This window comes from Streptomyces sp. NPDC017676 (genome assembly GCF_044329325.1).
Taxonomy (GTDB): Bacteria; Actinomycetota; Actinomycetes; order Streptomycetales; family Streptomycetaceae; genus Streptomyces.
Genome location: NZ_JBIRJA010000007.1, coordinates 210,791 through 437,203 on the forward strand (window position 1 = coordinate 210,791; position 226,413 = coordinate 437,203).

The window sequence follows — 226,413 nt, forward strand, 5'->3', positions numbered from 1 at the left end:
GCGTGATCCCGGGGTACGGGGCGGTGGCACGCAAGCGGTAGGCCGGGGTCCCCGCCCGTATCCCGGGGTGCGGGGCGGTGGCACGCAAGCGGTAGGCCCGGGGGTCCCCCGCCCGTATCCCAGGGTGCGGGGCGGTGGCACGTGAGCCGTAGAGAGGGATCCCCGTCCGTATCCCGGGGGACGGGGCGGTGGCCCACGAGCCGTAGGCAGGGATCCCCCGGCCTCCTCGGGCGATCCGTGCCTCACCCCAGTGGCAGCACCCCGCACAGTGCCTCCAGCGCGGCCCCGTAGGCGTGTTCGGCCGGGGCCGCGTATCCGACCACCAGGCCGTCGCCGGCATCCGTCGGACTCCGTGGATGCCGGAACGCGGCGAGACCGTCGAGGGCCACGCCCTGCCACACGGCGGCCTTCACCGTCGACCGCTCCGTGCCGGGCGGCAGCCGCAGCACCGCGTGCAGCCCGGCCGCGATCCCCGTCACCTCGATGTGCGGCGCCTGCGCGGCGAGCGCGGCGACGAGCCGGTCCCGTCGGCGCCGGTACCGCTGCCGCATACGCCGCACATGACGGTCGTACGACCCACAGGCGACGAAGTCCGCGAGAGCGAGCTGGTCCAGCACACTCGCCCACGCCTCCCGCTCGCCCTTCGCCGCCAGCACCGGCTCCACGTACCGCTGCGGCAGGACCATCCAGCCCAGCCGCAGCGCCGGCGACAGGCTCTTGCTGACCGACCCGATGTGGATCACCCGCTCGGGGTCGAGCCCCTGCAGCGCGCCGACGGGCCGGCGGTCGTACCGGAACTCGCCGTCGTAATCGTCCTCCAGCACCACCGCCCCCCGCGCCCGTGCCCAGTCGATCACCGCCGCCCGGCGCTCCGGGTGCAGCGGGCCGCCGGTCGGGAACTGGTGCGCGGGCGTCAGCAGCACCGCCCGCTCGCGCCCCAGCGCGTCCACCCGCGCCCCGTGCTCGTCCAGCGGGAGCGCTACGGTACGCACGCCGGCCGCCGCGAGCAGTTCCCGGTGGAACCCCAGCCCGTACGCCTCCACGCCCAGCGGACCGCGCAGCACCCCGCCCGCACCCGGTCCGTCCTGGACGGCCCGGCCGAAGAGAAGCCGCAGCGCGTGCGCGAAACCGGAGCAGATCACGATCCGGTCCGGCTCGGTACGCACCCCACGCGCGCGAGCCAGATACTCCGTCAGGGTCTCGCGCAACTCGCGGCGCCCGGCGGGATCGCCCGGTCCGAACGCCTCACTCGGTGCCGTCTGCAGCGCCCGGCGGTACGAAGCCGCCCACGCCGCACGCGGGAAGGCCGAGGTGTCCGGCGCCCCCTGCCGCAGGTCGTGCCGCGGCCCACGCGCGCGCAGAGGCGCCCTGACGGGCGTTCGCCCGGTGTCACGCAGCGGCTCGGCCCGCTCCGCCACCCGCGTTCCGGAACCCTGACGAGCGGTCAGCCAGCCCTCCGCGACCAGCTCGGCGTACGCGTCGGCCACCGTGTTGCGGGCCACCCCCAGGTCCGCGGCGAGCGACCGGTACGGCGGCAACCGGGTGCCCGGCGCCAGCCGCCCGCTGCGCACGGCCTCGCGCAGTGCCCTGGTCAGTGCCGCCCGCCGGCCACCCGGTCCCGACAGCTCCAGGTGCAGATCCGCACCGATCCGCTCCGCGGAATTGACCCACGATTCCGTCATGGAAGTGCACCCTACAGTCGGTCTTTTCGGCCCCTAGGTTGAAGCCATGACGACGAACACGACCACCGCGACCGACACCACCGTCGACCTCCCGAACGGCATCGCCACGGCCGAGGCCGCCCGCACCCGCCTGGACTTCGGGAAGGCCGCCCCGAAGGTGTTCCGGGCGATCGTCGGCCTGGACGCCGCCGCTCGCCAGGGCCTCGACCCGGCCCTGGTCGAACTGATCCAGATCCGCGCCTCCCATCTCAACCACTGCGCCTACTGCCTGCACATGCACACCAACGACGCCCGCAAGGCCGGCGAGAGCGAGGACCGGCTCCACATGGTCGCCGTCTGGCGCGAGGCCCGGCACTTCTTCACCCCGAAGGAACAAGCCGCCCTCGCCCTGACGGAGGCGGTGACCCTGGTCGCCGACGGCGGCGTCCCCGACACCGTCTACGCGGAGGCCGCCGCCCACTTCGAGGACCAGGAACTGGCCCACGTCCTCTCCCTCATCCTCACGATCAACACGTGGAACCGCGTGGCCCTGGCCACGGGGAAGGTCGCGGGCACGGACGAACGCGCCGCCGGCTGAGCGGGCCACCGCCACCGATTCCCGGCCGCACCCGTGCCCGTCCGGCTCCCTGACGGTGAATCAGACCACCATCGGCCGGTCCGTGGGCCGGATCGGGGCCGGGAGCGTGGAACTCCCCGTCAGATAGTGATCCACGGCCGCCGCGACCGCCCGCCCCTCCGCTATCGCCCACACGATGAGCGACTGCCCGCGCGCCGCGTCCCCCGCGGCGAACACCCCTGGGGCGTTGGTCGCGAAACCGTCGTCCCGGGCGATCGTGCCGCGCGGCTGCAACGCCAGCCCCAACTGCTGGATCAGACCGTCCTTCTGGTCCGGCCCGGAGAACCCGAGGGCGAGCAGCACCAGGTCGGCGGGGAGCGTCCGCCCGGTGCCCGGCACCGGACGCCGCCGCTCGTCGACCTCCACCAGATGCAGTGACCGCACATTCCCCCTCTCGTCTCCCCCGAAGCGGAGCGTGGACGCCGCGAACAGCCGCGCGTCCGCGTCCGCCGCCGGTGCCGTACGCAGCTCCCGCGCCTCCTCGTGCGCGGCCGACAGCCGGTAGATCTTCGGGTACGTCGGCCACGGCTCGGCGTCCTCGTCGCGCTCCGCATCCGGCTGGGCGTAGATGTCCAGCTGGGTCACGGACGCGGCTCCCTCGCGCACCGCGGTGCCCAGACAGTCCGCCCCGGTGTCCCCGCCGCCGACGATCACGACGTGCTTGCCGGCGGCCGACAGCGGCGATACCTCCAGATCCCCCTCACACACCCGATTGGCCAGCGGCAGGTATTCCATCGCCTGGTGTATCCCGTTCAACGCACGGCCCGGCACGTCAAGTTCCCGCCACGCCGTCGCACCCGTGGCGATCACCACCGCGTCGTACCGGGACCGCAGCTCCGCCGCCGGAACGTCCCGGCCGACCGCCGTCGACGTACGGAACTTCGTCCCCTCGGCCCGCATCTGCTCGATCCGCCGCTCCAGGTGCCGTTTCTCCATCTTGAACTCGGGGATGCCGTACCGCATCAGCCCGCCGATCCGGTCGTCCTTCTCGTACACCGCCACCGTGTGTCCCGTCCGGGTCAGCTGCTGTGCCGCGGCCAGCCCGGTGGGCCCGGAGCCGATGACGGCGACCGTCTTCCCGGACAGCCGCTCGGGCGGGCGGGGCGGCGTGAAACCCTCCTCCCACGCCCGGTCGGCGATCGCGCACTCGACGTTCTTGATGGTGACGGCCGGCTGGTTGATCGCCAGCACGCACCCCGCCTCGCACGGCGCCGGACACAGCCGCCCGGTGAACTCCGGGAAGTTGTTGGTGGCGTGCAGCCGGTCGCTCGCCGACCGCCAGTCCTCCCGCGCGACCAGGTCGTTCCACTCGGGGATGAGATTGCCCAGCGGGCAGGCCTGGTGGCAGAACGGGATGCCACAGTCCATGCAGCGGTCGGCCTGCTTGCTGATGATGGGCAGCAGCGCGCCCGGGACGTACACCTCGTCCCAGTCCCGCACCCGCTGCCCGACGGGCCGCCGCGGCCACTCCTGGCGCGGCGTGGTCATGAACCCCTTGGGATCGGCCATGGCGTCTTCCTCGCGTACGGGCACCGGAGGCACCGGGTGTACGAAGGGCCGTGCGTCTTCGGGCGGCACTCTTCCGGCCACGATACGTCTCCGCCGACGCCCGCGCAGGGTGGGGGACAGCGCTTTCTCCCGGGGGCGCGACGCCGGTGCGGTGCGCGGCGGTGCGGGCGGTGACGTGCGGGCGGTGGGGTGCGCGGCGGTGCGATGCGGGGCGGGGAGGCTCAGGCGAGAGCCACTATGTAGACCAGGGACGCCGCGGCGGAGGCGACCGTCCGGACGTGGTTCCAGAACGTCCACTCGCGCACATACGCCGACCAGTACACCGCGGCCTCCGGCGCCCCCGGCGTGAGCCGGGCCAGGCGGTCGTTGCGGGGCACGTTCGCCACGACCGTCAGCCCGAACGAGCCGACCAGGTACAGCACGCTTCCCAGCAGCAGCTCCACCTTCCCCTCCTCCGGCCACACCACGAACGTCACCACCGCGATCAGCGCGCTCGTCGCCGCCGATCCGGCGAACAAGGTCATGAAGGCCGGCCGTACCGCCGCGACGTTGATCGCGTTCATCGCCGCCACACCCTGCGCGGGCGGCAGCGCCGCGAGCCCCCGCATCACGAAGGTCGAGAACCCGCAGAAGACACCCGCCACCAGCCCCGTTCCGAGAACGCCCAGCACGACCAGCACGAAGAACGGCCCGCCGATCATCCCCACACCCCCATCCCGTCCCACCGGGACCGCCGCCCGGCACCGACATCACCTTCACGCGCCGGCGCACCCCGTGCACCTAGCCACACGTTCTGGCCGCTGTCGCACGAGCCCCAGTGGCACCGCCACCGCACATGCCCCAGCCGAGATCCGCTCCACTCACACCCCGGGCGCGTGCTCGCTCATGCATACCCCGGCCAGCCACCCCGTCCGTGTCACCCCCCACACCCCTCCTCAACCCACGTCCTCCTCCCCATCCCCCTGCCACGCCCGCAGCACGCTCTCCACGGTCCCCGCGATCCGGCGCCGCGCCTCGTAGCGCGGTACCCCGCTCATCAAAAGCTGGTCGTACGCCGTGTCCCCATGCCGTACGCCCGCCACGACCGCCGAGATCACCGCCCCTTCGGTCAGCGCCCGCCCGGCCGCGCTGCGACCCACCCGCCCACTGCCCCGCACCGACGCGTGGGCCGCTATGGCGCGGGCCCGCTCGGCCGGGCAACCGGGGAACAGCCGAAGGATCTCGGCCGCGAACGACGCCGCGAACCGTTCGTCCTCCGCCGCCCGGCGCCGCGCGTCCCGCGCCCGCCGTCGACGCCGGGCCTCCGCGTCCGCCAGACAGCGGATCTCGGCCCGAGCCAGCGCGGCCTCCTCCACGAGCACACCCTGACGTTCGTAGCGGCTCTTGCGCCGGTTGAACCGCACGACCACCACCGACAGCGTGCTCTCCTCCCGCGACCCGCGGGTCAGGGCCGTGTCGCCGCGCGGCAGGAACACCAGGTGGCCGAGGTCGGCGCAGTCCAGGCAGCGCGGCGCCCCGTCCTCCAGCACCAGCAGCGACAGCGGACCACGCCGGCAACCAGCACACCGCCTGGGCTTCAGCGGCTGGATGACGACAAGCCGACCGGGGGAGTGGGGAGTTGCGGGAAGCGCCATACGCGGTACTTTCCCCGTCACCGCCCACGCCTCCCACGCCCGCCCTCGCCGCTTCCCCGTCCGCCAGTTCCCTTCCCCCGACCCTCCTCCTGCGCCACCTCCCGTATGTCCCCGTAGGCCCTCCTCCTTCTTCTTCTTCTTCTTCCGCCCGCCGCAACCACCCCTCCTCCCGTCGCGAGAACCCGCCCCGCGTCGAGTACGCCCCCACCCCCCTCGGTCGCACCCTGATCCCCCTCCTCTCCTCGACGCCATCCGCGCCTGGAGCGAAACCCACCTCGCCGCCCTGCTCGCGGCACGCCGCGCGGCCGGACAGCCCGCCTGACGCCGGCACCCGAGCCACTCCTGTCCGCCGCCCGGCATCATGGGGCTGTGCGACTGGAAGCGATCACCTGGGAGCGGCTGGCCGAGCGGCTCGCCGACCGGCTGGCCGGTGCGGAGCCGGCCGACGGCGCGGCCTGGCAGCGTGTCGGCTTCGACGGGGCTCCGGCCGCCCGTCCGGGAGACCTCGCCGCGCGTGTCGGCGAGGCGCTGCGGGTGCGCGGCAGGCCCTCGCTCGTGGTCAGCTCGGAAGGCTTCCTGCGCCCCGCCTCGCTCCGTCTGGAGCACGGGCGGCGGGACGCGGAGTCGTACTACAACGGATGGTTCGACACGGGCGCCCTGTGGCGGGAGGTCTTCGGGCCGCTCGACCCCGGAGGCAGCGGGCGGATCCTGCCGGACCTGTGGGATCCGGCCACGGACCGGGCCACCCGCAGCCCCTACGTCCAACTCCCGCCCGGTGGGATCCTGTTGCTCCACGGTCCCCTCCTGCTGCGTCACTGGTTCCCTTTTGATCTGTCAGTGCACCTCTTCCTCTCCCCAGGCGCCCTCCGCCGCCGTACACCCGAGGCCGACCACTGGACCCTCCCCGCCTTCGAGCGCTACGAGGCCGAGACCGACCCGGCCGGGACGGCGGACGTCCTGGTGCGAGCCGACGACCCGCGCCACCCCGCCTGGAGCGGCTGATCCGCGAGCGCCGCCCGCAGATCCAGCCGCTGGGCCACCTTCGGCCCCTCGACGATTGCCTCCGCCCCCGACTGGGCGGCAAGAACTTGGTCGTGACCTTCTCACCCTGACCGGCCGCAGCCGCCGTACTCTCGGCCCCACGCGAACCGGCACCCCGCGGTCCGGTCCCCGCAGTTCCGGTCCCCGCGGCCCCGGTCCTCCGAGGGCCCCGCTGCTCAGAGCCAGCCGTTGCGCCGGAAGCCCCGGTACACCGCCAGACAGGCCCCCGCCGTCACGGCCATGATCAGTGGATAGCCGAACCGCCAGTGCAGCTCCGGCATGTGCTCGAAGTTCATGCCGTACACCCCGCAGACCATCGTCGGCACGGCGATCACCGCGGCCCAGGCCGTGATCTTCCGCATGTCCTCGTTCTGCGCCACCGTCACCTGTGCGAGATGCGCCTGCAGGATCGAGTTGAGCAACTCGTCGAACGCGGCGATCTGTTCCTTGGCCCGGATCAAGTGGTCGAGCACATCCCGGAAGTAGGTCTGTATCTCCGGGGCGACGACCCGTATCGGCCGGGTCGCCAGCTCCTCCACCGGGCGGCCCAATGGCACCACCGCCCGCTTCAGCTCCAGCAGTTCACGCTTCATCTGGTAGATGCGGCCCGCGTCCAGACGCGCGCCGTTCTCCGAGAACACGTCCGTCTCGACCTGGTCGATGTCGGCCTGCACCGCGTCCGTCACGCTGAGGTAGTCGTCGACCACATGGTCGGCGATCGCGTGCAGCACCGCCGCCGGCCCCTTGGCCAGTTGGTGCGGGTCCGCCTCCAACTCCTCGCGCAGCGGCCCCAATGAGCCGTGCCGGCCGTGCCGCACCGTGATGACGAAGTCCTCGCCGATGAACACCATGATCTCGCCGGTGTCCACCACCTCGCTGGTCGCCGTCAGCTGCTCGTGCTCCACGTAGCAGACGGTCTTGAACACCGCGAAGAGCGTGTCCCCGTAGTGCTCCAGCTTCGGCCGCTGGTGGGCCTCGACCGCGTCCTCCACCGCCAGCGGATGCAGGTCGAACAGCTCGGCGATGCCGGTGAACTCACGGTCCGTCGGCTCGTGCAGCCCGAGCCAGACGAAGCCCTCGCCGGTCTTGCGCACCAGCCGTACGGCATCCACCAGGTCGGCGCAGCCGGGCACGCGCACGCCGTCCTGGTACGTCACGCAGTTCACCACCGACGAGCCCAGCGGCGACCTGGCGGGATGGCTCAGGTCCACGCGCGGCCGGCGCCGGGCCAACCGCGCCACCTTGCGCAGGCCGCCGACCCTGCTCAGCCCCGTGACCTTCCGCAGATTCCCTGCCATGGACATCTGGATCTCCTTGTGTGGATCTCCTCGCGTGACGCTTTCGCGCCTTGCCCGGCAAGTGTGCCAGTCCCGGGCGAAGCGCGGGCAAGCCTGTGGGAACAGGGAGTTCCGCTTTGTTCCCGCCTGTGGATGACGGGGCGACCGAGCCGGACCGGCCGGCTGACTGGGAGGATCGGAGTATGGCGAGCTCCGACGGATACCTCCTGGACAACCAGCAGAACGAGGCGGGTGAACGCTTCGACGCCTTCACCGCGCTCTTCGACCCCACGACCTTCCGGCACCTCGAAGGACTCGGTATCGGTCCAGGCCGGCGCTGCTGGGAAGTGGGGGCGGGCGGCCCCTCCGTGGTGTCCTGGCTCGCCGAGAAGGCGGGGCCGTCCGGTCAGGTCGTCGCCACCGACATCGACACCTCCCGGCTCACCGTCCCGGCCCGCCCGCCGGTGGAGATCCGCGTCCACGACGTGGGCGCCGAGGAGCCGCCGGGAGAGGGCTTCGACCTGGTCCACGCCCGGCTCGTCCTCGTGCACGTACCCGACCGGGAACGGGCGCTGCGGAACATGATCAAAGCCCTGCGGCCCGGCGGACGCCTGCTGATCGAGGACGCCGACCCCGCCCTCCAGCCTCTGAGCTGCCCCGACGAGTACGGCCCCGAGCAGCGGCTCGCCAACCGGCTGCGCCAAGGCTTCCGCAAGCTGCTCGCCGACCGCGGCGCCGACCTGTCCTACGGCCGTAAACTCCCGCGGCTGCTGCGCGAGGCGGGACTGCACGAGGTGGAGGCCGACGCGTACTTCCCCGTGGCCTCGCCCGCCTGCACCGCCCTGGAGGCCGCGACCGTCCGTCAGATCCGTCACCGGCTCGTCGCCGCGGGCCTGGCCACCGACGCGGAGATCGACCAGCACCTGGCCAACGTGGAGACCGGCACGATGGACCTGACCACCGCGCCGATGATCTCGGCGTGGGGACGCAAGGGGTAGCCGGCGGCAGCGGGGCACCCGGGGCTGCCGGACCGTTTCAGCATCCCGTGGGCCCACGCGCCCGCAGCCACCGCCGGCAGGGCCCTGAAGCCGGGCGGAGGCTGAGATCGAGCCATCGTCCGCAGGCCCCCGACACCTGGCAGAGGCCGAGATCGGACCATCGTCCGCAGACGCCACCGATACCTGGCAGAGGCCGGCATGTCCCCGGCCGTCTAACCGTCGTCGCCCGGATGCGGTGGTCTGCCGCCCACCCGTCCCACCGCCACCGCACCCGCCCGGCAGCCCCGTGCCGCCGCTTCCTCCGGTGCCGCGCCGGCGAGCAGGGCGGCCAGGAACGCGCCGGTGAAGGCGTCACCCGCGCCCGTGGTGTCCCGGGGCTCCGCCGGCACGGCCGGAACCCGGGCCGGCGCGGCGCCGGAACGGGCCACGAGGGCTCCGTCCGCACCCGCCTTGGCCACCACCAGCGGTACGAGACGGCTCAGCTTCGCCGCCGCGTCCGCCGGGTCCGGCAGCCCCGTCAGCAGACATGCCTCGTCCCGGCTGGGCAGTAGTACGTCCAGCCCATCGGCGAACGCGAGGAAGCGGTCCACCCCCAGCTCGATCAGGAAGCCGGCCGAGGCCGGGTCCAGGCTGACCGGCACACCACGCGCGCGTGCCGCCGCGAGCGCCGTTTCCGCGAGCGACCGGCTCGACTCCGTGAACAGCAGATAGCCCGACAGGTGCAGCCGGGCCACCCCGTCGAGCAGCGCGTCCGACCAGTCGGCGGGGCCGAGCCGCAGGGATGCCCCGCTGTCCGTCAGGAACGTCCGCTCGGCCTCCGCACCCGTGTCGACGAGGCAGATCACGGTCCCGGTCGCTGCCCCCCGGTCCACCACGAGCCGGGGCCGCACCCCGGCCGCGACCAGTTCGCGCTGGTGCCACGCGGCGGCGTCCGCGCCCACCCGCCCCAGCAGTCGTACGTCCGCGCAGCCCGCGTGGGCGGCCCAGCAGGCCACATTGGCGCCCGCGCCGCCCGGCAGCCTCCGGATCACGGCGGACGTGTCGGTGCCGGCCGCGAGCGGCCCCCGATGCCGGGCGATGACGTCCGTGACCACGTCGCCGACGACCAGCAGCGCGCCGTTCCCGCCCGAGGTCACCCCCGGGTCCACGCCGAGGCGATCCGCGCCGCGAGCCGGACGTTGCCGCGTACCGCCGCCAGGTTGGCGCTCAGCGAGGCACCGTCCGTGTGCCGGACCAGGTGGTCCAGCAGGAACGGGGTCACCGCCTGCCCGGTGACACCCTGCTCCGCGCAGGCGCGCAGCGCGTCGGCGAGCACACGCGCGTGCAGCTCGGGATCGAGCTGTTCCGCCTCCGGGACGGGGTTGGCGACGATCAGCGCCGACTCCGGCGCGTCCAGCGCGTCCTGGGCGCGCATGACGGCGGCGACCTGCTCCGGGGTGTCCAGCGTCCAGTCGACCCGATGTCCCGAGTCCGACAGATAGAAGCCGGGGAACCGGTCCGTGCCGTACCCGGCGACGGCCACGCCCAGTGTCTCCAGCCGCTGCAGCGTCGCCGGTACGTCCAGGATCGACTTCACGCCCGCGCACACCACCGTGATCCGGGTCCGCGCCAGCAGCCCGAGGTCGGCCGACTCGTCCTGGGTCACGGTCCACTCCCGGTGCACCCCGCCCAGCCCACCGGTGGCGAACACCCGCACCCCCGCGAGGGAGGCCAGCTGCGCCGTCGCCGACACGGTGGTCGCCCCACTCGCCCCCGACGCCACGGCGAGCGGCAGGTCACGATGGCCCAGCTTGCGGATGCCGCCCTCGTTCGCGACCCGCTCCAGCTGATCCTTGTCCAGGCCGACCCGGGGCCGCCCGTCGAGCACGGCGATGGTCGCCGGCACGGCGCCCTCCCGCCGCACCGCTTCCTCCAGCTCCAGCGCCACCTCCATGTTGCGCGGACGAGGCAGGCCGTGCGCGATGATCGTGGACTCCAGAGCCACCACCGGCCGCCGCGCTTCGATCGCCTCCCGGACTTCTTCCGACACCACCAGCACCACGTGCCCGCCTCCTGTCCGTCGGTCCTTCCTAGTCTCTGGCGGTCGCCGGGCACGGATAAACGCTTGTGACCCGTCGTGGGGGCCAGCAGCCTGGTGCACATGAGGAACAACACCACGCGCCTCGACCACGTCGTCCTGTGGGTGGCCGACCCGGTCGCCGCGGCCGCCTTCTACGAGACGGCCGTCGGCCTGGCACCGGTCAGGGTCGCCGAGTTCGCGGAGGGCAAGGTGGCCTTCCCCTCCGTACGCGTCAACGAGGACACCATCCTTGACCTCGCCCCGCACGACTTCGCCGACCGGATGAGGATGCTGCCCGGCTCCGCCGACAGCGCGGGCCACCCCGTCAACCACGTCTGCCTGTCGCTGCCGGCCGAGGCCTTCGACGCCCTGCGGGCCCGCCTGCAGGAGCACGGTGTCCCCGTGTCGGACATCGACCACGGCTTGTCCGGCGCCCGCGGCGACGCCACGCGCAGCTTCTACTTCCGCGACCCGGACGGCAACATCTTCGAGGCCCGGCACTACGACGACTAGCCGCGCCCCGGACCGGTCAGAACAGCGGCTCCGGCAGCACACCCTCCAGGGCGAGCAGCTTCCGCTTGGTCTCCAGGCCGCCCCCGAATCCGCCGAGGCCGCCACCGCTCTCCACCACCCGGTGGCACGGCACGACCACCGGCAGCGGATTGGCGCCCATCGCCGCGCCGACCGCCTGTGCCCCGCCGGGCTGGCCGACCCGGCCCGCCAGGTCGCCGTACCCCACCACGGTGCCGTACGGCACACCGGAGGCCAGCTCGCGCAGGACCTGCCGGTTGAAACCGGAGATCAGCGACCAGTCCAGCGGCAGGTCGAAGTCGTGCCGCCGGCCCGCGAAGTACGCCCGCAGCTGGCGTATCGCCTCGGCGAGCAGCGGCGAGTCCGGATCCTCCACGGGATCGGCACCCAGCCGTGCGGCCAGTCGCTCCAGCGCCCGATCGCGCACCGCGTCCGAGGCGTGGAAGACGACGTTGACCAGACCGTCGCGGGTAGCCGCCAGCATCAGCGGGCCGATGTCCGTCCCGACGACGGCCCACACGAGCCGTTGCTCATCCTGCCCAGGGCTGTCCATGCGCCTACCGTACGACCCGCCACTGACAACCCCCGCCCGGCTCAGTCCGAACCGAGCGCCGCCCGCACCACGTCGGGCTTGTTGGTGATGATCCCGTCGACCCCGTAGCCGGCGACTTCGCGGGCGGTGGCCGCGTCGTCCACCGTCCAGGCGAAGAGATCCAGCGACCGGCCGTGCGGTCCGCTCAAGGCGTGCACGGAGGCGACGTACCCCCGGGAGAGGGACCCGTACGAGGGATTGATCAGATCCGTGAAGCGCGTGAACCGAGGCAGCTCGGCCACGGTGGGCGTACCGAGGTAGCCGGTGACGACCGCCGGCTTCAGCTCGTGCACGGTCCGCACGCTGTCGGCGCTGAAGCTCTGCACGATCAGCCGTCCCAGGTGCCTGCCGTCCAGCCAGCCCTCGTTGCCGAGGAGCTTCAGCGTCTGCTGCTCGATGCCCGGGTACAGCTCCGGATTCTTGATCTCCAGGACAAGTTTCTCGTGGTTGCGCTCGATCCGGCGCATGTACTCCTTCAGGGTCGGCACGCGCGCGCCCGCGTAGACGGGGGAGAACCAGCTCCCCGCGTCCAGCCGGGCGACCTCGGCTGCGGTGAAGTCCCGCACCCTCCACGGCGCCCGGTCGGGGAAGACCTCCTCCGCGTCCGTGGTGCGCTCCAGCGTCTCGTCGTGCAGGACGATCAGCTGGCCGTCCTTGGTGCGCTGGACGTCGTTCTCGACCCAGGAGAATCCCAGTTCGGCGGCCTTGTCGACGGCGGCCAGCGTGTTCTCGGGTGCGTAGGTGGAGGCGCCCCGGTGGGCGATCACCGTGGGCACGCCGTGCTCGCCCGCCCGGGCATCGGACGTGGGGCTCAGCAGGGCGGCCACCGTCCCCAGGGCCGCGGCGACCGGGGCGGCGACTACGCGCGCGTGCATGCGTACTCCTCGCATCGAGCGGATACCGACAGCAACAGACTGACAGCACTGAGTCAACGGCACTCGGCGCACGACGGCCACACGTTGAACGGAGTTGTCCAAGTCCGCACACCGGTGCCGCACAACTGCGGCAAGGCCGTGTTTCTTTGCCGGAAAATCGTTCGACCATTCCGATGGGGGTCATACTCTCTGCGACAACCCTGACCGCCCGTGCGGTCCTGGGACGGGGGAGTATTCGGGTTCTCCGGGACACAAGAAGGCGGGAAGGGCAGCCGCGGATGCAAGGCACGGTCGACGGATTCAGCTACGGGGCCGTCACCCCGTTGGTGGCCTACCTGATGGCGTGCCTCGGCGGCGCCCTCGGCCTGCGCTGCACCACACGGTCCCTGCTGGTCACGCACGCACGGCGGCCCGCCTGGCTGGCCCTCGGCTCGGCGGCGATCGGCTCCGGCATCTGGACCATGCACTTCGTCGCCATGATGGGCTTCAGCATCAAGGAGGCACCGCTCCACTACGATCAGGCGATCACCTACGCGAGCCTCGCCCTCGCCATCGTGATGGTCGGCGTCGGGATCTTCATCGTCGGCTACCGGGGCGCCACCGGCACCCCCCTCTTCACCGGCGGCACGATCACCGGTCTGGGCGTCGCCTCGATGCACTACCTCGGCATGGCAGGCGTCCGCTTCCACGGCCGGTTCACCTACAACACGTTCACCGTCGCCGCCTCCGTCGTCATAGCGGTCGTGGCCGCCACCGCCGCCCTGTGGGCGGCCGGACAGGTGCGGGGCTTCCTGTGGAGCGTCGGCGCGAGCCTCGTCATGGGTCTCGCGGTCAGCGGCATGCACTACACCGGCATGGCCGCCCTGAGCGTCCACCTCGACGGCGCCTCCCACACCGCCGGGGGCGCGCCCACCGCGTCCGTGCTGGCGCCGATGCTGATCGGCCCGCTCGCCTTCCTGCTGCTCGCGGGCGTCGTCGTGATCTTCGACCCGCTGATGGTCATGGGCCGGCCCGACTGGCGGCCCGTCGAGCAGAAACCGGGCGTCCCGGCCGCCGCCGTCGCCCCCCACACCGAACGCCGCCCCACCGTCCACGACGGGCGCCGGCCCGTGCGCCGAACCGAGCACCACGCCTCCCGCACCCCGCAGAACCGCTGATCGGAGCCCGTTGTCAGTGCGGGGTCGTACGGTTGATGTCATGCGGCCCGTTTCCCACATCGAACGCACGGTGGCGCCCTTCGAGGTCGTCAGCCCCTACCAGCCCAGCGGAGACCAGCCGGCGGCCATCGCCGAGCTGGCCAAGCGCATCGAGGCCGGTGAGAAGGACGTCGTCCTCCTGGGCGCGACCGGCACCGGCAAGTCCGCCACCACCGCGTGGATGATCGAGAAGCTCCAGCGCCCCACCCTCGTGATGGCGCCGAACAAGACGCTGGCCGCCCAGCTGGCCAACGAGTTCCGCGAGCTGCTGCCGAACAACGCCGTCGAGTACTTCGTCTCGTACTACGACTACTACCAGCCCGAGGCCTACGTCCCGCAGTCGGACACCTACATCGAGAAGGACTCCTCGATCAACGAGGAGGTCGAGCGCCTGCGCCACTCGGCCACCAACTCGCTGCTCACCCGCCGCGACGTCATCGTGGTCGCCTCGGTGTCCTGCATCTACGGCCTCGGCACTCCGCAGGAGTACGTGGACCGCATGGTCACCCTCAGAGTCGGCGACGAGATCGACCGGGACGAGCTGCTGCGCCGCTTCGTCGACATCCAGTACACGCGCAACGACATGGCGTTCACCCGCGGCACCTTCCGGGTCCGCGGTGACACCATCGAGATCTTCCCGGTCTACGAGGAGCTGGCCGTCCGCATCGAGATGTTCGGTGACGAGATCGAGGCGCTGTCCACGCTGCACCCGCTCACCGGCGAGATCATCAGTGACGACCAGCAGCTCTACGTCTTCCCCGCCTCCCACTACGTCGCCGGCCCCGAGCGCATGGAGCGGGCCATCAACGACATAGAGAAGGAGCTGGGGGAACGGCTGGCCGAGCTGGAGAAGCAGGGCAAGCTCCTGGAGGCCCAGCGCCTGCGGATGCGCACCACGTACGACATCGAGATGCTCCGCCAGATCGGCACCTGCTCCGGCGTGGAGAACTACTCGATGCACTTCGACGGCCGCTTGCCGGGCTCCCCGCCCAACACGCTGCTGGACTACTTCCCGGACGACTTCCTGCTCGTCATCGACGAGTCGCACGTCACCGTCCCGCAGATCGGCGCGATGTACGAGGGTGACGCCTCCCGCAAGCGCACCCTCGTGGACCACGGCTTCCGCCTGCCCTCCGCCCTGGACAACCGGCCGCTGAAGTGGGAGGAGTTCCAGGAGCGCATCGGGCAGACCGTCTACCTGTCGGCCACCCCGGGCCCCTACGAGCTGTCGCGCTCGGACGGCTTCGTGGAGCAGATCATCCGCCCGACCGGCCTGGTCGACCCGGAGGTCGTGGTCAAGCCCACCGAGGGTCAGATCGACGACCTGGTGCACGAGATCCGCAAGCGCACCGAGAAGGACGAGCGGGTCCTCGTCACCACGCTGACCAAGAAGATGGCCGAGGACCTCACCGACTACTTCCTGGAACTCGGCATCCAGGTGCGCTACCTGCACAGCGACGTCGACACCCTGCGCCGCGTCGAGCTGCTGCGCGAACTGCGTTCCGGTGAGTACGACGTCCTGGTCGGCATCAACCTGCTCCGTGAGGGCCTCGACCTGCCCGAGGTGTCCTTGGTGGCGATCCTGGACGCCGACAAGGAGGGCTTCCTCCGTTCGGGTACCTCGCTGATCCAGACCATCGGCCGAGCGGCGCGCAACGTCTCCGGCCAGGTCCACATGTACGCCGACAAGATCACCCCGGCGATGGAGAAGGCCATCGAGGAGACCAACCGCCGCCGGGAGAAGCAGATCGCCTACAACAAGGCGAACGGCATCGACCCGCAGCCGCTGCGCAAGAAGATCAACGACATCGTCGCCCAGATCGCCCGCGAGGAGGTCGACACGGAGCAGCTCCTCGGCTCCGGGTACCGCAAGACGAAGGACGGCAAGGGAGCGAAGGCCCCCGTTCCGGCGCTCGGCGACAAGGCGGCCAAGGGCGCGAAGGCCGGGAAGGCCGCCAGGACGGCCAAGGGCAAGGCGGTGCCCACGGACCGTCCGGCCGCGGAACTGGCGGAGCAGATCGAGGAGATGACCGAGCGCATGCGTGCCGCCGCCGCCGAGCTGCAGTTCGAGATCGCGGCCCGGCTGCGCGACGAGGTCTCCGAGATGAAGAAGGAGCTGCGCCAGATGCGCGAGGCCGGCCTCGCCTGAGTCTTTGCCCGCTACCGTCCCTCGGCCCGACGCCAAGTGTTGCAACCCCGACACAAAGCCCGGGCCGGGGCTCGGCACTGTCCGTGGCCCTGCGTAGGGTTCTGAACAACCGCGCGGTGCGCAGCAACGGCTCGGCGCGGCAACAGGGGACCGTCGAGAGGGGATTCAGCCGTGTCCGTCAACTTGTCCAAGGGTCAGGCCATCAGCCTGGAGAAGAAGGACGGGGCCACCCTGACGGCGGTCCGCATGGGCCTCGGATGGCAGGCGGCCAAGCGGCGCGGCCTGTTCGGCTCCCGCACCCGCGAGATCGACCTGGACGCCTCGGCGGTCCTCTTCGCCGGTGCGGAACCCAAGGACGTCGTCTTCTTCCGCCACCTGGTCAGCGACGACGGTTCCGTGCGCCACACCGGTGACAACCTCGTCGGCGGCGCCGGCCAGGGCGGGGACGACGAGGCCATCCTGGTGGACCTGCAGCGCGTCCCGGTCCACATCGACCAGATCGTCTTCACGGTCAACTCCTTCACCGGCCAGACCTTCCAGGAGGTGCAGAACGCCTTCTGCCGGCTCGTGGACGAGACCAACGGCCAGGAACTCGCCCGCTACACCCTGGCCGGGGGCGGCGAGTACACCGCCCAGATCATGGCCAAGGTGCACCGGGCCGGCTCCGGCTGGACGATGACGGCCATCGGCGCCCCGGCCAGGGGCCGTACCTTCCAGGATCTGATGCCGGCGATCCTGCCGCACCTTTAGGGCCCGTCCGGCAATTCGGCTCTGCCGCGCGATGCCGCCCCCGGAGCACGCCCCTGACGCCGCGCGGCCGCTCGCCGGGTGACCACGGGAATGTGACGGCAGGCGCCGGCACCCGACCGCCCGCTCACCCGGCGGCAGCACGACCGAACGACACGAGGGGGACGACGGCGATGGGGGCCGAGCTGGTGCGGGGGCAGAACCACCCGCTGTCCCAGGTCCGACTGGAGATCAGGATCTCGGCCGGAGTGCCGGTCCTCGCCGGAGCGACACTCGGCGACGAGCACGGCACGGTGCACGGCCGCAGGTGGGTGGCCCATCCCGGCGCCCCGGCCCTGCCCGGCGTCGAGGTGGCCCGGCAGGCCGCCGCCGAGCACCGCCTGGCCGTCGACCTGGCCGCCTTGCCCGACGCCGTGCACCGCGTGGACGTGTTCCTCGCCCTGCCCACCGGCACGGCAGGTCCCCTCGGTTTTGGTGCCGTCCCGGCCCCGCACACCACGGTGAGCGGCCACGACGGCACCGAACTGGCCTGTTACACCCTCACCGGCCTGGACACCGAGACGGCCGTGATCGCCCTGGAGCTGTACCGCAGGCAGGGCGCCTGGAAAGTACGCGCGATGGGCCAGGGCTATGCGAATGGCCTGCCCACCCTCCTCGCCGACCGGGGGCTGCCCGACGCGGACGACCTCGCGACCGCCATCCAGGAGGCCGTGGCCCAGAGTCTGCCCGGTACGACACCCGCACCGCCGACCGATGGCGATCCCCGCACCACCTCCGGTTCGGCACCGCAGACCTCGCCCACCCATCAAGGGGCGTCGACTCCTCATCCGGCCACCCTTTCGCCGCCCGCGTCGGCTTCTCAGCCCGCCACGGCTTCCCCGTCCGCGTCGGCTTCTCCGCCCACTACGGTTTCCCCGTCCGCGTCGGCCGCTCATCCCGCCACCGCATCCCAGTCGTCCGCTTCCGGGCCGGCTGAGGCGCCGCGTTCGTGCGAGCCGCAGAGCCCTGACGAGGATGGCGGCCCCGGTCCCCACCAGCCCCACGGCCCGGTCGACTACATCCACCCGCGCCGAACCCGCGGCCTTCCTCCCCCGCCCCCGGCCCCCTCGGTCGCCGACGCACAGCCCGCTCGGCCCGTTGCCGGAGACGCCGTGGGCTGGTCGATGGAGGAACGGCTGTACAACCAGGTCTGGGGCATGTTCGAGGACCTCGCCCGAACCACGGCCGCCTACCGGAGCGCCATCGACTTCGCCGACTCCCGCCTGGAGAAGGAACTGGACCAGGCCCTCGCCGACCCCCGCACGCGGCTGGGCGCGGCGGGCGATGCCGCGCGCGAGGCGGCCCACGCTCGCCGCACCCAGCTCGCCGACCAAGCGCGGGCAGCCTTCGATCGCGACCTCGCCCAGCTCATCGCCGAGGCCGAAGTGGTCGAACCCGCGCTCCCGCCCGCCTATGCCCGCTGGGACAGCCCCGTCTGGCAGGCCTACCGGGTCCCTGCCGAGCCGCCGATGGCGCTGCGGCTCGGTGATCTGCACCTGCCCGAAAGCGCGCCCTTGCGCATCCCCCTGCTGGTCAGGCTGCCGCTGGACAGGGGGTTGTGGATCGACAGCGGTCCGTCGGCGGCCGGCGCCGCTCAGCTGACGGACCCCGCCGAGCTGCGCCACCTGGCCATGTCCGTGGCCGCCACCCTGGCGGCGCGCCTGCTCGCCGTACACCCGGCGGGGGAGTTCGCCGTGCAGGTCATCGACCCTGCCGGTGCCGGGACCCGCGCGCTGCTGCCGCTGACCCGGGCCGGGGTTCTCGCGGCGCCGCCCGCGACCGGGGCGGCGGGTGTCTCGCGGACGTTGGAGGGGCTCACCCGGCGGGTCGACCTGCTGCAGATGGCGGTGCGCGGCGGCGCGGCCGAGTCGCTGCCGGCCGATGTGGACACCGCTCAGCAGCTCCTGATCGTCAACGACTTCCCGCACGGGTTCGACGACCGGTCGGTGACCCGGCTCCGCTACCTCGCCGATGAGGGTCCGGCCGTCGGCGTACACCTGCTGCTCGTCGCCGACCGCGAGGAGGCCACCGCCTACGGCCCCTTGCTCGATCCGCTGTGGCGTTCACTGCTGCGACTCACGCCGCTGCCCGACGACCACATCGCCGATCCGTGGATCGGTCACGCCTGGACGTACGAACCCTCGCTGGCCCCGGCCGCCGACTGGGTCGTGGGCGACGTGCTCTCCGAGGTGGCCAGAGCTCGTACCAAGTGATAGTAAAGGCCATCTGACCAGCGAACTTGGCACTCACTTTACTAATCGCTTTACCGTTACTTGGTGATTGGGGTACAGTCTTCCGTACGGAGGGGAGTACTCCCTGACTGCGGCGCACCCGTCAGTACGGACCGGCTCAGGTCCCGGGGCGTCGGCCCATCACGGGTGGAAGAGACCTCCGGCAGCGACAACGCTGATGTGTTTGCCGTCACGTAATGCCGGAGGTGCAGTGGAAGTCTCCATGACCCTATGGGTCCTGACCATCGCGGGTCTCGCCGCTCTGATCGCGGTCGACTTCTTCATCGGTCGCAAGCCGCATGAGGTGTCGATCAAGGAAGCGGGCACCTGGACAGTCGTCTGGATCGCCCTGGCCGGTCTCTTCGGTCTCGGTCTGCTCGTCTTCGGTGGCGGGCAGCCGGCCGGTGAGTTCTTCGCGGGCTTCATCACCGAGAAGTCGCTGAGCGTGGACAATCTCTTCGTCTTCGTCCTGATCATGGCGAAGTTCGCGGTGCCCACGCAGTACCAGCAGCGCGTCCTGCTGGTTGGCGTTCTCATAGCCCTGGTCCTGCGGGCCGTCTTCATCGCCGCCGGTGCCGCGATCCTCGCCAGCTTCTCCTGGGTGTTCTACCTCTTCGGTGCCTTCCTGATCTGGACCGCCTGGAAGCTCATCCAGGAGGCCCGTACGGACGAGGCGGACGAGGAGTACGAGGAGAACAAGCTGCTGAAAGCCGCGGAACGCAAGTTCGGCGTGGCCGACCGGTACCACGGCACCAAGCTGTGGATCCAGCAGAACGGCAAGCGCGTCATGACCCCGATGCTGGTCGTGATGCTCGCCATCGGTACCACGGACGTGCTGTTCGCCCTGGACTCCATCCCCGCGATCTTCGGCCTGACCCAGGACCCGTACATCGTCTTCACGGCCAACGCGTTCGCCCTGATGGGGCTGCGTCAGCTGTACTTCCTCATCGGCGGACTGCTCAAGAAGCTGGTTCACCTGTCGTACGGGCTGTCGATCATCCTCGGCTTCATCGGCGTCAAGCTGGTGCTGCATGCCCTGCACGAGTCCGGTGTCCATGTGCCCGAGATCAGCATCCCGGTCTCGCTCGGCGTGATCTGCGCGGTCCTGGCCGTCACCACGATCACCAGCTTGCTGGCGTCCAAGAAGCAGGCAGCTGTCGAGGAGTCGCACGCCGAGGGCGAGAACGCTCGCAAGAGCAGCGTCGACGTCTGACCGGGGCGCGGCGGAAACCCGCGACCGCGCGTGGCCGCACAGCGAACGGAGGCATTGACCCTCGCCGGGAGTGCATGAGCTCTCGGCGAGGTCATCAGCCCTTCGGGGGTGTCATCGCCCCCTGGCGGCGTCTCGTAACGACGCGGGGGCCCGGTCCCACCGGCACCGGCCCCCGCACCGGAAAGGATGAGAGGTATCCGGAAAGAACGGAATGCGAACTCTGTACGCCTCTGCGACCATCGCCGCATGATCACTCGGTTCCGGTCGCTCACCCGACAATGGACGATCCTCGTGCCGGTGCTCGCGGTCGTCCTGCTGGTCCTCACCTGGGGCCGGGGCCTGCCCGGCGCGGTCGTCGGCCTGGTGACCCTCGTTCTCGCCGGTGCCGTCCTGGCGGCCGTGCACCATGCCGAGGTGATCGCCCACCGGGTCGGCGAGCCCTTCGGTTCCCTGGTGCTCGCCATCGCCGTCACGATCATCGAAGTGGCCCTGATCGTCACCCTCATGGTCGACGGCGGCGACAAGAGTGCCACCCTGGCCCGGGACACCGTCTTCGCCGCGGTCATGATCACCTGCAACGGCGTCGTCGGGATCTGCCTGCTCGTCGCATCCCTGCGACATGGCACGGCCGTCTTCAACCCCGAGGGCACCGGTGCGGCGCTGGCCACCGTGGCGACGCTCGCCACGCTCAGCCTGGTGCTGCCGACCTTCACCACCAGCAAGCCCGGACCCGAGTTCTCCACCATCCAGCTGACCTTCGCGGCCCTGTCCTCACTGATCCTGTACGGGCTGTTCGTGGCCACCCAGACCGTGCGCCACCGCGACTACTTCCTGCCGATCACCCGGCAGGGCGAGGTCATCACCGCCGAGGACCACGCCCGGCCCCCGTCCGCGCGCACCGCATGGACCAGCCTCGGTCTGCTCGGGCTGGCGCTGATCGGGGTGGTCGGCCTGGCCAAGGGCGTGTCGCCCACGATCGAGTCGGGTGTGGCGGCGGCGGGCCTGCATCACGCCGTCGTCGGTGTGATCATCGCCCTGCTCGTGCTGCTGCCCGAGACCATCGCCGCGCTGCGCTCCGCTCGCCGCGACCGGGTGCAGACCAGCCTCAACCTGGCGCTCGGCTCCGCGATGGCCAGCATCGGCCTGACCATCCCGGCCGTGGCGCTCGCGTCCGTGTGGCTGTCAGGGCCGCTCGTCCTCGGCCTCGGCCCGACCCACATGCTGCTGCTCGCACTGACCGTGGTGGTCAGTTCCCTGACCGTCGTGCCGGGCCGGGCCACACCCCTCCAAGGTGGCGTCCACCTGGTGCTCTTCGCCGCCTATCTGGAACTGGCGATCAACCCGTAGCGGGCGCAAGGTACCGCGATGCGCCCGTCAGCCCGTGACCGGCTCGACGGCCGGCACGGGCACCGGCCGCGTCTCCGGCAGCAAGGCGAAACAGACCAGGCTGATCAGGGCGATACCGGTCAGGTAGGCCCCCACGCCCCAGGGGACCCGTCCACCCTGCTCCGCGAGCGCCGTGGCGACGATCGGGGTGAGGGCGCCGCCGAAGACCCCGCCGAGGTTGTAGCCCACGGCGGCGCCCGTGCAGCGCACCCGAGCCTCGTACAGTTCTGGCAGGTACGCGGCGATCACCGCGAACATGGTGACGAAGGCGAGCAGGGCGCCCAGGATGGCGAGGAACATCAGCAGCGGCTGGCCGGTCGCCAGGAGGGCGACCATCGGGAGCATCCACAGGACGCAGGCCGCGCACCCCGTCAGACACAGCGGCCGGCGTCCGTACCGGTCACCGAAGAGCGCCACGACGGGCGTGAGCGCGCCCTTGACCAGCACCGCGCCCATGACGCACATCAGCATGACCGTACGGCTCACACCGAGCCGTTCCGTGGCGTACGCCAGCGACCACGTCGTCACCGCGTAGAACACCGCGTAACCGACCGCGAGCGCTCCGGCCGTCAGCAGCACCAGCCGCCCGTGATGCCGTACGACCTCGACAAGCGGCACGCGCGCGTGGTCGTCGATCTCCAGGAAGCGGGGACTCTCCCTGAGGGAGGAGCGCAGCCACAGACCGGCCAGCGCGAGGGCGCCGGCCGCCCAGAACGGCACACGCCATCCCCACCGGGCGAACTCCGCGTCGGACAGCCCTGCCGACAGCGCGAGCATCACCCCGTTGGCCAGGACGAAGCCGAGCGCCGGCCCGATCTGGGGGAAGCTCGACCACAGGGCACGCCGTCCGGCGGGAGCGTGTTCCGCGGTCAGCAGCACCGCCCCGCCCCACTCGCCGCCGAGCCCGAGCCCCTGCAGGAAGCGCAGCACGAGCAGCAGCACGGGCGCGGCCACGCCGATGGTGCCGTAGGACGGCACACAGCCCACCGCGACCGTCGAGGCACCGGTGAGCAGCAGCGAGAGGACGAGCACCGGACGCCGGCCGCGCCGGTCCCCGAGGTGCCCGAAGATCACCGAGCCCAGCGGCCGGGCCACGAACCCCACCCCGAAGGTCCCGAAGGCCGCGAGGGTCCCGGCGACCGGCGAGAACGTCGGGAAGAACAGCGGCCCCAGGACCAGAGCCGCCGCGGTCCCGTAGACGAAGAAGTCGTAGAACTCGATCGCTGTCCCGGCGAGCGAGGCTGCCGCGAGCCGCGGCATGGACGGGGTGCTTACGGCGCGTACATCGTGCATGTCGCGTCAACCACCCACCGTGATCATGGGTTACGGGGGCGCGCGGAGGTGATCAAGGGGCCTGGGTGCGCGCCGTGGTGACCGGCGTACGGGGCGGCTGTCCGCGCCGACCGGCGTGATAGACCGGGTGCGAGCAGCGGTCTTGGACGGACCGCCCCGAACGGACCGGAGGAACCGTGCCCCGCACCCTGGCCAACGCCCCGATCATGATCCTCAACGGGCCCAACCTGAACCTCCTCGGTCAGCGCCAGCCCGAGATCTACGGCCACGAGACGCTGGCCGACGTGGAGCAGCTGTGCGCCAAGGCGGCGGCCGCGCACGGTGGCACGGTGGACTTCCGGCAGTCCAACCATGAGGGGGAGCTGGTCGACTGGATCCATGAGGCGCGGCTGGGCCACTGCGGGATCGTCATCAACCCCGGCGCCTACTCGCACACGTCGGTCGCCATCCTGGACGCGCTCAACACCTGTGACGGCATGCCCGTGCTGGAGGTGCACATCTCCAACATCCACCGGCGGGAATCGTTCCGGCACCACTCCTACGTCTCGCTGCGCGCCGACGGCGTGATCGCGGGGTGCGGGGTGCAGGGCTATGTGTTCGGCGTGGAGCGGGTCGCGGCACTGGCCGGGGCGGCGCGAGCGGACGCCTGACCCGCGCGCGGGTCGGGCTGACACGTGACCCGCGCGCGGGACTACAGCCGGCCCGCCTCCACGATCCGCCGCAGGAAGCGCCGTGTGCGCTCCTGCCGCGGGTCGCCGAAGACCTGCTCGGCGGTGCCGCGCTCCAGCACGACCCCGCCGTCCAGGAAGCAGACCTGGTCGGCGACGTCCCGCGCGAAGCCCATCTCGTGCGTGGCCAGCACCATCGTCATGCCCTCGTCCTTCAGGCCGCGCACCACCTCCAGCACCTCGCCCACCAGCTCGGGGTCGAGCGCGGCCGTGATCTCGTCCAGCAGCAACAGCCGGGGCCGCACCGCGAGGGCCCGTACGATCGCCACGCGCTGCTGCTGACCGCCGCTGAGCCGGTCCGGGTATGCGTCGGCCTTGCCGCCCAGCCCGAGGCGCTCCAGCAGCTCCCTGGCCCGTTCCTCGGCCTCCGCGCGGGAGACGCCGTGCACCCGGCGCGGCGCGAGGGTGATGTTGTCCAGCACGGTCATGTGCGGGAAGAGGTTGTACGCCTGGAAGACGACGCCGATCCGGCGCCGTACCGCGTCCTGGTCCACGCGCGGGTCGGTGATCTCCTCGCCGTCCAGCCAGATGGCGCCGTCGTCGATCTCCTCCAGGAGGTTGGCGCAGCGCAGCAGCGTGGACTTGCCCGAGCCGGAGGCCCCGATCAGCGCGGTCACCGTGTGCGGGGCGACCTCCAGGCCGACGTCCCGCAGGACGACCGAGCCGCCGAAGGTCTTGCGCACGGACTCCATCCGCAGCACCGGCGCGCTGCTCACGGGCGTGTCGTCGGACGTGCTCACAGGGCTCCTCCCCGGGGCCTCACAGGGACCCTCCCTGGGCCCGCCGCCGGTCCATCCGGGCCGTCACCCAGTCGGTGAACCGGGTCATCGGGATGGTCAGCGCCACGAACACCAGCCCCGCGACGATGTACGGCGTGTAGTTCAGACTGCGGCCCACGATGATGTCGGCGGCCCGTACGGCGTCCACCGCACCCCCGATGGACACCAGACCGGTGTCCTTCTGCAACGACACCAGGTCGTTGAGCAGCGGCGGCACCTGGCGGCGCACCGCCTGCGGCAGGACGACGTGGCGCAGGGCCTGCCGGTTGGTGAGGCCCAGCGAGCGCGCCGCGGCACGCTGCGAGGGGTGGACCGACTCGATGCCGGCCCGGAACACCTCCGCCACGTACGCCGAGTACGTCAGCGTCAGCGCCGTACCGCCGAGCAGCACCGGGTCGACCGTCACGCCCTGCAGCCGCAGCGCCGGCACACCCAGGACCACGATCATCAGATTGATGATCAGCGGCAGACCGCGGAAGAAGTCGGTGTACGCCGCCGCCAGCACGCGCAGCGGGAAGAAGACCGGGCCGCGCAGGGTCCGCGCGACGGCGATCAGCATGCCCAGGACCAGGACGGCGACGCCACAGATCAGCAGCAGGCGGACGTTCAGCCACAGCCCTTCGAGAACCTTCGGGAACGCCTCGCGCGCGTAGTGCGCGCTGAAGAACGTCTCCTTGGTGCGCGGCCAGCCCGGCGCGTTGACGACGACCAGATAGAGCAGGGCGGCCGTGACGAGCGTCGAGAGGGCCGCGAGGGCCGTGGCGCGGCGGGCCCGCGCGCGTCTGTAGCGCTCGCGTGCCAGACGCCGCTCGGAGGGCGCGTAGCCGTCGCCCGGGACACCGTCGTCGGTGCCGACGGTCATGTCCCCCTTGTCGTCCGCCCCCTCCCCGGCCGACTCTCCCTCGGTGACCGTCACTTGAGCACCGGGGCGTCGACGGCGTCCGAGAGCCACTGCTTCTCGATCCGGGCCAGCGTGCCGTCCTTGCGGAGGGCGTCGACGGCGCCGCTCACGCACGAGGTCAGCGCACTGCCCTTGTCCAGCACGAGTCCGAACTGCTCGGGTGTGCCGGCCTGGTTCTCGAACTGGCCGACGATCCTGGCGTTCGTCACCTCGGCGGCCGTGATGTAGAACGCGGTCGGCAGGTCCGTGACGATGGCGTCGACCTGGCCGTTCTTCAGCGCGGACTTCGCCTGGTCGTTCTTGGCGTAGACGGCCGCGTCCTGTGCCGGCTTGACGACGTCGGTGATGTAGTCGAGGCTCGTCGTGCCGACCTGCGCGCCGAGCTTCAGCTTCTTCAGGTCCGCGATGCTCTTCGCCTCGGCGGCCTTGCCGCCCTTCAGGGCGACGACCGCCTGGCGCACGTCGTAGTAGCCGGAGGAGAAGTCCACGGCCTTCTTGCGCTCGGCGCTGATCGACACCTGGTTGATGTCGAAGTCGAACGTCTTCACTCCGGGCGCGAACGCCTTGTTGAAGGGCACGCTCTGCCAGACGACCGCGCTGTCGTCGTACCCCAGTTGCTTCGCCACGGCGTAGGCGACGGCCGACTCGAACCCCTTGCCGTTGGCGGGCTTGTCGTCCTTGAACCAGGGCTCGTACGCCGGTTCGTCCGTCGCGATCGTCAGCTTCCCGGCCGTCTTGGTGGCGAGCCGGCCCTTGGCGCAGCTCTTCGCTGCCGACCCGGACGGGGCGGCCGACGCCTTCTCCTCGGGCTGCGGAGCGCAGCCGACGGCGGTGGCGAGCAGGGCTACGGTGACGGCGGCGACCGCGCGGCGCAGGGCGCGAGGAGCAGGATGCATGGCGGGAGACTGGCAGCGAACGCGGCGTCTGTCCAGGTCACGGCGGTGGTTGTCCGCATGCTGGGAACGGGTGTTGCGGCCGTGTGAACGCGGCTGACCGCAGCCCACGTGGGCGGTCTTGGCCTGGGCCGCCGGCCGAGGGCGGGGTTGGAGACCGGCGGCCCCTACCGCTCAGGAGCCGTCATCCTGTGCGGGGCTCCTACAAGTTGACCGCGGTCGGCCGGTCTCCGGGAGTGCGCACGGGGGCCTGGTGCGTGCGAAAGGTTCACACGGGGCGCGCGGAGGGGTTGCGCACGCCGGGCGCGTGCACGGCACGCGCTCGGCGCATGCTCAACTGCCGTGCGTGGGGCGCGCGTACGGCCTGTACGCCGGAGCGCGCGCCCTGGGGCATGGGCCGGTCGGGGATGCGAGCCGGTCGGGGACATGGGCCGGTCGGCGCCCCGCTCACCACCCGCGCGCGTGCCACTCCGGCAGATGCGGCCGTTCCGCGCCCAGCGTGGTGTCGTTGCCGTGCCCCGGGTAGACCCACGTCTCGTCCGGCAGCACGTCGAAGAGCTTCGTCTCCACGTCGTGGATCAGGCTGGCGAACGCCTTCGGGTCCTTGCGCGTGTTGCCGACACCGCCGGGGAAGAGGCAGTCGCCGGTGAAGACGTGCGGATGGCCGTGCGGGTCGTCGTAGACCAGCGCGATCGATCCGGGCGTGTGCCCGACCAGGTGGCGCGCGGTGAGCTCCACGCGGCCCACCCTGATGACGTCGCCGTCGTCGACGAGGACGTCGGTGGGCACCGGGATGCCGGGGGCGTCGTCGCGGCCGGCGTACGTACGCGCGCGCGTGGCCGCGACGACCTCGGCGAGCGCCTGCCAGTGGTCGCCGTGCTGGTGCGTGGTGACGACGGACGCGATGCCGTCGTCACCGATCATGCCGAGGAGCGTCTCCGCCTCGTTGGCGGCGTCGATCAGGAGCTGCTCGTCGGTGGCACGGCAGCGCAGCAGATAGGCGTTGTTGTCCATCGGGCCGACCGCGATCTTGGTGATCATCAGGTCTTTCAGCTCGTGCACATCCGCCGGTCCGCCGACCCTGACCTCTCCGGAGTACGTCATGAAGGTCAGCCTATAGCGGGGGAGTGCTGGTGGACGGCCGGGTCGGGCCGCGCGCGGTCCGGCCTACAGCGCAGGCAGTTTCGGCAGCGTCCCGCCCCGCACCTCCAGGGCCGCCTCTTCGCGGCGCCCGGCGAGCCAGCCCACCAGGTCCGCCGGCCGGCCGGTGACCGTGATCCCGGGCTCGTCCGCCGCGCGCCCGGTCGTCCACGCGCGCGTGCCGTCCGTGATGCGGGTCGCCGGGACGTCCGGGAGCCCGGAGAAGCGCTCGGCGAGGAAGCCGGTCTCCCGTTCCAGGAACTCCGCCGGAAGATCCTCCAGCTCGTACCCGATCCCGAGGTCGACGTGGTGCAGTTCCACCTCCGCCCACCGGCGGAACGGCACCCGGGACGCGGAGTCGGTGACTCCGTTGCGCAGCTCCACCGTGCGCGTCCAGTCCGCGGGCGCCTCCCCGGCCGCCTGGAAGCGGGCCGCGCTCTTCCGGAAGTCGGCGACCTGGACCTCCATGGGGCGCGGGGCGTCCCGCTCGATGTCGGCGTCCCGCGCCTCGGCGCTCGCGTACATGGGACGGCCCTGGAGGACGTTCACGAGCGCGTCCGCGTTGCGGGCGAGATGGGCCAGGACGTGTCCGCGGCTCCAGCCCGGAAGCCGTGACGGCTTCGCGAGCGATGCGTTGTCCATTGCGGTGACCGCGGTGAGGAGCCGATCCGTCGCTTCCCGTACATAGGCCAGGTCATGAGCGTGATCCATCATGACGCCGACCCTAGTCCGGCCACACCTTCGGGTGAAGGTGATGAACCCCGCCCGCAAATCGAATGCACGTGCTATATGGTCGAGAGCGGCGTCGGGCATGCTGGATGGTCGGGGGTTGTTATGTAACCGGGCAATCCGACCGGCGTTGTCAGTGGCTCCCCCTAGTCTGAAGAAGCACGGGGGCCCCGCCCCTGTCACTTCTCTCAAGAAAGGTGCGGACCGGCGTGGCCGACCGTCTCATCGTCCGTGGCGCGCGCGAGCACAACCTGAAGAATGTCTCGCTCGACCTGCCTCGCGACTCGCTCATCGTCTTCACGGGCCTGTCCGGGTCGGGCAAGTCCTCCCTGGCCTTCGACACGATCTTCGCGGAGGGCCAGCGCCGTTACGTGGAGTCGCTCTCCTCGTACGCACGGCAGTTCCTCGGCCAGATGGACAAGCCCGACGTCGACTTCATCGAGGGCCTCTCCCCGGCGGTCTCCATCGACCAGAAGTCGACCTCGCGCAACCCGCGCTCGACGGTCGGCACGATCACCGAGGTCTACGACTACCTGCGACTGCTCTTCGCGCGCATCGGCAAGCCGCACTGCCCCGAGTGCGGCCGCCCGATCTCGCGCCAGTCGCCGCAGGCCATCGTCGACAAGGTCCTGGAGCTGCCCGAGGGGAGCCGCTTCCAGGTGCTGTCCCCGCTGGTGCGCGAGCGCAAGGGCGAGTTCGTCGACCTCTTCGCCGACCTCCAGACCAAGGGTTACTCCCGCGCGCGCGTGGACGGCCAGACCGTCCAGCTGACCGAGCCGCCGGTCCTGAAGAAGCAGGAGAAGCACACCATCGAGGTGGTCGTGGACCGCCTCACGGTGAAGGACTCAGCCAAGCGCCGCCTCACCGACTCCGTGGAGACCGCCCTCGGCCTGTCCGGCGGCATGGTCGTGCTCGACTTCGTGGACCTCCCCGAGGACGACCCCGAGCGCGAGCGCATGTACTCGGAGCACCTGTACTGCCCGTACGACGACCTGTCCTTCGAGGAGCTGGAGCCCCGCTCCTTCTCCTTCAACTCGCCCTTCGGAGCCTGCCCGGAGTGCACCGGCATCGGCACGCGCATGGAGGTCGACCCGGAGCTGATCGTCCCGGACGAGGACAAGTCCCTGGACGAGGGCGCCATCCACCCGTGGTCGCACGGCCACACCAAGGACTACTTCAGCCGCCTGATCGGCGCTCTCGCCGACGCCCTCGGCTTCCGCACGGACATCCCCTTCGCAGGTCTGCCCCAGCGGGCCAGGAAGGCCCTGCTCTACGGCCACAAGACCCAGATCGAGGTGCGCTACCGCAACCGGTACGGCCGTGAGCGGGTCTACACCACCCCCTTCGAGGGCGCGGTGCCCTTCGTCAAGCGCCGCCACAGCGAGGCCGAGAGCGACGCCAGCCGCGAGCGCTTCGAGGGCTACATGCGCGAGGTGCCCTGCCCCTCCTGCCAGGGCACGCGTCTGAAGCCGATCGTCCTCGCGGTCACGATCATGGGGAAGTCGATCGCCGAAGTCTCCGCGATGTCGATCAGCGACTGCGCGGACTTCCTGGGCGAGCTGAAGCTGAACGCCCGCGACAAGAAGATCGCCGAGCGGGTCCTGAAGGAGGTCAACGAGCGGCTTCGCTTCCTGGTCGACGTCGGCCTGGACTACCTCTCGCTCAACCGCGCGGCCGGCACCCTCTCCGGCGGCGAGGCCCAGCGCATCCGCCTCGCCACCCAGATCGGCTCCGGCCTCGTCGGTGTGCTGTACGTCCTGGACGAGCCGTCCATCGGCCTGCACCAGCGGGACAACCACCGTCTGATCGAGACCCTGGTCCGCCTGCGCGACATGGGCAACACGCTCATCGTGGTGGAGCACGACGAGGACACCATCAAGGTCGCCGACTGGATCGTGGACATCGGCCCCGGCGCCGGTGAGCACGGCGGCAAGGTCGTGCACAGCGGCTCCCTGAAGGAACTGCTCGCCAACACCGAGTCGCAGACCGGCGCGTACCTCTCGGGCCGCAAGGGGATCCCGCTCCCGGACGTACGGCGCCCCCGCGACCCGTCCCGGCAGCTCACCGTGCACGGCGCCCGTGAGAACAACCTGCAGGACATCGACGTGTCCTTCCCGCTGGGTGTCTTCACGGCCGTCACCGGCGTCTCCGGGTCCGGCAAGTCGACCCTGGTCAACGACATCCTCTACACGCACCTGGCGCGCGAGCTGAACGGCGCCCGGACCGTCCCCGGACGGCACACGCGCGTGGACGGCGACGACCTGGTCGACAAGGTCGTGCACGTCGACCAGTCACCGATCGGCCGCACCCCGCGGTCCAACCCGGCGACGTACACCGGTGTCTTCGACCACATCCGCAAGCTGTTCGCCGAGACCACCGAGGCCAAGGTCCGTGGCTACCAGCCCGGCCGCTTCTCCTTCAACGTCAAGGGCGGTCGCTGCGAGAACTGCGCGGGCGACGGCACCATCAAGATCGAGATGAACTTCCTCCCGGACGTCTACGTCCCGTGCGAGGTGTGCCACGGAGCCCGGTACAACCGGGAGACCCTGGAGGTGCACTACAAGGGCAAGTCCATCGCCGAGGTGCTGAACATGCCGATCGAGGAGGCCATGCACTTCTTCGAGGCGGTGCCGGCGATCTCCCGTCACCTCAGGACGCTGAACGACGTCGGGCTCGGTTACGTCCGCCTCGGCCAGTCCGCCACCACCCTCTCCGGTGGTGAGGCGCAGCGCGTCAAGCTCGCCAGCGAACTGCAGAAGCGGTCCACCGGACGTACGGTCTACGTCCTGGACGAGCCGACCACGGGTCTGCACTTCGAGGACATCAGCAAGCTGCTGACGGTGCTCGGTGGACTGGTCGACAAGGGCAACACGGTCATCGTCATCGAGCACAACCTCGACGTGATCAAGACCGCCGACTGGGTCGTGGACATGGGTCCGGAAGGTGGCGCCGGCGGTGGCCTGGTGGTCGCCGAGGGCACACCGGAGGAGGTCGCCGGGGTTCCGGCGAGCCACACGGGCAAGTTCCTGCGCGAGATCCTCGGCGCCGACCGCATCAGTGACGCCGAGCCGGTGAAGGCGCAGCGGAGCGGAACGGCTCGGAAGACCGCAGCGGCCAAGTCGTCGACGAGGAAGACGGTGACGGCCAAGGCCAACAACACTGCGACCAAGAAGGCGGCCACGGCCACGAAGAAGGCGACGCCCGCGAAGAAGACGACGCGGGCCCGTAAGGCCTGAGTCGTTCTGACACACCATCAAGAATTCGACGCCCCGCGGGAACTTCCCGCGGGGCGCCGTTCGTTCCACCATCAGCCAGCCCGGTCCAGCGGTCAGACAGGTCCCCCGCCACACCGCAGGCCCGGCCGTACCTTGCCAACAGCACAGGGAAAGCAGACCGCTCACAGCGCGGCCGAACCGCCCAGCTCCGCCGCGTACGGCGGCTCGGCCCCCGCCCGCGAGCAGGTGATCGCCGCCGCCCGTGCCGCGAAGCGCAGCAGTCGTGTCCAGCCCTCCGTCCCGAGGGCGGCGAGCGCTTCCGCGGACAGCGCGTCCCGGGCGGCCAGCCCGTGCAGCAAGGCCGCGTTCACCGTGTCACCGGCGCCGATGGTGTCCACGACATCGACCTTCTCACCCGGCACGGAACGCTCCCCACCGTCCCGGGTGAACACGGTCAGACCGTCGCCGCCCCGCGTGACCACCACGGCCGCCGGTCCCGCGGCCAGCCACTCGCCCGGGGTGCCGCCGAGCCACGCCGCGTCCTCCGCGGACAGCTTCAGCAGCGTCACCGAGGGCAGCCAGCTCCTGAAACGCGCCCGGTAGGCGTCCGCGTCCGGGATGAGTCCCGCCCGGATGTTGGGATCGAGAGCGGTGAACAGCCCCTGCCCGGCTGCGGTCCGCATCAGCTCCTCGTAGGCGCTCGCCCCCGGTTCCAGGACGAGCGAGCAGGTGCCGAAGGACACCGCGCGTGTACCGGCGGGGAGCGCGGTGGGAGTGGTGAACAGACGGTCGGCCGTGCCGTCGACGTAGAAGGAGTAGGCGGCCGAACCGCCGGCGTCGAGCGTGGCCACGGCAAGGGTCGTCGGTTCCGGCCCCCGCTGGACACCGGACACATCGACGCCGGCCCGCCGCAGCCCGTCGAGCAGGGCCTCGCCGAAGGCGTCGTCCGACGTCCGGGAGCAGAAGGCGGTGCGGGAGCCGAGTCTGCCCAGCGCCACGGCGGTGTTGTACGGGCCGCCGCCGAGCGCCGGCTTCAGGTCCGCGAGGGCACCGGGGCCCTGCGGTACCAGGTCGATCAGTGCCTCACCGGCGACGACGATCACGAGGCGGTTCCCTTCTCGGCGAGTGTGGATGATGCGGTGCCCCCGGCCGCTCCGGTGTCGCTCCCCGACTCCTTCGGGCAGCCGCAGGACGTGCGGTGGACGAACGCGCACGGCAGCCGGACCGTCCGGGTGGGCCGGGCCGGCTCGGCCAGACGGTCCAGGAGCACCCGGACGGCTCGGGCGCCCAGTTCCCGGCTGGGCTGGGCGATGGCGGTCAGCCGGGGCGAGAACAGGTCGGCCCAGGCGAAGTCGTCGAAGCAGCACAGGGCGAGGTCGTCCGGCACGGACCGGCCGTGCCGGCGCAGCGCGCGCAGTGCGCCGATGGTCATCGCGTTGTTGGCGGTGACGAGTGCGGTGGGCGGATCGGGCAGGGCGAGCAGGTCGGCCGTGGCCCGCTCGGCCCCGTCGGACTCGGAGTTGCCGGACACGAGGAGGCGCTCGTCGTACGCCAGACCGGCCGCGGTGAGGCCCTCCCGGTAGCCGCAGACGCGCTCACTGGTGGTGCTGAGCCCGGGCAGGCCCGCGACCAGGGCGATCCGGCGGTGCCCCAGCCCCGCGAGATGGGTCACGAGCAGGGCCGTCGGCGCGGCGCTCTCTGCACAGACCTGGTCGAACCACGGGGCGCTCGGCGCGGTGGCGGCACCGTCCGCACCGTCATCCGGCGCGATGTCCCCCGTCGCGCGGGCATCGACGAGCCGGTCCAGGAACACCGTCGGTACGGCGTGGCGGCGCAGGTAACCGACGAGGTCGCTCGGCTCGGCGGACGGTGTGACGATCATGCCGTCCACCCGGCGCTCATGGAGGAGCTGCACGACTTTGCGCTCGTGCCCGGGGTCGTCGTGCGGATCCGCGATGAGCAGGCTGTAGCCCGCCTCCAGGGCAGCGGCCTCGACGCCTTGCAGGATCTCCGTGAAGTAAGGGTTGCTGATGGCCGACACCGCGAGGCCGATGGACCGGGTGCGTGAGGTCACCAGGGAGCGGGCCAGGGTGTTCGGGGTGTAGCCGAGGGCGTCCACGGCGTCGAGCACGGCCTGGCGGGTGTGGGGGAGCACCGGACGCGTGCCGTTGAGCACGTGGGAAACGGTCGCCACGGATACCCCGGCGCTGCGGGCGACATCCGCCATGGTGGCCATCGCGCTCCCTTCCCTGGGGCTGCCGTTCGGTCGGCGCCGGCCCCGGTCTCCTCGGCTCCCGCCGGACGCTATCCCATGCCACCGCCTCGCGTAAACGCTTGCGTAAGCGTTTACGTCGCTGGCCGTCTCCTCGCTCGACGCCCCTCGACTCGCCTCCATGTCCCGCGGGCGGACATCCGGCCCCGCCCCAGCCCAGACCGGCCCCCGCTCCTGACCGCCCCCTCTGCCCGGGTATCGTCGCCCTGCACACCCCTTGACCAGTGGAGTTCCAGATGCCCGCCCGCTCCTCCGCGACCCGCCGTACCGTACTTCGAGGGGCCGCCGCGGCCCCGGTCGCCGGGCTCGGCCTGGCCGCGTGCTCGGCCCCGGACGGCAGCGGTTCCGCCGCGGCCGCCCCCACCGCACCGGTCGACCTCGGCGCCGAGAGCGAGGTCGCGAAGGGCGGGGCCAAGCTCTACCGGGATCACAACATGGTGGTCAGCCGTGCAGAGGACGGCACCCTGAAGGCGTACAGCACGATCTGCACGCACGCCGGGTGCCCCATCAACAAGCTGCGGGGGACCACCCTGGTCTGCCCCTGCCACGGCAGCGAGTTCGATGCCGTGACGGGCAAGGTGGTCCAGGCGCCGGCCACCGAGCCCCTGACCGAGCTGCCGGTGAAGGCCGCGAAGGGCAGGATCGTCGCCGGTCCCTCGGACTGACCGGAGAGCCGCGGTCCGACAGGGGCGCCGGGCGGAAGCCGGTGCCCCGGCGCGGGTCTCCGCCTCAGCGTGGGGACGTGGGGCTGAGGCTCACTCCCAGTCCCAGGCGATCCCCAGGATGCCCGGTCGGATCCGGGACTCGACCAGGTGGGCACAGTGATGCGGACTGGTCACGGGCAGCTCCTGCCGACCGCTGCGCGGGGCCGCGGCCGAGTGCTGGGTGAAACGGTGGCAGCGCACCGGCAGCGCGGCCGTGTCGAAGCGCACCTGGAGCGCGTACTGGCCACCGGGGAAGCCGAACCGCTGGAGATGCTCGTGGGACGTCCCGGCCGTGCCGTCCTCGATGCCGTACCGGAAGAGGAAGGTGTCGCCGGTGCGCAGCCGGGTGCCGAAGAGCAGCTCGGCTACGAGGACGCCGGTGTCCTGGTCCCAGCAGAGACGACCGGTGCGGCAGTTCTCCAGGGCGTGCACGGTGACACGGCGCGGGTCGCAGCCGGGGTCGCCGTGGTGGAGGGCGACGAAGCGGTCCACGCCGTCGCGGTGGGCCCGCACGATGTGGTGGGCCTCACGGCTCACCAGCTCGCGCCGGGCGCCGATCTTGACGCATTCGTGGTGCCCCACGGTGTGCAGCCCGCCGTCCAGGGACCAGCCGAGGTCGGCGGTGAGCCGGTCCACGACGCCCGAGGCCTCGATCAGGGAGCGGTAGGAGCGGCCCGCCGGACGGTCGGCCGTCGCCCGCTCGTCGGACTCGGCGAGCAGCCGGATCAGCGACTCGTCCGGTAGCTGGAGGATCTCCTCCAGCGCGCGTACGGCGCGCAGCGACTCCGGGCGCTGCGGGCGGCGAGCACCTTGCTGCCAGTAACTCAGGCTGGTGACGCCGACCTTGACCCCGTGGCGTGACAGATGGTGCTGGACGCGTTGGAGCGGCAGTCCGCGTGCGGCGATCGCGGCGCGCAGCGCCACATGAAAGGGGCCGCCGCGCAGGGCCGTGTCCAGTTCCGCGGTGGGGACGTCCGCGTGCTCTGTGGCATGGCGCATGCCAGGGGCCTTTCTGTGAGGTGTCGCTACGGCTGGTCAGACCGCCTGTGCGGGTGAGCGGGGCCACCCCCGTGGGCACCGCGGGCGTCCCTGGCTGGGCACGCCGCGCCTGCCGTACGCATGCGTGTACGGCCCCGAGTTCCCCCGCATTGAAGCGTGTTGACCAGAACCCGACAACACCTAGGGCCCGGCCGTTCCCGACGACTGGCCGGACCGTGCCGTTCCACGGCCGGTGGGCGGGGTCGGCGGAGGTTGCCGCCCGCCTCCTCACCCAGGGCCTGGTCGGGGACCACGCCCTCAGGCGGGGCGTCACCGCCACAGCGGGAAGGCGACTGGCGGACGGGCCGAGGGGGCGTGGAGGGCGTCAGGGGGCGGAGCGTGGAGGGCGCCAGGGGGTGGGCGTCCGCGCCGCAGTCCCGTCCCCCCGGCGGATAGAGCTCGGACCGGGACCCACAGGCCCGACGCGGTGTCGGTGCTCGCCAGTAGGGTGTGAGACATGGCCGACCCCTCCAGCTACCGCCCCAGGCCGGGAGACATCCCGGACTCTCCGGGGGTGTACAGGTTCCGTGACGAGCACCGCCGGGTGATCTACGTCGGAAAGGCGAAGAGCCTGCGCCAGCGCCTGGCGAACTACTTCCAGGACCTGGCGAACCTGCACCCGCGCACCCGGACGATGGTGACCACAGCAGCGTCCGTGGAGTGGACGGTGGTGTCCACGGAGGTCGAGGCGCTGCAGCTGGAGTACTCCTGGATCAAGGAGTACGACCCCCGGTTCAACGTCAAGTACCGGGACGACAAGAGCTACCCGTACCTCGCGGTCACGATGAACGAGCAGTTCCCGCGGGTGCAGGTGATGCGCGGTCACAAGAAGAAGGGCGTCCGCTACTTCGGGCCGTACGCGCACGCGTGGGCCATCCGGGACACCGTCGATCTGCTGCTGCGGGTCTTCCCGGTGCGCACCTGTTCGGCCGGCGTCTTCAAGAACGCCGCCCGCACCGGCCGGCCCTGCCTGCTCGGCTACATCGGCAAGTGTTCCGCCCCCTGTGTCGGCCGGGTCACCCCCGAGGACCACCAGGAGCTGGCCGAGGAGTTCTGCGACTTCATGGCCGGCCGCACCGGCACCTACCTCCGCCGTCTGGAGAAGCAGATGATGGAGGCGGCCGAGGAGATGGAGTACGAGCGGGCGGCTCGCCTGCGGGACGACATCGGGGCCCTGAAGAAGGCCATGGAGAAGAACGCGGTCGTGCTCGCCGACGCGACCGACGCCGACCTCATCGCCGTCGCCGAGGACGAGCTGGAGGCGGCCGTGCAGATCTTCCATGTGCGTGGCGGCCGGGTCCGCGGGCAGCGTGGCTGGGTGACCGACAAGGTCGAGGAGGTCACCACCGGCGCCCTGGTCGAGCACGCCCTGCAGCAGCTGTACGGCGAGGAGAGCGGGGACGCCGTCCCCAAGGAGGTGCTGGTCCCGGCCCTGCCCGAGCCGGTCGAGCCGGTGCAGGAGTGGCTGACCGGCCGCCGCGGGTCGAACGTGTCGCTGCGCATCCCGCAGCGCGGCGACAAGAAGGCGCTCATGGAGACCGTGCAGCGCAACGCCCAACAGGCCCTCGCGCTGCACAAGACCAAGCGCGCCTCCGACCTGACCACGCGCTCGCGTGCGCTGGAGGAGATCGCCGAGGCCCTCGACCTGGACAGCGCCCCGCTGCGGATCGAGTGCTACGACATCTCGCATCTCCAGGGTGACGACGTGGTCGCCTCCATGGTCGTCTTCGAGGACGGCCTGCAGCGCAAGAGCGAGTACCGGCGGTTCCAGATCAAGGGCTTCGCCGGCCAGGACGACGTCCGCTCGATGCACGAGGTGATCACCCGCCGCTTCAAGCGCTACCTCGCCGAGAAGGAGCGGACGGGGGAGTGGGCCGACGGCTCCGGCACCGACGACTCCCTGACCGGAGACTCCCGCACCGACCACTCCTTCGCCGAAGGCTCCGGCGTCGACGGCTCCCTCCCCGACGGCGGCTCCGTGGTGACCGACGCCGACGTGATCACCGGTTCCCTCAAGGACGACGACGGCCGCCCCAAGAAGTTCGCCTACCCGCCCCAGCTCGTCGTGGTCGACGGCGGTCAGCCGCAGGTCGCGGCTGCCCGGCGCGCGCTGGACGAGCTGGGCATCGACGACATCGCCGTCTGCGGCCTCGCCAAGCGCCTGGAGGAGGTCTGGGTGCCCGGCGAGGACGACCCGGTGGTGCTGCCCCGCACCAGCGAGGGTCTCTATCTGCTCCAGCGCGTCCGCGACGAGGCCCACCGGTTCGCGATCACCTACCAGCGCACCAAGCGTGCCAAGCGCTTCCGCGCGGGCCCGCTGGACGACGTGCCCGGTCTCGGCGAGACCCGCAAACAGGCGCTCATCAAGCATTTCGGCTCGGTGAAGAAGCTGCGGTCCGCCACAATCGAGCAGATCCAGGAAGTGCCCGGGATAGGCCGGAAGACGGCCGAGACCATCGCCGTGGCCCTCGCCCAGGCGGCCCCGGCCGCACCCGCCGTGAACACGGCGACCGGAGAGATCATTGAGGACGAGGAACCCGACACGACGGGGGGTTCCTCGGGGGAGCCCGTGACCGCGGGCGTCCCGGACGAACGACGGGGGCAGGAGACATGACCGAGCACGACACACAGCCCACAGCACAGCGAGATCAGGCGCACAGCGGCACGGGCGAGGATGTCGTCCGGCCCGACACCACCGGGCCCGGGACCGGCCGGGACACCACCCGGTCCGGGACCGGCCGGGACACCAGCCGGCCCGGTGCCGGCCAGGACGCCGGGCAGCACACCGGCCAGGACAACGGAGCACAGGTGAGTACGGGCAGCGAGACAGCCGGGGTCCCCGAGGCGGCCATCCCCGAGCTGGTGATCATCTCCGGCATGTCCGGGGCCGGCCGGTCCACGGCCGCGAAGTGTCTTGAGGACCTCGGCTGGTTCGTCGTCGACAACCTCCCGCCCGCCCTCATCCCCACCATGGTGGAGCTGGGCGCCCGCTCCCAGGGCAACGTGGCGCGGATCGCGGTCGTCGTGGACGTGCGCGGCCGGCGCTTCTTCGACAACCTGCGCGAGTCCCTCGCCGACCTGGACACCCGGGGCGTCACCCGGCGGATCGTCTTCCTGGAGTCCTCCGACGAGGCCCTGGTCCGCCGCTTCGAGTCGGTGCGCCGCCCACACCCGCTCCAGGGCGACGGACGCATCGTGGACGGCATCGCCGCCGAGCGGGAGCTGCTGCGCGAGCTGCGCGGCGACGCCGACCTGGTGATCGACACCTCCAGCCTCAACGTGCACGAGCTGCGCGCCAAGATGGACGCCCAGTTCGCGGGCGAGGAGGAGCCCGAGCTGCGGGCCACCGTGATGTCCTTCGGCTTCAAGTACGGCCTCCCGGTCGACGCCGACCTGGTCGCGGACATGCGGTTCCTGCCCAACCCGCACTGGGTCCCGGAGCTGCGCCCCTACACCGGCCTCAACGAGGAGGTCGCCGCCTATGTCTTCAACCAGCCCGGCGCGAAGGAGTTCCTCGACCGGTACGCCGAACTGCTGCGGCTCATCGCGGCCGGCTACCGGCGCGAGGGCAAGCGGTACGTGACCATCGCCATCGGCTGTACCGGCGGCAAGCACCGCTCGGTCGCGATGTCGGAGAAGCTCGCCGCGCGCCTCGCGGCCGAGGGCGTGGAGACGGTGGTCGTGCACCGGGACATGGGACGGGAATGACGGAACGTACACCGCGGCTGAGCAGGCTGCGCCGGATGGTGCCCGACGCGCGCGCCGGCCGCTCGGCCGAGCCCCGCGGGGCGCGGCCCCGCCGGCGTGGCGCCCAGCCCAAGGTGGTCGCGCTCGGCGGCGGCATGGGCCTGTCCGCATCGCTCGCCGCGCTGCGCCGGATCACCGGCGATCTCACCGCCGTCGTCACCGTGGCCGACGACGGCGGCTCCAGCGGGCGGCTCCGGGACGAGCTCGGCGTGCTGCCGCCCGGCGACCTGCGCAAGGCGCTGGCCGCGCTGTGCGGGGACGACGACTGGGGCCAGACCTGGGCCCGGGTCATCCAGCACCGCTTCCAGTCCCAGGGCGAGCTGCACGAGCACGCGGTCGGCAACCTGCTGATCGTCGCCCTGTGGGAGCAGCTCGGCGACCATGTGCAGGCCCTGGACCTGGTCGGCAAGCTGCTCGGCGCACATGGGCGTGTGCTGCCCATGTCGGCCGTGCCGCTGGAGCTGCAGGCCCTGGTCAAGGGGCACGACCCGGAGCGCCCGGACGACGTCGACACGGTGCGCGGGCAGGCGACCGTGGCCCTGACGCCCGGCGAGGTGCAGTCGGTGCACCTCGTGCCCAACGACCCGCCCGCCGTCCCGGAGGCCGTGGCGGCGGTCCTGGACGCGGACTGGGTGGTGCTCGGTCCCGGTTCCTGGTTCTCCTCGGTGATCCCGCACCTGCTCGTCCCCGAGCTGCTGGACGCCCTCACCGAGACCAAGGCGCGCCGGGTGCTCTCGCTGAACCTCGCGCCGCAGCCGGGAGAAACCGAGGGCTTCTCCCCGCAGCGTCATTTGGAGGTTTTGGGGCGACACGCCCCTAAACTCGCCCTGGACGTGGTGCTGGCCGACGTGGCCGCCGTGCCCGACCGCGACTCGCTCACCGAGGCCGCCAAGCGGCTGGGAGCCGCGGTCGAGCTGGCGCCGGTGGCCCGGACCGACGGATCACCCCGGCACGATCCGGAGCTGTTGGCCGCCGCGTACGACCGTATTTTTCGGATGCATGGAAGGATCGGCCCATGGCGATGACGGCAGCGGTGAAGGATGAGATCTCCCGGCTCCCCGTCACCCGGACCTGCTGCAGGAAGGCGGAGGTCTCCGCCATTCTGCGGTTCGCCGGCGGCCTCCACCTGGTGAGCGGGCGCATCGTGATCGAGGCGGAGCTGGACACCGCGATGGCGGCGCGCCGGCTCAAGCGGGACATCCTGGAGATCTTCGGTCACAGCTCCGAGCTGATCGTGATGGCGCCCGGCGGCCTGCGCCGCGGCTCGCGGTATGTCGTACGGGTCGTCGCGGGCGGTGACCAGCTGGCCCGGCAGACGGGTCTGGTGGACGGCAGAGGCCGCCCGATCCGCGGTCTGCCCCCGCAGGTGGTCTCGGGGGCCACCTGCGACGCGGAGGCGGCCTGGCGCGGGGCCTTCCTGGCGCACGGTTCGCTGACCGAGCCCGGCCGTTCCTCGTCCCTGGAGGTGACCTGCCCGGGCCCGGAGGCGGCGCTCGCGCTGGTCGGTGCCGCGCGCAGACTGTCGATCGCCGCGAAGGCCCGCGAGGTGCGCGGGGTGGACCGGGTGGTCGTCCGGGACGGTGACGCGATCGGTGCCCTGCTCACCCGGCTGGGCGCCCATGAGTCCGTGCTGGCCTGGGAGGAGCGCCGGATGCGCCGCGAGGTGCGGGCCACGGCCAACCGGCTCGCCAACTTCGACGACGCCAACCTGCGCCGTTCGGCCCGTGCCGCCGTGGCCGCCGGGGCCAGGGTGCAGCGCGCCCTGGAGATCCTGGGCGACGAGGTGCCCGAGCACCTGGCCGCGGCGGGGCGGCTGCGCATGGAGCACAAGCAGGCCTCCCTGGAGGAGCTGGGCGCGCTCGCCGATCCGCCGCTGACGAAGGACGCGGTCGCGGGTCGTATCCGCCGGCTGCTGGCGATGGCCGACAAGCGCGCCGCGGACCTCGGCATCCCGGGCACGGAGGCCAACCTCAGCGAGGAGCTGGCGGACAACCTCGCCGGCTGACCGGACGACGCGTCAGTTCGCCGGTGCCGACGGCCGTTCGGGTGGTCGGCACCGGCGTTTGCGTGTCCTTGTGGTGCTCTTGACTGGATCATGAAGTGACATGAGCCTGGCAACCTGTTCGTCGCTGTGGCGGACCACCGCTAGGGGGGTTCATGAGACACAGAGCGAGATCGATCCTCGCTGTCGGCGCGCTTCTGACCGGCGGAGCGAGCCTCGCACCCATCGCCCAGGCACAGAACGGAAGTCCGGCGCCGTCCGGGCCGGAAGAGGTCAAGGTCTACCGCGTCGAGGTCACCAGGCAGCAGGTACCCCTGCTGCTCAAGGCCGGCCAGGACGGCCATGAACTCGGGGAGCGCAAGAGCGGAGGCGGCAGGACCGAGGTCGAGGTCTACCTCACCGGCAGGCAGGCCGCGCAACTGCGCGAGCAGGGCGTCGACCTCACCGAGCACGCTCTGTCGGCCAAGGCGGAGGCCAGGGTCGAGGACGCCGCCCAGGGCGTGTTCCGCCCGTACAGCGGAAGCGGCGGGCTCAAGGAGGAGATCCTCCGGACCGCCCAGGCCCACCCCGGCCTCACCAAGGTCGAGTCCATCGGCAGGACCCTCGACGGGCAGGACATCCTCGCGCTCAGACTGACCAGGAACGCGAAGAAGTCGAAGGACGGCTCCCGGCCCGCCGTGCTCTACATGTCCAACCAGCACGCACGCGAGTGGATCACCCCGGAGATGACCCGGCGTCTGATGCACTACTACCTGGACCGCTACGCGACCGACCGGCGCGTCAAGAAGATCGTCGACTCGACGGAGCTGTGGTTCGTCCTCTCGGCCAACCCGGACGGTTACGACTACACCTTCAAGGACCCCGGCACCCGCCTGTGGCGCAAGAACCTGCGGGACGTCAACGGCGACGGTGTCATCAGCACGGGCGACGGCGTCGACCTCAACCGCAACTTCCCCTACAAGTGGGGTTACGACGACGAGGGTTCGTCCCCCAACCCCACCAGCCAGACCTACCGCGGCGCGAGCCCCGGCTCCGAGCCCGAGACCAAGGCCCTCGACGCCTTCGAGAAGCGCGTCGGCTTCCGGTACGGCATCAACTACCACTCCGCCGCCGAGCTCCTCCTCTACGGCGTCGGCTGGCAGGTGGCGACCCCGACCCCCGACGACGTCCTCTACAAGGCGCTCGCCGGCACCCCCGGCAACTCCGCCGTCCCGGGCTACCACCCGCAGGTCTCCTCGGAGCTGTACACCACCAACGGCGAGGCGGACGGCCACGCGTCGAACGTCAACGGGATGGCGATGTTCACCCCGGAGATGTCGACCTGCCAGACCGCGTCGGACCTCGACCCGGACGACGCCTGGAAGAGCCAGGACTGCCAGTCCGTCTTCAACTTCCCCGACGACGAGAAACTGATCCAGCAGGAGTTCGCCAAGAACGTCCCGTTCGCGCTCTCCGTCGCCGAGACCGCCGCGCACCCCGACAGGCCGGTCTCCTCGGTCGGTCTGAGCGCCGCCGACTTCACCCCGGCCGCGTTCTCGACGTCGTACTCCCGGGGCGCGCACCAGGAGGTCTCGGTCGTCGTCCGCAAGGCGGTCCGGGACAAGGAACTCAAGTACCGCGTCAACGGCGGCCGTACGCGCGACCGGGCACTGAGGCACTGGAAGGGCGGAGAGACGTACGGCGGTGAGGACGACCTCTACTTCGACGAGTACCGAGCGAAGGTGCCAGGCGGCGCACCGGGCGACGAGGTCGAGGTGTGGTTCACCGGCAGGACCGGCAGCGGGAAGAAGGTCTCCAGCACCCACTTCACCTACACGGTCGCGAAGCGGCCGGCGGCCGACACCCTGGTGGTCGCCGAGGAGGGCACGGCCGCCGCACAGGCGCGGACGTACGTGGACGCGCTGAAGGGCGCCGGGCACCGGGCGCTCGTGTGGGACGTGGCCACGCAGGGCGCCCCGGACGCGCTCGGCGTGCTGAAGCACTTCGGGACGGTCGTGCACTACTCCGGCGCCAACGGCCCCGCCAACGCCACCCAGCTCCAGCTGCGCGCCTACCTCAACGAGGGCGGCAGACTGATCGAGGCCGGCGAGCTGGCCGGCGGCAGCGTCGACCTCGGCGACGGCACCCTGTCCGACGACTTCAGCCAGTACTACCTGGGCGCGTACAGCCGTACGTCGACCAAGGGGGCCACCGGTTTCACCGGCTCCGGCGCGCTCGCCGGCTTCACCGGCGCCCTCGGTGACGCGCCCGGCAACCCGCTCGACAAGGCCGGCACCTACGGCGTCACCTCCGACGAACTGCCGGTCGCCACCTATCCGCAGTTCAAGAGCGCGGGCGCGGGCACCTTCGCCGGCACCGTCAACCCGTACGGACCGTACACGGGTGCCTCGATGGCCGCCGCCGTGCACACCGACGACGCCTACAAGCGCCTCACCCGCACCGTGGACCTCACCGGGGTCGCCGCCGCCGACAGGCCGGCCCTGAGCACCCGGCTGCTGTGGGACACCGAGCCCGGCTACGACCACGCGGTGGTCGAGGCGCACACCGTCGGCGCGGACGACTGGACGACCCTGCCGGAGTCCGGAGGGGCCACGAAGGCGACCGTGCCGGAGGAGTGCGGGGGCGGTTTCCTGATCGGTGAGCACCCGTGGCTGAAGCACTACCTGACGCTCACCGGCAACACCTGCACCGCGACCGGCACCACCGGTGCGTGGCACAGCCTCACCGGCAGCTCCGGCGGCTGGCGGCAGGTGGGCTTCGACTTGAGCGCGTACGCCGGGAAGTCCGTCGAGGTCTCGATCAGTTACGTCACCGACCCCGGCAGCGGCGGACACGGTGTCCTCGCCGACGACGCCTCGCTGGTCGTCGGCGGCGCGGCGAGGGAGACCGAGGGCTTCGAGTCGTCCCTCGGTGCCTGGAAGGCGGCCGGGCCACCCGCCGGCAGCCCGGCGGTGCTGAAGGACTGGACGCGCACCGGGACGCTGTTCCAGACGTACGGAGCGGTCACCACGGACGACACCGTGCTGCTCGGTTTCGGCCTGGAGCAGGTGCCGTCGGCGGCCGACAGGACGGCTCTGCTGCGCAAGGCATTCGACTCGCTCGACAGGTGAGCGGGACCCCCTCTCAAGGGTGCGCGGAGGGGGTGCGCATCAAGTGAGCCGACCCGCTCACGAACGAGTGAAATCGGCGTCAGAAGCGCACCGCGTTCCGTCATAAATACGGGTGAATCCGCTGACGATCCGAGGCGGTCCGTACCCCTACTGGCTGGTACGGACCGCCTGCCCGTGTATGGGCCATCTCGATGTCACCCCGGGGCCCGCAGAGAGGTAGGGTCGGTGGTGGTCGGGGACATCCCAAACAGAGCTCGCCGGCACCGCATGGCCGGCGTACCAACGAGGAGATCGGTTCGTGACGATCCGCGTAGGCATCAACGGCTTCGGCCGCATCGGGCGTAACTACTTCCGCGCGCTGCTGGAGCAGGGAGCGGACATCGAGGTTGTGGCTGTCAACGACCTGGGTGACACCGCGACCACCGCTCACCTGCTCAAGTACGACACGATCCTGGGCCGCCTCAAGCAGGAGGTCTCCCACACCGCCGACACCATCACCGTCGACGGCCACACCATCAAGGTGCTGTCCGAGCGCAACCCGGCCGACATCCCGTGGGGCGAGCTGGGCGTCGACATCGTCATCGAGTCGACCGGCATCTTCACCAAGAAGGAAGACGCCGCGAAGCACATCGCCGGTGGCGCGAAGAAGGTCCTCATCTCGGCTCCGGCCAAGGACGAGGACATCACCATCGTGATGGGCGTCAACCAGGACAAGTACGACCCGGCGAACCACCACGTCATCTCCAACGCCTCCTGCACCACCAACTGTGTGGCGCCGATGGCGAAGGTCCTCGACGAGAACTTCGGCATCGTCAAGGGTCTGATGACCACGGTGCACGCGTACACGAACGACCAGCGCATCCTGGACTTCCCGCACAAGGACCTGCGCCGCGCCCGTGCCGCCGCCGAGAACATCATCCCGACCACCACCGGTGCCGCCAAGGCCACTGCCCTGGTCCTGCCGCAGCTCAAGGGCAAGCTGGACGGCATCGCCATGCGCGTCCCGGTCCCGACCGGCTCCGTCACCGACCTGGTCGTGGAGCTGGGCCGCGAGGTCACCAAGGAAGAGGTCAACGCCGCCTTCCAGAAGGCCGCCGAGGGTGAGCTGAAGGGCCTCCTCGACTACACCGAGGACCCGATCGTCTCCTCCGACATCGTCAACGCCCCGGCCTCCTGCACCTTCGACTCCTCCCTGACCATGGTCCAGGAGGGCAAGAACGTGAAGGTCATCGGCTGGTACGACAATGAGTGGGGCTACTCCAACCGCCTCGTCGACCTCACGGTCTTCGTCGGCAACCAGCTCTGATCGCCGAAGCAGGACCCCGAAGTGGGAGCAGGGCCCGTGCAGCGCACCGTCGCGCTGTCCGGGCCCTGTCCCACGTACTGACCACGTCCTTTTACGATCAGGTGCACCACGAGCCCTCCTGTAGGAGTCCACTCCCATGAAGACGATCGACGAACTTCTCGCCGACGGCGTGAGCGGCAAGCGGGTCTTCGTCCGCGCCGACCTCAACGTGCCGCTGGCCGACGGGACGATCACCGACGACGGCCGCATCCGCGCCGTCCTGCCCACCGTCAAGGCCCTCGCGGACGCGGGCGCCAAGGTGGTCGTCGCCTCGCACCTGGGCCGCCCCAAGGGCGCCCCGGACCCCGCCTTCTCGCTGCTGCCCGCCGCCGAGCGCCTCGGTGAACTGCTCGGCGCCCCGGTCGCCTTCGCCCAGGACACCGTCGGTCCCGCCGCCCACGACGCCGTCGACGGCCTCCAGCCCGGCCAGGTCGCGGTCATCGAGAACCTGCGCTTCAACGCCGGCGAGACGTCCAAGGACGACACCGAGCGTGGTGAGTTCGCCGACCGGCTGGCCGCGCTCGCCGACGTCTACGTCGGTGACGGCTTCGGCGCCGTGCACCGCAAGCATGCCTCCGTCTACGACCTCCCGGCCCGGCTGCCGCACTACGCCGGTTACCTGATCGCCACCGAGGTCGGCGTCCTGAAGAAGCTCACCGAGGACGTCAAGCGCCCCTACGTCGTCGCGCTCGGCGGCGCCAAGGTCTCCGACAAGCTCGCCGTCATCGACCAGCTCCTCGGCAAGGCCGACCGGCTCCTCATCGGCGGCGGCATGGCCTACACCTTCCTCAAGGCCAAGGGCTACGAGGTCGGCATCTCCCTCCTCCAGGAGGACCAGGTCCCGGCCGTCACGGAGTACATGGAACGCGCCGAGAAGCAGGGCGTCGAGCTGCTGCTGCCCGTCGACGTGGTGGTCTCCCGGACCTTCCCGGACCTGAAGACCAAGGCGCCCACCGAGAACACCGTGGTCGACGCGGACAAGATCCCCGCCGACCAGGAGGGCCTGGACATCGGCCCCAAGACCCGAGAGCTCTACGCCTCGAAGCTCGCCGACGCCGAGACCGTCTTCTGGAACGGTCCCATGGGCGTCTTCGAGCACCCCGACTACGCCGAGGGCACCAAGGCGGTCGCCCAGGCACTCGTCGAAACGAACGGGTTCACCGTCGTCGGCGGCGGTGACTCCGCCGCGGCCGTGCGCACGCTCGGCTTCGACGAGAACGCGTTCGGCCACATCTCGACCGGTGGCGGCGCCTCCCTCGAATACCTTGAGGGCAAGACGCTCCCCGGCCTCGCCGCACTGGAGGACTGACCCTTGAGCACGCGCACGCCGCTGATGGCGGGCAACTGGAAGATGAACCTCAACCACCTTGAGGCCATCGCACACGTCCAGAAGCTCGCGTTCGCCCTGGCCGACAAGGACTACGAGGCCGTCGAGGTCGCCGTCCTGCCGCCCTTCACCGACCTGCGCTCCGTGCAGACCCTGGTCGACGGCGACAAGCTCAAGATCAAGTACGGTGCCCAGGACATCTCCCAGCACGACTCCGGCGCCTACACGGGCGAGATCTCCGGCCCGATGCTGGCCAAGCTGAAGTGCACCTACGTGGTGATCGGCCACTCCGAGCGGCGCCAGTACCACAACGAGACCGACGAGCTGGTCAACGCCAAGGTCAAGGCCGCCTACAAGCACGGCCTCACCCCGATCCTGTGTGTCGGCGAGGAACTGGACGTCCGCGAGGCGGGCGACCACGTCAGCCACACCCTCTCCCAGGTCGAGGGCGGTCTCAAGGACCTGCCGGCCGAGCAGGCCGGGACCATCGTGATCGCCTACGAGCCGGTGTGGGCCATCGGCACCGGCAAGGTGTGCGGCGCCGGGGACGCCCAGGAGGTCTGCGCCGCCATCCGCGCCAAGATCGCCGAGCTGTACTCCCAGGACGTGGCCGACCAGGTCCGCATCCAGTACGGCGGCTCCGTGAAGTCGGGCAACGTCGCCGAGATCATGGCCCAGGCCGACATCGACGGCGCCCTGGTCGGCGGTGCCTCGCTGGACGCCGACGAGTTCGTCAAGATCGTGCGTTTCCGCGACCAGTGATCATGTCCGTGAGTAGGCGGTAGCGGCGATACGTCGTACCCTTGCGGGGGCACAGCCGGGTGCTGTGCCCCCGTCGTCCATCCGAATCCGAGGAAGTTGGTCCAGCCGTGGTTTTGGGGTTCTCGATCGCCCTGATCATCTTCAGCCTGCTGCTGATGCTGCTGGTGCTGATGCACAAGGGAAAGGGCGGCGGCCTCTCCGACATGTTCGGTGGCGGCATGCAGTCCTCCGTCGGCGGCTCCTCGGTCGCCGAGCGCAACCTCGACCGGATCACCATCGTGGTCGGCCTGCTGTGGTTCGCGTGCATCATCGTCCTCGGCATGCTGATCAAGACGAACAGCTGACACGCGAACAGCACATTCCGCACGTAAAGCCCCATGTTCGGTACGCGCTCCTGAGCGCGGCCTATCATGGGGCTTGCGTCTGGGTGTGGGGGCCGGTAACTCCAATCACTGGACGCGCGTTGGGCCTTACGTAGACTGAGGCGCTCGCAGCGAAGCGAAACGCCGACTCGCTTCGCGGCACCATCACGCAGGGAGTTACGACCGTGGCAAGTGGCAACGCGATCCGAGGAAGCCGGGTCGGGGCGGGGCCGATGGGCGAGGCCGAGCGCGGCGAGTCCGCGCCGCGTCTGCGCATCTCCTTCTGGTGCTCCAACGGGCACGAGACGCAGCCCAGCTTCGCCAGCGACGCGCAGGTTCCCGAGACCTGGGACTGCCCGCGCTGCGGCTTCCCGGCCGGCCAGGACCGGGACAACCCGCCGGACCCGCCGCGCACCGAGCCGTACAAGACGCACCTGGCGTATGTGCGGGAGCGGCGCAGCGACGCGGACGGTGAGGCGATCCTCGCCGAGGCGCTCGCCAAACTGCGAGGCGAGATCTAGGAGTTGTGACCGGCCGGGTGCCTGCGGGCGCCTGGCCGGAGCCGTTTCCCCCCGCTGCGGACGGCCGTTGTCAGTGGCGCCCTCTACGGTGTGTTCATCGGCGCACCATGAGGGGGCGAGCGTGGCTGTGGTCGGGACGGCGAGCGGGGGCACCCCCGCCTGGCGCGGGGGATTCGGCCGGCTGTGGACGGCCGCCGTGGTCTCCCGGTTCGGTGACGCGCTGCGCACGTCCGCGCTGCCGTTGCTCGCCGTGAGCCTCACCGACGATCCCCTCGCCATCGCTTCCGTCACCGCGTGTGGCTATCTGCCCTGGCTGTTGTTCGGGCTGCTCGGCGGTGCTGTGGCGGACCGCGTCGACCAACGGCGGGCGATGTGGCTCGTGGACACGGTGCGGGGGCTGCTCGTCGCCGGTTTCGCCCTCGCCGTGGGCCTCGGGTGGGCCTCCGTACCCCTGCTGGTCGCCCTCGCCTTCTCCCTCACCGCACTCCAGACGCTCTTCGACAACGCCTCCACGGCCCTGTTGCCCTCCCTGGTGGACCAGGGCGCGCTGGGCAGCGCGAACGCCCGGCTGATGACCGGTCAGCAGCTCGCGGGCGGACTGCTGGCGGGCCCGTTCGTGCCGCTGCTGCTGGCGGCCGGGGCGTTCACGCCGTTCGCGGCGGACGCGGGCACGTACCTGGTGGCCGCCGCGCTCGTGGCGTCCCTGCGGATACGGCCGCCGAAGCGGGAGCCCCGCCCTGCCGGTGGGACCCTGCGCACGGAGATCGGGGAGGGCCTGCGCGCGTTGTGGTGCGACCGGGTGCTCCGCGCGGTGTGCGTGGCCACACTGCTGTGCAACATCGGCATGGGCGCCCTGATCGCCACGCTGGCGCTGCACGTCACCCGCTGGCTGCACGCGGGCGACACCGGCTATGTCGCCGCCATGACGGCGTACTCGGCCGGCAGCCTGGCCGGCGGTCTCGTCGCCCAGCGGATCGCGCGCCGCACCGGCCGGGTGCGGGCCCTGCTGCTCGGCGGCACGCTCCAGACGGGCGCGCTGCTGCTCATCGGCTCCGTGCGGCACGTGCCCGCGATGGTGGCGGGAATGCTGCTGCTCGGCGCGATGAACATGGTCTGGAACGTCAACCAGGTCACCCTGATGCAGCAGCGCAGCCCCGAGTCCATGCCGGGCCGCATCGCCTCGGCCTTCCGTACGGCCTCCACCTCCGGTGCCCCGCTCGGCGCGTTCCTCGGCGGGGCCGTGGCCGGGCTGTACGGCCTCAACGCGCCCGCCCTGCTCGCGGCCGTCCTGTTCGCCTCGGCCGTCATCGCGCTGATACCGGGAGGCCGGCCCGACGTATCCGTCGTGTCCCGTGCGGACAGCGTCTCCACCGCTCGTCCCGCGCCCTGATCAACTAGGTTGGAACGGCTGGGACAGGCACGAAAGAAGGCGGAAGTCGGACATGAACGCAGACGGCCGTACCAGGCTCAACCAGACGCCCGAATGGACCGCACTCGCCAAGCACCGGGAGGAGCTGGCGGACACCCACCTCAGGGACCTGTTCGCCGCCGATCCGGCGCGCGGCACCGGGTACACGCTCCAGGTCGGCGACCTGTACATCGACTACTCGAAGCACCTGGTCACCGACGAGACCCTGCGCCTGCTGCGCGAGCTGGCCGCGGCGACGGACGTCTTCGGCCTCCGGGACGCCATGTTCCGCGGCGAGAAGATCAACGTCACCGAGAACCGGGCCGTGCTGCACACCGCGCTGCGCGCCCCGCGCGACGCGGTCGTCGAGGTCGACGGCGAGAACGTGGTCCCGGCCGTGCACGCCGTGCTCGACAAGATGGCCGGCTTCGCCGAGCGGGTCCGCTCCGGCGAGTGGACCGGTCACACCGGCAAGCGCATCAAGAACGTGATCAACGTCGGCATCGGCGGCTCCGACCTCGGGCCCGCGATGGCCTACGAGGTGCTGCGCTGCTTCACCGACCGCGACCTCACGGTCCGCTTCGTCTCCAACGTGGACGGCGCCGACCTGCACGAGGCCACCCGGGACCTCGACCCGGCGGAGACGCTGTTCATCATCGCCTCCAAGACCTTCACCACCATCGAGACCATCACCAACGCGACCTCGGCACGGACGTGGCTGCTGGCCGCGCTCGGCGACGAGGCCGCCGTGGCGAAGCACTTCGTGGCGCTGTCCACGAACGCCGAGAAGGTCGCCGAGTTCGGCATCGACACGGCCAACATGTTCGAGTTCTGGGACTGGGTCGGCGGCCGGTACTCGTACGACTCCGCGATCGGCCTCTCCCTGATGATCGCCATCGGCCCGGACCGCTTCCGCGAGATGCTGGACGGCTTCCGGATCGTCGACGACCACTTCCGCACGGCGCCGGCCGAGGCCAACGTCCCGCTGCTGCTGGGTCTGCTGGGCATCTGGTACGGCAACTTCCACGACGCCCAGTCGCACGCCGTGCTGCCGTACAGCCACTACCTCTCCAAGTTCACCGCCTACCTCCAGCAGCTCGACATGGAGTCCAACGGCAAGTACGTCGCCCGCGACGGCAAGCAGGTGGAGTGGCAGACCGGGCCGATCGTGTGGGGCACGCCCGGCACCAACGGGCAGCACGCGTACTACCAGTTGATCCACCAGGGCACCAAGCTGATCCCGGCCGACTTCATCGGCTTCGCCCGGCCGGTCGCCGAGCTGAGCGAGGAACTCAAGGCCCAGCACGACCTGTTGATGGCCAACTTCTTCGCCCAGACCCAGGCGCTCGCCTTCGGCAAGAGTGCCGAGGAGGTCCGCGCCGAGGGGGTGGCCGAGGAGCTGGTCCCGCACAAGACCTTCCAGGGCAACCGGCCGACCACGACGATCCTCGCCCGTGAGCTGACCCCGTCCGTCCTCGGCCAGCTGATCGCCCTGTACGAGCACAAGGTGTTCGTGCAGGGCGCGGTGTGGAACATCGACTCCTTCGACCAGTGGGGCGTGGAGCTGGGCAAGGTGCTCGCCAAGCGCGTCGAGCCCGCGCTCACCGAGGGCGCCGACGTACCCGGCCTGGACGCGTCGACGAAGGCACTGGTCGCCACGTACCGGGAACTGCGCGGCCGGAGCTGATCCGCGGCCGGCGCCGGTCCCCGGCCGAGCAGGTCCCGGCCGGGGGCCGCGGCGGCGACATGCCCGCGCGCCCCGCCGTGCCCGTGCCCGTGCCCTAGGGTTCCGTTGGACCAGGAGAGAGATGGCGCATGGTGCGCAGGGTGTTGGCCACGGCGGTCGCGGTGGCCGTGGCGGCGGTGTCGGCCGGTGGGCTGCGACAGCGGACAGCAGTCGGCCGGGTCGAAGAGCGGACGGCAGTCGGCCGGGTCGAGGAGCGGCCCGCCGGACGAGACGGCGAAGGCCGTGCCGTACACCCGGCTGGCGGACCTTCCGGAGCGGCTGGGGAACGACGGCACGACCATCATGGTCGGGGACGAGGCCGCCCCGCTGACCGTGCACCTGTACGAGGACCCGCGGTGCCCGGTGTGCAAGAGATTCGAGACCACCGGTGGTGCCCCCGAACTGCGTGAGGCGACCATCCGGCGTGAGGCGAAGACCCAGTACACCCTGGCTTCCTTCATGGACGACCGGCTGGGCGGCGCGGGGTCCCGCAGGGCGGTGAACGCCCTGCGGGCCGCGCTGGACAAGGGGAGGTTCGCCGAGTACCACGACGTGCTCTACGCCCACCAGCCCGCCGAGAGCGTCGACGGATTCACCGACGCCTACCTGCTCAAGCTGGCCGGACGGGTCCCGGGGCTGCGCGGGCCGGACTTCGACGCGGCCGTCAAGACCATGAGGTACCGGACGTTCGTGACCAACAGCGAGGACGCGTACGAGTGGGCGGGCAGGCCGCGGGACCCCGAGGGTCCCGGCACCCCCACCGCCGAGATCAATGACGTACGCATCCCGGTGCGGTACAACGGCCTGCTGTTCGACGGGAAGGTCTTCGACGGCCTGCTGAAGAAGATCCGCGAAGACCCCGGGAGCCGGCGGGCCGTGTCCCCCTGAAGACTCTGGGGCCCCGGAAACGCTGGGGCCTCTGAACGGCCTGCGGCCACTGAGCCGGCTCAGGCCACCGCGCTCAGCGTGTCCGCGAGGCGCCGGCGGGCCGCGCGGGACGCGGGCAGGGTGGCCAGGGCCGCCGCGCCCACAACGGCCGCCGCACCCAGGAGGAGAAGCAGGCCGGGGGAGGGGGACTGGGCGATTCCGGCACCGATTCCGCTGGAGCCGCCCTGGGCGTCGATCAGCCGGCGGGCCAACGGCAGCCCCAGCGCCGTGCCGGCGACGGCCGCCGCCAGGGCCGTACAGCTCGTCGCCGTGACGGTGATCGCGGTGATCTGCCGTGGCGACATGCCGATCGCCCGGAGCGCCAGCACGTCCCGCTCGCCCTCGCGGACGCTGCCGCCGATCGCGGTGAGCAGTTCCACCAGCCCGATCAGCGCCAGGACGGCGATCAGCCCGGCGACGACACCGCGCAGCGGGGACAGCCCGTCGGCGGGGTTCGTCACGGGATGCACCTCCAGGTGGCCGTGGCCGGCCGAGGCGAGGGCGGCGGCCACGCGGTGCGGGTCGGCGCCCGGCCGCAGCCGCAGCTCGTAGAAGGCCGGGGACAGTTCCGGGTCGTTCTCCCGGAGGGTGTCCAGGGAGGTGGTGACGACCCGCCCGGCGTTGCGCGGTTCGAGGGCGCGGCCCACGATGTGCAGGATCTGCGGCCGGTCGCCCACCGTCATCCGCACCCAGTCGCCCACCCGCGCGTCCAGCAGGTCGAGCAGGCCCTGGCCGGCCACCGCCTCGTCCGGTCCGCGTGCGGCGCGGCCCTCGGCGAGGGCGTACGGGTAGGGCTCGGCGCGGGTGCCGACCCCGCGCAGGGCGATGGTCCCGGTCTGGCCGGGCACCAGCGCGGCCACCTCGACGCCCGGATAGGCGGCGGCGACCCGGGAGTCCTGGGCCAGCACGGCCCGTACCCCGGACGCGTCCAGGGCGCCGTCCGAGCGGACCGTGAGCGCCGTCGGCAGGCCCACCCGCTCGGGGGTGCTGTGGAAGCGGTCGATCGTCGTCCAGGCGCTGAGCGCCACCACGATGAGCAGCAGCGGCAGCATCAGCCGGGCCACGGTCGCCAGTGACCGGCCGCGCCCCGCGAACGCCTTGTGGCAGCCGAGGACCAGCGCGGCCGGCAACCGCAGCCCGAGCGCCCGCCGGGCCGCCCCGCTCAGCCGCCCGCCCGTCGGCGCGGCCGGGCGCGGCACCGGGACCGGTGGCACCCGCCCCGCCCGCCAGGCCGCGAGCCCCGTGGTCAGGCCGATGAACAGCACCGCGCCCGCCGGTACCGCACACAGCACCAGGGTGTGCCCGGGCAGCCCCTGCCACACACCCACCGCGTCTCCGAGCCGCCCCGGGACCCGGTTGCCCAGCCCCTCGGTGAGCGCGGCCGCCGCCACCGCGCCGAGCAGCGCGTACGCCAGGTGCTGGAGCAGGAAGATCCGTACGACCTGGCCGGGGGTGAAGCCGATCGCCTTCAGCACCGACAGGTCCCGCAGGTGCCCGCGGATACGGGTCGCGATGGCGCCGTGCACCGCGAACCCGGCGGCGATGAGGGCGCCCAGACCGAACAGCCCGAGCACCTGGCCGAGCAGCCGGTTGTCGCCCTGTGCCTCGGCGCGGGCCTGCTGCCAGGTGGAGACCTCGCCGACCGCGCCGGCGCCCAGCACGGTGACGGCGCGCTGGACGGCGTAGTCGGTGTCGGACGGATCGCCGAGCCGTAGCCCGATGACCTGGCCGGCCGGGGCCCGCACGGCGGACGGCAGGGCCCACACCAGTCCGGTCTGCTCACCGGGGCGGTACGGGGGTTCGGCGCTGTCCGCGATGCCCTCGACGGTGAGGGTGCGGGCCGTTCCGGGCAGCGTCAGGGTGTCGCCGGGCTCGGCCAGCAGGGCCCTGGCCAGGCTGCCCTCCAGCACCACGCCGTCCGGCGCGGCCGGGTCCAGCCAGTGCCCGGCGGTGAGCAGGGGCCGGCCGACGGAGGGCAGGTCCGGGGTGGCGCGCAGTTCCACGGAGGCGCGGGTGCCGCGGGCGGCGACGGTGGCGGACTCGGCGCGGTAGGGGCCGGCGACGGAGGTGACGCCGTCCAGCCGGGCCAGCGCGCGGGCGTCGGCGGACGGCGCGGTGTGCAGCCAGACGTGGGCGCCGCGCGCCTCGGCGAAGGTCCGCTGCCAGGGGTTCGTGGCGTAGCCGAAGAGGGCGGCGGCGAGCAGCAGCGAGGCGACGACGCCCGCGGTGGCCAGCACCAGGAACAGCGCCTCGCCGCGGTGGGTGCGCAGGTCGGAGTGCGCCCAGCGCAGGGTGGCCCGCACGTCCGTCAGGTCCAGCACGGTCAGTCCCTCAGCTCCAGCACGCCGGAGATGCCGCTCCGCCGGGGCGGCGGCGTGCCGTCCAGGGTCGCGTCGTCGGCGATGCGGCCGTCGAAGAAGCTGATCACGCGGTCGGCGGCGCTGGCCAGCCGGGCGTCGTGGGTGACCAGCACGATGGTCTGGCCGCGCCCGTGGAAGCGGGACAGCAGCCGCATCACCTCGCGAGTGCCCTTGCTGTCCAGGCTGCCGGCCGGCTCGTCCGCGAGCAGCAGCGGCGGGTGGTTGACCAGGGCCCGGGCGAGCGCGACCCGCTGCTGCTCGCCGCCGGACAGCTCGCCCGGCATGCTGCGCTCCTTGCCCTTCAGACCCAGCTCGGCGAGCAGCGCCTCCCGCTCGGCGCGGGCCTTCTTCGGCGGGACCCCGGCCAGCAGCGCGGGCAGCTCCACGTTGTCGGCGACCGACAGGTTCGAGACCAGGTTGAAGAACTGGAAGACGATCCCGATGGCCTTCCTGCGCTCCACCGCCCAGCGGGCCTCGCTGAAGGAGTCCGTACACCGGCCGTCGAGCCAGAGGCTGCCCGCGTCCGGCCGCTGGAGCCCGCCGAGCAGGTGCAGCAGCGTGGACTTGCCCGCGCCGGACGGCCCGGTGATCGCGACGAACTCGCCGCGGGCCACGGCGAGGTCCACCCCGCGCACGGCGTGCGCGGGCGCGCCCTCGCCGTAGTGGGTCTTCACCAGCCCCTCGGCCCGCAGCACCGGAGCGTGGCCGTCACTCACTCCAGATCCTCCAGTTCCTCCTGGCACCGCTCCAGCCAGTCGAGGTCGGCCTGGAGGTGCAGCATCGCGCCCTCGATCAGCAGCTGGGCGATTCGGTTGTCCCGGCTCTCGGCCGCGGCCAGTTTCGACAGGTTGCGCATGGTGTTGAGGTACTGGCGCCGCTGCCGGTTGATGAGGGCGATCTGGTCGGCGAGACCGGTCTGCGGGGCGAGGGCGAGCTTCATGAAGAACTCGTCCCGCACCCGCGGCTCGTCCTCGGTCTCCTCGAACCAGGCGAGCAGCGCCTCGCGCCCGGCGTCGGTGAGGTGGTAGACCTTCTTGTTGGGCCGGCTGGACTGCTCGACGTCCTCGCCCTCGATCAGCCCGGACTTCTCCAGGCGGCCGAGGGTGACGTAGATCTGGCCGACGTTCGGCTGAGGGTACGCGGCGCCCAGCAGTTGCTCAAGGTCCTGCTTCAGCTCGTAGCCGTGGGCCGGGCCGCGGGCGAGGAGTGCCAGGAGGGGCAGGCGCACTCGTGCTGTCCTCCTGTCTGCTCCATGTGCTCCAGGCCCTAGTATCGCGCATACCTAACAGGTATACATGGCCTCTGTCCCCGGGCGAGGGTGCCCGTGGTGCCGGGTGTACAGGGAGGAACCTATGCGGTGGATGCGCGCCGCCGGTAGGGGCCTTCTCGTTCTCGTCGTGGGTCTGGCCGGGTACGTGGCCCCGGGTGCCCGCGCCGACGAGGGCACGGGAGGCGGCCGGGGCCCGCTGACGCTGGCCACCGCCGGTGACCTCACCGGCTATCTCGGCCCGCTGCTCCAGGGCTGGAACCGCACCCATCCCGGCGAGAAGGTCACCCTGGTCGAGCTGCCGGACTCCGCCGACGAGACGCACGCGCAGATGACGACCGACCTGCGCGGCGGCGACCGGGGACGGTTCGACGTCCTCAACATCGACGTCGACTGGACCTCCGAGTTCGCGGCGGCCGGCTGGATCCGCCCGCTGCCCCGCGACCGCTTCCCGCTGGACAGCTTCCTGCCGCCGGTCGTGGACACGGCCACCTACGACGGGCGGCTGTACGCGGTCCCGTACGTCACGAACGCCGGACTCCTCCTGTACCGCAAGGACGTCCTCGACAAGGAGGGGGTGTCCCCGCCGCGCACCTGGGCGGAGCTGGAGCACGACGCGAGGACCATCGCGCCGAAGTACGGACTCGGCGGCTACGCGGGCCAGTTCCTGCCCTACGAGGGCCTGACCGTGAACGCGGCCGAGGCGGTGTACTCGGCGGGCGGCACCGTCCTCGGCGGCGAGGGCACCCGCGTCACCGTCGACTCGGCCGCCGCCCGGGAGGGCATCGGCTTCCTCGCCCGCGGCATCCGCGAGGGCTGGATCCCGAGGCAGGCGCTGACGTACAAGGAGGAGGAGTCCAAACAGGCCTTCCAGGACGGCAGGCTGCTCTTCCTGCGCAACTGGCCCTACGCGTACGCCGTCGCCTCCGCCCCGGGCTCCCGGGTCGCCGGGAAGATCGGCGCCGTACCGCTGCCCGGGCCCGACGGTCCGGGGACGAGCGTCCTCGGCGGCTCCAACCTCGCGGTCAACACCCACGCCCGGCACCCGGACTCCGCCGCGCGTCTGATCGCCTACCTCACCAGCGCGCCCGTGCAGCGCCAGGTGCTCACGCGGGGCGCGCTGCCGCCCGTGCGCGCCGGGCTCTACGCGGACCCCGCGCTCATCAAGCGGTTCCCCTATCTGCCGACCCTGCGCACCGCCGTCCTCACCGCCCGGCCGCGCCCCAAGAGCCCGCACTACGACCAGGTCAGCCTGGCCGTGCAGGCGGTCGTGCAGGACGCGCTCACCGGGCGGCAGACGCCCGGGCAGGCCGTGCGCCGGCTGGCGCGCGAACTCGACGCCATCGCGAGCCGATAGCCGGTCGCCGATCAGCGGCTAGTTACTTGTTAGGTAACGCGGATATCTCAACTGGCTTTCAAGTGTCCTGGTAAGTCCGCATTTTCCGCCCCAACTCCCCGGTAGCCTCTGTTCTTTTCGTTGACACCGTCGCGACACGGCTACCTAACATGCATGCATGTTGAGTAAGTACCACTGGTGGCGGGACGCCGTGATCTACCAGGTGTACGTCCGCAGCTTCCTGGACAGCACCGGTGACGGCATCGGCGATCTGGCCGGCGTCCGGGCCGGGCTGCCGTACCTGAAGAAGCTCGGCGTCGACGGCATCTGGCTGAGCCCCTTCTACCCCTCGCCGCAAGCCGACCACGGCTACGACGTGGCCGACTACCGCAGTGTCGACCCGCTCTTCGGCGACCTCGCCGAGTTCGACCTGCTGATGGCCGCCGCCCGGCGCCTCGGCATCAAGGTGCTGCTCGACATCGTCCCCAACCACTGCTCCAGCGAGCACCCGTGGTTCCGCGAGGCCCTGGCCGGCGAGCCCGGCAGCCCGGCCCGCGCCCGCTTCCACTTCGCCGACGGCCGCGGCCCCGACGGCAGCGAGCCGCCCAACAACTGGCACGCCATGTTCGGCGGCCCCGCCTGGACCCGGGCCGCCGACGGCCAGTGGTACCTGCACATGTTCACGCCCGAACAGCCGGACTGGAACTGGCGCAACCCCGAGATCCCCGACGAGTTCGACCGGACCCTGCGGTTCTGGCTCGACCGGGGCGTCGACGGCTTCCGCATCGACGTCGCCGCCGGCCTGTTCAAGCACCCCGACCTGCCCGACTCCGACGACCCGGAGGCCGACGCCCGCACCCGCGACTCGGTCAACCCGCTCGCCTGGAACCAGCCCGAGGTGCACGACGTGTGGCGCCGCTGGCGCTCGATCTGCGAGGAGTACGCCGACCGGGACGGCCGTGAACGCCTGCTCGTCGGCGAGGTCTCCGTCCCCACCGCCCGCGAACACGCCCTGTACGTCCGCCCCGACGAGCTCCACCAGGCCTTCTTCTTCGACCTGCTCGGCGCTCCCTGGGACGCCGACGCCTTCCGCAAGGTCATCTCCGAGGCCATGCAGGACATCGCCGGCACCGGCTCCACGGTCACCTGGGTCCTCAACAACCACGACCAGGTCCGCACCGTCACCCGCTACGGCGAACCGGCCACCGAGGGCAGCGGTCTCGGCGCCGCCCGCGCCCGCGCCGCCGCGCTGCTGATGCTGGCGCTGCCCGGGGCCGCGTACATCTACCAGGGCGAGGAACTGGGCCTGCCCGAGGTCGTCGACCTGCCCGACGACGTGCTCACCGACCCGATCTTCCGGCGCACCGGCAGCCGCGCCCGCATCCGCGACGGCTGCCGGGTGCCGCTGCCCTGGTCCGGACAGGCCTCCCCGTTCGGCTTCACCTCCGGCGTGGAGGGCGCCAGGCCCTGGCTGCCGCAGCCCGACTACTTCGCCGAGTACGCCACCGACCGCGCCCTCGCCGACACCCGCTCCTTCTGGCACCTGTACCGGGACGGTCTCCAACTGCGCAAGTCCCTGCCCCAGTTGGGCGAGGGCACGCTGCGCTGGCTGGACACCCCGCCGGACGTCCTCGCCTTCGTCCGCGGCGACGGCCTGGTCTGCGCCGTCAACTTCGGTACGGCCCCCGCCCCCGCGCCGGTCTCCGGCACCCCCCTGCTGTCCAGCGGACCCTGCCCGCCCGGCGTCCTGCCCGGCGCCACGGCGGCCTGGTGGCTGAACGACCTCTGATCACCCATCCCCGATCGAAAGGTCCATCGACGATGATGCGACGACGCACGACCCTGCTCACCGGCTGCACCGCTCTCGCCCTCGCCCTCGGCGCCACCGCCTGCGGCGGCGGTGACGTCTCCGCGGGCGGCGGCGACAAGGCGCTCAGCGGCCAGACCGTCACCGTGGCCGGTGTCTGGTCCGGCAGCGAACAGAAGAACTTCCAGAAGGTGCTGGACGCCTTCACCGAGAAGACCGGCGCCAAGACCCAGTTCGTGTCGACCGGCGACAACGTCTCCACGGTCGTCGGCAGCAAGATCGAGGGCGGCAACGCGCCCGACGTCGTGATGGTCCCACAGGTCGGCGTCCTGAAGCAGTTCGCGCAGAAGGGCTGGCTCAAGCCGCTCTCGCCGACCGCCCGGCAGACCATCGACGCCGACTACGCACCGGTGTGGAAGAAGTACGGCAGCGTCGACGGCACCCTCTACGGCCTCTACTTCAAGGCCGCCCACAAGTCCACCGTCTGGTACAGCCCCGACGCCCTCACCCAGGCCGGGGTCGAGCCGCCGAAGACCTACGACGAACTGCTCAAGGCCGGACACACCGTCTCCGACTCCGGCCTCGCCGCCTTCGCGGTCGCCGGACAGGACGGCTGGACCCTCACCGACTGGTTCGAGAACATCTACCTCTCCCAGGCGGGCCCCGAGAAGTACGACGCCCTCGCCGCCCACCGGCTCAAGTGGACCGACCCCACGGTGGTCGAGGCGCTCACCACCCTCGGCAAGCTCTTCAAGGACAAGCAGCTCATCGCCGGCGGGCAGAAGGAGGCACTGAACACCGACTTCCCCGGCTCGGTGGAGAAGGTGTTCGGCCCCAAGCCCGAGGCCGGCATGGTCTACGAGGGCGACTTCGTCGCCGGCGTCGCCCACGACCAGTACGGCAAGGCGATCGGCAAGGACGCCGACTTCTTCCCCTTCCCGGCGGTCGGCGGCGGCACGGCACCCGTCGTCAGCGGCGGTGACGCGGCCGTCGTCCTCAAGGACGGCAAGAACGCCAAGGCCGGCATGAGGCTCCTGGAGTACCTGGCCACCCCCGAGGCCGCGGCCGTGTGGGCGAAGGCGGGCGGCTTCCTGTCCCCGAACAGGAAGCTGGAACTCTCCGCGTACGGCGACGACGTCACCCGCGCCACCGCCAAGTCCCTCGTGGGCGCGGGGGACTCGGTCCGCTTCGACATGTCCGACCAGGCACCGGCGGCCTTCGGCGGCACCAAGGGCACCGGCGAGTGGAAGCTCCTCCAGGACTTCCTGCGCGACCCGTCGGACCCGAAGGGCACGGCGGCGAAGCTCGAAGCCGCCGCGGCCAAGGCCTACCAGGGCTGAGCGGCACACCATGACCGCCACCACTGTCGTCAAGCAGCAGGCGGGCCCGAGTCCCGCCGCCGGCCCGGCGCCCGCGCGCCGCGGCCGGCGGCGCGGCCGGCTGATCGCCCTGCTCTTCGTCCTCCCCGCACTGCTCCTGCTCGGCGCGCTCGTCGTCTACCCGGTGCTGTTCTCCGTCGGCCGCAGCTTCTTCGACGCCTCCGGCACCCGGTTCGTCGGCGGCGACAACTACACCGAGATGTTCCGCGACCCGGCCACCCTGAAGGCCATCCGCAACACCACCATCTGGGTCGTCGTCGCCCCCGCCCTGCTCACCGGCCTCGGCCTGATCCTGGCCGTCCTGGTGGAGAAGGTCCGCTGGGCGACGGCCTTCAAACTGCTCCTCTTCATGCCGATGGCGGTGTCCTTCCTCGCCGCCGGCATCATCTTCCGCCTCGCCTACGACGAGGACCCCGACAAGGGCGTGCTCAACGCGGCCGTCGTCTCCGTCCACGACGCCTTCAAGGGCACGTCGACCTACCCCACCGCCCGGGGCCGCGCCGGATCGCTCACCCAGGACCGGGACGGCTCCTACCGGACGACCGCCTCGGCGGGCGACACGGTCACGCTGCCGATGGTCGGGGTGCTGCCCAAGGACCTGCCCGGCGACGCCTCACCCGCCCGCGCGGCGGCGGCGCGCAAGGCCGTACCCGGCGAACTGCGCGGTGTCGTCTACCTGGACTTCACCCCCGGCGGAGGAGGCACGCAGGGCAAGGTCGACGCCCAGGAGAGCGGCCTGCCCGGCATGAAGGTCGAGGCGGTGCGCGACGGGAAGACGGTCGCGAGCGCGACCACCGCCACAGACGGCTCCTTCCGCTTCTCCGGTCTCACGGCGGGGTCGTACACGGTGAGGCTGCCGGAGTCGAACTTCGCCCCGCCCTACCAGGGCGTCTCCTGGCTCGGCCCGACCCTCGTCACCCCCGCGATCATCGGCGCCTACCTGTGGATCTGGACGGGCTTCGCGATGGTCCTGATCGGCGCGGGCCTCTCCACGCTCCCGCGCGACGCCCTGGAGGCCGCCCGGATGGACGGGGCCAACGAGTGGCAGATCTTCCGCCGGATCACCGTCCCGCTGCTCGCGCCCGTGCTCACCGTGGTCTTCGTGACCCTGGTGATCAACGTGATGAAGGTCTTCGACCTCGTCTACATCATCGCGCCCGGCCCGGTGCAGGAGGACGCCACCGTCCTCGCCACCCAGATGTGGCTGGTGTCCTTCGGCGGCGGCAACGACCAGGGCCTCGGCAGCGCCCTCGGCGTGCTCCTGCTGCTCCTGGTGATCCCCGCGATGGTCTTCAACGTCCGCCGTTTCCGCAACAGTCAACGATGAGGAGTCAGCGATGAACGCGATCAGGCGCGGCCTGGGCAGCGGCCTGGTGCAGGCCTTCCTGGTGGTCATCGGCCTGGTCTGGCTGACCCCGCTGGCCGGTCTCTTCCTGTCCTCCCTGCGCTCGGCCCAGGACACGGCGAAGGGCGGCTGGTGGACGGCGCTGGCCGGTCCCGGCCAGCTCTCCTTCGACAACTACTCGGCGCTGCTGAAGAACGCGGGCATCACGCAGGCCTTCTGGAACACCGTGCTGATCTCGGTGCCGGCCACCACCCTGGTCGTCGTCATCGCGGCCCTCGCCGGATACGCCTTCGCCTGGCTGGACTTCCCGCTGCGGGAACCCCTCTTCCTGCTGGTGGTGGCCCTGTTGGTGGTGCCGGTGCAGATCGGCCTGCTGCCGGTCGCCAAACTCTTCGGCACGCTGGGCCTGTTCGGCACGATCCCCGGTGTCGTCCTCTTCCACGTCGCCTACGGCCTGCCCTTCGCCGTCTTCCTGCTGCGGAACTACTTCGCGGACATCCCGAAGGAGATGCTGGAGGCGGCACGGATGGACGGCGGCAGCGAATGGCGCATCTTCACGCGTCTCGTCCTGCCGGTGGGCCGCCCGGCCATCGCCTCGCTCGCCATCTTCCAGTTCCTGTGGGTCTGGAACGACATGCTCGTCGCCCTGTTGTTCGCCGACAGCTCGTCGCAGCCGCTGACCGTGGAACTCCAGTCGCAGATCCGCCAGTTCGGCAGCAACATCGACGTCCTCGCCCCGGGCGCGTTCCTGTCCCTGATCGTGCCGGTGGTGGTGTTCTTCGCCTTCCAGCGGCACTTCGTGCAGGGCGTGATGGCGGGGTCGGTGAAATAGCGGCGGCGGGGGCCGAAACCCCCGCCGCGGCTACACACGCACCAGTGTCACGGAGACGCCGGCGGGTACAGCGACCTCGGCAGCTGCGAAGCCGCCGCCGAGTCCAGCAGCCACAGCGTGCGCGAGCGGCCGTACGCGCCCGCCGCCGGGGCCTGGATCTCGCCCGCGCCGGACAGGGCGATGGCGACGGCCTCCGCCTTGTCCTCGCCGGCCGCGAGGAGCCAGACCTCGCGGGCCGCACGGATCGCCGGGAGGGTGAGGGAGATCCGGGTGGGCGGCGGCTTGGGGGCGCCGTGGACGCCGACCACCGTGCGCTCGGTCTCCCGGACCGCGGGCAGCTCGGGGAAGAGCGACGCCACGTGGGTGTCCGGGCCGACGCCCAGCATCAGGACGTCGAAGGTGGGCACCGCGCCGTGGTTCTCCGGTCCGGCCGCCTTCGCCAGCTCCGCCGCGTACGCCTCCGCGGCCGCCTCCACGTCCGCGCCGTGCGGGCCGTCGGAGGCGGGCATGGCGTGCACGCGCTCCGGGTCCACCGGCACGGAGTCCAGCAGCGCCTCGCGGGCCTGCGTGACATTGCGCTCGGGGTCGCCCTCGGGGAGGTAGCGCTCGTCGCCCCACCAGAGGTCGAGGCGGCCCCAGTCGATGGCGTCCCGGGCGGGAGCCGCCGCCAGCGCGGCCAGCAGGCCGTTGCCGTTGCGCCCGCCCGTGAGGACCACGGACGCGGTGCCCCGGGAGGCCTGCGCGTCCACGATCTTCGTGATCAGGCGGGCCGCGGCGGCCTGCGCCATCAGTTCCTTGTCGTGGTGGACGACCAGCTGCGGAGTGCTCACTTCGCCGTCGCCTTCCTGGCCGGTGCCTTCTTCGCCGGTGCCTTCTTCGCGGTCTTGGCCGCCGCCTTCTTCGCGGGGGCCTTGGCCGCTTCCTCGACCGGTTCCGGTACGGCGACCGGCTCGGCCGCGGACTCGGCGCCCGCGTCCCCGGCCGGCGCCTCGGACGCCTGCCGCGGCACCGTGTCCAGCCGCTCCACGCCGTAGCGCAGCGCCGACGCGTAGGTGTCGTCCGGGTCCAGCCGGCGCAGCTCCTCCGCGATCAGCTCGGCGGTGTCCCGCCGCTTCAGCGCCACCGCGCGGGCCGGCTGGCCCTCGATGGACAGCGTGGCCAGCGAGCCGTCGGCCCGGTCCAGCACGATCGGGCCGCAGTCGGTGTCCATGCGGACGGCCGTGAGCCCCGGACCGGACGACAGCGAGCGCTTCACCGGTACGTCCAGCCGGTCCGCGAGCCACATCGCCAGCAGCTCACAGCTCGGGTTGAACTCCTCGCCCTCCACCTCGACGGCCGTCACCTCGCAGGTGACCTGGTCGAGGGCCGCCGCGAGCATGGAACGCCACGGTGTGATCCTCGTCCAGGACAGGTCGGTGTCGCCGGGGGTGTAGGCCTCGGCGCGGGCCGACAGCTCCCGCACCGGCTGCTCGGCCGCGTAGGTGTCGGTGACCCGGCGCTGGGCGAGCGCGCCCAGCGGGTCCTTCGCCGGGTCGAGCGGGGCGTTCACCGGCCACCACACCACGACGGGCGCGTCCGGCAGCAGCAGCGGCAGGACCACCGAGTCGGCGTGGTCCGCGGCCTCGCCGTACAGACGCAGGACGACCGTCTCACCGGTGCCCGCGTCCGCGCCCACCCGCACCTCGGCGTCCAGACGCGAGGACGTGCGGTCGCGCGGGGAGCGGGAGACCCGCTTGATGACCACCAGTGTGCGCGAGGGGTGCTCGCGCGAGGCGTCGTTGGCGGCCTTCAGGGCGTCGTAGGCGTTCTCCTCGTCGGTGACGATGACGAGGGTCAGCACCATGCCGACGGCGGGCGTGCCGATGGCGCGGCGGCCCCGCACGAGCGCCTTGTTGATCGCTCCGGCGGTGGTGTCGGTCAGATCTATCTTCATGGCCGGCGCCAGCTCCGTCCGTCTCGTGCGAGCATCTCGTCCGCCTCCACGGGACCCCAGGTGCCCGACTTGTACTGCGCGGGCCTGCCGTGCTTGTCCCAGTACTCCTCGATCGGGTCGAGGATCTTCCAGGACAGCTCGACCTCCTCCGTGCGCGGGAAGAGGTTGGCATCTCCGAGCAGCACGTCCAGGATCAGGCGCTCGTACGCCTCCGGGCTGGACTCCGTGAACGACTCGCCGTAGGCGAAGTCCATCGACACGTCCCGGATCTCCATGGAGGTGCCCGGCACCTTGGAGCCAAAGCGGACGGTGACGCCCTCGTCGGGCTGGACGCGGATGACGATCGCGTTCTGGCCCAGCTCCTCGGTCGCCGTCGTGTCGAACGGCGAGTGCGGGGCCCGCTGGAAGACGACCGCGATCTCCGTCACCCGGCGGCCGAGGCGCTTGCCGGTGCGCAGGTAGAAGGGGACACCCGCCCAGCGGCGGTTGTCGATCTCCAGCTTGACCGCGGCGTAGGTGTCGGTCTTCGACTTCGGGTCGATGCCCTCCTCTTCGAGGTAGCCGGTGACCTTCTCACCGCCCTGCCAGCCCGCCGCGTACTGCCCGCGCACGGTGTCGGCGCCCAGGTCCTTCGGCAGCCGGACGGCGCCGAGCACCTTCTCCTTCTCCGCGGCCAGCGCGTCCGCGCCGAAGGAGGCGGGCTCCTCCATGGCCGTGAGGGCCATGAGCTGGAGCAGGTGGTTCTGGATGACGTCCCGGGCGGCGCCGATGCCGTCGTAGTAGCCGGCCCGGCCGCCGATGCCGATGTCCTCGGCCATGGTGATCTGGACGTGGTCCACGAAGGACCGGTTCCAGATCGGCTCGAACATCGTGTTGGCGAAACGCAGGGCCAGGATGTTCTGGACGGTCTCCTTGCCGAGGTAGTGGTCGATCCGGAAGACCTGCTCCGGCTCGAACACCTCGTGCACGACCTTGTTCAGCTCCTCGGCCGACTTCAGGTCGTGCCCGAACGGCTTCTCGATGACCGCTCGCCGCCAGGAACCGCCGGTCTGGTCGGCCAGACCGTGCTTCTTCAGCTGCTGGATGACCACCGGGAAGGAGCGCGGCGGCACGGACAGGTAGAAGGCGAAGTTGCCGCCCGTGCCCTGTGCCTTGTCCAGCTCCTCGATGGTGGCGCGCAGCCGCTCGAATGCCTCGTCGTCGTCGAAGGTGCCCTGGACGAAGCGCATCCCCTGGATGAGCTGCTGCCAGACCTCCTCGCGGAACGGAGTACGCGAGTGCTCCTTGACCGCGTCGTGGACGACCTCGGCGAAGTCCTCGTGCTCCCAGTCGCGGCGGGCGAAGCCCACCAGCGAGAAGCCCGGCGGCAGCAGACCCCGGTTGGCGAGGTCGTACACCGCGGGCATCAGCTTCTTGCGCGACAGGTCGCCGGTGACGCCGAAGATGACCAGGCCCGACGGCCCCGCGATACGCGGGAGCCGTCGGTCGGCCGGGTCACGAAGCGGGTTCGCTCCGGAACCGGAAACGGGTGACAAGTCAGCCCTCCGAAGGGGCGAGGCGCTCAAGCTCCGCCTGGGTGGACTTCAGCAGGTCGGTCCAGGACGCCTCGAACTTCTCGACGCCCTCGTCCTCCAGCACCTGCACGACGTCGTCGTACGAGATGCCGAGCTTCTCCAGCGCGTCGAGGTCGGCGCGCGCCTGCTCGTAGGTGCCGGCGATGGCGTTGCCGGTGATCTCGGCCTGGGCCTCGGTGGCCTCCAGCGTGGCCTCCGGCATGGTGTTGACCGTGTTCGGGGCGACGAGCCCGTCGACGTAGAGGGTGGCCGGGTACGCCGGGTCCTTCACGCCGGTCGACGCCCACAGCGGACGCTGCTTGTTGGCGCCCGCGTTCTCCAGCGCGCTCCACCGGTCCGAGGAGAAGACCTCCTCGTACGCCTGGTAGGCGAGGCGCGCGTTGGCGACGGCGGCCTTGCCGCGCAGTGCCTTGGCCTCGTCGGTGCCGATGCCGTCCAGCCGCTTGTCGATCTCGGTGTCCACGCGGGACACGAAGAAGGACGCCACCGAGTGGATCTTCGACAGGTCGAGACCCCGCTCCTTCGCCTTCTCCAGGCCGGTCAGGTAGGCGTCCATGACCTTGCGGTAGCGCTCCAGCGAGAAGATCAGCGTGACGTTGACGCTGATGCCGAGGCCGATCGTCTCGGCGATCGCCGGCAGACCCGCCTGGGTGGCCGGGATCTTGATCAGGGTGTTGGGGCGGTCCACCAGCCAGGCCAGCTGCTTGGCCTCGGCGACGGTCGCCTTGGTGTTGTGCGCGAGACGGGGGTCGACCTCGATGGAGACCCGGCCGTCCTGTCCGTTCGTCGCGTCGAAGACCGGCCGCAGGATGTCGGCGGCGTCGCGGACGTCCGCCGTCGTGATCATGCGGATGGCCTCTTCGACGGTGACCTTGCGGGCGGCGAGGTCCGAGAGCTGCTGGTCGTAGCCGTCGCCCTGGGAGATCGCCTTCTGGAAGATCGTCGGGTTGGTGGTGACGCCTACGACGTGCTGCTGGTCGATCAGCTCGGCGAGGTTGCCGGACGTGATCCGCTTGCGCGACAGGTCGTCCAGCCAGATCGCGACGCCTTCGTCGGAGAGGCGCTTGAGTGCGTCTGTCATGGAATTACATCTCCTACGTGTCGTATGTGAGCGTCAGCGCTGAGCGTCGGCGAGGGATTCCCGCGCCTTCGCGGCCACGTTCTCCGCGGTGAAGCCGAACTCCTTGAAGAGCACCTTGCCGTCGGCGGAAGCACCGAAGTGCTCCAGGGACACGATGCGGCCGGCATCCCCCACGTACTTGTGCCAGGTCAGACCGATGCCCGCCTCGACCGAGACTCGGGCCTTGACGGACGGCGGCAGCACGGAGTCCCGGTACCCCTGGTCCTGCTGCTCGAACCACTCGACGCACGGCATCGAGACGACACGCGTGGGCACGCCCTCGGCCTGGAGCCGCTCACGGGCCTCGACGGCCACGTGCACCTCGGAACCGGTGGCCATCAGGATCACCTGCGGTTCGCCGCCTTCGGCCTCGAACAGCACGTAGCCGCCCTTGGCCGCGTCCTCGTTCGGCTCGTACACCGGCACGCCCTGGCGGGTGAGCGCGAGGCCGTGCGGCTGGCCCTTGCCGAACTCCTTGGTCCAGCGCAGCAGGATCTCGCGCCAGGCGATGGCGGTCTCGTTGGCGTCCGCCGGACGCACGATGTTCAGACCCGGGATCGCGCGCAGCGAGGCCAGGTGCTCGACCGGCTGGTGGGTGGGGCCGTCCTCGCCGAGGCCGATGGAGTCGTGCGTCCACACGAACGTCACCGGCAGGTGCATCAGGGCCGACAGGCGCACCGCGTTGCGCATGTAGTCGGAGAAGACGAGGAAGGTGCCGCCGTAGACACGGGTGTTGCCGTGCAGCGTGATGCCGTTCAGCTCCGCGCCCATCGAGTGCTCGCGGATGCCGAAGTGGATCGTGCGGCCGTACGGGCTGGCCTCGGGCAGCGGGTTGCCCTCGGGCAGGAACGAGCTGTCCTTGTCGATGGTGGTGTTGTTCGACCCGGCGAGGTCGGCGGAGCCGCCCCACAGCTCGGGGATCACCGCGCCGAGCGCCTGGAGCACCTTGCCGGACGCGGCACGCGTCGCGACGCCCTTGCCGGGCTCGAAGACCGGGAGCTTCTCCTCCCAGCCGGTGGGCAGCTCGCCCTTGCTGATCCGGTCGAACTCGGCGGCCCGCTCCGGGTTGGCCTCGCGCCACTCCTGGAGGGACTTCTCCCACTCGGACTTCGCCTGGGCGCCGCGCTCCAGCGCCTTGCGGGTGTGGGCGATGACCTCGTCGGCGACCTCGAACGACTTCTCCGGGTCGAAGCCGAGGACGCGCTTGGTGGCGGCGACCTCGTCCTCGCCCAGCGCCGAGCCGTGCGCGGCCTCGGTGTTCTGGGCGTTCGGGGCCGGCCAGGCGATGATGGAGCGCATCGCGATGAAGGACGGCCGGTCGGTGACCTGCTTCGCCTCCTGGATCGCGGCGAAGATCGCCTGCGGGTCCAGGTCGCCGTTCTCCTTGGCCTCCACGCGCTGCACGTGCCAGCCGTAGGCCTCGTAGCGCTTGACGGTGTCCTCGGAGACGGCCGTCTCGGTGTCGCCCTCGATCGAGATGTGGTTGTCGTCCCACAGCAGGATCAGGTTGCCCAGCTTCTGGTGGCCGGCCAGCGAGGACGCCTCGGCGGAGATGCCCTCCTGGAGGCAGCCGTCACCGGCGATGCAGTAGATGAAGTGGTCGAAGGGGGACTCGCCGGCCGGAGCCTCGGGGTCGAACAGACCGCGCTCGTAGCGGGCGGCCATGGCCATGCCCACCGCGTTGGCGACACCCTGGCCCAGCGGACCCGTGGTGGTCTCGACGCCCTTGGTGTGCCCGTACTCCGGGTGGCCGGGGGTCTTGGAGCCCCACGTCCGGAACGACTTCAGATCGTCCAGCTCCAGGCCGAAGCCGGCCAGGTACAGCTGGGTGTAGAGGGTCAGGGACGAGTGTCCGGCGGACAGCACGAAGCGGTCGCGGCCGGTCCACTCCGGATCCGCCGGGTCGTGCCGCATCACCTTCTGGAAGAGGGTGTAGGCGGCCGGGGCCAGGCTCATCGCCGTACCGGGATGGCCGTTGCCGACCTTCTGTACGGCGTCTGCGGCCAGGACACGGGCGGTGTCCACGGCCCGCTGGTCCAGCTCGGTCCACTCAAGGTCTGTGGTGGTCGGCTTGGTGCTCACCCTGGGTCAGGGCTCCTCTCCACATGTCGGTCGCCGGTCGTCGGGGCATGCGCCCACCCGGCCGCCGACGGACGTGTCGCCCGCCGGCCGTTGTCGAGCCTACCCCCGTAAGGACGTGCGTTTTTTCGAGTGTTTCCAGAGTGCCGGGAGTCTGCGCGATCCGCCTGCCGACCGGCCCGGAAGGGCATTTGGCACATGAATACGGAGCCGGTCATCTGAGCGCTCAATCGAGTGCCGGGACCCCTCTTATGGGCCGTGCGTCAACACGACCCCACCCCCGCGAAGGGCGGGGTATGGGCAACGTCTAAAGTGGCGTGGTACGCGCGAGCCTTTACCGGGACTTCATACGGGGGGCTTGCTGGGATGTCTCTGTCAGGGGTGTGCGTGACGGCCGTCGAATCCCGTCCAGCGGCTTTGCTCGATGGTGCGAGCCAGGGCCCGGCTCATCGGCCGTTCGGGGCCCGTGTCAAGGCTTTCGTGGCGCTGACCAAGCCGCGGATCATCGAGCTGCTGCTCATCACCACGGTTCCGGTGATGTTCCTGGCGCAGCAGGGTGTGCCCGACCTCAAGCTGGTCCTGCTCACCTGCGTCGGCGGCTATCTGTCGGCGGGCGGCGCCAACGCGCTGAACATGTACATCGACCGGGACATCGACGCCCTGATGGACCGCACCTCGCAGCGGCCCCTGGTGACGGGCATGGTCAGCCCGCCCGAGTGCCTGGTCTTCGGCATCACCCTCGCGGTCGTCTCGACGCTGCTGTTCGGCCTCACCGTCAACTGGCTGAGCGCCTGGCTCTCGCTCGGGGCGCTCCTCTTCTACGTCGTCGTCTACACGATGCTCCTCAAACGGCGTACGTCGCAGAACATCGTGTGGGGTGGCATCGCGGGCTGCATGCCCGTGCTCATCGGCTGGTCGGCCGTGACGAACTCGCTCTCCTGGGCGCCGGTCGTCCTGTTCCTGGTGATCTTCTTCTGGACCCCGCCGCACTACTGGCCGCTGTCCATGAAGGTGAAGGACGACTACGCGCGTGTGGGCGTGCCGATGCTGCCGGTCATCGCCTCCAACAAGGTCGTGGCGCGGCAGATCGTCATCTACAGCTGGGTCATGGTCGCCGTCTCCCTGCTCCTGACCCCCCTCGGCTACACCGGCTGGTTCTACACGGCGGTCGCGCTGGCCGCCGGCGGATGGTGGCTGTGGGAGGCGCACGCGTTGCAGAACCGGGCCAAGGCCGAGGTCACGGGCGCGAAGCTGAAGGAGATGCGGCTGTTCCACTGGTCGATCACCTATGTGTCGCTGCTGTTCGTGGCGATCGCGGTGGACCCCTTCCTGCGCTGAGGCGCGGCGGGCGCATGTCACAGGGCCCTGATCTCGCCAGCTGACCTACCCGTCGGTAGCATCCTGGGCATGGCAGACACGCAGCAGGTTGACGCGAGGGCCGAGCGCAAGGCGGCCAAGCTCGCCCGGGAGATCAGCGCCTTCTCCAAGGCCCACGGCGGTGCCGAGGGCCAGGTGGCCCACATCGGCGAACGCGGCGCCCGCATCGTCCTCGTCGGCGCGGACGGCGGCTGGGGCGACCTGGTGGCTCCCAGCACCGAGATCGCCCAGCAGGCGGTGGAGAAGGCCGGCATCACCGTCCACGAGTCCTTCGACGGCGAGTTCGCCGCCAAGGTGCGGACGGGCCCGTACGAGTGGAAGCGGATGGCCGGCATCCAGGTGGGCGGCTGAGCAACGCCCCGCGGGGCCGCGGGCTCGCAAGGACGTGCGGCTCCCCGCGCGGGCGCGGCCGGCCCTGGCCGCGAGCTCATCCGCGACCTCGGACCCCGTTCACCCGTTAGGCCGGTCGAAGCCAGCGCACGCGGGGAGGCCGGGATGATCGAGACGCCGTCCCTCGTGGACCAGTACTGCCACGGCGTACTGCGGACGGAACTGGGCCTCGGCACCTTCGAGGCCCAGCTGGCCCGCACCGAGGGACCCCCGGCCCCGGGCACCACCCTGTTCGACACCCAGACCGGCTTCGCCGTACGGCGCTGGTGCCCGCCCCTGCTCGGCCTCGAACCGCACTGCCCGCCCGCCCGCTATCTGGCCCGGCGCCGCGAACTGGGCGTCCTGGAGTCGGGCCGCAGGCTGCTGCGCGGCAGCGGCATCACCACGTACCTGGTCGACACCGGGCTGCCCGGCGACCTCACCGGCCCCGCCGAACTGGCCTCCGCCGCGGCGGCCGAGGCCCGCGAGACCATCCGGCTCGAACCGCTCGCGGAGCAGGTCGCCGACACCTCCGGCACCGTCGAGTCCTTCCTCGCCAACCTCGCCGAGTCGGTGCACGGAGCCGCGGCCACCGCCGTCGCCTTCACCTCCGTCGCGGGCCTGAGACACGGCCTGGCCCTCGCGCCGGAGCCGCCGGGACCGGGGGAGGTGCGGGGCGCGGCGGGCCGCTGGCTGGCCGGACGGCGCGTCGGCGGCACGCTCACCGACCCCGTCCTGCTCCGGCACCTGCTGTGGATCGCCGTCGCCTCGGGCCTGCCCCTGCAACTGCACGCGGGTCTCGGCGAGCCCGGCTCCCGCATCGACCGCACGGACCCGGTGCTGCTCACCGACTTCGTCCGGGCCACCGCCGGCCTCGGCACCGACCTGATCCTGCTGCACGGCTATCCGTACCACCGCCACGCCGCCCACCTGGCCGGTGTCTTCCCGCACGTCTACGCCGACTCCGGCGCCGCGCTGGTCCGCACCGGCGCCCGGGCGGCCACGGTCCTCGCCGAGCTCCTGGAACTGGCCCCCTTCGGCAAGATCCTCTTCTCCACCGGCGCGCGGAACCTGCCGGAACTGCATGTCGTCGGCGCCCGCCTCTTCCGGGAGGCGCTGGGCCGCGTACTGGGCACCTGGGTCGCCGACGGCGCCTGGTCCTTGGAGGACGCCCAGCGGGTTGCGCGGATGATCGCGGCGGACAACGCACGCCGGGTGTACGGGCTGGAGTGAGCCGTCCAGACTGGGCGGATGACGACGACCGCGTCCCTGCTCGACGGGTTCCTGCACGCCCTGCTGCCCCTGCGGCCCCGCGCCGTGTGGGCTCACGGCTCACTGGCCGGCGGCGACTACCAGGAGGGCCGCAGCGACCTCGACCTGATCGCCGTCCTGCCGGACCCGCCGGCCCTGGAGACCGTACGACGGCTCGTGGCGCTGCACCGGAGGCAGCGCGGCGAACCGCTCGCGGCGAAGCTCCACTGCGGCTACCTCGCACCGGCCACCCTGCACGACGTGGACCGCTCGCACCTCACCTGGGCACACGGACGGGTGATGCGCCGCCCGGTCAGCCCCGTCACCCGGCGCGAGCTGCACGCCTTCGGACGCGTGCTGTACGGCGAGGCCCCGGCGGCGCTGCTCCCGCCGGTGCCGGACCGGGAACTGGCCGACTTCGTCGTACGCGACCAGCGCGACTACTGGGGGCCGGCGGTGGACAAGGCCCGGCTGTGGCGGCAGGACATCTGGGTCGACCTGGGCCTGCTGACCTTCGCCCGGGCCACCGTGACCCTGCGTGAGGGCCGGCTGATCTCCAAGCGGGAGGCGCTGGCGGAGCTTCGGGCGCTGGGTGCTCCGGCGGAGGTCGTCGAGGACATCACCCGCCGCCGCTACGGCACCCCCGCCCCGGCCCCCGACGGCTGGTCCACCCGCCGGGCCGGGCTGACCCGCGCCTACCTGGGGCCGGCGATCGACGCTCTCGTCGCCACGTACGGGTGACTCACGCGCGGGTGCCGACCGGCACCTCGGCCGCCGGGCCCGGGAGGTCCAGGCCGGCTTCCGGGCGTTCGCGCAGCGACAGCAGGACGCGCAGGGTGGCGATCCAGATCAGGCACGAGCCGAGCATGTGCAGGGCGACCAGGACCTCGGGCAGGTGCGTGAAGTACTGCACGTAACCGATCACACCCTGGGCCAGCAGCACGACGAACAGCTCGCGGGTCCGGGCCAGGGGGCCCTGCGGCGCGTCGACCGCCTTCAGGACGAACCACAGGGCGAACGTCAGCGTGACCACGATCCACGCGAGCACCGCGTGCAGCTTGGCGACCGTCTCCCAGTCGATCGGGATGCGCTCGACCTCGCTGGAGTCGCCGGCGTGCGGCCCGGCCCCGGTCACCACCGTGCCGACCGCGATGAGCAGCACGGACGCCAGCACCAGGAACCACACGAGCTGCTGCACCGCCTTGCCGACCAGCGGACGCGGCGCCTCGTCGCCCTCCCGTGTGCGCTGCCACATCACCGTGGCGATGGCGATCAGGGCGGTGGAGAGCAGGAAGTGCGCGGCGACGGTGTACGGGTTGAGGCCGACCAGGACGACGATGCCGCCGAGCACGGCGTTGCCCATGACCACCCAGAACTGGGCCCAGCCCAGCCGGGTCAGGCTGCGTCGCCACGGCTTCTGGGACCGGGCCGCGACGATCGCCCAGCCGACGGCCGCGCACAGCACGTACGTCAGCATGCGGTTGCCGAACTCGATGACCCCGTGGAAGCCCATGGCCCGGGTGGTGGTCAGGGAGTCGTCGGTGCAGGTGGGCCAGGTCGGGCAGCCGAGGCCCGAGCCGGTCAGGCGGACGGCGCCGCCGGTCACGACGATGACCACCGACATCACGAGCGCGGCGAGCGCCGCCCGGCGGACGGTCCGGGGGTCCGGGGTCCAGCGGTCGGCGATGAAGGCGAGCGGGTTGCGCAGGGCGGCTTCGGCGTCGGCGCGGTTCAGCTTTGGCACGCGCACCATCGTAGGCCGCCGCTTGTGCACGCGTTCACGAGGGTCCGCCCCGACGCGTGCGGCATCGGTCACTCCCAGCGGAAGAACTTCCCGGCCGCGGCCAGGCCGGCCACCGCCCAGACGGCGAGAATCCCCAGGTCGCCCCAGGGAGTGCCGGCGCCGTGCTGGAGCACGTCCCGCAGGCCGTCCGACAGGGCGGAGATCGGCAGCAGACCGAGGACCTGTTCACCCGTCGAGCCGAACTTCTCCAGCGGCACGATGACTCCGCCGCCGACGAGCAGCAGCAGGAACACCAGGTTGGCGGCGGCCAGCGTCGCCTCCGCCTTCAGCGTGCCCGCCATCAGCAGGCCGAGCCCGGAGAAGGCGGCGGTGCCGACGACGAGCAGCAGCAGGACGGCGGCCGGGTTGCCGTGCGGGGACCAGCCCAGCGCGAAGGCGATGACGGTCAGCAGGACGACCTGGAGGACCTCGGTCACCAGCACGGACGCCGTCTTCGCGGTCATCAGGGCCCAGCGGGGCAGCGGCAAGGAGGCGAGCCGCTTCAGGACGCCGTAGCGGCGCTCGAAGCCGGTGGCGATGGCCTGGCCGGTGAACGCCGTCGACATCACGGCCAGGGCCAGGATGCCGGGGGCGAGGAAGTCGACCGCCTCGCTGCCGGTGTCCACGATGTCGACGGAGCTGAAGAGCACCAGCAGCAGGGTCGGGATGACGACCGTCAGCAGCAGCTGCTCGCCGTTGCGCAGCAGCATCTTCGTCTCCAGCGCCGCCTGCGCCGCGATCATGCGGGGGAGCGGGGCGGCTCCGGGCTTCGGGGTGTACGTACCCGCCGTGGTCACGAGCGCAGCTCCTTGCCGGTCAGCTCAAGAAAGACGTCCTCCAGCGTGTGCCGCTCCACCGAGATCCGGTCGGGCATGACCCCGTGCTGGGCGCACCAGGACGTCACCGTGGCCAGCAGCTGGGGGTCGACCTTGCCGACGACCCGGTAGGAGCCCGGGGTCAGCTCGGCGGCCGTGCAGTCGGCCGGCAGCGCCTTGAGCAGGGAGCCGACGTCGAGGCCGGGCCGGCCGGTGAAGCGCAGGGTGTTCTCGGCGCCGCCCTTGCACAGCTCCTCCGGGGAGCCCTGGGCGATCACCCGGCCGCCGTCGATGATCGCCACGTCGTCGGCGAGCTGCTCGGCCTCGTCCATGTGGTGCGTGGTGAGGATCACCGAGACGCCGTCGGCGCGCAGGTCCCGCACCAGGTCCCAGGTGGCCCGGCGAGCCTGCGGGTCGAGCCCGGCGGTGGGCTCGTCCAGGAACACCAGCTCCGGGCGGCCCACGACGGCCATGGCGAGCGCGAGCCGCTGCTGCTGGCCGCCGGAGAGCCGGCGGTAGCCGGTCCGGCCGCAGGAGCCGAGCCCGAGGCGTTCGACGAGGGCGTCGACGTCCAGCGGGTGGGCGTGCAGCTTCGCCATGTGGCGCAGCATCTCCTCCGCCCGGGCACCGGAGTACACGCCTCCGGACTGGAGCATCACGCCGATGCGGGGGCGCAGCTCGGCGGACTGCCGTACCGGGTCGAGGCCCAGGACGCGCACCGTGCCGGAATCCGGCTTCCGGTACCCCTCGCAGGTCTCGACCGTGGTCGTCTTCCCCGCCCCGTTGGGGCCGAGTACGGCGGTCACGCCCGGCTGGGCCACCAGGTCGAGCCCGTCCACCGCGGTCTTCGTGCCGTACCGCTTCACCAAGGCCTGGACCTGGACCACCGGCTCACTTCGCATGGGTCCAGAGTCTAGGTACGCCGTCCGGCCCTCAGGCGCGGGGGTGGCGGAAGTCCTCCTCACGGGGCCGGTGCAGTGGCAGCCACCGCTCGGCGTAGGCCACGGCGTCCGCCACCGGGAACAGCCGGACGTCCGCCGCACCCACCCTTCCCCGGACGACCGGCCGGTCCCGCTCGAAGTCGTGCCCCAGCTCGTCGAACCGGTCGGAGCTGATCGAGACCTCGGTCAGCGTCTCCCAGCCGCCGCCGGGAGCGGGCCGGCCGACCCGCACGCGGGGCGCGGGTATCCGGTACTCGGCGAGGTGGAAGGCGGTGCAGGCGTCGTAGCCCGCGCCGAGCAGCAGGACCCGGGCGCCCAGCTCCTCCAGCCGGGCGAGGGGGCTGTGCTCACCGAGCCGGCAGTCGGGGGCGTGGCCGTCGGTGATCTCCAGGGCGCGGGGGCCGACGGCCGCGAAGGAGGTCTGCGGGTGGGCGCTGCGCAGGGCGCCCGGCCAGGTGCGCACGGTCTCCGGGACGACGCCGACTCCGAGGGAGGGGGTGATCAGCGGGTGGTACGGCGGCATGGTGGCCCGGATGCGGTCCCACCATTCCTCGGGAACGGGAGGATTCACCCAGACGGCCGGATCGGACTGGGCGCCCGTCTGGGTGGGGACGACGAGCGTGCCCGACGGGCCGAGCGCGTCCAGGAGCCCCTGGACGACCGCGACGGCGCCTCCGTTGACCCAGCCGAGGGAGCTGAGCGAGGAGTGCGCGAGAAGGGTCTCACCGGGCTCGACACCGAGCAGTCGCAGCTCCGCGGCGATGCTGTCGCGGGTGACAAGAGGGCCGGTCGGAGGGGGTGTGGGCATGGTCCGGGAGTCTCCCGGACGGGCGCGCGGGGCGCCACCGGATTGCCCCTGCCGACGGCCCGCACGAGCGATCGGATGATCGTTTCCGCAGGTCGGATTAGGTATGCCTAAGTGACGCAGGGCACCGTCGGGTGATCCGGACGGCGCTTGTCAGTCTCCGCGGAATTACGCAACAATGGCGTTGTGAAAAACGTCGGCGAGGCTCGGGAGACCCCCACGGGGGCCCCTCAGGAGGAGCTAGCGACCGGTGAGCGCTCGACGCGCAACCGGGTCGCGCGGTCCATCCTGGACCACGGGCCGTCGACCGTCGCCGAACTCGCCGGCCGGCTGGGACTGACCCAGGCGGCCGTCCGCCGTCACCTGGACGCGCTGGTCGCCGACGACGTCGTCGAGGCCCGCGAGCAGCGGGTCTACGGCACGCGCACGCGCGGGCGCCCCGCGAAGGTCTTCGCGCTCACCGACTGCGGCCGGGACGCCTTCGACCAGTCGTACGACAAGCTCGCCATGGACGCGCTGCGCTGGATCGCCGAGCAGGGGGGCGGCCCCGAGGCGGTCGCCGCCTTCGCCCGCGCCCGGATCGCCGCCCAGGCGAGCGCGTACCGCGAGGCGATCGAGGCCGTGACCCCCGACAAACGCGCCGAAGCGCTGGCCAAGGCCCTGAGCGCCGACGGGTACGCTGCTACGGCGCGCAGCGCACCGGTCGGCGAGCAGCTCTGCCAGCACCACTGCCCGGTCGCCCACGTCGCGGAACAGTTCCCGCAGCTGTGCGAGGCGGAGACCGAGATCTTCGCCGAGCTGCTGGGCACCCACGTCCAGCGACTGGCGACCATCGCGCACGGCGACGGCGTCTGCACGACGTTCATCCCCAAGATTTCCACTGACGCACCTGCAAGCACGGCCGGGAGGAACCCCGCATGACTCTCCCCACGGAGACTGCCCACCCTGAGCTGGAGGGCCTGGGCAAGTACGAATACGGCTGGGCCGACTCCGACGTGGCCGGTGCCTCCGCCAGGCGCGGCCTCAACGAGGACGTCGTCCGCGACATCTCGGGCAAGAAGTCCGAGCCGGAGTGGATGACCAAGCTGCGCCTGAAGGGCCTGAAGCTCTTCGAGAAGAAGCCGATGCCGAACTGGGGCTCCGACCTCTCGGGCATCGACTTCGACAACATCAAGTACTTCGTGCGCTCCACGGAGAAGCAGGCGGAGTCCTGGGAGGACCTGCCCGAGGACATCAAGAACACCTACGACAAGCTGGGCATCCCCGAGGCCGAGAAGCAGCGCCTCGTCGCCGGTGTCGCCGCCCAGTACGAGTCGGAGGTCGTCTACCACCAGATCCGCGAGGACCTGGAGGAGCAGGGCGTCATCTTCCTCGACACCGACACCGCCCTGAAGGAGCACCCGGAGCTCTTCAAGGAGTACTTCGGCACGGTCATCCCGGCCGGCGACAACAAGTTCGCCGCGCTGAACACCGCCGTGTGGTCCGGCGGCTCCTTCATCTACGTGCCGAAGGGCGTGCACGTCGAGATCCCGCTCCAGGCCTACTTCCGCATCAACACGGAGAACATGGGCCAGTTCGAGCGGACCTTGATCATCGTCGACGAGGGTGCCTACGTCCACTACGTCGAGGGCTGCACCGCGCCGATCTACAAGTCGGACTCGCTGCACTCCGCGGTGGTCGAGATCATCGTCAAGAAGAACGCCCGCTGCCGTTACACGACCATCCAGAACTGGTCGAACAACGTCTACAACCTGGTCACCAAGCGCGCCGTCGCCTACGAGGGCGCGACCATGGAGTGGATCGACGGCAACATCGGCTCCAAGGTGACGATGAAGTACCCGGCCGTCTACCTGATGGGCGAGCACGCCAAGGGCGAGACCCTGTCCATCGCCTTCGCGGGCGAGGGGCAGCACCAGGACGCCGGCGCCAAGATGGTCCACATGGCGCCGAACACGTCGTCCAACATCGTCTCGAAGTCGGTCGCGCGCGGTGGCGGTCGTACGTCCTACCGCGGCCTGATCGAGATCGGCGAGGGCGCCGCCGGGTCGAAGTCGAACGTGCTGTGCGACGCGCTGCTGGTCGACACGATCTCCCGGTCGGACACGTACCCGTACGTCGACGTCCGCGAGGACGACGTGTCCATGGGCCACGAGGCCACCGTCTCCAAGGTCTCCGAGGACCAGCTCTTCTACCTGATGAGCCGCGGCCTCTCCGAGGACGAGGCGATGGCGATGATCGTGCGCGGCTTCGTCGAGCCGATCGCCAAGGAACTGCCCATGGAGTACGCGCTGGAGCTCAACCGGCTGATCGAGCTGCAGATGGAGGGCGCGGTCGGTTAACCACCGGTCCGCCGCCCCATCAAGCCACTTACGCAAGAAAGCGAGCATTACGACAGCCATGGCTGAGGCCCAGAACATCCCCGTGGGGTCGACCACCGCGGGCTCGATCGCGGTCGCCGCGGAGTCGACCGTCGTCTCGCGCATGAGCGCGCCCCCGTCCTTCGACGTCGCGGACTTCCCGGTCCCGCACGGCCGTGAGGAGGAGTGGCGGTTCACCCCGCTGGAGCGCCTGCGCGGGCTGCACGACGGCACCGCCGTCGCGAACGGCGGGGGCGTGAAGGTCACCGTCCAGGCCCCCGAGGGCGTCGCCGTCGAGACCGTCGGCCGCGACGACGCGCGGCTCGGCAGGGCGGGCACCCCGGTGGACCGCGTCGCCGCCCAGGCGTACTCGGCGTTCGAGAAGGCCGGCGTGGTCACCGTCCCCAAGGAGACGGTGCTCACCGAGCCGATCCGGATCGCCGTGCACGGCGAGGGCGGTACCGCCTTCGGCCACCAGGTGATCGAGCTGGGCGCCTTCGCCGAGGCCGTCGTGGTCATCGACCACACCGGTGACGCGGTGCTCGCCGCCAACGTCGACTACGTCCTCGGGGACGGTGCCAAGCTGACCGTCGTCTCCGTCCAGGACTGGGACGACAAGGCCGTCCACGTCGCCCAGCACAACGCGCTGGTCGGCCGGGACGCCTCCTTCAAGTCCGTGGTCGTGACCTTCGGCGGTGACGTGGTCCGGCTGCACCCGCGCGTGGAGTACGCCGGCCCCGGCGGCGAGGCCGAGCTGTTCGGCCTGTACTTCACCGACGCCGGGCAGCACCAGGAGCACCGCCTGCTGGTCACCCACAACACCCCGCACTGCAAGTCGAACGTCGTCTACAAGGGCGCCCTCCAGGGCGACGACGCGCACGCGGTCTGGATCGGTGACGTGCTCATCGAGGCCAAGGCCGAGGGCACGGACACCTACGAGATGAACCGCAACCTGGTCCTCACGGACGGCGCGCGCGTCGACTCGGTGCCGAACCTGGAGATCGAGACCGGCGAGATCGTCGGTGCCGGGCACGCCTCCGCCACCGGCCGCTTCGACGACGAGCAGCTCTTCTACCTGATGGCCCGCGGCATCCCGGAGCACGAGGCCCGCCGCCTCGTGGTCCGCGGCTTCTTCGCCGAGCTGGTCCAGCAGATCGGTGTCGCCGACATCGAGGAGCGCCTGCTCGCCAAGATCGAGGAAGAGCTGGAGGCTTCGGTCGCATGACGTCGTTCGTACGCGCCTGTGGGCTGAGCGAGCTGGAGGAGGACACCCCGAAACGGGTGGAACTCGACGGCACGCCGGTCTCGGTCGTGAAGACCGAGGGCGAGGTGTTCGCGATTTATGACATCTGCTCGCACGCGAACGTCTCCCTCTCCGAGGGCGAGGTGGAGGACTGCCAGATCGAGTGCTGGCTGCACGGCTCCAGCTTCGACCTGCGCACCGGCAAGCCGTCCGGCCTCCCCGCGACGCGCCCCGTCCCCGTATACCCCGTAAAGATCGAAGGGGACGACGTTCTCGTCTCCCTCACCCAGGAGTCCTGAGGCACCCATGGCAACGCTTGAAATCCGAGACCTGCACGTCACCGTCGAGGCCGACAACGCCACGAAGGAGATCCTCAAGGGCGTCGACCTCACCGTGAAGCAGGGCGAGACGCACGCCATCATGGGCCCCAACGGCTCCGGCAAGTCGACCCTCGCCTACTCCCTCGCGGGTCACCCGAAGTACACGATCACCGGCGGCACCGTCACCCTCGACGGCGAGGACGTCCTGGAGATGTCCGTCGACGAGCGTGCCCGCGCGGGCCTGTTCCTGGCGATGCAGTACCCGGTCGAGGTCCCCGGCGTCTCGGTCTCCAACTTCCTGCGCACCTCCGCCACCGCCATCCGCGGCGAGGCCCCCAAGCTGCGCACCTGGGTGAAGGAGGTCAAGGAGGCCATGGAGCGCCTCAACATGGACCCGTCCTTCGCCGAGCGTAACGTCAACGAGGGCTTCTCCGGCGGTGAGAAGAAGCGCCACGAGATCCTCCAGCTGGAGCTGCTCAAGCCGAAGGTCGCGATCCTGGACGAGACCGACTCCGGCCTGGACGTCGACGCGCTGCGCATCGTCTCCGAGGGCGTCAACCGCGTCCGCGAGAGCGGCGAGGTCGGCACCCTGCTGATCACGCACTACACGCGCATCCTGCGCTACATCAAGCCCGACCACGTCCACGTGTTCGCCGGCGGCCGCATCGTCGAGTCCGGCGGCCCGGAGCTCGCGGACAAGCTGGAGAACGAGGGCTACGAGGCATACGTGAAGGGTGGCGCATCCGCGTGACACAGCTGCCGGGCCTCCTCGACGTCGAGGCGATCCGCAAGGACTTCCCCGTTCTGGACCGAGTCGTCCACGACGGCAAGAAGCTCGTCTACCTGGACAACGCGGCGACCTCGCAGAAGCCGCGCCAGGTGCTGGACGCCCTGAGCGAGTACTACGAGCGCTACAACGCCAACGTCCACCGCGGTGTGCATGTGCTCGCCGAGGAGGCCACGGCGCTGTACGAGGGCGCGCGCGACAAGGTCGCCGCGTTCATCAACGCGCCGAGCCGCGACGAGGTGATCTTCACCAAGAACGCCTCCGAGTCGCTGAACCTCGTGGCGAACATGCTGGGCTGGGCCGACGAGCCCTACCGGGTGGACCACGAGACCGAGATCGTCATCACGGAGATGGAGCACCACTCCAACATCGTGCCGTGGCAGCTGCTCGCGCAGCGCACGGGCGCGAAGCTGAAGTGGTTCGGCCTCACGGACGACGGCCGGCTCGACCTGTCGAACATCGACGAGATCATCACCGAGAAGACGAAGATCGTCTCCTTCGTGCTGGTGTCCAACATCCTGGGCACGGTCAACCCGGTCGAGACGATAATCCGCCGCGCCCAGGAGGTCGGCGCGCTCGTCTGCATCGACGCCTCCCAGGCCGCCCCGCACATGCCGCTGGACGTGCAGGCGCTCCAGGCCGACTTCGTGGCCTTCACCGGCCACAAGATGTGCGGCCCGACCGGCATCGGTGTCCTGTGGGGCCGCCAGGAGCTGCTGGAGGACCTGCCCCCGTTCCTCGGCGGCGGCGAGATGATCGAGACGGTCTCGATGCACTCCTCGACGTACGCCCCCGCCCCGCACAAGTTCGAGGCGGGCACCCCGCCGATCGCCCAGGCGGTCGGCCTCGGCGCGGCGATCGACTACCTCCAGTCGATCGGCATGGACAGGATCCTCGCCCACGAGCACGCGCTGACGGAGTACGCGGTGCGGCGCCTGGCGGAGGTTCCCGATCTGAGGATCATCGGCCCGACGACGGCCGAGGACCGCGGGGCGGCGATCTCCTTCACCCTCGGGGACATCCACCCGCACGACGTGGGCCAGGTCCTGGACGAACAGGGCATCGCGGTCCGGGTCGGCCACCACTGCGCCCGTCCGGTCTGCCTCCGCTACGGAATTCCTGCGACCACGCGAGCGTCGTTCTACCTGTACTCCTCGCCGGCCGAGATCGACGCTCTGGTCGACGGCCTGGAGCACGTACGGAACTTCTTCGGCTGAGAGGCGTGTCGACACCGTGAAGCTGGATTCGATGTACCAGGACGTCATCCTGGACCACTACAAGAACCCGCACGGGCGTGGTCTCCGGGACGGCGACGCCGAGGTACACCATGTGAACCCGACCTGCGGCGACGAGATCACCCTGCGCGTGAAGTACGACGGTACGAAGATCGAGGACGTCTCGTACGAGGGCCAGGGCTGCTCGATCAGTCAGGCGAGCGCCTCCGTGCTCAACGAGCTCCTCGTCGGCAAGGACCTGGCCGAGGCGCGGAAGATCCAGGAGACCTTCCTGGAGCTGATGCAGTCCAAGGGCAAGATCGAGCCCGATGACGCGATGGAGGAGGTGCTGGAGGACGCGGTCGCGTTCGCCGGTGTCTCCAAGTACCCCGCGCGGGTCAAGTGCGCCCTCCTGAGCTGGATGGCGTGGAAGGACGCGACGGCCCAGGCGCTGGGTGGCGCCGACGCCGAAAGGAAGACGGCATGACCGACACCGCAGAGATGAAGCCGGTCTCGGAGGAAGAACTCCGCGAGGCCCTGATGGACGTGGTCGACCCCGAGCTGGGCATCGACGTCGTCAACCTCGGCCTGATCTACGGCATCCACATCGACGACTCCAACGTGGCCACGGTCGATATGACCCTGACCTCGGCGGCCTGCCCGCTGACGGACGTCATCGAGGACCAGGCCAAGTCCGCCACGGACGGCCTCGTCAACGAACTCCGCATCAACTGGGTCTGGATGCCGCCGTGGGGCCCCGACAAGATCACGGACGACGGCCGCGAGCAGCTCCGGGCGCTCGGGTTCAACGTCTGACGCACAGCCTGTGACAGGGGCCGTGGCCATGTGCCACGGCCCCTTTCGCATGCTCGGGTACCGGGGCTCAGGCGAGCCCGTCCACCATTCGGAACGCCGAGTCCGCGCGGTAGAGGTCCGTGTCCTGGTACGGGTCCAGCCGGAGCCGGAAGTTCTGGTGGCGCAGGAAGCGGCCGGGGTAGTTGACCGACTCCAGCGTGACGGCGCCGGTGAAGGCGGAGGCGCGGGGGCAGAACGTGGCGTCCTGCCGGAACAGGGGCGAGCCGTCGGCGGGTTCGGCGCGGAGCAGGAAGTCGCGGTGGCGGAGGTAGCTGCCGTCGGCCGTGGTGAAGGACCAACACCGGGCGTCGGCGAGGCCCTTGACGCGCGTGAAGGTGGCGGCGCGGCGGTCCGCGGCCGAGCCGACGGGGTCGAGCCTCACCAGGCCGGCGCTGAGGTGCCAGGTGCGGTCGGGGTAGTTGACGGAGCGGACGGAGGTCCCGTGCTCCACCGGCTCCGGTGAATTCGCCGAGGGCGCCGGGGACTTGGCGGGCCCGTGCTCCGTATGGGCCGAGGACTCCGGGGCGCTGGGGGAAGAGGGTGGCTGTGACGGCTTGTCCGGCTTGTTCTTCGCGGAGGCCGGTGGGGTGGACGGGGTGGCGAAGGAGAGCAGGCCGGGGCCGTCGTCCGGCGGGGTGATGGGCGCGGTGGCGGCTCTCGGTTCCGCCGGCTCGTCGTTCATGGACAGGGCCGTCACGCAGGCGGCCACGGTTGCCAGGGCCAGCGCGGCGGCCGGCCGGAGTCTTCGGGCGCGGGGGGTGTTTGCGGGCACGGGCCCGCACAGTAGTGGAGGCGGAAGCCGGCCGCGGGCCGTTTCAGTGAGCGGTTTCCATGAAAATGAAACTTCCTCGTTGTGTACGGGCGTACGCATCGATCTGTACGCTCGTACACATGGGGTATCTGCTGCTCTCCGGTGCCATCGCCGCGGAGGTCGCCGCCACCACGGCGATGAAGTACAGCGAGGGATTCAGCCGGTTCTGGCCCTCGCTCGTGACCGCTCTGGGCTACGTCGTCTCGTTCGCGCTGCTCGCCCAGACGCTGAAGACCGTCCAGATCGGCACCGCGTACGCCATCTGGTCCGGCGTGGGCACCGCGACCATCGCCGTCCTCGGTCTGCTGATGTTCGGCGAGGGCCTGAGCCTGACGAAGGTCGCCGGGATCGTGCTGATCATCGGGGGAGTGGTGGTGCTGAACCTGGGCGGGGCGGCGCACTGATGCCACGCCGCCACGACCCCGGGCGCCGGCAACGGATCATCGACGCGGCCATCCGGGTGGTCGGCCGGGACGGCATCGCCGGGCTGAGCCACCGCACGGTCGCCGCCGAGGCGGACGTACCGCTCGGCTCCACGACGTACCACTTCGCCACCCTCGAAGAGCTGCTGGTGGCCGCGCTGCGGCAGGCGAACGAGGGCTTCGGCCGGGTGCTGGCCGAGCTGTTGCCGGAGGGCGGCGGCGACGGCGACCTCGCCGCGGATCTCGCCCGGGCGCTCGGGGAGTGGCTGGCGGGCGAACGCACCGGCGTGGAGCTGGAGTACGAGCTCTACCTGGCCGCACTGCGCCGCCCCGCACTGCGTCCCGTCGCCGCCGAGTGGACCGAGCAGGGGGCCGCGCTGCTGGCCCGCCGCACCGACCCGGTGACCGCGCGGGCCCTGCTCGCGCTGATGGACGGCATCTGCCTCCAGGTGCTGCTGACGGGCGGTTCCTACGACGAGGAGTACGCCCGCGCCATGCTGGCCCGGCTGATCCCCTGAACCCGCGCCCGGCACGTGAGACGCGGTTCGCCCTCACCACCCCGCCCACGTTAGGTTTTCTCCCATGACCGAGTCTGCAACCCGTACCACCGGCGCCGTCGCCGCCGGCCTCGCCACGATCGCCTCCGACGGCACCGTTCTCGACACCTGGTTCCCGGCCCCCGAGCTGGTCGAGGAGCCGGGTCCGGCCGGCACCGAGCGGCTGACCGCCGAGCAGGCGGCCGAGCTGCTGGGCGGCGGCGCGACCGCGGCGACCGGCCCGGACGCCCGCCGGGGCGTCGAGGTGGTCGCGGTCCGCACGGTCATCGCCTCGCTGGACGAGAAGCCGGTCGACGCCCACGACGTCTACCTGCGCCTGCACCTGCTCTCGCACCGCCTGGTCAAGCCGCACGGCCAGAACCTGGACGGCATCTTCGGCCACCTCGCCAACGTCGCCTGGACCTCGCTCGGCCCGGTCGCCGTGGACGACATCGAGAAGGTGCGCCTGAACGCCCGTGCCGAGGGCCTGCACCTCCAGGTGACCTCGATCGACAAGTTCCCGCGCATGACGGACTACGTCGCCCCGAAGGGCGTGCGCATCGCCGACGCCGACCGGGTCCGCCTCGGCGCGCACCTCGCGGCGGGCACCACGGTCATGCACGAGGGCTTCGTCAACTTCAACGCCGGCACCCTCGGCACCTCCATGGTCGAGGGCCGGATCTCCGCGGGTGTCGTCGTCGGCGACGGCTCGGACATCGGCGGCGGCGCCTCCACCATGGGCACCCTGTCCGGCGGCGGCAACGTGATCATCTCCATCGGCGAGCGCTGCCTGGTCGGCGCCGAGGCGGGCGTCGGCATCGCGCTCGGCGACGAGTGCGTGGTCGAGGCCGGCCTGTACATCACCGCGGGCACCCGCGTCACCATGCCCGACGGCCAGATCGTCAAGGCCCGCGAGCTGAACGGCGCCTCCAACATCCTGTTCCGCCGCAACTCGGTCACCGGCGTGGTCGAGGCCCGCCCGAACAACGCGGTCTGGGGCGGCCTGAACGACATCCTGCACAGCCACAACTGAACTAAGCACCCGGGAGCGCCCTTCCGCCGCTGTGCGGGAGGGCGCTCTGCGCTGTCCGGCCGCGCGCCGGCCGACAGGGACGACGCGGGTCGTCTGCACCGGCCAATTCCTTGAAAGCGCTAGGGTTTACGGTCCTGACTGTGAAGCGGTGAAAGGACGGCCGCGTGGCGCAAGCCGTTTACGCCCTGCTCGTGGGCATCAACAAGTACCAGGGTCCGTTCAAGACGCTCGACGGCTGTGTCGACGACGTGCTCGCGTTCGAGACGTTCCTGCGCGGTGTCGTTCCGGACGACCTGCTGCACGTGCGCGTACTCCTCGACGAACAGGCGACCCGGCAGGCCGTGATCGACGGATACACCACGCACCTGTCGCAAGCGGGGGCACAGGACGTCGCCCTCTTCTACTTCGCCGGGCACGGCTCGCAGGAACCGGTCGAGGAGCGCTTCTGGTACCTGGAGCCGACCGGCTGGAACCAGACCCTGGTGTGTACCGACAGCCGGCTGCCCGGGATCCCCGAACTCGCGGACAAGGAGCTCAACACCCTTGTCTCCACGGTCGCCGCCACGGGTGCCCACGTGCTCAACATCCTCGACTGCTGCCATGCCGGCGGGGCGACGCGCGACCCGGAGACGCAGATACGGTCGGCTCCTCCCGCCGCCGCGCCGAGGCCCTTCGAGCAGTATCTCCCCGCCCTGCAGGCCGCGTGGGCGGCGACCGCCCGGGACGGGGGCGGGGCCGAGGACACTGCCGCGACGGCGGCCGGTCCGCCCCCGCAGGTGACGCTGTCCGCCTGCGAATCGCGTCAAGAGGCCAGGGAAGTGGTCATCGACGGGCAGGTCCGAGGCGTCTTCTCGGTGATGCTGCAGCGAGCGCTGACGCGACTCGGCCCCGCGGCCACCTACCGCGATCTGCTCGGAGCCACGGCCGTGAGTGTCAGGGACTGGGTGCTCCGGCAGGAGCCCGTGGGGTACGCGATGCCCGCCCAGGCGCTCGACGAGCCCCTCTTCGGCGGAGCCGTGCGGCTACGGGAACGCGGCATCTCGCTGGAACACTATCGGGGCCAGTGGTGGATCGACGCCGGTGCGGTGCACGGCATCCAACCGCCCGACGGGGACGACACCGTCGTACTCGCCGTGCTCCCGCCGGACGAAGGGGCGGACGAGCCGGCACGTGCACCGCTCGGCCGGGTCCGGGTCACCGACGTGCAGTCGGCCCGCAGCCGGGTCACCGTCGAGCCCTCCGACTGGCGACCCGACCCCGAGACCCGTTACCCCACAGTCGTCGTGGACGTGCCCCTGCCGCAGGCCGCCGTGGAGGTGCGCGGCGACAGCCCCGGAGCCGCGCTGGTGCGCGCGGCGGTCGCGGCATCGCCGCACCTGGTCGAGGGCGCGGCGGACCCCCGTCTCCGAGACGACCGCTTCGTCGTACGGGCCGGTTCCGCGTCCGGCGGTGCCGGTCCGCACCTGGTCGTCACGCGGCCGGACGGGACTCCTCTGGCCGACCCGGTCCCGGCGACCACGGACGGGGCGGCCACCGTGGTGCGCCGCCTGGAGCACCTGGCCCGCTGGCAACTGATCAAGCGGCTGGACAACCCGGGGTCATGGATCGCGGGTCTCGTGCGCGTCGAGATCGTCCCGGCGGAGCCCGGCGAGACGGCGCCGCCCGCCCCCGGCACCCGGGCCTCGCTGGCCGCCGGCGCCGACGGCCGGATCCGGCTGCACTACCGGAAGACCGGCTCTGCCTGGCAACGGCCGTACGTCTGGATCTACCTCCACAACGACAGCCCGTACGACCTGTACTGCACCCTGCTCGACCTCACCGACCGGTACCGGTGCCACAGCCTTCTGTTCCCGGGCGACCTGCTGCCCGCCGGGTCGACGGCGGTGGCGTACGACGGCCGACCCGTCGACGTTTCCCTGCCTGCGGAACGCCTCGGGGTCCCCGGAAGCGAGGTGTTCGACCACCTGAAGCTCGTCGCGTCCGAACAGCGCTTCTCGGCCGACGCCTTCGAACTGCCCACGCTCGATGGAGCGCCCACCCGCCGGACGAGGGGGCGTGCCGGGAGCCACCCGTCTCTCTTCGACCGGCTCGGCGGTCGCGTCGTCACCCGGGATCTGGGCGCTCTGGGTACGGACGCTCCGGAATGGACGACCGCGCTTGTCACGCTCCGCACCTGCGGACCCACGGACACCGGGGAGGAGGCGGGTGGCTGAAGGACAGGGGGGACCGTCGGCCGCCGCACTGAGTGAGGAGCTCGACGCCTGCCTGGCGTCCGGGCCGCACGGCCTCGACGAGGAGGCCGACCGCCTTCTGGACCTGGCACTCGATCTGGCCCGGCAGCTGATCAAGTCGGGCACGCCGGACGAGGCGCTGCCGTTGGTCCGTCGTGGCGAGGCGCTGGCCACGCTGGTCGGGAGCATCGAGCGCGCGGCACGTCTCCGGCTCCTCCTCGCCGCTGCGGAGGGCGACCACGAAGGCGCGATCGCCTGGTCCCGCTCGGCCGTGGCACTGGTCGCGGAGCATGGCCGCGCCGGGCTGTATTTCGAGGCCCTCACGGGACTCGCCAACGCCTACACGCGCGCGGAACGATGGCGTGAGGCGGCGGCGGTCCTCGGCCAGGCCACTGTCGCGGCCGACGCCGCGCAGCGTCCCGAGTACGCGTGGCCCGCCGCGGCGCAGGCGGCTTGGATGCATCTCCTGGCCGGTGAACCGGCCCCTGCGCAGGCATTCCTGGAGCTGGCCCTGGCGAACTACGCCAGGGCCGACGGGGTGTCCGTCAGCACCGCCACCGTGGAGCACCTCGCTCTGGCATTCACCGCGCTGGCGAACGAACTTCTGGCCGACAGCCCGCGGGCCGCCGGCGAAGCGGCCCGGCAGGCCCTGGCCCTCTCGCCCGGCCGGCCAGAGGCGCTGCGTGTACGGGCGCACGCCTTCGCCCGGCTCGACGACCACCTCAACGCGGTGCCCGCGTACCGGTCCTGGCTGGCGGTCGCACCCGGCAACCCTTTCGCCTGGAACAACCTCGCCAGTTCCCTGTTGGCGATCGAGGACCACGAGGCCGCACTCGACGCTCTGTCCCGTGCCGTCACCGCTGCTCCGGAGGATCTGCGGTTCCGGCTCAACCACGCCACCGTGCTGGCGAGCAGCGAACGCTTCGACGAGGCGGTGGCCGTACTCGACGAGGTGGTGCGCATCGGTGAGCGGCTCGAAGAGCGGGCGGGGACCGAAACGCCCGCCGCCCGGGCAGAGGATGTCGGCAGTCCCCTCCCTGACACAGGTGCGGGCTCCGCCGCCGAGCAGATCGAGACCGCTCTGGCCGACCGGGGTGGGATCAACCTCCTGCGGGACCGTCCGGATCTCGCCGCGGCCGACGCCGGACTCCTCCTCTCCCGTTCCGGACCTGCGGCACGGAGCACCGGACACCTCCTGCGTGCTCAACTCGCCGAGCTGCGTGGGGACCTGCCGGGTGCGCTGGCGGAGTACGAGCGAGCGGCAGCGCTGTCGCGACTGCCCTCGCTCGCGCACGCGCAACTCCTGATACGGCTCGGACGGGACGACGACGCCCTCGACGTGCTGGAGCGCCTGTCGTCCCGGGACCACGACCCCGAGGCGGCCATCACGGTCCTCGACGACATGGTCCGGCGGGAGACCGACCGGCCGCGGGCCCTGGCGGTACGCGGTCTGGCGCACTTCGAGGCCGGGCACCCGCGCCGGGCTCGGGTCGATCTGCTCGCCGCCGTGGACACCGGCCATGACGCCTGGCGTACGTACCTGCTGCTCGGTCTGAGCTGGATACAGACCGACATCGCCGAGGACGCATCCCAGACGATCGACCTGCAGGCAGGGCTGGAGGCGCTGGGCGAGGCGGTACTGCGCGCGGCCGCGCAGGAGGCCGATCCGTCGGACAGCGACGCGGGCGACGGGCCCGCCGAGGCGTTCCGGACGTTGACCTGGCTGCTCGACCGCATGTTCAGTGCCTCGCGGTTCCTTGAGTCGGCCGCATGGGCGGTCGTCCGGCGCCAGGAACCACCGTGGCTGGCCGCCGTTCCCCTTCTGCGTCCCGTCCTGAGCGACTACGTGCGGGCGGCCGTGCTCGCCTCGACAGGGGAATGGCGGGAGGCCGTACAGAGGTGGGAGAGGGTACAGGCTGCCTTCGAAGCCGCCGGATTCCCGGTGTCCGCCACCCGGACGAGTATCGCGATCGCGGACGTACTCCTGCGGCTGCATGACCTGGACGCCGCGGCCACCCACCTTGACCGGGCCGAGGAGATGACGGATCTGGCCGCCCGCCCCCTGACCGCGGACCTCAGAGCGACGGACCACCCGCTGGACAGAGTGGCGTGGATGGAGTTCGAGTACCTGTACGTCTACGGCATCGGGGTCGTCGAGAACGCCAACCGGCTGCGCGCACTGCGCGTCACCCTCACCGCCCGGTCCGGCGACGTCGCGGCGGCGGCCGACGAGATCGGTGACGGTTCCTGGCTCTTCCAGGAGCGGGACGGCCGGACCGAGATCGCGCCGGGCCTGTCGGTGGCCGCGGTGATGACCACGGCCCAGATCGTGCGCGATGCCGGACGGCCCGACCGCGCGAGGGAGCTTCTGACGACGGCTTCCGGCACGGACGGAGGTGCCACGCACCCCGGGCTGCTCGCCACCCTCTCCACACTCGTGCTGGAGGACTTCGAGGAGTCCACCCGGTACCTGGACCTGGCGGACGAGCACGCGGAGAAATGGCACACGCCGATCATCCTGATGATGCGTGCGCAGCTCTGCCTGCATCACGGACGCTTGGACGAGGCCCTGGCACTGCTCGACGGCGTCGAGGAAGAGGGTTCCCCCCTTGAGTACGGGCTGGCGTTCGGCCTGTTGCGCAGCCGGGCGGAGCTGGGCAGAGGCAACGCTGACCGGGCGGCTGACCTGGCCGTCCGGTTGATCGCCCAGGCGGAGGAGAGCCGTCTGAACCTGTCCCGCTGGGAACTGCGCATGGCGTGGTCCGGGACCACCGTGCCCGCGTACACGACGGCGATACGGGCGTGTGCCGCGGCGGACCGTACGCTCCTCGCCTTCGACTTCGCCGAGCGTGCCCGCGCGCGGGCCTTCCTCGACGAGGACGCACTGGCGGACCCCGAGGTCGACGCCCTGACGATGGCCCTGCGGGAGCGTCAGGGCGACCTCCTGTGGCTCGAACGACTGACGGGTCCCCACACCGCCTCCGACGTGACCCGGCTGCTGGCACTCGAACGCCGCTACGGCACCCGTGTCGTGCCCGAGGGGCTGGTGTCCGCCGCGGTGCGTGCGACGACCGGTGTCAAAACGGAGGACATCCTCCACCGGCTGCGGAACGACCGCGACGCGCTCACCCGTGAACTGGACCGCGTGCAGGCCGACGTCTTGCGCCGCCAAGGGGTCGAACCCGTCGGCTGGAAGCGGCTCCACGAGGCCGTCGGCGGGGCCGCACACATCGTTCTGTTCCACGTCTTCGCCGACGGCGGAGTGCTGCTCTTCACCTCGGGTGAGGGGGAGGAGCCACGCGTCCTCACCGCGGTGGTCGACTTCGACGAGATCGCCGCCGTGCTCGGCGCCGCCCGGCGTGGCAGTGGGTTCGACTTCCGCCGGGTGGATCTGGAACGCCTCCAGCGGGTGGCGGCTCCGCTCGTCGAGCCGTTCGCCGGCTTTCCGGCCGACGAACTGATCGTCGTCATCCCGCACGGACCGCTGCACTCACTGCCCCTGCACGTCCTCGACGTGGCGGGTGTGCCCCTGGGGCTGCGCAACCCGGTGTGCTACGCGCCCAGTGCCTCCGTGCTCGCCCGTCGTCTGTCGAGCGGTGCGTCGCACGCGGCCGGCGAGCCGGTCGTGGTGGGGGACCCCGCAGGGGACCTCGCGCACGCCCGCATCGAAGCCGTGACCGTGGCGGAGCAGCTGGGCGTCCCCCCGATTCTCGGCGGCGACGTGTCCAAGGACCTGGTCACCGACATCCTCATCCGCAGGCAGCCGCCGCCGGGACTGGTCCACGTGGCAGCCCATGGCACGCTGAACACACCCGACGGGGCGGCGGGGATCGTCCTGGGGGGTGCCGATGCCTCCGACGGCCGTGAGAGCCCGGTCCTGGGCCCGGCCGATCTGCGCGGTGCCAAGCTGTCCGCCGCCCTCGTCACCCTGAGCTGCTGCGCCAGCGGGATCAACAGCGTGCGCCCCGGTGACGAACTCACCGGACTCGTCCGCAGTTTCCTGACCGCAGGCGCGGCTTCCGTGATCGTCAGCCAGTGGTCGGTGGACGACCTCTCCACGTCGCTGTTGATGCGTGCCTTCTACGAGCGACTCCGTGGCACGCCGGCCGACGGCGCTTCCTACTCCGTCGCCCACGCGTTGCGCGACGCGGTGCGCCGCGTCCGGTCCCTGACGAGACACCAGCTGGCGGAGATCACCGGGCCGCACTCCCCGGAGAGCCTCGGCGCGCCGGACCCGGCCACGGCACGCACACTCCGTATCGACTCGGTGGCACTGAGCGCACCCGCGGACTTCGCCACGGCCCGCGCCTCTCTCGCCACCAGTCCCGATCCCTCACTGCGCGACGCGGCCCTGGAGGCGGAGGAGCGCCATGCGGCACGGGCCGCCGCTCGGGTGGACGGCGAGGACGAGCGATTTCCGTTCCGGCATCCCCACTACTGGGCCCCCTTCGTCCTGGTAGGGGACTGGCGACTGCCGCAGCTCACCCCGGGGGCGATCGCGCAGGGCACGGCAGGGGATGGGTGAGAGTCACGTGCGGCGGGCCGTCGACGTCCAGCAACAGCAGGGGGCGGCTCACGTGGACACGCTACGGCAGCGGTCACCCGGCTCTTCGCCGTCGTGACACAGGCACGGCCGCGCGAGCCGGGCCTGCGTCGCCGATCAGACCGCCGCGAGTTCCTCGTACGCCGCCAGCAGCCCGTCGGCCGTCTCCCGGTCGGCCGGCAGCAGCGGGGCGCGGACCGGGCCCGCGGGCAGGCCCAGGCGGGCCAGGATGGCCTTCGCGGTGACCGTGCCGGGCAGACCCGCGCCCATCATCGCCTCGGTCAACGGGGTGACGGCCCGCTGGAGTCCGGCCGCGCGGGCGGTGTCGCCGGCGTCGAACGCGGCCAGGATCGCGGCGACCCGGTCCGGTACGGCGTTCGCGACCGTGCTCACACAGCCCGCCGCTCCGACCGCGTACAGCGCCAGTACGTGCTCGTCGCAGCCCGCGTAGTACGCCAACTCCGTGCGCTCCAGCACCTTCAGGGTGCCGAGGAAGTCGTAGGAGCAGTCCTTGACGGCCACGATCCGGGGGTGGTCCGCGAGGCGGATCATCGTGTCGGGCTCGATCCGGGTGCCCGTGCGGCCCGGGATGTCGTAGAGCATCACCGGCAGGTCGCTCGCGTCGGCGACCTGGAGGAAGTGGGCGGCCACGGCCTCCTGTGGGGGCCGGCTGTAGTACGGCGTCACCACCAGGACACCGTCGGCGCCCGCCTTCCCGGCCGCCAGCGCCAGCTCCACCGTGTGCCGGGTGTCGGACGTGCCCACGCCCGCGACCAGCGCCACCCGGTCGCCGACCGCCTCCCGCACGGCCGCGGCCAGCCGCGCCTTCTCCTCGTCGGTGGTGGTCGGCGACTCGCCGGTGGTGCCGTTGAGGACCAGGCCGTCACAGCCCCGCGCCACCAGGTGCGCGGCCAGCCGCCGGGCGCCGTCCAGGTCGAGGGCGCCCTCCTCGGTGAACGGCGTGATCATGGCGCAGAGGGTGCGGCCGAAGGGAGCGGGCCCACGGGTACTCGTCATGGGAGTAGTCTCGGCAGTACATCCGTGAAGCTCTACTTAATTCTCCTACCAGGTATTGGTAAGGGTTTCTGATGACTCGGGGGTGCGGGCGGAGGCCCTGTGTCCAACTCGGCACCTCATGGGTCACTATGGCGGGAGGGTCACCGACGTCCGTCATGGGAGGCGCCATGAAGCTCGGCAAGGCACTGGCCACCGGGACCGCGGAGGAGCGGCCGCTCGTCCGGGAGGAGAAACCGCAGGTCCCCGAGGAGACCGTCCGCGCGGACGCGGCCGAACCGGCCGGGCCGGCCCGCGAAGAGGTCCCGGCCGCCCGATGAGGCTGCGGCTCCCGGCGGAACGCCCGACGGAGCCGCCGACCGGCTACAAGATCGCCCACCCGGTGCTGTCCCAGGACGGCACCCGGGCCGGGTTCACGGGTGTGTCGCTCGGCGGCGCGCTGCCGTACGGCGTCCTGGACGACGCCTCCTGCGTCTACGGCTTCCGGCACCGCCCGCCCGCGCGCCGGTGCGACTGCGGTTTCCACTGCGTGCACGACCGGACGGCGGCCGAGGCGCTGCTGTGCACCGCCGACCACCGCTCGGCCCTCCTGCTGGAGGTCTCCGTCCTCGGCGCCTACATCCGCTTCGAACGCGGCTTCCGCTACGCCCGGCAGCGCGTGCGCACAGCCACGGCCGGCCCCTGCGGCTGCGGCGCCGGTGCCGTCGCGCTGGCCGACGCCGGCTGGGGCCGGCCGGGCTGGCGGGTCATGGCACCCGTCTGCGCGGGCTGCGTGCGCGGGCGCGCGTCGGTCACGCTCGCGGGGTTCGCCCGGCTGGCCGGGCACGGGCTCCGGGTGATCGCGGGCGTCGGCGGCACGGCCCCCGCGGCCACCGGGTTGACAGCGGGCGGCGAGCCGGGTGTACCCGAACTGGTCGCCGAGGCGGCCCTGTTGCAGGCACGCCTGGACTGGTTCCAGTCCCAACTCGCGCGTCTCGGGGAACGCGGGCCCGGCGGCGCCGCGCAGGGCTAACGACCTTCGGCCCGGGTACCCGGAGGTTCCGCACTGAGAGGAGGCGGAACACCGTGACCGTGACCCCGCACACCCGGCCCGCGGCCGACGGGCACCCCTCCACGGGCGAACTCGTCGGCCGGGCCACCGAACAGCTCTCCCGGCTGCTGCGCCAGGAGGTCGCCCTCGCCAAGGAGGAACTGGCCGAGAAGGGACGCCGGGCCGGCCGCGGCGGCGGCCTGCTGGGCGCCGCCGGCGCCGTCGGTTACGTCGGACTGATCACCCTGGCCGGAGCGGCCACCGCCGCCCTCTCCCTGGCACTGCCCGTGTGGGCGGCGGCGCTGATCGTGGCAGCGGTGTTCTTCGCCGTCGCCGGCCTGCTGGCCGCGACCGGCCGCACCCAGCTGCGCCGCGCCGCCCCGCCCACGCCCGAGAAGACCCTCGGCAGTGTCAGGGCCGACGTCGACGCCATCAGGGAAAGGGCACACCGATGACGCACAGGAACCCGCACGGCTCGGGCGCCAAGGGCCCCGACGAGCTGCGGCGGCAGATCGAACACACCCGGAGCCAGCTCGGTGACACCGTCGCCCAGCTGGTGGACCGGGCCGATGTGAAGGGCCGGGCCCGGGCGCGCGCCGCCGACCTTCGGGACAAGGCCGGCGCCATGACCGTCCAGCTGCGCGCCGGCGCCGCCCAGGCGGGGCACGGGGTGCAGGACCGGGCGGCCAAGGCGGGCCACCTGGTGCAGGACCGCGCCGCGCGGGCCGGCCACACCGCGCAGGAACGGATGACCAAGGCCGGGCACCTGGTGCAGGAACGAGCCGGACACAGCCGGCACGCCCTGCGGGACCGGGCGGCCCACGCCGGTCACACCATGGAGCACGACGCGCGGGTGCCGGGCCCGGTGCGGTCCGCCGTGAGCGCCGCGATGCGGCACCCCCGGCCGGTGCTGATCATCGGCGCGGCGGGCGCCGCCGTCGTCGGCGCGGCCGTGCTCTGGCGCCGCATCGACCGCTGCCAGTGAACGCTGCCGCGGGGCTGCTGCCGGTGGGCCTCTGTCACCGAGCTGCTGCCAGTGAGCCGCGGTCGGTGAGTACGGGACGGCGGGACCGCCCGGGCGTGAACCCGGGCCGGTCCCGCCGTTGTGTCACGGACGGAACCGCAGCACCTGCGGGTCGTGGTCGCTGATCTGGTCGTTGAACTCCGAGTTGATGTGCACGCTGTCGTACTCGAAGTCGCAGCCGCGGCGGATCGCCGGGCTGATCAGGATCTGGTCCAGGACCTGCTGGTTGCCCTGGTAGTCATAGGTGTAACGCTCGCTCTTCGGCAGCGACTTGATCGCCGACCACAGCTCGCCGTCACCCTCCAGGATCGCCGCGGTCTCGGAGAACTCGAAGTCGTTCATGTCGCCGAGCGCGATGACGTCCGCGTTCTTCTGCGCGGACAGGATGTCCTTGACGAACGCGTTCACCTCGGTCGCCTGGGCGTGCCGCTGGATCTCCGAGCTGCGCACCGGCGGCTGGTACTGCGCGGTGAGGCCCTGGTCGCCGCCCTTGGAGTTGAGGTGGTTGGCGATCACGAAGACGGTCTTGCCGCGGAAGACGAACTCGCCCGCGAGCGGCTTGCGGCTGTTGCTCCAGGCCGCGTTCGCGGGGTCGATCCGGCCCGGGGAGACCGTCAGCTGCGCCTTGCCGTGCACCTTGGTGACGCCGACGGCGGTCGTCGAGTCGCCGCCCGCGCGGTCCACGAAGGACACGCGCTCCGGGTTGAACAGGAACACCTGGCGGATGTTGCCGCCGGGCTCGCCGCCGTCCTGGTCGTTGACCGGGTTGACCGAGCGCCAGTCGTACCGGGGGCCGCCCGCCGCCACGATCGCGTCGATCAGCTTGGTCACGGTCTGGTCCGCGTCGACCGTGCCGTCGTCCTTGGCGCCGTTGTTGTCCTGGATCTCCTCCAGGGACACGATGTCCGGCGACTGGAGGTTGTGCACGATCGCGGAGGCGTGCTGGTCGAAGGTGGCGTCCGACGGGTCGAGGTTCTCGACGTTGTAGGTCGCCACCGCCAGCTCGCGGCCCGACTGCTTCCGTGTCGTCTCGCGCTCCAGACCGGCGCTCTTCAGCGTGCCGAGCTCGCTCGCGACGAGGGTGTAGCCGCCGTACTGGTTGAAGTCCAGCGGGCCGGTGGTGGTGCCCTCCAGGGTGTCGCCGACGTTCGCCTTCGGGAAGTCGGCGGTCGAGCCCAGCGACTGGATCTGGAGCCGGCCGGTGTTCTGGGAGTCGTAGGAGCCGTACACCGTGCCGCCGCGGCGGCTGCGGTGCTCCCAGGGCTTCACGGTGACCCACAGCTCGCTGTACGGGTCGGTCGCGGTGACCACGCGGGCGTCGGCGACCTGGACGTTCATGCCCTCCAGGGACTCGTAGTAGTCCAGCGCGTACGCGGACGGGTCCAGGGGGAGGCCGTTGATCGAGTTGGCCGCGGCGGCGTCGCCGGTGGGCGCGTACGCGTCCGGCACCGCGTCCTCGTCGACGACGACCGGCGCCGGGACCGCGTTGCCCGTGGAGACGGTGGTGATCACCGGCTTGGTGATCTCCGTCAGCGACTGGTTGCCGGAGGAGGTGCCGCCGGGGACGTACTCGGAGACCGTGCCGGTCACCTTCACCGCGTCACCGACCGCCACCTTCGGCGTGGAGCTGGTGAAGACGAACACGCCCTCGCTGGTGGCCGGGTTGTCGTCCGGGGTCGGGTCCTGGAGCCAGAAGCCCCTGGAGGAGCCGTACGTGCGCGTGGCCGTGACGATGCCGGGCACGTCCGTCACCTTCTGACCGGCGAACGGGGATATCCGGGTCGTGCCCTGGATGTCGTGCACACGCACCGAGTCGGCGTGCGCGGGTGTGGGGAGGGCGACTATCTGGCTGACCGCCGCCGCGCTGCAGACGGTGGCGACGGTGAGCGCGGCGAGGCGCGCGGAAGACCTGCTCGGCAAGGGATCCCTCCGGGGACGTGACGATGCGCCGGGACGAGGGTGGAACGGGAGCGTGTGGAGGTCGTAGCCCTCTGTGACACGCGTAGAGCCGAGTGAACAGTTGTCCCCCCAACTTCTACGCGCGTCAATCTCCTGCCTGCCCCGGGGAGTTGTCAAGGTTTCGGCCATGTCCGGCCGCTCACGGTGAGATGAACCGGGCGGCATGGGTGGAAATCCGTCTAGGCTGAGCGGCTGAGCCCGTTCACGGTCCGAGGAGAACCAGCCGATGTCAGACAGCTCCCCCCTGCCGCCCGTACGGCTGCATCCCGAAGCGGAGCTGGCGCGCGCCGCGCTGTCCACGCCGTTGCTCTCCCGGGCGGTCCGCCTCGCCCGCTGGGCCGGGCCCGGCACCCGCGTCGACGCCGGCGGCGGGCTGGTCGAGGAGCAGTTGCCGGCCGCCGTCGAACTGCTCGGACTGACCGGGGACGACGCCGCCGCGTACGCGAGCGAGGCCTGGCGGGTCGCCGTGGACGCCGGTCTGGTCGAGATCGTGGACGAGGAGGCCGGCACCGTCCGGGCCGGGGAGGAGCTGAAGCTGCTCACCGGCGGCTCCCCGCGGGACGTGCTCGCCGTGTGGCTGGCCGCGCTGGAGACCGTCATCGCCGACGCGACCGTCCCCGACCTGGACGACCTGGTCGACGCGCTGGACGAGGGCGGCGAGGTCGATTTCTCGTCACTCGGCTGGGACCCGGAGGCCGAGGCGAGGTTCCTCGACGGCGTCCTGGGCAACCTCTACCTGCTGACCGTCAGTGAGGACGGCCCCGGCGACGCCACCGTCCCGCTGCCCGCGCTCGCCGCCTCCGTGATCGCGCCCGACGGCATGGGCGAACCCACCAACGACGTCCTGGAGCAGGTCTCCGACGCGATGATGCGGCTGGACGACCAGTTCCGGGTGCTGGAGCCGGTCGGACTCGTGGACTACCGGCCGGTGGACGAGGCGCTGATGGCCGACACCGACGAGGAAGCCGCGGCGACCGTCGACGACACCGATGTCGCCCGCTACGGCATGGTGCGCCTCACCCCGCTCGGCGCGTACGGGCTGCGGGCGCGGCTGCTGGAGGCCGGGTTCGAGGCGCCCGCCGTCGGTGACCTGGCCGACAAGGGCGCGGACGTCCTGCTCGACGGCACCGCCCGGTTCGGCCAGTCCGCCGCCCGGGCCGAGACCGAGCAGTGGCTGGCCCGCCGCGAACCGCTCGCGGCCGCACGCGAGTTGCTGGCGGCGGCGCGCGGCGCGGACGCCGGGGCCCCGCTGCGCAGGCTCCGCTGCCAGCAGGCGCTGTCGCTGGTCGGCGCCGAGGCCGAGCCCGCGCTGCGCGAGGTGCTGGACGACCCCGAGCTGGGCGGGCTGGCCCGGGTGTGGCTGAGCGAGCGGGGCGCCGCCGGAGTGCCGGCGCCGTCCGAGGACATGGTGTTCTGGCTGACCGTCGACACGCTGGCCGCACAGCTCGCGGCCGAGGGCAACTCCGAGGAACTCCAGGCCCTCGTGGAGGGGCTGGCCGCCCAGCACAGCGGGTTCTTCACGGCGGCCTGGCGGGTGGAGCACCCCGACACCGCCGAGGTCCTGGACGCGATGGGGCGGCTGCACCCGGACAAGAAGGTGGCCAAGCAGGCGCGGAAGGCGGCGTTCAAGGCGCGTTCGCAGCAAGGGAGTTGAGAGCCCGCCCGGTCGGCGGCCCGACCGGTGCCTTTTGCTGGCGATGGGGTAGTGCGTACGGATTCTTGAACAAGGACCGGTGAAGTAGCCCGGCGTTCAACTCACGTTCACAAGTGGGCGGGAGCGTGTGCGCCGAACCGAGGCCCCCCACCCTCCACGGCACTACCACCGTCGTCACAGGAGACACCATGTCGCTCACCCGCAGGGACTTCGCCAGGAAATCCGCGATCACCGGTGCCGGGGTCGCCCTGGCGGGCAGCGTCGGCGCCCTCGCCACCGCGCCGAACGCCCTCGCCGCCACGGACACCGAGAGCGCCGAGGCCGAGTCCGCGCACGGGGGCCACCACCACGGCGTCGGCTACGGCCCGCTGATCGCCGACCCCAAGGGCATCCTCGCCCTGCCCGCCGGCTTCTCGTACAAGATCATCACGTACAGCGGCAGGACCAAGCTGGAGTCCGGCGAGTTCACCCCGTCCAACCACGACGGCACGGCCACCTTCGAGGGGCCCCGCGGCACCACCCTCCTCGTCAACAACCACGAGCTGGCCGGCGCCCGCGCCCAGTGGCCGTACCCGGTGCCGCTCACCGAGGGCCTGGTCTACGACCCGGCGGCGGCCGGCGGCTGCACCGTCGTCGAGGTCCGCCGCGGCGGCGAGGTCGCCGAGTGGGTGGGCATCGCCGGCACCGCCACCAACTGCGCCGGCGGCAGCACCCCCTGGGGCACCTGGCTGACCTGCGAGGAGACCGAGGACAAGGCCGGCAAGAACGGCTTCACCAAGGACCACGGCTACGTCTTCGAGGTCGACCCGGAGGACCGCCGGGCCAACCGCGAGCCCAAGCCCATCAAGGCCCTGGGCCGCTACGCCCACGAGGCCGTCGTGGTCGACCCCAAGCGCGGGCACGTCTACCTCACCGAGGACGCCTCCGGTCCCAACGGCCTGTTCTACCGCTGGACCCCGCCGGAGGGCTTCCGCCACGGCCGGGGCAAGCTGCGCACCCTCGCCGACGACGCGGGCGTGCTCCAGGCGTTCAAGTGCTTCGACTCCGGCGGCAAGTTCGTGGACGACCTGTCCCGGGCCACGAAGATCGGCACCGTGTACGGCGTCGACTGGGTGGACGTCCCCGACCGTGACGCCAAGACCGTCTCGGTGCGCAAGCAGTTCACCGACGGCCAGGTCACCCGCGCCCGCAAGTTGGAGGGCATGTGGTGGGGCGACGGCGGCGTCTACGTCGTCTCCTCCTACGCCCGCCAGGAGAGCCCCGTCCAGCACGACGGCCAGGTCTGGTTCTACGACCCCAAGCGCCGCACGCTGACGCTGAAGGTGCTGCTCGGCGTGAACCCGGACCCGGCGAAGGACGGCGCCTTCGACGGCCCCGACAACATCACCGTCTCCCCGTACGGCGGCCTGGTCATCGCCGAGGACGGCGAGGGCGTTCAGCACCTGTTCGGCGCCACCGACAGCGGCCGGACCTACCCGATCGCCCGCAACGAGCTGAACATCGGCACCGCCGAGGCGCCGGAGTACAGCGAGTTCACCGGCGTCACCTTCTCGCCCGACGGCAAGACCCTCTTCGCCAACATCCAGACGCCCGGCATCATGCTCGCCATCACCGGCCCCTGGAAGCGCCAGAAGTGCGACTGAGCCCTGCTCGGTGACTGACGCGCCGGCTCGTTCCCGCTGCCCCCTCCGAGGGTGATCCTCGTACGGGCGGCTGTGGGAACGGGCCACGCGTCTTCGGGCGCCGCGTCACACACGCCGTGGCGTGCGGGCCGCGGTCACTTCACCGGCTCGCGCCGGCCGGTCAGGACCGTCGCCGCGAGCAGCAGGCCGGCCAGGGTGATCAGGGCGCCGGCGGCGAAGGCGTGGGCGGCGCCGTGGGTGAGGACGGCGCCGGGGGAGCCGGTGGTGTGCCGGGTGGTCGTGCCGTACACCGTGACCAGGACGGCCAGGCCGACCGTGCCGCCCAGCCACTGCAGGGTCTGGAGCAGTCCGGAGGCCGCGCCCGCGTCCCTGGGGGTGACGGCGGCCAGGATCGTCGCGTTGAGCGGCATGAAGCTCAGGCCGACGCCCAGGCCCACCAGGAGCAGCGGCCCGAGCAGCCCGGCCGTGTAGCCGTCCCCGGGCTCCAGCCGGGCCAGCCAGCCGCTGCCGAGCGCGGCCAGGGACATGCCGGTGAGCAGCACCGGCTTGGTGCCGAACCGGGCCAGCAGCCGGGGCACCAGCCGCACGGTCGTGAACATCACCAGGGTCATCGGCAGGAACGCGAAACCGGCGCGCAGCGGGCTGTAGCCCAGCACCTGCTGGCCGAACAGGGTGAGGAAGTAGAAGGCGCCGAACATCCCCGCGGGCAGCAGCAGGATGCTCGCGTACCCGCCGGCCCGGTCGCGGTCGGCGAACAGGCGCAGCGGCAGCACCGGTTGGTCCGCGCGGGACTCCACCAGCAGGAAGCCGGCGAGCAGGACGGCCGCCGCGGCGAAGCCGAGCAGCGCCCGGGTGTCGCCCCAGCCGCCCTGCGAGACCCGGATGAACGCGTACACCAGCGAGGTCGTGCCGGCCGTTCCGGTCAGCGCGCCGGGCAGGTCGAAGCGGCCCGTGTGGCGCGGGGTCTCGGGGACGAACCGGGGCAGGGCGACGGCCAGGGCCAGACCGATGGGGACGTTGACGAGCAGTGCCCAGCGCCACGAGGCCCACGAGGTGAGCATGCCGCCGAGGACCAGGCCGACGGAGCCGCCGACGCCGGCCATGGCGGAGTAGACGCTCAGCGCGCGGTGCCGGCGCGGGCCCTCGGGGAAGCCGGTCGTGATCAGGGCCAGGGTGCTCGGGGCGATCAGGGCGGCGCCCAGACCCTGTGACGCGCGGGCGACGAGCAGCCAGGCGCCGTCGGCGGCGAGGCCGCCGAGCAGGGAGGACAGGGCGAACAGCAGGACGCCCGCGGTGAGGGTGCGGCGGCGGCCGAGGAGATCGCCGATCCGTCCGCCGAGCAGCAGCAGGCCGCCGAAGGCGAGGGTGTAGGCGTTGAGGACCCAGGACAGGCCGGTGCGGCTGAAGTGCAGGCCACGTTGGATGTCCGGCAGCGCCACGTTGACGACGGTGGAGTCGACGCCGACCATCAGGTAGGCGGTGACGATGACGAGGAGCGTGGTGCCGAGCCGCGCCGGTGGCGCGGTCGCGGTGGAGGCTTCGGTGGTCGGCGAGGCGATGGGGGCGGACGGGGTGGACATGACGGTCTCCCGGTCTGGCGTCCCCGGGCACGCGGATGTCCGGGCAGGGGTGAGCTGCCCGCCAAGCATGACGGCGGTAAGCGGGGACTGTCTCCGTTTAGTGCTCGATAAGATACGGAGAGAGTCCCCGGTTTGCAAGGAGTGAGTGGATGACGCAGGGCAGACCCATGCGCGCGGACGCTCGGCGCAACTACGAGCGGCTGCTGAAGGTCGCGGCCGAGGCCTTCGCCGAGCACGGGGAGAACGCGTCACTCGACGACATCGCCAAGCGGGCGGGCGTCGGCTCCGGCACGCTCTACCGGCACTTCCCGACCCGGCAGGCGCTGCTGGAGGCGGCATACGTCGACCGGATCGAGGCGCTCGGGGCGCGCGCCGACGAGCTGGCGGAGGAACGGCCACCGGGCGAGGCGCTCATGGAGTGGCTGTACGAGCTGGCGGTCCGCACCCTTCAGGTGCGGGGGATGAAGGCCCTGCTCAGCTCGGCGGTGACGGAGCACAGCAGCGCGGCGGCGCTGACGGCGTGCGGGACCGTGGTGAAGAGTGCGGTGACCCGGCTCGTGGAGGCGGCACAGGCGGAGGGTGCGCTGCGGGGGGACGTGGAGCCGATCGAGGTGCTGCGCCTGGCCCACGGAGTGGCTTCGGCGGCGGAGCTGGCCGGAGTGGGGGAGCGGGAGATCCGGCGTTACCTGGGGCTGCTGACGGAGGGCCTGCGGGCCGGCTGAGGTGGTGGTCGCCCGGTCGCGGCGGAGCGGTGACCGGGTGACCGCCGTCGGGACGACAGCGAGTCCCCGGCACAGCCCGGGCTCCCCACCGGACTACAGGGCGCGAGCCCCCGGCTCCACCATGTTCCGCACGGTGCGGGCCTTCACGAACTCACCCATCGCCGTCATGTCCCACTCGCCGGAGAACTGGCGGATGAGCTTGGCCATCATGACGCCGGTCCGGGGCTCGGCGCCGGTGAGGTCGAAGCGGACCAGCTCCTCGCCCGAGAAGGCGTCGACCAGCCGGCAGTACGCCTTGGCGACCTCGGTGAACTTCTGTCCCGAGAACGAGTTCACGGTGAAGACCAGGCCGGTGACCTCCTGGGGCAGCCGGCCGAGGTCGACCGTGATGACCTCGTCGTCGCCCCCGCCCTCGCCGGTCAGGTTGTCCCCGGAGTGCCGGATCGCGCCGTTCAGGATCGTCAGCTTGCCGAAGTAGCAGCTGTCGATGTGGTTGCGCTGCGGGCCGTAGGCGATGACCGAGGCGTCCAGGTCGATGTCCTTGCCGCGGAACGCCGGCTCCCAGCCGAGGCCCATCCGCACCTGGGAGAGCAGCGGCCGGCCGCCCTTGATGAGGGACACGGTCTGGTTCTTCTGCAGGCTGACCCGGCCCTTGTCCAGGTTGATCTTCCCGGCGCCCGGCGCGGGAGCGGGCGGCGTGGCCACCGGCTGCGGCGGGGCGGCGGCCGGCTGCGGGGGAGCCACGGGGGCGGCGGCCGGCTGGGGCGGGGCGGTCGGCGCGGCCTGGGCCGGGGCCGGCTCCTCCACCGTCACCCCGAAGTCGGTCGCGATGCCCGCGAGCCCGTCGGCGTACCCCTGTCCGACGGCCCGCGCCTTCCACTGGCCGCCCCGGCGGTAGATCTCCACGACCACCAGCGCGGTCTCACCGCCGAGCTGCGGCGGGGTGAACGTGGCCAGCACGGCGCCGCCGTCGGCGTCCCGGATCGTGGCCGTCGGCTCGATGCCCTGGAAGGTCTGGCCGGCCGCGTCCGGGCTGGCCGTGACGACGATCTTCTCGATCTCCGGCGGTACGGCGGCCGTGTCGACCGTGACCGCGTCCGGCGCCGCACCGCCGCCCGACCGGTACGTCACGCCCGGCCCCGTGGGCTGGTTGTAGAAGATGAAGTCGTCGTCGGAGCGCACCTTGCCGTCGCCGGTGAGCAGCAGGCCCGACACGTCGAGCCGCACCGGAGCGGAGACGTCCACCGTCACGCGCGCGGCCGGGAGGGGGATGTTCGAGCCAGGGGTCATAGCTGTCATGCCGGGAGAACGAACGACACCGCTTTACCGTTCCCTTACCCATCCCCCGATCGGCTCAGGGTCCGGCCCCCCGATCGGCCGAGGGCCCGACCCCCCGATCGCCTCAGGGTCCGACCCCGAGCCGGTTCAGGGCACCACCACGATCTTCCGCCCGACCCCCGCCGCGAACTGCTCCAGCGCCTGCGGGTACCGCTCCAGCGGGATCCGGTCGCTGATGAAGACGCCCGGGTCCAGCACGCCGTTCGCGAACAGCTCGGCCGCCCGCTCGAAGCTGTGCAGCACCGCCATGGAGCCGGTGATCGTGATCTCCTGGTTGTAGATCCGGTACGGGTCGATCGTCACCCGCGTCGCGTAGTCCGCGACCCCGAACTGGAGGAAGGTGCCCGCCTTCGCGACCCGGTCCAGGCCGTCCTGGATCGCCGCCGCGTTGCCGGTCGCGTCGATCACCACGTCCCAGCCCCGCGGGCGGTCCAGTTCGTCGGCGTTCGCCGCGGACGCCGAGACGCCGAGCAGGCGGGCCGTCTCCAGTCGGGCCGGGTTGACGTCGACCACGTCCACGCTCGCCGCGCCGGTCCGCTTGGCCAGCTCCAGCATCATCAGGCCCATGGTGCCGGAGCCGTAGATCAGCACGTGGGCGCCCAGGCGGGCCCGGAGGACGTCGTAGCCGCGGACCGCGCAGGACAGGGGCTCCACCAGGGCCGCGTCCTCGGTGCGGACGTGGTCGGGCAGCTTGACGCAGTTGGCGACCGGGGCGAGCGCGTACCGGGCCGCGCCGCCCGCCGTCGTCACGCCGATCGCCGCCCACCGCTCGCACAGGTTGTTGTGGCCCGTACGGCAGTACCGGCACTCGTAGCAGTAGAGCGAGGGGTCCACGGCCACCCGGTCGCCGACGGCCACCTCGGTGACCTGGGTGCCGACGCCGACGACGTCGCCCGCGAACTCGTGCCCGGGGACGATCGGCAGCTTGGGCGCGAACTCGCCCTGGAGGATGTGCAGGTCCGTGCCGCACAGACCGCAGGCCGCGACCTCGACGACCACCTCCCGGGGGCCCGGCGTCGGGTCGGGCACCTCGGTGACGACGGCGCGGCCCACGGACTCGATGACGGCGGCCTTCATTTCACGGCTCCCAACGACAGGCCCTGGACCAGCTTGTCCTGGGCGGCGAACCCCGCGGCGAGCACCGGCAGGGAGATGACGAGCGACGCGGCGCACACCTTGGCCAGGAACAGGCCCTGGCTGGTGATGAAGCCGGTCAGGAAGACGGGGGCGGTCTCGGCGACCACGCCCGTCAGGACTCGGGCGAAGAGCAGTTCGTTCCAGCTGAAGATGAAGCAGATCAGGGCGGTGGCGGCGATGCCGGGCAGGGCGATCGGGGCCACCACGCGCGCGAGGATCACCGGGAGCCGGGCGCCGTCCACCCGTGCCGCCTCGATGACCGCGACCGGCACCTCGGCGAGGAAGGACTGCATCATCCACACCGCGATCGGCAGGTTCATGGAGGTGTACAGGACGACCAGGAGCCAGATGTTGTCGAGCATCCCGGCGTTCTTGGCGAAGAGGTAGATCGGCAGCAGGCCCGCCACGGCCGGCAGCATCTTGGTGGACAGGAAGAAGAACAGGACGTCGGTCCACTTCCGCACCGGCCGGATCGACAGCGCGTAGGCCGCCGGGAGGGCCAGCAGCAGGACCAGAAGTGTCGAGGCGACCGACGCCACCGTGGAGTTGACCAGCGCGGGCCACGGGCTCGCCCCGCCGCCGCTGCCGAAGAACTCGCGGTAGCCGTCGAGGGTCAAGGAGGCGGTGAAGGACGGCGGGTTGGTCGCCGCGTCCGCCTCGGAGTGGAAGGACGTCAGGGCCATCCACGCGATGGGCAGGAAGAAGACGATGCCGGCCAGCCAGGCCACCAGGCCGACACCGCCTCGACGCAGTACGGCGGTCATGCGCGGGACACCTCCTCGCGGAACAGGGACGACACCACGCGCAGGGCGAAGGTGGCGATGACGATCGAGCCGATGACCACCAGGACGCCGGCGGCCGAGGCGAGGCCGTTCTCATGGGCCTGGTAGAAGCTCTGGTAGACGGTGTAGGGCAGGTTGGCGGTGCCCAGGCCGCCGGAGGTGATCGTGAAGACCGCGTCGAAGTTCTGGACGATGTAGATCGACCCGAGCAGCGCGCCCAGTTCCAGGTAGCGGCGCAGGTGGGGCAGGGTCAGATGGCGGAAGATCTGCCAGTCGCTCGCGCCGTCGACCCGCGCGGCCTCGATCTGCTGCTGGTCCCGGCTCTGCAGCCCGGCCAGCAGGATCAGCATCATGAACGGCGTCCACTGCCACACCAGGGAGGCCTCGACCGCGAGCAGCGGGGTGCGGGAGACCCAGTCCGGCTGTGGCCCGCCCACATAGTGCAGCAACCCATTGAGCAAGCCGTATTCGGGGTTGTAGAGCACATGTTTCCAGAGCAGCGCGGCGGCCACCGGCACCACCAGGAAGGGGGCGATGAGCAGGGTGCGGACGATGCCCCGGCCGCGGAACCGCCGGTCCAGCAGCAGCGCCAGCACCAGCCCGAGGACCAGGCTGGCCAGCACCACGGCCGCCGTGAGCAGCACGGTCGTCCACACCGAGTGGCGCAGGCCGGCGTCGGTGAGCACCTGGCGGTAGTTGTCCAGGCCGGTGAAGCGGCGGGCCTTGGGGTAGAGGGCGTTCCAGTCGAAGAAGGAGATCACCAGTGTGGCCACGAAGGGCAGCTGGGTCACCACGATCATGAAGACGAGAGCCGGCAGGAGCGGGGCGCGGGTGGCCCAGGCGCGCAGCCGGGCCGAGGGCTGCCTGAACGTCCGTGCGGGTGCGGCCGTGAGGGGGGCCGTGGTCGTCGCTGTCATCGTCCCTCGTACTCCTTGGAGATCTTCTCGGCGAGCGCTTGCGACTTCTTCAGGGCCGCGCCGACGGACTGGCGCCCGGCGATGGCCGCGCTGATCTCCTGGGAGACCTTGGTGCCGAGGTCGGTGAACTCGGGGATGCCGACGAACTGGATGCCGGGCGCGGGGCGCGGCTGCACGCCGGGGTCGTTGGGCCGGGCGCTCTCGATGGCCTCCTTGGTCATCTCCTGGAACGCGGCGGCCGACTTGCGGTAGTCGGCGTTGGTGTAGGTCGACGCCCGCTTGCCCGCCGGGACGTTCGACCAGCCGCTGGTCTCGCCGACCAGTTGCTCGTAGCCCTTGCCCGACGCCCAGGAGACGAACCTCCACGCCTTGTCGGGGTTGCGGGAGGCCTGCTGGATGCCCCAGGCCCAGGTGTAGAGCCAGCCGGAGGACGTGGTGCGCTCGACGGGGGCCGGGGCGTAGCCGAGCTTCCCCTTGACGGGGGAGCCGGCCGCCTCCAGCAGTCCGGCCGCGGAGGTGGCGTCGTACCACATGGCGACCTTGCCCTGGGTCATGTTGTTCAGGCACTCGGCGAAGCCGGACTGGGCGGCGCCGGACTCGCCGTGCCCGCGGACGAGGTCGACGTAGAACTTCGTCGCCTTCTCGAAGGCCGGGGAGTCCAGCCGCGCCTTCCAGTCCTTGTCGAACCAGGTGCCGCCGAAGGTGTTCACGACCGTGGTCAGCGGTGCCATCAGCTCGCCCCAGCCGGGCAGTCCGCGCAGGCAGATGCCCCGCATGCCCGGCCGGGCGCCGTCCGCCTTCGCGGCCAGGTCGGCGACCTGCCGCCAGGTGGGACGCTCGGGCATGGTCAGGCCCTTCGCCGCGAACACGTCCTTGCGGTACATCAGGAAGGACGACTCGCCGTAGAAGGGCTGTCCGTAGAGCTTGCCGTCGTCGCCGGTGAGGGACTGGCGCATCGGCTTCAGCACGTCCCGCTCGTCGTACGACGGGTCCCTGGTGACGTAGGAGTCCATCTCGTGCAGCCAGCCGTTGCGGGCGTAGATCGGTATCTCGTAGTTGGACAGGGTGGCCACGTCGTACTGGCCGGCCTGGTTGGCGAAGTCCTGGCTGATCTTGTCGCGGACGTCGTTCTCGGGCAGCACCGTGAAGTTGACCTTGATGCCGGTGTCCTTGGTGAAGTGGGCGGCGGTCAGCTTCTGCAACTCGGTCATCTGCGGGTTGTTGACCATCAGGACGTTGATGGAGTCGCCGCCGGAACCGGTCCCGCCGGCACCGGCCCAGCAGCCGGAGAGCAGCGGGGCGAGCAGCGTCCCTGCGGCGGCCAGGGCGAGCGTGGCTCGCGGCCTCCGTCGGCTCGGGGTGCGCATGGATCGCTCCTGAGAGTGGGGAAGGTGGAAGAACGGGGGCATAAGGGGCGCTCGGGGGTGAGGAACGCCCCTGGACGGGGGACGAGTGGGAGCATCAGACCCGGATGACCTGCGGGCCCAGCAGGGAGTAGCGGTGAGCCTCGGCGGCCGGCAGGAGGGTGCTGGTGACGATCGCCTCCAGCGCGCCGATCTCCGCGAACCGGCAGAAGCTGACCGCGCCGAACTTGGTGTGCACGCCTGCGAAGACCGTGCGCCGGGCGGCCCGGACGGCCTGTGCCTTCACCTCGCTGACCGCCGGGTCGGGGGTGGTCAGGCCGTGTTCGCGGGAGATGCCGTTGGCCCCGATGTAGGCGAGGTCGATCACGAAGCCGGCCAGCATCTTCGTCGTCCAGTGGTCGACGGTGGCCAGCGTGCCGGGGCGGACCCGGCCGCCGAGCAGCAGCACGGAGACCTGGTCGGCCTCCGCGAGGGCGCCCGCCACCGGCAGGGACGCGGTGACCACGGTCAGCGGCCGGTCCCTGGGCAGCGCCTCGGCGATGAGCTGGGGGGTGAAGCCCTCGTCGACGAAGACGGTCTCGGCGTCCCCGAGCAGTTCGGCCGCCGCGGCGGCGATCCGGCGTTTCTCGGGCACGTGGCTGGTGGCGCGGAAGGCGAGGGTCGTCTCGAACCCGGCGCTCTCCACCGGATAGGCGCCGCCGTGGGTGCGGCGGACCAGGCCGTGGTCCTCCAGGGCGCGCAGATCGCGCCGGATGGTCTCCTTGGCCACGCCCAGGTCGGCGGCGAGCGCGGTGACGTCCACCGAGCCGGTGGCGCGGGCGGCCCGCACGATCTCGCGCTGGCGTTCTTCCGCCGTCCTGGTGGTCATGTCGTCACCCACTTCCCTGTGGACCTGCCCGTTCGGGCCCTTGGGGGAAGTTCTACCGCCGGCGTGCGGCGCTGACCAGGTCTGTTGCGGGCCCGATACTGCCCGCTTGTGCCCGCTTCACGCGGACCGTGCCCGTCGCGGACCTGCGCGGCTTTCCGGGGCGGGGTGGGATCGGGCACGGCGGATGCCCGGACACGGCGGCGGGCGGGCCCGTTCGGTGCCCGCCCGCGCGCGTGGACGATCGTTTCCGGCCGCCGGGTGCCACCCGGAGAGCCGGCGGAGGGGTCAGTACGGCCAGATCGGCGGGTCGTTCACGAAGTGCCCGCCCAGGTGGCCGTGGGCCGGGTTCTCCGGGTCCAGCTCGCCCTGTTCGGCGATGAGCTTCTCGGCGTACGGCTCGGAGTCGTCCTGGGGGTCGTAACCGAGCGCCCGCGCGGTGGTCAGGTCCCACCACAGGCGGGTGTTGGCGGAGGAGCCGTAGACGACCGTGTGGCCGACCTCCTCGGCGGTCAGGGCCGCGTGGAACAGGCGGGCGCCGTCGGCCGGGCTCATCCACACCGAGAGCATGCGGACGCTGGTGGGCTCCGGGAAGCAGGAGCCGATGCGCACGGAGACGGTCTCCAGGCCGTGCTTGTCCCAGTAGAGCTGGGCCAGGTCCTCGCCGAAGGACTTCGACAGGCCGTAGAAGGTGTCCGGGCGGCGCGGGGTGTCGACGGGGATCAGTGGCTCGCCCGCGCGCGGGGCCGGGGTGAAGCCGACGGCGTGGTTGGAGGAGGCGAAGACGATCCGCGGTACGCCTTCGAGGCGGGCGGCCTCGTACAGGTTGTAGGTGCCCTCGATGTTCGACCTGAGGATCTTCTCGAAGGGTGCCTCCAGGGAGATCCCCGCGAGGTGCAGGACCGCGTCCACGCCCCGCACCGCCTCGCGCAGCGCCTCCGTGTCGCCGAGGTCCGCGGTGATCGCGTCCGGCTCGCCCTCGACGGGGCGCACGTCGAACAGGCGCAGCGTGTAGCCGTACTCCGGCAGCAGGGACCGCATCAGGGTGCCGAGCCCGCCGGCGGCGCCGGTGAGCAGGATCGTGCGGGGAGCGGGCATCCTCGGTTCTCCTTGTGGCCGGTATTCACATACGTGGACACGCTAGAGAGTTCGCCCGGCACCGTCAAGTGTCGCGTGACGACGGGGATTTCGCTCCCGTCGTGCGAGTTTGCCCGCTTGACCCGCCGCAAGAAGGCCCTTTAGCGTGGTCACGTTCAGAAATATGGACGTGGATCAGAAACATGCACCGGCGTGTCTCAAGGGAGAGTCCGTGACGCCAGCCCCTCTGACCGAACGGCTCAGCGATCCCCGCGGGCCGCTGTTCTTCCCCGTCACGGCCTACGGCCCCGGCGGCTCACTCGATCTGGACGCCTACCGCACCCATGTGCGCCGCGGTGTCGCGGCCGGTGCCGCCGCCGTCTTCGCCTGCTGCGGCACCGGGGAGTTCCACGCGCTGCTGCCGGAGGAGTTCGAGGCCTGCGTCCGGGCGGCCGTCGAGGCGGCAGAAGGGCGGGTCCCGGTCGTCGCGGGCGCCGGGTACGGTACCGCCCTCGCCGTCCGCTACGCGCGTCTCGCCGCCGGTGCGGGTGCCGACGGCCTCCTCGCCATGCCGCCGTACCTCGTGCTCGCCGGCCAGGAGGGCCTGCTGCGGCACTACCGGGAGGTCGCCGCCGCCACCGACCTGCCCGTCATCGTCTACCAGCGCGACAACGCCGTCTTCACCCCGGCGACCGTGGTCGAACTGGCCCGCACCGACGGCGTCATCGGCCTCAAGGACGGCCTCGGCGACCTCGACCTCATGCAGCGGATCGTGAGCGCGGTCCGCACCGAGGTCCCCGGCGACTTCCTGTACTTCAACGGCCTGCCCACCGCCGAGCAGACCCAGCTCGCCTACCGCGCCCTCGGCATCACCCTGTACTCCTCCGCGGTGTTCTGCTTCGCGCCGGAGATCGCCCTCGCCTTCCACCGCGCGCTGGAGACGGGCGACCTGCCCACCGCCCACCGCCTCCTGGACGGCTTCTACCGCCCGTTCGTCGAACTGCGCGCCCAGGGCCGCGGATACGCCGTCTCGCTCGTCAAGGCCGGGGTACGGCTGCGCGGCCTGGAGGTGGGCGAGGTCCGGCCCCCGCTGCACGAGCCGGCCGAGGAGCACGTCAAGCAACTCGCCCGGCTCATCGAACGCGGTTGTGAACTGCTGGAGGAGGACGCGTGAGCGAGCACGGCCACGCCCTGCCGGAGGGATGCGTGGGCGAGGACCGCCACGCCCTGCCGGAGGGGGACGCGTGAAGGCGTCGGCGTTCGTCTACCCCTGGGACGTCAACGGGGACCCCGCCGCCCCGGAGCGGATCGCGGGACTCGGCGTGGAGCAGGTGACCCTGGCCTCCGCCTACCACTCCACCCGTGCCCTCACCCCCCGCCACCCCCGCCACCGCATCGTCACCGCCGAGTACGCCGCCGTCCTCTACCCGCCGGGCGACCGCTGGGCGGGTCGCGGCCTGCGGCCCTACCCCGCCGGCCGCTGGGCCCCCGGCAACGCCTACGGCGAGGCCGCCGAAGCCCTCGCCGCGGCCGGCCTGGAGGTGCACACCTGGGTCGTCCTCGCCCACAACTCCCGGCTGGGCGCCGAACATCCGGACACCTCGGTCGTCAACGCCTACGGCGACCGCTACCCGTGGGCGCCCTGCGTCGCCCAGCCCGCCACGCGCGCGTACCTGGTCGACCTGGCCGCCGAGGCCGCCGTGCGCCCCGGCGCGCACGGCACCGAACTGGAATCCCTCGGCTGGTACGGGCTCCAGCACCTGCACGCCCACGACAAGACCGCGGGCGTCGGCCTCGGGGACGCCGGGCAGTACCTGATGTCCCTGTGCTTCTGCCTGTCCTGCCGCACCGGCTACGGCGAGCAGGGCCTGGACGCCGACGCGCTGGCCGGGGCCGTACGCGAGGCGCTGGAGCCGCTGTGGCGGGGCGCCGCGGACGACGGGGGCTGGCCGACCGTGGAGAAGCTGCTCGGCGAGGACACGGCCGCCGCCACGCGCGCGTGGCGCGACACCACCGCCCGCACCCTCCAGGAGGAGGCGGTCACCGCCGTGCGCGCCGCAGCGCCGGACGGCTTCCAGATCCTGCTGCACGCCGACCCGGTCCCGTACCACTGCGGCGCCAACGTCGGTGTCGACCCCGCCCACATCCTGTCCGTGGCCGACGGCGTGGTGGTGCCCTGCACCGGCGGTACGGCCCTGCTGGCGCCCTTCGCCGGGCAGGCGCGCGAGAACACCGTGCTGGCCGCCAACTTCACGGTCGTCGCGGGGATGGGCGGCAGCCCCGGCACGCTCACGGCGGACGCGGCACGCGCGCGTGCCGAAGGCGCGACGGAACTGCGGCTCTACCACGCCGGCTTGGCGTCGGACGGTGACCTGGCGGCGGTCCGGGAGGCACTCGCGGCGCGCTGAGTGGTCGTCAGCGGTGCCGGGAGTGGTGCCGGGCCGTTGGGTGGCCGGGGCGGGTCGTGGGTACGCGCGCGTGGGAGGCGCGGCGGAACTGCGGTTCTGTCAAGCCGGCTTGGCGTCGGACGGTGACCTGGCGGCGGTCCGGGAGGCACTGGCGGCGCGCTGAGCGGTCGGCAGCGGTGCCGGGCCGTTGAGCGGCCGGGCGGGTGGCGGTACGCGCGTGTGTGGGAGGCGCGGCGGAACTGGGGTTCTGTCACGCCGGGTTGATGTCGGACGGGGAGCCGGCGGTGGTCCGGGGGGTGTTCGCGGTGCGCTGGGTCAGCGGTAGCGCCGTCAGGAGCAGTGCCAGGCCGTAGAGCGGCAGCAGCAGCCCGGGGCCGGCCAGTTCGACCAGGCCGGCCCCCAGGGCGAGGCCGACGACGTTCGGGGTGAAGAGCAGCGTGTTGGCGGTGGCCGTCGCCCGGCCCAGCAGCGGGCCGGGGGTCTCCCGTTGGACCGCCGTCAGCGCGGCGACCAGCACACAGGGCAGGCCCAGACCGCACGCCACGCTGGTGGCCAGGGTCACCGGGTCCCACGGCACGGCCCGTGCCACCACCGCGGCCCCGGTCAGCGCGATCCCGGCCGCCGCGAACCGCCGCCCGCCCAGCCTGCGCAGCGCCGGGCCGGCGAGCAGCCCCGCCGTCACCGAACCGGCGCCCTGGGCGGCGTACAGCACGCCCGTGTAGGCGGGGGAGTGGCCGAGGCGGTCGACCACGGCGTACACCGTGGTGCTGCTCAGCGCCGTCAGCAGCATCGTCGTACCGCCCGCCCGGACCAGCGGGCGCAGCACGGGGTGGCCCCACAGGTGCCGGACCCCCTGCGCCGTCTGCTGCCGCCAGCCGTCGGCGGACCGCACGGGCCGTTCCTCGCGCACCCGCAGCAGGCCGCAGAGCCCGGCGGCGAGGAGGAAGGTGACGGCGTCCAGGCAGGCCACGGCCGGGCCGCCCCAGATCGTGTACAGGCCCGCCCCGGTCAGCGGGGCGACGAGCTTCATGCCCTCGGTGAGCGTCATCCGCAGCCCGTTGACGTCACCGAGCAGATCCGGGCCGACCGCCGCCGTCAGCAGTGCCGACTCGGCGGCGTCATGGACGGCACCGGCCGCGCCGTACACCACCAGGACGGCGAACAGCAGCCACAGACGGCCGGGGGAGTCGACGGCGAACAGCGCGGGCAGCAGCGCCGCGAGGCCCAGGTTCACCGTGATGAGCAGCGGCTTTCGGCGGAACCGGTCGGCGAGCGTGCCGAGCGCCGGGCCGGCCAGGGTGGGTGCCCACATCGCGAGCAGGCACAGGGCGGCCAGTCCGTCCGACCCGGTCAGCTCCTTCACCCACACGCCCGACGCCAGCCACAGCGAGGAGGTGCCGAAGGCGGACACCACCAGGCCGGTGAGGCACAGCCCCGCGTTGCGGTCCCGCAGCACGCGGGACACGGTCCAGGAAGTCGTCATGCCCGGTCATCGTGGCCCTAAGGCGGGGGGCGGCGTATCGGGCGGGTTCCCTAGGTTCACAAGCCGCCCCAGGTACGGCGGACGCCCGCGCCCGGCGTCGTCCCCGGCCCTGGGCGGCACGCCGACGGGGGAACACGGCCTGACGCGGGGCGGCGACAATCCGTCGGAACCTGGCACGGGAGCCCCTGGGGCGCCGGGGCCCGGAAACCTACCGTCGACCGCATGCGCTACCTCGCCCCCCTCCTCATCGGCCTGCTCTACGTCACCCTCATGTCCCTCGTCCCGGAACCCCACCGCCGCCGCCTCAACGCCGTCATGGTGGCCGGTGCCGGGGCCGCCTACCTCAGCGGCGGCGGCCTCGGCGGCTGGGAGTTCGCCTTCACGGCGGTCGCCACCTACGTCGCCTACAAGGGACTGGACTCCTGGACGTTCATCGGCGTCGGCTGGCTGCTGCACACCGCGTGGGACGTCGTCCACCACCTCAAGGGCCACCCGATCGTCCCCTTCGCGCACGACTCGTCGTTCGGCTGCGCGCTGTGCGACCCGGTGATCGCCCTCTGGTGCCTCGGCGGCGGCCGTGCGCCGTGGGAGTGGTCGCGCCGCACCGATGAGTTTCCGGAGGCCCGCCGGTCACCCCTTCGTACGGAGAGCGCCACCCTGAAGGAGTGAGCATGACCATGGTGGATCTCGGCCCCCAGACCAGGATCGTGGCCCGGCTCGCCGAGTCGGTGACCGACGGGCAGCTCACCGCCGCCACACCGTGCCCGGGACGAGCGGTGCGCAATCTGCTGGGCCACCTGCTGATGCTGTCCGTGGCCTTCCGGGACGCCGCCCGCAAGGACCTCGGCACGACCACCGACAGCACCCCGGACGCCGCCGCCTGGGACCTCGGCCCCGGCTGGCGCGAGGAGCTGCCGAAGGCGCTGGACGCGCTGGCCGACGCCTGGCGCGACCCGGCCGCCTGGACCGGCGACACCCGCGCCGGCGGGGTGGACCTGCCGGGCGCGGTCGCGGGCGCCGTCGTCGCCGACGAGCTGGTGATCCACGGCTGGGACCTGGCCCGCGCCACCGGCCAGGACTACGCCCCGGACCCGGCCGCCCTCGACTCGGCCCTCGCCTTCCTCCGGGCCGCGGCCGACGACCCCGACCGCGGCGACGGCCTCTTCGGTCCGGTCGTCCCGGTCCCCGCGGACGCACCTGCGCTGGACCGGGCCGTCGGTCTCAGCGGGCGGAACCCGGCGTGGCCGCACCGGGCCTGACCCCCGCCGGCCGGACCCGGGCCGGGCGGCGGAGGCGGCGCATCGGGCCTACGGTGACCCTGAGAGGGGGGCGAGCCGAACGGGTACGGAGGGAGCCGCCATGCGGGAGCACTACGTGTGGGTGACGACGCGCCGCCTTCAGCCGGGCACGCTGGAGGACTTCGAGGGTGCCTGGCGCCCCGAGCCCGCACCACAGGGCCTGCACCGGGCCTACGCGTACTGGTCCGAGGACGGACAGGAGATCACCGGGGTTTCGTTCTGGGACTCCCGGGAGGCGTGCGACGCGTGGCGGGCCTCCGAGGCGGAGGCGCGGCGGCGGGCGGCCATGGCCCCCTACGTCGCCGAGGAGCGCGAAGGCTTCTACCACGGCCGCGAACTCGGCCTGCCCGGCGCCACCGGCGGGTGAACGGGCCACACCGGGCCGCCGCGCCTACGGTGGAGACATGAGCGGGATCGTCGTCGTGTACGAGCTGGAACAGCCCGTGGCCGCACGTGTGCCCGCGGCCGGACCGCCCGACGCCGAACGGCCTCCCCGCAGGGTGCACGCGGCGCCCGCCGCCCCCGGCAGGTCCGGCGCCGCCGGCCCGCGGACCCTGTGCGGCAAGGACACCTTCGCCATGACGAAGGCTCCCCCGAGTCCTTCCGGGCCCCCCGGGGAGCCCTGGTACCCGGCCGCGTACGCGCCCCTGGTGTGCCCGGACTGCGACGCGGTGATGGAGATCTGACCGGTGCCGGTGCGACAGCAGGTGCCGCACCCCGGCCCCGGCCGGCCCGGCTCCGGGTACCTGCGGTCGGGAGGGGACGCCGAGGTGGAGGTGGACGCGGGGGCCCCGCACGTTCGCCGCGTCGCAGTGGCACACGCTTCCGGCGCGGACCACCGCGATCTGGATCTTCCCTCCACGTGCCGACCTCCCCCGGTCTCGGCTCCGCCCGGCCGGGCGGTACCCCATCGCCGATCCGCTTCTCACCGCCCACGCCTTCCTTGAGGGCGTCCTGGACTTCAGGGGCGCCCTGCGCCGCGCTCACCGAACTCTCCGCCCGCACCGGCCTGTTCCCGTGCGAGGCGGACCCCGACGTGCTTCACTGGAGCGAACACCGCTGGCAGGCGCACCTGACGCCGGAGGCTGCCGCCCGGGCCGCCGCCGTCTTCGGCCGGCCCGCGTTCACCGCCGTCGACGGCCACATCCACAGCGTCTGAGCACCCCGTCCGACTTCTTTTGTCACAGGCATTGACGGAGACCGGGCCCCCTCCTACCTTCAACGCGTCGTACTTCGTACGTCATATATGAGACGCGATATGTGAGATCCGAGAGGGCCGCATGAGCTCTGTGCCCACCCCGATCCCGTCCCGCACGCAGTACGTGCTCGACGCGATCAAACACCGCATCCTGACGGGGCAGTTGACGCCTGGTCAGGCCCTGGTGGAGGCGGAACTGGCCGCGCAGTTCGGGGTGTCCAAGACCCCGGTGCGCGAGGCGCTGAAGACCCTCGCCGGGACCGGCCTGGTGGTGATGAACCAGTACAAGGGCGTCACGGTGCGCATGGTGGACGCGGACATGGCGCGCGAGGTCTACGACGTACGGCTGCTGCTCGAACCCGAGGCCCTGCGCCGTGCCGTCGCGCGGGGCGCCTCCCTCGACGCCGCCCGGGACGCGCTGACCCGCGCCGACACGGCCACCGACACCGCCGAACGCTCCCTCGCCAACCGGGAGTTCCACCGGGCCCTCTACCTGCCGTGCGGCAACCCGCTGCTCGGCCGGATGCTGGACGAGGTCCGCGACCAGGCCGCCCTCGTCTCCGCCGTCGCCTGGGCCGCCGACCCCTCCTGGGAGCGGGAGGCCGCCGAACACCGGGAGATCCTGCGGCTGGCGCTGGACGGTGACGCCGACGGCGCCGCGAGCGCCCTGCACGCGCACATCGCGTCCTTCGTACGCCGTGCGTTCCCCGAGCCCCGCCCAGAGGAAGGCCAGAGATGAGCAGCGTGACGTTCGAGCGCCAGCGGGCGGCCCTGGCCGACGTCGTGGCCATCCCGGTGACCCCGTTCGCCGAGGACGGCTCCGTCGACCGGGAGACCCACCGGGCCCTGCTGCGCCGCCTGCTCGACGGCGGGATCAGGACCCTCACCCCCAACGGCAACACCGGCGAGTTCTACGCCCTCACGCCCGAAGAGCGCCGGCTCGTCACCGAGTCGACCGCCGAGGAGGCCGGCGACCGGGCCGCCCTCCTGGTCGGGGTCGGGCACGACCTGCCCACCGCCGTCGCCTCCGCCCGGCACGCCCGCGATCTCGGCGCCCAGATGGTGATGGTCCACCAGCCGGTGCACCCGTACGTCTCGGCGGCCGGCTGGGTCGACTACCACCGGGCCATCGCCGAGGCCGTCCCGGAGCTGGGCGTGGTGCCGTACCTGCGCAACGCCCAGTTGCCCGGGGCCCGGCTCGCCGAACTCGCCGACCACTGCCCGAACGTCATCGGCGTCAAGTACGCCGTCCCGGACGCCGCCCGGTTCGCCGCCTTCGCCCGGGACGCGGGCCTGGAGCGCTTCGTGTGGGTCGCCGGTCTCGCCGAACCGTACGCGCCCTCCTACTTCTCCGCCGGTGCCACCGGCTTCACCTCCGGACTCGTGAACGTCGCCCCGGCCGTCTCGCTGAACATGATCGAAGCGCTGCGGTCCGGCGACTACCCGGCCGCCATGAAGGTCTGGGAGCAGATCCGCCGCTTCGAGGAACTGCGCGCCGCGCACGGCAACGCCAACAACGTCACCGTCGTCAAGGAGGCGCTGGCCGCGCTCGGCCTGTGCCGCCGGGACGTCCGTCCGCCGAGCAGGCCGCTGCCCGAGGACGAGCGCGCCGAGGTCGCCGCCATCGCCGCCGGGTGGTCCATATGAGCGCCCCCCGCAAGAAGCCCGAGGAACTGCGCAGCCACCAGTGGTACGGCACCGACGGGCTCCGCTCCTTCAGCCACCGCGCCCGCACCCGCCAGCTCGGCTACCTGCCCGAGGAACACCTCGGCAAGCCGGTCATCGCGATCCTCAACACCTGGTCCGACATCAACCCCTGCCACGTCCACCTCCGCGACCGCGCCCAGGCCGTCAAGCGCGGAGTGTGGCAGGCGGGCGGCTTCCCGCTGGAGTTCCCGGTCTCCACCCTCAGCGAGACCTTCCAGAAGCCGACCCCCATGCTCTACCGCAACCTGCTCGCCCTGGAGACCGAGGAGCTGCTGCGCTCCTACCCGGTCGACGGCGCTGTCCTCATGGGCGGCTGCGACAAGTCCACGCCCGCGCTGCTGATGGGCGCCGCCTCCGTCGGCCTGCCCGCCGTCTTCGTGCCCGCCGGCCCCATGCTCCCGGGCCACTGGCGCGGCGAGGTCCTGGGCTCCGGCACCGACATGTGGAAGTACTGGGACGACAAGCGGGCCGGCCTCATAGGCGACTGCGAGATGGCCGAGCTGGAGAGCGGCCTGGCCCGCTCGCCCGGCCACTGCATGACCATGGGTACGGCGTCCACGCTCACCGCCGCCGCCGAGGCGCTGGGCGTGACCGTGCCGGGCGCGTCCAGCATCCCCGCGGTGGACTCCGGGCACGACCGGATGGCGGCGCGGGCGGGCCTGACCGCCGTCGAACTGGTCCACCGGGACCGCGGGCTGTCCGACATCCTCACCCGCGAGGCCTTCGAGGACGCCGTCACCACCGTGCTCGGCCTGGGCGGCTCCACCAACGCCGTGATCCACCTGATCGCGATGGCCGGCCGGGCGGGGGTCCGGCTCACCCTGGACGACTTCGACCGCATCGCCCGCACGGTCCCCGTCCTCGCCGACGTCCGCCCCGGCGGCCGGCGGTACCTGATGGAGGACTTCCACTTCGCGGGCGGTCTGCCCGGCTTCCTCTCCCGGATCACCGACCTGCTCCACCTGGACCGGCCGACGGTGGCGCACGACACCCTGCGCGAGCAGCTGGGCGGCGCGCGGGTGCACGACGACGACGTCATCCGGCCCCGGGACAACCCGGTCGCGGGCGAGGGCGGGGTGGCCGTGCTGCGCGGCAACCTCTGCCCGGACGGCGCGGTCATCAAGCACATCGCCGCCGAGCCCCGCCTGCTCAAGCACACCGGCCCGGCCGTCGTCTTCGACGACTACCGGACCATGCAGCGCACCATCAACGACCCGGCGCTCGGCATCACCGCCGACAGCGTGCTGGTGCTGCGCAACGCCGGCCCCAAGGGCGGCCCGGGGATGCCCGAGTACGGCATGCTGCCGATCCCGGACCACCTGCTGAAGCAGGGCGTGCGGGACATGGTCCGGATCTCCGACGCCCGCATGAGCGGCACGAGTTACGGCGCCTGTGTGCTGCACGTCGCCCCGGAGTCGTACATCGGCGGCCCGCTGGCCCTCGTGCGCACCGGTGACCTCATCACGCTGGACGTCGACGCCCGCAGCCTCCACCTCCACGTGGACGACGAGGAACTGGACCGCAGGCGGGCGCAGTGGACGCCACCGCCCGCGCGGTACGAGCGCGGCTACGGCGCCCTCTACAACGAGCAGATCACGCAGGCCGACACCGGCTGCGACTTCGAGTTCCTGGCCCGCCCGGGCACCGTCCCGGACCCGTACGCCGGCTGACGTCCCCCCGTCCCGTCACACCCCACGCACGTGTACATAGCAAGCGCTTCCTGCACTCCCTGTGATCGACCCCTTGCGAACGGAGAACAGTCATGGCCCAAGCCGCAGCCGTGGCGAAACCGCCCGCGCCACCCCGGCGGCGCCGTGCCTCCGCGACCCCGCGCAGGCTGCCGTATCTGCTGATCGCCCCGGCGGCCCTGCTGATGCTGGGTTTCATCGCCTACCCGGTGCTCAGCGTCTTCTACTACAGCCTGCGGAACTACAACCCCACCAAGCCGTGGCGGAACGGCTTCGCGGGCCTGGACAACTTCACCCAGGCCTTCGCCCACGACCCGCAGTTCTGGGACACGCTGACCTTCAGCGCCAAGTGGGTCGTGGTCGAGGTCGGGCTGCAACTGCTGTTCGGACTCGCCCTCGCGCTCATCGTCAACCAGACCTTCGTGGGCCGGGCGCTGGGCCGCGCCCTCGTCTTCTCGCCCTGGGCCGTCTCCGGCGTGCTGACCTCCGCCATCTGGGTGCTGCTCTACAACTCCCAGACGGGCATCACCCGTTACCTCGCCGACGCGGGGCTGGGCTCCTACGGCACCAGCTGGCTGTCGGACACCTCCACGGTGTTCCCGGCGGCGGTGGTCGCCGACCTGTGGCGCGGGGTGCCGTTCTTCGCGATCCTCATCCTCGCCGACCTCCAGTCCGTCTCCCGGGACCTGTACGAGGCCGCCGAGGTCGACGGGGCGAGCCGGCTCAAGCAGTTCTGGCACATCACCCTGCCCCATCTGAAGGACGCCATCGTGCTGTCCACGCTGCTGCGCGCGGTGTGGGAGTTCAACAACGTCGACCTGCTCTACACCCTCACGGGCGGCGGACCCGCCGGGGAGACCACCACCCTCCCCCTCTACATCGCCAACACCAGTGTCGACGCCCACAACTTCGGTTACGCCTCCGCCCTGACCACGGTGGCGTTCGTGATCCTGCTCTTCTGCTCGATCGTCTATCTGCGGCTGAGCAAGTTCGGAGGTGCCTCCAAGTGATCACCGAGATCGCTCCCGCGCCCGAGCGCGTGGCGGCCGAGCCCGCCCGGCCCGGCAGGAGGCGCCGCGCCTGGGACGAGGTCCCGCGCTGGCAGATCTACGTCCCCCTGACGGCCTACCTCCTGTTCACCCTGATCCCCTTCTACTGGATCCTGCTCTTCGCGCTCCGCCCGGCCGGCTCCACCTCGCTCGTGCCGTGGCCGATGACGTTCGAGCACTTCGAGAAGGTGTGGACCGAGCGCAGCTTCGGCACTTACTTCACCAACAGCGTCTACGTCGGCCTCGCCACCCTGGTGCTCACCACCGTGGTCGCCCTGGCCGGCGGCTACGCCCTGGCCCGCTTCGACTTCCGCCTCAAGCGCGGCTTCATGCTGGCCCTGCTGTGCTCCCAGTTCGTGCCGGGCGCGCTGCTGCTGGTGCCGCTGTTCCAGATCTTCGCCAAGCTGTCGATGATCAACTCACTCGGCAGCGTGATCATCGCCGAGACCGTCTTCCAGCTCCCGCTGTCGATGATCCTCATCAGCGGGTTCATCCGGAACGTGCCGTACTCCCTGGAGGAGGCGGCCTGGGTGGACGGCTGCAACCGGTTCACCGCCTTCCGGATCGTGGTGCTCCCGCTCCTGCGGCCGGGGCTGATCGCCGTCGGCTCCTTCGCCTTCGTACACGCCTGGAACCACTTCCTGTTCGCCCTGATGTTCCTCTCCGACCAGAGCAAGCAGACCATCCCGGTCGGCCTCAACACCCTGATGAGCGCGGACAGCGTGGACCTGGGCGCCCTGGCGGCGGGCGGCATCATCGCGGCGGTACCCGTGGTGATCGTGTTCGCCTTCATCCAGAAGTGGCTGATCACCGGGTTCAGTGCGGGGGCGGTGAAGGGATGAGCGTCGACGTCGTCCTGGCGGGCGCGCGCGGCCACGGCCGCCGGCACCTGGACAACATCCGCCGGCTCCAGGCCACCGGCCTCGTGCGGCTGGCCGGTATCTGCGAGCTGACCCCGCTGACCGGGGAGGAGATCCCGGACGGACTCGGCACACCCGAGCAGTCCGCCGACCTCGGCGCGCTCCTGGACGCGACCGGCGCCCGGATCGCGGTCGTCTGCACCCCGATCCCCACCCACACCGACCTGGCCCTCACGGCCGCCGCGCGCGGGGCGCACCTGCTGCTGGAGAAGCCGCCGGCACCGTCGTACGCGGAGTTCCGGCGGATGGCCGACGGGGTCGCCGAGGCCGGAGTGGCCTGCCAGATCGGCTTCCAGTCGCTCGGCTCGCACGCGGTCCCCGCGATCCGGCGCCTCATCACCGAGGGCGCGATCGGCGAGGTCATCGGGGTCGGCGGGGCCGGTGCCTGGGCGCGGGACGAGGCCTACTACCGGCGGGCGCCCTGGGCGGGCCGGCGCCGGCTGAACGGCGCCGACGTGGTCGACGGAGTGCTCACCAACCCCCTCGCGCACGCCGTCGCCACCGGCCTCGCCCTGCTCGGCACCACCCGCGCCGAGGACGTCACCGGCATCGAGACCGAGCTGCTGCGCGCCAACGCCATCGAGTCCGACGACACCTCCTGCGTCCGCGTCCGCACCCCGCGCGGGCCCGTCACGGTCGCCGCGACCCTGTGCGCGGAGCACCCCGGGGAGCCCTACCTGCTGGTGCACGGCAGCAGCGGCCGGATCACCTTCTGGTACAAGCAGGACCGGGTGCTGCTCCAGCGGACCGGCCACGGCCCGGAGGAGACCGAGTACGGCCGCACGGACCTGCTGGAGAACCTGGTCGCGCACCTGGACGACGGCGCGGAGCTGCTGGTCCCGCCGGACGCGACCGGCGCCTTCATGCGGGTGGTCGAGGCCGTCCGCACCGCCCCCGACCCGGCGCCGCTCCCCGAGGACGCCTGGCGCCCGCTGCCCGCCGAGCACCGCCGGATCGTGCCCGGCGTCGAGGGGCTGGTCGCGGCGGCGGCCGACACCCTCGCCCTCTACTCCGAACTGGGCGCCTCCTGGGCCCTGCCGAACGAGGTGAGCACCTGATGACGCCCCCCGACAGCCCGGTCCTGCGGGTCGCCGGCCGCCCGGTCGGACGCTACGTCACCCGTCCCGAGCTGCCCGCCCGGCTCTCCCCGCGCCCCCATCTGCACCCCGTCACCACCTTGGCCGGCACGGCGGTCACCGAGGTGAGCCCCGCCGACCACGCACACCACCTCGGCGTCGGTGTCGCCGTTCCCGACGTCGAGGGGCACAACTTCTGGGGCGGCCGGACCTTCGTCCGCGACCGGGGGCCGACCGAGCTCGACAACCACGGCGCCCAGCGGCACACCGGCTTCCAGCTCCGCGACCCCGACGGCTTCGTGGAGGAGCTGCGCTGGGTCGCCGCCGGCACCGAGCTGCTGCGCGAGCGCCGTACCGTCGCGGCCACCGGACTCACCGGGACGGCCTGGGCGCTGGACTTCACCTTCTCGCTCACCAACGTCACCCCCGGGCCGCTGTCGGTCGGCAGCCCGGCCACCAACGGCCGGCCCGGCGCGGCCTACGGCGGCTTCTTCTGGCGGGCCCCCAAGGAGTCCCGGCCCCCCGGGGTCTTCACCGCAGACCGGGAGGGCGAGACCGAGGTGCACGGCACCCGCGCCGACTGGCTCGCGCTGGCCGGATGGGGGTCCCCCCGTCCGAGCGGAGCCGAGAGTGGGGGAGGCTGGACGCTGGTCTTCGCCGGTGCCACCGAGGAGACCCGCCGGGACCCGTGGTTCGTCCGGGCCGCCGAGTACCCCGGGGTGGGCTCCTCCCTGGCGCACACCGAGCGGCTGACCGTGCCGCCCGGCGAGACCCTCGTACGCCGGATCGTCACGGTCGTCGCCGACGGCCGGCCCACCCGCGACGAGGCGGCGGCCCTGGTCCGCAAGGCGGTGAGCCAGTGACCACCTACCGCAACCCGGTCCTGAACGCCGACTGGTCCGACCCGGACGTCGTCCGCGTCGACGACGACTTCTACCTCACCGCCTCCAGTTTCGGCCGTGCCCCCGGCCTGCCGCTGCTGCACTCGCGGAACCTGGTCGACTGGACGCTCGTCGGCCACGCCCTCGAACGCCTGGAACCCGAGGAGGAGTTCGCCCGGCCCCGGCACGACCGCGGGGTCTGGGCGCCGGCCATCCGGCACCACGACGACCGCTTCTGGATCTTCTGGGGCGATCCGGACCAGGGCGTCTTCCAGATCAACGCGCCGGGGATCAGGGGCCCGTGGACCCGCCCGCACCTCCTCAAGCCGGGCAAGGGCCTGATCGACCCGTGTCCGCTGTGGGACGACGACACCGGCGAGGCCTACCTCGTGCACGCCTGGGCCAGGTCACGCTCCGGCGTCAAGAACCGCCTCACCGGCCACCGGATGCACCCGGACGGCACCTCACTGCTCGACGATGGCAAGGTGATCGTCGACGGGGACCGCCTCCCCGGCTGGTTCACCCTGGAAGGGCCCAAGCTCTACCGGCACGACGGCTGGTTCTGGATCCTCGCCCCCGCCGGGGGTGTGGAGACCGGCTGGCAGGGCGCGTTCCGCTCGCGCGGCTTCTTCGGCCCGTACGAGGAACGCGTCGTCCTGGAGCAGGGGGACACCGACGTCAACGGGCCCCACCAGGGCGGCTGGGTGCGCACCGCCGCCGGCGAGGACTGGTTCCTGCACTTCCAGCAGCGCGGTGCCTACGGCAGGGTGGTCCACCTCCAGCCGATGCGCTGGGACCCGGACGGCTGGCCGGTCCTCGGCGACGAGGGCGCCCCCGTCACCGAACACCGCCGGCCGGACCTCCCGCCGCAGCCGCCCGCCGCTCCGGCGGCCGACGACGACTTCCCCGGCGGCCGGTACGGCAGGCAGTGGCAGTGGACCGCCAACCCGGGCGACGGCTGGGCCACCCAGCACTCCGCGGACGGGCTGCGGCTGACCTGCCTGCGCTCGGCCGACGCCCGTGACCTCAGGAAACTGCCGAACGTCCTCACCCAGCGGCTGCCCGGCCGGCCGAGCACGATCGAGGTCGGGCTGTGCCTGGACGGCGCCGAGCCGGGTGCGCGGGCGGGTCTCGCGGTGCTGGGGGACGCCTACGCCTGGATCGGGCTGGAGCGCGGGGCCGACGGGACGGTCCGGCTCGTGCACCGGTTCGTGGAGGCGGTGGCCGACGCGGAGCGCGACGCCGGGGTGCCGTGCCTCGCCCCCGAGGGGCGGGCGCTGCTGCGGATCGAGGCCGGCGCCGGGGCGCGCTGCCGGTTCCGGTACGACGTCGGGGACGGCCTCCGCCCGTCCGGACCCGTCTTCGCGGCCACTCCCTGGCGCTGGGTGGGCGCCCTGCTCGGCCTGTTCGCCACCGCATCCGAGGGACCGGGACCCGCCGGAGCGGCGACCTTCACCCGGTTCCGGATCACCCCCCACTGAACGCCACACCGTCATGTCCCCGTTGGATCCAGCAGAAGAGAGCCGACCCATGAGAAGAAGCATCCGCAGAAGCAGGCGCGCCGCCCTCACCGTCGCCCTGGGCTCCGTCCTCGCGCTGACCGCCACCGCCTGCGGCGACGACGGCAGCGGCGGCGCGGGGGACAAGGGGGACGAGGGCTCCGGCAAGGGCACGATCACCTTCTGGGACAACAACGGCGGTGTCCGCACCGACATCTGGAAGCAGGTCATCGCCGACTTCGAGAACAAGTACCCGGACATCAAGGTCGAGTACGTCGGCATCCCGGCGGCCAGCGCCCAGTCCAAGTACGACACCGCCATCCAGGGCGGCGGCCTGCCGGACGTCGGCGGCGTGGGCACCGCGATGCTCGCCGAGGTCGCGGCCCAGGGCGCGCTGGAGCCGCTGGACGGCCGGCTGCGGAAGAGCCCGCTGAACGGAAAGCTGAGCCAGAACCTGATCGACGTCAGCAAGGCGGCCGGCGGCGGGAACACGCTGTACCAGGTGCCGACCTCCGCGAACAACGGCACGCTGTGGTACCGGACCGACCTGTTCAAGAAGGCCGGTCTGGACGCGCCGACCACCTGGTCGAAGTTCTACGAGGCCGCCGACAAGCTCACGGACAAGGGCAAGAACCAGTTCGGCTTCACCATCCGCGGCGGCGAGGGTGCCATCGCGCCGGCCCTCGACGCGGTGTACGGCCAGACCGGGATCACGTCGTTCTGGAACGGCGACAGGACCACCGTCAACGACCCCAGGAACGTGGCCGCCCTGGAGAAGTACGTCGCGCTGTACAAGAAGGACACCCCGTCCGCCGACGTGAACAACGACTTCACGAAGATGGTCGCCCAGTGGGACAGCGGCACGATCGGCATGCTGAGCCACAACCTGGGGTCGTACCAGGACCACCTGAAGGCACTGGGCAAGGACAAGTTCCGGGGCATCCCCAACCCCACGCAGGACGACGGCACCCGGGTGCAGGTCTCCAACCCGGTCGACGGGCTCAGCCTGTTCAAGTCGAGCAAGAACAAGGCGGCCGCGTGGAAGTTCATCGAGTTCGCCGTCTCCGCCGAGGAGAACTCCAGGTTCAACGAGTCGGCGGGGCAGGTCCCGGCCAACACCGACGCGGCCGAGGACACGTGGATCCAGCAGTCCGAGCCGACGAAGCTGGCGGCCGAGGCGCTGAACGGAGGCGACACGAAGATCGTGCAGCTTCCCTACTACCTGCCCGACTGGAACACGATCTCCAAGGCCGACAACGAGCCGAACTTCCAGAAGCTGCTGCTCGGGAAGATGAGCGCGAAGCAGTTCCTGGACACCCTGGCCGAGCAGCTGAACAAGGCGCAGGCCGACTGGAAGAAGAACCACTGAGAGCTCGGGTGGTCCCCGCCGCGGGGGCTGCGGGCCGGATGAGGCCGGTCGCGCGGTTCCCCGCGCCCCCCTCGGAGTTCCCCCACGCCGGAAAGGCGCCGATCTTGTCCCTCACCCGTAGGCAGGTCACCTCCGCCGCGATCGCTGCCGTTCCTCTCGTCGGCCGTTCCCGCCGGGAGTCCCGCACGCTGTACATCGCCGGTGATTCGACGGCCGCCCAGAAATACGCCGATGCCGCTCCCGAGACCGGGTGGGGGATGGCACTGCCCTTCTTTCTCCGCGAGGAGGTGACAGTCGCCAACCATGCCGTGAACGGGCGGAGTTCGAAGAGCTTCGCCGACGAAGGGCGGCTCGACGCGATCCTCGCCGGCATCCGCCCCGGCGACCTCCTGCTCGTCCAGTTCGCGCACAACGACGAGAAGGCCACCGATCCCGCCCGGTACACCGAGCCGTGGACGACGTACCAGCAGTACCTGCGGAGGTACGTCGACGGGGCGCGGGCCAGGAAGGCGCGCCCGGTTCTCGCCACCCCCGTCGAGCGCCGCAGGTTCGACGGCGACGGCAACGCCCTGCCCAGCCACGGCGACTACCCGGCGGCCATGCGGGCGCTGGCCGTGGCGGAGGGGGTGCCGCTCCTCGACGTCGAGGCGCTGTCGCTCGCGCTGTGGCAGCGGCTCGGGGCGGAGGAGACGAAGACCTACTTCAACTGGACCGCGACCGAGCAGGACAACACGCACTTCAATCCGCCGGGCGCGATCGCCGTGGCCCGGCTCGTGGCGCAGGAGCTGCTGCGCACCCGGGCGGCGGCCCGGCACGACGTCGTACGGCTGCACGAGGACATACCCACCTCCTGGATCACCTGGCCCCCCGCATAGCCGAGGAGAACCCCACAGTGCGCACATTGAAATGTCATGGACGTGCCATAGCGGCGCTGGCCGGCTGCACGGCCCTCGTCCTCGCCGTCACCGGCACCGCGTCCGCCCGGACCGCCCACCACGCCGGCCCCGGCCGGCAGGTGCTGCCCGCCGGGGACGGCTGGGCGGCCTACGGGACCGGGACGACCGGCGGTGCCGCCGCCGACCCCGCCCATGTGTACACCGTCACCACCTGGGAGCAGTTCAAGGCGGCCCTCGCGGACGGCGGCAGCGCGCCGAAGATCGTGCGCGTGAAGGGCACCATCGACGCCGACGGCCCGGACTGCGCCTCGTTCGCCGTCCCCGGGTACGACTTCGCCACCTACCTGAAGACCTATGACCCGGCGGTGTGGGGACGCTCGACGACCCTCGACGGCGAGCCCGACGGCAGCCCCGAGGGACTGCGCCGCGCCTCCGCCGCCCACCAGGACGCCTTCATCAAGGCGGACGTCCCGGCCAACACGACCATCGTCGGCATCGGCCGGAACGCCGGTTTCCAGGGCGCCAGCCTCCAGATCAAGGGCGTGGACAACGTCATCGTCCGCAATCTGGGCTTCGAGAGCCCTCTCGACTGCTTCCCGCAGTGGGACCCGACCGACACCGCCGACGGCAACTGGAACTCCGAGTACGACAGTGCCGTGATTCACGGGTCGACCCATGTGTGGATGGACCACAACACGTTCACCGACGGGGACCACCCCGACAGCACCCTGCCGTCGTACTACGGCCGGATCTACCAGCAGCACGACGGCGAACTGGACATCGTCAAGGGCGCCGACTACGTCACCGCCTCCTGGAACGTCTTCGAGGACCACGACAAGACGATCCTCATCGGCAACAGCGACAGCGCGGCCACGGCCGCCGTCGACCGGGGCCATCTGAAGGTCACCTTCCACCACAACCTGTTCCGGAACCTGGTCGAGCGGGCCCCGCGGGTCCGCTTCGGACAGGTGGACTCGTACAACAACCACTTCGTCGCCGGCGACGGCTACTCCTACAGCTACGGCATCGGCATGGAGTCCCAGCTCGTCGCCGAGCACAACGCCTTCACCCTGCCGGCCGGGGTGGGCGCCGGTTCGATCCTGAAGAAGTGGAAGGAGGCGCCGGTCACCGCCGCCGACAACTACGTCAACGGCGCGCCGACGGACCTCATCGCCGTCCACAACGCGCAGGTGCCCGGCGAGATCCTCCGGTCCGGGGCCGGCTGGACCCCGGTCCTGCGGACCCGGGTGGACCGGCCGCAGGCCGTGCCGGGCCTCGTCGACCACCGCGCGGGCGCCGGACACCTGCGCTGACCGCGTCGGCGTCACCGGGCCCGGGGCGCGGCCCCGCCCGGTTCCTCCCTCCAGAGCCGTCCTTCGAAGGAGCACGTCCATGCCCTTGACCAGACGCGGTTTCCTCGCCGCGAGTGCCGGGGCCGCCGCCTCCGGCCTCGCCTCCGTCCCCGCGTACGCCGCGCCGCGCCCGTTCGGCCGCTACGGCTCCCCGGCCCGCCGCCTCACCCCGGACACCCTGTACGTCGACCCGCACGGCCGCGGCGACCTCACCTCCGTGCAGGCCGCGGTGACCGCCGCCACCGGTACCGGCCGGACCCTCGTGATCGCCCCCGGCAGTTACCGGGAGACGGTCGTCGTCGACGCCGGCCGTACGGGGATGACCTGGATCGGCGCCTCGGAGAACCCCCGGGACGTCGTGATCGTGTACGACCGCGCGGCCGGCACCTCCAAGCCCGGCGGCGGCACGTACGGCACCTCCGGTTCGGCCACGGCCACCGTCCAGGCCGACGGGTTCACCGCCCGCTGGATCACCTTCGCCAACGACTGGCTGCGCGCCGACCACCCGGACACCAGCGGTACCCAGGCCGTCGCCCTCAAGGCGCAGGGCGACCGGGGCGCCTTCCTGCACTGCCGCTTCCTCGGCCACCAGGACACCCTGTACGCCGACTCGATGGCCCTCGGCGCCTTCGCCCGCCAGTACTACGCCCACTGCCACGTCGAAGGAGACGTCGACTTCGTCTTCGGCCGGGCGACGGCGGTGTTCGACCGCTGCCACTTCCGCACCCTCGACCGGACCGACCGCGCCGCGCCGCCCTACGGGTTCGTCTTCGCGCCCTCCACGGCCGCCGCCGATCCGCGCGGCTACCTGGTCACGCGCGGCCGTGTCACCAGCGAGGCCCCGGACGGCGCCTACAAGCTGGCCCGCCCCTGGGTCCCCAGCTCCGACCCCACGGCGCGCCCGATGCTCACCGTCCGCGACACCTGGCTCGGCCCCGGCATCGACGCGGTCGCCCCCTACACCGACATGTCGGCGGCCCACCCGTGGCAGGACCAGCGGTTCGCCGAGTACCGCGACACCGGCCCGGGAGCCGAGATCACCGCCCCGGAGAACCGCCCGCAACTCACCCCCACCCAGGCCGAGTCGGCGACCCGAGCGGCCTACCTCGGAGACTGGGCACCCTGGCGGGAACGCTGACGCGCGGGCGCGCGCCGCGGGACGCGTATCCCTGGAAGGCCGAGGCCGCGCCGCACACTCCGGCGGCGTGTGCGGGGCACGGGAAGGACTCCTCAGCTCCCGTCTCCCCACACGGCTCGCAGATCCCCACACCGGACGGTGATCGACGCGTCGGTGAGCGCGATCTCGTGCAGGCAGCCGCCGTCCTCGCCGGGAAGGATCTCGTCGAGGAGCACGGTGTCGACGTTCATCCAGTCGATGGAGTGCTGGTAGTCGATGGAGAAGTGCCTCACGCCCGAGTAGCTGATGCGCAGGCCGGAGTGGTGCTTGAACGCGTTGGGCGCGAAGTCCAGGACCAGGCCGCCGGTCTTGTCGGTGGCGGGGTGGATCCCGGCCAGTTCCAGATCCTTCACACAGCGGGTGGCGCCCGCGATGTCGTAGTGCCCGGGGTCGGTGGCGAAGGACCGGGCACCCGGGGGCAGTCCGGCGCGCAGACGCGGCAATTCGGCCAGGTAGGCCCTCGGATCCAGGTAGAACCCGCCGTCGTCCCAGACAGCCGTGACGTACCTCATGGGGGACCTTCCGCAACTCGTGGTTCGGCCGTCCTTCGCCGTTCCCGCAGCATATCGATCCAGTAACGGGGCTCGCCCCGCCCGCTTGATGCGCGTAGACAGTCCCCGACCTGGTACATCACTCTCATCCACCAGATCCGGAGAATCCATGCGGAAGTCCCTCAAGGCGGTCGCGGCCGGTGCCGCCTGTGTCGTCGTCGGTGCGGCGCTGTACGGCGCGGGCGCGGCCGGCGCCGGTCAGTCGACGGCCAACTCCACCCACGAGCCGTACAACATCGGGCTCCTGGTGAAGGACATCGACACCTACTACGGCACCACCGCCGACAGCAACGGCGTCTACCAGGCGTCCCAGGACAGCCCGTACGCCAAGGACCTGGCGCGCACAGACGCCGACGCGAAGAGCTACATCGACAAGGCGGCCCGCAAGGCCCACCACAGGGGCGAGAAGCCGGCCGTCGTCTTCGACATCGACGACACGCTGCTGCTCAGCCTCGACTACGAGAAGCGGTACAACTACACGTACAACGCCGGCACCTGGAACGACTACGTGAACCGCGCCGACCGGCCCGCCGTCTTCGGCAGCCCGGAGCTCGTGCGCTACGCCGCGTCCAAGGGCGTCGAGGTCTTCTACAACTCCGGCCTCAGCGAGGCCCAGCGCGCCGCCGCCGTGGAGAACCTGAAGAAGGTCGGCGCCGATGTGAACCTCGACGCCGGCCACATGTTCCTCAAGGACAAGGCCGACCCGCCGGCCTACCTGAAGAACTGCGCCACCCCGGGCACCTGGAACTGCACGACCGTGCAGTACAAGTCCGGGACGCGCGAGCACATCGAGGACGACCTGGGTTACGACATCATCGCCAACTTCGGCGACCAGTACTCGGACCTGGACGGCGGCCACGCCGACCGGACGTACAAGCTGCCGAACCCGACGTACTTCGTCAGCTGACCTGTCCGTAGGTCCTGAGCAGCCGCTCGTACTCGGCCCCCGTCACCGGCAGCACCGTGCCGTGGCGGGGGCCGGCGGGCAGCGCGTAGTCCGTGGACGGGGTCCACGTGCCGGAGGCGAGGTCGGTGGTCTCGAAGGGGACGCAGCCGCGCAGGCCGTACTCGTCGATGAAGAGGTACCACTTCTTCTCGTTGTCGGACCTGAACACGGTCGGTCCCTCGCCGCGCTGGAGGGCACCGCTGCCGACGCAGTCGGCGACGAAGTCGTACGACGTGTCGGTCAGGTCCCGCGCCTTCTCCGCGGTGATGAACTTCGAGCACGGCGAGCCGGAGGACGGGTCCCGCTCGTCCTTGGTGAAGCCGTAGTACGTCCCCTTGTCCTTGATGACCGTCGAGTCGATGACCGAGTGACCGGGGTCGTCGGCGGTGTACAGCCCCGACGCCCAGAAGGCGACGTACTCGTGCCGCCGGCTGTCCCAGTGGGCCTCGGGTGCCCGGTGTTGCCCGCGTTGTCCGGTGCCACCCTCACCAGCCGCCGGCCGGTCCAGTGGACCAGGCCGGCGGACTCCCACACCATGACGGACCTGCTGCCGTGCCGCTGGACCTGGTCGGGGGAGCGGATCACGAACGGGTCGCGCAGCCCCTTCTCCCCGATGGCCGAGGTCAGCACCGGCTGTCCGCCGTTCAACTCCCGCCGGTGCAGGGGATCGTCGCCCTGGCTGAGCGCGTAGCGGATCTGCTCGCCGTCGGCCGTGCCCTCGCCGGTGAAGTAGACGAAGAGGTTTCGAGGCCGCGGGGCTATCCGCCGGCATGCGGGGCGAAGTCGCCGGTCACCGCGTAGGTGCGGCCCCCGGTCACCCCGGTCATGACATAGCTGTCGTCTCCCGCGTCGCGCCCGCCCCGCTCATGGTCGTACTGCCCAGCGAACACCCACTCGCCCGACGGAACCGTCCGCCCCTCCTTCAGCTTCCAGGTGTAGACGACGAAGCCGTCCCGCTCCGTGACGCTCTGGCTGAAGTCCCCCTCCGGCAGCGAACGCCAGGCACCCGTCGACGTCACTCCGCCGGTCTGCGCGATCCTCAACTCCACGGTCAGGGACGAGAGCCGCTCGGACGTCTTCAGCGTCAGGTTGCTCTGCGCCCAGAAGTCGTTGCTGTGCGGGTCGACCGAGCCGTCCGACCACAGGGGGCCGGCCTGCTCGGCACGCGCCACCGGCGGCTCGGCCGTGGCGGTGGCCTTCGGGGTGCGGGAGGGGGAGGGGTCGGGCGTGCGGGAGGGCCGGCCGGTCCCCCCTCCGGGCGTCGGGTCCGCCGAGTGGACGGGGGGTGCCGGTGCCGCGGTCCGGTCCGGCGACCGCGTCGGCGTCGGCGAGACCGCCACCGTCTGCCGCCGCGGCGGGTCGTCCCTCACCACCGATGCCACCGCGTACCCGCCGAGCGCCAGCACACCGGCCACCGCGGCCGTCGCCGTGCCCACGCGCAACCAGCCGGACACCGGCGGGCGCACGGCCCGGTGGCCGGACCCCGGCCGTGCGGCCATGCCCCGCTCCACGCGGGCCAGGATGCGGGCGCGGTCGGGTTCATGGGCCCCGGCCGCCTCGTGCAGCCGGGCGCGCAGCTCGTCGTGCACGTCCTGCTGCCTCATCGCTTCGTTCCTCCGCTCTCGCCGCCCCGGGCCGCCATCGCCGCGTGCACCCGCCGCGGGTCGCCGCCCTGCGGGCCGAGCAGCCGCTGGAGTTCGGCCATGCCCTTGGACGTCTGGCTCTTCACCGTACCCACCGAGATCCCGAGGGCGAGCGCGGTGTCCTTCTCCGACAGGTCGAACGCGTGCCGCAGCACCACACACGCCCGTTTCCGGAACGGGAGCCTGCGCAGCGCCTCCTGGACGTCCACCACGCCGGCGACGTCCGGGTTCTCGGTCCGCTCCTCGCCGCGCGGCCAGAACAGCGCGATCCGCCGCCGCTCGCGCACCGCGCCGCGGATCCTGGTGCGGGCCAGGTTGGCGACCACGCCCCGCGCGTACGCCGCCGGATGGTCGGCCGCGCGCACCCGGTCCCAGCGGTGCCACAGCGCCAGCAACGCGTCCGCCGCCAGATCGTCGGCGGCGTCCGCCTCCCCGGTCAACAGATGGGCGAGACGGGCGAGTTCGGCGTAGTGCCGTTCGAAGAAGGCATGGAACTCCACGGAGGCGGCGTCGTCCACGACCGTGCCCACGGGTGACCTCTTCTCGGTGCGGCTCTGTGACTGTCATGTAAATGACATGCGCGGGGCCGGGGGAGGCCCGGACGGAGATCCGGAAGCGTAGCAGTGATCGTTTCGTGTCCTCGTGCGGGGGGCCGGACGCCGTATGGCGGGCCGAACTCGATGACGTAACACGGAGAAAACCTGAAACAGGTTCGACAGGGGAACAATCCAGCCAGCATCCGCTGACCGATCTTCAGGTGACGAGGAGTGGGACCATGTCCGTCGACAGGTACTTCAGGATCTCCGAGCGGGGATCCACGCTCGGGCGCGAGATACGCGGCGGCTTCGCCACGTTCTTCACCATGGCCTACATCCTTGTCCTGAATCCGATCATCCTGGGCAGCGCCAAGGACAAGTTCGGCCACACCCTGGACACCGGCCAACTCGTCACCGCCACCGCCCTGGTGGCCTGTGTGATGACGGTCATCATGGGTGTCGGCGGCAATCTGCCCCTGGCCATCGCCGCCGGACTCGGCCTCAACGCCGTCGTCGCCTTCCAGCTCGCCCCGCTGATGAGCTGGGCGGACGCCATGGGCCTGGTCGTCCTCGAAGGCATCGTCATCTGCGTGCTGGTGCTCACCGGACTCCGGCAAGCGATCATGAACACGATCCCGCAGCAGCTGAAACAGGCCATCGGCGTCGGCATCGGCCTGTTCATCGCCTTCATCGGCTTCGTGGACGCCGGGTTCGTCAGCCGCATCCCGGACGCCGCCCACACCACCGTCCCGGTCCAGCTCGGCGCCGTCGGCCGGCTCACCGGCTGGCCCGTGCTGGTCTTCTGCCTCGGGGTGCTGCTCACCGTCGCGCTGCTCGCCCGCAGGGTGAAGGGCGCGATCCTCATCAGCATCGTGACGATGACCGTCGTCGCGATCGTCATCAACGCCGTCGCCGACATCAGGAGCTGGGGCCTGACCACGCCCAAGGTCCCCGACAAGGTCGTCGCCGCCCCGGACTTCGGGCTGGTCGGTCACTTCAGCCTGTTCGGCGGCTTCGCCGAGGCCGGTGTCCTCACCGCCGTCCTGCTGGTCTTCACCCTCGTCCTGTCGGACTTCTTCGACGCCATGGGCACGATCGTCGGCATCACCGCGGACGCCGGACTGCTGGACGAGCAGGGCCAGGTGCCCGGCATCGGCCGCGTGCTGTTCATCGACGGCGCCGCGGCCGTCGCCGGCGGTGTCGGCTCCGCCTCCTCCAACACCGCCTACATCGAGTCGGCGGCCGGCGTCGGCGAGGGCGCCCGCACCGGCTTCGCCAACCTGGTCACCGGCGGCCTGTTCGGCCTCGCCCTCTTCCTCACCCCGCTGCTCACCATCGTCCCGCTCCAGGCGGCGGCGCCCGCGCTGATCGCCGTGGGCTTCCTGATGATGACCCACGTCAAGCACATCGACTGGGACGACTACGAGATCGCCGTCCCGGCGTTCCTCACCATCGCCGCGATGCCGTTCACGTACTCCATCACCGACGGGATCGGCGCGGGGTTCCTGGCCTACGTCGTCATCAAGACGGTGGTGGGGAAGGCACGGGAGGTCAACTGGCTGCTGTGGGCGGTCTCGGCGCTGTTCCTGGTGTACTTCGCGATCGACCCGGTGGAGCAGGTCCTCGGGGTGAAGTGAGGGGCTACTTCAGGGCCGCCTGCATCATCGCCCTGGCCACCGGCGCCGCCAGGCCGTTGCCGCTCACTTCCGAGCGGGCCGCGTCCGACTGCTCCACCATCACCGCGACGGCGACCTCCTTGCCGTTGCTGTCGGACTTGCCGTAGGAGGTGAACCAGGCGTACGGCGTCTTGCTGTTGTTCTCGCCGTGCTGGGCGGTACCGGTCTTGCCGCCGACGGTCACCCCGTCGATCAGCGCGTTCGTGCCGGTGCCGTCCTTCACCACCGTCTCCATCGCCGACCGGAGCTGCTCGGCGGTGCTGGAGCTGATGATCTCCTTGGTGCCGGCGCCGTCGTCGTAGTCCTTGAGCACGTCTCCGCCGCTGTCGGTGATCTGCGAGACCATGTGCGGCGAGACCAGCTTGCCGTCGTTGGCGATGGCCGCGGACACCATGGCCATCTGGAGCGGGGTCGCGGTGACGTCGAACTGTCCGATGCCGGACAGGGCGGTCTGCGCCTGGTCCATGCCGGACGGGTACACGCTGGTGTAGGCCCGCACCGGCACGTCCTGCGCGTCGTCGTCGAAGCCGAACTTCTCGGCCATGGCCCTGACCTTGTCCTGGCCGAGCTGGACCGCCATGTGGCCGAAGACGTTGTTGCACGAGTACCGCAGGGCGACGCGGATCGAGGCGTTCTCGCAGGGCGCGGACTTGTTCTCGTTGTCCAGGTCGCGCACCGTGCCCGGCAGCCGGTAGGGGTTGGGGCTGTCGGTCGGCTCGTCCACGTTCTTGTACAGCCCGTCCTCCAGCGCGGCCGCCGCGACGACCAGCTTGAACGTCGAGCCCGGGGGCAGCGGCTGGCGCAGCGCGCGGTTGGTGAGCGGCTTGTCCTTGTCCGCGTTGAGCGTCTTCCACGCCTTGCCCGCCGTGTTCGCGTCGGTGAGCGCGGAGGGGTCGTACGACGGCGTCGACACCACGGCGAGGATCCTGCCGGTCTTGGGGTCGATCGCGACGGCCCCGCCCTTCTTGTCGCCGAGCGCGCGGTAGGCCGCCTTCTGCACCGCCGGGTCGATCGTCGTCAGCACGTCACCCGGTTCGGCGCGCTCGCCGGTGACGGTGTCCATCACGGTCTTCAGCCGGTTGTCCGTGCCGTTGAGCAGGTCCTTGTAGACGCCCTCCAGCTGGGTGGGGGCGTAGGCCTGCGAGGCGTAGCCCGTCACGGCCGCGTACAGCTCGCCGTCCGTGTACGTCCGCTTGTACGCGAGGTCGCTTTCCTTCGTCCGCGTCGAGCCGGTGATCGCGTCCCCGGCCACGATGATGTTCCCGAGGGGCCGCGAGTAGGTCGCGATCGCGTTCCGCCGGTTGTCGTTGTCGTCCGCGAGGGCCTTGCCGTCGTAGAACTGCAACCATGTGGCCCTGACCAGCAGGGCGAGCACGAGCAGCAGCGCGAAGACGGACGCCCGCCTGATCGTCTTGTTCATCCCGCTGGGAAGACGAGCGGGACGGGGGTAATCGTTCCCGTACGACCGTTTTTCTCATCCGGCGTTCATCTCGTCCGGCGTCCACCCCGGCCCGCGTTCAGGAGGCGTCCAGGATCAGCACGACCTCCTCGATCTCCCGGCCCCGCGCGTTCGCGTACCCCTGGGCGCGGGCCGCCTCGCGGAAGCCGCACTTCTCCAGGACGCGCAGCGACGCGTGGTTGTCGGCCGCCGCGCGCGCGTACAGCGGCCGTTCGGGAACCTCCGCGAGCAGGGCCCGCAGCGCGGCCGTCGCCACGCCCCGGCCCCAGTACGCGCGGTCGATCCAGTACGTCACCTCGCGCTCGCCGGCCACGCCGTAGACGGCCGTGTTGCCGGCCACCTCCCCGTCGGCCAGGACCGTGCGCAGCACGTCGGAGGAGTCCCGTACGCGCTGCCAGTAGGCCGCGAGGGCCTGCCGGTCGTACGGGTTCTCCGGGCCGAACGCGGCCATCCGGAGGGCCTCCGGGTCGGTCATCTGCCGGTAGAACACCGGCAGGTCGCTGTCCCGCACGGTGCGCAGCGCGATCTCCATGCGACCGAGCCTACGGCCCCCGGCGCCGGGGCGGCGGCCGGCGGGGTCAGAGCCTGCGGGTCGCCAGCGTCAGCCGGTCCCGCGCGTCGAACAGCGCGTCCTTGATCATCTGTTCGTGCGCGGGGGTCAGCCGGGCCACCGGCACCGAGCAGCTGATGGCGTCCCGCGCGGGCGTGCGGTACGGGATCGCCACGCCGAAGCAGCGCAGGCCCAGCGTGTTCTCCTCGCGGTCGACCGCGAAGCCCTGTTCCCGGACCTGGTGCAGCTCCTCGATGAGCTTCTCCCGGTCGGTGATGGTGTGCTCGGTGAGCGCGGGCAGCGTCTCAGGCAGCAGCTTGCGCACCTGCTCGTCGCTGTAGCTGGCGAGGATCGCCTTGCCCAGGGAGGTGGAGTGGGCCGGGAGCCGGCGGCCGACGCGGGTGAACGGCCGCAGGTAGTGCTGGGACTGGCGGGTGGCCAGGTAGACCACGTTGGTGCCGTCGAGCCGGGCCAGGTGGATGGTCTCCGTGGTGTCGTCGGAGAGCCGGTCCAGGGTCGGGCGGGCGGCGGCCACCACCTCGTCGCCGTCGATGTACGACGTACCGACCAGCAGCGCCCGCACCCCGATGCCGTACCGGGTGCCCGTCGCGTCCGTCTCCACCCAGCCCAGCTCCACGAGCGTGCGCAGCAGCATGTACAGGCTGGACTTGGGATATCCCACGGCCTCCTGGACGGCCGCGAGGGAGTGCATACCGGGCCGGCCGGCGAAGTATTCGAGCAGCTCAACGGTCCGTACCGCGGACTTGACCTGCGCCCCGCCCCCTGTGTCGCCTGCCGCCATCGCCCTTGACCCCTTCGTTCGACGAGGACTGAGTTATATAGTCTCCGAGCAGCATATTCATCATCAGAGACAGCGTTCAGTATATCGAACGCGGCTGATGGGTGAGCCTGGATCGTCGTATGACAATGCGGCCTTTACTGGGAGGGACCCGCGGTGGCAGCAGCACCAGTCTGGAGTGTCGACCCGCGCACCGGGAAGCAGCGTGAACAGGTTGCGGTGGAGGCCACAGCCCAGGAGGTGGACGCGGCCGTCCGGGCGGCCCACGCCGCGCGCGACGCCCTCACCGACCGCACGGTCCGCGCCGCGTTCCTGCGCTCGGCCGCCGCCGGTCTCGACGCGGCCAGGGACGGCCTCGTCGAGACCGCCGACGCCGAGACCGCGCTCGGCCCCGCCCGGCTGACCGGCGAACTCGCCCGCACCTGCTACCAGCTGCGGGCCTTCGCCGACATCGTCGACGAGGGCGCCTTCCTCGACGTCATCATCAACCACCCCGACGACACCGCGACCCCGCCCATCCCGGACCTGCGCCGCTACAAGGTGCCGCTCGGCGTCGTCGCCGTCTACTCCGCCTCCAACTTCCCCTTCGCGTTCTCCGTCGCCGGCGGCGACACCGCGAGCGCGCTGGCCGCGGGCTGCCCGGTCGTCGTCAAGGCCCACCCCGACCACCCGGCCCTGTCCGAGCTGGTCGCCAAGGTGCTGCGCCGGGCCGCCGCCGAACACGGCATCCCCGAGGGCGTCGTCGGGCTCGTGCACGGCTTCGAGGCGGGCGTCGAGCTGATCAAGCACCCGCTGGTCGCCGCGGCCGGCTTCACCGGTTCGGTACGGGGCGGACGGGCGCTGTTCGACGCGGCCGCCGCCCGCCCGGTGCCGATCCCGTTCCACGGCGAACTCGGCTCGCTGAACCCGGTCCTGGTCACCGAGGCCGCCGCTGCCGAGCGGGCCGAGGAGATCGGCGGCGGGCTCGCCGGGTCGATGACCCTCGGCGTGGGCCAGTTCTGCGTCAAGCCCGGCCTGGTGCTGGTGCCCTCCGGCGCGGCCGGCGACCGCCTGGTGAAGTCCCTGACCGACGCCGTCAGCGACACCGACGCCGGGGTGCTGCTCGACCACCGCATGCGGGACAACTTCGTCGCCGGGGTCGCCGAGCGCGCGGAGCTGCCGGACGTGGAGTCGCCGGTCACCCCGGGCGCGGGCGGCGAGCACTCGGTCAGCGCCGGGTTCCTCACGGTGCCGGCGGAGAAGCTGGCCGCGGAGGGGGCGTACGACCTGCTGCTGGAGGAGTGCTTCGGGCCGGTCACCGTGGTGGCCCGCTACGCGGACGAGGCCGAGGCCACGGCTGTGCTGTCGCGGCTGCCGGGCAACCTGACGGCGACCGTCCAGGTGTCCTCCGACGAGGCCGCCGGGCGGGGGCGGGGGCCGGAGCTGCTGGCCGAGCTGACGCCGCTCGCCGGACGTGTGCTGGTGAACGGGTGGCCGACGGGGGTCGCGGTGGCGCCCGCGCAGCATCACGGGGGGCCTTACCCGGCCACCACCTCGACGTCGACGTCGGTGGGCGGCACCGCCATCGAGCGGTGGCTGCGGCCGGTCGTCTACCAGAACGCGCCCGAGGCCCTGCTGCCGGCCGAGCTGAAGGACGACAACCCCCTGGGGCTTCCCCGGCGGTTCAACGGGGTTCTGGAGCGGTAGCGGCGTTGCGCGGCGAGGAGAGGTCGACGGAGTTGGACGTTCCCGAGGTGCCCTTCCCTCTCAAGGCATACGGGCCGGACGGTGACTGGTCCTACGCGGACGGTGTGCTGACCGGGCGGGCCGGACCACGTCAGGACCGGTTCGTGCCGCCCGGCGGTGACGCGCTGGACCCCGCCTCCGACGCGCCCCGGCTGCTCGGTGCGCCGCCCGCAGGGGACTTCCGGCTCATCGCCCGCGTCTCCGTGGGCTTCCGGGACGCGTTCGACGCCGGGGTGCTGTACGCCCACGTCGGCGAGCGGGCCTGGGCCAAGCTCTGTCTGGAGTACTCCCCGGACGTGCCCACGGTCTGCACGGTCGTCACCCGGGGACACTCCGACGACGCCAACTCCTTCACGGTGGACGGGGACTCGGTGTGGCTGCGGATCAGCCGCACCGGGCGGGCCTTCGCCTTCCACGCCTCCCGGGACGGCGCGCGCTGGACCTTCGTCCGGTTCTTCACCCTGGGTGAGGAGCAGGAGACCGGTGCCGCGCTGGTCGGGTTCATGGCGCAGTCACCGGTGGGGGAGGGGTGCGCGGTGACGTACGACCACATCGCGTTCAGGTCCGGCGGGCCGAGCGACCTGCGGGACGGCAGCTGAGGGCCGCGGCCCCGGGAATGAAACGGGCTGTTTGAACGTTCAGGTACCGGCCGGGGAGAGCCCCCGCACCCCGTACGAGCCGGAGAGAGCCGAAGACATGCGCGTCGAGATCTGGAGCGACATCGCCTGCCCCTGGTGCTATGTGGGCAAGGCCCGCTTCGAGAAGGCGCTGGCAGCCTTCCCGCACCGCGACCAGGTCGAGGTGGTGCACCGCTCCTTCGAGCTGGACCCGGGCCGCGCCAAGGGCGACGTCCAGCCGGTGATCACCATGCTGACCAGGAAGTACGGCATGAGCGAGGCGCAGGCCCAGGCCGGTGAGGACAACCTGGCCGCCCAGGCCGCCGCCGAGGGCCTGGACTACCGCACCCGGGACCGCGACCACGGCAACACCTTCGACATGCACCGCCTGCTGCACTTCGCCAAGGAGCAGGGCCGGCAGGACGAGCTGATCCAGATCCTCTACCGGGCGAACTTCGCCGAGGAGCGGTCCGTCTACACGGAGGGCGACGAACGCCTGGTGGAGCTGGCCGTCGAGGCCGGGCTGGACGCCGGGGCCGCCCGCGCGGTGCTCGCCGACCCGTCCCGCTACGCCGACGAGGTCCGCGCCGACGAGCGCGAGGCCGCCCAGCTCGGCGCGACCGGGGTGCCGTTCTTCGTCCTCGACCGGACGTACGGCGTCTCCGGCGCGCAGCCCGCCGAGGTCTTCACGCAGGCGCTCACCCAGGCCTGGGGCGACCGCTCGCCGCTGAAGCTGGTCGAGCAGGGTGACGCCGAGGCGTGCGGGCCGGACGGGTGCGCGGTGCCGCAGCAGGGCTGAAAAGCGCAGGTCGGGGCGGTCGTATAAGCGCCGCTAAGAGGAACCACGTAAAAGTCCGCAATGGACGCGTAGTTCCCTGGGCCGCAGAGTGGACCCATGGAGACCACGGAGACGTTCGACCGCCTCGTCCGCGCCGAGTTCACCCCGAAGAGCATCTACCTCAACACCGCGAGCAACGGCCTGCTGCCGGCCCGTAGCGTCGCCGCCCTGAAGGACGCGGCGCTGCTGCGGGCCGAGGGCCGGCCGCTGACCTCGCTGTACGAGGACGTGGAGGCGAGCCGGGCCGCGTTCGCCCGGCTCGTGGGCGTCCCGGCCACCCGGGTCGCGGCCGGCGCCTCGGTCGCCGCGCACACCGGCGTGATCGCCGCCTCGCTCCCGGCGGGCGCCGAAGTCCTCACCGCCGAGGACGACTTCACCTCCGTGCTCAACCCCTTCCACGTCCGCGGCGACCTCAAGGTCCGCACGGTCCCGCTGGAAGCGGTCGCCGAGTCCGTCCGGCCGGGGACCGCGCTCGTCGCGGTCAGCGCCGCGCAGTCCGCGGACGGCCGGGTCGCCGACCTGCCCGCCCTGCGCGAGGCCGCCCGCGCCCACGGCGCCCGCACCTACGTCGACTTCTCCCAGGCCGCCGGCTGGCTGCCGGTGGAGGCGGACGCCTACGACTTCACGGCCAGTGTCTCCTTCAAGTGGCTGCTGGGCCCGCACGGCGCCGCCTTCCTCACCGTCCCCGAGGACTTCGGCGGGCTGACCCCGCTGCTCGCCGGCTGGGTCGCGGCCGAGCGGCCGTGGGACAGCTGCTACGGCCCGGTGGCCGAGCTCGCCCACTCCGCCCGGCGGTTCGACCTCACCCACGCCCTGTTCACCTTCGCGGGCCTGCGGCGCTCGCTGGAACTCGTCGAGGAACTCGGTGTGGACGCCGTGCACGCCCATGACACCGCCCTCGCCGACCGGTTCCGCGCGGGTCTCGCCGGTCTCGGCCACGAGCCGGTGCCCGCCCCCGGCTCGGCGATCGTCTCGGTTCCCGGACTCGGCGCCCGCCAGCCCGCCTTGAGCGAGGCGGGCATCGAGGTCTCCGACCGCGCGGGCAACCTGCGCGCGGCCTTCCACCTCTACAACACGGCCGCCGACGTGGACCGGCTGCTGGAGGCGCTGTCCGGCTGACACGACCGGGCCGGGGCCTCCCGTCCCACACGAGGAGGCCCCGGCCCGGTGATCGGGGGCGGCTACCGCACCGGAGTGAAATCCCTCGCTCCGATGAACTCCGGCCGCCGCACCGGCGCCGCGAAGGGCTCCACCGCCGTGTTCTCCACGCTGTTGAACACGATGAAGACGTTGCTGCGCGGGAACGGCGTGATGTTGTCGCCGGAGCCGTGCATGCAGTTGCAGTCGAACCAGGTCGCCGAGCCGGCCTTGCCGGTGAACAGCCGGATGCCGTACTCGCTCGCCAGCGCGGTCAGCGCCTCGTCCGACGGCGTGCCCGCGTCCTGCATCTGCAGGGACTTCTTGTAGTTGTCCTTCGGCGTGGCGCCGGCGCAGCCCAGGAACGTCCGGTGCGAGCCCGGCATGATCATCAGGCCGCCGTTGGTGTCGTGGTTCTCGGTCAGCGCGATCGAGACGGACACCGTGCGCATGTTCGGCAGGCCGTCCTCGGCGTGCCAGGTCTCGAAGTCCGAGTGCCAGTAGAAGCCGCTCGCGCCGAAGCCCGGCTTGACGTTGATCCGTGACTGGTGGACGTACACGTCCGAGCCGAGGATCTGCCGGGCGCGGCCGACCACGCGAGGATCGCGCACGAGGTTCGCGAACACCTCGCTGATCCGGTGCACCTCGAAGACCGAGCGGATCTCCTTGGACTTCGGCTCGACGATCGAGCGCTCGTCGGCGCGGACCGCCGGGTCGGTGACCAGCCGGTCCAGCTCACGCTTGTAGACCTCGACCTCGTCCGGGCCGATGAGCTGGTCGACGGCGAGGAAGCCGTCCCGCTCGTACGCCTGGAGGTCGGCCGTCGCGATCGGGCCCGGGGTGTCCGGGGCGCCCCACACGACGGGGTCCTGGCGGGGGACGGTCACCTCGGTGGTGCCGCGGGTCGGGTAGAGGTCCTTCACGGTGGCGGTGGTCATGGGCTCTCACACCTCCTCGGGCTCGGTGAGCAGCGGGTAGACGCCGTTCTCGTCGTGGTCCTCCCGGCCGGTGACCGGCGGGTTGAACACGCAGATGCAGTGGAAGTCCTCCTTGACGCGCAGCGTGTGCCGCTCGTGCCCGTCGAGGAGGTACATGGTGCCGGGGGCGATCGTGTACGTCTTCCCGGTCTCCTGGTCGGTGAGTTCGGCCTCGCCCCTGGTGCAGACGACGGCCTCGATGTGGTTGGCGTACCACATCGACGTCTCGGTCCCGGCGTACAGGATGGTCTCGTGCAGGGAGAAGCCGACGCGCTCCTTGGCGAGGACGATCCGCTTGCTCTCCCAGGTGCCGGACTTCGCCCTGATGTGCCGGTCGGTGCCTTCGATCTCCTTGAACGAACGGACGATCATGGGGTGCACTTCCTCCTTGCTGGGTACGGCTAGGCGGTTTCGCGGACGGCGCGGGCCAGGACGCTGAGCCCTGCGTCCAGTTCCTCGCGCGTGATGGTCAGGGCGGGCAGCAGCTTGACGACCTCGCCCTGCGGGCCGGACGTCTCGATCAGCAGCCCGAGTTCGAAGGCGCGGCGGGCGACCCGGGAGGCCCGGGACGTGTCGTGGAACTCCAGGCCCCACACGAGCCCGCGGCCGCGGTACTCCTTCACGTCGGCCAGGTTCTCCTCGGTGACGGAGATGAGGGCCCGCTCGACCTGTTCGCCACGGGCGCGGGTCTGCTTCTCCATGGCCGAGCCGTCGGTCCAGTACGTCTCCAGCGCGGCGGTGGCGGTCACGAAGGCGGGGTTGTTGCCGCGGAACGTGCCGTTGTGCTCGCCCGGCTCCCACACGTCCAGCTCGGGCTTGAACAGGCACAGCGACATGGGCAGTCCGTAGCCGCTGATCGACTTCGACACGGTGACGATGTCCGGCGTGATGCCGGCCTCCTCGAAGGAGAAGAACGCGCCGGTACGGCCGCAGCCCATCTGGATGTCGTCGACGATCAGCAGCATGTCCTGCCGCTCGCACAGCTCCTTCAGCGCGCGCAGCCATTCGGGCCGGGCCACGTTGATGCCGCCCTCGCCCTGCACGGTCTCCACGATCACGGCGGCGGGCTTGTTCAGCCCGGAGCCCTGGTCCTCCAGCAGCCGCTCGAACCACAGGAAGTCCGGGACCGTGCCGTCGAAGTAGTTGTCGAACGGCATCGGCGTGCCGTGCACCAGCGGAATGCCCGCGCCGGCCCGCTTGAAGGCGTTGCCGGTCACGGCGAGGGAGCCCAGCGACATGCCGTGGAAGGCGTTGGTGAACGACACGATCGCCTCGCGGCCCTTCACCTTCCGCGCCAGCTTCAGCGCCGACTCCACCGCGTTGGTGCCGGTCGGCCCCGGGAACATGACCTTGTACGGCAGGTCGCGCGGGCGCAGGACCAGGTCCTGGAAGGTCTGGAGGAAGGTGCGTTTGGCCGTGGTCGACATGTCCAGGCCGTGGGTGACGCCGTCCCGGTCCAGGTAGTCGATCAGCGCCCGTTTGAGGACGGGGTTGTTGTGGCCGTAGTTGAGCGAGCCGGCGCCGGCGAAGAAGTCGAGGTACGCATGACCGTCCTCGTCGTACATCCGGCTGCCCTGCGCCCGGTCGAAGACGGTGGGCCAGCCGCGGCAGTAGCTGCGCACCTCGGACTCCAGGGTCTCGAAGACGCTGAGATCGGGCTGGGTGATGGTCACGGTGGATCGCTCCTCAGTGGGCGGTGGAGTCGGTCAACGGGCCGATGCGGTAGAGGACTTCGGGGTCGTGCGGGCCGTCGGTGAACAGTTCGGCGGGGAACAGCACCTCGCGGGTCACCCGTGCGCCGTGCCGCTCGGCGAAGGAGGTGAACAGCCGCTCGGAGGCGGTGTTGCCGGGCGTGATGGTGGTCTCCAGCCCGGTGATCCCGCGCTCGGCGACGAGCCGGGCGGTCAGCCCGTCCAGCAGCCTGGCGGCGATGCCGTGGCCCCGGTGGGCGGGGTCGACGGCCACCTGCCAGACGAGCAGCGTGCGGGGGCGGTCCGGCCGCAGGTATCCGGTGACGAAGCCGACCGGCTCCCCGCCCGCGCCGCGCGCCACCGCCGAGGTGCCGGCGAAGTCCCGGCACCACAGCAGATAGCTGTAGGAGGAGTTCAGGTCGAGGGTTTTCGATTCCTTGGCGAGACGCCAGAGCGCGGCTCCGTCGGTCGTCGCCGGCCGTTCGATGAGCAGGTCTGCGGGTGCGGCAGTCATGCGGCACGAATTTAGCGAGGCGAATTCGAAAATGCACGGGAGCGGATGCGAAGGGTTCTTGCCGAGTCGATGAAATGTCAGATATGTACCGCATCAAATGGGGACAAATATCACTCGTTGTGGAGTGTGTCACAGCCAGGAAGTGGCGGGAAACCCGTGAGCAAACTCCCCTGTTTAGCCCTGCAAAAAGCGGGCAGAAGAAGACGGGAAGCTATCGTCAGAAGAATTGGCGGAGTTTGTGAAAGTAATTGGAATTCAAGATGCGAAAACGGCCCGCGCGGTGCGCGCGAGCCGTTTTCGTTGCGTTCCGGGGTGATGGCCGATTGCTTATCGCCGCCAGGCGTTCTCCACGGCCCGGCGGGCCGCGGCCGGGTCCACCGGCAGTCCCTGCTCGGCGAGCGCCGCGCCCAGTGCCGCCAGGGAGTTCTGGACCGCGCCCTGGGTCGCGTCGGGGCCGTAGTGGTTGACGCGGATCATCTCCCGGGCCAGGGCGCCGCCGCCGGCCGCCAGCGGCAGCGCGGGGTCGGTCGCCAGAGCGCGGGCCACCAGGTCGGAGGCCACCACGCCGGGCGGCACGCGGAGGGTCGTGGCGACCGGTGCCGCGTCCCGCTCCTCGTACACGTACGGTTCCAGGCCCCCGCCCAGTGCCACCGCGCCGGCCCGTGCGGCCAGCGCCGCGCGCCGGTGCCGGGCCATCACCGACTCCAGGCCCGCCGACTCGATCCGCTCCAGGCACGCCTCCAGCGCCAGCATCTCCAGCTGCGCCGGAGCGTGCGGCAGCGCCTTGCGGCCGGCGTCGATCCAGCGCTCCTTCCAGTCCAGCAGGGACAGGTAGGAGCGGCGCGGGGCGTTCGGGTTGGCGGCCATCCGGTCCCACGCCCGCGCGCTGACCGAGATCGCCGACACGCCCGCCGGGCCGCCCATCGCCTTCTGCGCCCCGATCACGCACAGGTCCACGCCCCACGCGTCCGGCAGCACCGGCTCCGCGCCCACGGAGGCCACCGCGTCCAGATAGAAGAGGGCGCCCTGCTCGCGCACCACCTCGCCGATCTCCGCGACCGGGTTGGTGTTGCCGGTCGCCGCCTCGGCGTGCACCAGCGACACGAAGTCGATCTCCGGGTGTTCGGCGAACGCCTCCCGGATCTGCCCCGCGGTCACCGCCGTGTGGAAGGGGACCGCGAGGTCGTGCACGGTGGCGCCGGCGTCGCGCAGCCAGTTGCCGAAGGTCTGCCCGTAGGGACCCGTGATCACGTTCAGGGCCACCGTGCCCGGACCGGCGGCCGCGCGGATCGCGCCCTCCAGCGGCAGCAGCGCCTCGCCCTGGGTGATCAGGACGTCCTGGCGGGTGTCCAGCAGCCGGGCCACCCCGTCCTCGATGGCGGCGAAACGCTCGGCACTCAGCGGGGGCAGGTCGAGGAAGGGGTGGGTCACGGCGGTGCTCTCTTCGTCTCTCGGGGGCCGACTCCCTCGATCTTAGGTCGGGGGCCTGCTTGGCCATGGGTTTGATTTGAGAGACTCAAACACTTCCTTATAATCGGAACCCTTAGTTCCCCGACAGGAGATCTCCCCCATGAAAACGCTCGTCGGGCGCCGGACCCGCCTTCTGGCCGCCACCACCGCGACCGCCGCACTCGTGCTCGTCGCGGCCGGCTGCTCCTCCAGCGACTCGGGGAGCGGCAAGACCACGGTCAAGGGCGTCCACCTGGTCAAGGGCGGTCAGCTGACCACCTGCACCCACCTGCCGTACCCGCCGTTCCAGTCGGAGGTGAACGGCAAGGTGCAGGGCTTCGACGTCTCCCTCATCGACCTCGTCGCCAAGGATCTCGGCGTCAAGCAGCAGATCCTCGACACGCCCTTCGAGAACTTCAAGACGGGTGCCTTCCTGAACTCGGGCGAGTGCGACCTGGCCGCCGCCGGCATGACCATCACCGCCGAGCGCAAGAAGAACGTCGACTTCTCCGACCCGTACTTCGAGGCCACCCAGGCCGTCCTCGTCGACAAGAACAGCGGGATCGACTCGCTCGCCGACGTCAAGGCCAAGGGCAAGAAGCTCGGCGCCCAGGCGCAGACCACCGGCGAGGACTACGTCAAGAGCAAGGGCTACGACCCGATCTCCTTCGAGTCCTCCGACGCCGTCCTCAACGGCCTGCGCACCGGCCAGGTCCAGGCCGTCGTCATCGACTACCCGGTCGTGCAGGGCTGGCTGAAGGACAAGGCCAACGCGGACAAGTTCAAGGTCGTGGACAACCTCAAGACCGGTGAGCAGTACGGCTTCACCGTCAAGAAGGGCAACAAGGCGCTGCTCGACGCCATCAACAAGGCGATCAGGACCGCCAAGGCCGACGGCACCTACAAGAAGATCTACGAGCAGTGGATCGGCCCGTACGAGGCCTCCGTCGCCTCTCCCGCCGCCTCATGACCGACACGGACACAGCCCTCCAGCCGAAGAAGAAGGGACTGACCCGGCGTCAGAAGCGCGGCCTGTCGCGTGGCGTCCAGTACGCCGTCTTCGCCGCCGCCGTGATCGCGTTCGCGGTCACGGCCGACTGGGGCCGGCTCCAGAACCAGTTCGCCCAGGCGGACATCGCGAAGCAGATGTTCCCGGACGTCATCACGCTGGCGCTGAAGAACACCGTGCTCTACACGCTGTCCGGCTTCGTCGTCGGACTCGTCCTGGGCATGGTCATCGCGCTGATGCGGCTGTCCTCCGTGGGCCCCTACCGCTGGCTGGCGAGCGTCTACATCGAGATCTTCCGCGGGCTGCCCGCCCTGCTGATCTTCATCTTCGTCGGCGTGGCCGTGCCCCTCGCCTTCCCCGGCACGGAGATCCCGGGCGGCACCTACGGCAAGGTCGCCCTCGCGCTCGGCCTGGTCTCGGCCGCGTACATGGCGGAGACCATCCGGGCCGGCATCCAGGCCGTGCCCAAGGGGCAGATGGAGGCGGCCCGTTCGCTCGGCTTCTCGCCCGCGAAGGCCATGGTGTCCATCATCATCCCCCAGGCCTTCCGGATCATCCTGCCGCCGCTTACCAACGAACTCGTCCTGCTGTTCAAGGACTCCTCGCTGGTGCTGTTCCTCGGTGTCACCCTGGAGGAGCGGGAACTGTCCAAGTTCGGCCGCGACCTCGCCAGTACCACCGCCAACTCCACGCCGATCCTGGTCGCGGGCCTGTGCTACCTGCTGGTCACCATCCCGCTCAGCTTCGTCGTCCGCCGTATGGAATCCAAGGCCCAGGAGGCGATCCGGTGAGCCGCCCGGAGATCGAGGTCCGCGGACTGCACAAGTCCTTCGGCGACAACGAGGTGCTCTGCGGCATCGACCTGGAGATCGGCCAGGGCGAGGTCGTCTGCGTCATCGGCCCCTCCGGCTCCGGCAAGTCGACGCTGCTGCGCTGCGTGAACCTGCTGGAGGAGCCCACCAAGGGGCAGGTCTTCGTCGGCGGCACCGAGGTGACCGACCCCGACGTCGACATCGACGCCGTACGCCGCCGCATCGGCATGGTCTTCCAGCAGTTCAACCTCTTCCCGCACCTGAACGTCACCGAGAACCTCACGCTGCCGCAGCGCCGCGTCCTCGGGCGGGACAAGCAGACCGCCGCGCGCGTCGCCGCCGAGAACCTCGCCCGCGTCGGCCTTGCGGAGAAGGCGGACGCCTACCCGTCCTCCCTCTCCGGCGGCCAGCAGCAGCGTGTCGCCATCGCCCGCGCGCTCGCCATGGGCCCCGAGGTGATGCTCTTCGACGAGCCGACCTCCGCGCTCGACCCCGAGCTGGTCGGCGACGTCCTCGCCGTCATGCGCCGGCTCGCGCGGGAGGGCATGACGATGATGGTCGTCACCCACGAGATGACCTTCGCCCGCGAGGTCGCCGACCGGGTCGTCTTCATGGACGGCGGTGTGATCGTCGAGGACGGCAGCCCGGACCGGGTCATCGGCGACCCGCAGCACGAGCGCACCCGGCACTTCCTCTCCCGGCTCCTCGACCCGGCGATGGCCGAGGTCGAGGAAGAGACCTCCGACCAGGTGGGGAAGTCCGAGCCGTAGGTCGTTAGGGTGCGAGCATGAGCGATGGTGCGGTGCTGCACGTGAAGGGCCGGGTCCTGGTGGGGCCGGACGACGTCCGTGAGGAGCTGTGGGTGGTCGGGGGCCGCGTCTCCTACGACCGCCCCGCCGGGGCCCGCGACATCACCACCGTCGAGGGCTGGGCGCTCCCCGGCCTGGTCGACGCCCACTGCCATGTGGGCCTCGGCGCCGAGGGCCCGGTCGACGCGGACACCGCCGAGAAGCAGGCGCTCACCGACCGCGAGACGGGCACGCTGCTGATCCGTGACGCGGGCTCGCCCTCCGACACCCGCTGGATCGACGACCGCGACGACCTCCCGAAGATCATCCGGGCGGGCCGGCACATCGCCCGCACCCGCCGCTACATCCGCAACTTCGCCTGGGAGATCGAGCCCGACGACCTCGTCGCCCATGTCGCCCGGGAGGCCCGGCGCGGTGACGGCTGGGTCAAGCTGGTCGGCGACTGGATCGACCGCGACCTGGGCGACCTGGCCCCCTGCTGGCCCCGCGAGGCGGTGGAGGCGGCCATCGCCGAGGCACACCGGCTCGGCGCCCGGGTCACCGCCCACTGCTTCGCCGAGAACTCCCTGCGCGACCTGGTCGAGGCGGGCATCGACTGCATCGAGCACGCCACCGGCCTCACCGAGGACCTGATCCCGCTGTTCGCCGAGCGGGGCGTCGCGATCGTCCCGACCCTCGTCAACATCGCCACCTTCCCCCGGCTCGCGGACGGCGGCGAGAAGAAGTTCCCGCGCTGGTCCGCCCATATGCGCCGGCTGTACGAGCGGCGCTACGACACCGTGCGCGCCGCCCACGACGCCGGCATCCCGGTGTTCGTCGGCACGGACGCCGGCGGCACACTGCCGCACGGGCTGGTCGCGGAGGAGGTCGCCGAACTGGTCGCCGCCGGCATCCCGTCGGCCGACGCGCTCGCCGCCACGAGCTGGGCCGCCCGCGCCTGGCTCGGCCGGCCCGGACTGGAGGAGGGCGCCCCGGCCGACCTCGTGGTGTACGAGGCCGACCCCCGGGCGGACGTGCGGGTGCTGGCGGCGCCCCGGCGGGTGGTGCTGAACGGGCGGGTGGTCGAGTAGACGTTCCCGTGATCCCGCCGATTTCGCCCCGGAATCGAATCGGTGTGCGGGAAATCCACGTTTGAGTGAAGTAACCCCGGAACGCTGACCGTTCACCCACACCGGGGACAAGGTTGACGGGTCCCAAGCATGTCCCGTCTGGGGGTCCCACCGCCTTGAACAGCAACAACTTCCGCATGCCCGCACGCCGTCTCACCGTCCTCGCGACGGCCACGGCCCTCGCCTCGGCGCCCGTGGTCCTGGGGGGCGCGGGCGCCGCGCACGCGACCGGCGACCACGGCCGCGCCTCCGCCGTCGTCCTGCGCACCGGGCTCGACGTGTCCCTGCTCAACAAGACCGTGAACGTCCCGCTCGCGGTCTCCCTCAACGAGGTCCAGGCACCGCAGAGCGCCGACCGGACCGCGCTGTCCGCCCGGCTCGACGGCGTGAACGGAGGCAAGCCGTTCACCGTCCTCGGCGCGGACGTCGCCCAGGCCAGGGCCACGGTGACCGCACGGCGGGCCGAGGGCTCGGTCCGGGTCGCCCACGCCAAGCTGCACGTCCCCGGCCTGCCCCTGCTGTCCCTGATCGAGGCCGACACGATCACCGCCAAGGCGACCTGCGAGGTCGGCAGGGCACCGGTCGCCTCGGCGAACGTCCTCGGCGCCGTCACCGTCCTCGGCAAGCGTGTCACCCTCACCGCCGGCGGCCCGTCCGAGGTGAAGGTGCCCGGCGTCGGAGAGGTCCGCCTCGACCTCTCCCAGCGGAGCACCATGACCCGTACGGCCGCCGCGACCGCACTCGAACTCAAGGTCTCGGTCAACCCCTTGAAGCTCAACGTGGCCGACGTCGAGGGCACGGTCACCCTGGCCAAGGCCACCTGCCAGTCCCCGATGACCCCGCCCGCCAAGACCCCGGTCCCGAGCCACGACCCGGCCGGCGGCCCCCGCCCCCAGGGCGCCCCCGCCGAAGCGGACCTCGCGGAGACCGGCGGCAGCTCGGCGACCCCGTACATCGCGGGCGGCGCACTGGCCCTGCTGCTGGCGGGCGGGGGAGCGGTGGCCCTGACCCGACGCCGGAAGAGCTGACGGGGGCGGCGGCTCGACCGGAGCCGGGAGGGGGGCTGCCGGGGGCTGGTCGTCGCTGGGGGAGCACGCCGGCGGTGGCTCGGCTGGTGCCGGGGGGGGCCGTGGTCGGTCGGTGACTGATCGCGGGTGGCGCCGGTCACCGCCCGGCGGCGTGGCCCGGCCGGGTGCCCCGGCCGCCCGGCGTGGCCCGGCGCTCCTCCCCTGCCCCCTCAACGAGGCGAGCCGGGGCGCCGGTCGGTGCCCCGGCCTGTCAGCCGGGCGGGCCGGACGGGTGGGTGGGCGAATCCAGTGCCGCCGACAGCGCCCGCAAGAACCCGTTCACCGTCGCCCGGTCCCGCACGGCGACCCGCACCCACTCCTCCCCGAGCCCGGGAAACGTGTCACCCCGCCGCACCGCGTGACCGAGCTCCCGCAACCGCCGCCGTACCCCGGCGGCCCCCGGCATACGCACCAGCACGAACGGCCCCTCCGCCGGCTCCACCACCCGCACTCCGCGAGCGGCGAACGCGGCCAGCCCGGCCACCAGGTGCGCCCGGTCCCCGGCGATGCGATGCGCCGCGTGCCCGGCCTCCGCCAGCGCCCTCGGCGCCACACACGCCTCCGCGGCCGCCAGCGCCGGGGTCGACACCGGCCACAAGGGCTGGGCCCGCTCCAGCTCGGCGATCACCTCGGGCGCGGCCAGGACGTACCCGATGCGCAGCCCGGCCAGCCCCCAGGTCTTGGTGAGGCTGCGCAGCACGACGAGCCCCGGCACACCGGTCCGCCCGGCCAGCGCCTCCCGCTCACCCGGCACCGCGTCCATGAACGCCTCGTCCACCACCAACGTCCGCCCCGGGCGGGCCAGTCGGACGATCGTCCGCGCCGGATGCAGCACCGACGTGGGATTCGTGGGGTTGCCGATCACCACCAGGTCGGCGTCCTCCGGCACGGCCGCCGGGTCCAGCCGGAACCCGTCCTCCTCCCGCAGCAGCACCCGGTCCACAGTGTGCCCGGCGTCCCGCAGCGCGGCCTCCGGCTCGGTGAACTGCGGGTGCACGACGACCGGCCGGCGGACCTTCAGCGCGCGGGCGAGCAGCACGAACGCCTCCGCCGCCCCCGCCGTCAGCAGCACCCGCTCCACCGGCAGCCCGTGCCGCGCCGCCACCGCCGCCCGCGCGGCCCGCCCGTCCGGGTAGGCCGCGAGGGACGACAGCGAACCGGCGATCTCCTCCCGCAGCCACGCCGGAGGCGTGTCCGCGCGGACGTTGACGGCGAGGTCGACCAGCGCGGCCCCGTCGTCCCGCACTTCGGCGTCCCCGTGGTGCCGCAGATCGTGCCCGGACGCGCCGGTCGCCTCAGTGCGCATGGCTGTGCGAGTGCCCCCCGTGATGGTGGTGCCCGTGGCCGTGGTGGTGGTCGTCGTCCGGGTGGAAGTGCGGCTGCTGCGGCAGCCCGACCTTGTCCTCGAAGCCCGGCAGCGCGATCCGGTACACGCACGAGTCGCAGTTCATCCGCAGATCGCCCTTGACGGCCTCCTCGTACCGCTCCATCACCAGGTCCAGCAGCTCCGGCTCGGGCCCGATGACGTCGGCCGAGCGCACCTCGGCCTCCGGGTGCGCGGCGGCCCACTCCTCGGTCTGCTGCCGCACCCGGTCCGGCAGGATGCCGGTGAAGAGGAAGTAGGGGAGCACGACGATCCGCCGCGCCCCCAGCGCCGCGCACCGGTCCAGCCCGCTCGGCACGTCCGGCGCCGCGAGCGACACGAACGCCGTCTCCACCCCGGCGTACCCCCGGCCCTCCCAGAGCAGCCGCGCCGCCTTGAACACCTCGGCGTTGGCGTCGGGGTCGGTGGAGCCGCGCCCGACCAGCAGCACGGTCGTCTCCGTGCGGTCCGTGCCGTCCAGCGCCTCGTCCAGCCGCCGCTCCAGCACGCTCAGCAGCGCCGGGTGGGGGCCCAGCGGACGGCCGTAGGTGTACGAGACGCCCGGGTGCCGCTCCTTCTCACGGGCCAGCGCCGCCGGGATGTCCCCCTTGGCGTGCCCGGCGGACACCAGCATCAGCGGCACGGCGGCGAACCGGCGCACGCCCTGTTCGACCAGCTCGGTGACGGCCTCGCCCAGCGGCGGCGGGGACAGTTCGATGAAACCGCCGGCGACGGGCAGTCCGGGGTGGCGGCGCCCCAGCTCCCGGACGAAGTCGCGGAACGCCTCGGCTCCGGCGTCGTCACGGGTGCCGTGGCCGGCGATGAGCAGGGCGGGCGGGGTGGTCACGAGGTCTCCTCGGAGTGTGGAACGGGGTGGTACAGCAGGGCGTTGAGCGCGGCGGACGCGACCGCCGACCCGCCCTTCTCGGACACGTTGCTCACGGCGGGCAGCCCGCTCTTCCGCAACGCGGCCTTGGACTCGACCGCGCCGACGAAGCCGACGGGCAGTCCGATGACGAGCACCGGGGCGGCGTTGAGGGTCAGCAGTTCCTCCAGCGCGGTCGGCGCGTTGCCGATCACCCAGAGGGCACCGGGACCGACCTGCTCGTACGCGAGCCGGATCGCGTGCGCCGACCGGGTAAGCCCCGGTCCGGCCACCGCGTCCCTCAGCCGGCAGACGGTCTCGCGCCGGGTGATCCCGGCGGCCACCATCTCGACGTCCACGACCACCGGCGCCCCGGCGTGCAGCGCCGCGTGCGCCGCCACCAGCTCGCCCTCGTCCATGACGAGGTCGTTCGCGTACTCCAGGTCGGCGGCCGAGTGGATGACCCGCTCCACCACCGCCCGGGTCAGCGGCGGGAAGTGCGAGGTGTCCAGACGGGCGCGCAGCCGCCGGTAGGACTCCTGCTCGATCGGGTGGACGACGCGGTTCACTTCGGGTCCTCCTGCCAGCGGTAGCCGCGCGGCGTCACCATGCGCCCCGCGATCTCACGGGTCGCCGTGTTGCCCACGGTGACGACCGTCATCATGTCGACCGTCGCCGGGTCCAGTGCGGCGAGCGTGGTGACCCGGGCGGACTCGTCCGGCCGGGAGGCGTTGCGTACGACGCCCACCGGCGTCGTCGGCTCCCGGTGTCCGGCGAGGATCGCGAGCGCCTTGGGAAGCTGCCAGTCCCGGCCCCGGGAGCGCGGGTTGTAGAAGGTGACGACGAGGTCCGACTCGGCCGCCGCGCGCACCCGGCGCTCGATGACCCCCCATGGCGTGTGCAGGTCGGACAGGCTGATGGACACGTGGTCGTGGCCCAGCGGCGCGCCCAGGACCGCCCCGGCGGCCAGCGCGGCCGTCACCCCGGGCACCCCGACCACGTCGATGTCGTCCGAGGCCTCGGCGAGCGCCGGGGAGGCCATGGCGTACACGCCCGCGTCCCCGCTGCCGATCAGCGCCACCGCGTGCCCCTCACGGGCCTCGGCGACCGCCGTCCGGGCCCGCTCCTCCTCCGCGCCGAGCCCCGACTCCAGCACCCGGGTGCCGGGCCGCAGCAGATCGCGGATCTGGTCCACGTACTGGTCGAGCCCGACCAGCACCGACGCACGCCGCAACTCGGCCGCCGCGCGCGGGGTGAGCAGGTCCCGGGCGCCCGGCCCGAGGCCGACGACCGCGAGCCGTCCGCGCCCCGGACGCCGCACCACCGCACAGGTCGCCATCGCCGGCTGCCCGTCGGCGCGCTCCGACTTGCGCTTGGGCACGAGGAGTTCACCGCCCCGGACCAGCGCGGCGGCCTCCGCGACCGACGGGGTGCCGACGGCCGCGAGGGGCGCGTCCGACGGGTTGGGCACCGCGACCGCCGCCAGCTCCTCGGCGGAGTACGTCACCAGGGGCACCGCCAGCCGTTCGGCGGCGGCCACGATGCCCGGCTCCTCCGCCTTGGCGTCCACGGTGGCCAGCTCCGCGACCGACCGCGGCGACAGGCCCGCCTCCCGCAGCGCCTCCTCGACCAGACCGAGGACCTCCTCGGCCGGCGCGCCCTTCGACGCGCCGACCCCGACCACCAGCGACGGCGGCCTGAGCAGCACCTCCCGCTCGCCCGCCGCGACGGCGCGGTCGGTCACCCGGATCGTGTACGCACCCTGGGGCGCGACCGGCAGCGGCGGCAGCGGCCACGCCACCTCCGCCTCCAGCGCGACCGGTTCGCCGTCCAGCAGGGCCCGGGAGACAGCGGCGACCGCGCCCTCGTACGGCAGGCCGAGCGTGTCCAGGCCCGGCAGCCCGGCGGCGTCCGTGGCGGTCGTCACCACCGGCTCGGCGCCCAGCACCTCGCCCACCTCGCGGGCCAGCGCGTTGGCGCCGCCGCCGTGCCCGCCGAGCAGCGACACCGCGAACCGGCCGCCCTCGTCCACGCACACCACGCCCGGGTCGGCCGCCTTGCCGGCGAGCAGCGGCGCGAGCAGGCGTACCACCGCCCCGGTCGCGAGGAAGCACACCAGCTGCTCGCACTCCGCGAACGCGGCCCGTACGGCCTCCCCGACGGGACCCTCGTACACGCGCGTACGCCCCGGCCAGGCCGCGGCCAGCCGGTCCCGCGCCGCCGCCCCCGCCGCGGTGGCGGAAATGAGGCCGATCACTGGACCACTCCTTCACTAGACACCGGGGTTCTCACGCCCCACAGCAGGAACACAGGATTGGTGGCCGCCAGCCGGGTCACGTCGCCCGGCAGTGGCGCGAGACGCGAGGACTGCAACAGCACCCCGTCGCAGGTGAACCCGGCCTCCGTCAGCGCTTGCCGGGCCGCCGGCACCCGGTCCAGCGCGGCCATGGCGACGACGACCGTCCGCCGGGCCCGCCGCGCGCACGCGCTCACCACGGCGGACAGCTCCCGGCCCCCGCCGCCGACGAACACCGCGTCGGGATCGCCGGCCAGCCCCGCCAGGGCGTCCGGAGCCGAGCCGTGCACCACGTCCACGTCGACGCCGTGGGCGTCCGCGTTGGCCCGGACGCGCGCCACCCCGTCCGGGGTCTTCTCGACGGCGACGACCGCGGCACCCAGCCGCGCGCACTCCACCGCGACCGAGCCCGACCCGGCGCCCACGTCCCACACCAGGTCACCCAGGCGCGGCCCCAGCCGGGCCAGGGCCAGCGCCCGCACCTCGAACTTGGTGATCATCGAGTCCCGGTGCGCGAACGCGTCCTCCTCCAGGGCCCACCGGTCCGGCGCCCCGGGCACCCCGGCCACCGTCCGCACCGCACCGAGCGCCCGCGCCTCGTCCAGGCACAGCACCACGCTCACCGCCGTGCCCCAGTCCCGGACCGCCGCCTCGGCGGCCGTCACCCGCTCCACGCGCTCCCGCCGCGGATCGCCGAGCGCGCTCGCCACGACCAGGGTCCGGTCACCGGGGAGCGCGGCCCCCAGCTCGGCCGGACCGGCGCCCGGTCCGGTCAGCACGGCCACCTTCGGCCGCGCCCGGCACACGTTCACCGCCGTCCGCAGCTCCCGGCCGTGCGCGCTGACCACCACCGCGTCGTCCCAGGGCAGCCCGATCCGGGCGAAGGCGGCGGCCACGGAGGACACCCCCGGCCGCACGTCCAGCAGCCCGGACCCGAACCGTTCGGCCAGCGCCCGCACGATCCCGAAGAACCCCGGGTCCCCGGACGCCAGCACGACCACCGGCAGCTCCTTGCCGGCGTACCCGGCGATGGTGTCCAGGGCAGGCGCCAGCGGACCGAGCACCACGCGTTCCGCCCCCTCGGGCAGGCGTACGGCGTCCAGGTGCCGCCGACCGCCGACGACCAGCGCGGCCCCGGCCAGGACGTCCTCGGGCACCGGCGCACCGGTCCCCGTACCGACCACCGTGATCAACTCTTCGCCCTCTGCTCGCGCAGCGCCCGCCGAGCCTCGGGGTCGGCCTTGCGGTAGCCGTGGAAGTGACCCGGGTGGTACAGGTGCGAACGCGTCCCGTGCGCGTCCAGCGCCGGGCCGACCAGGAACAGCGTGTGCTTCCAGAGCCGGTGCTCCTTGACCGTCTCCTCCAGCGTGCCGATCGTGCACTTCACGATCAGCTCCTCCGGCCAGGTCGCCTGGTAGGCGATCACCACCGGGGTGTCCGTCGGGTAGCCGCCCTCCAGCAGCTCCCGCACGAGCTGCCCGCTGCGGGCCGCCGACAGGAAGATCGCCATGGTGGTGCCGTGGCGGGCGAACTCGCGCACTTCCTCACCGGGCGGCATCGGCGTCTTGCCCCCGCCCAGCCGGGTCAGCACCACGGACTGCGCGACCTCGGGGATCGTCAGCTCGCGCTGCGCGAGCGCGGCCACGGCGGAGAAGGAGGACACGCCCGGGACGACCTCGGTCGCGATGCCGATCTCCTGACAGCGGTCCAGCTGCTCCTGGGTGCCGCCCCACAGGGCCGGGTCGCCGGAGTGGATACGAGCCACCCTCAGCCCCTCCTCGGACGCGCGCCGGTACACCGCGACGACGTCCTCCAGCGACATGGTCGCCGAGTCCAGGACCTCGGCGTCCTCGCGGGCGTGTTCGAGGACCTCCGCCTGGACCAGGCTCGCCGCCCAGATCACGACGTCGGCCTCGGCGATGGCCCGCGCGGCACGGAACGTCAGCAGATCGGCGGCGCCGGGGCCGGCACCGACGAAGGTCACCTTGCCGGTGGGGGCATCGGCCATGGGAATCGGTCCTCTCCTACGAGTACTGCGGTTGTGGCTGTCGGACGTGCGGGAACACGGGTCGATCCGATAGCAAGGGCCTATGGCGGTCTTCGTCGCGCTCGGCGCGTTCCTGATGACGCTGGCCGGCGGCTGGACGGCACAGCGCGTGACCGACCGCCGCCATCTGGTGCTGGGCCTGGCCGGCGGGCTGATGCTGGGCGTGGTCGGCCTGGACCTGCTGCCGGAGGCGCTCCGGGCGGCGGGCACCGAGGTCCACGGCGTCCCGGCCGCACTCCTGCTGTTCCTGGCCGGCTTCCTCCTCGCCCATCTGGTGGAACGCCTGCTGGCGGCGCGCCGCGCCGCGCACGGCGCCGCCGAACACAACCACCGGGCCCCCGAGGTGGGCCTGACGGCGGCCGCGGCAATGGTGGGCCACAGCCTGATGGACGGCGTGGCGATCGGCGCGTCGTTCCAGGTGGGCAGCGGCATGGGCACCGCGGTCGCGCTCGCCGTCATCGCCCACGACTTCGCGGACGGCTTCAACACCTTCACCCTCACCAGCCTGTACGGCAACGCCCGCCGCAAGGCCCTGGCCATGCTCTTCGCGGACGCGGTCGCACCCGTCGCCGGAGCCGCCGCGTCCGCGTTCCTCACCATCCCGGAGGCCGTCCTCGGCGGCTATCTCGGCCTGTTCGCCGGCGCACTGCTGTACCTCGCCGCGGCGGAGATCCTCCCCGAGGCCCACCATGAGCACCCCGCCCGTTCCACCCTGCTGTGCACGGTCGCGGGCGCGGCCTTCATCTGGCTGGTGGTGGGCGTCACGGGGTGACCCGGACCGGGTCACAGCTTCCCGCCCCGGCCGCCGTCCCTGCGTGGCGGCGCGATCAGCGTCGACAGGTACGGCAGTGGCGCCCCGTCCAGCTCGGCGGCCGGCCGCACCGACTCCTCCGGCAGCCCCAGCGCCGAGCCCCACACCGCGCCCCCGAGCCGCCCGGTCTCCCGCAGCGCCTCCGCGACCTCGGCGGCCTGCCGCCCGAACTTGTACGCCACGACCGTCCCCGGCCCGGCCAGCGCCTCCTTCAGCACCGCCGACCCGGCCGTCACCGGCACGAGGGTCAGCGGCTCGGTGCCCTCGGTCAGCACGGCCCCGGACCGCGCCGCGAGATCCTGCATGGCGGTGATACCGGGCACGGTCTCCACGACGATACCCGGCACCAGCTCCGCGATGGTCTGCGCGAGATAGGTGAACGTCGAGTACACGTTCGGGTCGCCGATGGTGGCGAACGCGACCGACCCGTGCGCTCCGAGCAGCTCGGCGACCCGCTGCCCGGCCGCGTCCCAGGCCGCCTCGCGCCGGGCCCGGTCGGTCCGCTCGTTCAGCGCGAACACCACCCGGACGACCTTCTCCCGAGGCACGTAGTGCAACACGGTCGCCTCGGCCCGCCCGGGCTCCCCGCCGTCCTCTCCGTCGGCCGCGGCCATGACGGGTACGACGACGACATCGGCGGCCCGCAGGGCGTTGACCCCCTTCACGGTCACCAGCTCCGGATCACCGGGACCGACCCCGACCCCGACCAGCCTGCTGCTCATGACGTCCGGCACCTCTCCACGAACCGACGGGCGACACCGGGCTCGGACGCCCAGTGCGTGTGCAGATAACTCGCGTGCACGCCCTGCTGCACGAAACCTTCGACCCGCCGGACCGGGGCCCGTACGCCCCAGGCGGGAGCGGCACCGGCGCCCGGCTCGACGACGGTGCGGTGGAACTCGTGGCCCCGCATCCGCGTCCCGGCCGGCGCCAGCGCGCTGTCGCCGACGGCCACGGCGTCCCGGTAGCCGAGGGTCAGCCGCTCGGTCATCCGCGCGGTGGCGTCGAGCACGCCGCACATGGGCTGCCCGTCCAGCTCCCGGCAGAGGTAGAGCAGCCCGGCGCATTCGGCGGCCACGGGGGCACCGGAGAGGGCCAGTTCGGCAACGGCCTTGCGCAGGGGCTCGTTCGCGGACAGCTCGGCGGCGTACACCTCGGGGAACCCGCCTCCGACGACCAGCCCGGCCGTTCCCTCGGGCAGCCGCTCGTCCCGCAGCGGGTCGAAGGCGACGACGTCGGCACCGGCCGCGGTGAGCAGTTCGGTGTGCTCGGCGTAGGAGAAGGTGAAGGCGGCCCCGCCGGCGACGGCGACCACGGGCCCGCGCCTGTCGGCCGACCGAGACGGGTGGTCGTGGGTGGGCAGCTCGGGGGTCCAGGGGGCGGAGCCCCCTGGGAGGGCACCGGCACTCCGGGCAAGCCCCTCCAACGCGGCCAGGTCGCACCCCTGAGCCACCTGCGCGGCCATGGCCTGGACGGCGTCCACCGCCGCAGCCTGCCGCTCGGCGACCGGCACCAACCCGAGATGCCGAGAGGGCGTGTCCACCTGAGCGACCCGCCGCAAGGCACCCAGGACCGGCACACCCGACGATTCCAGCGCCTCCCGCAGGAGCGACTCGTGCCGGTCCGAGGCCACCTTGTTCAGGATCACGCCCCCGACCCGCACCTCCGGGTCCCAGGACGCGAACCCGTGCACCAGCGCCGCCACCGACCGCGACTGCGACGAGGCGTCCACGACGAGCACCACCGGCGCCCGCAGCAGCTTGGCGACGTGCGCGGTGGACGCCAGCTCACCCTCGCCGGCGGCCCCGTCGTACAACCCCATCACGCCTTCGACCACGGCGAGGTCGCACCCCCGCGCCCCGTGCAGGAACAGCGGAGCGACCAGCTCCGGCCCGCACAGGTACGCGTCCAGGTTGCGCCCCACCCGCCCGGTCGCGAGAGCGTGGTACCCGGGGTCGATGTAGTCCGGCCCGACCTTGTGCGGGGACACGGCGAGCCCCCGCGCGGCGAACGCGGCCATCAGCCCCGTGGCGACGGTGGTCTTGCCGCTGCCCGAGGAGGGCGCGGCGATGACCAGCCGGGGGACGGACGTCACCACTCGATGCCCTTCTGGCCCTTCTGCCCCACGTCCATGGGGTGCTTGACCTTGGACATGTCGGTGACGAGGTCGGCGAGGTCCACCAGCTTCTCAGGGGCGTTCCGCCCGGTGATCACCACGTGCTGGGTGCCGGGACGGCCGCGCAGCACGTCGATGACCTCGTCGGTGTCGACCCAGCCCCAGTGCATGGGGTACGCGAACTCGTCGAGCACGTACAGCCGGTACGTCTCGGCGGCCAGGTCCCGCTTGACCTGCGCCCAGCCCTCGCGGGCCTTCTCCTCGTTGTCCATCTGCGCGTCGCGCTGGACCCACGACCAGCCCTCGCCCATCTTGTGCCAGTCGACGGTCCCGCCCTCGCCGGAGGCGCCGAGCACCCGGAGCGCGTTCTCCTCGCCGACCTTCCACTTCGCGGACTTGACGAACTGGAACACCCCGATGGGCCACCCCTGGTTCCAGGCGCGCAGCGCGAGCCCGAACGCGGCGGTGGACTTGCCCTTGCCGACGCCCGTGTGCACGACGACCAGCGGACGGTTCCGGCGCTGACGGGTCGTCAGTCCGTCGTCCGGTACGACACTCGGCTGTCCCTGCGGCATTACGCGGCCCTCCTCGACGTCCCCTGCACATCCCTGACCAGCCCGGCGATCGAGTCGGCCCGCAGCTCGTCCAGCGTGACGGCCGTACCGCCCAGCTCACCGGCCAGCTGACCGGCGAGCCCGAGCCGCACCGGCCCCGACTCGCAGTCCACGACCACCGAGGCGACCTGCTCGGCCGCGAACAGCCGCGCGGCCCGCCCGGCCAGCGCCACCGGCTCGGGGCCGCCGGTGGCCCGGCCGTCGGTCACCACGACCACCAGCGCCCGGCGCGCCGGGTCCCGCAGCCGCTCCACCCGCAGCACCTCGTGCGCCTTCAGCAGCCCGGCGGCGAGCGGCGTACGCCCCCCGGTCGGCAGCGACTCCAGCCGCGCGGCGGCGGCGTCGACGGAGGACGTCGGCGGCAGCGCGACCTCGGCCGCCGACCCCCGGAAGGTGACGAGCCCCACCTTGTCCCGCCGCTGGTAGGCGTCCAGCAGCAGCGACAGCACGGCTCCCTTCACGGCGCTCATCCGCTGCCGCGCCGCCATCGACCCCGAGGCGTCCACCACGAACAGCACCAGGTTCCCCTCGCGCCCCTCACGGACCGCCTGCCGCAGATCGTCCCGCCGCACGACCAGCCCCGGCCCGGACCTGCCCCGCGCCCGCTGGTGCGGCGCGGCGGCCTGGACGGTCGCCGCCAGGTGCAGCTTGGTCAGCGCCCCCCGGGGCCGCCGGGCCCCGGTGGTCCGCCCGTGCTCGGTCCGCGCCCGCGACCGCCGCCCGGCGGCACCCTCGCCGACGCCGGGGACGGTCAGCGCCTTGGCACGGAAGGGTTCGGCGGCCCGTACGGCCGACTGCTCCTGCCCGCCGGACGGCTGCGGCTGCCCGCCCTCACCGGCCTCGGGGCGCGCGGCGCCGCCGCCGTCGTCCTGCGGACCGCCGTCGGGCGCCGGCTGTCCGCCGCCCCCGCCCGGACCGCCGGGGCCGTCGGGGTCGTCGTCGCCGTCCCCGTCGTCGCCGGAGAACTGCTCCAGCGTCTCGTCCAGCTTCTCCTCGTCCAGGCCCGGCGCGTCGAACGGGTTCCGCCGCCTGCGGTGGGGCAGCGCCAGCAACGCGGCCTGCCGCACGTCCTCCGCGAGCACATCGGTCCGCCCGGCCCACGCGGCCAGCGCGGTCGCCGTACGGGCCATCACGATGTCGGCGCGCATGCCGTCCACCTCGAAGGCCGCGCAGGTCGCCGCGATCTGCCGCAGCGCCCCGTCGCCGAGGCGCACTTGCGGCAGCAACTCCCGCGCCGCCACGATCCGCTGCCGCACGGCGGCCTCCTCACCGGCCCAGCGCGCGGCGAAGCCGGCCGGATCGTCGTCGTACGCCAGCCGGCGCCGGACGACCTCCACCCGCTGCTCCGGCTCCCGGGAGGCGGCCACCTCCACGGTCAGCCCGAACCGGTCAAGCAACTGCGGGCGCAGCTCGCCCTCTTCGGGGTTCATGGTGCCGACGAGCAGGAACCGCGCCGCGTGCCGTACGGACACGCCCTCGCGCTCCACGTACGAGGCACCCATCGCCGCCGCGTCCAGCAGCAGGTCGACCAGGTGGTCGTGGAGCAGGTTCACCTCGTCGACGTAGAGGATGCCCCGGTGCGCGTCGGCCAGCAGGCCCGGCTCGAAGGCCTTCACGCCCTCGGCCAGCGCCCGCTCGATGTCGAGGGCGCCGACGAGCCGGTCCTCGGAGGCGCCGACGGGCAGCTCGACCATCCGCGCGGGGCGCTCGACGCCCTTGCCGGGCTCGTGCGGCCCGTCCGGGCAGCCGGGGTCGGGGGAGGCCGGATCACATGAGAACCGGCACCCGGGGACGACGGGCACCTCCGGCAGCAGCGCCGACAGCGCCCGGACCGCCGTGGACTTCGCGGTGCCCTTCTCGCCGCGCACCAGTACACCGCCGACCGCCGGCGACACGGCGTTCAGCAGCAGCGCGAGCCGCAGGTCGTCCTGGCCGACGACGGCCGTAAAGGGGAACGGGGTGGTCACTGGTCGCCCTCCAAGTCGCCTTCCAGCTCCAGATAGGTGGCGCGCAGCCGCTCCAGCGTGTCCGCGTCCGGCTCGGCCCACAGGCCCCGGTCCGCCGCCTCCAGCAGCCGTTCGGTGATCCCGCGCAGCGCCCACGGGTTGGACTTCTTCATGAAGTCCCGGTTCTCCGGGTCGAAGACGTACTCGGCGCTGAGCTTCTCGTACATCCAGTCGTCGACCACGCCCGCCGTCGCGTCGTAGCCGAAGAGGTAGTCCACGGTCGCCGCCATCTCGAAGGCGCCCTTGTAGCCGTGCCGGCGCATCGCTGCCATCCAGCGCGGGTTGACCACGCGCGCCCGGAACACGCGGTGCGTCTCCTCGCCCAGCGTGCGGGTCCGCACCTGATCCGGTACGGCCGAATCGCCCACGTACGCCTCGGGGTTGGCGCCCGTCAGGTGCCGGACCATGGCGACCATGCCGCCGTGGTACTGGAAGTAGTCGTCCGCGTCGACCAGGTCGTGCTCACGGGTGTCGACGTTCTTCGCCGCCACCGCGATCCGCCGGAACGCCGTCTCCATGTCCCCGCGCGCCGCCCGCCCGTCGAGCCCGCGCCCGTAGGCGTAGCCGCCCCAGACGGCGTACACCTCGGCCAGGTCGGCGTCGCTGCGCCAGTTCCGCGCGTCGATCAGCGGCAGCAGACCGGCGCCGTAGGCCCCCGGCTTCGAGCCGAAGATCCGGGCCGTGGCCCGGCGCCGGTCGCCGTGCTCGGCCGCGTCCTCCTCCACGTGCGCCCGCACGTAGTTGGAGCCGGCCGGCTCCGGCAGCTCCGCCACCGCCCGCACCGCGTCGTCGATCAGCCCGACGACGTGCGGGAAAGCGTCCCGGAAGAACCCGGAGATGCGGACCGTGACGTCGATGCGCGGACGCCCCAGCTCCGCGAGCGGGACCACCTCGAAGCCGGTCACCCGGCGCGAGGCGTCGTCCCACACCGGGCGGCAGCCCAGCAGGGCCAGGATCTCGGCGATGTCGTCGCCCTGGGTGCGCATCGCGGACGTGCCCCACACCGTGAGGCCCACCGACTTCGGGTACGCGCCGGTGTCCTGGAGGTACCGCTGCACCAGCGAGTCCGCCAGCGACTGCCCGACCTCCCAGCTCAGCCGGGACGGGATCGCCTTGGGGTCGACCGAGTAGAAGTTGCGGCCCGTCGGCAGGACGTTGACCAGGCCCCGGGTCGGGGAGCCCGACGGGCCCGCCGGGACGTAACCGCCGTCCAGGGCCCGCAGGATGTGCCCGATCTCGTCGGTGGTCCGCGCCAGCCGGGGGACGACCTCGTCGCACGCGAACTCCAGCACGGCGACCGCGTCGGGGAGCTCGGTGCCGAGCACGCCCCGCAGGACGGCGGGGACGACCGTACGGTCCCACGCCCGCGCCTCCATGCCCTCCGCGATCCGCCGGCACAGCTGCTCCAGCAGGTCGATGGTGTCGGCGGCGGTCCGGGACGGCCCGTCGACCAGGTCCGTCAGCTCCACCGGCACCTTCACCGGGGCGCCCGGCTCGGCCAGCAGCTCCTTCTCCACCAGGCCGAAGTGCGCCGCCAGCGCGGCCCGCAGACCGGGCAGCGCGTTCGCCCGGCCGCCCCACACCTGGGAGGCGCGCAGCACGGCCAGCACGAGGTTCACGCGCGGTTCGCCGACCGGGCCGCCGCCGAGGATGTGCAGGCCGTCGCGGATCTGCACGTCCTTGATCTCGCACAGGTAGCCGTCGATGTGCATGACGAACTCGTCGAACGCGTCGTCGTCCGGCTGCTCGTCCACGTGCAGGTCGTGGTGCAGCTCCGCCGCCTTGACCAGCGTCCAGATCTGGGCGCGGACGGCCGGGGCCTTCGCCGGGTCCAGGTCGGAGACGAGCGCGTACTCGTCGAGGAGCTGCTCCAGCTTGGCCAGGTCGCCGTAGGTGTCCGCGCGGGCCATCGGCGGCACCAGGTGGTCGACCACCGTGGCGTGCCCGCGCCGCTTGGCCTGGGTGCCCTCGCCGGGGTCGTTGACGATGAACGGGTAGACCAGCGGCAGGTCGCCGAGGACGGCGTCCGGAGCGCACCCGGCGCTCAGGCCGAGCCCCTTGCCCGGCAGCCACTCCATCGTGCCGTGCTTGCCCATGTGCACGATCGCGTCGGCGCCGAACGAGTTGTCGAGCCACCGGTACGCCGCCATGTAGTGGTGCGACGGCGGCATGTCCGGGTCGTGGTAGATCGCGATCGGGTTCTCACCGAAGCCACGCGGCGGCTGGATCATCACCACGACGTTCCCGAACCGCAGCGAGGCGAGGACGATGTCGTCGCCGTCCACGTAGAGGCTGCCCGGCGGCTCGCCCCACGCCTCGGTCATCGCGTCCCGCAGCCCGGGGTCCAGCTTCTCGAACCACGCCCGGTAGTCCGCGAGCGGCACCCGCGCGGGCGCCGCCGCCAACTGCTCCTCGGTCAGCCACTCCACGTCGTGCCCGCCGGCCTCGATCAGCCGGTGGATCAGCTCGTCGCCGCCCGAGGGGTAGCCGGTGACCCCGTACCCGGCGTCCCGCAGCGCGTCCAGCACCCGGACCGCCGACGCCGGCGTGTCCAGCCCGACCGCGTTGCCGACCCGGGAGTGCTTGGTCGGGTACGCGGTGAAGACCAGCGCGATCCTCTTCTCCGCGTTCGGCTTGTGCTTCAGCCGGGCGTGCCTGAGGGCGATCCCGGCCACGCGGGCGGCCCGCTCGGGGTCGGCGACGTACACCGGCACCTCGTCGGGGCCCTGCTCCTTGAAGGAGAACGGCACGGTGATCAGCCGGCCGTCGAACTCCGGGATCGCGACCTGCATCGCCGCGTCCATGGGGGACAGGGCCGCGTCGGACTCCTCCCACGCGGCCCGCGAGGAGGTGAGGCAGAGCCCCTGCAGCACGGGGATGTCCAGCTCGGCGAGCGCGCCGACGTCCCAGGACTCCTCGTCACCGCCCGCCGACGCCTGGGAGGCGTGCGTCCCGCCGGCCGCGAGCACGGTGGCCACGAGCGCGTCGGCCCGCCCCAGCAGTTCGAACAGGGCGGGGTCCGCGCCGCGCAGCGAACCGCAGTACACCGGGAGGGCGTTGGCTCCGCGGGCCTCGATCGCCTCGCACAGGGTGTCCACGAAGGCGGTGTTGCCGCTCAGTTCGTGCGCCCGGTAGAAGAGCACGCCCACGGTCGGCCGGCCCTCCCGGACCTCGTACGCGCCGTGCACGCCGAACTCCGGCATCCGGCGCGGCTCCTCGAAGCCCTCGCCGGTCAGCAGCACGGTGTCCGACAGGAACCGGGACAGCTCCAGCAGGTTCGCGGGACCGCCCTCGACGAGGTACTTCAGCGCCTCCGCGACCACACCGGCCGGCACCGACGACTCCGCCATCAGCTCGGCGTCCGGCACGGCCTCGCCGCCCAGCAGCACGGTCGGGACGCCGGACGCCTTCAGCGCGGCCAGCCCGTCCTCCCAGGCCCGCTTGCCGCCCAGCAGCCGTACGACGGCGAGGTCCGCGCCCTCGATCAGGCCCGGCAGCTCCCCGGCGACGTCGACGCGGGTCGGATTGCCGATGCGGTAGCCGGCGCCGGACGCCCGGGCGGCCAGCAGGTCCGTGTCGGCGGTCGACAACAACAACACTGTGCTCATGCGGGCGCTCCCGGTGGAATGAAAGGCAGTCCTTGCGGCGCGCCCGACTCGATGAGCCGCCACAGCGCGTCCGTGTCCGCGTGCTGTTCGATCAGGTCGCCGAGCCGGTCGAGCTGCTCCTCGCGCAGCGCGGCGAAGGAGGTGTCCGGCGCGGGCACGAAGCGGCGGCCCGCGGCGGCGGCCACCTCGCGCAGGAAGGCCCGCCGGAAGCCGTCCGACTCCAGCGAGCCGTGCCAGTGGGTGCCCCAGGTCTGGCCCACCCGGCAGCCGTCGAGGAAGGGTTCGCCGCCCTCGACGGTGGCCACGCCGTGGTGGATCTCGTAGCCGTCGACCCGCTCGCCGAGGGCTTCGCCGCTGGGCCGGGTGAGGGTCTTCTCGCGGGCGAACCGCACCCGGACGGGCAGGACACCGAGCCCGTCGACATGACCGCGCCGGCTCTCGACGTCGTCCTCGATGTGCTCGCCGAGGATCTGGAAGCCGCCGCAGACGCCGAGGACGGGCCGTCCCTCGGCGGCCCGGCGGACGAGCGCGTCCGCCAGCCCCCGCTCCCGCAGCCACTCCAGCGCCCGTACGGTCCCGCGCGTGCCCGGGACGACCACGAGATCGGCGTCCGCGAGCTCCTCCGGCCGGTCCACGAACCGCACGACCACGCCCGGTTCGGCGGCCAGCGCGTCCACGTCGGTGAAGTTGGACATCAGCGGGACCGCGCACACGGCGACCCGCAGCACGTCCTCGCCGACCGGGGGCGTCACGGCGGACTCCCGGACCGTGCCCCGCAGGGACACCCTCAGCCCGTCCTCCTCGTCGATGCCGAGCCCGTGCCGGAAGGGCAGCACGCCGTACGTCCGCCGCCCGGTGAGGTCCCGGAGCATGTCCAGCCCCGGCTCCAGCAGGCCGACATCGCCCCGGAACTTGTTCACGAGGAACCCGGCGACCAGCTCCTGGTCCTCCGGTGAGAGCAGGGCGACGGTGCCGAAGAAGGAGGCGAACACGCCCCCGCGGTCGATGTCGCCGACGACGAGCACGGGCAGCCGCGCGTTCCGCGCGATCCCCATGTTGACGATGTCGGTCCGCCGCAGGTTGATCTCGGCCGGGCTCCCCGCCCCCTCACAGATCACCGCGTCATACGTGCCCCGCAACTGAGCGAGGCAGTCCAGCACCGTGCCCAGCAGGCGCTGCTGGCGCCCGCCGTGGTACCCGCGCGCGCTGAGCTCGCCCACCGGCTTGCCCAGCAGCACCACCTGGCTGCTCTGTTCGCCGCCGGGCTTGAGCAGCACCGGGTTCATCAGCGCGGTCGGCTCGACCCGGCAGGCCTGGGCCTGCATGGCCTGCGCCCGGCCGATCTCCGCGCCCTCGCGCGTGACGAACGAGTTCAGGGACATGTTCTGCGCCTTGAACGGCGCGACCTTCACGCCCTGGCGCACCAGCCAGCGGCAGATGCCGGCCGTCACGACGCTCTTGCCCGCGTCGGAGGTGGTGCCGGCGACGAGGAGACCACCGTTCACTTCCCACGTCCTTTCATCAGGGCGCGCGCGGCCAGCGTGGTGCCGAGCGCGAGCAGGCCGACGCGGCGCGAGAGCCGTACGGCCCGGTCGATGTCGGTGACGCGGACCGGCCGTCCGGTGGCGCCGTTCAGCACCGGGCGGTGTTCGACCCGGCCGCCGTAGGAGAGCGTGCCGCCCAGGCGCACGCCGAGGGCGCCCGCGAAGGAGGCCTCCACGGGCCCGGCGTTGGGGCTCGGATGCCTGTGTGCGTCCGCCCGCCAGGCGCGCACGGCGCCGCGCGGATCGGGTCCGGCCACGGCGGCGAGTACGGCGGTCAGCCGGGCCCCCGGCCAGCCGGCGATGTCGTCCAGGCGGGCGGAGGCCCAGCCGTAGCGCCGGTGGCGGGGCGACTTGTGACCCACCATCGCGTCCAGGGTGTTGACCGCCCGGAACCCGAGCAGCCCCGGGACCCCGGCCACGGCGCCCCAGACGAGCGCGCCGACCACGGCGTCGGAGGTGTTCTCGGCGACCGACTCGACCACGGCCCGGGCGATGCCGTCGGCGTCCAGCGCCTGCGGGTCCCGGCCGCACAGGTGCGGCAGCCGGTCCCGGGCGGCCTCGACGTCCGCGGCCTCAAGGGCACGCCCGATGGCGCGGGCCTCCCGGGCGAGCGAGGTGCCGCCGACGACGGCCCAGGTGGCGGCGGCGGTCAGCGCGGCGGAAGCGGTACGGCAGGGGCGTACGGCGCGTGCGGTCAGCGCGCCGAGGGCAACGGCTCCACCGGCGCACACGGCGGTGTGCAGGGCGCCCCAGCCACGGTGGTCGTGCCACAGGGCGCGTTCCACGGCCCAGGCCGCCCGGCCGAACACGGCGACCGGATGCCCGCGGCGCGGATCGCCGAGGAGCAGGTCACCGAGGACGCCGGCGGCGGCGCCGTACGCGTATGCGCGATCGGCACCCATCGGCTCAGCCGGCCGTGGGGACAGGAACGGTCCTGGTGCGGGTCCTCGATCGGCAGCCGAGCATGGCGATATGTGTCCTCACTCAGGGTGTCCGCGCCCTGGTTCGACGTGAAATCGGCGGTGAGAGTTCCTGGCTCCCGGGGTTCTTCCCCGGTGACAGTGGCGGGACCGCGCCGGATTCGCACCGGCTTCCTCTCTTGCCGCCGTACATGGCCTGGGCAGTCCACCACGCGCCCGGAACGGCCGTCAACTTGCCTTTGACCTGGGACGCCGGACTGTGCTGAGGCCCACATCGCCGGTCCGCCGGACGGAAGCCGGGAGTCGGCCGGTGGACATGCGTAGGCCCCGCCGGTTCCGCTGGAGCGGTGGACCGGCGGGGCCGATGTGGGGTTCCGGACCGTCAGGGCTTGACGACGATCAGGTAGATCCCGTACGCCACCGCCGCCGCGCAGGCCGCGAAGCACACGTACGCGCCGGTGACCGCCAGCGCCGCGGACCCGCCCTGCGCCGCCGCCTTCTCGCGGCGCGACAGGCCGTTGATGCCGAGGGTGAACAGGACCACCAGGCCCACCGTGAACGCGAGGCTGACGCCGAAGACGGAGCCGAGGGCCGCCCAGTCGATCTTCATGGGGATGCTTCCTTCAGTAACCGTGTGCGCGGGGTCAGACCGCGGCGGCCGGCGGGGCGGCCGGGGCGGCGGGGGAGGGTTCGGTGGCCGGGGCGGGGATGGTGGCCGTCAGGTCCTCGGTGACCAGGCCCGCCGGGGGCGGGGTCACGGCGGCGATGGCGGCGGTGACCACACCGGCCGGTTCGCCGGTCTCCTCGACCACGTTGGTGTGGTCGACGACCTCGCGGCGGGAGATCTTCCAGATGGCGGCGCTCGCGGCGACCAGGAAGACGGCGACGACGGCGGTGCCCCAGTCACCGAGGTCGGTGACGGACTCGGCGCCCGCGCCGACCAGCGCGGCGGCCGGGAGGGTCAGCGCCCAGGCGACGAACATGCGGGTCGCGGTGGACCAGCGGACGACGCCGCCCTTGCGGCCGAGGCCCGCGCCCATCACCGAGCCGGAGACGACGTGCGTGGTGGAGAGGGAGAAGCCGAGGTGGGAGGAGGCCAGGATGGCGGTCGCGGCGCTGGTCTGGGCGGCGAAGCCCTGGCGCGGCTCCAGGTCGGTCAGACCCGTGCCCATGGTGCGGATGATGCGCCAGCCGCCGATGTAGGTGCCGAGCGCGATGGCCATGCCCGCGGAGAGGATCACCCAGGTGGGAGGGTTGGAGCCGGGGGCGATGGAGCCGCCCGCGACGAGCGCGAGGGTGATGATGCCCATCGTCTTCTGGGCGTCGTTGGTGCCGTGCGCGAGGGAGACCAGGCCGGCGGAGGCGATCTGGCCGGCGCGGTAGCCCTTGCGGGTGGCCTCGCCGTCGGCGGTGCCGCCGACGCCGTAGGAGAACCGGGTGGCCAGCAGGGAGGCGAGGCCCGCGACGATCGGCGCGGCGACGGCCGGGAGCAGCACCTTGGTGACCAGGACGTCACCGTGGACGGCGCCGAAGCCGGCGGAGGCGACGGTGGCGCCGACCAGGCCGCCCATCAGGGCGTGCGAGGAACTGGAGGGCAGGCCCACCAGCCAGGTCAGCAGGTTCCAGAGGATCGCGCCGACCAGGGCGGCGAAGATGACCTCGGGACGGATGCCGGTCTCGTCGACGAGACCCTTGGAGATCGTGTTCGCGACCTCCACGGAGAGGAAGGCGCCCACAAGGTTGAGGACGGCGGACATGGCGACCGCGATCTTCGGCTTCAGGGCGCCTGTGGAGATGGTGGTGGCCATCGCGTTCGCGGTGTCGTGGAAACCGTTCGTGAAATCGAACGCGAGAGCGGTTACCACCACAATCGCGAGGATCAGCGAGAAGCTTTCCATTTACCCAGGCAATCGTTCGAGGTCATTGGCTGGACGAACGTAGGCAACCTGGGTGAACGGAAGATGAACTGAGGCGGGCGTGAGGGTGTCCGTAACGCGCGTGTGAGGTTCCGCTTCCTGTCGTCGGCCCAAGCGTGCCTTGGCTACCGGCCGCGCGCGAAGATCCGCAGCCGGCTCAGGGAGCCGTTGAAGAGATTCTGGTCACCCGGCAGCCTGCCCTTGGCGGCGTGCTGCCAGAACGTCCAGTACCGCCAGCCGCCCGGCAGCGCGCCCGGCCGTGAGGTGCCGTGGCGGGCGATCCACAGGGCGTGCGAGGAGGAGAAGGCGTGACTGTTCCCGGTGCACAGCTTCCACCACTGGGTGGTGGTGTAGATCACGGGACGGCGGCCGGTCCTCTTCTTGATCTCGTCGCTGAACGACCGGATCCAGCGGACCATCCGGGCCTTGCCGACCCCGTAGCACTTGTGCTTCGCGTCGTACGGGTTGTATTCGATGTCCAGCGCGGGCGGCAGCGTCCAGCCGTCCGCCCGCCAGTCGCCGCCGTGCCGCACGAAGTACGCGGCCTGCGCGGCGCCGGAGGACCGGTCCGGCCGGGCGAAGTGGTACGCGCCCCGGATCAGTCCCGCCTCGCGGGCGCCGGAGTACTGCCCGGAGAAGTAGGGGTTGCGGTAGCCCGTCGACTCGGTCGCCTTCACGTAGACGAACCGCGCGCCCTTCGCCCGGGCGGCGGCCCAGTCGACCCGGCGCTGGTGGGACGACACGTCATGGCCCCTGGGCGGGGTGCCGGTCAGGAGCGGCAGCGCCGTCAGCCCCGGCAGCAGCGGCAGCGCGCCCGGGGCCGGGGGCGCTGCCGTGTCCGGCCCGCCGGCCGGCCCCAGTGGTCCGGCGGACGCGGTCGTGGCGGTCGCGAGGGCGAGGACCGCCGTGGCCGCCGTGAGGACACCGGCGCGGCGGCGGACAAGGGTGCGTTCACGGGCCATGCGGCTCCCCCGGGGTGGACGTCCAGTCGGCAAGAGGGATCATTGAAGGCCCGCTGATCACCCCGTCTGTGACGTTTTATGGCGTTTCTGCGTGAGATCCGCCCGTTCGGCCGTATCGTTTCCGCACAGCACCGACCGGCCCGGCCGCTCCGCGCCGGTCCGGCTGGCAGGATCGCGGCATGGCTGAAGCGCTGCGGAACACGGACGACGGGCACCAGGGCGGACGGCAGGACGTGCGACGGGACAGCGGGCAACGGGACGTGCGGCGAGGGGACGCGCGTCCGGACGAGGCGCGGCTCTGGGCGGAACTGGTCGCGACGGCACGCCGGACCGTCGCCGACGGACTGGTGGTCGGCACCTCCGGCAACGTCTCCGCCCGCGTCGGGGACCTCGTCCTGGTCACCCCCTCGGGAGTCCCCTACGACCGGCTCACCCCGGACGACATCACCGGCGTCGACCTCACAGGACGCCAGGTGGTCGGCACGCTCGTGCCGACCAGCGAGCTGCCCATGCACCTCGCCGTCTACCGCACCACCGACGCCCGCGCCGTCGTCCACACCCACGCCGTGCACGCGACCGCGGTCTCCACGCTCGTGCCCGAGCTGCCGCCGGTCCACTACATGACCGTGGCCCTGGGCGGCCCCGTCCGCGTCGCCCCCTACGCCACCTACGGCACCGCCGAACTGGCCGAGAACATGCTCCGGGCCCTCGCCGGCCGCTCCGGCTGCCTCCTGCGGAACCACGGCACGATCACCTACGGCGCCACCCTCGACCAGGCCTACGACCGCACCGCCCAACTGGAGTGGATGTGCCGCCTGTGGCTCACGGCGTCCTGCGTGCCGGGTCTGACCCCGTCCCTGCTGACGGAGGCACAACTGACCGAGGTCGGGGAACGCTTGAAGGGATACGGCCAACGGAGGTGACCCCTTGCTGTCCTCGACGCGCCGCAACGGCGCCCAGCCACGACCCACGCGCCCGGTGGTGCCGCACCCGCCCGCACCCCGACGGTCCGCCCCTCCGCTGGCCGGTGGCCGCGGCCCCGCCGACACTGGAGCCGTGCGCACCGTCAAAGCCACCGTCGCCGGGCTCGGCGCGGTCCTGGCCGCCGGGATGGCGTCCGTCGCCGCAGGCAGGCTCGCCAGCGACGCCGCGCTGAAGGCCCCGGCGGGCCGGCCGCTGCCCACCGAGCCCCGCCTCACCGTGCACGGCACGGCCGCCGGCCAGATCACGCTCACCCGCGACCTGGCGGCCCTGCGCCCCGGCACCTACGGCCTCGCGGGCGACGGCACCCACGCGGTCGTCGGCCCCGTCCTTGAGGCGGCCCAGCACACCGCCGACACGGTCGTACGACGTCTGGAACGCGTCACCCACGGCACCTTCGCCCCCGGCGACGCGGTATGGCTCACCCCGAACCTGTACGTCGGCAACCCCGGCACCGCCCTCGGCCTGGACCACGCCGACGTGGACGTGCCCGGCGAGCTGGGCGCCCTGCCCGCCTGGTTCGTGCCCGGCCAGCGGGACACCTGGGTCATCGCCGTGCACGGCCTCGGCGCCACCCGGGAACACGCCATGAACGTGATGGGCTTCCTGCACGGCCGCCGGCTGCCCGTCCTCGCCCTCGCCTACCGCGGCGACCTCGGCGCCCCGCGCCCGCCGGACGGCCTGAACCACCTCGGCGACACCGAGTGGCGGGACGTCGACGCGGCGATCCGCCACGCCGTCCGCCACGGCGCCCGCCGGGTCGTCCTGTTCGGCTGGTCCACCGGCGCCACCATGGCCCTGCGCGCCGCCGAGCACTCCGCGGTCCGCGACCGCATCGCCGGACTCGTCCTGGACTCGCCGGTGCTGAGCTGGGAGGCCACCCTGCGGGCCCTGGCCAGGGCCCGCCACACCCCGCCACCGCTGCTGCCGCTCGCCGTGCGGGCCGCGCAGGGCCGGGCCGGACTGCGCGCCGACCGGGTGGCCGAGACCGCCGACCCCGACCGGCTCCGGGTCCCCACCCTGATCATCCACGGCCCGGACGACCGGGTCGCCCCCTGGGAATCCTCCCGAGGGCTCGCCCGGCGCCGCGCCGACCTGGTCGCCCTGCACACCGTCGCGCACGCCCCGCACGCGGCGATGTGGAACGCGGACCCGGAGGAGTACGAGGAGCGGCTGCGACGGTTCCTGACCCCACTGATGTGACGCGAGGGGCCGCTGTGACTCCGCGGGCTTCCGGGCCGACGTGACACCCGGGCGCCCGGCCCCGCCGTCACCGGCGCGAAACATTCCGTTTAAGGGTGTACGACTGGCCTGATCCTGCCTCCCCGGCCCTTTCCGCACGCGGTGCGTTGGCCAGCCCCGTCGCCCGCCGTGACATTCCGTTTGGGTTTTCGGACCGTCAACCGGAAGACTGCACCCGTGACGTCCCGTATCCCGCGCGACTCCAGGCTCCGACTCGTCCGACCGCGACCCCTGGCCGCCGCCCCCAGAGCTGTGAACCAGCGGCGCCCACGCCGCCCCGCACCCCGGCCGCCGGAGGGCACCCCCGCCCCGGCCGAACTGGCCGGAATGGCCCGCGCCGGTCTGGCCGGCGCGGTCCGCGTCGCCCGCTGGGCCGACGCCGCACTCGGCCCCGGCCGCGCCGGTGCCACCGCCGACGGCAAGGCCACCCTCTCCGACGCCACCGCCGAACGCGCCGCCGCCGACCTCGGCCTGAGCGTCGCTCAGATCCGCGCCGACTGGGACACCGCCCGCCTCGCCGGACTCGTCGAGGTGCACGGCGACAGCGCGCGCCCCGGCTGGCGACTGCGCGCCTGGGACCGCGACGACAGCGCCGTGCTGCGCGGCTGGGTCGCCCTGTTCGACGCCTGGTCGCTCGCCTGCCCCGAACCCGACGGGCACGAGCCGGCCGCCGTCGCCGAGGTCGTCTCGGCCATGCCCCAGGTGCTCTCCTTCCTCCAGCTGTCCGCCGGACCGGTCCCCGTCGAGCAGCTGCTCGACCTGCTCCAGCAGCGGGTCACGGAACTGCGCACCGAACGCTGCGAGGTCGCCTACGAGCCCGGCACCGGACAGCCCGCCGGAGCCCCGGACCCGGCGGACCCCGCCCCCGCCGCGGACGCCCCGCTCGCCCCCCTGCTCGACTGGGCGCTGCGGGCCCTGGCCTCCGTCGGCGCCCTCACCTACGGCGACGGCCAGGCCACCCTCACCCCGCTCGGCAACTGGGCGGTCTGGGTCAAGCTGGAGCAGATCTGCGTGGCCGCGCAGAGCCCCGCCGGCAACATCGAGCAGTCCGCCGAGGACATGCTGCGCGGCTGCGCCCAGCTCCGGCCCAACGCGGCCCGCGCCGAGTACCGCGCCTGGCTCGCCGCCCGCCCCGTCGGCAGCGCCGTCACCGAGCTGATCGCCGCCGCCCGCGGCGACGACGCCCTGCTGCGCGGCCTGGCCTTCGAGGCGCTGCGCGTCGTCGGCGCCCCCGCCGAGCCCGACGTGCGGTCCGTCGTGGACGAGCCGGCCCTGCGGCCGTACGCCCTGCTGTGGCTGGCCGAGCACGACGGGGTCGACCCGGAGGACGCCCACGAGGTGCTCACCCGGGACGAGGCCACCTGGCTGTGGGTGGACACCGCCGCCGCCGTCGCCGACCACGGCGAGGCGCCGATGCTGGTCCGGCACCTGGAGTCCGCGGTGCAGCCCACCGTCCCCCAGCTGCTCGACGAGGTCCGCGCCGTCGGCCACCCGCGCACCGTGCAGGTCCTGGTCGCGCTCGCCGCCGCCCACCCCGACCCGGCCCTGGCCAAGGCCGTCCGCCGGGCGGCGTTCCAGGTGCACACCGGGGGCTGAGGCGCAGTCCGAGCAGGGGTGCGGCGGGGGAGTGGCTCAGACGCCGATCTCGGGGGCGTACGTCCCGAAGCTCCAGACGTTCCCCTCGGCGTCCCTGGCCATGTAGTCCCGCGAGCCGTAGTCCTGGTCCGTCGGGGGCATCAGGATCTCCACCCCGTGCTCCACGGCCCGCTGGTGGTGGGCGTCCACGTCGTCCACCACGACGTACACCCCGGCGGGTCCCGCGTCCTGCATCGCCGCGTCGAAGAGGCCACCGCGCCCCTTGGAGCCGATCATCACCGCGCCGTTGCCCTGGACCAGCTCGGCGTGCATCACCTTGCCGTCCTCCGTCTCGTACACCGACAGCTCGGTGAAGCCGAGGGCCTCCGTGAGCTGCCGGATCGCCGCCCTGGCGTCCGCGTACAGCAGCGTGGGACAGATGCCCGGCCGTGTGCCGCCACCCGTGCCTGCCATGCCGATCACTCCTTCGCGCACCGGTTCCGCCGTGCTCCTGCGAGTCTCGCAGCCGCCACTGACAACGCCCCGGCGCGACGGGCCGCAGCGCGCCGCCGCGCCGGCCGGGTGCGGCGGCGGGCGCTCGCGTGATCCCGCCCCGCCGAACGGGGGGACTTCCCGCCCCGGCCCGCCCGGTCACCTCGCCGACCCGGCCGGCGGTGACTAGGCTCGGCGGCTGATCCGGGACGGTGGTACCCAAAGGGGGCGAGGTGGCACTTCCACCCGTGGGCCGTCTCACCGTCGCCCTCCTGCTGGCCGCCGTCACCCTCGGCCTCCTCGGCACGGCCCGGCAGCTCCGCCCGGTTCCCTACGGCGACCGGCTCCTGTCCGCCGGGCCGGACGCCGGGGCCTGGGCGGCGCGGGTGCGGGACGGTGCCGTGGCCGGCCACGACAGCCGTACGGGTGCGCTCCGGTGGCGGTACGCGCGCGCGGGGCACCGTCCCGTCGACGTGGTCCACGCGCGCGGGGAGGTGATCGCGCTCTGGGACGACGGTCTGCTCACCGACACCGACGGCCGGTCCGTCCGCTGGCACCGGGCCCTGCCCGACGCGGCCGAGTGGCTCCCGGCCCAGGGCGGTACCGGTGTGCTGCGCTCCCTCGGCCGCGGCATCCTCGCCGTCGTCACCCCCCGCCGCGTCACCGCCTACCGCACCGCCGACGGCGACCTGCGCTGGGTGCTGCCCGCCCGGACCGGCTGCGCCTTCCGCCCCGAGGGCGCCGTACGCCGGGGCACGGCCCTGCTCCTCGCCCAGCCGTGCGCGAACGCCGCCTGGACCGGCCAGCTCGTGGCCCTGGACGACCTGGGCCGGATCGCGCCCGACCGCACCCCGCTGGGCAACGACCTCCCGAGCCCCGCACCCCGGACGCCCGGATGCGGAAAACCGCTTGCACGGCCCCGTTAGACTTTCCCCCATGGCCATTCTCCTCGCGCATTAGACGGCGGGAACGTCCTCAGCCGCCCACCCGCCAACCCCTGTACGCCCTGGAGTCTGTCCGTGATCTCCGCCTCCGGTATCGAGCTGCGCGCCGGTGCGCGCGTCCTCATCGAGAACGCCACCTTCCGTGTCGCCAAGGGCGACCGCATCGGCCTCGTCGGCCGCAACGGCGCAGGCAAGACCACACTCACCAAGTGCCTGGCCGGCGAAGGCATCCCCGCCGGCGGCACGATCACCCGCTCCGGCGAGGTCGGCTACCTCCCGCAGGACCCCCGCACCGGCGACCTGGACGTCCTCGCCCGCGACCGCATCCTCTCCGCGCGCGGACTCGACGTACTGATCCGCAAGATGCGCGAGAACGAGGAGCGCATCGCCAACGGCAAGGGGTCCACCCGCGAGAAGGCCCTGAAGCAGTACGAGCGCCAGGAGACGGAGTTCCTCACCAAGGGCGGGTACGCCGCCGAGGCCGAGGCCGCCACGATCGCCGCCGCCCTGAACCTGCCCGACCGGGTGCTCGGCCAGCCGCTGCACACGCTCTCCGGTGGCCAGCGCCGCCGTATCGAACTGGCCCGCATCCTGTTCTCCGACGCGGACACCCTGCTCCTGGACGAGCCGACCAACCACCTCGACGCGGACTCGATCATCTGGCTGCGGGACTACCTGAAGACCTACCGCGGCGGCTTCATCGTGATCTCCCACGACGTCGACCTGGTCGAGACGGTCGTCAACAAGGTGTTCTACCTGGACGCGAACCGGTCCGTGATCGACATCTACAACATGGGCTGGAAGCTGTACCAGCAGCAGCGCGAGGCCGACGAGAAGCGCCGCAGGCGCGAGCGCGCCAACGCCGAGAAGAAGGCCGCGGCGCTCAACGCCCAGGCCGACAAGATGCGCGCCAAGGCCACCAAGACGGTCGCCGCGCAGAACATGGCCCGCCGCGCCGAGAAGCTGCTCTCCGGCCTGGAGGACGTCCGGATGTCCGACAAGGTCGCCAAGCTCCGCTTCCCGGAGCCCGCGCCCTGCGGCAAGACCCCGCTGATGGCCGAGGGCCTGTCGAAGTCGTACGGCTCGCTGGAGATCTTCACCGACGTCGACCTGGCCATCGACAAGGGGTCCCGGGTGGTCATCCTGGGCCTCAACGGCGCCGGCAAGACCACCCTGCTGCGGCTGCTCGCGGGCGTGGAGACCCCGGACACCGGCAGGGTCGTCCCCGGTCACGGGCTCAAGCTCGGCTACTACGCGCAGGAGCACGAGACCCTGGACGCCGACCGCACGGTCCTGGAGAACATGCGCTCGGCCGCCCCAGACATGGACCTGGTCGAGGTCCGCAAGGTGCTCGGCTCCTTCCTGTTCTCCGGCGACGACGTCGACAAGCCGGCCGGTGTCCTCTCCGGCGGCGAGAAGACCCGGCTCGCCCTCGCCACGCTCGTCGTCTCCTCGGCCAACGTGCTGCTCCTGGACGAGCCGACCAACAACCTGGACCCGGCCAGCCGCGAGGAGATCCTCGGCGCCCTGCGCACCTACAAGGGCGCCGTCGTCCTCGTCACCCACGACGAGGGCGCCGTCGAGGCGCTCCAGCCGGAGCGGATCATCCTGCTCCCGGACGGCGTCGAGGACCTGTGGGGCTCCGACTACGCGGATCTCGTCACCTTGGCCTGACCGAAAGCCTGATCCACTGCCTATGGATCATTCGGCCCATCGGTGATCCATCATCTGTGTGAGATCTCCTCGTACCGGGGTGTGTCGTACACGTATTTTCCGGCCGATCCCCCAGCTGTCGGGGGATCGGCCGCCGCGCGTTCCTGACCTGGCACTTCACGAATCCACCCGGACGGCCCTATGGTCCGCACCTCATGGAATCCCTTGTTCCCCTTGTGGGGATCGACTCCTGTCGTCACAACGATGTCTCACGGACCTTGCCGAATGGGTGGCCATCACGCCCAAGAGGGGTGATCATGAGGAGACCAGAGCGCACTTCCCATGAGGAGGCACGGGTGGCCGAGACTCTGAAGAAGGGCAGCCGGGTGACCGGCGCCGCGCGCGACAAGCTCGCGGCAGACCTGAAGAAGAAGTACGACTCCGGTGCGAGCATCCGGGCGCTGGCCGAGGAGACCGGCCGCTCGTATGGCTTCGTGCACCGGATGCTCAGCGAGTCGGGCGTCACGCTCCGTGGGCGTGGCGGAGCGACCCGGGGCAAGAAGGCCGCTTCGTCCTGACTCCGGGCGGCCCATCGGCTTCGATGGTGGCCACCCGGTCGGCAGACCGACCGGCCGGGTGGTTACTGTGCAGTCACTTAGCTTCGCTCTGCTGACCGCACCCATCGGAGGCGCCCCATGGCTTCGCCCGAGCAGGACCTCGCTCCCGCACTCGACAAGGACGGCGTACGGCTCACCGTCGACGACGCGCTCGCCACGGTGACGCTGACCAACCCGGCCAAGCGCAACGCGCAGAGCCCCGCCCTGTGGCGGGCGCTCGCCGAGGCCGGGCGGCTGCTGCCGGGCTCCGTCCGGGTCGTCGTGCTGCGTGGCGAGGGCAAGTCCTTCTCCGCCGGGCTGGACCGTCAGATGTTCACCCCGGAGGGGATCCCGGGCGAGCCGACCTTCATCGACCTCGCGCGTCGTGACGACGCCGGGATCGACGCGACCATCGCCGAATACCAGGAGGCGTTCACCTGGTGGCGGCGGACCGACATCGTGTCCATCGCCGCCGTCCAGGGACATGCCATCGGGGCCGGCTTCCAGCTCGCGCTCGGCTGCGACCTCCGTGTCGTCGCCGACGACGTGCAGTTCGCCATGCGCGAGACCAGCCTCGGCCTCGTCCCCGATCTGACCGGCACCCACCCGCTGGTCGGCCTCGTCGGGTACGCCCGCGCGCTGGAGATCTGCGTGACCGGGCGGTTCGTCGGCGCCGAGGAAGCGGTGTCGAGCGGGCTGGCGAGTCTCGCCGTGCCCGCCGGGGAACTGGACGGGGCCGTGCGGGACCTGGCGGCGGCGATCATGGCCGCCCCGCGGGACGCGGTGGTGGAGACCAAGGCGCTGCTTCGTGGCGCCCTCGACCGGACGTACGAGGAGCAGCGCGCGGCCGAGCGGGCCGCCCAGGCCCGACGGCTGCGGGACCTGGCCGGCCTCGGCGAATGAGCCGGCAGCCGGTCGGGCACCCCGAGCCGGTCAGTCCACCGCCGTGACCAGCACCGCCACCGTCGGATGGTCCGGCAGGGCGTCCCGTACGGCCGCGCGGACCCCCCGCGCCACGTCCACCGTTCGATGGGACGCGGCGGTCGCCACTTCCACGCGGATGTGACGGCGCGGCAGGGCGGACGCCTCCGCGTACTCCTCGATGTGGACCGCCCGGCCCCGGCCGCCCAGGGACCCCGTCAGCCGGAGCACCCCGGGCACGGCCAGGGCCGCCTCCGCCACGGTGGTCCCGTCCGTGCCCGCCGGCTCGTGGGCGGGTGGCGGTTGCGGCGCGCCGGCCGCCGGGGCGGCCGGGGCGTCCGGCTCCAGCAGGTCCGCCGCCCGCAGATCGATCTCCGTGACCGCGAGGCCCAGCCGTTCCGTCGCGGCCCCCGCCAGGACGAGCCGCAGACGGGACGCCGCCGTCGGCAACGGTTCGGCGGCCGTCGCGGCGAAGTCCGCCGCCACCCGCAGCGGGCCCGGTGGCAGCGCGCTCGGCGGCGCCGGCACGACGGGCTCCAGCACGTCCTGGGAATCGGCGAGCGCGATCCGCAGTGCGCCCAGGCGCGCCCCCGGCGCCCCGTCCGCCGCCGCGCGCCGCAGCACCGCCCCGGCCGCCTCCTCCGTGATCCACGCGCCGTCGCGCGGGCCGCCGAGCGGCAACAGCCTGCCCAGCCCGACCTGATGCCGCACCAACTCTGCCCACCGGTCCACCGTCATTCCACCAGCCTGCCGTATCCACGGCGCGCGACCGCGCAACCTTGCATACCGTGATCGGAGGACGACGACCGAGCGGGACGAGGACCGAAAGGGACGTACGGCGATGACCGACACGACGATGACCCCTGAAGGAGGCCACGAACCGCAGGTGCCCGCCCGCAAGGCCACCCGGCGCGGCGGCGGCGACCCGGCGACCCGGGGCCGCACCACCATCGCCGACGGCGTCGTGGAGAAGATCGCCGGGCTCGCCGCCCGGGACGTGGTCGGGGTCCACGCCATGGGCAGCGGCCTCGCCCGCACCTTCGGTGCCGTACGCGACCGGGTGCCCGGCGGCGGCAAGTCGGTGACCCGGGGCGTCAAGGCCGAGGTCGGCGAGGTGCAGACCGCGCTCGACCTGGAGATCGTCGTGGACTACGGCGTCGCGATCGCCGATGTCGCCCGCGCCGTGCGGGAGAACGTGGTCGCCGCCGTGGAACGCATGACCGGCCTTGAGGTGGTCGAGGTCAACATCGCGGTCAGCGACGTCAAGCTGCCCGAGGAGGAGGAAGAGGAAGAGGAGCTCCGGATCCAGTGACACCCGGCACCCGAGACCGCACGCCCGACGAGCCGAGGAGCGCCGCATGAGCATGGCCGTGGCCGGCATGATCGCCGGAATGGCGTTGGGGTTCGCCGGCTACTTCGGCGGCTTCGGCGTCTTCCTCCTGGTCGCGGCGCTGGGCGCCATCGGCTTCCTCGCCGGCCGGTTCGCCGACGGTGACCTGGAACTCGGTGACGTCTTCCGCACCCGCGACGAGCGGCGGGACCGGCGGCGGTGACCCCGGTGAGCGCCGGGACCGGCACACCCGGCACCGCCACACCGCCCCCCTCGACGCCCCTCGTGCCCGCGGCCGAGCGCGGCGCCACCCGGATCGCCGACCGGGTCGTGGCGAAGATCGCCGCGCAGGCCGCCCGCGAGGCCCTCGCGCCCCTGCCCGGTGCCGCCGCCGCGCCGCACGCAACGGTCGTCGTGGCCCAGCAGACGGCCCGGGTCCGCGTCCACGTGGAACTCGGCTACCCCGGTGACATCGGCGCCCGCTGCGCCGCCGTACGCCGTCATGTCACCGCCCGCGTGGGCGCGTTGACCGACATGCGGGTGCCGGAGGTGGCCGTCGAGGTGGAACGACTGCACCCGACGCAACATCAGGGGGCCGGTCGATGAGTACGACGTGTCTGGGGGGCGGCCGTAGAGCACGACGGGGCAGGGGCCGGCCGGTGAGTACGACGGGGCTGGGGGCGGACCGATGAGTACGACGTGTCTGGGGGCCGGCTGGAGAGCACGACTGGGCAGGGGCCGGCCGGTGAGTACGACGGGGCTGGGGGCGGACCGATGACCACGACGTGTCAGGGGGCCGGCCGATGAGTACGACGGGGCAGGGGTCCGCCGATGAGCACGACGGGGCAGCCGGCGGACCGGTGAGCGAGACGCGGAGCACCCCGGTCGTCGCCGAGCCGCCCGGTGCCGTACCGCCCGCCGGGAAGGCCAGCGGCCGGCTCTGGTCGCCGCGCCGCGCTCCCGCCGCTCTCGTCGCCGCCCTGCTGGCGGCGGGTGCCGGACTCCTGCTGTACGACGTCGCCGCCGTGCGCGCCCACCGCCCCGCGATGCGCTGGCGCCGCGCCCTCGCCCGGCAGCTCGCCGAACGACCCCTGGACGACATCTGGGTACGGGTCGGCGCGGGCGTCGCCGCCGCGCTCGGCCTGTGGCTGATCGTCCTCGCGGTGACTCCCGGCCTGCGCGACCTGCTGCCGATGCGGCGCCCGCACCCCGACGTCCGGGCCGCACTCCGGCGCGGTGCGGCGGCGCTGTTCCTGCGCGACCGGGTCACGGAGGTGCCCGGCGTACGCGCGGCACGGGTGTGGATGGGCCGCCGGAAGGCCGACGTCCGGGTGGTTGCGCACTTCCGGGACCTGGACGACGTACGCGCCGACCTGGACACCGTGCTCGCCGAGGCGATCCGGGACCTCGATCTGGCGCACCCGCCGAGGCCGGCCGTGCGCGTGGCCCGGCCCGGACGGAAGGGGTGAGCGCGATGCGCGGCGGTCTCCACCGCGTCCTGCTGGCCCTCACCGGTCTGCTGCTGCTCGCGCTCGGCGGCGCGGTCCTGGCCGTCGGCCTGGGCGTGCGGCCTCCCTCCTGGTGGCCGCACACCGGTCCGCACGACGTCCTGCTCAGCAGGGCCGAACGCGCCCGCTGGCGGGACGCCCCCTGGTGGTGGCCGGCGGTCATCACCGCCCTGACCGTCCTCGTCCTGCTCGCCCTGGCGTGGCTGACCGCGGCGCTGCGCCGCCGCCGGCTGACCGGGCTGCTGGTCGACACCGGCGACGGCGGGTACGCGCGCCTGCGGGGCACGGCCCTCCAGAACGCCCTGGCAGCCGAGGCGGCGGCCCAGACAGGCGTGGCCCGGGCGCGCGTCCTGCTGCGGGGCCGCCGTACGGCTCCGGTGGTGCGGGCCTGGCTCCGGCTGGAAGCGGACGCGGCCCCGGCCGGGGCCCTGACCACGTTCACCACCGAAACGCTGACCCACGCGCGCGAGTCGGCCGGCCTGGCGTCACTTCCGGCGGAGGTCCGGCTGGGCGAGGTCGGACACCGCGCGGAGAGGGTGACCTGACGGCTGCGGTTCCTGGAGCGTGACGGCTGTGGTACGTGGAACGTGACGGCTGCGGTTCCTGGAACGTGACGGCTGCGTTCCCTAGAACCCGTGCCGCGTGCCCCCGTCCACCGGCACCATCACCCCCGTCACGTAGGAGGCCGCCGGGGACAGCAGGAACGCCGCCGTCCGTCCGAACTCCTCGGGCGTCCCGTACCTGCGCAACGGGATCCGGGCCTCGTTCGCGGCCCGGGTGGCCTCCGGGTCCGCGGACAGGCCGTCCAGCTCCCGCATGCGATCGGTGGCGATCCGTCCCGGCAGCAGGCCCACCACGCGGATCCCACGCGGCCCCAGCTCGTCGGCGATCGACTTGGCGAACCCGGCCAGTCCGGGCCGCAGCCCGTTGGACACGGTCAGGCCCGGGATCGGCTCGTACACCGAGCCCGACAGCACGAACCCGATGACGCCGCCCTCCTCCAACTCGGCCGCCGCGGCGCGGGCGACCCGCACCGCGCCGAGGAACACCGACTCGAACGCGGCGCGCCACTGCTCGTCGGTGTTGTCGGCGACGAACCCCGGCGGCGGCCCGCCCACGCTCACCAGCACGCCGTGGAAGCCGCCGAAGTTCTCCCGGGCGGCGGCGATCAGCCGCTCGGGAGCCTCCGCGTCGGCGTTGTCCACGGCCACACCCACCGCGTTCGGGCCCAGTTCGGCGGCCGCTTCGGCGACCCGCTGCTCGTCCCGGCCGGTGACGACCACCTTCGCCCCGTCGGCGACGAGTTCCCGCGCGGTGGCGTTGCCCAGCCCGCGCGTCGCTCCGGTGACGACGTACACCCGGTCCTTCAGTCCAAGATCCATGGTTCCTATCCTGCCCGGTCGTCCCCGTAGAGGATCAACGCGGTGTTCACCAGGCCGACGTGGCTGAACGCCTGCGGGAAGTTGCCGAGCTGGCAGCCGTCCACGGGGTCGTACTCCTCGGCCAGCAGGCCCACGTCGTTGCACAGGCCCACCAGCCGGTCGAACAACTCCTGGGCGTCCTTCGTCCGGCCGGTCAGGTGCAGCGCGTCGGCCAGCCAGAACGAGCAGGCCAGGAAGGCGCCCTCGCCGCCCGGCAGCCCGTCGATCACCGAGTCCTCGGTGTCGTAGCGGCGCAGGAAGCCGTCGTGGCCGAGGTCGTCGCGGATCGCGTCGACCGTGCCGACCACCCGCGGGTCGTCCGGCGGCAGGAACCCGACGCGCGGGATGAGCAGCAGGGAGGCGTCGAGCTCCCGGGAGCCGTAGTACTGGGTGAACGTGTTGCGCTCCCGGTCGAAGCCCTTCTCGCAGACCTCCCGGTGCACCTCGTCGCGCAGTCTGCGCCAGCCCTCCAGGTCGCCCTGCAACTTCGGGTGCCGCTCCAGCGTCTTGACGGCCCGGTCGGCGGCCACCCACACCATCACCTTGGAGTGCACGAACTGGCGCCGGCCGCCGCGCACCTCCCACAGGCCCTCGTCCGGCTGCCGCCACGCCGACTCCAGGAACGTCATCAGCGAGCGTTGCATGGCCCACATCTGCGGCTTCGTGGGCAGGCCCGAGGAACGGGCCAGCGACAGCGAGTCCATCACCTCGCCGTACACGTCGAGCTGGAGCTGGTCGACGGCGCCGTTGCCGACGCGTACGGGGGAGGAACCGGCGAAGCCGGGCAGCCAGGGCAGCTCGATCTCCCGCAGCCGCCGCTCGCCCGCGACGCCGTACATGATCTGCAGGTCGGCCGGGTTGCCGGCGACCGCGCGCAGCAGCCAGTCGCGCCACGCCTCGGCCTCCTCCTGGAACCCGGCCGAGAGCAGCGCGCCGAGCGTGAGGGTGGAGTCGCGCAGCCAGCAGTACCGGTAGTCCCAGTTGCGCACGCCGCCCGGCTGTTCGGGCAGTGAGGTGGTCGCCGCCGCGACGATCCCGCCGGTCGGGGCGTAGGTGAGGGCCTTGAGGGTGATGAGGGAGCGGACGACCGCGTCCCGGTACGGGCCGTCGTACCGGCACCGGCGGGCCCAGCGCCGCCAGTCGGTGATACTGCTCTCCAGCGCCTCGTACGGGTCGGTGAGCGGCGGACGTTTCTCGTGCGAGGGGTGCCAGGTGAGCACGAACGCGACCCGCTCGCCCTCCGCGACGGTGAACTCCGCGTGGGTGCCGTAGTCCTCGCCCCAGGTGTGCACGGCCGGCTCGGCGCGCAGCCAGACGGCGTCCGGTCCGGCGATGGCCACGCGGTGGCCGTCCGAGCGACGCACCCACGGCATGACCGAGCCGTAGTCGAAGCGCAGGCGCAGGGTGCTGCGGACGGTGACCCGGCCGCTGACACCCTCCACGATCCGTACGACGTCGGGGGCGCGGTCCCGCTGCGGCATCAGGTCGGTGACGCGCACCACGCCGTCGGCGGTCTCCCACTCGGTGTCGAGCACCAGGGTGTCGGTCCGGTAGGCGCGGCGGGTGCAGCCGTCCGCCCCCTTCGGCGCGATCCGCCAGTGGCCGTTGTCCTCGTCGCCCAGCAGCCGGGCGAAGCAGGAACCGGAGTCGAAGCGCGGCAGGCACAGCCAGTCGATCGAGCCGTCCTTGCCGACCAGGGCCGCGGTCTGCTCGTCGCCGATGAGGGCGTAGTCCTCGATGCGCGCGTTCACGGGATGCGGTTTCCCGGCGGACCAGGGGGCCAATCAGGTGGTGCGCCGGGGGAGTGACGTTTCCGCGCCGAGGCCGGTGGCCTGCAGGGGGAGACCGCGACCGGTCGGCCGGGGGCCTGCCCGTCTCATGGCGGTTCACCGGTGGGTTCTTGCTCGTGTCGTGGCGGTTTGCCGGGGGGTGGTGCTGGCTCGTTCCGTGGCGGTTTGCCGGGGGTGCTGCCCGCTCGATCCCTGGCGGATTGCCAGGGGGTGGTGCTTGCTCGCATCGCAGCGGTTGCCGGGGGCACTGCTCGCTCACTCGGTGGCGGAGCCGGCACGCGCTGCTCGCTCACTCGGTGGCGGAGCCGGCACGCGCTGCCCGCTCACTCGGTGGCGGAGCCGGCACGCGCTGCCCGCTCACTCGGTGGCGGAGCCGGGACGCTGCCCGCTCACTCGGTGGCGGAGCCGGGACGCTGCCCGCTCACTCGGTGGCGGAGCCGGGACGCTGCTCGCTCACTCCCCGGCGGATCCGGCACCCTGCCGCTCTCTCCGCCGCGGAGCCGGCACGCGCTGCCCGCTCACACCGTGGCTGGTTCGCTCTCCTCCGGCTGCTGCTGCGCCGCGGCCTCCTCCCGGTCGCGGATCTCCCGCCGGACCAGGAACCACCAGCCGACCGGAACGCCCGCCGCGAACAGCCACCACTGGATCATGTACGCGTAGTTCAGCGGAGCGTCCTCGCTGCCCGGGTCGGAGATCTGCTCCGGCGAGCCGCCCTTGGGCTCGGGCGCCGTCTGCTGGATGTAGCCGCCGAGCACCGGCGCGCCGAGCCGCCTGGCCTCCTCCGCGCTGTTGATCAGCATGATCTGCCGGTCGGGAAGGCCTTCGACGTTCTTGATGCCGCTCGCCGAGGTCGTCTCGTCGGCCATCAGCCGCCCGGTGACGGTGGTCCGGCCGGCCGGCGGGGCGGGGATCCTGGGGAAGGCGGTCTGCACGCCGTTCGCCGGGATCCAGCCGCGGTTGACGAGCAGCACCTTGCCGTCGTCGAGGACGAACGGGGTGAGGACGTGGAAACCGACCTCGCCGTCGGAGTTCGTCCGGCGCCGGACCACGACCTCCTTCGCGGTCTCGAAGGTGCCGGTCGCGGTGACCGTGCGGTACTTGTCGGCGCGGGTCACGGCGTGTCCGGGGGAGGTCAGCCGCTCGACCGGGACCGGCTCGGCGTGCAGCGCGGCGGAGACCAGGTCGTTGCGGGCGGTGCGCTCCTCGTAGCGGTGCTGCTGCCAGAAGCCCAGCCTTATCATCGTCGGGATCAGCGCGATCGCGACGAGGGTGAGGATCACCCACTGGCGGGACAACAGGAAGCGGTAGCGGTGCACCCCACGACGGTACCTCCGGGCCGTGGGGCGCATTCAGGCGGGTACCGGGTCAGACCCGGTCGACGATGCCGGTCCTCCCCTCCTGGCGGGCGCAGTGCGCGCCGCAGTACCAGTGGCCCTCCACCTCCACGCCCTGGCCGATGATCTGCACCCGGCAGTGCTCGCAGATCGGGGCCATGCGGTGGATCGCACAGGAGAAGCAGTCGAAGACGTGCACCGAGCCCTGCGCGTGCACCTCGAAGGTCATTCCGTAGTCATTGCCGCAGACTTCGCATGTCGCCATGCGCCACAGGGTGGGCCGTCGCCGATCCCCCCGCGAGCGGGCGCAGGGTGAGTCGTGGGGCAATCACCCGATCGTACGACGACAAGACACGCGGCGCGTTCACTCGTCGGCGGGCTCGACATCCCCCAGTAGCTGCCCGAACGCGGCCTCGTCCACGATCGGCGTGCCGTACTGCCGGGCCTTCACCGTCTTGGACGTGCCCGAGTCGGGGTCGTTGGTCACCAGCAGGCTGGTCAGCCGGGAGATGCTGGTGGCGACGTGCAGCCCGGCCTCCACGGCCCGGTCCTCCAGCAACTCGCGCTCGGTGGAGGTGTCGCCGGAGAAGGCCACCCGCATGCCCTGTTTGAGGCGTTTGCCGTCTTCGTAGCGGCCTGGGTTGGGATAGGGGCATGCGGGCCTTTTACGGGACGGGCGCCAACCACCGGTCCGGTAGCCGCCGTAGCCTCCCGACGCCTGCCGGGGCACGGGCCGGTCCGACCACTCCGTCAGCGGCCGGCACTCCAGCAGCGGCAGCCGTACGCCGCCCGCCGCCGCGGCCCGCAGGCTGGGCCGGAACGCCTCCGCCAGCACGCGCGCGTCGTCCAGCGCGTGGTGCGCCCGCTGCTGCACGACCCCGAAGTGCGCCGCCAGCGACTCCAGCTTGTGGTTGGGCAGCGGCAGCCCCAGCTCCTTCGACAGCGCGATGGTGCACAGCCGCTGCCGCACCGGGGCCTCGCGCCGCACGCGCGCGTACTCCCGCGCGATCATCTGCCAGTCGAAGACGGCGTTGTGCGCCACGAGCACCCGGCCCTCCAGCCGGGCGGCGAACTCCTCGGCGATGTCCGCGAACAGCGGCGCGCCGGCCAGCGTCTCGCTCGTCAGACCGTGTATCCACACGGGGCCCGGGTCCCGCTCCGGATTGACCAGCGTGTACCAGTGGTCCTCGACCTCACCGCGCGCGTCCAGCCGGTAGACGGCGGCGGAGATGATCCGGTCGTCCCGGGCCAGGCCGGTGGTCTCCACGTCAACGACCGCGTATCCCTGGGGATACGCGGCCGGCCACTGGGTGGGGGAGGACACTGCGGTCGCACGGTCTTCGAGCATGGTCACTGAGGATACGGGCCACGACTGACAGCACGGTCCCGCAGGTCCCGTTCGCAGGACCCGGGCTCGCCCTCCTGCTCGGCCACCGCACACCCATGCGCCGGGCGTCGGCGAGTTCGGTGCGGTTCCGGCGCTCAGCCCAGCGCCGCCACCAGGTCCCCGGCGGTCAGCGGCGCGAGCCCGCAGCCGTCGGCCGGGCCGGGCAGCAGCCGGTACACCTCCCCGGTCGCGCCCTCGGGCGCCACCCCGCCGTGCACCAGGGCCAGCAACACGCGCTTCTTCGCCGCCGCTTCGGCCGCACGGGCGTCGGCGTCCGCGGGGTCCTCCGCGGGCTCACGCCGCTCCGGCGCCTCAAGGGCCCGTATCCGCGCGGCGAACGCGCCGTCCCCCTCCCCGTCCCGGCGCCGGTGGTGCCACAGCTCGTCGACAGTGCCGGCGGCGGGCGCGCGGCGGACGACCAGCACCTCGTCGCTCCGCGCCGCCGCGTGCCACACCGCGAGGTCCCACAGCGTCGTACGGCCGTGCGCGAAGTACCGGAACAGGTCCCGGGCGACCCGGCCCAGGTCCTCCTTGTGCCGGTGCACGTCGTGATAGCCCTCGGCGGACGGCAGATGCAGGTCCGTCCACAGGAACGTGCGCCGGCGCAGGTCCACCAGCATCGGCACATGGATGCGCGAGTCGCCCTCCAGGTCGTAGCGCTGCCGTACCGCGCGCGGGTGGTATCCGGCGCCGCGCGCCTCCTCCGCCGCCGACGGCAGTGCCATGAAACCGGCGAAGGCGTCGAGCAGTTCCTCGAACGGGATGTCGTTGAAGCTGAAGACGACCGGCACCGTGTACCGCACGCCCCGCCCGCCGAGCGCGCGGAGGTCCAGGTCGACGTACTCGGTGGCGCCGTCCGGAGCCGGAGCCGACGTCAGATCGCCGGAGTGGACGGCCCACCGGTCGCCGTGCACGAGGTTCGTGTAGTCGCACAGACCGGCGAACTCCCAGTCCTCGTCGTACAGCGCCACCGACAGGTCCAGGTCCACCCGGGTCTTCTCGGGCTCCGTCCAGTGCAGGAACAGGCGCAGCACCTCACCGGCGGGCAGCGGCTGGGTGCTGCCGCGCGGTACCGACACCAGGGCCTTGGCGGCGGCCCGCTCGGCGGACGGCACCGCGAGCCCCGCGAGCGCCGAGTCCAGCACCGCGAGGTCGAACCGGGACCCGCCGGCCAGGCGGCGCAGCGCCTCCGCCTCCAGCAGGGCGCACACGCGCGTGGTGACCGCCTCGGCGAGCGGCGCGCGCGTGTCGTCGGCCGTGTACGCGTGCGTGACCTGCCCGCGCGGGAAGAACACCCGCCGCTCGCCCGGCAGATGACGGACGCGCAGCCGGCCCAGCGCGGCCAGCAGCGGGCCGGGACCGGCCCCGGGCAGTGCCCGCCGCAGCACCCCGGCGAACTCCTCGGGCAGCACGTCGAGTTCGCGCAGCCGCAGCAGATGGTCCAGCCGGCGCAGCAGTTCGCCCGGCCGCTGTCCCAGGAGGGTGAGCGCGGCGCCGGTGTCCCGCTCGGCCAGCGCCTGTTCCACACGCGCGCGCCAGGTCGCCGCCCGGATCCGGCCGTCCGCGGCCAGGACGGCCTCCGGGTGGGCGGCGGCCGTGCTCAGCAGGGCGTCGCCCAGGGCGCTGCCGGGCTCGACCGAGGTGCCGCGCAGCACGGCGAAGGCGAGGGAGGCCCTGGGGTGGCGGGCGTGGTGCTCGAAGGGGTGCAGGGTCTCGGCGGCCCGCTTCCACGCGCCCGGGTGCCGCAGGACGTCCTCCACCAGTGCGGGCACGGCGAAGGAGTCGAGCAGGCCGAGCAGCCGGCGGCGCAGCGCGCGCGGCAGCGAGCGCAGCCGGGGCGGCGCCATGAGGTCCGCCGCGCCGCCGGACCACACGCTCAGCAGCCGCAGCACGTCCGTCGCCGTCGTCAGGTGCGCGCCGAGCAGGTCGGTGGCCGCCACGCGCGTGTGCCGGTCGCGCAGCAGCGTGCCGAGAACCAGCGCCTTCGTCTCCCGGACCGGGACGTCCGCCGGGAACCAGCCGAAGTCCGCCGGCGCGTGCGCCAGCAGCACCGTGAGGTCGGCGCGGTCCTGCGCGGGCAGGGGAGTGCGCCGGGCCAGCAGCGTGCGCAGCGCGTGGACCGTGTCCGCGCGGACGTCCGTGCCGAGCGCGAGCAGCTTCAGCGGGCCGGGCGGCACGTCCCGGGGGCGGCGCGGCTCGCCCGGCACCAGGAACGGGTCGGCGGGGTCGATCCGGCGGCGGCACAGCGGGCAGCCGGTGTAGTCCGCGCCGTCCCAGCACGCGCGGCACACCAGGTGCGCGCACGGCGCCACCGGGTGCACGCTGCCCACCGTGCCGCACAGCACGCACGGTTGGGCGGGCCACTGGAGCAGCAGGGCGAAGACCCGGTCGACGTACAGCCCGAACGTGTCGTCGGGCACGGAGACCGGGAAGGACCGGAACAGCGGCATATGGGTGCGGTCCGCGCCCAGTTCGGCGTCCAGGTGCCGGATCAGCTGCCGGCCGGCGTCCGCGAGCCCGGCGGGGCCGAGCCAGGCGAGGGCCGCGCGCAGCTGTGCCGACGGAGCGAAGCCCCGGTCGAGCAGTTCGCCCTCCAGGGCGATGAGACCCTCCGCCGTCGACGGGTCGCCCGGGCGTGGTCCGGCCTGGTCGACGTAGACGGTACGGAGACGGCGGAGCAGCACGGACGCCAGTTCGGACAAGCGGAATCCCCCGGTGCGGAAAAGAAGGTGGGGCGGGGGCGGAGAGTGGGCGCGCTGTGGATTCCGAGGTGGGAAGAGAAGGAAGCACGCCGGCGGAGCCGCCCCCGCGATCAGGAACAGTAGGCGTAAGGCAGTTCGGGCGCCAGCGAATTTCCGGGCGGCACCGGCGGGTACCGGCGGCAGGCGCGAGCGGCCGCCGCCCGCGCGGGGCGTCGGCGCGGCGGGCGTGACCCCGGGATGCGATCCTCCCTGCTGTGACGGAACCCACCCATGACGAGCCCCACGGCGGCACGCTCGGCGCCCGGCTGAACTGGCTCCGGGCGGCCGTGCTCGGTGCCAACGACGGCATCGTGTCCACCGCCGGACTGGTCGTCGGCGTGGCCGGCGCCACCGGGAGCCGCAGCGCCCTGCTCACCGCCGGACTGGCCGGCCTGCTCGCCGGCTCGATGTCCATGGCGGCCGGCGAGTACGTCTCCGTCTCCACCCAGCGCGACTCCGAGATGGCCGCACTGGCCGTGGAGAAACGGGAACTGCGCGAGCAGCCGGAGGCCGAACTGCGGGAGCTGACCGAGCTGCTGGAGCAGCGCGGCCTGTCCCGCGAGGTGGCCCGGGAGGCCGCCGGACAGCTCACCGCGCGGGACGCGCTGAGGGCCCACGCGCGCGTGGAGCTGGGCATCGACCCGGACGAGCTCACCAACCCCTGGCACGCGGCCTGGGCGAGCTTCCTGTCGTTCACCGTGGGCGCGCTGCTGCCCCTGCTGGCCATCGTCCTGCCCCCGGCCGGCTGGCGGCTCGGCGTCACCGTCGTCTCGGTCCTGGCCGCCCTGACCCTGACGGGCTGGAGCAGCGCCCGCCTCGGCGCGGCGGCCCCGAAGCGCGCGGTCCTGCGCAACGTGGCGGGCGGCGCCCTGGCGATGGCGGTGACGTACGTGGCGGGGAGCCTGCTGGGGGCGGCGGGGGCGTGACCGGGCGGGGGACCCCTGGCCGCGCGGACGGCGGCGGCCCCGGCGTACGGTGAAGTGGGCCCGGCACCCCGGGCCCCCGATGACCGCCCGACACCGCACGACCCGTACGACTCCGCATGACCCGCACGACCCGCACGACCCGCATGACCCGCACGACCCGTACGACTCCGCACGACCCGCAGGACCCGAACGACTCCGCACGACCCCGTGCCACTTCGCACGCCCTGTGCGAGGGCGCACGCCCCGGTACGACCCCGCACGAGAAGGATCCCCGCCATGCGCGCCACCACCATCCACGCCCCGTTCGAGCTGCGCGTGGAGGACGTGCCCGAGCCCGTGGTGCAGTTGCCCACCGACGCCGTGGTGCGGGTGCTGCGGGCCTGCATCTGCGGCAGCGACCTGTGGGCCTACCGGGGCGAGGCGGCCCGGCAGCCGGGGCAGCGCATCGGGCACGAGTTCCTCGGCGTCGTGGAGGAGACCGGCTCCGAGGTGAGCACCGTCCGGCGCGGTGACCTGGTGGTCGCGCCCTTCATGTGGTCCGACGGCGTCTGCTACTACTGCCGCGAGGGCCTGACGACGTCCTGCGAGCACGGCGGCTTCTGGGGTTCGGTCGGCTACGACGGTGGCCAGGGCGAGGCCGTCCGCGTGCCCTTCGCCGACGGCACCCTCGTCCGGCTTCCCCAGGACGCGGCCTCCGACGACCACCTGCTGTCGGCCCTGCTGACCCTCTCCGACGTCCTCGGCACCGGCCACCACGCCGCCCTCGGCGCGGGTGTCCGGCCCGGCGCCACGGTCGCCGTCGTCGGGGACGGCGCGGTCGGCCTGTGCGCCGTCCTGGCCGCCAAGCGGCTCGGCGCCGAGCGGATCATCGCGCTCGGCCGGCACGAGGTGCGCACCGACATCGCGCGCCGGTTCGGCGCCACCGACGTCGTCGCCGAGCGCGGGGACGCGGCCGTCGAGGCCGTCCGCGAGCTGACCCGCGGGCAGGGCGCCCACGCGGTCGTGGAGGCGGTCGGCACCGAGCAGTCCATGCGGACGGCCGTCAACATCACCCGCGATGGCGGCGCCATCGGCTTCGTCGGCGTGCCCCACGGCAGCGGCACCGGCCTGGACCTCGGCGTGATGTTCGACCGGAACATCGCCCTGCGCGGCGGTGTCGCGCCGGTCCGCGCCTACATCCCCGACCTGCTGCCGGACGTGCTCGACGGCACGATCGACCCCTCGCCGGTGTTCGACATGACCGTCGGCATCGAGGACGTGCCCGCCGGCTACAAGGCCATGGACGAACGCACCGCGCTCAAGGTGCTGGTGACCACCGGCTGAACCGGCGCGGGATCAGGGCTGACCCCATCCGGCGCCGGATCAACGCTGGACCGATTTCCGTCAACGATCGACACCGTCGACAGCTGGATCAACCCGTCACCGCCACTCCGCCCGGTCCGAACCCCACGGCACCGGAGGCCGCGCCCAGCCGGCGGGGCCGCCGGTGAAGGACACGGCCGGGCGGGCGTGCCGGAGGCGGCCCAGGGGACTGTCCGTCTCGGCCAGCCAGGCGTCCGGGCCCGGGTACGGCGCCCCCTCGGCCGCCGTGGACAGGGTGCCGTCGGTCAGCCAGTGGGCGGTCCGGGCCAGTGCCAGCCGGACCAGCCGGCTCCCGCCGTCGTGGGCCTGCTCGGTCAGCGCCCGCAGCACGGCCCCCGCCAGCAGATACCCGGTGCCTTGGTCCAGCGCCTGCGCGGGCAGCGCGCCGGGCCGCTGCGCCGAGCCCTGGGTGACCGCGATGCCGGTCGCCACCTGCACCAGGCTGTCGAAACCCCGCCGCCCGCCCCACGGTCCGTACGCGCCCCACGCCGACACCTGGGCCACGACCAGGCCGGGGCGCCGCTCGGCCAGCGCGCGGGGGGTGAGCCCGAACCGGTCGAGCGCGCCCGGCCGGTACCCGGTCACCACGACGTCGGCGGTGCGCAGCAGTTCCTCGAAGGTGTCCCGGCCGGCGGTCAGGTCGAGCGTGGCGGACCGCTTGCCGAAGCCCGTGTCGGCGTGCTGGTCCGGCAGTTCCGGCAGCCAAGGGGCGTCCACGCGCAGCACGTCCGCGCCGAGCAGGGCCAGGGTGCGGGTGGCGACCGGGCCCGCCAGCACCCGCGTCAGGTCCAGGACGCGCAGTCCGGCGGCGGGCAGCAGGGCGGCGGCGGCCGGGTCCAGTGGCGGCAGCACGCGCGCGGGTGCCGCGTCCAGCCGGGCCCGCTCGACCAGGGGCCGTGCGGCCACCTCGGCGGCCTGCGGATGCGCCCGCCACTCCTGCGGGGTGCGCAGGGCCACGGCGAGGCCACCGGCGCCGTGGACGGCTTCCTCGGCGTCCCGGGCGGAGCGCTCGGCGAGGCGGCCGGCGACCTCCTCGGCCGGGGCGTCCGCCGGCAGGCCCAGCGCGCCGAGCAGCCGGGCCCGGTGGTGCGGGTAGTTGGCGTGGGTGCGCACCCAGCCGTCGGCCGTGCGCCAGAAGCGCGACAGCGGTGCGAAGACGACCGGCGCACGGCCGTCCACCTGGAGGAGCCGCTCACTGTGGAAGGCGGTGGCGACCGCGCCGTCGTCGACCCGGACGCCGGGCACCTCGGCGCGTCCGGCCCGGTGGGCCGCCAGTTCCGCGGCGGCCAGCGCGCACGCGCCGACGCACGCACGGGCGAGCTGCCGTACGGGAAGGCGCGCCGGGAGCGCGCCTTCCCGTACGACGGTGGTGAGCCGTGCGAGAAGGGCGGGATCTCCGCCCAGAGCGGACCACGCGTACCTGATAGCAGTCATGACTGCACTATGCAGTATTGACTCAATCAACGTACTAAGGGTGTCGACGTGGTCCTCGACGGTGGGCCTACCGGGTCACCGCGGCCAGCGCGTCCGCCGTGCCCCAGCCGTAGAAGCCGTTGTGGTTCTTCGACCCCTCGCACACCGCGTCCACCTTGCCGTCACCGTTGATGTCGTACGGGTCCGTGCACGGGGTGGCGTTGGCCTCGGCGTACAGCAGCGCCTTCACGAGGGCCGCGGAGGCGTGCGGATGGGTTGACTTGATCAATGCGGCGACACCGGCGACATGCGGGGTCGCCATGGACGTACCGGCCATGTAGCCCCACTTGCCGCCCGGCAGCGGACCCAGGATGAGACCGCTGGTCGCCGGCGGCTCGGGCTTCTGGTAGGCGGTCGAGTCGCCGCCTGGCGCGGCGATGTCGACGACACCGAGGCCGTAGTTGGAGAAGGACGACTTCAGGCCCTTGGCACCCGTCGCCGCCACCGTCACGACACCCGGCAGCTGGGTCGGTATGTCGTAGCACTCGTGCGGGTCGATCACCCGGTCCGAGGGCGTGCCGTCGTTCGGGGAGACCGGGTCGGTGATCGAGTCGGACGCGAGGTCGTAACTCTCGTTGCCCGCCGCCGCGACGTTGACCGCGCCCTTGCGCTCCGCGTACCGCGAGGCCCGCGTGACGGCGTCCACGAGCGCCTTCTGGTCCGGGTCGGTGGTGCAGTTGAAGTACCACGGGTCGGTGTAATAGCTGTTGTTGGTCACGTCGACGTGGTGCTCGGCCGCCCACACGAAGCCGCAGACCACGGCCTCCGTGTAGAAGTAGCCGTCCGGGTTGGCGACCTTGATGCCGGCGACCTTGACGCCCGGAGCCACCCCGGTGACGCCTACGCCGTTCTTCGCGGCGGCGATCTCGCCCGCCACGTGCGTGCCGTGCGGGCTCTCCGACGCGCTCGGCCGCCAGGCGCCGTCCGTCGTGTCCGGCTTGCCCGACACGCAGTTGGCGGACGCGGCACGGTCGAAGTTCGGCGCGATGTCCGGGTGGGTGTCGTCGACGCCCGTGTCGATGACGGCGACCGTGACGTCCCGGCTGCCCAGCGTCTTCTCGTGCGCCTTGTCGGCCTTGATGGCGGGCAGGTCCCACTGGAGCGGTTCCAGCGGGTCCTGGCCGTCGGCCGCCGTCACCTGGGCGGCCTCCGCGGCGCTCAGTGTCTTCGGCGTGCCCATGTCGGTGGTGGACTGGGCGGGCAGCGGCGCGTTGCGCGTGGCACCGGCCGAGTCGACTCCGCGTACGGAGCGGATCCGCTGGGCGAAGCCGGGGTTCGCCGAGTGGGCGACGATCACGCCGATCCGGTCGTACGCGACCACCACCGAGCCCCCGGCCTCGGCGATCGCCTGCTGGACACGCGCCGACACGGCGTGTCCCGGGCGGACGTTGACGACATAGCTGAGCGTGGGCCCGTCGGCGGAGGCCGCCGGGGTGCCGGTGGCGGCGGACGCGTTGACGTTGGGCAGGAACGCGAGGGCCGTGGCCAGGGCCATCCCGGCGGGGAGGGCGAGGGCGCGGCGGTAGCGCGGCTTGGGCGCTGTCATGGGTGTTCTCTCCAGTTCGGTCGCGGTACGAGCGCGTCGTGCGGGAAGTGCGGTGGAGCGCCGTCGGACGACGGCGGCGTGCGGGGTGCCCGGCCGGCTACTGGACCGCGCGCAGCGCGTTGACGACACCGAAGCCGTAGAAGCCGTTGACCCGCCTGCCGCCGGCGCAGGTCGCGTCCACGACCCCGTCGCCGTCACCGTCGTACGGTCCGGCCGGGCAGCCCGGGTTGTCCGCCTGGGCCTTCAGCAGCGCCTGCAACTGGGCCGGAGTGGCGTGCGGGTGGGCCGACTTCAGCAGCGCGGCCACCGCGGCCACGTGCGGGGAGGCCATCGAGGTGCCCTGGAGGAAGCCGTACTGGTTGTTCGGCATGGTGGACAGGATGCGGCCGTTCTTCGACGGCGTGTCCGGGATCTGGTACTTGTCGCCGCCCGGCCCCGCCACGTCGACCACGCCCTGGCCGTAGCTGGAGTAGTACGACTTGGTGCCCTTCACGCCCACCGCGCTCACGGTCACCACACCGGGCAGCTGGGTCGGTACGTCGAAGCACTCGTGCGGGTCGATCGTGCGGGTCTGGGCCGTGGAGTCGTCGGGGCTGGAGTCGTCCACGAGGGCGTCGGCGTCCAGATCGTCGTTGGAGTTGCCCGCCGAGGCGACGTTGAGCGTGCCCTTGCGCTGGGCGTAGAGCTGGGCCCTGTTGACCGCGTCAACGATGGCACGTTGATCGGGGTCGTCCATGCAGTTGTACAGCCACGGATCAACGTAGTAGCTGTTGTTGGTGATCTCGATGCCGTGGTCCGCGGCGAACACGAACGCGCAGACCACGCTCTCCGGGTAGAACAGCGACGTCTCGTCCGGCTGCGCCACCGTGATGCTCGCGACCTTCACGCCCGGCGCCACACCGGCCACGCCGATGCCGTTGCGGGCGGCGGCTATCTCACCGGCCACATGGGTGCCGTGGTAGTGGTCGGCGTCCGCCGGCCGCCACGCGCCGTACGTCGTGTCCGCCTTGCCGCTCACACAGTTCGCCGACTGGGACGCGGAGAAGTTCGGGGCTATGTCCGGGTGGGTGTCGTCCACACCCGTGTCGATGACCCCGACCGTGACGTTCCTGCTGCCCGGGTTCACCTTCGCGGCACGGTCGGCGCCGATCGCCCGCAGGTCCCACTGGTCCGCCTCCAGCGGCTCCTCGCCCGCCGTCGCGCTCGCCGCGAGCCGCGCCTGCTCCGCCCGGGACAGCACCTGCGCCGCGCCCTCGTCCGTCGTCCCGGCCGCGCTCAGCGGCGCGGTCCGGGTGGCACCCGCGGAGTCGACCCCGCGCACGGCCCGCATCCGCGCGGCGAAGTCCGGGTTCGCGGAGTGGACGACGACGACACCGATCCGGTCGTAACCGGCCACCACCGTGCCGCCGTTGCGCGCTATCTCCCGCCGTACCGACGCGATCGTGCGGTCGTCCGTACGGGTGTTGACCACGTAGGCGAGGTTCGGAGCGTCCGCCGCCCGCGCCACCGTGCCCGCGGCGGGTGCCGCCGAGGCCACCGACGGCAGGAAGCCGAGCGAGGCGGTCAGCGACAGCACGACGGGCACGGCGAGCGCGAGCCGGCGTCTGGAACGCAGATGAGCCATGGGATCTCCACATCATCCGGATACGAAACCGCCCGGACACGGTCGTGTTCGGGCAGGTACATGGCGGGTGGTGCAGGCCGAAGCTATCTGCCGCGCCCGATCTCCGAAAGAGCCCGGCGGACTTGAACCGGCCCGCGCGGGGCGCCGTGACCGTGGACGGGGGGCCCGTCGAAGCAGGCGCTCCCCACGCCGGGATCACACACCGGAGTCACATGGCGACTACCGGTAACGTAAGCCCGGTTCTGTGAAGCCAGACAGCGCATGTCCGTCACGCGAGGAGAGCCCGTGGCCACCGAGACACCGCCACCCGCGAAACACCCAGCTTCCCTTCCCTCCACCGAGGAGTTCACCGAGGTGCAGCAGAGCGCGGAGTTCGGTGAACTGCGCCGCGCCCACCGCTCCTTCGCCTTCCCGCTGACCATCGCCTTCATCGCCTGGTACCTGCTGTACGTCCTGCTGTCCAACTACGCGGGCGACTTCATGGGCACCAAGGTCGTCGGCAACATCAACGTGGCCCTCGTCCTGGGCCTCGCCCAGTTCCTCACCACGTTCCTCATCGCCTGGTGGTACGCGCGGCACGCCGCGGCCAAGCTCGACCCGAAGGCCGAGGCCATCAAGTCCCGGATGGAGGGCGGAGCATGAGCGCCGCGCAGCACACCCTGTCGGCCACCGGCCGGGCCTCGCACACTCTGCTCGCCGCCGGCGAGGCGAGCGAGCACCGGACGCTGATCATCACCCTGTTCGCGGTGTTCGTCGCCGCGACCCTCGTCATCACCGTCTGGGCCGGCCGGCAGACCAAGGACGCCGCCGACTTCTACGCCGGCGGACGGCAGTTCACCGGCTTCCAGAACGGCCTCGCCGTCTCCGGCGACTACATGTCCGCCGCGTCCTTCCTCGGCATCGCCGGCGCCATCGCCCTGTTCGGCTACGACGGCTTCCTGTACTCCATCGGCTTCCTCGTCGCCTGGCTCGTCGCCCTGCTCCTGGTCGCCGAGCCGCTGCGCAACTCCGGCCGCTACACCATGGGCGACGTGCTGGCCTACCGGATGCGCCAGCGCCCCGTCCGCACGGCCGCCGGCGCCTCCACGATCGTCGTGTCGATCTTCTACCTGCTGGCCCAGATGGCCGGTGCGGGCGTCCTCGTCTCGCTCCTGCTGGGCATCACCAGCGACGGTGGCAAGATCGGCATCGTCGCCCTGGTCGGCGTGCTGATGATCGTGTACGTGACCATCGGCGGCATGAAGGGCACCACCTGGGTCCAGATGGTCAAAGCGGTCCTGCTGATCATCGGCGCCCTGCTGCTGACCTTCCTCGTCCTGCTGAAGTTCGACTTCAACATCTCCGACCTGCTCGGCAAGGCCGCCGACAACAGCGGCAAGGGCAGCGCCTTCCTGGAGCCCGGCCTGAAGTACGGCGCCACCGGCACCACCAAGCTGGACTTCCTCTCGCTCGGCATCGCCCTGGTCCTGGGCACCGCCGGCCTGCCGCACATCCTGATCCGCTTCTACACGGTCCCCACCGCCAAGGCCGCCCGCAAGTCCGTCATCTGGGCGATCGGCCTGATCGGCGCCTTCTACCTGATGACCCTCGCCCTCGGCTTCGGCGCCGCCGCACTGATCAAACCGGACGAGATCATCGCTTCCAACAAGGCGGGCAACACGGCGGCACCGCTCCTGGCCCTGCACCTGGGCGGCGTCGACTCCAACTGGGGAGCCATCCTGCTCGCCACCATCTCCGCCGTCGCCTTCGCCACGATCCTCGCGGTCGTCGCCGGCCTGACCCTGGCCTCGTCGTCCTCGTTCGCGCACGACATCTACGCGAACGTCATCAAGAAGGGCCAGGCCACCGAGAAGCAGGAGATCGGCGCGGCCCGCTGGGCGACCGTCGGCATCGGCGCGGTCTCCATCGTGCTCGGCGCCCTGGCCCGCGACCTGAACGTGGCCGGCCTGGTCGCCCTCGCCTTCGCGGTCGCCGCCTCCGCCAACCTGCCGACCATCCTCTACAGCCTGTTCTGGAAGCGGTTCACCACCACGGGCGCCCTGTGGTCCATCTACGGCGGCCTGGTCACCGCGGTCGGCCTGGTGCTGTTCTCCCCGGTGGTCTCCGGCAAGCCGACCTCGATGTTCCCCGACGTCGACTTCCACTGGTTCCCGCTGGAGAACCCCGGGATCATCTCCATCCCGGTCGGCTTCCTGCTCGGCGTCGTGGGCACCCTGCTGTCGAAGGAGACCCCGGACGCGGACAAGTACGCGGAACTGGAGGTGCGGTCCCTGACCGGCACCGGAGCGCACTGACGGAAATCCCACGGAGAGTACGTACGGACGACCGCGCCGTCACGGACTGTACGGTCCTACGACGCGGTCGTGCCGTACCTCGTGGGATCGTGCGCTGTCGATGTCAGCGGCGTCACGTAGGCTCGCAGGTGACGGACGACGCACGCGCGACCGAAAATGAGTGACCGGGAGAGGGAGGGGGCCCACGTGCTCATCGACACCTACGGCCGGGTGGCCACCGATCTGAGGGTCTCGCTGACAGACCGGTGCAATCTGCGCTGCACCTACTGCATGCCCGAGGAGGGCCTGCAGTGGCTGGCCAAGCCCGATCTGCTCACGGACGACGAGATCGTCCGCCTGATCGACATCGCGGTCCGCACGCTCGGCATCGAGGAGGTCCGCTTCACCGGCGGTGAGCCCCTGCTGCGCCCGGGCCTGGTCGGCATCGTCGAGCGCGTCGCCGCGCTGGAGCCGCGCCCCCAGATGTCCCTCACCACCAACGGCATCGGCCTCAGGCGCACCGCGACCGCGCTGAAGGCGGCGGGCCTGGACCGGGTCAACGTCTCCCTGGACACCCTGCGCCCGGACGTCTTCAAGACCCTCACCCGCCGTGACCGCCACAAGGACGTGCTGGAGGGCCTGGCCGCCGCCCGCGAAGCCGGTCTGAACCCCGTCAAGGTCAACTCGGTCCTGATGCCGGGGCTGAACGACGACGAGGCCCCGGACCTGCTCGCCTGGGCGGTGGAGCACGACTACGAACTGCGCTTCATCGAGCAGATGCCCTTGGACGCCCAGCACGGCTGGAAGCGCGAGGGCATGGTCACCGCCGGGGACATCCTGGCCTCCCTGCGCACCCGCTTCGACCTCAGCCCCGAGGGCGCGGACGAGCGCGGCTCGGCACCGGCGGAGCGCTGGCTGGTGGACGGCGGCCCGCACCGGGTCGGTGTGATCGCCTCGGTCACCCGGCCGTTCTGCGCGGCCTGCGACCGTACCCGCCTGACCGCCGACGGCCAGATACGCACCTGCCTGTTCGCCACCGAGGAGACCGACCTGCGCGCGGCCCTGCGCTCGGGCGCCCCCGACGAGGAGATCGCCCGCATCTGGAAGCTCGCCATGTGGGGCAAGAAGGCGGGAGCGGGCCTGGACGACCCGTCGTTCGTCCAGCCGGACCGCCCCATGTCCGCGATCGGCGGCTGAGGGCCCGTCCCACCGTTCGCGCGGCAGACGCGAAGGGTCAGCCCTGGGGCCCCTCGGCCGCCCGCCACTCGTCGAACGCCACCACGTCCTTCAGGAAGCCCCGCACCCCGAGGAACTGCGACAGATGCTGGCGGTGCTCCTCACAGGCCAGCCATGTCTTGCGCCGCTCCGGCGTGTGGACCTTCGGGTTGTTCCACGCCAGCACCCACACGGCGGCGGCACGGCAGCCCTTGGCGGAGCAGATCGGGGTCTCGTCACTCACGGGTTCGTCTCGGGTTCGTCTCATGGGCTCAAACAAGGCGACGCCGGGCAGCCACGGGGGGAGCTGCCCGGCGTCGGTCCATCGCTCCGACGGGGGATGCGGAGCGCGTACGCAGTATGTCACGGGTACCCCGCCGCCCGGCACCGGAACAACAGGATTGATCTGAGCTTTTCTTGAGCTTGGCGCGGGGTCGCATTCCGTTTCCCACGCCTTCGTCGTGCTCAGACCGGGTCGGCGCGCTCACCCCGCGCTCCGGGCCCCGGATTCGTCGGCGCGTCCTCGGCTGCGGATTCCCGCACGGACTCCCACGCGGAATCCGCCCGTCCGTCCTCGGTCCCCGACGGCGCGATCATCGGCCGCATCGGCGCGGTGACGAACGTGGACGGCAGGGACGGCGGCTTCTCCCGGCCCGCGTTGGCGATCACCACCGCGATGTAGGGCAGCACCGCACCGAGCACGAGCGCGACGATCGCGACGTACCGTTCGACGTTCCACAGTGAGACCGCCAGGATCACCGACACGGTACGGATCCCCATGGAGATCACATACCGCCGCTGCCGGCCCCGGACATCCTCGGCGAGTCCGGTCCGGGCGCCGGTGATCCGGAACACCTGGACGCTCCCGCCGTGCTGTTTCCGCATCACATTCCACCATCCGCCCGCATCGGACTCTCCCCGGCCCGCACCTCGTCCACCTCCGGCGGGGAACCGGCCGGGACACCTCCCACGGTACGCCGCGCCCGCGCCGCCTTCGAGACCGGGTCGCCCCCGGCCTGCGACGACACCGGGGGCCCCGCCGCGTACGGGGGAACCCGACGTGCGCCGTACGGCGGACCGAACCACACTGGCCGTAATGCTCACGTCGAGCCGTACGAGGAGGCAGCCATGGGCTGGTTGTGGGCGATCATCGTGGGATTCGTACTGGGTCTCATCGCCAAGGCGATCATCCCCGGCAAGCAGCACAGCCCCCTGTGGCTGACCACCATCTGCGGCATGCTCGGCGCCATCGTGGGCAACGCGGTCGCCCGCGCCGTCGGCGTGGCGGCGACCCGGGGCATCGACTGGAGCCGGCACATCTTCCAGCTCGTGGCCGCCATCATCATCGTCGCGGCCGTGGACGCCCTCTACATGGCGACGCTGGGCAAGCGCAAGCAGCAGCGGGCCTGAGCCCGAGAACGCCCTGAGGGCGGCGGGCCCGAAGGGGCGCGGGGAACTGCGCGACCAGCCACACCGCGGCCGCAGTCGCGGGCATCCCCACGCCCCCTACGATCCTCAGGCGCCCGTGACCTCCACGGCGGCCAGGTTCTTCTTCCCGCGCCGCAGCACCAGCCACCGCCCGTGAATCAGATCCTCCGCCGACGGCACCGCGTCCTCGGCCGTGACCTTGACGTTGTTCACGTAGGCCCCGCCCTCCTTCACGGTCCGCCGCGCGGCGGACTTGCTGGCGACCAGACCGACCTCGGCGAACAGGTCGGTCACCGGAGCCAGCTCGGTGACCTGGACGTTCGGCACCTCGGACAGCGCCGCCGCCAGCGTCCGCTCGTCCAGCTCCGCAAGCTCGCCCTGCCCGAACAGGGCGCGGGAGGCCGCGATCACCGCGGCCGTCTGCCCGGCGCCGTGCACCAGCGTCGTCAGCTCCTCGGCGAGCGCCCGCTGCGCCGCCCGGGCCTGCGGACGCTCCTGCGTCTGCCGCTCCAGCTCCTCGATCTCCTCACGGGACCGGAAGCTGAAGATGCGCAGGAACTTGGAGACGTCCCGGTCGTCCGCGTTGACCCAGAACTGGTAGAACGCGTACGGCGTGGTCATCTCGGGGTCGAGCCACACCGTGCCGGACTCGGTCTTGCCGAACTTGGTGCCGTCCGCCTTGGTGATCAGCGGGGTGCCCAGCGCGTGCACCACGGCCTCCGGCTCGACCCGGTGGATCAGGTCCGTGCCCGAGGTGAGGTTGCCCCACTGGTCGCTGCCGCCGGTCTGCAGCGTGCAGCCATGCCGCCGGTACAGCTCCAGGAAGTCCATGCCCTGGAGGATCTGGTAGCTGAACTCGGTGTAGCTGATGCCCGCGTCGGAGTTGAGCCGGCGGGAGACGGCCTCCTTGGCGATCATCTTGTTGACCCGGAAGTACTTGCCGATGTCCCGCAGGAACTCGATGGCCGACAGGCCCTGGGTCCAGTCCAGGTTGTTGACCATCACCGCGGCGTTCGGCCCGTCGAAGTGGAGCAGCGGCTCGATCTGCGCGCGCAGCCGCTCCACCCAGCCGGCCACGACCTCCGGCGCGTTCAGCGTGCGCTCGGCCGTGGGCTTCGGGTCGCCGATGAGACCCGTGGCACCGCCGACCAGCGCCAGCGGACGGTTGCCCGCCTCCTGGATGCGGCGCATCGTCAGGATCTGCACGAGGTTGCCGAGGTGCAGGCTGGGCGCGGTCGGGTCGAAGCCGCAATAGAACGTGACGGGGCCGTCCGCGAACGCCTTGCGCAGTGCGTCCTCGTCCGTGGAGAGGGCGATGAGCCCCCGCCACTTCAGCTCGTCGACGATGTCCGTCACGGTTCTCGTGTCTCCTTGGTGATCTTCGGGCGGCCGGGTGACACCCGACCACGAACGCCTACGAGGTTATACGCCCTGACTGACAGAGCTCATGTTGAAATCGGGGATGCGCAGCGCGGGCATCGCGGCCCGCGTGAACCAGTCGCTCCACTCGCGCGGCAGCGTCTTCTCCGTCCGCCCGGCCTCGGTGGCCCGGCCGAGCAGGTTCACCGGCGACTCGTTGAACCGGAAGTTGTTCACCTGCCCGGTCACCTCGCCGTTCTCCACGAGGTAGACGCCGTCCCGGGTCAGGCCCGTCAGCAGCAGCGTGGCCGGGTCGACCTCGCGGATGTACCACAGGCAGGTCAGCAGCAGCCCGCGCTCGGTGTCCGCGACCATCTCCTCCAGCGAACGGTCGTCACCGCCGTCCAGGACCAGGTTGCCGAGCACCGGGGCGACCGGCAGCCCGGTCAGGCCCGCGCTGTGCCGGGTGGTGGTCAGGTGCTTCAGTACGCCCTCGGAGATCCAGTCGGTGGCGTGGGTCGGCAGCCCGTTGTCGAACACCGACTGGTCGCCGCCGGAGGAGTGCGCGACCACGAAGGGCGGGCACTCCAGACCGGGCTCGTTCGGGTCGCTGCGCAGGGTTAGCGGCAGCTCGCTCAGCTTCTCGCCGACCCGCGTGCCCCCACCGGGCTTGGAGAACACCGTCCGGCCCTCGGCCGCGTCCCGGCCCGACGCCGACCACAGCTGGTAGATCAGCAGGTCCGCCACGGCGGTCGGCGGCAGCAGCGTCTCGTAGCGGCCCGCGGGCAGCTCCACGCGCCGCTCCGCCCAGCCGAGCCGTACGGCCAGTTCGGCGTCCATCGCGCCCGGGTCGACGTCCTTGAAGTCCCGTGTGGACCGGCCGGCCCACGCCGAGCGCGCACGGTCCGGGGACTTGGCGTTCAGCTCCAGCGTGCCGGTGGGCTGGTCGTGCCGTAGGCGCAGCCCGGTGGACGTCCCGAGGTACGTCGAGACCAGCTCGTGGTTGGCGAAGCCGTACAGTTCCCTGCCGCCGGCACGCGCGCGTGCGAAAGCCTCGCCCAGCGCCGGCGCGAAGTCGGCGAACACGGCGGAGGAGGTCTCGGCGGGCGCGTCCGTGAAGTCCGGGGACTCCGGCACTCCGCCGACCAGCGGCTGCGCGTCCTCGGCGGCCCCGGCACCGCGCGCGGCGGCCTCCGCGGCCCGCACCAGCGGCTCCAGCTCCTCGGCGGTGACCGCGGACCGGGACACCACACCGGAGGCGGTGCCCTGCGCGCCGTCCACGGTCGCGATCACGGTGAGGGTACGGCCCCGCGTCACCCCGTTGGTGGTGAGCGCGTTGCCCGCCCAGCGCAGGTTGGCGGTGGAGTGCTCGTCGGCGATGACGACACAGCCGTCGGCCCGGGACAGCGCCAGCGCCTGCTCGACGACCTCGTGCGGCTTGTGGGTACGGGCGCTCATCGGCCGGCCTCCTGCGTGGTGTTCAGAATGTTGACGCCCTTGAAGAGGGCGGACGGGCACCCGTGGGACACGGCCGCCACCTGGCCCGGCTGGGCCTTGCCGCAGTTGAAGGCACCGCCCAGGACATAGGTCTGCGGCCCGCCCACGGCGGCCATCGAGCCCCAGAACTCCGTGGTCGTGGCCTGGTAGGCGACGTCCTTCAGCTGCCCGGTGATCCGCCCGTTCTCGATCCTGAAGAAGCGCTGGCCGGTGAACTGGAAGTTGTAGCGCTGCATGTCGATCGACCAGGACCGGTCGCCGACGACGTAGATGCCCCGGTCGACACCGCCGATCAGGTCCTCGGTGGACAGCCCGGCCGGGTCCGGCTGGAGGGACACGTTGGCCATGCGCTGCACCGGCACATGCGCCGGCGAGTCGGCGAACGCGCACCCGTTGGACCGCTCGAACCCGGTCAGCCGCGCGATCCGCCGGTCGAGCTGGTAGCCCACCAGCGTGCCGTCCTTCACCAGGTCCCAGGACTGCGCCGCCACGCCCTCGTCGTCATAGCCGATGGTCGCGAGGCCGTGCTCGGCGGTGCGGTCGCCGGTGACGTTCATCAGCTCGGAGCCGTACTTCAGCTTGCCGAGCTGGTCGAAGGTGGCGAAGGAGGTGCCGGCGTAGGCGGCCTCGTAGCCGAGGGCGCGGTCCAGCTCGGTGGCGTGTCCGATGGACTCGTGGATGGTCAGCCACAGGTTGGAGGGGTCGACCACCAGGTCGTACAGGCCCGGCTCCACGCTCGGCGCCCGCATCTTCTCGGCGAGCAGCTCCGGGATCCGCTCCAGTTCGCCGTCCCAGTCCCAGCCGGTCCCGGTCAGGTACTCCCAGCCGCGCCCCACCGGCGGCGCGATGGTGCGCATGGAGTCGAACTCCCCGCTCGACTCGTCCACCGACACGGCCGTGAGCTGCGGATTCAGCCGCACCCGCTGCTGGGTGGTCACGGTCCCGGCGGTGTCGGCGTAGAACTTGTTCTCGTGCACGGTGAGCAGCGAGGCGTCCACATGGTCGACGCCCGGCGCGGCCAGCAGCCGCGCGCTCCACTCCGCGAGCAGCGCCGACTTCTCCTCGTCCGGCACCGAGAACGGGTCGATCTCGTACGACGAGATCCACGTCCTGTCGGCGTGCACCGGCTCGTCGGCCAGCTCCACCCGCTCCTCGGACCCGGCCGCCTTGATCACCTGCGCGGACAGCTTGGCCATGGCCACCGCCTGCGAGGCGACCCTGGCGGCGGCGTCCATGGTCAGATCCACCCCGGAGGCGAAGCCCCACGTACCGCCGTGCACCACCCGGACCGCGTACCCGAGGTCGGTGGTGTCCGACGAACCGGAGGGCTTGGCGTCCCGCAGCCGCCAGGACGCGCTGCGCACCCGCTCGAACCGGAAGTCCGCGTGCTCGGCTCCCAGCGCACGCGCGCGTGCGAGCGCGGCGTCGGCGAGGGCCCGTAGGGGAAGCGCCGTGAAGGCTTCGTCGATGGAATGAGGCACGGAGGTCTCCCTGCTGTCGTGGCCTGTCGGCTCCGATCATGTCGCGGGACCGGCCCGGCGGACCACACCTTTCGGTTCCGGAACGACGCGTTCTGTAGGGATCCGACAGCGACACCCCCGCGCCACTGTCGGTGCCCGCTTGCCCGTGCGCGTGCCGGTACCGATAGGTTTTCGATGAAGCCGCCTGTCATCCAGGTGTTCGGGCGGATGTGTGCAACCGCTATCGAAAGGGTGATCCGTTGAGCCGCTCGGTTCTCGTCACCGGAGGCAACCGGGGCATCGGCCTCGCCATCGCCCGCGCATTCGCCGACGCCGGCGACAAGGTCGCGATCACGTACCGCTCGGGTGAGCCGCCGGCCGCCCTGACGGAATTGGGCTGCCTTGCAGTCAAGTGCGACATCACCGACCCCGAGCAGGTGGAGCAGGCCTACAAGGAGATCGAGGACCAGCACGGTCCGGTCGAGGTCCTGATCGCCAACGCCGGCGTCACCAAGGACCAGCTCCTGATGCGCATGTCCGAGGAGGACTTCACCTCGGTCATCGACACCAACCTCACGGGCACCTTCCGTGTCGTCAAGCGCGCCAACCGCGGGATGCTGCGTGCCAAGAAGGGCCGCGTCGTCCTGATCTCGTCCGTGGTCGGCCTGCTCGGCTCGGCGGGCCAGGCGAACTACGCCGCGTCCAAGGCCGCCCTGGTCGGCTTCGCGCGTTCCCTCGCCCGGGAGCTGGGCTCGCGCAACATCACCTTCAACGTCGTCGCGCCCGGCTTCGTCGACACCGACATGACCAAGGTGCTCTCCGACGAGCAGCGCCAGAACATCGTCTCTCAGGTGCCGCTCGGCCGTTACGCGCAGCCCGAGGAGATCGCCGCGACCGTGCGGTTCCTCGCCTCGGACGACGCCTCGTACATCACTGGAGCCGTCATCCCGGTTGACGGCGGACTGGGAATGGGTCACTGATCACCATGAGCGGAATCCTCGACGGCAAGCGCATCCTGATCACGGGTGTGCTGACGGAGTCCTCCATCGCCTTCCACGCTGCCAAGCTGGCCCAGGAGCAGGGCGCCGAGATCATCCTGACCGCGTTCCCGCGGCCCACCCTGACCGAGCGCATCGCCAAGAAGCTGCCGAAGCCCACCAAGGTCATCGAGCTGGACGTCACCAACGACGAGCACCTCGCCCGCCTGGCCGACGTGGTCGGCGAGGAGCTGGGCGGCCTCGACGGCGTCGTCCACTCCATCGGCTTCGCCCCGCAGGACGCGCTCGGCGGCAACTTCCTGAACACGCCGTTCGAATCGGTCGCCACAGCCATGCACGTCTCGGCGTACTCCCTGAAGTCGCTCACGATGGCCTGCCTGCCGCTGATGCAGAACGGCGGCTCGGTCGTCGGCCTGACCTTCGACGCGCAGTTCGCCTGGCCGCAGTACGACTGGATGGGCCCGGCCAAGGCCGCCCTGGAGGCGACCAGCCGCTACATCGCCCGCGACCTGGGCAAGCAGAACATCCGCTGCAACCTCATCTCGGCGGGCCCGCTCGGCTCCATGGCCGCCAAGTCCATCCCGGGCTTCGGCGAGCTGGCCTCCGTCTGGGACAGCCGCTCCCCGCTGGAGTGGGACCTGAAGGACCCGGAGCCGGCCGGCCGCGGCATCGTCGCCCTGCTGAGCGACTGGTTCCCGAAGACCACCGGCGAGATCATCCACGTCGACGGCGGTCTGCACGCCATCGGCGCCTGATCGTCGCGGGACCGCACCGACGCCCCGTTCCTCGCTTCCGGCGGGGACGGGGCGTCGCTCGTTCGACGCCCGGTGACCGGCTCCGCCGCCTACGCCTCCGTCACCGGCTCCGAACTCCACGTCTCCTCAGCGAACTCGCCGAACTGGTGAACATCGGCACGCTGTTCGCCTTGGTCGTCGTCGAGTCCTGGGCCGGGCATCACTCGTTCGACCACGGCGTCGTCCGTTGGGCAATTGGCGTCACCCGTTCGGCGAGGGGCGTCACCCGTTCGGCTCACCGGCCGGGCCGCCGCCGCGCGGACGGCGCACGCTGGATCACGCCTTCCCTCGCACGTCCCCGCGCCGCCCGGCCGAGGAGGTCCCCTTGTGCGCCTGTCCCGCAGCCTGGCCCCGGTGACCGTGGCCCTCGCCCTCGTCCTGTCCCTGCCGTACGACGCGCTGCCGCACGCGCGCGTGAGCGACGGCAAGCCGCCCGCGCCGAGCCGGTTCGGCGCCTCGTGCCGCACGGCCGTCCGGGGCTCCCACGTGGTGACGTACTGCCACAACCCCTATGTCGACACCGATCGTGTGCGGCTGCACATCGAGTGCGACCGCTGGTGGGACATCGACACCGACAGCGCCCCGGTGGACGCCGGGGCCGCGATCACCGTACGGCTGTCCGGCCGGTGCTGGAAGGAGGTCCGCTCGGTGTGGATCAGCCACCAGAAGGTGCGGTGAACCGCCCCGGGTTGCACAGGAACGGATAGCTCGCGGCCTCCGTCGCCGCCGCCTCGGCGTCCCCCGCGCGGATCGCGTCCACCAGGCGCGTGTGGTCCATGTACGTCTCCGGGGTCAGCCCCGCCTCGACGTCCGCGCGCAGCCAGTCCCGCAGCACCTCGCCGAGGTCGGCGTACATCGCGGTCATCACGTCGTTGTGGGACGCGGCCACCACGGCCAGGTGGAAGGTCGCGTCGGCCGTCACGAAGGCCTCCGTGTCGCCGCTCTCCCAGACCTCCTCGCGCCGGGCCAGCAGCGCGTCCAGCTGCTTGAGGTCCTTCTCGGTGCGCCGCTCGGCGGCCAGCTTCGCCGCCGCCGACTCCAGCGTGGACCGCAGCTCGGCGATGTGCCGCGGGTCGGCGCCGGCGAAACGGCGGTGCATCACCCCGGCCAGCTCGCTCGTCGCCACCACATACGTGCCCGAGCCCTGGCGGATGTCCAGCAGACCGTTGTGGGCGAGCGCGCGGACGGCCTCCCGGACCGTGTTGCGGGCGACACCGAGCTGCTCGACCAGTTCGGGCTCCGTCGGGATGCGCGACCCGACCGGCCACTCGCCCGCGGTGATCTGATTGCGCAGTTCGGCGATGACCTGCTCGGACAGCGCCGAACGGCGGGGGTGGCTCAAAGGCATGGCACACCTTCGCACGAGGAGCCGGGGCGCGCGGTCCACGGGTACCGCGAGGTTGGACAACCAATCATCCCATGATTCTATGATGTGTCTCATGGCTAGTGAGGAAACCCGGACAGTGGAGACCCGTACGGCGATGAAGTCGACCGAACGCGGTACGCCCGCGACGCGCGCGCAGGAGACGATGCCCGGCGCGGGCGGCACGCGCGCGTGGGCGGTCCGGCTGGTCGTCGTCGGCATCGTGCTCTCCGCGCTGAACCTCCGCCCGGCCATCACCAGCCTCGGCGCCCTCCTGGAGGAGGTCCGCGACGGGCTCGGCATGAGCGGCGGCGTGGCCGGACTGCTCACCTCCGTGCCCCCGCTGTGCTTCGCCGTGTTCGGCGTCACCGCACCCCGCCTGGCCCGCCGCTTCGGACCGGCCGCCGTGGTGTGCGCCGGCATGGTCGCCATCACCGCCGGTCTGCTCATACGGCCGTACGTCGGCAGCACCGCCGGATTCCTGGCCGCCAGCGCGCTCGCTCTCATGGGCATCGCTGTCAGCAACGTCCTGATGCCGGTCATCGTCAAGCGCTGGTTCCCCGACCGGGTCGGCTCCATGACCGGCCTGTACTCGATGGCCCTCGCCCTCGGCACCTCCGTCGCCGCCGCCGTGACCGTGCCGCTGACCGACGCCCTGGGCGGCGGCTGGCAGTCCGGCCTCGCCGTGTGGGCGGCCCTCGCCGCCGCCGCCGTCCTGCCCTGGCTGCCGCTCGTCCGCGACCGGGGCACGGCCGCCCAGAGGCCGGAGCCCGCGCGTGGGACGGAGCGGCAGCACGCCCCCCTGCGCATCACCCGCAGCCGCACCGCCTGGGCGCTCGCCGTCTTCTTCGGCCTCCAGGCCACCGCCGCCTACATCACCATGGGCTGGATGCCGCAGATCTTCCGGGACGCCGGCGTGCCCGCGGGCACCGCGGGCGTGCTGCTCGCCGTCACCATGGTGATGGGCGTCCCGCTCGCCTTCGTCATCCCGAGGGTCGCCACCCGGCTGTCCCACCAGGGCCCCATCGTGCTGGTCCTGGGCGCCTGCGGCCTCGCCGGATACGCCGGGCTGTACCTCGCCCCGGCCGCCGGCGCCTGGGCCTGGGCCCTGCTGCTCGGTGTCTCCAACTGCGCCTTCCCGCTCGCGCTGACCATGGTCGGCATGCGGGCCCACAGCGGTCCGGGCGTGGCCCAGCTGTCCGCGTTCGCCCAGAGCACCGGCTATCTGATCTCCATCCCCGGGCCCCTGCTGGTCGGCGTGCTCTACCAGCACAGCGGCGGCTGGGGAGTGCCGCTCGCCCTCATGGCGGCCCTCATGGTGCCGCAGATGGTGGTGGGCTTCCTGGCGGGCCGCGACCGGACGGTGGAGGACGAGGCGGCGCGCTGACCCGGCCGGGTGCCCCCGGCGCCGTGATGCGGGGGAGGAGGTGCGAGACTGGGCGCATGCAGCCTGTGCTCGACCCGAACCCGCAGAACGGCCAGAAGAAGATGCTGCTCGTCTTCGGCTCGTTCCTCGCCATCTTCGTGATCATCGCCATCGTGGCGACCCTGGCGTCTCCGTGACCGCAGCGCCTGGGGCGCTGCCGGTTCCGCCTGAGGCGCTTCCGGCCTTGTCTGAGGCGCTTCCGGCCTTGTCTGAGGCGCAGCCGGCTCCACCGGTCCGCTGGTTCGCCCGACCCGCCGGACTCACCCGATCCGCCCGTTTCACCCGGTCTTCCCTGTTCTCCGGGCCCTCCCGGTCCTCCGGGGCTGCCGGGCGGATGGTGGGGCTGGCCCCACCATCCCCTAGGGGGCAAGGGTCAGGGTCAACTGGGTGGAACTCCGGATGGGTTGGCGGCCCCGGCTTCCGTACCTTCGAGAAGTGACCGCACCGGGCGGTCACGGACCAGCTTGAGGACTCACGGAGGCGACCATGGCGGCCCGCACCCCCTCCCGGCCCCACCCGGCGACCACGGGCGGCGCCGACATCAGGCTGCCCTGGTGGGCGCTCGCCCTGCCCGCGCTCGCGTTCCTCGTGCTGCTCGCGCTGATACTGAACCCGTCGGACGCCCACGCGGCGACCGGCGAACCGGCGATCGCCCGGCTCCTGGAGCGCGCCCAGCAACTCCTCGCGCGCTGAGGACAGGCCCCCTCACGCGGTGAATCCGCATGTCAACTCCCTGAGCCGGGCGGCCTGTTTCATGCGAAGCTGGGACCCATGAGCGTCGCAGAACCCCGCAGGATCGTCCTCTTCCGGCACGCGAAGGCCGACTGGCCCCAGGTCCCCGACCACGAGCGCCCGCTCGCCGAGCGCGGCCGCACGGACGCCGCCGTCGCCGGACGCAAGCTGGCCGACACCGGCACCACCTTCGACCTGGCCCTGTGTTCCACGTCGACCCGTACCCGGGAGACCTGGAAGCTCGCCGTCCACGAGCTGTCGCACCGGCCGAAGACCGTCTACGAGGAGCGGGTCTACGAGGCCTCGCCCGGCGAGCTGATCGCCGTGCTCAACGAGGTCCCGGACGAGGTGCGGAACGTGATCCTGATCGGCCACAACCCCGGCGTGCACGGTCTGGCCGACATCCTGGCCGGCGCGGCCGACGGCGACGCCCGTGAGCGGATGGACCGGCGGGGCTTCCCCGCCGCCGCCTTCGCCGTGCTCTCCTTCGACGGCCCCTGGAAGGGCGTCGAGCCCGGTGTGGCCACACTCGTGGACTACTGGGCGCCCTCCGAGTGACCCGGCGCCGACGCGGCACACCGGACGGCGAAGGTCCCGGCACCGCACAGGGCGCCGGGCCCTCCCGGGCAGCCGGGCGCGGGCTCGGTCTCCCGGCGGGCGGGCACGTTCTTCCGGCGAGTGGGCAGGTTCTCCCGGCGGGCGGACGCGTTCTTCCGGCGGGCGGGCAGGTTCTTCCGGCGGGTGGGCGCGGGCGGGGCCTCGCTCAGCCCTCGTCGTCGTGCATGTCGGCGGCCTCGACCTCTTCCCGGGTGATGCCGAGGAGGTAGAGGACCGTGTCGAGGAAGGGGAAGTTCACCGCCGTGTGCGCCGCCTCCCGGACCACGGGCTTGGCGTTGAAGGCCACGCCCAGGCCCGCCGCGTTCAGCATGTCCAGGTCGTTCGCGCCGTCACCGATCGCCACCGTCTGTGACAGCGGCACGCCGGCTTCCGCCGCGAAGCGGCGCAGCAGCCGCGCCTTGCCCGCCCGGTCCACGATCTCTCCGGTGACCCGGCCGGTCAGCTTCCCGTCGACGATCTCCAGCGTGTTGGCCTGCGCGAAGTCCAGCCCCAGCCGCTCCTTCAGATCATCGGTCACCTGGGTGAACCCGCCGGAGACGACCCCCACTTGGTAGCCGAGCCGCTTCAGGGTGCGGATCAGCGTGCGCGCGCCCGGCGTCAGCCGGACCTCCTCGCGCACCTTCTCCACCACCGACGCGTCCAGCCCCTTCAGCAGCGCCACGCGCGCGTGCAGCGACTGCTCGAAGTCGAGCTCCCCGCGCATCGCCGCCGCCGTCACCTCGGCGACCTGGTCCTCACAGCCGGCGTGCGCGGCGAACAGCTCGATGACCTCGTCCTGGATCAGGGTCGAGTCCACGTCCATGACCACCAGCCGCTGGGCGCGCCGGTGCAGGCCCGCCGAGACCACCGCGATGTCGACACCCAGTGCCGCCGCGTCGGAGGCCAGGGCGGTGCGCAGCGGTTCGGTCTCCACGCCCGACACCGCGAACTCCACGGCCGTCACCGGGTACTTGGCGAGCCGGAAGATACGGTCGATGTTGCCGCCGGCCTTCGCGATCCGGGCGGCGATCGCGGCGGTCGACTCGGCGGTGAGCGGGTGGCCGAGGACGGTCACCAGGGAGCGCCCGAGGCCGCGCGGACGGTTGTCGCCGTGCCCCGAGATGATCTCCGCCTGCATCTTCATCGACTCGGCCCAGCTGTGCACGGTGGCCCGCAGATCACCCTCCAGGCCGGCCGGTGGCTGGGTCACCAGCACGCACAGCACCAGGCGGCCCCGGGTGACGACCTGCTCGATGTCGACCACGTCGACGAGATAGGCGCCGAGGGTGTCGAAGAGGCCGGCCGTGATGCCCGGCCGGTCCTTGCCGAAGATCTTGACGAGGAGGGTGGGGACCTCGGGGGTCTGCGAAGCGGAGGTCTGCGAAGCGCTCATGGTGTCACCACCGTATCCGGCACCCAGTGCCTCTCGCCGCCGAGGTCCGTCTGACGGACACGGAACAATGGGTGTCGACCCGGTGTCGAGGATCTTGCCACCGGAAAACGGCGCCTCTCCCACCCGACCGAATCCCGACCGTCTCCACCACGAGGGTCGCACGACCGGGGCGGAACGGCAGACGGAGACAACGCCGAGGCGGCCGCTTGAGCGGCGTCTGGGTGGTGCACGGGGTGGCTGAGCTGGCGCACTGGGGTGGTGCGCGGGGTGGCTGGGCCGGCGCCACCGGGGTGGTGCGCGGGGTGGCTGGGCCGGACCTTGGCGTGGTGCGTGTCCGGGCCATGTCGGCGCCCTGGCCGGGGCTGAGCTCTGGGCTCATGCGCGCCGGGCCGGGCCCCGGCGGGTGCCCTGGCCTGAGCCGTGCCCCCGCCTCGGCCGGTGCCCTGGTGCCAGGTGAGTCCTGGGCGGCCGGTGCTCGCGGCCAGTGGCAACGCTGTCGCTCACAGCACTGGTGGCCGGGCGACGACGTGCCCGTCCTGTCCGGCACCCGGCCCCCGGCATGCCGACGGCGCCGTCAGCGGCTCCCGTCACCTCGCACCCGGCCGTGAGGCCGAGCGCGCTGTCGGCCACCAGCGGGGACGATGACGAGCGCCGGGACCGACCGGCCGAGCCGCCGATGCACTGTCGGCCCACCCGGGACCACCGTGCATCACCGCGGAGCCCCCGACCACCGTGCCCGAGCGTGCGGGAAGTTGGGCCGGCACTCTGACAACTCCGCACGGGCGCAAGGACGTAGAGGCGGACGAGACAACACCGCACGCACCCCCCGCCCACACACGAGTCGGAGCGGTGCCCCCGAACCCCTTGCCAAGGCCCGAGTTTCGGTCAAGGGGCCGAGCCTGAAATAGTTCCCCACGATGTTCGACATCCCTAGACTCCCTGCGACGGGGGTAACTCGGGGGACAACTCAGTGGGGCATGGAGTGCCGGAACTCGTACTCGAAACAAACGGACATACCTGGATGCTCGATCCATCCAGGGCATACATCCTCGGACGTGATCCGCAGGGGGACATCGTCTTCGACGACGCCAGGGTCTCCTGGCGGCACGCCACGGTCAGCTTCAACGGCCGCAGTTGGGTCATCGAGGACCACGGCAGCACCAACGGCACGTACGCGCAGGGCCAGCGGATCCAGCACATGGAGATCGGCCCCGGCTCGTCGCTGCACCTCGGCAACGCGACCGACGGACCGCGGCTGAGCCTGTCGGCGACCACCGCACCGGTCGGTGGCCCGGCCCAGCAGCCGCAGGCGGCGGCACCGCAGGCGGCGGCACCGTACGCGGCCCAGGGCGCCGGCGCTCCCGGCTGGCAGCAGGCGCCCGCGCACCAGCAGCCCGCCCCGCAGCAGGCCGTACCCCACCAGGCGTCCCCGCACCAGGCGCCCCAGGCCGGCTGGCAGCAGGCGCCCGCGTTCCCGCAGCAGCAGGCCGGCCCCGCCGAGCAGTACGTACAGAAGACGCCCGGTGGTGGCGCGGGGGCGCCGCCGGTCTACGGCGACCGCAGCCCGACCACGTTCCACGAGTTCTCGCTCGGCCGCGTGATGCGCATCGGCCGTGCCCTGGAGAACGACCTGGTCGTCTCCGACCTCCAGGTCTCCCGGAACCACGCCGAGTTCCACGCCACGCCCGACGGCCGCTTCGAGATCCGCGACCTCGGTTCGCACAACGGCACCTTCGTCAACGGCCAGCCGATCCCGAAGGGCGGCTCGCAGCTGCTCGGCCCGACCGACATCGTCGGCGTCGGCCACTCCACCTTCCGCATCGTCGGCGACCGCCTCGAAGAGTTCGTCGACACCGGTGAGGTCTCCTTCTCGGCCCGCCATCTGACCGTCACGGTCGACGGCGGCAAGCAGATCCTCAAGGACGTCTCCTTCGGTGTGCCCGAGAAGTCGCTCATCGCGGTGATCGGCCCGTCCGGTTCCGGCAAGTCGACCCTGCTCAAGGCGCTCACCGGCTACCGGCCCGCCAACCAGGGCGAGGTGCTGTACGACAACCGGAACCTGTACAAGCAGTTCGCCGAGCTGCGCCAGCGCATCGGTCTGGTCCCGCAGGACGACATCCTGCACAAGGAGCTGACCGTCAAGAAGGCCCTGAAGTACGCGGCCAAGCTGCGCTTCCCGGCCGACACCACGGCGCAGGAGCGCGACGCCCGCATCGACGAGGTGCTGCGCGAGCTGAAGCTCGACATCCACAAGGACAAGAAGGTCACCTCGCTCTCCGGCGGCCAGCGCAAGCGCGTGTCGGTGGCCCTTGAGCTGCTGACCAAGCCGTCGCTGATCTTCCTGGACGAGCCGACCTCCGGTCTGGACCCGGGCATGGACCGCGATGTCATGCAGCTGCTGCGTGGCCTCGCCGACGACGGCCGTACCGTGCTCGTCGTCACCCACTCGGTGGCCGAGCTGGCGCTGTGCGACAAGCTGCTGGTGATGGCGCCGGGCGGCGCGGTCGCCTACTTCGGCCCGCCGGGGGAGGCGCTGAACTTCTTCGGCTACGACAGCTGGGCCGACGTCTTCTCCGCCTTCGAGAACTACCGCGACTACGACTGGGCGGGCCGCTGGAAGGGCTCGCAGCACTACCAGATGTACGCCGCGGACGTCGACTCGGTCGCCCCGCAGGCGGTCCAGATGCCGCCGATGCAGGCGATCAGGCCGCCCAAGCCGCAGAGCTGGCTGTCCCAGTTCGTCACCCTGGTGCGCCGCTACGTGTCGGTCATCGCCTCCGACCGCGGCTTCCTGGCCCTGATGGTGCTCCTGCCGGCCGTCATCGGCTCGGTCAGCCTGCTGATCCACCCGGACCGGGGCCTGCTGCCCAACGGCCCCAACCCGCAGACCGGCCAGATCGTGCCCAACGGCACCGCCACCACCGTGCTGCTGATCCTGGCCGTGGGCGCCTGCTTCGCCGGAGCCGCCAACTCCGTCCGCGAGCTGATCAAGGAACGGGTGATCTACGAGCGGGAGCGCGCCACCGGCCTGTCCCGGTCGGCGTACCTGATGTCGAAGGTGTTCGTGCTGGGCGTGATCACCGGGTTCCAGGGGCTGCTGGTGGGTGTCATCGGCTTCGGCAGGCGCGAGATCCCGGACCGCGGCCTCATCCTCGGGCACGCCACGCTGCTGGAGCTGTCCCTGCCGATCATGGGCCTGGGCTTCGCCGCGATGATGTTCGGCCTGATCATCTCCTCGCTGGTGAAGACGGCCGAGAAGACCATGCCGCTGCTGGTCATGTTCGCGATCATCCAGGTCGTCTTCACCGGCTGCCTGTTCGCCCTGCACGGCACGGTCGGTGTGAACGAGTTCTCGTACCTGATGCCGTCCCGCTGGGCGGTCGCCGCGGCCGGCGCCACGCTGGACTTCAACCGGATCAGCCCGCCGGAGACCGCCGGCGACAACGACCCGCTGTGGAACCACACGGTCGGCGCCTGGAGCATGGACATGATCGCGTTGATCGCGCTCGGTGCGCTCTGCGGCTTCTTCGTGGCCCGCTTCCTGCGCCGCCACGAGCCGGAGGTCATGCGCAAGTAGCCGCGCGACCGAGCGGTACCCGCTCGTACGCCGAAGGGCGGCACCCCCACGTCGGGGTGCCGCCCTTCGGCCTTGCGTCGTCGAGGTCCCGCGCCCGGCCTCAGTACGCGCTGTTGACGTTGTCGATCGAGCCGTACCGGTGGGCCGCGTAGTTGGCGGCGGCGGTGATGTTGGCGACCGGGTCGTAGATGTTCCAGGAGGTGCCGGGGACGTGGTACGCCTGGAAGGTGGGCGGGATCACCTGGAGCAGACCCTTGGAGGGGATGCCGTTGACGGCGTTGATGTCCCAGTTGTTGATGGCGTTGGGGTTGCCGGAGGACTCCCGCATGATGTTGCGGTGCAGGCCGCTGTAGCTGCCCGGGATGCGCTTGGCCTTCATGATGTCCAGGGCCTGGCGGATCCAGCCGTCCAGGTTGTTGGTGTACGTCTTCGCGGCGACCGGCTGCATCTGCAGGCGCTGGGCGGAGCGACCGGCGGCGGCCGTGGCGGCGCGCTCCTGGACGGCCTCCTTGGCGGCGGCGTCGACGGCGGCCTTCCTCGCGACGGCGGCGTCGGCGGCCTTCTTCTGCGCCGCGAGGGTGTCGAGCTTGATGTTCTTGGCGGCGAGCTGGTCCGTGACCGTGCCCTTGACGTTCTGCAGGACGGTACCGGCGGCGGCGACCTGCGAGGTCGTGGCGGGGGCGCTGGTGGTGACCGTGTCGGCGCTGCTCGGAGCGGCCGAGAAGGCGAGGGCGGCGGTGCCGAGTGCGGCGACACCGGCGACGGCGATCTTGTGGTGCTTGGTCAGCTGACGACTGCGAGCACGGTTGAGGATGTTCTTGGGCATGGCTGATGGACCTCTTCGAATAGCGCGGAGGTCGCTCCTGCGTCCGCCGGGGGAATCGGCTCCTCCCACACGAACGCCGCGGGGCGGAAAGCCCGCGGCGCTGAGCGACGGAAGCCATTCTTAGCGGGCGCAAAATGCCCAGGCAAAGGTGTGACGTACGATGCCCGATAGTGGATCAGGTAAGGGCAAAACGGGACAGACGAGACCGTCTGCCCCGTTCATGTGGGGGCGTTTATCTCCTATGTCCTTTCGTACGTGATGCAGGCCCTATGCGCGGGCTCACATGGAGCACCAAGCCATCTCACCGCTTGTTGCCATCGCAATGCTCTGTGTGAGGGCTCTCCTCCGGAAGGATGAGGTGGACATCGCCGAACTCGTGCCACAGGTAGAGCGCGCTGAGCGCCTCCTCGTAGGCGCGGTCCACCGCCGCCCGCCCGGCGACCGCCTCCAGCATCAGCAGGTGGGAGGCCTCCGGCTCGTGCAGCCCGGTCAGCAACCCGTCCACCACTCGTATTCCGCGCTCGGGCGTCACCACCAGATCCGTCCACCCCTCGGCCGCCCGCACCACGCCGTCCGGCCCCGCGGCCGACTCCACGGCCCGCACGGCCGTCGTCCCCACCGCGATCACCCGGCCACCTGCCCGGCTGCCGCCCCCACCTTCGTGAGAAGGCGCTCCGAGTACTTCTCGACACGCCCGGACGTGGTTGATCAGCCGCGCCGACGCCTCCGGCACCGAGAACCGCTCCGGATACGGCGGCTCGTGCGCCTCCGCCGACGAGACCCCTGTGTGCAGCGTCACCGGCGCGAACCACACCCCCCGGCTCACCAGCTCCGCCACCAGCCGCGCGGTGAAGGGCCGGGCCGCACTCGGCATCTCGGCACTGCCCGCACCGTCCGGCGACGGCAGCGCGAACACCGTCTGGTACGCGGACAGCGGCTGGTCCCGCTCCGTGTAGGAGTAGCGAACGGGCCGCCCGTGGTCGCCGAGCACCTCCCCTACGTCCGCCCCGGCGACCCGCGCCCACCACAGCCGCTCACCCCGCGCGCTCAGCGGCTCCTCCAGCAGCAGCCGGCCACCGCCCGGCAGCGACACCTCTGTCCCCGCGGGTGAGCCCGCACGCGCGCGCGTAGTACCGCGCCCGTCCGGTTCCCGCAGCTCGACCGCCCACCGCCCGTCGTCCCCGCGCGTGGAGAAGTGCACCACCACGCGCGCGTGCCCGATCCGCCCGTCCACCGCGGCGGCCAGCGTGGGGGAGGTGTTCACCACCAGCAGATCCCCGGCCCGCAGCAGCGTCGGCAACTCGCGGAACGCGTGGTGCGCCACCTCCGTCCCGCGCGACACCAGCAGCCGTACGGCGTCCCGCCCCAGCCCCGTCCCCCGCTGCTCGGCGGGCACGCGCGCGGACAGCTCCGCCGGGACCTTCCCCCACGTCCGAGGCCCGAGCGGAGAGACCCCCGTGGACACGGTCACCGCGCCCGGAGCAGGGACGGCGCCGCGTACCGCCCGCTCGCCGGACGCTCGTCCAGCAGCCGCAGGAACGCCGGCACGACATCGGCGGGCGCCGGACGCGGCGCGTCGTCGTCCGGTACGGCCGCCGCGTACAGGTCCGTCGCCATGTCCCCGGGATCCACCGCCCACACCCGCAGCCCGGGCTCCTCCACCCCGAGCACCGCGGCGAGCTGATCCAGGGCCGCTTTGGAGGCGCCGTAGCCGCCCCACGTCTCGTACGCCTCCGCCGCCGCGTCCGAGGAGACCGCGATCACCGTGCCCGCCGGCGACGCCTGCAACAGCGGCAGCGCCTCCTGGACCAGTCCGAGCGCCGCCACCACGTTCACCTCCAGCGCACGCCGCAACCCCTCCGCCGGCAGCTCCGCCAGCCGCACCAGCGGCTCGGCGCCCAGCGCGCTCGCGTTGCTCACCAGCAGATCGGCGCCGCCCAGCCGCCCCGCCGCGGCCACCAGCTCCGCCCGGTGCCCGCCGTCCGTGACGTCCCCGGGCAGTGCCACCACCCGCGTACCGTGCCGCCCGACCGCCTCCGCGGTCTCCCTGAGGGCGTCGGCGCCCCGGGCGTCGAGCACCAGATCCCAGCCGCGCGCGCCCAGCGCCTCGGCGAGCGCCCGCCCCAGGCCCTTCGAGGCCCCCGTGATGATCGCTACCGGCATGACCACCGTCCCCTCGTCGTTCACCACCCCCTCGGGCGGTGACCTCAACCTAGGAACGGCACCCCTCGGGCCGCCTCGGACGCGGGCCGCAAAGCACCGGGTCCTTCGGCCTACGCCCGGCGCCCCGGTACCGGCGGCCTACGCCCGGCGCCCCAGGACCGGCGGCCCACACCCCGCACCCCGGAACCGGCGGCCTACGCCCGCGGGTCCAGGCCCAGCGGACCGGGGGCCGCCGCCACCGGTCCGATCCGCGCTGTCAGACCCCGCCGGTACCGTGTGGAACATGAGTCAAGGCCCCCGGTCCGGCCTCGCCGCGGTGAGTTCCGCGCTGCTGGCCATGAGCAGGCACCTGGAGGTGCGCGACGTCCTCAAGACGATCGTCGCCTCCGCCCGCGAGCTGCTCGACGCGCAGTACGCCGCACTCGGCGTGCCCGACGACCACGGAGGCTTCGCCCAGTTCGTCGTGGACGGCGTCAGCGACGCCCAGTGGCGTGCCATCGGCCCGCTCCCGCGCCAGCACGGCATCCTCGCCGCGATGCTGCGCGAAGCGAAGGCCGAGCGCCTCGCCGACGTGCGCAAGGACCCCCGCTTCGAGGGCTGGCCGTCCGCCCACCCCGACCTCGCCGACTTCCTGGGCCTGCCCATCCGTGACGGCGACGAGGTCATCGGCGCCCTGTTCCTGGCGAACAAGAACTGCTCCAAGCCGGAGGGGAGCTGCGGCTTCACCCAGGAGGACGAGGAACTGCTCTCCATCCTCGCCCAGCACGCGGCCATCGCCCTCACCAACGCCCGCCTCTACGAGCGCAGCCGCGAACTGACCATCGCCGAGGAACGCTCCCGCCTCGCCCACGAACTGCACGACGCGGTCAGCCAGAAGCTGTTCTCCCTGCGCCTGACCGCCCAGGCGGCAGCCGCCCTCGTCGACCGCGACCCCGCCCGCGCCAAGGGCGAACTGCACCAGGTGGCCTCCCTCGCCGCCGAGGCCGCCGAAGAACTGCGGGCCGCCGTCGTGGAGTTGCGGCCCGCCGCACTGGACGAGGACGGCCTGATCGCCACCCTGCGCACCCAGACCCAGGTCCTCGACCGCGCCCACACCGCGCGCGTGACCTTCACCAGCAACGGCTTCCGCGCCCTGCCCGCCGCCCAGGAGGAGGCCCTGCTCCGGGTCGCCCAGGAGGCCCTGCACAACGCCCTGCGCCACTCCGGCGCCGACCGGGTCGAGGTGACCGTGGACCGGCGCGGCAACGGAGTCGTCCTGCGCGTCGCCGACGACGGCAGCGGCTTCGACCCCACGGCGGTCCGCCGCGCCGGACGCCACCTCGGCCTCGTCTCGATGCGGGACCGGGCGAGCGGGGTCGGCGGCACGCTGACCGTGGAATCCGCGCCCGGCAAGGGCACCACGATCGAGATGGAGGTCCCCGGTGGGTGAACCGATCAAGGTCCTGCTGGTCGACGACCACCAGGTCGTCCGCCGGGGCCTGCGCACCTTCCTGGAGGTGCAGGACGACATAGAGGTCGTCGGCGAGGCCGCCGACGGCGCCGAGGGAGTCGCCCGCGCCGAGGAACTGCGGCCCGACGTCGTCCTCATGGACGTCAAGATGCCGGGCATGGACGGCATCGACGCCCTGCGCAGACTGCGTGAACTCGACAACCCCGCGCGCGTGCTCATCGTCACCAGCTTCACCGAGCAGCGCACGGTCGTCCCGGCCCTGCGCGCGGGCGCCGCCGGGTACGTCTACAAGGACGTGGACCCCGACGCCCTCGCCGGCGCCATCCGCTCCGTGCACGCCGGGCACATCCTGCTCCAGCCCGAGGTCGCCGGTGCCCTGCTCTCCCAGGAGGAGGCCAACACCGGCCAGGGCAGAGGCGGCTCGCTCACCGAGCGGGAGCGCGAGGTGCTCGGCCTGATCGCGGACGGCCGGTCCAACCGGGAGATAGCCCGCGCGCT

At 72.2% G+C, this 226,413-nt stretch carries 205 protein-coding genes, 1 pseudogene and 1 riboswitch (2 of these 207 only partly in view); of the genes and pseudogenes, 115 read left to right on the forward strand and 91 right to left on the reverse strand.

Annotation, left to right across the window (positions count from 1 at the left end):
• A protein-coding gene (locus ACH4LD_RS17240) for an SAM-dependent methyltransferase (protein WP_398056915.1) crosses the window boundary here: on the forward strand, positions 1-41 show its 3' end. The gene continues 769 nt to the left of window position 1, outside the view; the window shows 41 of its 810 coding nt (coding positions 770-810); its start codon lies off the left edge, out of view; it ends in the stop codon at positions 39-41.
• Positions 42-242: 201 nt separating this feature from the next.
• Here ACH4LD_RS17240 and ACH4LD_RS17245 read toward each other — a convergent pair whose 3' ends face one another.
• Positions 243-1,682, reverse strand: coding sequence for a PLP-dependent aminotransferase family protein (locus ACH4LD_RS17245; protein WP_398056916.1), 1,440 nt, complete (start codon positions 1,680-1,682; stop codon positions 243-245).
• Positions 1,683-1,728: 46 nt separating this feature from the next.
• Here ACH4LD_RS17245 and ACH4LD_RS17250 point away from each other — a divergent pair, with 46 nt between their 5' ends.
• The gene (locus tag ACH4LD_RS17250) at positions 1,729-2,259 is read left to right on the forward strand and encodes a carboxymuconolactone decarboxylase family protein (protein ID WP_398056917.1); all 531 of its coding nucleotides are present in this window, start codon (positions 1,729-1,731) and stop codon (positions 2,257-2,259) included.
• A 60-nt stretch (positions 2,260-2,319) separates the two neighbouring features.
• Here the strand turns inward: ACH4LD_RS17250 and ACH4LD_RS17255 are convergent, their stop codons facing one another.
• From ACH4LD_RS17255 to ACH4LD_RS17265, 3 genes are all read right to left on the reverse strand, one after another.
• On the reverse strand, positions 2,320-3,807 hold the full coding sequence (locus tag ACH4LD_RS17255) for a glutamate synthase subunit beta (RefSeq protein ID WP_398056918.1): 1,488 nt from the start codon (positions 3,805-3,807) through the stop codon (positions 2,320-2,322).
• Positions 3,808-4,028: 221 nt separating this feature from the next.
• Positions 4,029-4,508 (reverse strand): DUF1772 domain-containing protein, encoded by a 480-nt coding sequence (locus ACH4LD_RS17260; RefSeq protein WP_398056919.1) that lies wholly within the window; start codon positions 4,506-4,508, stop codon positions 4,029-4,031.
• Positions 4,509-4,742: 234 nt separating this feature from the next.
• Positions 4,743-5,441 carry a DUF2293 domain-containing protein gene (locus tag ACH4LD_RS17265; RefSeq protein ID WP_398056920.1) on the reverse strand — a complete coding sequence of 233 codons (699 nt, stop codon included), beginning with the start codon at positions 5,439-5,441 and terminating at the stop codon, positions 4,743-4,745.
• A gap of 369 nt (positions 5,442-5,810) precedes the next feature.
• Here ACH4LD_RS17265 and ACH4LD_RS17270 point away from each other — a divergent pair, with 369 nt between their 5' ends.
• The gene (locus ACH4LD_RS17270) at positions 5,811-6,443 is read left to right on the forward strand and encodes a uridine kinase (RefSeq protein WP_398056921.1); all 633 of its coding nucleotides are present in this window, start codon (positions 5,811-5,813) and stop codon (positions 6,441-6,443) included.
• Positions 6,444-6,658: 215 nt separating this feature from the next.
• Here the strand turns inward: ACH4LD_RS17270 and ACH4LD_RS17275 are convergent, their stop codons facing one another.
• Positions 6,659-7,786 (reverse strand): magnesium and cobalt transport protein CorA, encoded by a 1,128-nt coding sequence (locus tag ACH4LD_RS17275; protein WP_398056922.1) that lies wholly within the window; start codon positions 7,784-7,786, stop codon positions 6,659-6,661.
• A gap of 176 nt (positions 7,787-7,962) precedes the next feature.
• On the opposite strand from ACH4LD_RS17275, the gene ACH4LD_RS17280 reads away from it, so the two are divergent.
• Complete coding sequence (locus ACH4LD_RS17280) at positions 7,963-8,757, forward strand: methyltransferase (protein ID WP_398056923.1); 795 nt, start codon at positions 7,963-7,965, stop codon at positions 8,755-8,757.
• A 212-nt stretch (positions 8,758-8,969) separates the two neighbouring features.
• Here the strand turns inward: ACH4LD_RS17280 and ACH4LD_RS17285 are convergent, their stop codons facing one another.
• Complete coding sequence (locus tag ACH4LD_RS17285; protein ID WP_398056924.1) at positions 8,970-9,893, reverse strand: carbohydrate kinase family protein; 924 nt, start codon at positions 9,891-9,893, stop codon at positions 8,970-8,972.
• The gene (locus ACH4LD_RS17290) at positions 9,890-10,798 is read right to left on the reverse strand and encodes a pseudouridine-5'-phosphate glycosidase (RefSeq protein WP_398056925.1); all 909 of its coding nucleotides are present in this window, start codon (positions 10,796-10,798) and stop codon (positions 9,890-9,892) included. Before ACH4LD_RS17290 ends, ACH4LD_RS17285 begins: the two co-directional genes overlap by 4 nt.
• Positions 10,799-10,897: 99 nt before the next feature.
• Here ACH4LD_RS17290 and ACH4LD_RS17295 point away from each other — a divergent pair, with 99 nt between their 5' ends.
• Positions 10,898-11,329: a VOC family protein gene (locus ACH4LD_RS17295; RefSeq protein ID WP_398056926.1), complete on the forward strand. Its 432-nt coding sequence runs from the start codon at positions 10,898-10,900 to the stop codon at positions 11,327-11,329.
• Positions 11,330-11,345: 16 nt separating this feature from the next.
• Here ACH4LD_RS17295 and ACH4LD_RS17300 read toward each other — a convergent pair whose 3' ends face one another.
• Together ACH4LD_RS17300 and ACH4LD_RS17305 are read right to left on the reverse strand one after the other, a co-directional pair.
• The gene (locus tag ACH4LD_RS17300) at positions 11,346-11,900 is read right to left on the reverse strand and encodes a methylated-DNA--[protein]-cysteine S-methyltransferase (protein WP_132783981.1); all 555 of its coding nucleotides are present in this window, start codon (positions 11,898-11,900) and stop codon (positions 11,346-11,348) included.
• Between the two features lie 41 nt (positions 11,901-11,941).
• Complete coding sequence (locus tag ACH4LD_RS17305; protein WP_398056927.1) at positions 11,942-12,814, reverse strand: glycerophosphodiester phosphodiesterase; 873 nt, start codon at positions 12,812-12,814, stop codon at positions 11,942-11,944.
• 278 nt (positions 12,815-13,092) lie between these two features.
• Between ACH4LD_RS17305 and ACH4LD_RS17310 the strand changes: the two genes are divergently transcribed.
• The 6 genes from ACH4LD_RS17310 (at position 13,093) to ACH4LD_RS17335 (ending at position 21,736) form a co-directional block, all read left to right on the forward strand.
• Entirely contained in the window at positions 13,093-13,971 is an 879-nt protein-coding gene (locus ACH4LD_RS17310; protein ID WP_398056928.1) for an MHYT domain-containing protein, read from the forward strand.
• 40 nt (positions 13,972-14,011) lie between these two features.
• A complete protein-coding gene (gene uvrB / locus ACH4LD_RS17315) occupies positions 14,012-16,159 on the forward strand; it encodes an excinuclease ABC subunit UvrB (protein WP_398056929.1) in 2,148 nt (715 codons plus the stop codon).
• Between the two features lie 171 nt (positions 16,160-16,330).
• Complete coding sequence (locus tag ACH4LD_RS17320) at positions 16,331-16,909, forward strand: TerD family protein (protein WP_132783985.1); 579 nt, start codon at positions 16,331-16,333, stop codon at positions 16,907-16,909.
• 170 nt (positions 16,910-17,079) lie between these two features.
• Entirely contained in the window at positions 17,080-19,158 is a 2,079-nt protein-coding gene (locus ACH4LD_RS17325) for a TerD family protein (protein WP_398056930.1), read from the forward strand.
• A gap of 229 nt (positions 19,159-19,387) precedes the next feature.
• Positions 19,388-20,389 (forward strand): TerC family protein, encoded by a 1,002-nt coding sequence (locus ACH4LD_RS17330; protein WP_398056931.1) that lies wholly within the window; start codon positions 19,388-19,390, stop codon positions 20,387-20,389.
• A 246-nt stretch (positions 20,390-20,635) separates the two neighbouring features.
• Entirely contained in the window at positions 20,636-21,736 is a 1,101-nt protein-coding gene (locus ACH4LD_RS17335) for a calcium:proton antiporter (protein WP_398056932.1), read from the forward strand.
• A gap of 27 nt (positions 21,737-21,763) precedes the next feature.
• Here ACH4LD_RS17335 and ACH4LD_RS17340 read toward each other — a convergent pair whose 3' ends face one another.
• Positions 21,764-23,035: an MFS transporter gene (locus ACH4LD_RS17340; RefSeq protein WP_398057064.1), complete on the reverse strand. Its 1,272-nt coding sequence runs from the start codon at positions 23,033-23,035 to the stop codon at positions 21,764-21,766.
• 209 nt (positions 23,036-23,244) lie between these two features.
• On the opposite strand from ACH4LD_RS17340, the gene aroQ reads away from it, so the two are divergent.
• Positions 23,245-23,718, forward strand: coding sequence for a type II 3-dehydroquinate dehydratase (gene aroQ, locus ACH4LD_RS17345; RefSeq protein ID WP_132783989.1), 474 nt, complete (start codon positions 23,245-23,247; stop codon positions 23,716-23,718).
• Between the two features lie 41 nt (positions 23,719-23,759).
• Here the strand turns inward: aroQ and ACH4LD_RS17350 are convergent, their stop codons facing one another.
• The 5 genes from ACH4LD_RS17350 to ACH4LD_RS17370 form a co-directional block, all read right to left on the reverse strand.
• A complete protein-coding gene (locus tag ACH4LD_RS17350) occupies positions 23,760-24,488 on the reverse strand; it encodes an amino acid ABC transporter ATP-binding protein (RefSeq protein ID WP_103813091.1) in 729 nt (242 codons plus the stop codon).
• Between the two features lie 67 nt (positions 24,489-24,555).
• A complete protein-coding gene (locus ACH4LD_RS17355; RefSeq protein ID WP_398056933.1) occupies positions 24,556-25,491 on the reverse strand; it encodes an amino acid ABC transporter permease in 936 nt (311 codons plus the stop codon).
• Positions 25,488-26,372 carry an ABC transporter substrate-binding protein gene (locus tag ACH4LD_RS17360; RefSeq protein ID WP_398056934.1) on the reverse strand — a complete coding sequence of 295 codons (885 nt, stop codon included), beginning with the start codon at positions 26,370-26,372 and terminating at the stop codon, positions 25,488-25,490. Before ACH4LD_RS17360 ends, ACH4LD_RS17355 begins: the two co-directional genes overlap by 4 nt.
• Before the next feature lie 444 nt (positions 26,373-26,816).
• Positions 26,817-27,473 carry an MBL fold metallo-hydrolase gene (locus ACH4LD_RS17365; RefSeq protein WP_398056935.1) on the reverse strand — a complete coding sequence of 219 codons (657 nt, stop codon included), beginning with the start codon at positions 27,471-27,473 and terminating at the stop codon, positions 26,817-26,819.
• A gap of 63 nt (positions 27,474-27,536) precedes the next feature.
• Complete coding sequence (locus tag ACH4LD_RS17370) at positions 27,537-28,223, reverse strand: maleylpyruvate isomerase family mycothiol-dependent enzyme (RefSeq protein WP_398056936.1); 687 nt, start codon at positions 28,221-28,223, stop codon at positions 27,537-27,539.
• A gap of 224 nt (positions 28,224-28,447) precedes the next feature.
• Between ACH4LD_RS17370 and uvrA the strand changes: the two genes are divergently transcribed.
• On the forward strand, positions 28,448-31,474 hold the full coding sequence (gene uvrA / locus ACH4LD_RS17375) for an excinuclease ABC subunit UvrA (protein WP_398056937.1): 3,027 nt from the start codon (positions 28,448-28,450) through the stop codon (positions 31,472-31,474).
• 161 nt (positions 31,475-31,635) lie between these two features.
• On the opposite strand, the gene ACH4LD_RS17380 is transcribed toward uvrA, so the two are convergent.
• Positions 31,636-32,556: a carbohydrate kinase gene (locus tag ACH4LD_RS17380; RefSeq protein ID WP_398056938.1), complete on the reverse strand. Its 921-nt coding sequence runs from the start codon at positions 32,554-32,556 to the stop codon at positions 31,636-31,638.
• Positions 32,553-33,689 (reverse strand): LacI family DNA-binding transcriptional regulator, encoded by a 1,137-nt coding sequence (locus ACH4LD_RS17385; RefSeq protein WP_398056939.1) that lies wholly within the window; start codon positions 33,687-33,689, stop codon positions 32,553-32,555. Before ACH4LD_RS17385 ends, ACH4LD_RS17380 begins: the two co-directional genes overlap by 4 nt.
• A gap of 272 nt (positions 33,690-33,961) precedes the next feature.
• Here ACH4LD_RS17385 and ACH4LD_RS17390 point away from each other — a divergent pair, with 272 nt between their 5' ends.
• Positions 33,962-34,390 (forward strand): Rieske 2Fe-2S domain-containing protein, encoded by a 429-nt coding sequence (locus tag ACH4LD_RS17390; protein WP_398056940.1) that lies wholly within the window; start codon positions 33,962-33,964, stop codon positions 34,388-34,390.
• Between the two features lie 90 nt (positions 34,391-34,480).
• On the opposite strand, the gene ACH4LD_RS17395 is transcribed toward ACH4LD_RS17390, so the two are convergent.
• Positions 34,481-35,428, reverse strand: coding sequence for a hypothetical protein (locus ACH4LD_RS17395; protein WP_398056941.1), 948 nt, complete (start codon positions 35,426-35,428; stop codon positions 34,481-34,483).
• A gap of 496 nt (positions 35,429-35,924) precedes the next feature.
• Between ACH4LD_RS17395 and uvrC the strand changes: the two genes are divergently transcribed.
• The 13 genes from uvrC (at position 35,925) to ACH4LD_RS17460 (ending at position 52,665) form a co-directional block, all read left to right on the forward strand.
• Entirely contained in the window at positions 35,925-38,081 is a 2,157-nt protein-coding gene (uvrC, locus tag ACH4LD_RS17400; RefSeq protein WP_398056942.1) for an excinuclease ABC subunit UvrC, read from the forward strand.
• Positions 38,078-39,175, forward strand: coding sequence for an RNase adapter RapZ (rapZ, locus tag ACH4LD_RS17405; RefSeq protein ID WP_398056943.1), 1,098 nt, complete (start codon positions 38,078-38,080; stop codon positions 39,173-39,175). Before uvrC ends, rapZ begins: the two co-directional genes overlap by 4 nt.
• Entirely contained in the window at positions 39,172-40,239 is a 1,068-nt protein-coding gene (gene yvcK / locus ACH4LD_RS17410; RefSeq protein ID WP_103812932.1) for a uridine diphosphate-N-acetylglucosamine-binding protein YvcK, read from the forward strand. Before rapZ ends, yvcK begins: the two co-directional genes overlap by 4 nt.
• Complete coding sequence (gene whiA, locus ACH4LD_RS17415; protein WP_030583311.1) at positions 40,230-41,219, forward strand: DNA-binding protein WhiA; 990 nt, start codon at positions 40,230-40,232, stop codon at positions 41,217-41,219. The genes yvcK and whiA overlap by 10 nt, the downstream gene beginning before the upstream one ends.
• Positions 41,220-41,371: 152 nt before the next feature.
• Positions 41,372-44,326 carry a M14 family zinc carboxypeptidase gene (locus ACH4LD_RS17420; RefSeq protein ID WP_398056944.1) on the forward strand — a complete coding sequence of 985 codons (2,955 nt, stop codon included), beginning with the start codon at positions 41,372-41,374 and terminating at the stop codon, positions 44,324-44,326.
• Between the two features lie 298 nt (positions 44,327-44,624).
• Positions 44,625-45,632 carry a type I glyceraldehyde-3-phosphate dehydrogenase gene (gene gap / locus ACH4LD_RS17425; protein WP_069781521.1) on the forward strand — a complete coding sequence of 336 codons (1,008 nt, stop codon included), beginning with the start codon at positions 44,625-44,627 and terminating at the stop codon, positions 45,630-45,632.
• Between the two features lie 136 nt (positions 45,633-45,768).
• Positions 45,769-46,980, forward strand: coding sequence for a phosphoglycerate kinase (locus ACH4LD_RS17430; protein ID WP_132784000.1), 1,212 nt, complete (start codon positions 45,769-45,771; stop codon positions 46,978-46,980).
• Positions 46,981-46,983: 3 nt separating this feature from the next.
• A complete protein-coding gene (tpiA, locus tag ACH4LD_RS17435) occupies positions 46,984-47,760 on the forward strand; it encodes a triose-phosphate isomerase (RefSeq protein ID WP_398056945.1) in 777 nt (258 codons plus the stop codon).
• Positions 47,761-47,867: 107 nt separating this feature from the next.
• Positions 47,868-48,104 carry a preprotein translocase subunit SecG gene (gene secG, locus ACH4LD_RS17440; RefSeq protein WP_014672006.1) on the forward strand — a complete coding sequence of 79 codons (237 nt, stop codon included), beginning with the start codon at positions 47,868-47,870 and terminating at the stop codon, positions 48,102-48,104.
• Positions 48,105-48,307: 203 nt separating this feature from the next.
• Positions 48,308-48,643: an RNA polymerase-binding protein RbpA gene (locus tag ACH4LD_RS17445; protein ID WP_003976875.1), complete on the forward strand. Its 336-nt coding sequence runs from the start codon at positions 48,308-48,310 to the stop codon at positions 48,641-48,643.
• Positions 48,644-48,764: 121 nt separating this feature from the next.
• Positions 48,765-50,033 (forward strand): MFS transporter, encoded by a 1,269-nt coding sequence (locus tag ACH4LD_RS17450; RefSeq protein WP_398056946.1) that lies wholly within the window; start codon positions 48,765-48,767, stop codon positions 50,031-50,033.
• Between the two features lie 52 nt (positions 50,034-50,085).
• Positions 50,086-51,738 carry a glucose-6-phosphate isomerase gene (gene pgi / locus ACH4LD_RS17455; protein WP_398056947.1) on the forward strand — a complete coding sequence of 551 codons (1,653 nt, stop codon included), beginning with the start codon at positions 50,086-50,088 and terminating at the stop codon, positions 51,736-51,738.
• A 186-nt stretch (positions 51,739-51,924) separates the two neighbouring features.
• Positions 51,925-52,665, forward strand: a complete 741-nt coding sequence (locus tag ACH4LD_RS17460; protein ID WP_398056948.1) for a DsbA family protein — start codon at positions 51,925-51,927, stop codon at positions 52,663-52,665.
• Positions 52,666-52,724: 59 nt separating this feature from the next.
• Here ACH4LD_RS17460 and ACH4LD_RS17465 read toward each other — a convergent pair whose 3' ends face one another.
• From ACH4LD_RS17465 to ACH4LD_RS17475, 3 genes are read right to left on the reverse strand one after another with little or no spacing between them, the layout of a single operon-like run.
• Entirely contained in the window at positions 52,725-55,007 is a 2,283-nt protein-coding gene (locus ACH4LD_RS17465; RefSeq protein WP_398057065.1) for an FtsX-like permease family protein, read from the reverse strand.
• Positions 55,008-55,027: 20 nt separating this feature from the next.
• Complete coding sequence (locus tag ACH4LD_RS17470; RefSeq protein WP_398056949.1) at positions 55,028-55,780, reverse strand: ABC transporter ATP-binding protein; 753 nt, start codon at positions 55,778-55,780, stop codon at positions 55,028-55,030.
• The gene (locus tag ACH4LD_RS17475) at positions 55,777-56,292 is read right to left on the reverse strand and encodes a PadR family transcriptional regulator (protein WP_132784004.1); all 516 of its coding nucleotides are present in this window, start codon (positions 56,290-56,292) and stop codon (positions 55,777-55,779) included. Before ACH4LD_RS17475 ends, ACH4LD_RS17470 begins: the two co-directional genes overlap by 4 nt.
• 124 nt (positions 56,293-56,416) lie before the next feature.
• Here ACH4LD_RS17475 and ACH4LD_RS17480 point away from each other — a divergent pair, with 124 nt between their 5' ends.
• The 5 genes from ACH4LD_RS17480 to ACH4LD_RS17500 all read left to right on the forward strand — a co-directional run bounded on the left by ACH4LD_RS17480 (position 56,417) and on the right by ACH4LD_RS17500 (position 63,030).
• Positions 56,417-57,688, forward strand: coding sequence for an ABC transporter substrate-binding protein (locus tag ACH4LD_RS17480; RefSeq protein WP_398056950.1), 1,272 nt, complete (start codon positions 56,417-56,419; stop codon positions 57,686-57,688).
• Between the two features lie 157 nt (positions 57,689-57,845).
• On the forward strand, positions 57,846-59,456 hold the full coding sequence (locus ACH4LD_RS17485; RefSeq protein ID WP_398056951.1) for a glycoside hydrolase family 13 protein: 1,611 nt from the start codon (positions 57,846-57,848) through the stop codon (positions 59,454-59,456).
• Between the two features lie 32 nt (positions 59,457-59,488).
• The gene (locus ACH4LD_RS17490) at positions 59,489-60,814 is read left to right on the forward strand and encodes an ABC transporter substrate-binding protein (RefSeq protein ID WP_398056952.1); all 1,326 of its coding nucleotides are present in this window, start codon (positions 59,489-59,491) and stop codon (positions 60,812-60,814) included.
• A gap of 10 nt (positions 60,815-60,824) precedes the next feature.
• The gene (locus tag ACH4LD_RS17495) at positions 60,825-62,180 is read left to right on the forward strand and encodes an ABC transporter permease subunit (protein WP_398056953.1); all 1,356 of its coding nucleotides are present in this window, start codon (positions 60,825-60,827) and stop codon (positions 62,178-62,180) included.
• A gap of 10 nt (positions 62,181-62,190) precedes the next feature.
• Positions 62,191-63,030, forward strand: coding sequence for a carbohydrate ABC transporter permease (locus ACH4LD_RS17500; RefSeq protein WP_132784008.1), 840 nt, complete (start codon positions 62,191-62,193; stop codon positions 63,028-63,030).
• Between the two features lie 47 nt (positions 63,031-63,077).
• Here the strand turns inward: ACH4LD_RS17500 and pgl are convergent, their stop codons facing one another.
• The 5 genes from pgl to tkt are packed head-to-tail and all read right to left on the reverse strand — an operon-like array spanning position 63,078 to position 69,739.
• Positions 63,078-63,860, reverse strand: coding sequence for a 6-phosphogluconolactonase (gene pgl, locus ACH4LD_RS17505; protein ID WP_132784009.1), 783 nt, complete (start codon positions 63,858-63,860; stop codon positions 63,078-63,080).
• On the reverse strand, positions 63,857-64,963 hold the full coding sequence (gene opcA / locus ACH4LD_RS17510) for a glucose-6-phosphate dehydrogenase assembly protein OpcA (protein ID WP_132784010.1): 1,107 nt from the start codon (positions 64,961-64,963) through the stop codon (positions 63,857-63,859). The genes pgl and opcA overlap by 4 nt, the downstream gene beginning before the upstream one ends.
• Positions 64,960-66,498 (reverse strand): glucose-6-phosphate dehydrogenase, encoded by a 1,539-nt coding sequence (gene zwf / locus ACH4LD_RS17515; protein WP_398056954.1) that lies wholly within the window; start codon positions 66,496-66,498, stop codon positions 64,960-64,962. Before zwf ends, opcA begins: the two co-directional genes overlap by 4 nt.
• Before the next feature lies 1 nt (position 66,499).
• Positions 66,500-67,618, reverse strand: coding sequence for a transaldolase (gene tal, locus ACH4LD_RS17520; RefSeq protein WP_132784011.1), 1,119 nt, complete (start codon positions 67,616-67,618; stop codon positions 66,500-66,502).
• A 33-nt stretch (positions 67,619-67,651) separates the two neighbouring features.
• Positions 67,652-69,739, reverse strand: coding sequence for a transketolase (gene tkt / locus ACH4LD_RS17525; RefSeq protein WP_398056955.1), 2,088 nt, complete (start codon positions 69,737-69,739; stop codon positions 67,652-67,654).
• Between the two features lie 363 nt (positions 69,740-70,102).
• Between tkt and ACH4LD_RS17530 the strand changes: the two genes are divergently transcribed.
• From ACH4LD_RS17530 to ACH4LD_RS17545, 4 genes are all read left to right on the forward strand, one after another.
• On the forward strand, positions 70,103-71,074 hold the full coding sequence (locus ACH4LD_RS17530) for a heme o synthase (RefSeq protein ID WP_398056956.1): 972 nt from the start codon (positions 70,103-70,105) through the stop codon (positions 71,072-71,074).
• 69 nt (positions 71,075-71,143) lie between these two features.
• Positions 71,144-71,464: a hypothetical protein gene (locus ACH4LD_RS17535; protein ID WP_132784014.1), complete on the forward strand. Its 321-nt coding sequence runs from the start codon at positions 71,144-71,146 to the stop codon at positions 71,462-71,464.
• A gap of 144 nt (positions 71,465-71,608) precedes the next feature.
• Entirely contained in the window at positions 71,609-72,715 is a 1,107-nt protein-coding gene (locus tag ACH4LD_RS17540; protein WP_398056957.1) for an amidohydrolase family protein, read from the forward strand.
• A gap of 18 nt (positions 72,716-72,733) precedes the next feature.
• Positions 72,734-73,474, forward strand: a complete 741-nt coding sequence (locus ACH4LD_RS17545; protein WP_398056958.1) for a nucleotidyltransferase — start codon at positions 72,734-72,736, stop codon at positions 73,472-73,474.
• 1 nt (position 73,475) lies between these two features.
• Here ACH4LD_RS17545 and ACH4LD_RS17550 read toward each other — a convergent pair whose 3' ends face one another.
• Genes ACH4LD_RS17550 through ACH4LD_RS17565 form a run of 4 tightly spaced genes read right to left on the reverse strand, consistent with a single transcriptional unit; the run spans position 73,476 to position 77,080 of the window.
• Positions 73,476-74,486 carry a heme A synthase gene (locus tag ACH4LD_RS17550; RefSeq protein WP_398056959.1) on the reverse strand — a complete coding sequence of 337 codons (1,011 nt, stop codon included), beginning with the start codon at positions 74,484-74,486 and terminating at the stop codon, positions 73,476-73,478.
• A 59-nt stretch (positions 74,487-74,545) separates the two neighbouring features.
• Positions 74,546-75,259 carry an ABC transporter permease gene (locus ACH4LD_RS17555; protein WP_398057066.1) on the reverse strand — a complete coding sequence of 238 codons (714 nt, stop codon included), beginning with the start codon at positions 75,257-75,259 and terminating at the stop codon, positions 74,546-74,548.
• Positions 75,260-75,309: 50 nt separating this feature from the next.
• On the reverse strand, positions 75,310-76,233 hold the full coding sequence (locus ACH4LD_RS17560) for an ABC transporter ATP-binding protein (RefSeq protein WP_058080092.1): 924 nt from the start codon (positions 76,231-76,233) through the stop codon (positions 75,310-75,312).
• A 31-nt stretch (positions 76,234-76,264) separates the two neighbouring features.
• Positions 76,265-77,080, reverse strand: a complete 816-nt coding sequence (locus ACH4LD_RS17565; RefSeq protein ID WP_398056960.1) for an aminoglycoside N(3)-acetyltransferase — start codon at positions 77,078-77,080, stop codon at positions 76,265-76,267.
• 183 nt (positions 77,081-77,263) lie between these two features.
• Between ACH4LD_RS17565 and ACH4LD_RS17570 the strand changes: the two genes are divergently transcribed.
• The 8 genes from ACH4LD_RS17570 to ACH4LD_RS17605 are packed head-to-tail and all read left to right on the forward strand — an operon-like array spanning position 77,264 to position 83,814.
• Positions 77,264-77,998, forward strand: a complete 735-nt coding sequence (locus ACH4LD_RS17570; protein ID WP_398056962.1) for a helix-turn-helix transcriptional regulator — start codon at positions 77,264-77,266, stop codon at positions 77,996-77,998.
• On the forward strand, positions 77,995-79,416 hold the full coding sequence (gene sufB, locus ACH4LD_RS17575; protein WP_014671980.1) for a Fe-S cluster assembly protein SufB: 1,422 nt from the start codon (positions 77,995-77,997) through the stop codon (positions 79,414-79,416). The genes ACH4LD_RS17570 and sufB overlap by 4 nt, the downstream gene beginning before the upstream one ends.
• A gap of 58 nt (positions 79,417-79,474) precedes the next feature.
• The gene (sufD, locus tag ACH4LD_RS17580) at positions 79,475-80,659 is read left to right on the forward strand and encodes a Fe-S cluster assembly protein SufD (RefSeq protein ID WP_398056963.1); all 1,185 of its coding nucleotides are present in this window, start codon (positions 79,475-79,477) and stop codon (positions 80,657-80,659) included.
• A complete protein-coding gene (locus ACH4LD_RS17585; RefSeq protein ID WP_132784024.1) occupies positions 80,656-80,976 on the forward strand; it encodes a non-heme iron oxygenase ferredoxin subunit in 321 nt (106 codons plus the stop codon). Before sufD ends, ACH4LD_RS17585 begins: the two co-directional genes overlap by 4 nt.
• A gap of 7 nt (positions 80,977-80,983) precedes the next feature.
• The gene (sufC, locus tag ACH4LD_RS17590) at positions 80,984-81,748 is read left to right on the forward strand and encodes a Fe-S cluster assembly ATPase SufC (protein WP_014671977.1); all 765 of its coding nucleotides are present in this window, start codon (positions 80,984-80,986) and stop codon (positions 81,746-81,748) included.
• Positions 81,745-83,001, forward strand: coding sequence for a cysteine desulfurase (locus ACH4LD_RS17595; RefSeq protein WP_398056964.1), 1,257 nt, complete (start codon positions 81,745-81,747; stop codon positions 82,999-83,001). Before sufC ends, ACH4LD_RS17595 begins: the two co-directional genes overlap by 4 nt.
• Positions 83,002-83,017: 16 nt before the next feature.
• Positions 83,018-83,485, forward strand: coding sequence for a Fe-S cluster assembly sulfur transfer protein SufU (gene sufU / locus ACH4LD_RS17600; RefSeq protein ID WP_030642422.1), 468 nt, complete (start codon positions 83,018-83,020; stop codon positions 83,483-83,485).
• Positions 83,482-83,814: a metal-sulfur cluster assembly factor gene (locus ACH4LD_RS17605; RefSeq protein ID WP_103812962.1), complete on the forward strand. Its 333-nt coding sequence runs from the start codon at positions 83,482-83,484 to the stop codon at positions 83,812-83,814. Before sufU ends, ACH4LD_RS17605 begins: the two co-directional genes overlap by 4 nt.
• Before the next feature lie 67 nt (positions 83,815-83,881).
• Here the strand turns inward: ACH4LD_RS17605 and ACH4LD_RS17610 are convergent, their stop codons facing one another.
• Complete coding sequence (locus ACH4LD_RS17610; protein ID WP_398056965.1) at positions 83,882-84,625, reverse strand: AbfB domain-containing protein; 744 nt, start codon at positions 84,623-84,625, stop codon at positions 83,882-83,884.
• 119 nt (positions 84,626-84,744) lie between these two features.
• On the opposite strand from ACH4LD_RS17610, the gene ACH4LD_RS17615 reads away from it, so the two are divergent.
• The 5 genes from ACH4LD_RS17615 to ACH4LD_RS17635 all read left to right on the forward strand — a co-directional run bounded on the left by ACH4LD_RS17615 (position 84,745) and on the right by ACH4LD_RS17635 (position 93,411).
• Positions 84,745-85,068 (forward strand): DMT family transporter, encoded by a 324-nt coding sequence (locus ACH4LD_RS17615; protein WP_398056966.1) that lies wholly within the window; start codon positions 84,745-84,747, stop codon positions 85,066-85,068.
• Positions 85,068-85,604 (forward strand): TetR/AcrR family transcriptional regulator, encoded by a 537-nt coding sequence (locus ACH4LD_RS17620; RefSeq protein WP_398056967.1) that lies wholly within the window; start codon positions 85,068-85,070, stop codon positions 85,602-85,604. The genes ACH4LD_RS17615 and ACH4LD_RS17620 overlap by 1 nt, the downstream gene beginning before the upstream one ends.
• Positions 85,605-85,668: 64 nt before the next feature.
• Complete coding sequence (dapD, locus tag ACH4LD_RS17625) at positions 85,669-86,655, forward strand: 2,3,4,5-tetrahydropyridine-2,6-dicarboxylate N-succinyltransferase (RefSeq protein ID WP_132784028.1); 987 nt, start codon at positions 85,669-85,671, stop codon at positions 86,653-86,655.
• Positions 86,656-86,819: 164 nt separating this feature from the next.
• A complete protein-coding gene (locus ACH4LD_RS17630; RefSeq protein ID WP_398056968.1) occupies positions 86,820-88,868 on the forward strand; it encodes a caspase family protein in 2,049 nt (682 codons plus the stop codon).
• Entirely contained in the window at positions 88,861-93,411 is a 4,551-nt protein-coding gene (locus ACH4LD_RS17635; protein WP_398056969.1) for a CHAT domain-containing protein, read from the forward strand. Before ACH4LD_RS17630 ends, ACH4LD_RS17635 begins: the two co-directional genes overlap by 8 nt.
• A 135-nt stretch (positions 93,412-93,546) precedes the next feature.
• Here the strand turns inward: ACH4LD_RS17635 and dapA are convergent, their stop codons facing one another.
• Positions 93,547-94,446, reverse strand: a complete 900-nt coding sequence (gene dapA / locus ACH4LD_RS17640) for a 4-hydroxy-tetrahydrodipicolinate synthase (RefSeq protein WP_398056970.1) — start codon at positions 94,444-94,446, stop codon at positions 93,547-93,549.
• A gap of 167 nt (positions 94,447-94,613) precedes the next feature.
• Between dapA and ACH4LD_RS17645 the strand changes: the two genes are divergently transcribed.
• The 4 genes from ACH4LD_RS17645 to ACH4LD_RS17660 are packed head-to-tail and all read left to right on the forward strand — an operon-like array spanning position 94,614 to position 96,458.
• Entirely contained in the window at positions 94,614-94,763 is a 150-nt protein-coding gene (locus ACH4LD_RS17645) for a hypothetical protein (RefSeq protein ID WP_165951544.1), read from the forward strand.
• Positions 94,760-95,455: a hypothetical protein gene (locus tag ACH4LD_RS17650; protein WP_398056971.1), complete on the forward strand. Its 696-nt coding sequence runs from the start codon at positions 94,760-94,762 to the stop codon at positions 95,453-95,455. Before ACH4LD_RS17645 ends, ACH4LD_RS17650 begins: the two co-directional genes overlap by 4 nt.
• Positions 95,456-95,508: 53 nt before the next feature.
• Positions 95,509-95,928 carry a phage holin family protein gene (locus ACH4LD_RS17655; RefSeq protein WP_132784033.1) on the forward strand — a complete coding sequence of 140 codons (420 nt, stop codon included), beginning with the start codon at positions 95,509-95,511 and terminating at the stop codon, positions 95,926-95,928.
• Entirely contained in the window at positions 95,925-96,458 is a 534-nt protein-coding gene (locus ACH4LD_RS17660) for a DUF3618 domain-containing protein (protein WP_398056972.1), read from the forward strand. The genes ACH4LD_RS17655 and ACH4LD_RS17660 overlap by 4 nt, the downstream gene beginning before the upstream one ends.
• A 123-nt stretch (positions 96,459-96,581) precedes the next feature.
• Here the strand turns inward: ACH4LD_RS17660 and ACH4LD_RS17665 are convergent, their stop codons facing one another.
• Positions 96,582-98,417 (reverse strand): endonuclease/exonuclease/phosphatase family protein, encoded by a 1,836-nt coding sequence (locus tag ACH4LD_RS17665; RefSeq protein WP_398056973.1) that lies wholly within the window; start codon positions 98,415-98,417, stop codon positions 96,582-96,584.
• 265 nt (positions 98,418-98,682) lie between these two features.
• Here ACH4LD_RS17665 and ACH4LD_RS17670 point away from each other — a divergent pair, with 265 nt between their 5' ends.
• The gene (locus tag ACH4LD_RS17670) at positions 98,683-100,110 is read left to right on the forward strand and encodes a hypothetical protein (RefSeq protein WP_398056974.1); all 1,428 of its coding nucleotides are present in this window, start codon (positions 98,683-98,685) and stop codon (positions 100,108-100,110) included.
• A 188-nt stretch (positions 100,111-100,298) separates the two neighbouring features.
• Positions 100,299-101,753 (forward strand): alkaline phosphatase PhoX, encoded by a 1,455-nt coding sequence (locus ACH4LD_RS17675; protein ID WP_398056975.1) that lies wholly within the window; start codon positions 100,299-100,301, stop codon positions 101,751-101,753.
• A 134-nt stretch (positions 101,754-101,887) separates the two neighbouring features.
• Here the strand turns inward: ACH4LD_RS17675 and ACH4LD_RS17680 are convergent, their stop codons facing one another.
• Entirely contained in the window at positions 101,888-103,333 is a 1,446-nt protein-coding gene (locus tag ACH4LD_RS17680; RefSeq protein WP_398056976.1) for an MFS transporter, read from the reverse strand.
• Positions 103,334-103,482: 149 nt separating this feature from the next.
• On the opposite strand from ACH4LD_RS17680, the gene ACH4LD_RS17685 reads away from it, so the two are divergent.
• Entirely contained in the window at positions 103,483-104,055 is a 573-nt protein-coding gene (locus ACH4LD_RS17685; protein ID WP_132784039.1) for a TetR/AcrR family transcriptional regulator, read from the forward strand.
• A 93-nt stretch (positions 104,056-104,148) separates the two neighbouring features.
• Here ACH4LD_RS17685 and ACH4LD_RS17690 read toward each other — a convergent pair whose 3' ends face one another.
• From ACH4LD_RS17690 to ACH4LD_RS17720, 7 genes are all read right to left on the reverse strand, one after another.
• Entirely contained in the window at positions 104,149-105,345 is a 1,197-nt protein-coding gene (locus ACH4LD_RS17690) for a TerD family protein (RefSeq protein WP_398056977.1), read from the reverse strand.
• A gap of 135 nt (positions 105,346-105,480) precedes the next feature.
• Complete coding sequence (locus ACH4LD_RS17695) at positions 105,481-106,470, reverse strand: zinc-dependent alcohol dehydrogenase family protein (RefSeq protein ID WP_398056978.1); 990 nt, start codon at positions 106,468-106,470, stop codon at positions 105,481-105,483.
• The gene (locus ACH4LD_RS17700) at positions 106,467-107,294 is read right to left on the reverse strand and encodes a carbohydrate ABC transporter permease (protein WP_103812978.1); all 828 of its coding nucleotides are present in this window, start codon (positions 107,292-107,294) and stop codon (positions 106,467-106,469) included. The genes ACH4LD_RS17695 and ACH4LD_RS17700 overlap by 4 nt, the downstream gene beginning before the upstream one ends.
• Positions 107,291-108,229 (reverse strand): carbohydrate ABC transporter permease, encoded by a 939-nt coding sequence (locus ACH4LD_RS17705; protein WP_398056979.1) that lies wholly within the window; start codon positions 108,227-108,229, stop codon positions 107,291-107,293. The genes ACH4LD_RS17700 and ACH4LD_RS17705 overlap by 4 nt, the downstream gene beginning before the upstream one ends.
• On the reverse strand, positions 108,226-109,596 hold the full coding sequence (locus tag ACH4LD_RS17710; RefSeq protein WP_398056980.1) for an ABC transporter substrate-binding protein: 1,371 nt from the start codon (positions 109,594-109,596) through the stop codon (positions 108,226-108,228). The genes ACH4LD_RS17705 and ACH4LD_RS17710 overlap by 4 nt, the downstream gene beginning before the upstream one ends.
• A 94-nt stretch (positions 109,597-109,690) precedes the next feature.
• The gene (locus ACH4LD_RS17715; RefSeq protein ID WP_398056981.1) at positions 109,691-110,461 is read right to left on the reverse strand and encodes a DeoR/GlpR family DNA-binding transcription regulator; all 771 of its coding nucleotides are present in this window, start codon (positions 110,459-110,461) and stop codon (positions 109,691-109,693) included.
• A gap of 285 nt (positions 110,462-110,746) precedes the next feature.
• Positions 110,747-111,556, reverse strand: a complete 810-nt coding sequence (locus ACH4LD_RS17720) for an NAD(P)-dependent oxidoreductase (protein WP_132784045.1) — start codon at positions 111,554-111,556, stop codon at positions 110,747-110,749.
• A gap of 211 nt (positions 111,557-111,767) precedes the next feature.
• Here ACH4LD_RS17720 and ACH4LD_RS17725 point away from each other — a divergent pair, with 211 nt between their 5' ends.
• Positions 111,768-112,709, forward strand: coding sequence for a 5-dehydro-4-deoxyglucarate dehydratase (locus tag ACH4LD_RS17725; RefSeq protein WP_132784046.1), 942 nt, complete (start codon positions 111,768-111,770; stop codon positions 112,707-112,709).
• A gap of 70 nt (positions 112,710-112,779) precedes the next feature.
• A complete protein-coding gene (locus ACH4LD_RS17730; RefSeq protein WP_398056982.1) occupies positions 112,780-113,943 on the forward strand; it encodes a hypothetical protein in 1,164 nt (387 codons plus the stop codon).
• A 250-nt stretch (positions 113,944-114,193) separates the two neighbouring features.
• On the opposite strand, the gene ACH4LD_RS17735 is transcribed toward ACH4LD_RS17730, so the two are convergent.
• Positions 114,194-115,426, reverse strand: coding sequence for an MFS transporter (locus ACH4LD_RS17735; RefSeq protein WP_398056983.1), 1,233 nt, complete (start codon positions 115,424-115,426; stop codon positions 114,194-114,196).
• 222 nt (positions 115,427-115,648) lie between these two features.
• Between ACH4LD_RS17735 and ACH4LD_RS17740 the strand changes: the two genes are divergently transcribed.
• The 17 genes from ACH4LD_RS17740 (at position 115,649) to ACH4LD_RS17820 (ending at position 131,497) form a co-directional block, all read left to right on the forward strand.
• On the forward strand, positions 115,649-116,095 hold the full coding sequence (locus ACH4LD_RS17740) for a DUF6010 family protein (RefSeq protein WP_398056984.1): 447 nt from the start codon (positions 115,649-115,651) through the stop codon (positions 116,093-116,095).
• A gap of 2 nt (positions 116,096-116,097) precedes the next feature.
• A complete protein-coding gene (locus tag ACH4LD_RS17745; RefSeq protein ID WP_398056985.1) occupies positions 116,098-116,685 on the forward strand; it encodes a TIGR03086 family metal-binding protein in 588 nt (195 codons plus the stop codon).
• 100 nt (positions 116,686-116,785) lie between these two features.
• A complete protein-coding gene (locus ACH4LD_RS17750; protein ID WP_398056986.1) occupies positions 116,786-117,091 on the forward strand; it encodes a hypothetical protein in 306 nt (101 codons plus the stop codon).
• A gap of 37 nt (positions 117,092-117,128) precedes the next feature.
• On the forward strand, positions 117,129-117,410 hold the full coding sequence (locus tag ACH4LD_RS17755; protein ID WP_398056987.1) for a hypothetical protein: 282 nt from the start codon (positions 117,129-117,131) through the stop codon (positions 117,408-117,410).
• A gap of 176 nt (positions 117,411-117,586) precedes the next feature.
• Complete coding sequence (locus ACH4LD_RS17760; RefSeq protein ID WP_398056988.1) at positions 117,587-117,883, forward strand: hypothetical protein; 297 nt, start codon at positions 117,587-117,589, stop codon at positions 117,881-117,883.
• Between the two features lie 121 nt (positions 117,884-118,004).
• A complete protein-coding gene (locus tag ACH4LD_RS17765; protein WP_132784053.1) occupies positions 118,005-118,661 on the forward strand; it encodes a GntR family transcriptional regulator in 657 nt (218 codons plus the stop codon).
• Complete coding sequence (locus ACH4LD_RS17770; protein ID WP_398056989.1) at positions 118,658-119,569, forward strand: dihydrodipicolinate synthase family protein; 912 nt, start codon at positions 118,658-118,660, stop codon at positions 119,567-119,569. Before ACH4LD_RS17765 ends, ACH4LD_RS17770 begins: the two co-directional genes overlap by 4 nt.
• Positions 119,566-121,299: an L-arabinonate dehydratase gene (gene araD, locus ACH4LD_RS17775; RefSeq protein WP_398056990.1), complete on the forward strand. Its 1,734-nt coding sequence runs from the start codon at positions 119,566-119,568 to the stop codon at positions 121,297-121,299. Before ACH4LD_RS17770 ends, araD begins: the two co-directional genes overlap by 4 nt.
• A gap of 92 nt (positions 121,300-121,391) precedes the next feature.
• Positions 121,392-122,327: a carbohydrate ABC transporter permease gene (locus tag ACH4LD_RS17780; protein WP_132784056.1), complete on the forward strand. Its 936-nt coding sequence runs from the start codon at positions 121,392-121,394 to the stop codon at positions 122,325-122,327.
• Positions 122,324-123,208 carry a carbohydrate ABC transporter permease gene (locus ACH4LD_RS17785; RefSeq protein WP_398056991.1) on the forward strand — a complete coding sequence of 295 codons (885 nt, stop codon included), beginning with the start codon at positions 122,324-122,326 and terminating at the stop codon, positions 123,206-123,208. The genes ACH4LD_RS17780 and ACH4LD_RS17785 overlap by 4 nt, the downstream gene beginning before the upstream one ends.
• Entirely contained in the window at positions 123,205-124,344 is a 1,140-nt protein-coding gene (locus tag ACH4LD_RS17790; RefSeq protein ID WP_398056992.1) for a Gfo/Idh/MocA family protein, read from the forward strand. The genes ACH4LD_RS17785 and ACH4LD_RS17790 overlap by 4 nt, the downstream gene beginning before the upstream one ends.
• Positions 124,344-125,225 carry a PmoA family protein gene (locus tag ACH4LD_RS17795; RefSeq protein ID WP_398056993.1) on the forward strand — a complete coding sequence of 294 codons (882 nt, stop codon included), beginning with the start codon at positions 124,344-124,346 and terminating at the stop codon, positions 125,223-125,225. The genes ACH4LD_RS17790 and ACH4LD_RS17795 overlap by 1 nt, the downstream gene beginning before the upstream one ends.
• A complete protein-coding gene (locus tag ACH4LD_RS17800; protein WP_398056994.1) occupies positions 125,222-126,724 on the forward strand; it encodes a family 43 glycosylhydrolase in 1,503 nt (500 codons plus the stop codon). The genes ACH4LD_RS17795 and ACH4LD_RS17800 overlap by 4 nt, the downstream gene beginning before the upstream one ends.
• A 49-nt stretch (positions 126,725-126,773) precedes the next feature.
• The gene (locus ACH4LD_RS17805) at positions 126,774-128,111 is read left to right on the forward strand and encodes an ABC transporter substrate-binding protein (protein WP_398056995.1); all 1,338 of its coding nucleotides are present in this window, start codon (positions 126,774-126,776) and stop codon (positions 128,109-128,111) included.
• A 104-nt stretch (positions 128,112-128,215) separates the two neighbouring features.
• The gene (locus ACH4LD_RS17810) at positions 128,216-128,986 is read left to right on the forward strand and encodes a rhamnogalacturonan acetylesterase (RefSeq protein ID WP_398056996.1); all 771 of its coding nucleotides are present in this window, start codon (positions 128,216-128,218) and stop codon (positions 128,984-128,986) included.
• Positions 128,987-129,003: 17 nt separating this feature from the next.
• Positions 129,004-130,320: a polysaccharide lyase family 1 protein gene (locus ACH4LD_RS17815; protein ID WP_398056997.1), complete on the forward strand. Its 1,317-nt coding sequence runs from the start codon at positions 129,004-129,006 to the stop codon at positions 130,318-130,320.
• A 79-nt stretch (positions 130,321-130,399) separates the two neighbouring features.
• The gene (locus tag ACH4LD_RS17820; protein WP_398056998.1) at positions 130,400-131,497 is read left to right on the forward strand and encodes a pectinesterase family protein; all 1,098 of its coding nucleotides are present in this window, start codon (positions 130,400-130,402) and stop codon (positions 131,495-131,497) included.
• 92 nt (positions 131,498-131,589) lie between these two features.
• Here ACH4LD_RS17820 and ACH4LD_RS17825 read toward each other — a convergent pair whose 3' ends face one another.
• Complete coding sequence (locus ACH4LD_RS17825) at positions 131,590-132,048, reverse strand: hypothetical protein (protein ID WP_398056999.1); 459 nt, start codon at positions 132,046-132,048, stop codon at positions 131,590-131,592.
• Between the two features lie 148 nt (positions 132,049-132,196).
• On the opposite strand from ACH4LD_RS17825, the gene ACH4LD_RS17830 reads away from it, so the two are divergent.
• A complete protein-coding gene (locus ACH4LD_RS17830; protein ID WP_398057000.1) occupies positions 132,197-132,994 on the forward strand; it encodes an HAD family acid phosphatase in 798 nt (265 codons plus the stop codon).
• 7 nt (positions 132,995-133,001) lie between these two features.
• On the opposite strand, the pseudogene ACH4LD_RS17835 reads toward ACH4LD_RS17830, so the two are convergent.
• The 3 genes and pseudogenes from ACH4LD_RS17835 to ACH4LD_RS17845 form a co-directional block, all read right to left on the reverse strand.
• Positions 133,002-133,774, reverse strand: a pseudogene (locus ACH4LD_RS17835) (glycoside hydrolase family 43 protein); the annotation flags it as partial.
• Positions 133,775-133,791: 17 nt separating this feature from the next.
• Complete coding sequence (locus ACH4LD_RS17840) at positions 133,792-134,637, reverse strand: hypothetical protein (RefSeq protein ID WP_398057001.1); 846 nt, start codon at positions 134,635-134,637, stop codon at positions 133,792-133,794.
• Complete coding sequence (locus ACH4LD_RS17845; RefSeq protein WP_132784068.1) at positions 134,634-135,206, reverse strand: SigE family RNA polymerase sigma factor; 573 nt, start codon at positions 135,204-135,206, stop codon at positions 134,634-134,636. Before ACH4LD_RS17845 ends, ACH4LD_RS17840 begins: the two co-directional genes overlap by 4 nt.
• Positions 135,207-135,451: 245 nt before the next feature.
• Here ACH4LD_RS17845 and ACH4LD_RS17850 point away from each other — a divergent pair, with 245 nt between their 5' ends.
• A complete protein-coding gene (locus ACH4LD_RS17850; RefSeq protein ID WP_398057002.1) occupies positions 135,452-136,849 on the forward strand; it encodes an NCS2 family permease in 1,398 nt (465 codons plus the stop codon).
• A gap of 4 nt (positions 136,850-136,853) precedes the next feature.
• Here the strand turns inward: ACH4LD_RS17850 and ACH4LD_RS17855 are convergent, their stop codons facing one another.
• The 3 genes from ACH4LD_RS17855 to ACH4LD_RS17865 all read right to left on the reverse strand — a co-directional run bounded on the left by ACH4LD_RS17855 (position 136,854) and on the right by ACH4LD_RS17865 (position 139,699).
• Positions 136,854-138,308 (reverse strand): peptidoglycan D,D-transpeptidase FtsI family protein, encoded by a 1,455-nt coding sequence (locus ACH4LD_RS17855; RefSeq protein WP_398057003.1) that lies wholly within the window; start codon positions 138,306-138,308, stop codon positions 136,854-136,856.
• Positions 138,309-138,405: 97 nt separating this feature from the next.
• Complete coding sequence (locus ACH4LD_RS17860) at positions 138,406-138,879, reverse strand: GNAT family N-acetyltransferase (RefSeq protein WP_398057004.1); 474 nt, start codon at positions 138,877-138,879, stop codon at positions 138,406-138,408.
• Between the two features lie 46 nt (positions 138,880-138,925).
• Complete coding sequence (locus tag ACH4LD_RS17865) at positions 138,926-139,699, reverse strand: IclR family transcriptional regulator (RefSeq protein ID WP_103813009.1); 774 nt, start codon at positions 139,697-139,699, stop codon at positions 138,926-138,928.
• Positions 139,700-139,852: 153 nt separating this feature from the next.
• On the opposite strand from ACH4LD_RS17865, the gene ACH4LD_RS17870 reads away from it, so the two are divergent.
• The 4 genes from ACH4LD_RS17870 (at position 139,853) to ACH4LD_RS17885 (ending at position 143,995) form a co-directional block, all read left to right on the forward strand.
• Positions 139,853-141,382, forward strand: coding sequence for an aldehyde dehydrogenase (NADP(+)) (locus tag ACH4LD_RS17870; RefSeq protein ID WP_398057005.1), 1,530 nt, complete (start codon positions 139,853-139,855; stop codon positions 141,380-141,382).
• Positions 141,383-141,414: 32 nt separating this feature from the next.
• Positions 141,415-142,020, forward strand: a complete 606-nt coding sequence (locus ACH4LD_RS17875) for a DUF1349 domain-containing protein (protein ID WP_398057006.1) — start codon at positions 141,415-141,417, stop codon at positions 142,018-142,020.
• 97 nt (positions 142,021-142,117) lie between these two features.
• Positions 142,118-142,837, forward strand: coding sequence for a DsbA family oxidoreductase (locus ACH4LD_RS17880; protein ID WP_398057007.1), 720 nt, complete (start codon positions 142,118-142,120; stop codon positions 142,835-142,837).
• A 96-nt stretch (positions 142,838-142,933) separates the two neighbouring features.
• Complete coding sequence (locus ACH4LD_RS17885; RefSeq protein ID WP_398057008.1) at positions 142,934-143,995, forward strand: aminotransferase class V-fold PLP-dependent enzyme; 1,062 nt, start codon at positions 142,934-142,936, stop codon at positions 143,993-143,995.
• 62 nt (positions 143,996-144,057) lie between these two features.
• Here ACH4LD_RS17885 and thpD read toward each other — a convergent pair whose 3' ends face one another.
• From thpD to ACH4LD_RS17910, 5 genes are all read right to left on the reverse strand, one after another.
• Positions 144,058-144,951, reverse strand: a complete 894-nt coding sequence (thpD, locus tag ACH4LD_RS17890; RefSeq protein WP_103813014.1) for an ectoine hydroxylase — start codon at positions 144,949-144,951, stop codon at positions 144,058-144,060.
• A 6-nt stretch (positions 144,952-144,957) separates the two neighbouring features.
• Positions 144,958-145,362: an ectoine synthase gene (locus tag ACH4LD_RS17895; protein WP_398057009.1), complete on the reverse strand. Its 405-nt coding sequence runs from the start codon at positions 145,360-145,362 to the stop codon at positions 144,958-144,960.
• Positions 145,363-145,391: 29 nt separating this feature from the next.
• Positions 145,392-146,663 (reverse strand): diaminobutyrate--2-oxoglutarate transaminase, encoded by a 1,272-nt coding sequence (gene ectB / locus ACH4LD_RS17900; protein ID WP_398057010.1) that lies wholly within the window; start codon positions 146,661-146,663, stop codon positions 145,392-145,394.
• A gap of 13 nt (positions 146,664-146,676) precedes the next feature.
• Positions 146,677-147,195: a diaminobutyrate acetyltransferase gene (gene ectA / locus ACH4LD_RS17905; protein WP_132784079.1), complete on the reverse strand. Its 519-nt coding sequence runs from the start codon at positions 147,193-147,195 to the stop codon at positions 146,677-146,679.
• A gap of 327 nt (positions 147,196-147,522) precedes the next feature.
• Positions 147,523-148,626 (reverse strand): pyridoxal-phosphate-dependent aminotransferase family protein, encoded by a 1,104-nt coding sequence (locus tag ACH4LD_RS17910; RefSeq protein WP_398057011.1) that lies wholly within the window; start codon positions 148,624-148,626, stop codon positions 147,523-147,525.
• A 139-nt stretch (positions 148,627-148,765) separates the two neighbouring features.
• Between ACH4LD_RS17910 and ACH4LD_RS17915 the strand changes: the two genes are divergently transcribed.
• The 5 genes from ACH4LD_RS17915 to ACH4LD_RS17935 all read left to right on the forward strand — a co-directional run bounded on the left by ACH4LD_RS17915 (position 148,766) and on the right by ACH4LD_RS17935 (position 153,411).
• Entirely contained in the window at positions 148,766-149,614 is an 849-nt protein-coding gene (locus ACH4LD_RS17915) for a transporter substrate-binding domain-containing protein (protein ID WP_132784081.1), read from the forward strand.
• Positions 149,611-150,444 (forward strand): amino acid ABC transporter permease, encoded by an 834-nt coding sequence (locus ACH4LD_RS17920; protein ID WP_103813020.1) that lies wholly within the window; start codon positions 149,611-149,613, stop codon positions 150,442-150,444. The genes ACH4LD_RS17915 and ACH4LD_RS17920 overlap by 4 nt, the downstream gene beginning before the upstream one ends.
• Positions 150,441-151,235: an amino acid ABC transporter ATP-binding protein gene (locus ACH4LD_RS17925; RefSeq protein WP_398057012.1), complete on the forward strand. Its 795-nt coding sequence runs from the start codon at positions 150,441-150,443 to the stop codon at positions 151,233-151,235. Before ACH4LD_RS17920 ends, ACH4LD_RS17925 begins: the two co-directional genes overlap by 4 nt.
• Before the next feature lie 17 nt (positions 151,236-151,252).
• The gene (locus ACH4LD_RS17930; RefSeq protein ID WP_398057013.1) at positions 151,253-152,344 is read left to right on the forward strand and encodes an amidohydrolase family protein; all 1,092 of its coding nucleotides are present in this window, start codon (positions 151,253-151,255) and stop codon (positions 152,342-152,344) included.
• A gap of 155 nt (positions 152,345-152,499) precedes the next feature.
• Positions 152,500-153,411: an SCO1860 family LAETG-anchored protein gene (locus ACH4LD_RS17935; RefSeq protein WP_398057014.1), complete on the forward strand. Its 912-nt coding sequence runs from the start codon at positions 152,500-152,502 to the stop codon at positions 153,409-153,411.
• 250 nt (positions 153,412-153,661) lie between these two features.
• Here ACH4LD_RS17935 and cobC read toward each other — a convergent pair whose 3' ends face one another.
• The 6 genes from cobC to cobM are packed head-to-tail and all read right to left on the reverse strand — an operon-like array spanning position 153,662 to position 159,982.
• A complete protein-coding gene (cobC, locus tag ACH4LD_RS17940; RefSeq protein WP_398057015.1) occupies positions 153,662-154,756 on the reverse strand; it encodes an Rv2231c family pyridoxal phosphate-dependent protein CobC in 1,095 nt (364 codons plus the stop codon).
• Entirely contained in the window at positions 154,746-155,660 is a 915-nt protein-coding gene (locus tag ACH4LD_RS17945) for a sirohydrochlorin chelatase (RefSeq protein ID WP_398057016.1), read from the reverse strand. Before ACH4LD_RS17945 ends, cobC begins: the two co-directional genes overlap by 11 nt.
• A complete protein-coding gene (locus tag ACH4LD_RS17950; RefSeq protein ID WP_398057017.1) occupies positions 155,657-156,247 on the reverse strand; it encodes a precorrin-8X methylmutase in 591 nt (196 codons plus the stop codon). Before ACH4LD_RS17950 ends, ACH4LD_RS17945 begins: the two co-directional genes overlap by 4 nt.
• Entirely contained in the window at positions 156,244-157,935 is a 1,692-nt protein-coding gene (gene cobJ, locus ACH4LD_RS17955) for a precorrin-3B C(17)-methyltransferase (RefSeq protein ID WP_398057018.1), read from the reverse strand. Before cobJ ends, ACH4LD_RS17950 begins: the two co-directional genes overlap by 4 nt.
• The gene (cbiE, locus tag ACH4LD_RS17960) at positions 157,932-159,167 is read right to left on the reverse strand and encodes a precorrin-6y C5,15-methyltransferase (decarboxylating) subunit CbiE (RefSeq protein WP_398057019.1); all 1,236 of its coding nucleotides are present in this window, start codon (positions 159,165-159,167) and stop codon (positions 157,932-157,934) included. Before cbiE ends, cobJ begins: the two co-directional genes overlap by 4 nt.
• Positions 159,164-159,982 (reverse strand): precorrin-4 C(11)-methyltransferase, encoded by an 819-nt coding sequence (gene cobM / locus ACH4LD_RS17965; protein ID WP_132784091.1) that lies wholly within the window; start codon positions 159,980-159,982, stop codon positions 159,164-159,166. The genes cbiE and cobM overlap by 4 nt, the downstream gene beginning before the upstream one ends.
• 82 nt (positions 159,983-160,064) lie before the next feature.
• Between cobM and ACH4LD_RS17970 the strand changes: the two genes are divergently transcribed.
• Positions 160,065-160,793 carry a ZIP family metal transporter gene (locus tag ACH4LD_RS17970; protein WP_398057020.1) on the forward strand — a complete coding sequence of 243 codons (729 nt, stop codon included), beginning with the start codon at positions 160,065-160,067 and terminating at the stop codon, positions 160,791-160,793.
• 11 nt (positions 160,794-160,804) lie between these two features.
• On the opposite strand, the gene cobI is transcribed toward ACH4LD_RS17970, so the two are convergent.
• The 10 genes from cobI to ACH4LD_RS18020 all read right to left on the reverse strand — a co-directional run bounded on the left by cobI (position 160,805) and on the right by ACH4LD_RS18020 (position 174,518).
• Positions 160,805-161,554 (reverse strand): precorrin-2 C(20)-methyltransferase, encoded by a 750-nt coding sequence (gene cobI, locus ACH4LD_RS17975; protein WP_398057021.1) that lies wholly within the window; start codon positions 161,552-161,554, stop codon positions 160,805-160,807.
• Complete coding sequence (locus tag ACH4LD_RS17980) at positions 161,551-162,930, reverse strand: cobyrinate a,c-diamide synthase (protein ID WP_398057022.1); 1,380 nt, start codon at positions 162,928-162,930, stop codon at positions 161,551-161,553. The genes cobI and ACH4LD_RS17980 overlap by 4 nt, the downstream gene beginning before the upstream one ends.
• On the reverse strand, positions 162,924-163,523 hold the full coding sequence (gene cobO, locus ACH4LD_RS17985) for a cob(I)yrinic acid a,c-diamide adenosyltransferase (RefSeq protein WP_398057023.1): 600 nt from the start codon (positions 163,521-163,523) through the stop codon (positions 162,924-162,926). Before cobO ends, ACH4LD_RS17980 begins: the two co-directional genes overlap by 7 nt.
• Positions 163,523-165,529, reverse strand: a complete 2,007-nt coding sequence (locus tag ACH4LD_RS17990) for a putative cobaltochelatase (RefSeq protein ID WP_398057024.1) — start codon at positions 165,527-165,529, stop codon at positions 163,523-163,525. Before ACH4LD_RS17990 ends, cobO begins: the two co-directional genes overlap by 1 nt.
• Positions 165,526-169,176: a cobaltochelatase subunit CobN gene (gene cobN / locus ACH4LD_RS17995; RefSeq protein ID WP_398057025.1), complete on the reverse strand. Its 3,651-nt coding sequence runs from the start codon at positions 169,174-169,176 to the stop codon at positions 165,526-165,528. The genes ACH4LD_RS17990 and cobN overlap by 4 nt, the downstream gene beginning before the upstream one ends.
• Positions 169,173-170,681: a cobyric acid synthase gene (locus ACH4LD_RS18000; RefSeq protein ID WP_398057026.1), complete on the reverse strand. Its 1,509-nt coding sequence runs from the start codon at positions 170,679-170,681 to the stop codon at positions 169,173-169,175. Before ACH4LD_RS18000 ends, cobN begins: the two co-directional genes overlap by 4 nt.
• On the reverse strand, positions 170,678-171,622 hold the full coding sequence (locus ACH4LD_RS18005; RefSeq protein WP_398057027.1) for a cobalamin biosynthesis protein: 945 nt from the start codon (positions 171,620-171,622) through the stop codon (positions 170,678-170,680). The genes ACH4LD_RS18000 and ACH4LD_RS18005 overlap by 4 nt, the downstream gene beginning before the upstream one ends.
• Before the next feature lie 103 nt (positions 171,623-171,725).
• Positions 171,726-171,866: riboswitch (cobalamin riboswitch) on the reverse strand.
• A 156-nt stretch (positions 171,867-172,022) separates the two neighbouring features.
• Positions 172,023-172,250 carry a hypothetical protein gene (locus ACH4LD_RS18010; RefSeq protein ID WP_014671911.1) on the reverse strand — a complete coding sequence of 76 codons (228 nt, stop codon included), beginning with the start codon at positions 172,248-172,250 and terminating at the stop codon, positions 172,023-172,025.
• 34 nt (positions 172,251-172,284) lie between these two features.
• Positions 172,285-173,538, reverse strand: coding sequence for an inorganic phosphate transporter (locus ACH4LD_RS18015; protein ID WP_132784099.1), 1,254 nt, complete (start codon positions 173,536-173,538; stop codon positions 172,285-172,287).
• Between the two features lie 143 nt (positions 173,539-173,681).
• A complete protein-coding gene (locus ACH4LD_RS18020) occupies positions 173,682-174,518 on the reverse strand; it encodes a lysozyme (RefSeq protein ID WP_398057028.1) in 837 nt (278 codons plus the stop codon).
• A 179-nt stretch (positions 174,519-174,697) separates the two neighbouring features.
• Between ACH4LD_RS18020 and ACH4LD_RS18025 the strand changes: the two genes are divergently transcribed.
• The 3 genes from ACH4LD_RS18025 (at position 174,698) to ACH4LD_RS18035 (ending at position 178,337) form a co-directional block, all read left to right on the forward strand.
• Positions 174,698-175,441 (forward strand): class II aldolase/adducin family protein, encoded by a 744-nt coding sequence (locus ACH4LD_RS18025; protein WP_398057029.1) that lies wholly within the window; start codon positions 174,698-174,700, stop codon positions 175,439-175,441.
• 133 nt (positions 175,442-175,574) lie between these two features.
• On the forward strand, positions 175,575-176,702 hold the full coding sequence (locus ACH4LD_RS18030) for an alpha/beta hydrolase (RefSeq protein WP_398057030.1): 1,128 nt from the start codon (positions 175,575-175,577) through the stop codon (positions 176,700-176,702).
• 216 nt (positions 176,703-176,918) lie between these two features.
• Complete coding sequence (locus ACH4LD_RS18035; RefSeq protein WP_398057031.1) at positions 176,919-178,337, forward strand: hypothetical protein; 1,419 nt, start codon at positions 176,919-176,921, stop codon at positions 178,335-178,337.
• A gap of 36 nt (positions 178,338-178,373) precedes the next feature.
• Here the strand turns inward: ACH4LD_RS18035 and ACH4LD_RS18040 are convergent, their stop codons facing one another.
• A complete protein-coding gene (locus tag ACH4LD_RS18040) occupies positions 178,374-178,790 on the reverse strand; it encodes a VOC family protein (RefSeq protein WP_207928270.1) in 417 nt (138 codons plus the stop codon).
• 251 nt (positions 178,791-179,041) lie between these two features.
• Between ACH4LD_RS18040 and ACH4LD_RS18045 the strand changes: the two genes are divergently transcribed.
• The 4 genes from ACH4LD_RS18045 to ACH4LD_RS18060 all read left to right on the forward strand — a co-directional run bounded on the left by ACH4LD_RS18045 (position 179,042) and on the right by ACH4LD_RS18060 (position 182,904).
• The gene (locus tag ACH4LD_RS18045) at positions 179,042-179,734 is read left to right on the forward strand and encodes a hypothetical protein (protein WP_398057032.1); all 693 of its coding nucleotides are present in this window, start codon (positions 179,042-179,044) and stop codon (positions 179,732-179,734) included.
• 93 nt (positions 179,735-179,827) lie between these two features.
• Positions 179,828-181,426 (forward strand): ABC-F family ATP-binding cassette domain-containing protein, encoded by a 1,599-nt coding sequence (locus ACH4LD_RS18050; RefSeq protein ID WP_059264000.1) that lies wholly within the window; start codon positions 179,828-179,830, stop codon positions 181,424-181,426.
• 335 nt (positions 181,427-181,761) lie between these two features.
• Positions 181,762-181,983, forward strand: a complete 222-nt coding sequence (locus ACH4LD_RS18055; RefSeq protein WP_004002281.1) for a helix-turn-helix domain-containing protein — start codon at positions 181,762-181,764, stop codon at positions 181,981-181,983.
• Positions 181,984-182,100: 117 nt separating this feature from the next.
• A complete protein-coding gene (locus ACH4LD_RS18060; protein ID WP_392047891.1) occupies positions 182,101-182,904 on the forward strand; it encodes an enoyl-CoA hydratase/isomerase family protein in 804 nt (267 codons plus the stop codon).
• A gap of 30 nt (positions 182,905-182,934) precedes the next feature.
• Here ACH4LD_RS18060 and ACH4LD_RS18065 read toward each other — a convergent pair whose 3' ends face one another.
• Positions 182,935-183,660 carry a nucleopolyhedrovirus P10 family protein gene (locus ACH4LD_RS18065; protein WP_398057033.1) on the reverse strand — a complete coding sequence of 242 codons (726 nt, stop codon included), beginning with the start codon at positions 183,658-183,660 and terminating at the stop codon, positions 182,935-182,937.
• A gap of 103 nt (positions 183,661-183,763) precedes the next feature.
• Here ACH4LD_RS18065 and ACH4LD_RS18070 point away from each other — a divergent pair, with 103 nt between their 5' ends.
• The 5 genes from ACH4LD_RS18070 (at position 183,764) to amaP (ending at position 186,305) form a co-directional block, all read left to right on the forward strand.
• A complete protein-coding gene (locus ACH4LD_RS18070) occupies positions 183,764-184,234 on the forward strand; it encodes an Asp23/Gls24 family envelope stress response protein (RefSeq protein WP_132784105.1) in 471 nt (156 codons plus the stop codon).
• Positions 184,235-184,280: 46 nt separating this feature from the next.
• A complete protein-coding gene (locus ACH4LD_RS18075) occupies positions 184,281-184,475 on the forward strand; it encodes a hypothetical protein (RefSeq protein ID WP_398057034.1) in 195 nt (64 codons plus the stop codon).
• A complete protein-coding gene (locus tag ACH4LD_RS18080; protein WP_398057035.1) occupies positions 184,472-184,858 on the forward strand; it encodes a hypothetical protein in 387 nt (128 codons plus the stop codon). The genes ACH4LD_RS18075 and ACH4LD_RS18080 overlap by 4 nt, the downstream gene beginning before the upstream one ends.
• 197 nt (positions 184,859-185,055) lie before the next feature.
• Positions 185,056-185,721 carry a DUF6286 domain-containing protein gene (locus ACH4LD_RS18085; protein ID WP_398057036.1) on the forward strand — a complete coding sequence of 222 codons (666 nt, stop codon included), beginning with the start codon at positions 185,056-185,058 and terminating at the stop codon, positions 185,719-185,721.
• A 5-nt stretch (positions 185,722-185,726) separates the two neighbouring features.
• Entirely contained in the window at positions 185,727-186,305 is a 579-nt protein-coding gene (gene amaP / locus ACH4LD_RS18090; protein ID WP_398057037.1) for an alkaline shock response membrane anchor protein AmaP, read from the forward strand.
• An 81-nt stretch (positions 186,306-186,386) separates the two neighbouring features.
• Here the strand turns inward: amaP and ACH4LD_RS18095 are convergent, their stop codons facing one another.
• The 6 genes from ACH4LD_RS18095 to ACH4LD_RS18120 form a co-directional block, all read right to left on the reverse strand.
• Complete coding sequence (locus tag ACH4LD_RS18095; RefSeq protein WP_132784110.1) at positions 186,387-187,142, reverse strand: SDR family oxidoreductase; 756 nt, start codon at positions 187,140-187,142, stop codon at positions 186,387-186,389.
• Between the two features lie 5 nt (positions 187,143-187,147).
• On the reverse strand, positions 187,148-188,932 hold the full coding sequence (locus tag ACH4LD_RS18100; protein WP_398057038.1) for a glycoside hydrolase family 15 protein: 1,785 nt from the start codon (positions 188,930-188,932) through the stop codon (positions 187,148-187,150).
• Positions 188,933-189,489: 557 nt separating this feature from the next.
• Entirely contained in the window at positions 189,490-190,320 is an 831-nt protein-coding gene (locus ACH4LD_RS18105) for an SURF1 family protein (protein WP_207928272.1), read from the reverse strand.
• A gap of 16 nt (positions 190,321-190,336) precedes the next feature.
• Complete coding sequence (locus ACH4LD_RS18110; RefSeq protein WP_078629742.1) at positions 190,337-190,570, reverse strand: hypothetical protein; 234 nt, start codon at positions 190,568-190,570, stop codon at positions 190,337-190,339.
• A 99-nt stretch (positions 190,571-190,669) separates the two neighbouring features.
• Positions 190,670-191,653 (reverse strand): DEDDh family exonuclease, encoded by a 984-nt coding sequence (locus ACH4LD_RS18115; RefSeq protein WP_132784113.1) that lies wholly within the window; start codon positions 191,651-191,653, stop codon positions 190,670-190,672.
• 134 nt (positions 191,654-191,787) lie between these two features.
• Positions 191,788-194,394: an MXAN_6230/SCO0854 family RING domain-containing protein gene (locus tag ACH4LD_RS18120; RefSeq protein WP_398057039.1), complete on the reverse strand. Its 2,607-nt coding sequence runs from the start codon at positions 194,392-194,394 to the stop codon at positions 191,788-191,790.
• Positions 194,395-194,648: 254 nt separating this feature from the next.
• Between ACH4LD_RS18120 and ACH4LD_RS18125 the strand changes: the two genes are divergently transcribed.
• Both ACH4LD_RS18125 and ACH4LD_RS18130 read left to right on the forward strand, forming a co-directional pair.
• Entirely contained in the window at positions 194,649-195,359 is a 711-nt protein-coding gene (locus ACH4LD_RS18125) for a VIT family protein (protein WP_398057040.1), read from the forward strand.
• Positions 195,360-195,635: 276 nt separating this feature from the next.
• The gene (locus ACH4LD_RS18130; protein ID WP_398057041.1) at positions 195,636-196,682 is read left to right on the forward strand and encodes a zinc-dependent alcohol dehydrogenase family protein; all 1,047 of its coding nucleotides are present in this window, start codon (positions 195,636-195,638) and stop codon (positions 196,680-196,682) included.
• Positions 196,683-196,778: 96 nt separating this feature from the next.
• Here the strand turns inward: ACH4LD_RS18130 and ACH4LD_RS18135 are convergent, their stop codons facing one another.
• The 3 genes from ACH4LD_RS18135 to ACH4LD_RS18145 form a co-directional block, all read right to left on the reverse strand.
• Complete coding sequence (locus tag ACH4LD_RS18135; RefSeq protein ID WP_398057042.1) at positions 196,779-198,155, reverse strand: CoA transferase; 1,377 nt, start codon at positions 198,153-198,155, stop codon at positions 196,779-196,781.
• Positions 198,156-198,222: 67 nt separating this feature from the next.
• Positions 198,223-199,740, reverse strand: coding sequence for a S8 family peptidase (locus ACH4LD_RS18140; protein WP_398057043.1), 1,518 nt, complete (start codon positions 199,738-199,740; stop codon positions 198,223-198,225).
• A gap of 97 nt (positions 199,741-199,837) precedes the next feature.
• Complete coding sequence (locus ACH4LD_RS18145; RefSeq protein ID WP_398057044.1) at positions 199,838-201,364, reverse strand: S8 family peptidase; 1,527 nt, start codon at positions 201,362-201,364, stop codon at positions 199,838-199,840.
• A 285-nt stretch (positions 201,365-201,649) separates the two neighbouring features.
• Here ACH4LD_RS18145 and ACH4LD_RS18150 point away from each other — a divergent pair, with 285 nt between their 5' ends.
• The 3 genes from ACH4LD_RS18150 to moaA all read left to right on the forward strand — a co-directional run bounded on the left by ACH4LD_RS18150 (position 201,650) and on the right by moaA (position 204,834).
• Complete coding sequence (locus tag ACH4LD_RS18150) at positions 201,650-202,006, forward strand: DUF485 domain-containing protein (protein WP_030642644.1); 357 nt, start codon at positions 201,650-201,652, stop codon at positions 202,004-202,006.
• Positions 202,003-203,658: a cation acetate symporter gene (locus tag ACH4LD_RS18155; protein WP_398057045.1), complete on the forward strand. Its 1,656-nt coding sequence runs from the start codon at positions 202,003-202,005 to the stop codon at positions 203,656-203,658. Before ACH4LD_RS18150 ends, ACH4LD_RS18155 begins: the two co-directional genes overlap by 4 nt.
• Before the next feature lie 186 nt (positions 203,659-203,844).
• Entirely contained in the window at positions 203,845-204,834 is a 990-nt protein-coding gene (moaA, locus tag ACH4LD_RS18160; RefSeq protein ID WP_398057046.1) for a GTP 3',8-cyclase MoaA, read from the forward strand.
• A gap of 37 nt (positions 204,835-204,871) precedes the next feature.
• On the opposite strand, the gene ACH4LD_RS18165 is transcribed toward moaA, so the two are convergent.
• Both ACH4LD_RS18165 and ACH4LD_RS18170 read right to left on the reverse strand, forming a co-directional pair.
• Positions 204,872-205,096: a hypothetical protein gene (locus ACH4LD_RS18165; RefSeq protein WP_398057047.1), complete on the reverse strand. Its 225-nt coding sequence runs from the start codon at positions 205,094-205,096 to the stop codon at positions 204,872-204,874.
• A 221-nt stretch (positions 205,097-205,317) separates the two neighbouring features.
• Positions 205,318-205,737 (reverse strand): DUF3099 domain-containing protein, encoded by a 420-nt coding sequence (locus ACH4LD_RS18170; RefSeq protein WP_398057048.1) that lies wholly within the window; start codon positions 205,735-205,737, stop codon positions 205,318-205,320.
• A gap of 243 nt (positions 205,738-205,980) precedes the next feature.
• Between ACH4LD_RS18170 and ACH4LD_RS18175 the strand changes: the two genes are divergently transcribed.
• Positions 205,981-206,262, forward strand: a complete 282-nt coding sequence (locus tag ACH4LD_RS18175; RefSeq protein ID WP_132784124.1) for a GlsB/YeaQ/YmgE family stress response membrane protein — start codon at positions 205,981-205,983, stop codon at positions 206,260-206,262.
• A 105-nt stretch (positions 206,263-206,367) separates the two neighbouring features.
• On the opposite strand, the gene tyrS is transcribed toward ACH4LD_RS18175, so the two are convergent.
• The 3 genes from tyrS to ACH4LD_RS18190 all read right to left on the reverse strand — a co-directional run bounded on the left by tyrS (position 206,368) and on the right by ACH4LD_RS18190 (position 210,617).
• Positions 206,368-207,636, reverse strand: a complete 1,269-nt coding sequence (gene tyrS, locus ACH4LD_RS18180) for a tyrosine--tRNA ligase (protein WP_132784125.1) — start codon at positions 207,634-207,636, stop codon at positions 206,368-206,370.
• Between the two features lie 66 nt (positions 207,637-207,702).
• Positions 207,703-209,097, reverse strand: a complete 1,395-nt coding sequence (locus ACH4LD_RS18185; RefSeq protein WP_132784126.1) for a TldD/PmbA family protein — start codon at positions 209,095-209,097, stop codon at positions 207,703-207,705.
• Entirely contained in the window at positions 209,094-210,617 is a 1,524-nt protein-coding gene (locus tag ACH4LD_RS18190; protein ID WP_132784127.1) for a TldD/PmbA family protein, read from the reverse strand. Before ACH4LD_RS18190 ends, ACH4LD_RS18185 begins: the two co-directional genes overlap by 4 nt.
• 239 nt (positions 210,618-210,856) lie before the next feature.
• Between ACH4LD_RS18190 and fabG the strand changes: the two genes are divergently transcribed.
• The 3 genes from fabG to ACH4LD_RS18205 all read left to right on the forward strand — a co-directional run bounded on the left by fabG (position 210,857) and on the right by ACH4LD_RS18205 (position 213,066).
• Positions 210,857-211,576 carry a 3-oxoacyl-[acyl-carrier-protein] reductase gene (gene fabG, locus ACH4LD_RS18195; RefSeq protein WP_398057049.1) on the forward strand — a complete coding sequence of 240 codons (720 nt, stop codon included), beginning with the start codon at positions 210,857-210,859 and terminating at the stop codon, positions 211,574-211,576.
• A gap of 5 nt (positions 211,577-211,581) precedes the next feature.
• Positions 211,582-212,349 (forward strand): enoyl-ACP reductase FabI, encoded by a 768-nt coding sequence (fabI, locus tag ACH4LD_RS18200; RefSeq protein WP_030642662.1) that lies wholly within the window; start codon positions 211,582-211,584, stop codon positions 212,347-212,349.
• 366 nt (positions 212,350-212,715) lie between these two features.
• Entirely contained in the window at positions 212,716-213,066 is a 351-nt protein-coding gene (locus ACH4LD_RS18205) for a hypothetical protein (RefSeq protein WP_398057050.1), read from the forward strand.
• Here ACH4LD_RS18205 and ACH4LD_RS18210 read toward each other — a convergent pair.
• Positions 213,044-213,736 carry a FadR/GntR family transcriptional regulator gene (locus ACH4LD_RS18210; protein WP_398057051.1) on the reverse strand — a complete coding sequence of 231 codons (693 nt, stop codon included), beginning with the start codon at positions 213,734-213,736 and terminating at the stop codon, positions 213,044-213,046. The genes ACH4LD_RS18205 and ACH4LD_RS18210 overlap by 23 nt on opposite strands.
• A gap of 91 nt (positions 213,737-213,827) precedes the next feature.
• On the opposite strand from ACH4LD_RS18210, the gene ACH4LD_RS18215 reads away from it, so the two are divergent.
• The 4 genes from ACH4LD_RS18215 (at position 213,828) to ACH4LD_RS18230 (ending at position 216,467) form a co-directional block, all read left to right on the forward strand.
• The gene (locus ACH4LD_RS18215; protein WP_398057052.1) at positions 213,828-215,138 is read left to right on the forward strand and encodes a CynX/NimT family MFS transporter; all 1,311 of its coding nucleotides are present in this window, start codon (positions 213,828-213,830) and stop codon (positions 215,136-215,138) included.
• Between the two features lie 56 nt (positions 215,139-215,194).
• Positions 215,195-215,314 carry an SGM_5486 family transporter-associated protein gene (locus ACH4LD_RS18220; protein WP_106971956.1) on the forward strand — a complete coding sequence of 40 codons (120 nt, stop codon included), beginning with the start codon at positions 215,195-215,197 and terminating at the stop codon, positions 215,312-215,314.
• 349 nt (positions 215,315-215,663) lie between these two features.
• The gene (locus tag ACH4LD_RS18225; protein ID WP_132784130.1) at positions 215,664-215,870 is read left to right on the forward strand and encodes a hypothetical protein; all 207 of its coding nucleotides are present in this window, start codon (positions 215,664-215,666) and stop codon (positions 215,868-215,870) included.
• A 78-nt stretch (positions 215,871-215,948) separates the two neighbouring features.
• Positions 215,949-216,467 carry a SixA phosphatase family protein gene (locus ACH4LD_RS18230; RefSeq protein WP_398057053.1) on the forward strand — a complete coding sequence of 173 codons (519 nt, stop codon included), beginning with the start codon at positions 215,949-215,951 and terminating at the stop codon, positions 216,465-216,467.
• Positions 216,468-216,672: 205 nt separating this feature from the next.
• On the opposite strand, the gene serB is transcribed toward ACH4LD_RS18230, so the two are convergent.
• Complete coding sequence (gene serB / locus ACH4LD_RS18235; RefSeq protein ID WP_132784132.1) at positions 216,673-217,899, reverse strand: phosphoserine phosphatase SerB; 1,227 nt, start codon at positions 217,897-217,899, stop codon at positions 216,673-216,675.
• Positions 217,900-218,920: 1,021 nt separating this feature from the next.
• On the opposite strand from serB, the gene ACH4LD_RS18240 reads away from it, so the two are divergent.
• Positions 218,921-221,476: an FHA domain-containing protein gene (locus ACH4LD_RS18240; protein ID WP_398057054.1), complete on the forward strand. Its 2,556-nt coding sequence runs from the start codon at positions 218,921-218,923 to the stop codon at positions 221,474-221,476.
• Between the two features lie 100 nt (positions 221,477-221,576).
• On the opposite strand, the gene ACH4LD_RS18245 is transcribed toward ACH4LD_RS18240, so the two are convergent.
• From ACH4LD_RS18245 to ACH4LD_RS18255, 3 genes are all read right to left on the reverse strand, one after another.
• The gene (locus ACH4LD_RS18245) at positions 221,577-222,302 is read right to left on the reverse strand and encodes a transglycosylase SLT domain-containing protein (protein ID WP_398057055.1); all 726 of its coding nucleotides are present in this window, start codon (positions 222,300-222,302) and stop codon (positions 221,577-221,579) included.
• A gap of 301 nt (positions 222,303-222,603) precedes the next feature.
• On the reverse strand, positions 222,604-223,773 hold the full coding sequence (locus ACH4LD_RS18250; RefSeq protein WP_398057056.1) for an S-adenosylmethionine:tRNA ribosyltransferase-isomerase: 1,170 nt from the start codon (positions 223,771-223,773) through the stop codon (positions 222,604-222,606).
• Positions 223,770-224,465 (reverse strand): SDR family NAD(P)-dependent oxidoreductase, encoded by a 696-nt coding sequence (locus tag ACH4LD_RS18255; RefSeq protein WP_398057057.1) that lies wholly within the window; start codon positions 224,463-224,465, stop codon positions 223,770-223,772. The genes ACH4LD_RS18250 and ACH4LD_RS18255 overlap by 4 nt, the downstream gene beginning before the upstream one ends.
• 283 nt (positions 224,466-224,748) lie before the next feature.
• On the opposite strand from ACH4LD_RS18255, the gene ACH4LD_RS18260 reads away from it, so the two are divergent.
• Together ACH4LD_RS18260 and ACH4LD_RS18265 are read left to right on the forward strand one after the other, a co-directional pair.
• Entirely contained in the window at positions 224,749-225,894 is a 1,146-nt protein-coding gene (locus ACH4LD_RS18260) for a GAF domain-containing sensor histidine kinase (protein WP_398057058.1), read from the forward strand.
• On the forward strand, positions 225,887-226,413 hold the 5' portion of the coding sequence (locus ACH4LD_RS18265) for a response regulator transcription factor (RefSeq protein ID WP_132784138.1). Its footprint extends 115 nt past the window's final position; the window shows 527 of its 642 coding nt (coding positions 1-527); the start codon lies at positions 225,887-225,889; its stop codon lies beyond the right edge, outside the window. Before ACH4LD_RS18260 ends, ACH4LD_RS18265 begins: the two co-directional genes overlap by 8 nt.

Excerpts from the sequence above, each read along its gene's own strand:
- ACH4LD_RS18240 (WP_398057054.1), top strand. The coding sequence starts at position 218,921 with ATGCTCGATCCATCCAGGGCATACATCCTCGGACGTGATCCGCAGGGG.
- opcA (WP_132784010.1), bottom strand. The coding sequence starts at position 64,963 with ATGAAGATAGATCTGACCGACACCACCGCCGGAGCGATCAACAAGGCG.
- ACH4LD_RS17860 (WP_398057004.1), bottom strand. The coding sequence starts at position 138,879 with ATGGAGATCGCGCTGCGCACCGTGCGGGACAGCGACCTGCCGGTGTTC.
- dapA (WP_398056970.1), bottom strand. The coding sequence starts at position 94,446 with ATGACGAGTACCCGTGGGCCCGCTCCCTTCGGCCGCACCCTCTGCGCC.
- ACH4LD_RS17430 (WP_132784000.1), top strand. The coding sequence starts at position 45,769 with ATGAAGACGATCGACGAACTTCTCGCCGACGGCGTGAGCGGCAAGCGG.
- ACH4LD_RS17620 (WP_398056967.1), top strand. The coding sequence starts at position 85,068 with ATGCCACGCCGCCACGACCCCGGGCGCCGGCAACGGATCATCGACGCG.
- ACH4LD_RS17675 (WP_398056975.1), top strand. The coding sequence starts at position 100,299 with ATGTCGCTCACCCGCAGGGACTTCGCCAGGAAATCCGCGATCACCGGT.
- ACH4LD_RS17605 (WP_103812962.1), top strand. The coding sequence starts at position 83,482 with ATGACCGACACCGCAGAGATGAAGCCGGTCTCGGAGGAAGAACTCCGC.
- ACH4LD_RS17700 (WP_103812978.1), bottom strand. The coding sequence starts at position 107,294 with ATGACCGCCGTACTGCGTCGAGGCGGTGTCGGCCTGGTGGCCTGGCTG.
- ACH4LD_RS18140 (WP_398057043.1), bottom strand. The coding sequence starts at position 199,740 with ATGACAGCGCCCAAGCCGCGCTACCGCCGCGCCCTCGCCCTCCCCGCC.
- ACH4LD_RS18010 (WP_014671911.1), bottom strand. The coding sequence starts at position 172,250 with ATGAAGATCGACTGGGCGGCCCTCGGCTCCGTCTTCGGCGTCAGCCTC.
- serB (WP_132784132.1), bottom strand. The coding sequence starts at position 217,899 with ATGAGCGCTTCGCAGACCTCCGCTTCGCAGACCCCCGAGGTCCCCACC.
- ACH4LD_RS18155 (WP_398057045.1), top strand. The coding sequence starts at position 202,003 with ATGAGCGCCGCGCAGCACACCCTGTCGGCCACCGGCCGGGCCTCGCAC.
- sufD (WP_398056963.1), top strand. The coding sequence starts at position 79,475 with ATGGCTGAGGCCCAGAACATCCCCGTGGGGTCGACCACCGCGGGCTCG.
- ACH4LD_RS17565 (WP_398056960.1), bottom strand. The coding sequence starts at position 77,080 with ATGCCCACACCCCCTCCGACCGGCCCTCTTGTCACCCGCGACAGCATC.
- ACH4LD_RS17500 (WP_132784008.1), top strand. The coding sequence starts at position 62,191 with ATGAACGCGATCAGGCGCGGCCTGGGCAGCGGCCTGGTGCAGGCCTTC.
- sufB (WP_014671980.1), top strand. The coding sequence starts at position 77,995 with ATGACTCTCCCCACGGAGACTGCCCACCCTGAGCTGGAGGGCCTGGGC.
- ACH4LD_RS18210 (WP_398057051.1), bottom strand. The coding sequence starts at position 213,736 with ATGCCTTTGAGCCACCCCCGCCGTTCGGCGCTGTCCGAGCAGGTCATC.
- ACH4LD_RS17265 (WP_398056920.1), bottom strand. The coding sequence starts at position 5,441 with ATGGCGCTTCCCGCAACTCCCCACTCCCCCGGTCGGCTTGTCGTCATC.
- ACH4LD_RS17930 (WP_398057013.1), top strand. The coding sequence starts at position 151,253 with ATGAGCGATGGTGCGGTGCTGCACGTGAAGGGCCGGGTCCTGGTGGGG.
- ACH4LD_RS18105 (WP_207928272.1), bottom strand. The coding sequence starts at position 190,320 with ATGCGCCCCACGGCCCGGAGGTACCGTCGTGGGGTGCACCGCTACCGC.
- ACH4LD_RS17755 (WP_398056987.1), top strand. The coding sequence starts at position 117,129 with ATGAGCGGGATCGTCGTCGTGTACGAGCTGGAACAGCCCGTGGCCGCA.
- ACH4LD_RS17260 (WP_398056919.1), bottom strand. The coding sequence starts at position 4,508 with ATGATCGGCGGGCCGTTCTTCGTGCTGGTCGTGCTGGGCGTTCTCGGA.
- ACH4LD_RS17295 (WP_398056926.1), top strand. The coding sequence starts at position 10,898 with ATGAGGAACAACACCACGCGCCTCGACCACGTCGTCCTGTGGGTGGCC.
- cobN (WP_398057025.1), bottom strand. The coding sequence starts at position 169,176 with ATGAGCACAGTGTTGTTGTTGTCGACCGCCGACACGGACCTGCTGGCC.
- ACH4LD_RS17255 (WP_398056918.1), bottom strand. The coding sequence starts at position 3,807 with ATGGCCGATCCCAAGGGGTTCATGACCACGCCGCGCCAGGAGTGGCCG.
- ACH4LD_RS17820 (WP_398056998.1), top strand. The coding sequence starts at position 130,400 with ATGCCCTTGACCAGACGCGGTTTCCTCGCCGCGAGTGCCGGGGCCGCC.
- ACH4LD_RS17740 (WP_398056984.1), top strand. The coding sequence starts at position 115,649 with ATGCGCTACCTCGCCCCCCTCCTCATCGGCCTGCTCTACGTCACCCTC.
- ACH4LD_RS17335 (WP_398056932.1), top strand. The coding sequence starts at position 20,636 with ATGATCACTCGGTTCCGGTCGCTCACCCGACAATGGACGATCCTCGTG.
- ACH4LD_RS17360 (WP_398056934.1), bottom strand. The coding sequence starts at position 26,372 with ATGCATCCTGCTCCTCGCGCCCTGCGCCGCGCGGTCGCCGCCGTCACC.
- ACH4LD_RS17300 (WP_132783981.1), bottom strand. The coding sequence starts at position 11,900 with ATGGACAGCCCTGGGCAGGATGAGCAACGGCTCGTGTGGGCCGTCGTC.
- ACH4LD_RS17745 (WP_398056985.1), top strand. The coding sequence starts at position 116,098 with ATGACCATGGTGGATCTCGGCCCCCAGACCAGGATCGTGGCCCGGCTC.
- ACH4LD_RS17540 (WP_398056957.1), top strand. The coding sequence starts at position 71,609 with ATGATCGAGACGCCGTCCCTCGTGGACCAGTACTGCCACGGCGTACTG.
- cobO (WP_398057023.1), bottom strand. The coding sequence starts at position 163,523 with ATGCCGCAGGGACAGCCGAGTGTCGTACCGGACGACGGACTGACGACC.
- ACH4LD_RS17855 (WP_398057003.1), bottom strand. The coding sequence starts at position 138,308 with ATGAACAAGACGATCAGGCGGGCGTCCGTCTTCGCGCTGCTGCTCGTG.
- yvcK (WP_103812932.1), top strand. The coding sequence starts at position 39,172 with ATGACGGAACGTACACCGCGGCTGAGCAGGCTGCGCCGGATGGTGCCC.
- ACH4LD_RS18135 (WP_398057042.1), bottom strand. The coding sequence starts at position 198,155 with ATGACTGCTATCAGGTACGCGTGGTCCGCTCTGGGCGGAGATCCCGCC.
- ACH4LD_RS17670 (WP_398056974.1), top strand. The coding sequence starts at position 98,683 with ATGTCAGACAGCTCCCCCCTGCCGCCCGTACGGCTGCATCCCGAAGCG.
- ACH4LD_RS18005 (WP_398057027.1), bottom strand. The coding sequence starts at position 171,622 with ATGGGTGCCGATCGCGCATACGCGTACGGCGCCGCCGCCGGCGTCCTC.
- thpD (WP_103813014.1), bottom strand. The coding sequence starts at position 144,951 with ATGACCACCGCCACCGTGAAGGACCTCTACCCGACCCGCGGCACCACC.
- ACH4LD_RS17705 (WP_398056979.1), bottom strand. The coding sequence starts at position 108,229 with ATGACAGCGACGACCACGGCCCCCCTCACGGCCGCACCCGCACGGACG.
- ACH4LD_RS18170 (WP_398057048.1), bottom strand. The coding sequence starts at position 205,737 with ATGCGGAAACAGCACGGCGGGAGCGTCCAGGTGTTCCGGATCACCGGC.
- ACH4LD_RS18110 (WP_078629742.1), bottom strand. The coding sequence starts at position 190,570 with ATGGCGACATGCGAAGTCTGCGGCAATGACTACGGAATGACCTTCGAG.
- tal (WP_132784011.1), bottom strand. The coding sequence starts at position 67,618 with ATGACAGACGCACTCAAGCGCCTCTCCGACGAAGGCGTCGCGATCTGG.
- ACH4LD_RS18215 (WP_398057052.1), top strand. The coding sequence starts at position 213,828 with ATGGCTAGTGAGGAAACCCGGACAGTGGAGACCCGTACGGCGATGAAG.
- ACH4LD_RS18070 (WP_132784105.1), top strand. The coding sequence starts at position 183,764 with ATGACCGACACGACGATGACCCCTGAAGGAGGCCACGAACCGCAGGTG.
- ACH4LD_RS17690 (WP_398056977.1), bottom strand. The coding sequence starts at position 105,345 with ATGACCCCTGGCTCGAACATCCCCCTCCCGGCCGCGCGCGTGACGGTG.
- ACH4LD_RS18225 (WP_132784130.1), top strand. The coding sequence starts at position 215,664 with ATGGCGGCCCGCACCCCCTCCCGGCCCCACCCGGCGACCACGGGCGGC.
- ACH4LD_RS17660 (WP_398056972.1), top strand. The coding sequence starts at position 95,925 with ATGACGCACAGGAACCCGCACGGCTCGGGCGCCAAGGGCCCCGACGAG.
- cobC (WP_398057015.1), bottom strand. The coding sequence starts at position 154,756 with ATGCGCACTGAGGCGACCGGCGCGTCCGGGCACGATCTGCGGCACCAC.
- ACH4LD_RS18060 (WP_392047891.1), top strand. The coding sequence starts at position 182,101 with ATGGCTTCGCCCGAGCAGGACCTCGCTCCCGCACTCGACAAGGACGGC.
- ACH4LD_RS18095 (WP_132784110.1), bottom strand. The coding sequence starts at position 187,142 with ATGGATCTTGGACTGAAGGACCGGGTGTACGTCGTCACCGGAGCGACG.
- ACH4LD_RS18185 (WP_132784126.1), bottom strand. The coding sequence starts at position 209,097 with ATGAGCGCCCGTACCCACAAGCCGCACGAGGTCGTCGAGCAGGCGCTG.
- ACH4LD_RS17550 (WP_398056959.1), bottom strand. The coding sequence starts at position 74,486 with ATGGTGCGCGTGCCAAAGCTGAACCGCGCCGACGCCGAAGCCGCCCTG.
- ACH4LD_RS18115 (WP_132784113.1), bottom strand. The coding sequence starts at position 191,653 with ATGCTCGAAGACCGTGCGACCGCAGTGTCCTCCCCCACCCAGTGGCCG.
- ACH4LD_RS17390 (WP_398056940.1), top strand. The coding sequence starts at position 33,962 with ATGCCCGCCCGCTCCTCCGCGACCCGCCGTACCGTACTTCGAGGGGCC.
- ACH4LD_RS17490 (WP_398056952.1), top strand. The coding sequence starts at position 59,489 with ATGATGCGACGACGCACGACCCTGCTCACCGGCTGCACCGCTCTCGCC.
- ACH4LD_RS17880 (WP_398057007.1), top strand. The coding sequence starts at position 142,118 with ATGCGCGTCGAGATCTGGAGCGACATCGCCTGCCCCTGGTGCTATGTG.
- ACH4LD_RS17365 (WP_398056935.1), bottom strand. The coding sequence starts at position 27,473 with ATGACGTACTCCGGAGAGGTCAGGGTCGGCGGACCGGCGGATGTGCAC.
- ACH4LD_RS17720 (WP_132784045.1), bottom strand. The coding sequence starts at position 111,556 with ATGCCCGCTCCCCGCACGATCCTGCTCACCGGCGCCGCCGGCGGGCTC.
- ACH4LD_RS18020 (WP_398057028.1), bottom strand. The coding sequence starts at position 174,518 with ATGGCCCGTGAACGCACCCTTGTCCGCCGCCGCGCCGGTGTCCTCACG.
- ACH4LD_RS17765 (WP_132784053.1), top strand. The coding sequence starts at position 118,005 with ATGAGCTCTGTGCCCACCCCGATCCCGTCCCGCACGCAGTACGTGCTC.
- pgi (WP_398056947.1), top strand. The coding sequence starts at position 50,086 with ATGAACGCAGACGGCCGTACCAGGCTCAACCAGACGCCCGAATGGACC.
- ACH4LD_RS17970 (WP_398057020.1), top strand. The coding sequence starts at position 160,065 with ATGGCGGTCTTCGTCGCGCTCGGCGCGTTCCTGATGACGCTGGCCGGC.
- ACH4LD_RS17395 (WP_398056941.1), bottom strand. The coding sequence starts at position 35,428 with ATGCGCCATGCCACAGAGCACGCGGACGTCCCCACCGCGGAACTGGAC.
- ACH4LD_RS17650 (WP_398056971.1), top strand. The coding sequence starts at position 94,760 with ATGAGGCTGCGGCTCCCGGCGGAACGCCCGACGGAGCCGCCGACCGGC.
- ACH4LD_RS17850 (WP_398057002.1), top strand. The coding sequence starts at position 135,452 with ATGTCCGTCGACAGGTACTTCAGGATCTCCGAGCGGGGATCCACGCTC.
- ACH4LD_RS17560 (WP_058080092.1), bottom strand. The coding sequence starts at position 76,233 with ATGCGAAGTGAGCCGGTGGTCCAGGTCCAGGCCTTGGTGAAGCGGTAC.
- ACH4LD_RS17750 (WP_398056986.1), top strand. The coding sequence starts at position 116,786 with ATGCGGGAGCACTACGTGTGGGTGACGACGCGCCGCCTTCAGCCGGGC.
- ACH4LD_RS17735 (WP_398056983.1), bottom strand. The coding sequence starts at position 115,426 with ATGACGACTTCCTGGACCGTGTCCCGCGTGCTGCGGGACCGCAACGCG.
- ACH4LD_RS17555 (WP_398057066.1), bottom strand. The coding sequence starts at position 75,259 with ATGATCGCGGCGCAGGCGGCGCTGGAGACGAAGATGCTGCTGCGCAAC.
- ACH4LD_RS17530 (WP_398056956.1), top strand. The coding sequence starts at position 70,103 with ATGTCTCTGTCAGGGGTGTGCGTGACGGCCGTCGAATCCCGTCCAGCG.
- ACH4LD_RS18025 (WP_398057029.1), top strand. The coding sequence starts at position 174,698 with ATGGCTGAAGCGCTGCGGAACACGGACGACGGGCACCAGGGCGGACGG.
- uvrC (WP_398056942.1), top strand. The coding sequence starts at position 35,925 with ATGGCCGACCCCTCCAGCTACCGCCCCAGGCCGGGAGACATCCCGGAC.
- ACH4LD_RS17920 (WP_103813020.1), top strand. The coding sequence starts at position 149,611 with ATGACCGACACGGACACAGCCCTCCAGCCGAAGAAGAAGGGACTGACC.
- ACH4LD_RS17385 (WP_398056939.1), bottom strand. The coding sequence starts at position 33,689 with ATGGCCACCATGGCGGATGTCGCCCGCAGCGCCGGGGTATCCGTGGCG.
- ACH4LD_RS17370 (WP_398056936.1), bottom strand. The coding sequence starts at position 28,223 with ATGATGGATCACGCTCATGACCTGGCCTATGTACGGGAAGCGACGGAT.
- fabI (WP_030642662.1), top strand. The coding sequence starts at position 211,582 with ATGAGCGGAATCCTCGACGGCAAGCGCATCCTGATCACGGGTGTGCTG.
- ACH4LD_RS17310 (WP_398056928.1), top strand. The coding sequence starts at position 13,093 with ATGCAAGGCACGGTCGACGGATTCAGCTACGGGGCCGTCACCCCGTTG.
- ACH4LD_RS18260 (WP_398057058.1), top strand. The coding sequence starts at position 224,749 with ATGAGTCAAGGCCCCCGGTCCGGCCTCGCCGCGGTGAGTTCCGCGCTG.
- ACH4LD_RS18085 (WP_398057036.1), top strand. The coding sequence starts at position 185,056 with ATGAGTACGACGGGGCAGGGGTCCGCCGATGAGCACGACGGGGCAGCC.
- ACH4LD_RS18145 (WP_398057044.1), bottom strand. The coding sequence starts at position 201,364 with ATGGCTCATCTGCGTTCCAGACGCCGGCTCGCGCTCGCCGTGCCCGTC.
- ACH4LD_RS17840 (WP_398057001.1), bottom strand. The coding sequence starts at position 134,637 with ATGAGGCAGCAGGACGTGCACGACGAGCTGCGCGCCCGGCTGCACGAG.
- ACH4LD_RS17795 (WP_398056993.1), top strand. The coding sequence starts at position 124,344 with ATGACGCCCCCCGACAGCCCGGTCCTGCGGGTCGCCGGCCGCCCGGTC.
- ACH4LD_RS18130 (WP_398057041.1), top strand. The coding sequence starts at position 195,636 with ATGCGCGCCACCACCATCCACGCCCCGTTCGAGCTGCGCGTGGAGGAC.
- ACH4LD_RS17535 (WP_132784014.1), top strand. The coding sequence starts at position 71,144 with ATGGCAGACACGCAGCAGGTTGACGCGAGGGCCGAGCGCAAGGCGGCC.
- sufC (WP_014671977.1), top strand. The coding sequence starts at position 80,984 with ATGGCAACGCTTGAAATCCGAGACCTGCACGTCACCGTCGAGGCCGAC.
- ACH4LD_RS17680 (WP_398056976.1), bottom strand. The coding sequence starts at position 103,333 with ATGTCCACCCCGTCCGCCCCCATCGCCTCGCCGACCACCGAAGCCTCC.
- amaP (WP_398057037.1), top strand. The coding sequence starts at position 185,727 with ATGCGCGGCGGTCTCCACCGCGTCCTGCTGGCCCTCACCGGTCTGCTG.
- ACH4LD_RS17695 (WP_398056978.1), bottom strand. The coding sequence starts at position 106,470 with ATGAAGGCCGCCGTCATCGAGTCCGTGGGCCGCGCCGTCGTCACCGAG.
- dapD (WP_132784028.1), top strand. The coding sequence starts at position 85,669 with ATGACCGAGTCTGCAACCCGTACCACCGGCGCCGTCGCCGCCGGCCTC.
- ACH4LD_RS17645 (WP_165951544.1), top strand. The coding sequence starts at position 94,614 with ATGAAGCTCGGCAAGGCACTGGCCACCGGGACCGCGGAGGAGCGGCCG.
- ectA (WP_132784079.1), bottom strand. The coding sequence starts at position 147,195 with ATGACTGCCGCACCCGCAGACCTGCTCATCGAACGGCCGGCGACGACC.
- ACH4LD_RS17245 (WP_398056916.1), bottom strand. The coding sequence starts at position 1,682 with ATGACGGAATCGTGGGTCAATTCCGCGGAGCGGATCGGTGCGGATCTG.
- ACH4LD_RS17805 (WP_398056995.1), top strand. The coding sequence starts at position 126,774 with ATGAGAAGAAGCATCCGCAGAAGCAGGCGCGCCGCCCTCACCGTCGCC.
- cobM (WP_132784091.1), bottom strand. The coding sequence starts at position 159,982 with ATGGCCGATGCCCCCACCGGCAAGGTGACCTTCGTCGGTGCCGGCCCC.
- ACH4LD_RS17830 (WP_398057000.1), top strand. The coding sequence starts at position 132,197 with ATGCGGAAGTCCCTCAAGGCGGTCGCGGCCGGTGCCGCCTGTGTCGTC.
- ACH4LD_RS18175 (WP_132784124.1), top strand. The coding sequence starts at position 205,981 with ATGGGCTGGTTGTGGGCGATCATCGTGGGATTCGTACTGGGTCTCATC.
- rapZ (WP_398056943.1), top strand. The coding sequence starts at position 38,078 with ATGACCGAGCACGACACACAGCCCACAGCACAGCGAGATCAGGCGCAC.
- araD (WP_398056990.1), top strand. The coding sequence starts at position 119,566 with ATGAGCGCCCCCCGCAAGAAGCCCGAGGAACTGCGCAGCCACCAGTGG.
- ACH4LD_RS18040 (WP_207928270.1), bottom strand. The coding sequence starts at position 178,790 with ATGGCAGGCACGGGTGGCGGCACACGGCCGGGCATCTGTCCCACGCTG.
- ACH4LD_RS18075 (WP_398057034.1), top strand. The coding sequence starts at position 184,281 with ATGAGCATGGCCGTGGCCGGCATGATCGCCGGAATGGCGTTGGGGTTC.
- ACH4LD_RS18065 (WP_398057033.1), bottom strand. The coding sequence starts at position 183,660 with ATGACGGTGGACCGGTGGGCAGAGTTGGTGCGGCATCAGGTCGGGCTG.
- ACH4LD_RS18245 (WP_398057055.1), bottom strand. The coding sequence starts at position 222,302 with ATGCCCAAGAACATCCTCAACCGTGCTCGCAGTCGTCAGCTGACCAAG.
- ACH4LD_RS17710 (WP_398056980.1), bottom strand. The coding sequence starts at position 109,596 with ATGCGCACCCCGAGCCGACGGAGGCCGCGAGCCACGCTCGCCCTGGCC.
- ACH4LD_RS17685 (WP_132784039.1), top strand. The coding sequence starts at position 103,483 with ATGACGCAGGGCAGACCCATGCGCGCGGACGCTCGGCGCAACTACGAG.
- ACH4LD_RS17350 (WP_103813091.1), bottom strand. The coding sequence starts at position 24,488 with ATGGAGTCCGTGCGCAAGACCTTCGGCGGCTCGGTCGTCCTGCGGGAC.
- ACH4LD_RS17340 (WP_398057064.1), bottom strand. The coding sequence starts at position 23,035 with ATGCCGCGGCTCGCGGCAGCCTCGCTCGCCGGGACAGCGATCGAGTTC.
- ACH4LD_RS17915 (WP_132784081.1), top strand. The coding sequence starts at position 148,766 with ATGAAAACGCTCGTCGGGCGCCGGACCCGCCTTCTGGCCGCCACCACC.
- ACH4LD_RS17585 (WP_132784024.1), top strand. The coding sequence starts at position 80,656 with ATGACGTCGTTCGTACGCGCCTGTGGGCTGAGCGAGCTGGAGGAGGAC.
- ACH4LD_RS17865 (WP_103813009.1), bottom strand. The coding sequence starts at position 139,699 with ATGGCGGCAGGCGACACAGGGGGCGGGGCGCAGGTCAAGTCCGCGGTA.
- ACH4LD_RS18220 (WP_106971956.1), top strand. The coding sequence starts at position 215,195 with ATGCAGCCTGTGCTCGACCCGAACCCGCAGAACGGCCAGAAGAAGATG.
- ACH4LD_RS17895 (WP_398057009.1), bottom strand. The coding sequence starts at position 145,362 with ATGATCGTCCGTTCGTTCAAGGAGATCGAAGGCACCGACCGGCACATC.
- ACH4LD_RS17545 (WP_398056958.1), top strand. The coding sequence starts at position 72,734 with ATGACGACGACCGCGTCCCTGCTCGACGGGTTCCTGCACGCCCTGCTG.
- ACH4LD_RS17885 (WP_398057008.1), top strand. The coding sequence starts at position 142,934 with ATGGAGACCACGGAGACGTTCGACCGCCTCGTCCGCGCCGAGTTCACC.
- ACH4LD_RS17305 (WP_398056927.1), bottom strand. The coding sequence starts at position 12,814 with ATGCACGCGCGCGTAGTCGCCGCCCCGGTCGCCGCGGCCCTGGGGACG.
- ACH4LD_RS17250 (WP_398056917.1), top strand. The coding sequence starts at position 1,729 with ATGACGACGAACACGACCACCGCGACCGACACCACCGTCGACCTCCCG.
- ACH4LD_RS17480 (WP_398056950.1), top strand. The coding sequence starts at position 56,417 with ATGCGGTGGATGCGCGCCGCCGGTAGGGGCCTTCTCGTTCTCGTCGTG.
- ACH4LD_RS17715 (WP_398056981.1), bottom strand. The coding sequence starts at position 110,461 with ATGACCACCAGGACGGCGGAAGAACGCCAGCGCGAGATCGTGCGGGCC.
- ACH4LD_RS17615 (WP_398056966.1), top strand. The coding sequence starts at position 84,745 with ATGGGGTATCTGCTGCTCTCCGGTGCCATCGCCGCGGAGGTCGCCGCC.
- whiA (WP_030583311.1), top strand. The coding sequence starts at position 40,230 with ATGGCGATGACGGCAGCGGTGAAGGATGAGATCTCCCGGCTCCCCGTC.
- ACH4LD_RS17770 (WP_398056989.1), top strand. The coding sequence starts at position 118,658 with ATGAGCAGCGTGACGTTCGAGCGCCAGCGGGCGGCCCTGGCCGACGTC.
- ACH4LD_RS17420 (WP_398056944.1), top strand. The coding sequence starts at position 41,372 with ATGAGACACAGAGCGAGATCGATCCTCGCTGTCGGCGCGCTTCTGACC.
- ACH4LD_RS18015 (WP_132784099.1), bottom strand. The coding sequence starts at position 173,538 with ATGGAAAGCTTCTCGCTGATCCTCGCGATTGTGGTGGTAACCGCTCTC.
- ACH4LD_RS17790 (WP_398056992.1), top strand. The coding sequence starts at position 123,205 with ATGAGCGTCGACGTCGTCCTGGCGGGCGCGCGCGGCCACGGCCGCCGG.
- ACH4LD_RS17495 (WP_398056953.1), top strand. The coding sequence starts at position 60,825 with ATGACCGCCACCACTGTCGTCAAGCAGCAGGCGGGCCCGAGTCCCGCC.
- cobI (WP_398057021.1), bottom strand. The coding sequence starts at position 161,554 with ATGAGCAGCAGGCTGGTCGGGGTCGGGGTCGGTCCCGGTGATCCGGAG.
- uvrB (WP_398056929.1), top strand. The coding sequence starts at position 14,012 with ATGCGGCCCGTTTCCCACATCGAACGCACGGTGGCGCCCTTCGAGGTC.
- ACH4LD_RS17280 (WP_398056923.1), top strand. The coding sequence starts at position 7,963 with ATGGCGAGCTCCGACGGATACCTCCTGGACAACCAGCAGAACGAGGCG.
- ACH4LD_RS18230 (WP_398057053.1), top strand. The coding sequence starts at position 215,949 with ATGAGCGTCGCAGAACCCCGCAGGATCGTCCTCTTCCGGCACGCGAAG.
- ACH4LD_RS17275 (WP_398056922.1), bottom strand. The coding sequence starts at position 7,786 with ATGTCCATGGCAGGGAATCTGCGGAAGGTCACGGGGCTGAGCAGGGTC.
- ACH4LD_RS18255 (WP_398057057.1), bottom strand. The coding sequence starts at position 224,465 with ATGCCGGTAGCGATCATCACGGGGGCCTCGAAGGGCCTGGGGCGGGCG.
- ACH4LD_RS17780 (WP_132784056.1), top strand. The coding sequence starts at position 121,392 with ATGGCCCAAGCCGCAGCCGTGGCGAAACCGCCCGCGCCACCCCGGCGG.
- ACH4LD_RS17485 (WP_398056951.1), top strand. The coding sequence starts at position 57,846 with ATGTTGAGTAAGTACCACTGGTGGCGGGACGCCGTGATCTACCAGGTG.
- ACH4LD_RS17325 (WP_398056930.1), top strand. The coding sequence starts at position 17,080 with ATGGGGGCCGAGCTGGTGCGGGGGCAGAACCACCCGCTGTCCCAGGTC.
- ACH4LD_RS17825 (WP_398056999.1), bottom strand. The coding sequence starts at position 132,048 with ATGAGGTACGTCACGGCTGTCTGGGACGACGGCGGGTTCTACCTGGAT.